The sequence below is a fragment of the Paraburkholderia sp. BL18I3N2 genome (genome assembly GCF_003001875.1).
Taxonomy (GTDB): Bacteria; Pseudomonadota; Gammaproteobacteria; order Burkholderiales; family Burkholderiaceae; genus Paraburkholderia; species Paraburkholderia phytofirmans.
In genome coordinates, this window is record NZ_PVNC01000011.1 from 1 (window position 1) to 230,686 (window position 230,686).

199 protein-coding genes, 1 tRNA gene, 1 pseudogene and 1 riboswitch (1 of these 202 cut by a window edge) are annotated in these 230,686 nt (G+C 63.1%); of the genes and pseudogenes, 136 read left to right on the plus strand and 65 right to left on the minus strand.

Annotated features, from left to right (window positions below; translation table 11 throughout):
• Positions 1-834 precede the first annotated feature (834 nt).
• Positions 835-1,362, minus strand: a complete 528-nt coding sequence (locus B0G75_RS25210; protein WP_181309339.1) for a hypothetical protein — start codon at positions 1,360-1,362, stop codon at positions 835-837.
• 179 nt (positions 1,363-1,541) lie between these two features.
• Here B0G75_RS25210 and imuA point away from each other — a divergent pair, with 179 nt between their 5' ends.
• The 3 genes from imuA to B0G75_RS25225 are packed head-to-tail and all read left to right on the plus strand — an operon-like array spanning position 1,542 to position 7,724.
• Entirely contained in the window at positions 1,542-2,381 is an 840-nt protein-coding gene (imuA, locus tag B0G75_RS25215; RefSeq protein WP_106311963.1) for a translesion DNA synthesis-associated protein ImuA, read from the plus strand.
• Positions 2,281-4,062: a DNA polymerase Y family protein gene (locus B0G75_RS25220; RefSeq protein ID WP_106311966.1), complete on the plus strand. Its 1,782-nt coding sequence runs from the start codon at positions 2,281-2,283 to the stop codon at positions 4,060-4,062. Before imuA ends, B0G75_RS25220 begins: the two co-directional genes overlap by 101 nt.
• Positions 4,063-4,067: 5 nt before the next feature.
• Positions 4,068-7,724 carry an error-prone DNA polymerase gene (locus B0G75_RS25225; RefSeq protein WP_106311969.1) on the plus strand — a complete coding sequence of 1,219 codons (3,657 nt, stop codon included), beginning with the start codon at positions 4,068-4,070 and terminating at the stop codon, positions 7,722-7,724.
• 119 nt (positions 7,725-7,843) lie between these two features.
• Here B0G75_RS25225 and B0G75_RS25230 read toward each other — a convergent pair whose 3' ends face one another.
• Together B0G75_RS25230 and B0G75_RS25235 are read right to left on the minus strand one after the other, a co-directional pair.
• Entirely contained in the window at positions 7,844-8,764 is a 921-nt protein-coding gene (locus tag B0G75_RS25230) for an SDR family oxidoreductase (protein WP_106311972.1), read from the minus strand.
• 11 nt (positions 8,765-8,775) lie between these two features.
• Positions 8,776-9,015 carry a heavy-metal-associated domain-containing protein gene (locus B0G75_RS25235; RefSeq protein ID WP_106311974.1) on the minus strand — a complete coding sequence of 80 codons (240 nt, stop codon included), beginning with the start codon at positions 9,013-9,015 and terminating at the stop codon, positions 8,776-8,778.
• A gap of 123 nt (positions 9,016-9,138) precedes the next feature.
• On the opposite strand from B0G75_RS25235, the gene cueR reads away from it, so the two are divergent.
• From cueR to B0G75_RS25255, 4 genes are all read left to right on the plus strand, one after another.
• Positions 9,139-9,561 carry a Cu(I)-responsive transcriptional regulator gene (cueR, locus tag B0G75_RS25240; protein ID WP_106311977.1) on the plus strand — a complete coding sequence of 141 codons (423 nt, stop codon included), beginning with the start codon at positions 9,139-9,141 and terminating at the stop codon, positions 9,559-9,561.
• 304 nt (positions 9,562-9,865) lie between these two features.
• Positions 9,866-10,012: a DUF3563 family protein gene (locus B0G75_RS25245; RefSeq protein ID WP_012432419.1), complete on the plus strand. Its 147-nt coding sequence runs from the start codon at positions 9,866-9,868 to the stop codon at positions 10,010-10,012.
• 226 nt (positions 10,013-10,238) lie between these two features.
• On the plus strand, positions 10,239-10,583 hold the full coding sequence (locus B0G75_RS25250) for a hypothetical protein (protein ID WP_106311980.1): 345 nt from the start codon (positions 10,239-10,241) through the stop codon (positions 10,581-10,583).
• Positions 10,584-11,020: 437 nt separating this feature from the next.
• Positions 11,021-12,061 (plus strand): ABC transporter substrate-binding protein, encoded by a 1,041-nt coding sequence (locus tag B0G75_RS25255; protein WP_106311983.1) that lies wholly within the window; start codon positions 11,021-11,023, stop codon positions 12,059-12,061.
• 190 nt (positions 12,062-12,251) lie between these two features.
• Here the strand turns inward: B0G75_RS25255 and B0G75_RS25260 are convergent, their stop codons facing one another.
• Positions 12,252-13,097, minus strand: coding sequence for a 23S rRNA (adenine(2030)-N(6))-methyltransferase RlmJ (locus B0G75_RS25260; protein WP_106312447.1), 846 nt, complete (start codon positions 13,095-13,097; stop codon positions 12,252-12,254).
• A gap of 218 nt (positions 13,098-13,315) precedes the next feature.
• Positions 13,316-14,287: an aldo/keto reductase gene (locus B0G75_RS25265; RefSeq protein ID WP_106311986.1), complete on the minus strand. Its 972-nt coding sequence runs from the start codon at positions 14,285-14,287 to the stop codon at positions 13,316-13,318.
• Between the two features lie 222 nt (positions 14,288-14,509).
• Here B0G75_RS25265 and B0G75_RS25270 point away from each other — a divergent pair, with 222 nt between their 5' ends.
• From B0G75_RS25270 to B0G75_RS25280, 3 genes are read left to right on the plus strand one after another with little or no spacing between them, the layout of a single operon-like run.
• Positions 14,510-15,307, plus strand: coding sequence for a 3-hydroxybutyrate dehydrogenase (locus B0G75_RS25270; RefSeq protein ID WP_106311989.1), 798 nt, complete (start codon positions 14,510-14,512; stop codon positions 15,305-15,307).
• A 10-nt stretch (positions 15,308-15,317) separates the two neighbouring features.
• Entirely contained in the window at positions 15,318-16,556 is a 1,239-nt protein-coding gene (locus tag B0G75_RS25275; RefSeq protein ID WP_106311992.1) for a patatin-like phospholipase family protein, read from the plus strand.
• A 24-nt stretch (positions 16,557-16,580) separates the two neighbouring features.
• A complete protein-coding gene (locus B0G75_RS25280; protein ID WP_106311995.1) occupies positions 16,581-16,793 on the plus strand; it encodes a hypothetical protein in 213 nt (70 codons plus the stop codon).
• Here B0G75_RS25280 and B0G75_RS25285 read toward each other — a convergent pair.
• Entirely contained in the window at positions 16,778-17,977 is a 1,200-nt protein-coding gene (locus B0G75_RS25285; protein WP_106311998.1) for an amino acid aminotransferase, read from the minus strand. The genes B0G75_RS25280 and B0G75_RS25285 overlap by 16 nt on opposite strands.
• Positions 17,978-18,433: 456 nt before the next feature.
• Between B0G75_RS25285 and uvrB the strand changes: the two genes are divergently transcribed.
• The 5 genes from uvrB (at position 18,434) to B0G75_RS25310 (ending at position 24,201) form a co-directional block, all read left to right on the plus strand.
• Positions 18,434-20,527 (plus strand): excinuclease ABC subunit UvrB, encoded by a 2,094-nt coding sequence (uvrB, locus tag B0G75_RS25290; protein WP_106312001.1) that lies wholly within the window; start codon positions 18,434-18,436, stop codon positions 20,525-20,527.
• Positions 20,528-20,860: 333 nt separating this feature from the next.
• Entirely contained in the window at positions 20,861-21,409 is a 549-nt protein-coding gene (locus tag B0G75_RS25295; protein WP_106312004.1) for an iron transporter, read from the plus strand.
• Positions 21,410-21,550: 141 nt separating this feature from the next.
• Positions 21,551-21,883 (plus strand): cupredoxin domain-containing protein, encoded by a 333-nt coding sequence (locus B0G75_RS25300; RefSeq protein WP_012432429.1) that lies wholly within the window; start codon positions 21,551-21,553, stop codon positions 21,881-21,883.
• A 69-nt stretch (positions 21,884-21,952) separates the two neighbouring features.
• Positions 21,953-22,798, plus strand: a complete 846-nt coding sequence (locus tag B0G75_RS25305; RefSeq protein ID WP_106312007.1) for an FTR1 family protein — start codon at positions 21,953-21,955, stop codon at positions 22,796-22,798.
• Positions 22,795-24,201, plus strand: a complete 1,407-nt coding sequence (locus B0G75_RS25310; protein ID WP_106312010.1) for a 4Fe-4S binding protein — start codon at positions 22,795-22,797, stop codon at positions 24,199-24,201. The genes B0G75_RS25305 and B0G75_RS25310 overlap by 4 nt, the downstream gene beginning before the upstream one ends.
• 291 nt (positions 24,202-24,492) lie before the next feature.
• Here the strand turns inward: B0G75_RS25310 and hemP are convergent, their stop codons facing one another.
• From hemP to B0G75_RS25330, 4 genes are all read right to left on the minus strand, one after another.
• Entirely contained in the window at positions 24,493-24,753 is a 261-nt protein-coding gene (hemP, locus tag B0G75_RS25315; RefSeq protein ID WP_106312013.1) for a hemin uptake protein HemP, read from the minus strand.
• Positions 24,754-24,945: 192 nt separating this feature from the next.
• Positions 24,946-25,428: an SRPBCC family protein gene (locus tag B0G75_RS25320; protein ID WP_012432433.1), complete on the minus strand. Its 483-nt coding sequence runs from the start codon at positions 25,426-25,428 to the stop codon at positions 24,946-24,948.
• A 24-nt stretch (positions 25,429-25,452) separates the two neighbouring features.
• Positions 25,453-25,851 (minus strand): OsmC family protein, encoded by a 399-nt coding sequence (locus B0G75_RS25325; RefSeq protein ID WP_106312016.1) that lies wholly within the window; start codon positions 25,849-25,851, stop codon positions 25,453-25,455.
• Between the two features lie 139 nt (positions 25,852-25,990).
• Positions 25,991-26,869, minus strand: a complete 879-nt coding sequence (locus tag B0G75_RS25330; RefSeq protein ID WP_106312019.1) for a pirin family protein — start codon at positions 26,867-26,869, stop codon at positions 25,991-25,993.
• A gap of 122 nt (positions 26,870-26,991) precedes the next feature.
• Here B0G75_RS25330 and B0G75_RS25335 point away from each other — a divergent pair, with 122 nt between their 5' ends.
• Positions 26,992-27,981, plus strand: coding sequence for a LysR family transcriptional regulator (locus tag B0G75_RS25335; protein ID WP_106312022.1), 990 nt, complete (start codon positions 26,992-26,994; stop codon positions 27,979-27,981).
• A 353-nt stretch (positions 27,982-28,334) separates the two neighbouring features.
• On the opposite strand, the gene B0G75_RS25340 is transcribed toward B0G75_RS25335, so the two are convergent.
• From B0G75_RS25340 to B0G75_RS25380, 9 genes are all read right to left on the minus strand, one after another.
• A complete protein-coding gene (locus tag B0G75_RS25340; RefSeq protein ID WP_106312025.1) occupies positions 28,335-28,754 on the minus strand; it encodes a biopolymer transporter ExbD in 420 nt (139 codons plus the stop codon).
• A gap of 16 nt (positions 28,755-28,770) precedes the next feature.
• Positions 28,771-29,502 carry a MotA/TolQ/ExbB proton channel family protein gene (locus B0G75_RS25345; RefSeq protein WP_106312028.1) on the minus strand — a complete coding sequence of 244 codons (732 nt, stop codon included), beginning with the start codon at positions 29,500-29,502 and terminating at the stop codon, positions 28,771-28,773.
• A 26-nt stretch (positions 29,503-29,528) separates the two neighbouring features.
• Positions 29,529-30,266 carry an energy transducer TonB gene (locus tag B0G75_RS25350; protein ID WP_106312031.1) on the minus strand — a complete coding sequence of 246 codons (738 nt, stop codon included), beginning with the start codon at positions 30,264-30,266 and terminating at the stop codon, positions 29,529-29,531.
• A gap of 257 nt (positions 30,267-30,523) precedes the next feature.
• Positions 30,524-30,760: a bacterioferritin-associated ferredoxin gene (locus B0G75_RS25355; protein ID WP_012432441.1), complete on the minus strand. Its 237-nt coding sequence runs from the start codon at positions 30,758-30,760 to the stop codon at positions 30,524-30,526.
• Positions 30,761-30,976: 216 nt separating this feature from the next.
• Complete coding sequence (gene murI, locus B0G75_RS25360; protein ID WP_106312034.1) at positions 30,977-31,864, minus strand: glutamate racemase; 888 nt, start codon at positions 31,862-31,864, stop codon at positions 30,977-30,979.
• A 143-nt stretch (positions 31,865-32,007) separates the two neighbouring features.
• A complete protein-coding gene (gene bfr, locus B0G75_RS25365) occupies positions 32,008-32,487 on the minus strand; it encodes a bacterioferritin (RefSeq protein WP_106312037.1) in 480 nt (159 codons plus the stop codon).
• A 189-nt stretch (positions 32,488-32,676) separates the two neighbouring features.
• The gene (locus tag B0G75_RS25370; RefSeq protein WP_106312040.1) at positions 32,677-34,200 is read right to left on the minus strand and encodes a fumarate hydratase; all 1,524 of its coding nucleotides are present in this window, start codon (positions 34,198-34,200) and stop codon (positions 32,677-32,679) included.
• A gap of 55 nt (positions 34,201-34,255) precedes the next feature.
• Positions 34,256-34,867, minus strand: coding sequence for a TIGR00645 family protein (locus B0G75_RS25375; protein WP_106312043.1), 612 nt, complete (start codon positions 34,865-34,867; stop codon positions 34,256-34,258).
• Between the two features lie 327 nt (positions 34,868-35,194).
• On the minus strand, positions 35,195-36,106 hold the full coding sequence (locus B0G75_RS25380; RefSeq protein WP_258194673.1) for a DMT family transporter: 912 nt from the start codon (positions 36,104-36,106) through the stop codon (positions 35,195-35,197).
• Between the two features lie 507 nt (positions 36,107-36,613).
• Here B0G75_RS25380 and acs point away from each other — a divergent pair.
• The 6 genes from acs (at position 36,614) to B0G75_RS25410 (ending at position 43,921) form a co-directional block, all read left to right on the plus strand.
• Positions 36,614-38,596: an acetate--CoA ligase gene (acs, locus tag B0G75_RS25385; RefSeq protein ID WP_106312453.1), complete on the plus strand. Its 1,983-nt coding sequence runs from the start codon at positions 36,614-36,616 to the stop codon at positions 38,594-38,596.
• Between the two features lie 147 nt (positions 38,597-38,743).
• Positions 38,744-39,118, plus strand: a complete 375-nt coding sequence (locus B0G75_RS25390; protein WP_181309340.1) for a DUF4212 domain-containing protein — start codon at positions 38,744-38,746, stop codon at positions 39,116-39,118.
• A 4-nt stretch (positions 39,119-39,122) separates the two neighbouring features.
• Positions 39,123-41,141 carry a sodium:solute symporter family protein gene (locus B0G75_RS25395; protein ID WP_106312049.1) on the plus strand — a complete coding sequence of 673 codons (2,019 nt, stop codon included), beginning with the start codon at positions 39,123-39,125 and terminating at the stop codon, positions 41,139-41,141.
• A gap of 60 nt (positions 41,142-41,201) precedes the next feature.
• Positions 41,202-41,292 (plus strand) — tRNA-Ser (locus B0G75_RS25400).
• A 111-nt stretch (positions 41,293-41,403) separates the two neighbouring features.
• Complete coding sequence (locus B0G75_RS25405) at positions 41,404-42,537, plus strand: acyltransferase (protein WP_106312052.1); 1,134 nt, start codon at positions 41,404-41,406, stop codon at positions 42,535-42,537.
• Positions 42,538-42,658: 121 nt separating this feature from the next.
• Positions 42,659-43,921 carry an MFS transporter gene (locus B0G75_RS25410; RefSeq protein WP_106312055.1) on the plus strand — a complete coding sequence of 421 codons (1,263 nt, stop codon included), beginning with the start codon at positions 42,659-42,661 and terminating at the stop codon, positions 43,919-43,921.
• A gap of 18 nt (positions 43,922-43,939) precedes the next feature.
• Here B0G75_RS25410 and B0G75_RS25415 read toward each other — a convergent pair whose 3' ends face one another.
• A complete protein-coding gene (locus tag B0G75_RS25415; RefSeq protein ID WP_106312058.1) occupies positions 43,940-44,851 on the minus strand; it encodes a DMT family transporter in 912 nt (303 codons plus the stop codon).
• A gap of 126 nt (positions 44,852-44,977) precedes the next feature.
• Here B0G75_RS25415 and B0G75_RS25420 point away from each other — a divergent pair, with 126 nt between their 5' ends.
• Positions 44,978-45,907 carry a LysR family transcriptional regulator gene (locus B0G75_RS25420; RefSeq protein ID WP_106312061.1) on the plus strand — a complete coding sequence of 310 codons (930 nt, stop codon included), beginning with the start codon at positions 44,978-44,980 and terminating at the stop codon, positions 45,905-45,907.
• Between the two features lie 93 nt (positions 45,908-46,000).
• Entirely contained in the window at positions 46,001-47,092 is a 1,092-nt protein-coding gene (locus B0G75_RS25425; RefSeq protein ID WP_106312064.1) for an asparaginase, read from the plus strand.
• Between the two features lie 265 nt (positions 47,093-47,357).
• Here B0G75_RS25425 and B0G75_RS25435 read toward each other — a convergent pair whose 3' ends face one another.
• A complete protein-coding gene (locus B0G75_RS25435) occupies positions 47,358-48,335 on the minus strand; it encodes a chemotaxis protein (protein WP_106312067.1) in 978 nt (325 codons plus the stop codon).
• Positions 48,336-48,747: 412 nt separating this feature from the next.
• On the opposite strand from B0G75_RS25435, the gene B0G75_RS25440 reads away from it, so the two are divergent.
• The 3 genes from B0G75_RS25440 to B0G75_RS25450 all read left to right on the plus strand — a co-directional run bounded on the left by B0G75_RS25440 (position 48,748) and on the right by B0G75_RS25450 (position 52,338).
• Positions 48,748-49,308, plus strand: coding sequence for a DUF4142 domain-containing protein (locus B0G75_RS25440; RefSeq protein WP_106312070.1), 561 nt, complete (start codon positions 48,748-48,750; stop codon positions 49,306-49,308).
• Positions 49,309-49,478: 170 nt separating this feature from the next.
• The gene (locus B0G75_RS25445; RefSeq protein WP_106312456.1) at positions 49,479-51,203 is read left to right on the plus strand and encodes a tetratricopeptide repeat protein; all 1,725 of its coding nucleotides are present in this window, start codon (positions 49,479-49,481) and stop codon (positions 51,201-51,203) included.
• A gap of 109 nt (positions 51,204-51,312) precedes the next feature.
• Positions 51,313-52,338: an aldo/keto reductase gene (locus B0G75_RS25450; protein WP_106312074.1), complete on the plus strand. Its 1,026-nt coding sequence runs from the start codon at positions 51,313-51,315 to the stop codon at positions 52,336-52,338.
• Between the two features lie 50 nt (positions 52,339-52,388).
• Here the strand turns inward: B0G75_RS25450 and B0G75_RS25455 are convergent, their stop codons facing one another.
• From B0G75_RS25455 to B0G75_RS25465, 3 genes are all read right to left on the minus strand, one after another.
• Positions 52,389-52,838, minus strand: coding sequence for a hypothetical protein (locus B0G75_RS25455; protein WP_258194676.1), 450 nt, complete (start codon positions 52,836-52,838; stop codon positions 52,389-52,391).
• A 146-nt stretch (positions 52,839-52,984) separates the two neighbouring features.
• On the minus strand, positions 52,985-53,881 hold the full coding sequence (locus B0G75_RS25460) for an SDR family oxidoreductase (protein ID WP_106312077.1): 897 nt from the start codon (positions 53,879-53,881) through the stop codon (positions 52,985-52,987).
• 61 nt (positions 53,882-53,942) lie between these two features.
• Complete coding sequence (locus B0G75_RS25465) at positions 53,943-54,686, minus strand: SDR family oxidoreductase (protein ID WP_106312080.1); 744 nt, start codon at positions 54,684-54,686, stop codon at positions 53,943-53,945.
• 162 nt (positions 54,687-54,848) lie between these two features.
• On the opposite strand from B0G75_RS25465, the gene B0G75_RS25470 reads away from it, so the two are divergent.
• Positions 54,849-55,760 carry a LysR family transcriptional regulator gene (locus tag B0G75_RS25470; protein ID WP_106312083.1) on the plus strand — a complete coding sequence of 304 codons (912 nt, stop codon included), beginning with the start codon at positions 54,849-54,851 and terminating at the stop codon, positions 55,758-55,760.
• Positions 55,761-55,770: 10 nt separating this feature from the next.
• Here B0G75_RS25470 and B0G75_RS25475 read toward each other — a convergent pair whose 3' ends face one another.
• Positions 55,771-56,220, minus strand: a complete 450-nt coding sequence (locus B0G75_RS25475) for a VOC family protein (RefSeq protein ID WP_106312086.1) — start codon at positions 56,218-56,220, stop codon at positions 55,771-55,773.
• A 28-nt stretch (positions 56,221-56,248) separates the two neighbouring features.
• Complete coding sequence (locus B0G75_RS25480) at positions 56,249-57,262, minus strand: glutathione S-transferase family protein (RefSeq protein ID WP_106312089.1); 1,014 nt, start codon at positions 57,260-57,262, stop codon at positions 56,249-56,251.
• A gap of 224 nt (positions 57,263-57,486) precedes the next feature.
• Here B0G75_RS25480 and B0G75_RS25485 point away from each other — a divergent pair, with 224 nt between their 5' ends.
• On the plus strand, positions 57,487-58,410 hold the full coding sequence (locus B0G75_RS25485; RefSeq protein ID WP_106312092.1) for a LysR family transcriptional regulator: 924 nt from the start codon (positions 57,487-57,489) through the stop codon (positions 58,408-58,410).
• A 127-nt stretch (positions 58,411-58,537) separates the two neighbouring features.
• A complete protein-coding gene (locus B0G75_RS25490; RefSeq protein ID WP_106285001.1) occupies positions 58,538-58,855 on the plus strand; it encodes a single-stranded DNA-binding protein in 318 nt (105 codons plus the stop codon).
• Here B0G75_RS25490 and B0G75_RS25495 read toward each other — a convergent pair.
• Complete coding sequence (locus B0G75_RS25495; protein ID WP_106312096.1) at positions 58,825-59,751, minus strand: LysR family transcriptional regulator; 927 nt, start codon at positions 59,749-59,751, stop codon at positions 58,825-58,827. The two genes, B0G75_RS25490 and B0G75_RS25495, sit on opposite strands and share 31 nt — an antisense overlap.
• A gap of 132 nt (positions 59,752-59,883) precedes the next feature.
• Here B0G75_RS25495 and B0G75_RS25500 point away from each other — a divergent pair, with 132 nt between their 5' ends.
• The 23 genes from B0G75_RS25500 (at position 59,884) to rfbC (ending at position 96,579) form a co-directional block, all read left to right on the plus strand.
• Entirely contained in the window at positions 59,884-61,650 is a 1,767-nt protein-coding gene (locus B0G75_RS25500) for an acyl-CoA dehydrogenase family protein (RefSeq protein ID WP_106312099.1), read from the plus strand.
• Positions 61,647-62,852: a CaiB/BaiF CoA-transferase family protein gene (locus B0G75_RS25505; RefSeq protein ID WP_106312102.1), complete on the plus strand. Its 1,206-nt coding sequence runs from the start codon at positions 61,647-61,649 to the stop codon at positions 62,850-62,852. The genes B0G75_RS25500 and B0G75_RS25505 overlap by 4 nt, the downstream gene beginning before the upstream one ends.
• Positions 62,853-62,923: 71 nt before the next feature.
• Entirely contained in the window at positions 62,924-64,237 is a 1,314-nt protein-coding gene (locus B0G75_RS25510) for an MFS transporter (RefSeq protein WP_106312105.1), read from the plus strand.
• 156 nt (positions 64,238-64,393) lie between these two features.
• Positions 64,394-65,983: an amino acid racemase gene (locus B0G75_RS25515; protein ID WP_106312108.1), complete on the plus strand. Its 1,590-nt coding sequence runs from the start codon at positions 64,394-64,396 to the stop codon at positions 65,981-65,983.
• A gap of 261 nt (positions 65,984-66,244) precedes the next feature.
• Complete coding sequence (uvrA, locus tag B0G75_RS25520) at positions 66,245-72,175, plus strand: excinuclease ABC subunit UvrA (RefSeq protein ID WP_106312111.1); 5,931 nt, start codon at positions 66,245-66,247, stop codon at positions 72,173-72,175.
• A 1,032-nt stretch (positions 72,176-73,207) separates the two neighbouring features.
• The gene (locus B0G75_RS25525) at positions 73,208-73,873 is read left to right on the plus strand and encodes an energy transducer TonB (RefSeq protein ID WP_181309345.1); all 666 of its coding nucleotides are present in this window, start codon (positions 73,208-73,210) and stop codon (positions 73,871-73,873) included.
• Positions 73,874-73,949: 76 nt separating this feature from the next.
• Positions 73,950-74,855 carry a MotA/TolQ/ExbB proton channel family protein gene (locus B0G75_RS25530; RefSeq protein WP_106312116.1) on the plus strand — a complete coding sequence of 302 codons (906 nt, stop codon included), beginning with the start codon at positions 73,950-73,952 and terminating at the stop codon, positions 74,853-74,855.
• Between the two features lie 12 nt (positions 74,856-74,867).
• On the plus strand, positions 74,868-75,290 hold the full coding sequence (locus B0G75_RS25535) for a biopolymer transporter ExbD (protein ID WP_106312119.1): 423 nt from the start codon (positions 74,868-74,870) through the stop codon (positions 75,288-75,290).
• A gap of 156 nt (positions 75,291-75,446) precedes the next feature.
• Positions 75,447-75,875 (plus strand): biopolymer transporter ExbD, encoded by a 429-nt coding sequence (locus tag B0G75_RS25540; protein WP_011487696.1) that lies wholly within the window; start codon positions 75,447-75,449, stop codon positions 75,873-75,875.
• Between the two features lie 9 nt (positions 75,876-75,884).
• A complete protein-coding gene (locus tag B0G75_RS25545; RefSeq protein WP_106312122.1) occupies positions 75,885-77,069 on the plus strand; it encodes a lipopolysaccharide assembly protein LapB in 1,185 nt (394 codons plus the stop codon).
• 298 nt (positions 77,070-77,367) lie between these two features.
• On the plus strand, positions 77,368-77,943 hold the full coding sequence (locus B0G75_RS25550; protein ID WP_012432476.1) for a helix-turn-helix domain-containing protein: 576 nt from the start codon (positions 77,368-77,370) through the stop codon (positions 77,941-77,943).
• A 304-nt stretch (positions 77,944-78,247) separates the two neighbouring features.
• Positions 78,248-80,992 carry a TonB-dependent siderophore receptor gene (locus B0G75_RS25555; RefSeq protein WP_106312125.1) on the plus strand — a complete coding sequence of 915 codons (2,745 nt, stop codon included), beginning with the start codon at positions 78,248-78,250 and terminating at the stop codon, positions 80,990-80,992.
• Between the two features lie 282 nt (positions 80,993-81,274).
• Positions 81,275-83,230: an extracellular solute-binding protein gene (locus B0G75_RS25560; protein WP_258194677.1), complete on the plus strand. Its 1,956-nt coding sequence runs from the start codon at positions 81,275-81,277 to the stop codon at positions 83,228-83,230.
• Positions 83,231-83,238: 8 nt separating this feature from the next.
• Positions 83,239-84,291, plus strand: a complete 1,053-nt coding sequence (locus B0G75_RS25565; RefSeq protein ID WP_106312128.1) for a microcin C ABC transporter permease YejB — start codon at positions 83,239-83,241, stop codon at positions 84,289-84,291.
• Positions 84,245-85,360, plus strand: coding sequence for an ABC transporter permease (locus B0G75_RS25570; protein WP_106312131.1), 1,116 nt, complete (start codon positions 84,245-84,247; stop codon positions 85,358-85,360). Before B0G75_RS25565 ends, B0G75_RS25570 begins: the two co-directional genes overlap by 47 nt.
• Entirely contained in the window at positions 85,357-87,024 is a 1,668-nt protein-coding gene (locus B0G75_RS25575; RefSeq protein WP_106312134.1) for an ABC transporter ATP-binding protein, read from the plus strand. Before B0G75_RS25570 ends, B0G75_RS25575 begins: the two co-directional genes overlap by 4 nt.
• Positions 87,017-88,453, plus strand: a complete 1,437-nt coding sequence (locus B0G75_RS25580) for a TldD/PmbA family protein (RefSeq protein WP_106312137.1) — start codon at positions 87,017-87,019, stop codon at positions 88,451-88,453. The genes B0G75_RS25575 and B0G75_RS25580 overlap by 8 nt, the downstream gene beginning before the upstream one ends.
• Positions 88,453-89,814, plus strand: coding sequence for a TldD/PmbA family protein (locus tag B0G75_RS25585; protein ID WP_106312140.1), 1,362 nt, complete (start codon positions 88,453-88,455; stop codon positions 89,812-89,814). The genes B0G75_RS25580 and B0G75_RS25585 overlap by 1 nt, the downstream gene beginning before the upstream one ends.
• A gap of 4 nt (positions 89,815-89,818) precedes the next feature.
• Positions 89,819-90,400: a GNAT family N-acetyltransferase gene (locus B0G75_RS25590; protein ID WP_106312143.1), complete on the plus strand. Its 582-nt coding sequence runs from the start codon at positions 89,819-89,821 to the stop codon at positions 90,398-90,400.
• 4 nt (positions 90,401-90,404) lie between these two features.
• A complete protein-coding gene (locus tag B0G75_RS25595; protein ID WP_106312146.1) occupies positions 90,405-90,953 on the plus strand; it encodes a GNAT family N-acetyltransferase in 549 nt (182 codons plus the stop codon).
• Between the two features lie 13 nt (positions 90,954-90,966).
• A complete protein-coding gene (locus tag B0G75_RS25600) occupies positions 90,967-94,179 on the plus strand; it encodes a multidrug efflux RND transporter permease subunit (protein ID WP_106312149.1) in 3,213 nt (1,070 codons plus the stop codon).
• Between the two features lie 741 nt (positions 94,180-94,920).
• The gene (locus B0G75_RS25605; protein WP_106312152.1) at positions 94,921-95,916 is read left to right on the plus strand and encodes a GlxA family transcriptional regulator; all 996 of its coding nucleotides are present in this window, start codon (positions 94,921-94,923) and stop codon (positions 95,914-95,916) included.
• 111 nt (positions 95,917-96,027) lie between these two features.
• The gene (gene rfbC / locus B0G75_RS25610) at positions 96,028-96,579 is read left to right on the plus strand and encodes a dTDP-4-dehydrorhamnose 3,5-epimerase (protein WP_106312155.1); all 552 of its coding nucleotides are present in this window, start codon (positions 96,028-96,030) and stop codon (positions 96,577-96,579) included.
• 54 nt (positions 96,580-96,633) lie between these two features.
• Here rfbC and B0G75_RS25615 read toward each other — a convergent pair whose 3' ends face one another.
• Positions 96,634-97,524 (minus strand): DMT family transporter, encoded by an 891-nt coding sequence (locus B0G75_RS25615; protein ID WP_106312158.1) that lies wholly within the window; start codon positions 97,522-97,524, stop codon positions 96,634-96,636.
• Positions 97,525-97,631: 107 nt separating this feature from the next.
• Between B0G75_RS25615 and B0G75_RS25620 the strand changes: the two genes are divergently transcribed.
• Positions 97,632-98,537: a LysR substrate-binding domain-containing protein gene (locus tag B0G75_RS25620; protein WP_106312161.1), complete on the plus strand. Its 906-nt coding sequence runs from the start codon at positions 97,632-97,634 to the stop codon at positions 98,535-98,537.
• 104 nt (positions 98,538-98,641) lie between these two features.
• A complete protein-coding gene (locus B0G75_RS25625; protein WP_106312465.1) occupies positions 98,642-99,271 on the plus strand; it encodes a GNAT family N-acetyltransferase in 630 nt (209 codons plus the stop codon).
• 209 nt (positions 99,272-99,480) lie between these two features.
• On the opposite strand, the gene B0G75_RS25630 is transcribed toward B0G75_RS25625, so the two are convergent.
• Positions 99,481-99,642: a DUF1328 domain-containing protein gene (locus B0G75_RS25630; RefSeq protein ID WP_006051149.1), complete on the minus strand. Its 162-nt coding sequence runs from the start codon at positions 99,640-99,642 to the stop codon at positions 99,481-99,483.
• Positions 99,643-99,846: 204 nt separating this feature from the next.
• Between B0G75_RS25630 and B0G75_RS25635 the strand changes: the two genes are divergently transcribed.
• The 11 genes from B0G75_RS25635 (at position 99,847) to B0G75_RS25685 (ending at position 110,859) form a co-directional block, all read left to right on the plus strand.
• The gene (locus B0G75_RS25635) at positions 99,847-100,824 is read left to right on the plus strand and encodes a LysR substrate-binding domain-containing protein (RefSeq protein ID WP_106312165.1); all 978 of its coding nucleotides are present in this window, start codon (positions 99,847-99,849) and stop codon (positions 100,822-100,824) included.
• 109 nt (positions 100,825-100,933) lie between these two features.
• Positions 100,934-102,424 carry a 2-hydroxymuconic semialdehyde dehydrogenase gene (locus B0G75_RS25640; RefSeq protein WP_106312168.1) on the plus strand — a complete coding sequence of 497 codons (1,491 nt, stop codon included), beginning with the start codon at positions 100,934-100,936 and terminating at the stop codon, positions 102,422-102,424.
• Positions 102,421-103,242 (plus strand): 2-keto-4-pentenoate hydratase, encoded by an 822-nt coding sequence (gene mhpD / locus B0G75_RS25645; protein ID WP_106312171.1) that lies wholly within the window; start codon positions 102,421-102,423, stop codon positions 103,240-103,242. The genes B0G75_RS25640 and mhpD overlap by 4 nt, the downstream gene beginning before the upstream one ends.
• A gap of 11 nt (positions 103,243-103,253) precedes the next feature.
• Entirely contained in the window at positions 103,254-104,198 is a 945-nt protein-coding gene (locus B0G75_RS25650; protein WP_106312174.1) for an acetaldehyde dehydrogenase (acetylating), read from the plus strand.
• A gap of 13 nt (positions 104,199-104,211) precedes the next feature.
• Positions 104,212-105,255, plus strand: a complete 1,044-nt coding sequence (gene dmpG, locus B0G75_RS25655; protein ID WP_106312177.1) for a 4-hydroxy-2-oxovalerate aldolase — start codon at positions 104,212-104,214, stop codon at positions 105,253-105,255.
• On the plus strand, positions 105,252-106,025 hold the full coding sequence (locus B0G75_RS25660; RefSeq protein ID WP_106312180.1) for a 2-keto-4-pentenoate hydratase: 774 nt from the start codon (positions 105,252-105,254) through the stop codon (positions 106,023-106,025). Before dmpG ends, B0G75_RS25660 begins: the two co-directional genes overlap by 4 nt.
• Positions 106,022-106,453, plus strand: a complete 432-nt coding sequence (locus tag B0G75_RS25665; protein ID WP_012432499.1) for a RidA family protein — start codon at positions 106,022-106,024, stop codon at positions 106,451-106,453. The genes B0G75_RS25660 and B0G75_RS25665 overlap by 4 nt, the downstream gene beginning before the upstream one ends.
• A 29-nt stretch (positions 106,454-106,482) precedes the next feature.
• Positions 106,483-107,007, plus strand: coding sequence for a 3-hydroxyanthranilate 3,4-dioxygenase (locus tag B0G75_RS25670; RefSeq protein WP_106312183.1), 525 nt, complete (start codon positions 106,483-106,485; stop codon positions 107,005-107,007).
• Positions 107,008-107,022: 15 nt separating this feature from the next.
• Complete coding sequence (locus B0G75_RS25675) at positions 107,023-108,045, plus strand: amidohydrolase family protein (protein WP_106312186.1); 1,023 nt, start codon at positions 107,023-107,025, stop codon at positions 108,043-108,045.
• 67 nt (positions 108,046-108,112) lie between these two features.
• Positions 108,113-109,342, plus strand: a complete 1,230-nt coding sequence (kynU, locus tag B0G75_RS25680; RefSeq protein ID WP_106312189.1) for a kynureninase — start codon at positions 108,113-108,115, stop codon at positions 109,340-109,342.
• A 116-nt stretch (positions 109,343-109,458) separates the two neighbouring features.
• Positions 109,459-110,859 carry an amino acid permease gene (locus B0G75_RS25685; protein WP_106312192.1) on the plus strand — a complete coding sequence of 467 codons (1,401 nt, stop codon included), beginning with the start codon at positions 109,459-109,461 and terminating at the stop codon, positions 110,857-110,859.
• 297 nt (positions 110,860-111,156) lie between these two features.
• On the opposite strand, the gene B0G75_RS25690 is transcribed toward B0G75_RS25685, so the two are convergent.
• The 6 genes from B0G75_RS25690 to B0G75_RS25715 form a co-directional block, all read right to left on the minus strand.
• Positions 111,157-111,492 carry a c-type cytochrome gene (locus B0G75_RS25690; protein ID WP_258194680.1) on the minus strand — a complete coding sequence of 112 codons (336 nt, stop codon included), beginning with the start codon at positions 111,490-111,492 and terminating at the stop codon, positions 111,157-111,159.
• Positions 111,493-111,612: 120 nt separating this feature from the next.
• Positions 111,613-113,088: a hypothetical protein gene (locus B0G75_RS25695; protein ID WP_258194681.1), complete on the minus strand. Its 1,476-nt coding sequence runs from the start codon at positions 113,086-113,088 to the stop codon at positions 111,613-111,615.
• A gap of 362 nt (positions 113,089-113,450) precedes the next feature.
• Complete coding sequence (locus B0G75_RS25700; protein ID WP_106312199.1) at positions 113,451-114,491, minus strand: porin; 1,041 nt, start codon at positions 114,489-114,491, stop codon at positions 113,451-113,453.
• Between the two features lie 203 nt (positions 114,492-114,694).
• Complete coding sequence (locus B0G75_RS25705; RefSeq protein ID WP_106312202.1) at positions 114,695-115,720, minus strand: porin; 1,026 nt, start codon at positions 115,718-115,720, stop codon at positions 114,695-114,697.
• 85 nt (positions 115,721-115,805) lie between these two features.
• Positions 115,806-116,750 (minus strand): 2-hydroxyacid dehydrogenase, encoded by a 945-nt coding sequence (locus B0G75_RS25710; protein ID WP_106312205.1) that lies wholly within the window; start codon positions 116,748-116,750, stop codon positions 115,806-115,808.
• A gap of 8 nt (positions 116,751-116,758) precedes the next feature.
• A complete protein-coding gene (locus B0G75_RS25715; RefSeq protein ID WP_106312208.1) occupies positions 116,759-117,187 on the minus strand; it encodes a VOC family protein in 429 nt (142 codons plus the stop codon).
• A gap of 205 nt (positions 117,188-117,392) precedes the next feature.
• Between B0G75_RS25715 and B0G75_RS25720 the strand changes: the two genes are divergently transcribed.
• Positions 117,393-118,349: an alpha/beta hydrolase gene (locus B0G75_RS25720; protein ID WP_106312210.1), complete on the plus strand. Its 957-nt coding sequence runs from the start codon at positions 117,393-117,395 to the stop codon at positions 118,347-118,349.
• Positions 118,350-118,399: 50 nt separating this feature from the next.
• Positions 118,400-119,344: a dihydrodipicolinate synthase family protein gene (locus B0G75_RS25725; RefSeq protein WP_106312213.1), complete on the plus strand. Its 945-nt coding sequence runs from the start codon at positions 118,400-118,402 to the stop codon at positions 119,342-119,344.
• A gap of 50 nt (positions 119,345-119,394) precedes the next feature.
• Here the strand turns inward: B0G75_RS25725 and B0G75_RS25730 are convergent, their stop codons facing one another.
• Entirely contained in the window at positions 119,395-120,054 is a 660-nt protein-coding gene (locus tag B0G75_RS25730) for a GntR family transcriptional regulator (protein WP_106312468.1), read from the minus strand.
• 260 nt (positions 120,055-120,314) lie between these two features.
• Here B0G75_RS25730 and B0G75_RS25735 point away from each other — a divergent pair, with 260 nt between their 5' ends.
• Genes B0G75_RS25735 through B0G75_RS25755 form a run of 5 tightly spaced genes read left to right on the plus strand, consistent with a single transcriptional unit; the run spans position 120,315 to position 124,611 of the window.
• Entirely contained in the window at positions 120,315-121,235 is a 921-nt protein-coding gene (locus B0G75_RS25735) for a fumarylacetoacetate hydrolase family protein (protein WP_106312216.1), read from the plus strand.
• 39 nt (positions 121,236-121,274) lie between these two features.
• Positions 121,275-122,342 carry an ABC transporter substrate-binding protein gene (locus B0G75_RS25740; RefSeq protein WP_106312219.1) on the plus strand — a complete coding sequence of 356 codons (1,068 nt, stop codon included), beginning with the start codon at positions 121,275-121,277 and terminating at the stop codon, positions 122,340-122,342.
• A gap of 56 nt (positions 122,343-122,398) precedes the next feature.
• A complete protein-coding gene (locus B0G75_RS25745) occupies positions 122,399-123,004 on the plus strand; it encodes a VOC family protein (RefSeq protein ID WP_106312222.1) in 606 nt (201 codons plus the stop codon).
• A gap of 12 nt (positions 123,005-123,016) precedes the next feature.
• A complete protein-coding gene (locus B0G75_RS25750; RefSeq protein WP_106312225.1) occupies positions 123,017-123,760 on the plus strand; it encodes an ABC transporter permease in 744 nt (247 codons plus the stop codon).
• Positions 123,760-124,611, plus strand: a complete 852-nt coding sequence (locus B0G75_RS25755; protein ID WP_106312228.1) for an ABC transporter ATP-binding protein — start codon at positions 123,760-123,762, stop codon at positions 124,609-124,611. The genes B0G75_RS25750 and B0G75_RS25755 overlap by 1 nt, the downstream gene beginning before the upstream one ends.
• Before the next feature lie 99 nt (positions 124,612-124,710).
• Here B0G75_RS25755 and B0G75_RS25760 read toward each other — a convergent pair whose 3' ends face one another.
• The gene (locus tag B0G75_RS25760; protein ID WP_106312231.1) at positions 124,711-125,583 is read right to left on the minus strand and encodes a spherulation-specific family 4 protein; all 873 of its coding nucleotides are present in this window, start codon (positions 125,581-125,583) and stop codon (positions 124,711-124,713) included.
• 54 nt (positions 125,584-125,637) lie between these two features.
• A riboswitch (cyclic di-GMP riboswitch) is annotated at positions 125,638-125,717 on the minus strand.
• Between the two features lie 640 nt (positions 125,718-126,357).
• On the opposite strand from B0G75_RS25760, the gene B0G75_RS25765 reads away from it, so the two are divergent.
• From B0G75_RS25765 to pelG, 7 genes are all read left to right on the plus strand, one after another.
• A complete protein-coding gene (locus tag B0G75_RS25765; RefSeq protein ID WP_258194682.1) occupies positions 126,358-129,180 on the plus strand; it encodes a sugar ABC transporter in 2,823 nt (940 codons plus the stop codon).
• A complete protein-coding gene (locus tag B0G75_RS25770) occupies positions 129,170-133,165 on the plus strand; it encodes a tetratricopeptide repeat protein (protein WP_106312237.1) in 3,996 nt (1,331 codons plus the stop codon). The genes B0G75_RS25765 and B0G75_RS25770 overlap by 11 nt, the downstream gene beginning before the upstream one ends.
• 37 nt (positions 133,166-133,202) lie before the next feature.
• Positions 133,203-133,754 carry a hypothetical protein gene (locus B0G75_RS25775; protein WP_012432521.1) on the plus strand — a complete coding sequence of 184 codons (552 nt, stop codon included), beginning with the start codon at positions 133,203-133,205 and terminating at the stop codon, positions 133,752-133,754.
• Between the two features lie 90 nt (positions 133,755-133,844).
• Positions 133,845-135,272: a PelD GGDEF domain-containing protein gene (locus B0G75_RS25780; RefSeq protein ID WP_106312471.1), complete on the plus strand. Its 1,428-nt coding sequence runs from the start codon at positions 133,845-133,847 to the stop codon at positions 135,270-135,272.
• Positions 135,265-136,275: a hypothetical protein gene (locus B0G75_RS25785; RefSeq protein ID WP_106312240.1), complete on the plus strand. Its 1,011-nt coding sequence runs from the start codon at positions 135,265-135,267 to the stop codon at positions 136,273-136,275. Before B0G75_RS25780 ends, B0G75_RS25785 begins: the two co-directional genes overlap by 8 nt.
• Positions 136,272-137,924 carry a GT4 family glycosyltransferase PelF gene (pelF, locus tag B0G75_RS25790; RefSeq protein ID WP_106312243.1) on the plus strand — a complete coding sequence of 551 codons (1,653 nt, stop codon included), beginning with the start codon at positions 136,272-136,274 and terminating at the stop codon, positions 137,922-137,924. Before B0G75_RS25785 ends, pelF begins: the two co-directional genes overlap by 4 nt.
• Positions 137,924-139,297 (plus strand): exopolysaccharide Pel transporter PelG, encoded by a 1,374-nt coding sequence (gene pelG / locus B0G75_RS25795; protein ID WP_106312246.1) that lies wholly within the window; start codon positions 137,924-137,926, stop codon positions 139,295-139,297. The genes pelF and pelG overlap by 1 nt, the downstream gene beginning before the upstream one ends.
• Before the next feature lie 198 nt (positions 139,298-139,495).
• Here the strand turns inward: pelG and B0G75_RS41460 are convergent, their stop codons facing one another.
• A complete protein-coding gene (locus B0G75_RS41460; RefSeq protein ID WP_258194684.1) occupies positions 139,496-139,744 on the minus strand; it encodes a hypothetical protein in 249 nt (82 codons plus the stop codon).
• Between B0G75_RS41460 and B0G75_RS25800 the strand changes: the two genes are divergently transcribed.
• From B0G75_RS25800 to B0G75_RS40260, 7 genes are all read left to right on the plus strand, one after another.
• Positions 139,743-140,618 (plus strand): endo alpha-1,4 polygalactosaminidase, encoded by an 876-nt coding sequence (locus B0G75_RS25800; RefSeq protein WP_258194685.1) that lies wholly within the window; start codon positions 139,743-139,745, stop codon positions 140,616-140,618. The genes B0G75_RS41460 and B0G75_RS25800 overlap by 2 nt on opposite strands.
• Before the next feature lie 56 nt (positions 140,619-140,674).
• Entirely contained in the window at positions 140,675-141,592 is a 918-nt protein-coding gene (locus tag B0G75_RS25805) for an endo alpha-1,4 polygalactosaminidase (RefSeq protein ID WP_308705930.1), read from the plus strand.
• A 114-nt stretch (positions 141,593-141,706) separates the two neighbouring features.
• Positions 141,707-142,168 carry a GDP-mannose 4,6-dehydratase gene (locus B0G75_RS25810; RefSeq protein WP_219908291.1) on the plus strand — a complete coding sequence of 154 codons (462 nt, stop codon included), beginning with the start codon at positions 141,707-141,709 and terminating at the stop codon, positions 142,166-142,168.
• Positions 142,144-143,961 (plus strand): glutamine--fructose-6-phosphate transaminase (isomerizing), encoded by a 1,818-nt coding sequence (glmS, locus tag B0G75_RS25815; RefSeq protein WP_106312255.1) that lies wholly within the window; start codon positions 142,144-142,146, stop codon positions 143,959-143,961. The genes B0G75_RS25810 and glmS overlap by 25 nt, the downstream gene beginning before the upstream one ends.
• 409 nt (positions 143,962-144,370) lie before the next feature.
• Entirely contained in the window at positions 144,371-144,694 is a 324-nt protein-coding gene (locus tag B0G75_RS25820; RefSeq protein WP_106312473.1) for a hypothetical protein, read from the plus strand.
• The gene (locus B0G75_RS25825; protein WP_012432531.1) at positions 144,694-144,912 is read left to right on the plus strand and encodes a hypothetical protein; all 219 of its coding nucleotides are present in this window, start codon (positions 144,694-144,696) and stop codon (positions 144,910-144,912) included. The genes B0G75_RS25820 and B0G75_RS25825 overlap by 1 nt, the downstream gene beginning before the upstream one ends.
• A gap of 22 nt (positions 144,913-144,934) precedes the next feature.
• Entirely contained in the window at positions 144,935-145,117 is a 183-nt protein-coding gene (locus tag B0G75_RS40260; protein WP_146142537.1) for a hypothetical protein, read from the plus strand.
• Positions 145,118-145,283: 166 nt separating this feature from the next.
• On the opposite strand, the gene B0G75_RS25830 is transcribed toward B0G75_RS40260, so the two are convergent.
• Positions 145,284-146,075, minus strand: a complete 792-nt coding sequence (locus tag B0G75_RS25830; RefSeq protein ID WP_106312476.1) for an alpha/beta fold hydrolase — start codon at positions 146,073-146,075, stop codon at positions 145,284-145,286.
• Between the two features lie 149 nt (positions 146,076-146,224).
• On the opposite strand from B0G75_RS25830, the gene B0G75_RS25835 reads away from it, so the two are divergent.
• The gene (locus tag B0G75_RS25835) at positions 146,225-147,700 is read left to right on the plus strand and encodes an HD domain-containing phosphohydrolase (protein WP_181309341.1); all 1,476 of its coding nucleotides are present in this window, start codon (positions 146,225-146,227) and stop codon (positions 147,698-147,700) included.
• A 101-nt stretch (positions 147,701-147,801) separates the two neighbouring features.
• Here B0G75_RS25835 and B0G75_RS25840 read toward each other — a convergent pair whose 3' ends face one another.
• Positions 147,802-148,419, minus strand: a complete 618-nt coding sequence (locus B0G75_RS25840) for a LysE/ArgO family amino acid transporter (RefSeq protein ID WP_106312261.1) — start codon at positions 148,417-148,419, stop codon at positions 147,802-147,804.
• Between the two features lie 97 nt (positions 148,420-148,516).
• Between B0G75_RS25840 and B0G75_RS25845 the strand changes: the two genes are divergently transcribed.
• Positions 148,517-149,410, plus strand: coding sequence for a LysR family transcriptional regulator ArgP (locus B0G75_RS25845; RefSeq protein ID WP_106312264.1), 894 nt, complete (start codon positions 148,517-148,519; stop codon positions 149,408-149,410).
• A 134-nt stretch (positions 149,411-149,544) separates the two neighbouring features.
• Here B0G75_RS25845 and B0G75_RS25850 read toward each other — a convergent pair whose 3' ends face one another.
• The 5 genes from B0G75_RS25850 to B0G75_RS25870 form a co-directional block, all read right to left on the minus strand.
• Entirely contained in the window at positions 149,545-150,171 is a 627-nt protein-coding gene (locus B0G75_RS25850; protein WP_106312267.1) for a carbonic anhydrase, read from the minus strand.
• Positions 150,172-150,345: 174 nt separating this feature from the next.
• Positions 150,346-151,761, minus strand: coding sequence for a heavy metal sensor histidine kinase (locus B0G75_RS25855; protein ID WP_106312270.1), 1,416 nt, complete (start codon positions 151,759-151,761; stop codon positions 150,346-150,348).
• Positions 151,758-152,441 carry a heavy metal response regulator transcription factor IrlR gene (gene irlR, locus B0G75_RS25860; RefSeq protein ID WP_106312273.1) on the minus strand — a complete coding sequence of 228 codons (684 nt, stop codon included), beginning with the start codon at positions 152,439-152,441 and terminating at the stop codon, positions 151,758-151,760. The genes B0G75_RS25855 and irlR overlap by 4 nt, the downstream gene beginning before the upstream one ends.
• Positions 152,442-152,464: 23 nt before the next feature.
• Positions 152,465-152,818 carry a hypothetical protein gene (locus B0G75_RS25865; protein ID WP_258194688.1) on the minus strand — a complete coding sequence of 118 codons (354 nt, stop codon included), beginning with the start codon at positions 152,816-152,818 and terminating at the stop codon, positions 152,465-152,467.
• Positions 152,819-153,268: 450 nt separating this feature from the next.
• A complete protein-coding gene (locus B0G75_RS25870; protein WP_106312279.1) occupies positions 153,269-154,666 on the minus strand; it encodes an NAD(P)/FAD-dependent oxidoreductase in 1,398 nt (465 codons plus the stop codon).
• Between the two features lie 157 nt (positions 154,667-154,823).
• Here B0G75_RS25870 and B0G75_RS25875 point away from each other — a divergent pair, with 157 nt between their 5' ends.
• The 3 genes from B0G75_RS25875 (at position 154,824) to B0G75_RS25885 (ending at position 159,131) form a co-directional block, all read left to right on the plus strand.
• Positions 154,824-155,804, plus strand: coding sequence for a LysR family transcriptional regulator (locus B0G75_RS25875; RefSeq protein ID WP_106312282.1), 981 nt, complete (start codon positions 154,824-154,826; stop codon positions 155,802-155,804).
• 281 nt (positions 155,805-156,085) lie between these two features.
• Positions 156,086-157,672, plus strand: a complete 1,587-nt coding sequence (locus B0G75_RS25880) for a cytosine permease (RefSeq protein WP_106312285.1) — start codon at positions 156,086-156,088, stop codon at positions 157,670-157,672.
• A 67-nt stretch (positions 157,673-157,739) separates the two neighbouring features.
• On the plus strand, positions 157,740-159,131 hold the full coding sequence (locus B0G75_RS25885; RefSeq protein ID WP_106312288.1) for an FAD-binding oxidoreductase: 1,392 nt from the start codon (positions 157,740-157,742) through the stop codon (positions 159,129-159,131).
• Between the two features lie 113 nt (positions 159,132-159,244).
• Here B0G75_RS25885 and B0G75_RS25890 read toward each other — a convergent pair whose 3' ends face one another.
• On the minus strand, positions 159,245-159,616 hold the full coding sequence (locus B0G75_RS25890; RefSeq protein WP_012432544.1) for a cupin domain-containing protein: 372 nt from the start codon (positions 159,614-159,616) through the stop codon (positions 159,245-159,247).
• Positions 159,617-159,828: 212 nt separating this feature from the next.
• On the opposite strand from B0G75_RS25890, the gene B0G75_RS25895 reads away from it, so the two are divergent.
• Positions 159,829-161,265, plus strand: coding sequence for an aldehyde dehydrogenase family protein (locus B0G75_RS25895; protein ID WP_106312290.1), 1,437 nt, complete (start codon positions 159,829-159,831; stop codon positions 161,263-161,265).
• Between the two features lie 23 nt (positions 161,266-161,288).
• Here B0G75_RS25895 and B0G75_RS25900 read toward each other — a convergent pair whose 3' ends face one another.
• On the minus strand, positions 161,289-162,239 hold the full coding sequence (locus B0G75_RS25900) for a LysR substrate-binding domain-containing protein (RefSeq protein WP_106312293.1): 951 nt from the start codon (positions 162,237-162,239) through the stop codon (positions 161,289-161,291).
• Between the two features lie 117 nt (positions 162,240-162,356).
• Between B0G75_RS25900 and B0G75_RS25905 the strand changes: the two genes are divergently transcribed.
• On the plus strand, positions 162,357-163,529 hold the full coding sequence (locus B0G75_RS25905; protein ID WP_106312296.1) for a M20 aminoacylase family protein: 1,173 nt from the start codon (positions 162,357-162,359) through the stop codon (positions 163,527-163,529).
• 67 nt (positions 163,530-163,596) lie between these two features.
• Complete coding sequence (locus B0G75_RS25910; RefSeq protein WP_181309342.1) at positions 163,597-164,958, plus strand: MFS transporter; 1,362 nt, start codon at positions 163,597-163,599, stop codon at positions 164,956-164,958.
• A 682-nt stretch (positions 164,959-165,640) separates the two neighbouring features.
• On the opposite strand, the gene B0G75_RS25915 is transcribed toward B0G75_RS25910, so the two are convergent.
• Both B0G75_RS25915 and B0G75_RS25920 read right to left on the minus strand, forming a co-directional pair.
• The gene (locus tag B0G75_RS25915) at positions 165,641-166,894 is read right to left on the minus strand and encodes an MFS transporter (RefSeq protein WP_106312299.1); all 1,254 of its coding nucleotides are present in this window, start codon (positions 166,892-166,894) and stop codon (positions 165,641-165,643) included.
• Positions 166,891-167,871 carry a PRC-barrel domain-containing protein gene (locus tag B0G75_RS25920; RefSeq protein WP_106312302.1) on the minus strand — a complete coding sequence of 327 codons (981 nt, stop codon included), beginning with the start codon at positions 167,869-167,871 and terminating at the stop codon, positions 166,891-166,893. Before B0G75_RS25920 ends, B0G75_RS25915 begins: the two co-directional genes overlap by 4 nt.
• A gap of 454 nt (positions 167,872-168,325) precedes the next feature.
• Between B0G75_RS25920 and B0G75_RS25925 the strand changes: the two genes are divergently transcribed.
• From B0G75_RS25925 to B0G75_RS25940, 4 genes are all read left to right on the plus strand, one after another.
• Positions 168,326-169,708 carry an NCS2 family permease gene (locus B0G75_RS25925; RefSeq protein ID WP_106312305.1) on the plus strand — a complete coding sequence of 461 codons (1,383 nt, stop codon included), beginning with the start codon at positions 168,326-168,328 and terminating at the stop codon, positions 169,706-169,708.
• A gap of 279 nt (positions 169,709-169,987) precedes the next feature.
• Positions 169,988-170,413 carry a helix-turn-helix transcriptional regulator gene (locus B0G75_RS25930; protein ID WP_106312307.1) on the plus strand — a complete coding sequence of 142 codons (426 nt, stop codon included), beginning with the start codon at positions 169,988-169,990 and terminating at the stop codon, positions 170,411-170,413.
• Positions 170,410-170,748 (plus strand): SRPBCC domain-containing protein, encoded by a 339-nt coding sequence (locus tag B0G75_RS25935; RefSeq protein ID WP_258194690.1) that lies wholly within the window; start codon positions 170,410-170,412, stop codon positions 170,746-170,748. The genes B0G75_RS25930 and B0G75_RS25935 overlap by 4 nt, the downstream gene beginning before the upstream one ends.
• A 47-nt stretch (positions 170,749-170,795) precedes the next feature.
• Positions 170,796-171,533 carry a thioredoxin family protein gene (locus tag B0G75_RS25940; protein ID WP_106312313.1) on the plus strand — a complete coding sequence of 246 codons (738 nt, stop codon included), beginning with the start codon at positions 170,796-170,798 and terminating at the stop codon, positions 171,531-171,533.
• A gap of 45 nt (positions 171,534-171,578) precedes the next feature.
• Here B0G75_RS25940 and B0G75_RS25945 read toward each other — a convergent pair whose 3' ends face one another.
• On the minus strand, positions 171,579-172,424 hold the full coding sequence (locus B0G75_RS25945; RefSeq protein WP_106312316.1) for a helix-turn-helix transcriptional regulator: 846 nt from the start codon (positions 172,422-172,424) through the stop codon (positions 171,579-171,581).
• A 143-nt stretch (positions 172,425-172,567) separates the two neighbouring features.
• Between B0G75_RS25945 and B0G75_RS25950 the strand changes: the two genes are divergently transcribed.
• Positions 172,568-173,404, plus strand: a complete 837-nt coding sequence (locus B0G75_RS25950) for a carbon-nitrogen hydrolase family protein (protein ID WP_106312319.1) — start codon at positions 172,568-172,570, stop codon at positions 173,402-173,404.
• Between the two features lie 205 nt (positions 173,405-173,609).
• Positions 173,610-174,968, plus strand: a complete 1,359-nt coding sequence (locus tag B0G75_RS25955) for an APC family permease (RefSeq protein WP_106312322.1) — start codon at positions 173,610-173,612, stop codon at positions 174,966-174,968.
• 84 nt (positions 174,969-175,052) lie between these two features.
• On the opposite strand, the gene B0G75_RS25960 is transcribed toward B0G75_RS25955, so the two are convergent.
• Together B0G75_RS25960 and B0G75_RS25965 are read right to left on the minus strand one after the other, a co-directional pair.
• The gene (locus B0G75_RS25960; RefSeq protein WP_106312326.1) at positions 175,053-175,235 is read right to left on the minus strand and encodes a hypothetical protein; all 183 of its coding nucleotides are present in this window, start codon (positions 175,233-175,235) and stop codon (positions 175,053-175,055) included.
• Positions 175,236-175,426: 191 nt separating this feature from the next.
• Positions 175,427-176,350, minus strand: a complete 924-nt coding sequence (locus tag B0G75_RS25965) for an NAD-dependent epimerase/dehydratase family protein (RefSeq protein ID WP_106312481.1) — start codon at positions 176,348-176,350, stop codon at positions 175,427-175,429.
• A gap of 106 nt (positions 176,351-176,456) precedes the next feature.
• Here B0G75_RS25965 and B0G75_RS25970 point away from each other — a divergent pair, with 106 nt between their 5' ends.
• From B0G75_RS25970 to hutG, 8 genes are all read left to right on the plus strand, one after another.
• Positions 176,457-177,353, plus strand: coding sequence for a LysR family transcriptional regulator (locus B0G75_RS25970; protein WP_106312329.1), 897 nt, complete (start codon positions 176,457-176,459; stop codon positions 177,351-177,353).
• Positions 177,354-177,747: 394 nt separating this feature from the next.
• Complete coding sequence (gene hutH, locus B0G75_RS25975) at positions 177,748-179,271, plus strand: histidine ammonia-lyase (RefSeq protein WP_106312332.1); 1,524 nt, start codon at positions 177,748-177,750, stop codon at positions 179,269-179,271.
• 25 nt (positions 179,272-179,296) lie between these two features.
• Positions 179,297-179,992, plus strand: coding sequence for a histidine utilization repressor (gene hutC / locus B0G75_RS25980; protein WP_012432558.1), 696 nt, complete (start codon positions 179,297-179,299; stop codon positions 179,990-179,992).
• Between the two features lie 62 nt (positions 179,993-180,054).
• Positions 180,055-181,743, plus strand: a complete 1,689-nt coding sequence (gene hutU / locus B0G75_RS25985) for a urocanate hydratase (RefSeq protein ID WP_012432559.1) — start codon at positions 180,055-180,057, stop codon at positions 181,741-181,743.
• Positions 181,744-181,760: 17 nt separating this feature from the next.
• The gene (locus B0G75_RS25990) at positions 181,761-182,387 is read left to right on the plus strand and encodes a HutD family protein (protein WP_106312484.1); all 627 of its coding nucleotides are present in this window, start codon (positions 181,761-181,763) and stop codon (positions 182,385-182,387) included.
• 85 nt (positions 182,388-182,472) lie between these two features.
• The gene (gene hutI / locus B0G75_RS25995; protein WP_106312335.1) at positions 182,473-183,696 is read left to right on the plus strand and encodes an imidazolonepropionase; all 1,224 of its coding nucleotides are present in this window, start codon (positions 182,473-182,475) and stop codon (positions 183,694-183,696) included.
• 8 nt (positions 183,697-183,704) lie between these two features.
• The gene (locus B0G75_RS26000) at positions 183,705-185,111 is read left to right on the plus strand and encodes a formimidoylglutamate deiminase (protein ID WP_106312338.1); all 1,407 of its coding nucleotides are present in this window, start codon (positions 183,705-183,707) and stop codon (positions 185,109-185,111) included.
• A 76-nt stretch (positions 185,112-185,187) separates the two neighbouring features.
• Positions 185,188-186,003: an N-formylglutamate deformylase gene (gene hutG, locus B0G75_RS26005; RefSeq protein ID WP_106312341.1), complete on the plus strand. Its 816-nt coding sequence runs from the start codon at positions 185,188-185,190 to the stop codon at positions 186,001-186,003.
• A 255-nt stretch (positions 186,004-186,258) separates the two neighbouring features.
• On the opposite strand, the gene B0G75_RS40790 is transcribed toward hutG, so the two are convergent.
• Entirely contained in the window at positions 186,259-186,396 is a 138-nt protein-coding gene (locus B0G75_RS40790; RefSeq protein ID WP_181309343.1) for a hypothetical protein, read from the minus strand.
• A gap of 333 nt (positions 186,397-186,729) precedes the next feature.
• On the opposite strand from B0G75_RS40790, the gene B0G75_RS26010 reads away from it, so the two are divergent.
• Positions 186,730-187,395 carry a hypothetical protein gene (locus B0G75_RS26010; RefSeq protein WP_106312344.1) on the plus strand — a complete coding sequence of 222 codons (666 nt, stop codon included), beginning with the start codon at positions 186,730-186,732 and terminating at the stop codon, positions 187,393-187,395.
• A 344-nt stretch (positions 187,396-187,739) separates the two neighbouring features.
• Entirely contained in the window at positions 187,740-189,653 is a 1,914-nt protein-coding gene (locus tag B0G75_RS26015; protein WP_106312347.1) for a DUF3857 domain-containing transglutaminase family protein, read from the plus strand.
• A 56-nt stretch (positions 189,654-189,709) separates the two neighbouring features.
• Here the strand turns inward: B0G75_RS26015 and B0G75_RS26020 are convergent, their stop codons facing one another.
• The 5 genes from B0G75_RS26020 to glgC form a co-directional block, all read right to left on the minus strand.
• Complete coding sequence (locus B0G75_RS26020) at positions 189,710-190,861, minus strand: branched-chain amino acid ABC transporter substrate-binding protein (RefSeq protein ID WP_106312350.1); 1,152 nt, start codon at positions 190,859-190,861, stop codon at positions 189,710-189,712.
• Positions 190,862-191,527: 666 nt separating this feature from the next.
• Positions 191,528-191,989, minus strand: a complete 462-nt coding sequence (locus tag B0G75_RS26025) for a hypothetical protein (protein ID WP_106312353.1) — start codon at positions 191,987-191,989, stop codon at positions 191,528-191,530.
• Positions 191,990-192,207: 218 nt separating this feature from the next.
• Positions 192,208-193,074, minus strand: a complete 867-nt coding sequence (pdxY, locus tag B0G75_RS26030; RefSeq protein WP_106312356.1) for a pyridoxal kinase PdxY — start codon at positions 193,072-193,074, stop codon at positions 192,208-192,210.
• 283 nt (positions 193,075-193,357) lie between these two features.
• The gene (gene glgA / locus B0G75_RS26035; RefSeq protein WP_106312359.1) at positions 193,358-194,818 is read right to left on the minus strand and encodes a glycogen synthase GlgA; all 1,461 of its coding nucleotides are present in this window, start codon (positions 194,816-194,818) and stop codon (positions 193,358-193,360) included.
• 63 nt (positions 194,819-194,881) lie between these two features.
• The gene (gene glgC, locus B0G75_RS26040; RefSeq protein WP_106312362.1) at positions 194,882-196,144 is read right to left on the minus strand and encodes a glucose-1-phosphate adenylyltransferase; all 1,263 of its coding nucleotides are present in this window, start codon (positions 196,142-196,144) and stop codon (positions 194,882-194,884) included.
• 403 nt (positions 196,145-196,547) lie between these two features.
• On the opposite strand from glgC, the gene B0G75_RS26045 reads away from it, so the two are divergent.
• On the plus strand, positions 196,548-197,681 hold the full coding sequence (locus B0G75_RS26045; protein WP_106312365.1) for an alpha/beta fold hydrolase: 1,134 nt from the start codon (positions 196,548-196,550) through the stop codon (positions 197,679-197,681).
• Positions 197,682-197,768: 87 nt separating this feature from the next.
• On the opposite strand, the gene B0G75_RS26050 is transcribed toward B0G75_RS26045, so the two are convergent.
• Positions 197,769-198,764: an LLM class flavin-dependent oxidoreductase gene (locus tag B0G75_RS26050; protein WP_106312368.1), complete on the minus strand. Its 996-nt coding sequence runs from the start codon at positions 198,762-198,764 to the stop codon at positions 197,769-197,771.
• A 316-nt stretch (positions 198,765-199,080) separates the two neighbouring features.
• Here B0G75_RS26050 and B0G75_RS26055 point away from each other — a divergent pair, with 316 nt between their 5' ends.
• The 4 genes and pseudogenes from B0G75_RS26055 (at position 199,081) to B0G75_RS26070 (ending at position 203,379) form a co-directional block, all read left to right on the plus strand.
• On the plus strand, positions 199,081-200,160 hold the full coding sequence (locus B0G75_RS26055) for an LLM class flavin-dependent oxidoreductase (protein WP_106312371.1): 1,080 nt from the start codon (positions 199,081-199,083) through the stop codon (positions 200,158-200,160).
• 11 nt (positions 200,161-200,171) lie between these two features.
• Positions 200,172-201,042: pseudogene (locus B0G75_RS26060) on the plus strand (class II aldolase/adducin family protein).
• Positions 201,043-201,172: 130 nt separating this feature from the next.
• Complete coding sequence (locus B0G75_RS26065; protein WP_106312374.1) at positions 201,173-201,781, plus strand: cysteine dioxygenase; 609 nt, start codon at positions 201,173-201,175, stop codon at positions 201,779-201,781.
• A complete protein-coding gene (locus B0G75_RS26070; RefSeq protein WP_106312377.1) occupies positions 201,778-203,379 on the plus strand; it encodes a rhodanese-related sulfurtransferase in 1,602 nt (533 codons plus the stop codon). Before B0G75_RS26065 ends, B0G75_RS26070 begins: the two co-directional genes overlap by 4 nt.
• Positions 203,380-203,384: 5 nt before the next feature.
• On the opposite strand, the gene B0G75_RS26075 is transcribed toward B0G75_RS26070, so the two are convergent.
• Complete coding sequence (locus B0G75_RS26075; protein ID WP_106312380.1) at positions 203,385-204,296, minus strand: LysR family transcriptional regulator; 912 nt, start codon at positions 204,294-204,296, stop codon at positions 203,385-203,387.
• Between the two features lie 185 nt (positions 204,297-204,481).
• On the opposite strand from B0G75_RS26075, the gene B0G75_RS26080 reads away from it, so the two are divergent.
• From B0G75_RS26080 to astE, 13 genes are all read left to right on the plus strand, one after another.
• Positions 204,482-205,468, plus strand: coding sequence for an ABC transporter substrate-binding protein (locus B0G75_RS26080; protein ID WP_374956919.1), 987 nt, complete (start codon positions 204,482-204,484; stop codon positions 205,466-205,468).
• A 558-nt stretch (positions 205,469-206,026) separates the two neighbouring features.
• Positions 206,027-206,578, plus strand: coding sequence for a hypothetical protein (locus B0G75_RS26085; RefSeq protein ID WP_106312383.1), 552 nt, complete (start codon positions 206,027-206,029; stop codon positions 206,576-206,578).
• A 28-nt stretch (positions 206,579-206,606) separates the two neighbouring features.
• The gene (locus tag B0G75_RS26090) at positions 206,607-207,560 is read left to right on the plus strand and encodes a patatin-like phospholipase family protein (RefSeq protein WP_012432580.1); all 954 of its coding nucleotides are present in this window, start codon (positions 206,607-206,609) and stop codon (positions 207,558-207,560) included.
• Between the two features lie 280 nt (positions 207,561-207,840).
• Positions 207,841-208,530, plus strand: a complete 690-nt coding sequence (locus B0G75_RS26095; protein ID WP_012432581.1) for an ABC transporter permease — start codon at positions 207,841-207,843, stop codon at positions 208,528-208,530.
• A gap of 4 nt (positions 208,531-208,534) precedes the next feature.
• Positions 208,535-209,248 carry an ABC transporter permease gene (locus B0G75_RS26100; protein WP_106312386.1) on the plus strand — a complete coding sequence of 238 codons (714 nt, stop codon included), beginning with the start codon at positions 208,535-208,537 and terminating at the stop codon, positions 209,246-209,248.
• Between the two features lie 81 nt (positions 209,249-209,329).
• Positions 209,330-210,121 (plus strand): ABC transporter ATP-binding protein, encoded by a 792-nt coding sequence (locus tag B0G75_RS26105; protein WP_012432583.1) that lies wholly within the window; start codon positions 209,330-209,332, stop codon positions 210,119-210,121.
• 25 nt (positions 210,122-210,146) lie between these two features.
• Positions 210,147-211,196, plus strand: a complete 1,050-nt coding sequence (locus B0G75_RS26110; protein WP_106312389.1) for a GlxA family transcriptional regulator — start codon at positions 210,147-210,149, stop codon at positions 211,194-211,196.
• 141 nt (positions 211,197-211,337) lie between these two features.
• Positions 211,338-212,573: an aspartate aminotransferase family protein gene (locus B0G75_RS26115; RefSeq protein WP_106312392.1), complete on the plus strand. Its 1,236-nt coding sequence runs from the start codon at positions 211,338-211,340 to the stop codon at positions 212,571-212,573.
• A gap of 41 nt (positions 212,574-212,614) precedes the next feature.
• Positions 212,615-213,673: an arginine/ornithine succinyltransferase subunit alpha gene (gene aruF / locus B0G75_RS26120; protein ID WP_106312395.1), complete on the plus strand. Its 1,059-nt coding sequence runs from the start codon at positions 212,615-212,617 to the stop codon at positions 213,671-213,673.
• Positions 213,670-214,710, plus strand: a complete 1,041-nt coding sequence (gene astA / locus B0G75_RS26125; protein ID WP_106312398.1) for an arginine N-succinyltransferase — start codon at positions 213,670-213,672, stop codon at positions 214,708-214,710. Before aruF ends, astA begins: the two co-directional genes overlap by 4 nt.
• Before the next feature lie 2 nt (positions 214,711-214,712).
• Entirely contained in the window at positions 214,713-216,176 is a 1,464-nt protein-coding gene (gene astD, locus B0G75_RS26130) for a succinylglutamate-semialdehyde dehydrogenase (protein WP_106312401.1), read from the plus strand.
• A 9-nt stretch (positions 216,177-216,185) separates the two neighbouring features.
• Positions 216,186-217,526, plus strand: a complete 1,341-nt coding sequence (gene astB, locus B0G75_RS26135; protein ID WP_106312404.1) for an N-succinylarginine dihydrolase — start codon at positions 216,186-216,188, stop codon at positions 217,524-217,526.
• A complete protein-coding gene (astE, locus tag B0G75_RS26140) occupies positions 217,510-218,562 on the plus strand; it encodes a succinylglutamate desuccinylase (protein WP_258194692.1) in 1,053 nt (350 codons plus the stop codon). Before astB ends, astE begins: the two co-directional genes overlap by 17 nt.
• A gap of 67 nt (positions 218,563-218,629) precedes the next feature.
• Here astE and gstA read toward each other — a convergent pair whose 3' ends face one another.
• Positions 218,630-219,250, minus strand: coding sequence for a glutathione transferase GstA (gene gstA, locus B0G75_RS26145; RefSeq protein ID WP_106312410.1), 621 nt, complete (start codon positions 219,248-219,250; stop codon positions 218,630-218,632).
• 126 nt (positions 219,251-219,376) lie between these two features.
• Here gstA and B0G75_RS26150 point away from each other — a divergent pair, with 126 nt between their 5' ends.
• Positions 219,377-220,285 (plus strand): LysR family transcriptional regulator, encoded by a 909-nt coding sequence (locus tag B0G75_RS26150; RefSeq protein ID WP_106312412.1) that lies wholly within the window; start codon positions 219,377-219,379, stop codon positions 220,283-220,285.
• Between the two features lie 246 nt (positions 220,286-220,531).
• Complete coding sequence (locus tag B0G75_RS26155; RefSeq protein WP_106312415.1) at positions 220,532-221,326, plus strand: ABC transporter substrate-binding protein; 795 nt, start codon at positions 220,532-220,534, stop codon at positions 221,324-221,326.
• Between the two features lie 94 nt (positions 221,327-221,420).
• Here the strand turns inward: B0G75_RS26155 and B0G75_RS26160 are convergent, their stop codons facing one another.
• Positions 221,421-222,179: an acetoacetate decarboxylase gene (locus B0G75_RS26160; protein WP_106312418.1), complete on the minus strand. Its 759-nt coding sequence runs from the start codon at positions 222,177-222,179 to the stop codon at positions 221,421-221,423.
• 263 nt (positions 222,180-222,442) lie between these two features.
• On the opposite strand from B0G75_RS26160, the gene B0G75_RS26165 reads away from it, so the two are divergent.
• Entirely contained in the window at positions 222,443-223,813 is a 1,371-nt protein-coding gene (locus tag B0G75_RS26165; protein ID WP_106312421.1) for an EAL and HDOD domain-containing protein, read from the plus strand.
• A gap of 136 nt (positions 223,814-223,949) precedes the next feature.
• Here the strand turns inward: B0G75_RS26165 and B0G75_RS26170 are convergent, their stop codons facing one another.
• Together B0G75_RS26170 and B0G75_RS26175 are read right to left on the minus strand one after the other, a co-directional pair.
• Positions 223,950-225,407: an HDOD domain-containing protein gene (locus tag B0G75_RS26170; RefSeq protein WP_106312424.1), complete on the minus strand. Its 1,458-nt coding sequence runs from the start codon at positions 225,405-225,407 to the stop codon at positions 223,950-223,952.
• A gap of 103 nt (positions 225,408-225,510) precedes the next feature.
• Positions 225,511-227,325: a bifunctional diguanylate cyclase/phosphodiesterase gene (locus tag B0G75_RS26175; RefSeq protein ID WP_106312427.1), complete on the minus strand. Its 1,815-nt coding sequence runs from the start codon at positions 227,323-227,325 to the stop codon at positions 225,511-225,513.
• Here B0G75_RS26175 and B0G75_RS40795 point away from each other — a divergent pair.
• The 4 genes from B0G75_RS40795 to B0G75_RS26195 all read left to right on the plus strand — a co-directional run bounded on the left by B0G75_RS40795 (position 227,273) and on the right by B0G75_RS26195 (position 230,327).
• Complete coding sequence (locus tag B0G75_RS40795) at positions 227,273-227,524, plus strand: hypothetical protein (protein ID WP_181309347.1); 252 nt, start codon at positions 227,273-227,275, stop codon at positions 227,522-227,524. The genes B0G75_RS26175 and B0G75_RS40795 overlap by 53 nt on opposite strands.
• Positions 227,525-227,625: 101 nt before the next feature.
• Positions 227,626-228,963 (plus strand): EAL and HDOD domain-containing protein, encoded by a 1,338-nt coding sequence (locus B0G75_RS26185; protein WP_106312433.1) that lies wholly within the window; start codon positions 227,626-227,628, stop codon positions 228,961-228,963.
• 201 nt (positions 228,964-229,164) lie between these two features.
• Positions 229,165-229,728 carry a peroxiredoxin gene (locus B0G75_RS26190; RefSeq protein ID WP_106312436.1) on the plus strand — a complete coding sequence of 188 codons (564 nt, stop codon included), beginning with the start codon at positions 229,165-229,167 and terminating at the stop codon, positions 229,726-229,728.
• Positions 229,729-229,862: 134 nt separating this feature from the next.
• Positions 229,863-230,327, plus strand: a complete 465-nt coding sequence (locus B0G75_RS26195; protein ID WP_106312439.1) for a hypothetical protein — start codon at positions 229,863-229,865, stop codon at positions 230,325-230,327.
• Between the two features lie 202 nt (positions 230,328-230,529).
• Here the strand turns inward: B0G75_RS26195 and B0G75_RS26200 are convergent, their stop codons facing one another.
• Positions 230,530-230,686, minus strand: partial view of a DUF2182 domain-containing protein gene (locus B0G75_RS26200; protein WP_106312442.1) — the 3' end only. 635 nt of this gene lie beyond the right edge of the window; 157 of the gene's 792 nt are visible here — the last part of the coding sequence; its start codon lies off the right edge, out of view — the gene reads right to left on this strand; its stop codon occupies positions 230,530-230,532.

Here is a 230,686-nt window from a genome sequence, read left to right on the forward strand (position 1 = left end):
GTAATCGTCAGGCTCCCCAGCAGCATCAGAAACCCCACCCCAAAAAGGTGGGGTTTCTGCGTTTACCCCGCCGCCATACACGCAACAATCCCGCGTGATCAGCCGCCTTCACTCCCTGCCCAGCCGCAACGCGTTCGCGTAGCCCGTCAGCCTTTAGTCCTTGACATCTTTTCTGCATCCATACTCGACCCCTCAATCCATCCCTTCACAACCGTCCAAGCCGAAGCTAAATAGCCGTTTTTCAACAGCCACAAAGGCTTTTATAAAGTAAGCGTCATGGCAGTACCGTCTTCACGGGGGCTGCAACGCTGCCAATCTGGTTTCCATTAGAATTTGATGGGGACCAGATTGATGGAAGCGAAGGCAAGAGGTCGCAGGCCGGATCGAAGAACTACTCGCATGAGTTCCGGGAAGCGGTCGTGGCAAAAGACGACGATCCAGCGCGTATGGTCTGAACGCCAACCTGATTTCGCGCTGGCGCCGCATCCATCAACAACCGGAACTGGTCGGGTCCGCGTCAGTTGCTTGCAGAAACGTTTCTTCCGGTACAGCTTCCAGCCGAACCGAAGACGCCCTGGTCATTGTCATTGAGCTTGGCACTTTGCGTGTTCGCGTCGAGGGTCCGCTGGAACTCGGGGTACTGCAAACAGTGTACGGACCTCGGCGTGATTGACCTGCCAGCAGGCACACGTATATGGCTAGCAGCAGGCGTGACGGATTCAACGGTCTCGCGGCGAAGGTGCAAACGGCGGTCGAACGTGATCCGTTCTGCGGTGCTGCGCGTTTGTGTTTCGCGACAAGCGCAGGAGTCTCGTGAAATAGTGCATCCTTAAGTCAGAAGCCGGGCAGTTTGAGTGACTTATCTGCCTCCTGCCGGGCCTTGAAGTGAGGTGGGCGCCGTCCCTTGATAGCCCGTACACCTTCCCTGACGGCTTCGGAATCGATTGCAGCAACAGGGACCTGCCAGGGCGCCGAAGGCATGAGCTGGGTCACAGGCAGTACTCCCTCACGTATCAGTCGGTGAATCGAGCTCCCATAGATTCCCTGTCGTCGTGATGCCTCTTCCACGCTGATCGTCTCCGCATGTGATGCCATCGGATCGAATGGCGCAATTCCTAGCCGTTCGCGCAGTTCGGTAACACCGACCGTGGCCCAGGTCTTGCCGTCTGGCGATTTGCCTCGCATGCGGTTCATGGTCACCGCAAGCGCCCTGTCCGGCCACTGCCCGCCGGGCTTGCGCATGACCTCAACAGCACTGAAGTGTTGGCTGGATGGATATCGACCAACATTTACCCGTGCGACGCCACCCATCCAATGAATCGTGGCGACCCCTTCATTCGTGATGTCGTCCAGATCAATCACGACTTACGTCCTAAAAAGCATTCATCACTTCCTCAAACCCTTCCTGCGATATTCAGGCAGCATCCCTCCGTCTTAACATTCACTCCAAAATACTGTATAAATATACAGTGAAAACTCGTCACCCCACGCTTGCTCGATGCCGGGCAGGGCGGAGCATTCCCTAATTCAAGAGCGTGTCTATGGCAGCAGCGATTCAGCTTGCGACGTCCGCCCTGTCGTCCCAATTACGGCGTCAGGTGTGGCAGGGCAATGAGCTTGCCGAGGCAGACTCGCGTGTGATTTCCAGCGGCTTTGCCGCGCTGGATTGTTTGTTGCCGGGGCAAGGCTGGTCAGCCGGCGGTCTGACGGAATTGTTGATCGAGCATGGTGGAGTGGGTGAAGTACGTCTGCTAGCCCATGCGCTGTGTCATCTGACGAAGCACGCCAAGCGGCATGTCATGCTCGTGGCGCCTCCGTATCAGCCATGCGCTGCCGCATTGAGAGCCTGGGGTGTCGATGTCGAGCGAGTCTTATGGGTGCGCTCGAGTGAAGATCAGGCCTTGTGGGCCGCCACTCAGGCCTTGAAGCAGGATGGCATCGGCGCGGTCCTGGTTTGGCTGCCGAATGCGCGCGCCGACAAGGTCAGGCGTCTGCAAGTGGCGGCTCAGGAGTCGGCATCGCTGGCATTTTTGATCCGGCCTGTCGAAGCCGCGGCGCAATCTTCCCCGGCGCCATTGCGAATGATTTGCGAGCCGCTCTTGCCGGCCAATGCGCAGACGATCAACCGTCGTCAATGGCTACAGGAGATTGGCTTGTCGATCGACATCTTCAAGCGTCGCGGGCCGCCGCTAGCCGAGCCTCTTCGTCTCGTTTTGCCTTTACAAAGTGTCTTGTTGCCGGAAAACGGAGTCGGTGGCCATCAAGGGCCAGAGATTAAACATGCTGTGGATCGCAGTCACATTGCCACTCTTGTCGCTGGAAGCGGTGAAGCCTCTCGCGCCGCTCCCGGATGGTTCGCTCGCGAAGCCGAATCGGCGTGAATCGCGCGACGAGACAAGCCAACTTCACGATGCCGACAACATCGTCGTAGGGCGTTGTTACGCGCTAGCCGACCACGCGCACATTCTGATGCCGGATTTCGACGCACTGCGCGCCGGCGTGCACGCGGGTCATTCGCGTTCGTACGCCTTGGCGTTGGCGCCGGGGCTCGAACTGCTTGCCGCCGACGCCGCCCGCGAAACTCAGGCATTCGAAGCCATAGCGCTTGCCTTGCTGACGTACACGCCGAAAGTGTCGCTTGCCGAAGCGCATACCCTGTTGCTGGAAGTCGGCTCCGGGTTGAGGTTGTTCGGCGGCTTGCGCGCGTTGTTGTCGCGGGTGTCGGCCACGGTGGCGGAATTCGGCTACACGGCGCGCATCGCCTGTGCGCCGACTGCCTGGGGAGCGTGGCTATTGGCGCAGGCCCGTGCCGTTCGGCAGAAGAATCGCTGGCACGTGATCAAGGAGACGTCGCTTGCGCGTGTCCTCGATGGTTTATCGGTATCGCTGCTGCCGGTCACGCCAGCGCATCGCGATGCGCTGGCGCACGTCGGCTGCACGACGCTGGCCGATTTGCGTCAATTGCCGCGCTCCGGTGTCGTGCGACGTTTCGGCAGCGGCATTCTGGATTTGCTGGCACAGGCGTATGGCACGCGCCCGGATCCACGCGAATCGTTTCGTGCGCCGGCGTCGTTTCATGCGCAACTGGAATTGCCCTCGCGGGTCGACAACGCGGATGCCTTGCTGTTCGCCGCGCGTCGGCTGATCGTGCAACTGGCCGGCTGGCTGAGCGCGCATCACGCGGCGCTCAGCGGCTATACGTTGCTGCTCGAGCATGAGTTGGCGTCCCGTCATGCGCCGACGACATCGAGCCTGAAGGTCGCGTGGGCCATACCGTCGCGCGATGCCGATCATCTGATCTGGTTGCTGCGGGAAAAATTGAATCAGACCGTGCTGGCGGCACCGGTCATCGAGTTGAAGCTGGTTGCGGATCAAATCGGCGAATATGCCGGGCAGTCGGACACCTTGTTTCCCATGCCCGAATCCGATGGCGATTCGATTGCGCGTCTGCTCGAACGCCTGAGCGCGCGATTGGGGCCGGAGAATGTGCTGCAGATGTCGGTGCAGGACGATCATCGTCCCGAGCGGGCAATGCGCGTCGAAGCCTACGAGGCGCAAGCGTTTTCGCGCAAGAAGCGTTCGCCGGCGAAAGCCCGGACAAAAATTAAAGCAGACAACGCCTGGCTGACCGACGCATTGCAGCACGCCGCATCGGCTGAAGAGGGGCGCACAGACAACGATGCGCTTGCGCGAGTGGCACTAGCGACACAAGCAGCCCAACAGCTAAACGAAACAGCCAACGCGAAAAACAATCGCCTATCCGACTCCCAACCGGCCGATACCCAAACCTCGCTCGATCTACCCGACAGTGCGTTGCCGTCGCAGCCTCGCCCGGTCTGGATGCTCGATAAACCGCTGCGCCTGATGATGCGCGACCAGCGGCCCATCTATCGTCGGCCACTGAAAATGCTCACGCGCACCGAGCGGATCGAAGCAGGGTGGTGGGACGGCAACCGGGTAGAGCGCGATTACTATGTCGCGGCCGACGACCGGGGCCATATGTTCTGGGTATACCGCGAACGCCTTAACGGCGAGTGGTATTTGCAGGGTTTGTTCGGCTGACCATCATGCCACTAACCCAGCCGTCATTCCTCGCGCAGCAGCCACTCGCCACTCAGTTGCCGGCGTATGCGGAATTGCATTGCCTGACTAATTTCTCGTTTCTGCGGGGCGCGTCGCATCCCCATGAACTCGTCGAGCAAGCGATGTCGCGCGGCTACAGCGCGCTCGCCATCACCGACGAATGCTCGTTGGCCGGGGTCGTGCGCGCTCACACGGCGTTGAAGGAAATCAAAACGGAGCGGGAGCGTCAGCAGAAAGAGCGCGAGGACAAGGCAAACACTGCGCAATCGGAAGCGCCTTCGGAAGACGCGACAAAAATCGAAGCGTCGCAACAGGAAACCGCGCAACAGGAAACCGCGCAACAGGAAACCGCGCCACAGGAAACCGCGCCACAGGAAACCGCGCCACAGGAAACCGCGCCACAGGAAACCGCGGAAGCCGAGGCACTAAAACCCCTCCCTCACCTGATCATCGGCAGCGAACTCAATCTGACCGACGAAACCGGCGCTCCCTTCTGCACCCTCGTTGCGCTAGCAACCAACCGCAACGGCTACGGCAACCTTTCCGAACTGATTACGCTAGCCCGCTCGCGCGCGGACAAAGGCAGCTATCGCCTCGGTCCGTCCGACTTCACCGACTCCTTACCCCATCTGGCGCATCTAAAAACCTTACCCGATTGCGTCCTGATGCTTGTGCCGCAGCGCGCGGCGACGCTCTCGCATACGCTGCGTTGCGCGCATTGGCTCGCCTCGTTCGCTGCACAAAGGGCGTGGATCGCGCTCGAACTTTGGCAAACGGGCAGCGACGATCTTCAGATCGACGCCTTGCGCATGATTTCAAAAACGAGCGGTTTGCCGCTGGTCGCGGCAGGCGGCGTTCTCATGCATGCCCGATCGCGCAAGCCGTTGCAGGACACGATGACCGCCATCGGCCTCGTCACGCCGCTATCGCAATGCGGCCATGCGCTCGAGGCGAACGCGGAGCGGCACATGCGTACGCGTGTGCGGCTTGGCAAACTATATCCGCGCGATACGCTGGAAGAAACGCTGCGTATCGCCGCGCTATGCCGTTTTTCGCTCGACGAACTCAAGTACGAGTATCCCGAGGAACTCGTGCCTGCCGGCGAGTCGCCGTCGAGTTATCTGCGCAAACTGGTTATGGCCGGCGCGATGGAGCGCTGGCCCAAGGGCATCGACCTGAAGCGAATCGGTCAGATCGAAAAGGAGTTGGGGCTGATTGCCGATCTGAAATACGAAAAGTATTTTCTGACGGTGCACGATATCGTGAGTTTCGCGCGCTCCAGAAACATTCTGTGTCAGGGGCGAGGGTCAGCGGCGAATTCGATCGTTTGTTATTGCCTTCACGTGACGGAAATCGATCCGGTGCACATGAACATGCTGATCGAACGCTTCATCTCGCGCGCGCGCAACGAGCCGCCTGATATCGACGTCGACTTCGAGCATCAGCGGCGCGAAGAGGTCATTCAATATATCTATACGAAGTACGGCCGTCATCGGGCGGCGCTGACTGCGTCGCTGATTACATATCACGCGCGTAGTGCACTGAAGGACGTCGGCAAGGCGCTGGGTCTCGAGGTGTCGTTGATCGAGCGGATCAGCAAGTCACAACAATGGTGGGACGGCACGGATGCGGTCGCCAAATATCTGGCCGAAGCGGGCTTCGACGCCAATTCGCACATCACGCGGAATCTGATTCGTCTCACGAAGGAGTTGCGCGCTTTCCCGCGTCATCTGTCGCAACACGTCGGTGGCTTTGTGATCGCGAAAGACAAACTGTCGCGACTCGTGCCGATCGAGAACGCGACGATGAAAGACCGCAGTGTGATCGAGTGGGACAAGGACGATATCGACGCGCTCAAGTTGCTGAAAGTCGACGTGCTGGCGCTCGGCATGTTGTCGGCGATCCGGCGCGCGCTGGAATTCGTCGCGTTGAGGCGCGGCTTTCCGAAGTTCAGGGTGCAGGATATTCCGCGCGAGGATCGCGCCGTCTACGAAATGTGCGGCCATGCCGATACGATCGGCGTATTCCAGATCGAATCGCGTGCGCAGCAAAGCATGTTGCCGCGCCTGAAGCCCAACAAGTACTACGATCTCGTGATCGAAGTGGCGATCGTGCGGCCCGGGCCGATTCAGGGCGGTATGGTGCATCCCTATCTGCGCCGCAAGCAGGGGCTCGAGGCTGTCGACTACGCGAAGGATGAATTGCGTCCCGTGCTCGAACGTACGCTCGGCGTGCCGATTTTCCAGGAACAGGTCATGCATCTGGCGATGGTTGCGGCGAAATATACCGGTGAGCAGGCCGATCAGTTGCGGCGCGCGATGGCCGCATGGCGGCGCAGCGGCAACCTCGCGAAGTATCAGAAGGATTTGAACGAGCGGATGCTCAAGCGTGGCTATGAACAGGAGTTCATCGACCGCATCTGCAAACAGATCGAAGGCTTCGGCGAATATGGTTTTCCGGAGAGCCATGCGGCGAGCTTCGCGCTGCTCGTCTATCTCAGCGCATGGTTGAAGCGCTATGAACCGGCTGCTTTTCTGGCGGGTTTGCTGAACAGTCAGCCGTTGGGGTTTTATTCGCCGTCGCAACTCGTTCAGGATGCAAAGCGTCACGGCGTCGAGGTGTTGCCGCCCGACGTGACCTTGAGCGATTGGGAGTCGACATTCGAGAGGCGTGGTCATGAAGGACAGCGGATCTCAGCGGACGAAACCTGTTTGCATCGTCAGCAAGCCGTACTATCCGCGCAGCAATTGCGCGATCTTTCGCTGCGGCGTCTGACGGTGAGCAGGACGGTCCGGCGCGCGGCGCAGCGATTGACTGCCCGCGTGTTTCAATCGTCGAACACTTATGGCGCGCGCGGCCCCGCTGTGCGCATCGGCATGCATCTGATCAAGGGCTTCTCGCAAGCGGCGGCCGAACGCATCATGACCGCCCGGAACGAGGCGCCGTTTACCGATGTCGACGATCTGGCGCGCCGCGCGGCCCTGACGCGGCGCGATCTCGAAGCGCTTGCCGCGGCGAACGCGCTGGTCAGTATCGCGGGACATCGACGCGAAGCGTGGTGGGCCGTGACGGCGCAGCACTCGGTGCCCAAACTGCTGCGCGATGCGCCGATCGCCGAAGCGCCGCTAATGTTGCCGCAGGCAGCTGAAAGCCGCGAAATCGTCGACGACTACGCGAGCCTTGGCCTCACGCTCAATCGTCATCCGCTCGCGCTATTGCGTGCACGCCTTGCCCAGCATCGTTTTCGCACGGCCGCCGAACTCGCCGCGTGTCAGCATGGCACGCTGGCGCGAGCGTGCGGCATCGTCACTGTGAGGCAGCGGCCGGGCACGGCAAACGGCACGGTGTTCGTTTCCATCGAAGACGAGACCGGTTCGATCAATGTGATCGTCTGGCCGTCACTGGTGGAAAAGCAGCGCAAGGTTTTGCTGGGCGCATCGTTGCTGGCGGTCTACGGCGTTTTGCAGCGCGACGACGGCGTGGCGACCGGCGGCGACAATGCCGGCGACGGAATGAGCGCGAATCAGGCTAAGGCGAAACGGAAAAACAAGGGCGAGGTGATCCATCTCGTCGCTCATCGCCTCGAAGACCACAGCGAATGGCTGGGTGAACTGGCCACGGCGAGCCGCGATTTTCATTGAGGGCGGTTCGCGGTGGCAAGCGCACCGGCTCGACGTAAGGCCGTCGCGCCGGCGCGCATCGATCGAATAACAACGCGGGCGGCTCGCTGCGCTCAACCCTACCTGCCAGACAAAACGTTTTATGCGTGTGCGGCGCCGCGCCACGGAAACGCCGCTAACACTTGCCGAATCGCCGTATCGAACGGCGTGCGCCGGCCTATGCCGAGCGCCTCGAGGCGGCTCGAAGCCAGGTGGCAGTTATGTGGCCGAGGCGTCGAATCGGCCGGCGTAGCTTGCGGCGTCAGATGCGCGTCGAGTTGCAGCGCTTCGGCAAGGCGCACGGCGATCTCGTACTTGTTCATCGGTTCGTCGCTGGACCATTGCACGATGCCGCGAATCGCGTCGCCCTGCGCATGCCGTTCAAGCATCTGCCGGATCACGAACGCGACGTCCGGCGTGAAGGTGGGGTAACGGATCGCCCATGCATCCATGACGGCGGGTTTGCTCCCCGGCGCCGCCGACCCGGCGATCGCAGGCACGAGACTCGTCACGGCCGACTCCGCCCAACTGACGATCGGCCCGTACAGCAGCGGCAGACGCAACACGCAACCGAGGTCAGTCGATTCAGTCAGCGCGTGCTCGCCTTCAAGCTTGCTATGCCCATAGGCGTTGAGCGGCGCGGGCACGGAATCGTGCTGGTAGGGCGGGTGCGTGCCGTCGAACACATAGTCGGTAGAGATCGACAGCGTCCATGCGCCGCGCCGGTTTGCCGCCGAGGCAAGGGTGCGCACCGCATCGACATTCAGCGCGCGCGCCAGCGCGGGATCATGCTCGCACACGTCCGGCCGACGCTCCGCCGCGGCAATCACGAGTGCGTCCGGCGCTTCGCGTTCGACGAACTGCTCCACCGCCCGCACGTCGCGGATATCCAGCGCGACCTTGCCCGGCGCCGGCCGGCTGAATGCTGTGGCGACGACTTGCCAGTCGCTCTGCTGCGCCAGTTCGTCGACGAGCGCGCGGCCAAGCAGCCCGGAGGCACCAATGACGGCAACTTTGAACATGATGAACTCGCTTAACGGGCCGCGCCGGGTGAACCGCTGGCCGTGCCGCTTGTGATGCCCGTCACGGTGTAGCCGGCTTCGTCGATGGCAGCCTTCAGCGTCTCGGCCGGTTGCGCCGATTCCACCGCGACGCGCCCGGACGCCAGATCCACGCGGACTTGCGCGCCGTTATCGTGTTCGCGGATGGCGTTCGTGACCGCCGTCACACAATGCTGACAGCTCATGCCTTCTACCTGGAATTCGATCGTCATCGGGATTGCCTCGGGAAAATGGATAGTGCGACGGTTGAATTATGCCTGCCGATCCGCAATTCAGTGGGTGACCTTCCCACCATGGGAAGGTGTACGATCGACGCACACACTGGAGAAACGGTCATGAATATCGGTGAAGCGGCCCGCGCGTCGGGCCTCACGGCGAAAATGATCCGCTACTACGAGAGTGTCGGCTTGCTGGCGGCGAAATCGCGTACCAGCGCCAACTATCGCGTATACGGTCCGCAAGAGGTTCACTCGCTGCGCTTCATCCGCCAGGCGCGCCGGCTTGGTTTTCTGATCGAGGATATCCGACGGCTGCTTGCGCTGTGGCACGATCGCTCGCGTGCTAGCGCGGAGGTGAAGACCATTGCGCTGGAGCACGTCGCGGAACTTGACCGCCGCATCGCCGAACTGACCGACATGCGCGACACGCTGGCGCATCTCGCCGACCACTGTCACGGCGACGACCGTCCCGATTGTCCGATTATCGAGCGCCTCGCCGACACTGATCTGGTTTCGGGGCAAGGTTGTCATCGGATTTGAGATTGTGTTTTGCCAAAGGTGCAACCTTATGCTTCGATTTGTCGCAACCACAGGGGTGTTTGCACCAATATTGGGCTAAACAATATAGGGCGACATCGATTGAAGCGAAAAACGACTCTCAAATTGAGTTAAATCAGTCACTTGCGCGCACCAAGCGCGTGCACCATTCCAAATCGGAATGCACGTCATGCGGGCATTTCACTAGCCAAGTTGCACCGTAGGACTATAATCAGGGTTAACCCTTTTACGGGAAATCCCTGATGCCCAATCCACCGGGGATTCAATCTGATCCTTGGAGAACATCATGTTTGCATACGTACTTGAAAAGCTGAGCACCTGGTTTGAAACCGCTGAACGCACCCGTCGCGAAGCCTATTTGGCATCGTCGTCGGACATCGTCCAGCTCGAACAGCGTATCCGCTCGCTCGAAACCAACGGCTACTCGCTGTAAGTTTCATCGGCATCGCGTTTGACCCGGCGGCGTTCATCGCGGCCACGGCAGTAAAAGCGTCAAGCCCCGTCTATGCGGGGCTTTGTCACATCTGGACTGCGAGTATTCAGTCGGACGGCGCTTGAACGCTACGCGTGGCGAATATCGACTAGCCTCGCGGCGACCGTCGCGGTAAGGTAAAGCGTTTTCGCGAAATCCGGCTTTCCCACACTCAACCGGTCCGCCCATGCCACCTGTCCGCCCGCTCATATCCATTCTGGCCGTGACCATTGCAGCCTCGCTGAGCACGGCCTTCGCCGTGTCGACCGCTTATGCGGCGTCGGCCAGCGCGCGTAAGCCGGTGATTCTCGACTCGCAGAATGGCATCAATGACGGCCAGAGCGGAACCGTGCTGCAGACCGCGCCGCTTTCGCATCAGCCGATCGTCGAAGCGCAGCCCATCGCGACGCCGGCCGAGCTGGCGCCGAATTCGTCGATTCCGATCGTCGTGGCGCCTTATATACAGTTGCCCACAGGAGGAGGTACGTTGCCGCCGCAACCGCAGCCTCGTCCAGCGCCTCGGCCGAAATAGGCGCTCTCAGTCTCCGGCTCAGATCCCGTCACCGCTGGCGACGGTCCGCGCCAGCGCAACCGCAGCGTGGTCTAGCGCCTCGGCTTGGCAATGCTGGAGACGCGACTTCTCACGGCAGTGCTTCCCATCTTAGTCAATGCCTGTGCGTGCATGGCCAACCCGCCGACGTACGGGTGCCCGCCTGAGCGTCACTTGGTTGACCCAATTTCTCCTCCTCTTCGACCAACGATAACAGCGTGGCCTTGAGCGCGAGCGCACACAACGAATCTACAACTCATGCGCCGACGCGTCGCGTGCGCCATTGGGGTTTGGGCGCATGGCGCGGGCGCAACCGTCCGACGACAATCATCGCGCGCGGTCTCTCGCCAGCGATTCCGGACTACACATCAAGCCCGGCACGACCGCATCGAACGAAAAACAGAACAAGGAGACATCGAATGCCGACTCACTGGATGCGACAGGCCGCCGGCGCCTGCGTTACGCTGCTTGCGCTGGCCGCGCTGCCTGGCGCCGCGCTTGCCAAAGACACACCGGAAAAACCTGCGCTGACCATGGCCGTTGGAGGTCTGCCGGGCCTTTACTATCTGCCGGTGCTCGCCGCGCAACAGTTGGGCTACTTCAAGGACGAAGGACTTGACGTCACGCTCGAGGATTTCGCGGGCGGATCGAAAGCATTGGAAGCGGTCGTGGGTGGTAGCGCCGACGTGGGCGCCGGCGCGTTCGAGCACACGCTGTTCATGCAGGAGAAAGGGCAGCACTACCGGGCGTTCGCGCTGATGGGGCGCGCGCCGCAAATCGTCGTCGCGGTGCTGAAATCGAAGGCCGATCAGTTCAAGACTCTGGCGGACTTCAAAGGCGCCAAAGTCGGCGTGAGCGCGCCGGGTTCGTCGACGGATCTCGTGCTCACCGTGGCTTTGCGCAAAGCCGGCGTGCAGCGCAACGAGATTTCGGCGATCGGCGTGGGCAGCGGCGCCTCCGTGCTGGCCGCGGTAAGCGGCGGCCAGATCGACGCGCTTTCCAACGTGGATCCGATGATAACCAAGCTGGCGCGCAGCGGCGCGATCAAGGTGCTGGTCGATACGCGTACGGTGAAGGGCACGCAGGAGGTATTCGGCGGTACGATGCCGGCGGCGACGCTTTATGCCTCGGACAATTTCATCCAGAAGTATCCGAAGACGACGCAGGCGCTCGCCAATGCCATCGTGCGCGCGGATCACTGGCTGCAGAGCGCGAGCGACGCCGATCTGCTGAAGATGGTGCCGCCGGCCTATTTGCTCAACGATTCGGCGCTCTATGTGGAGGCCTTTCACAACGTGCGCGACGCTTATTCGCCCGACGGCTTGATGCCTGCGGACGGCCCGGCGACATCGTTGCGCGCATTGTCCTCGTTCGATAACCGGCTCGATCCGAAAAAGATTGACCTGAACGCGACGTATACCAACGACTTCGCCCGAAAGGCCGCCGCGCAGCTCAAATAGTCGGTGGCTTGGGCTGACTGAGCAACTCGACGGGCCGCGCGCGTGGTGCGCGCGTGGCCGGCGAAAACAACGCTAGCCCAGCTCGGCGAACTGTGTACGCTCGGAGGCCGCAAAGGGTCGGAGGCCGCAAAAGCGTGAAGGCTGCAAAAAGCTCGCGGCCAACAAAAGCTCGCAGCCCACAACAAGAAACTCAGTCGCCGCGATACTCCACCTTAAACTGCGCGGCCTTGTCTTCACCGAGTGCCTTGACGAGCCAGGGCATCTGGTCCTTCAGCGTTTTTGCCAGCGTATACGGCGGGTTCAGAATGAACATGCCGCTGCCGAAGAGCCCAAAACCATCCTCCGGCGGATTGCTGACAGTCAGGCTCACGTGCAGCCAGTTCTTGTCCTGCAACTTCTTCAGCTGGTCGGGGAAGCGCTGCGATTCAGGGCGCCTCACCTGCGGATACCAGACGGCATAAGTGCCGGTCGGAAAACGCTTCAGGCTTTCTTCGACGCAGCGCAGCGTGCGGATGTAGTCACGCTTGTCCTCATACGATGGATCGAGCAGCACCAACGCCCGGCGCGGGGCCGGCGGCAACAAGGCAAGAATGCCGTCGAAGCCGTCGCCCGCATACAGCATCGCGCGACGGCCCGCGTCGCGGAAATTGTGGCGCAGCACGTCGATTTCGGTGGTGTGCAGTTCGAACAGGCGCATGCGGTCCTGTTCGCGCATCTGCCGCCACGCGATATACGGCGAACCGGGATAGAAACGCAACTGGCCGTCCGGATTGAGCGCGCTCACTTCGTCGACGTAGTCGGCGAACATCGGCGGCAGGTCGTTGCGCCCCCACAGTTTGCCGATGCCGGTCTGGAACTCGCCGGTTTTGGTCGCGTAACCTTCCTTCAGCGAGTAGACACCGGCGCCCGCATGCGTGTCGATATACCAGTAGGACTTGTCCTTCTGGCCAAGGTAGCGCAGAAGCTGCAACACGACGGCGTGTTTCAGAACGTCGGCGTGATTGCCTGCATGAAAGGCGTGGCGGTAGCTGAGCATGATGAGGAGACGCTGAAAGAGGGCATGCCGCTCCAGGGCGGATTCGGCGATGCGGATGCAATGCGGCTGCACAATGGGCATACGGCGCCGGTGTGCAGCGCGGTCGCGTATTGTACGCGACGCCGCGTTGCACACCGCGCATTGCAGCGGGCTGCACGCGTAACGCGGCCATGGCCGCAGTGCCGCCACGGCCATGTTACGCGCTCACCCGAGTCCGCTCAGTCGTGCGCGTCGCCGATGATTTCCTCGATTCGCGTTTTGATTTCCGGAGTGATCCGCTCGGCCACGTCGGCGGACTTCATGTTCTCGCCGATCTGTTCGACCCGCGACGCACCCGTTATCACGGTACTGACATTCGGATTCTTCAGAATCCAGCCAATGGCGAGTTGACCGATCGTACAGCCTAACTCGTCCGCCACTTCGCCGAGCTTGCCGACCACGTCGTTCTTGCCCGCGTCGGTGACCTGCTTGCGTAGCCAGTCGTAACCCTGCAATTGCGCGCGGCTGTCGGCCGGCACGCCGTCACGGTATTTGCCGGTCAGCAAGCCGGATGCGAGCGGGCTCCAGGTAGTCAGCCCGAGGCCGATATCCTCGTAAAGCCGCTTGTATTCCTCCTCGACGCGCTTGCGATGGAACAGGTTGTACTGCGGCTGTTCCATGACCGGCTTGTGCAGATGATGCCGCTCCGCGATGTCGTAAGCGGCGCGGATTTCATCGGCGCTCCATTCGGACGTGCCCCAGTACAGCGCCTTGCCGCGAGTGATCATGTCGCTCATGGCCCAGACGGTTTCCTCCACCGGCGTGTTCGGGTCCGGACGATGACAGAACACCAGATCGACATAATCGAGTTGCAGCCGTTTGAGCGACGCGTCGATCGCGTTCAGCAGATATTTGCGGTTCAGCGTGTGGCACTGGTTTGGTGCTTCCGCGAGTCCCCAGAAGAATTTCGTCGACACCACGTAGCTCACGCGTGGCCACGCCAGTTCCTTGAGCGCCTGGCCCATGATTTCTTCGGATTTGCCGCCGGCGTACACCTCGGCGTTGTCGAAGAAGTTGACTCCCGCGTCACGCGCTGCCGCGAGCGATTCGCGCGCCGCGTGAGTGTCCACCTGATTGCCGTAGGTGACCCACGAGCCGATGGACAGTTCGCTGACTTGCAGGCCGGACCGGCCCAGACGTCGATAATTCATGCATTCCTCCTTGTTGGTGATGCCACCGGAATTCTGCCGAAACGTCCAGTTTAAAGAGATACGCTTCGACGCGCAGTTTACCGATGCAGTTCACGCGGTTCATGCACAATAGCAGCGTTGGCCGCAGTGCAGCATTCGGCCAGACGGCCTATGTCGTCTGGCTGACTTCCCGCCGCCCGCGGCCCGTGGTCTCATTGCTCACCAACTGCATGGAGGTTATGGATGTCGTCAACGAACACGAATCTGAATGGCAAGGTTGCGGTTGTTACGGGCGCCGCAAGCGGCATCGGCAAGCAGATTGCGCTGACTCTTTCCGCAGCAGGCGCGGCTGTCGCGATCGCCGACCTGAATCAGGACGGCGCGAACGCCGTCGCTGAAGAAATCAAAAAGGCCGGCGGCAAGGCAATCGGCGTGGCGATGGACGTCACGAACGAAGACGCCGTTAATCAGGGCATCGACAAGGTGGCGGCGGAACTCGGCTCGGTCGATATCCTCATTTCGAACGCCGGCATCCAGATCGTCAATCCGATCGAAAACTATTCGTTTTCGGATTGGAAGAAGATGCAGGCGATCCACGTGGACGGCGCCTTCCTGACCACCAAGGCCGCGCTCAAGCACATGTACAAGGACGATCGCGGCGGCATCGTGATCTACATGGGCTCGGTCCATTCGCACGAAGCGTCGCCGCTCAAATCGGCCTATGTGACGGCCAAGCACGCGCTGCTGGGTCTCGCGCGTGTGCTGGCTAAAGAAGGCGCGAAGCACAACGTGCGCTCGCATGTGGTGTGTCCAGGTTTCGTGCGCACGCCGCTCGTCGACAAGCAGATTCCCGAGCAGGCCAAGGAGCTGGGCATCAGCGAGGAAGACGTGGTCAAGCGCGTCATGCTGGGCGGCACGGTCGACGGTGTCTTCACCACGGTGGAAGACGTCGCGCAAACGGTGCTGTTCCTGTCCACGTTCCCGACGGCGGCGCTGACCGGCCAGTCCTTTATTGTGAGCCACGGCTGGTACATGCAATAAGGAGGTGCCTATGGCGCAACGCAATCTCAAGCGGGCGCGCGTCGGCGCGCCCGGCGACGGGGAAGGCGAGGGCGCCGGTCCGGCGCCCTCCGCGCATCCCGGCCGGCACCTCCAGTTGCCCAAGTACGAAACCATCGCCTTGATGCTGCAAGGCGGGGGCGCCTTGGGCGCCTATCAGGCCGGTGTCTTTCAGGGACTTTACGAGGCCGGCATCGAGCCGAACTGGCTGGCCGGCATTTCGATCGGCGCGTTGAATACGGCAATCATCGCCGGCAATCCGCCTGAAAAGCGCGTTGAACGGCTGTTGCAATTCTGGGAGACGATCTGCCAGCCGGCCTTCGGGCCGCCGCTGCCTGCGTTTATCGAGCACGCTCTCTTCAATTCCAGCGACGCCGTACGCAAGGCCTTTACGGCAACGCAGGCCGTGGGCGCCATCGTCGAGGGGCAGAAGGGCTTTTTTGTGCCGCGCTTCCCACCGCCGTTGCCCACGGTATCCGGGCCGCCGCAATTGGCCAGCTATTACGACACCACGCCGTTGAAGGCCACGCTCGAAGCGTTCTGCGATTTCGACCGGATCAATTCGAAGGAAATGCGCGTCTCGGTGGGGGCGGTCAATTGCGGCACGGGAAATTTCGCGTACTTCGATAACACGCATACAACGCTCAGGCCCGAGCATTTCATGGCGTCAGGCGCGTTGCCGCCCGGTTTCGCTGCGGTCGAGATCGACGGTCAGTACTACTGGGACGGTGGCTTGATGTCGAACACGCCGCTCTATGAGGTGATCCAGTCCACGCCGCGTCGCGACACGCTCGCCTTTCAGGTCGATCTCTGGAGCGCGATCGGACCAGTGCCGGACAACATCACCGATGTGCAAGGGCGCATGAAAGACATTCAGTATTCGAGCCGCACGCGTCTCGTGACCGATATGCTGCAGCGGTCGCAGCGTTTCCGGCATGTGTTGCGCGAGGTCCTGGATCGCGTGCCGTCCGATCAGCGTGACGACCCGTGGTGCAAGTTGGCCGAGGATCTGTCGTGTTCGAAGCGCTACAACGTGGTCCATCTGATCTACCGGCACAAGGAATACGAAGGTCACTACAAGGACTTTCAGTTCGGCCTGTCGACGATGCGTGAACATTGGCAAAGCGGTTTGGAGGACATCCGCCATTCGCTCGCGCAACCCGATTGGCTTGACATGCCGGATAACGACGCGGGCTTTGTCACGCACGATATCCATCGGGATGCACGCTGAAGGAGTCACGAGTCTGAGTAGCGCGTGACCGAAGTGGGTCGCGGCAATTGTGGCAATCCTTGCGGTATCGAAGCGGCTTTGTTCGAGCAACAAGCAACCAGCAACAAGCGCGTTGCAAACCGCCATCGGGCCACAAACAAAAACGGCGCCCTGAAAGGGCGCCGTTTCCACAACCAGTTCCAGCAGAGCGCGTGCAATGAATGCCCGCGCCCGCCAATGCCTTACTTCAGCACGTGAGCGACCGCGTTGGCCACCACGTCGAGGTTGCGCGTATTCAGCGCAGCTACGCAGATGCGACCGGTGCTCACCGCGTAGATGCCGAACTCTTCACGCAGACGGTCCACTTGCGGCGCCGTCAAACCCGAGTACGAGAACATGCCGCGTTGCGCGTTCACGAAGCTGAAATCGCGATCCACGCCGCTCGCCTTCAGGCGTTCGACCAGACCGTTGCGCATGGCGCGAATACGGTCACGCATTTCAGCCAGTTCGGTTTCCCACGTGGCGCGCAGTTCCGGCGACGCGAGCACGGCCGCGACCACCGAGCCGCCGTGCGTCGGCGGGTTCGAGTAGTTCGTGCGGATCACGCGCTTGAGTTGCGACAGCACGCGAGCGGCTTCTTCCTTGCTCGCCGTGATCACCGACAGCGCGCCGACGCGCTCGCCGTACAGCGAGAACGACTTCGAGAACGACGACGACACGAACACGTTCAATTCCGACGCTGCGAAGAGACGCACGGCTGCAGCGTCCGCTTCGATGTTGTCGCCGAAACCTTGATAAGCGATATCGAGGAACGGCACCAGGTTGCGCGCCTTCACCACTTCGACGATCTGCTTCCATTGCTCGACGCTCAGGTCCACGCCGGTCGGGTTATGGCAGCACGCGTGCAGCACGACGACGGTGCCTGCTGCGTAGCTGTTCAGCGCGCTCAGCATGGCGTCGAAATTCACGCCGTGGGTGTGCGCGTCGTAGTACGGATACGACACGACTTCGAAGCCTGCGCTTTCGAACAGCGCACGGTGGTTTTCCCAGCTCGGATCGCTGATCGCCACCTTCGCGTTCGGGTTCAGGCGCTTCAGGAAGTCCGCGCCGATCTTCAACGCGCCCGTGCCGCCCAATGCCTGCGCCGTCACGACGCGGCCCGCTGCGATCAGCGGCGAGTCATTGCCGAGCAGCAGTTTCTGCACGGCGGCATCGTAAGCGGCAATGCCTTCGATCGGCAGATACCCGCGCGGCAGCGCAGCTTCGACGCGCGCCTTTTCGGCGTCGCGCACGGCGCGCAGCAGCGGAATCTTGCCTTCTTCGTTGAAATACACGCCGACGCCAAGGTTGACCTTGGTGGTGCGCGCATCGGCGTTGAAGGCTTCGTTCAGGCCCAGAATCGGGTCGCGGGGAGCAAGTTCGACGGCGGAGAACAGAGACATGATGGGTGGGCAGCAGTAGTGAGAAGAGGGCGGCTTCGATCGCGGACGGCCGGGCCAGCGGCGTCCGACGCAAAACGTGGACGCGCTGCGGGCGACGGCGACCGAGCGCAGCTTCGCATTGTAACGAATTCGCGCCCGTTTTTCGGACGCCAACGCCGCCCGTAGGGAATTTTTTGCTTGAAAAACAGGCACTCCGGCGCCACTTGGCAACAGCGGCACTATCCGCCATGCCGCAGGGAGATAGCCGGAAAGCGGCCCGCAGCCGGCCGAATCAGGGCTCGTTGCCGCAGTTCGGTCGTCGTGAGCGAATGCCACGCGACTGCGCCCAAAGGGCCACAGCATTGCGCCTGAACCTGCCCACGCGACTCCCCAAAACCCTACGCAGAGCCGCTCGATCTTCGATTCCCGCAACCCGTTAGAATAGTTCTTTGCCCCCAAGGCCCGGTACCGCCCCCCATGTCCGAACAACATCTGACTGAAGCCGACGAAACGCTGGACGAATCCAAATTTGTCCGGTTCGAAGGCTCGCCGTTCCAGCTCTACCAGCCGTATCCGCCCGCCGGCGACCAGCCCACGGCGATCGACACGCTCGTCGAAGGCGTGGAAGATGGCCTCTCGTTCCAGACGCTGCTCGGTGTGACCGGTTCCGGCAAGACCTTCACGATGGCCAATACGATCGCGCGGCTCGGACGCCCGGCGATCGTGTTCGCGCCGAACAAGACGCTCGCCGCGCAGCTCTACTCCGAGTTCCGCGAGTTCTTCCCGCGCAACGCGGTCGAGTACTTCGTCTCGTACTACGACTACTACCAGCCGGAAGCGTACGTGCCGCAGCGCGATCTGTTCATCGAGAAGGACTCGTCGATCAACGAGCACATCGAGCAGATGCGGCTGTCGGCCACGAAGAGTCTGATGGAGCGGCGCGACGTGGTGATCGTCGCCACCGTGTCGGCGATTTACGGTATCGGCAACCCGTCTGAATATCACAAGATGATTCTGACGCTGCGCACCGGCGACAAGCTCGGCCAGCGCGACATCATCGCGCGGCTGATCGCCATGCAGTACAACCGCAACGAGGCCGACTTCCAGCGCGGCTCGTTCCGCGTGCGCGGCGACACGATCGATATCTTCCCGGCCGAGCATGCCGAGATGGCGGTGCGCATCGAGTTGTTCGACGACGAAATCGAAACGCTGCAACTATTCGATCCGCTCACGGGCCGCGTGCGCCAGAAGATTCCGCGCTTCACGGTGTATCCGTCGTCGCACTATGTGACGCCGCGCGATACCGTGGTGCGCGCGGTCGAAACGATCAAGGCCGAACTGCGCGAGCGGCTCGAATTCTTCTATAGCGGCGGAAAGCTCGTTGAAGCGCAGCGGCTCGAACAGCGCACGCGCTTCGACCTGGAAATGCTGCAGGAACTGGGCTTCTGCAAGGGCATCGAGAACTACTCGCGGCACTTCTCGGGCGCGGCGCCCGGTGAGCCGCCGCCTACGCTGGTCGACTATCTGCCGTCGGACGCGCTCATGCTGCTCGACGAATCGCACGTGCTCATCGGCCAACTGAACGGCATGTACAACGGCGACCGCGCGCGTAAGGAAAATCTGGTCGACTACGGTTTCCGCCTGCCGTCGGCGCTCGACAACCGGCCGCTCAAGTTCAACGAGTTCGAGCGCAAGATGCGTCAGGTCGTGTTCGTGTCGGCCACGCCGGCGGACTACGAGCAGAAGACGGCAGGGCAGGTGGCCGAGCAACTGGTGCGTCCGACCGGCCTCGTCGATCCGGAAATCGAGGTGCGCCCGGCGCGCAGCCAGGTCGACGACGTGCTCGGCGAGATCAACGAGCGCGTCAAGGCGGGTGACCGCGTGCTGGTCACGGTGCTGACCAAGCGCATGGCCGAACAGTTGACCGAGTTTCTGGCCGACCACGGCGTCAAGGTGCGTTATCTGCACAGCGACATCGACACCGTGGAGCGGGTGGAAATCATCCGCGATCTGCGTCTGGGCACCTTCGACGTGCTGGTCGGGATCAACCTGTTGCGCGAAGGGCTGGATATTCCTGAAGTGTCGCTGGTCGCGATTCTCGATGCGGACAAGGAAGGCTTTCTGCGCGCCGAGCGCTCGCTGATCCAGACCATCGGCCGGGCGGCGCGGAACGTGAACGGCAAGGCGATTCTCTACGGCGACAAGATTACGGACTCGATGCGCCGCGCCATCGACGAAACCGAGCGGCGGCGCAACAAGCAGATCGCCTTCAACCTCGAGAACGGCATTACGCCGCGCGGGGTGGTCAAGCGCATTCGCGACATTATCGACGGCGTGTACAACGTCGACGACGCCCGCGCCGAACTGAAGGAACAGCAGGCGCGCGCGAAATTCGAGGACATGTCCGAGAAGCAGCTTGCCAAGGAACTCAAGCGCCTCGAAAAGCAGATGATAGAGCACGCCAAAAACCTCGAGTTCGAGAAGGCTGCGCACACCCGCGACCAGCTCGCGCTGCTGCGCCAGCGCGTGTTCGGCGCGAACGTCGGCGATCACGTGTCGGGCGTCGACTAAGTCGTCCGCGCGCCTTGGGGCGCGGCAATGCGTCGCGCCCGGTCGATCCATGCCGGCCACTCGCCGGGCATCGCATCACTTCCTCACCAGCGCTTCCTTAAGTCCGCCTTAAGACCCTGCTGCCACAAGGCTTGCCGCGCGTTCTCATTTGTTCTCCCATGCGATCGATGATAAACTCGACCAATATTGAGAATGGTTCGCATTAACGTTCGTAATGCCGCCCGCCGGCGACCAGTCGCGGTGTTCAAGCGCCGCGGCCGTTGCATCGCAAGGCATGCGCGACGCACTGTTCCAATGGGTTCGATTCCAGTCTGATAAAAATAAGGAGTTTCAATGCGGATTTCTTCATTTGTGCGTGGTGGCGCAGCAGCGGTGGCCGCAGTCGCGGCTTTCTCGGCAGCGGCGGCGGAATATCCGATCGGCAAGCAGCAGATTCATGGCGGCATGGAACTCAATGCGGTCTATCTGCAGCCGATCACGATGGAACCCGAAGGCATGATGCGCAAAGCCTCTGATTCGGACATCCACCTTGAAGCCGACATTCACGCGGTCAAGAACAATCCGACCGGTTTCGCCGAAGGCGACTGGATGCCGTATCTGCAAGTGCACTACGAACTGACGAAAGCCGGTTCGACTCAGACGCAAAAGGGCGACCTGATGCCGATGGTCGCCAACGACGGCCCGCACTACGGCGACAACGTCAAGCTGCAAGGCCCGGGCAAGTATCACCTGAAGATGATCGTCGAGGCGCCGATGCAATCGGGCCACATGGCGTTCGGCCGGCACGTCGACAAGGAAACCGGCGTGGGTCCGTGGTTCAAGCCGATTACCCTCGAATACGACTTCGCGTACGCCGGCATCGGCAAGAAGGGCGGCTACTGATCTCCGCGCGTCATCACGCGTGAGCAGGCTTTGCCGCGTGGCCGCGCGTGACTGGATGGCCAAATGAGGCCGAACGAGCCAGTGCAGCAGACGGCGCGTTGGCGATTGACCGCCAACGCGCCGCGTTTTCCGGAAGGGCTAATGAGAATCAACCGAAAGATCGCGATCTTCGCCGCCACAGTTTTGCTGGCAAGCGCGGCGCAGGCCGCCGACCTGCCGACCTTCAAGCTGGAAATGAACGACGGCAAGCTGAATCCGGCCCGCATCGAAGTGCCGGCGGGGCAGCGTATCAAGATCGAAGTGCGCAACACGGGCAAAGGTGCGGCCGAATTCGAAAGCGTGCAGTTGCGTAAAGAAAAAGTGTTGGCGCCGGGCGCGGATTCGTTCGTCGTGATCGCGCCGCTCGAGCCGGGCGAGTACAAGTTTTTCGACGATTTTCACCAGCAGGCGCAGGGCGTCATCGTCGCGAAGTAGTGACTTGGGACGCGAGCGCAGCGCCTCGACGGGTCGCGCGCTCGCCAGACCAGAAGAAGGGAGAGCTTGATGGGTCAGATTCTATTCATCGTGTGGCGGGAAAGTGTCGAGGCGTTGCTGGTCGTCGGCATCCTGTACGCGTGGCTGAAAAATGGCGACGACGATGCGCGCCGCGGTTTGCCGTACCTGTGGGGCGGCGTGGCAGCCGGTTTGATTGCGGCGGTGGCGCTCGGCGCCGCGCTCGTGGGTTTCACCGAAGTGCTCTCCGGCGACGCGCAGGATTATTTCCAGACCGCGATGGTGCTGGTCGCCTGCGTGCTGATCGTGCAGATGGTGCTGTGGATGAAGCAGCATGGCCGCACGCTCAAGCGCGACATGGAACAGTCGCTGCAAAAGAGCCAGCGCGATTCGAACTGGTGGGGCGTCGCGTTGCTGGTGGCGTTGGCGATCGCGCGTGAAGGCAGCGAGACGGTGATCTTTCTGTACGGCCTCGGCTTCGGCCAGTCGGGTCACGTGGACGCCAGCCAGATGCTCGCGGTCGTGATCGGTTTGGCGCTTGCGTTCCTGACCTTCTATATGCTGCAGCTGGGCGGCAAGATCTTTTCGTGGCGGCTCTTTTTCCGCATCACGGAAATCATGCTGCTGTTCCTCGGCGCGGGTCTGTTCCAGACCGGTGTGGACAAGCTGATCGACAAGGAAATCCTGCCGACCATCGTCGACCAGATGTGGAATTCGTCGGCAATCCTCGACGATTCGAGCACTTTCGGTTCGCTGGTCGCCACGCTCACCGGCTATCGCGCTCACCCGGCGTTGATGAATCTGATCGCGTATGCGGCGTACTGGGGCGTGGTCTACCTGCTGCTGCGCCGCGCGAATCGCAAGCCGGCGCGGCAAGCCGCTGGGCGCACGGCATGAGTACGGTAATGACCCGCCCGGGCCGCCTCGCGGCGGCCGGGCAGTGGATGCAGCGTCACGGTGCCGCGATTCGCGGTATTCAGTGGGTCGTGGTGGCGGTGTACGCGTTTCTGATTCTGGTGCCGGCGGTGATGCCGCTGCCGGACGACACGGCGCACTTGTGGAACAACCTGACGCTCGCCGCGCAGTTCGTGTTCTGGGGTATCTGGTGGCCATTCGTGTTGCTCTCGATGGTCATGCTCGGCCGCGTCTGGTGCGGCGTGCTGTGTCCCGAAGGCGCGCTCGCCGAATTCGCCAGCAAATACGGCCGAGGCTGGGCGATTCCGCACTGGATGCGCTGGGGCGGCTGGCCGTTCGTCGCGTTCGGCATCACTACCATCTACGGTCAGATGGTGAGCGTCTACCAGTATCCGAAAGCCGTGCTGCTGGTGTTAGGCGGCTCGACCTTCGCGGCGATGATCATCGGCTTGTTATACGGACGCGAGAAGCGCGTCTGGTGCAAATACCTCTGCCCCGTCAACGGGGTTTTTTCGCTTCTGGCGCGGCTCGCGCCGTTCCACTACAAAGTCGATGAAGAGGCATGGCGCCGTTCGTACAAGAACGGCGAGCATGGGCATCGCGTGATTCCAATCAATTGCGCGCCGCTCGTGCCGCTGCGCAATATGAAGGGCGCATCGGACTGCCATATGTGCGGCCGTTGCAGCGGCCACCGCGACGCGATTGCATTGACGTGGCGCGCGCCGTCATCGGAAGTGGTGCAGTTGGGCGACAAGCAGGCCAACCCGTGGGATACCGCGTTGATCCTGTACGGCCTGCTCGGCATCGCGATCGGCGCGTTCCACTGGACCGCATCGCGCTGGTTCGTCGATCTGAAGATTTTCCTCGCGAACTGGCTGGTCGATCACGACATCACGTGGCCGCTCGACACTAACGCGCCGTGGTTCCTGTTCACGCATTACCCCGAACAGAACGACGTGTTTTCGTGGCTCGACGGCACGATGGTGATCGGCTACATCCTCGCCACGGCGCTGGTGTACGGCACCGTGCTGCTGGTGCTGCTGATGGGCGCGACGCGCATGCTGGGGCGCTTCAATGGCGTGCGTCTGCATCATTTGACGCAAGGGCTGATTCCGATCGCCGGCGCGGGTGTGTTTCTCGGCCTGTCCGCGACCACGCTGTCGCTGCTGCGCGCGGAGCATGTGTCGTTGTGGTGGGCGTCGGATATGCGCATCGCGATTCTGGCGATCGCCAACCTGTGGAGCGCATGGCTCGCCTGGCTCGTGACGCGTCGCTATAGCGAGCGTTTCGTTCAACGCGGCCTCGCGATGGTGTGGTTCGCCGCGGCACTGGCCGTCGTCGATAGCGCGTGGTGGCTGATGTTCTGGGGCTGGGCTTCGAAGTAACGTACTCGACGCTTTTAACGCGGTTGCACTAGTCCGCGCCTGGCCAAACAAAAAAGCCGTGGAGATGAAATCATCCCACGGCTTTTTCATTTTCCGCATGATCGACGCACGTCGAGCGTGTCGCCGTATCGAGTGAGAACCAAAAAAAGCGGCCTGGCTTGCTGCGACGGCTGGCTTGGTGTCTGCACGAAGGGGTCTAGTTCTCGCGTGCAAGCCGTCGTGGCTGGCTACTGCCCAACACCTCTCTGGGAGGTGGTCCCCACAATACCCGGTACTAACTGCTATTCGTCTCTACTTCGTCAGGATCAGCTTGCCTAAGCGCGTGGCCCGCAACTGGTAGGTTTCGCCGTTATGCACGATGCTGACGTGGCTATGTCCCTGCAGCAAGGCGTCGCTGTGAACGACCCGCTCCGACGTCTCGCCCGAACCGTTGGTGCGGTCCGCGCCAGGCTTCTGGCCGGTTACCGTCGCCGTCGACGTTTTCGGACGGCCGGTCAGCGCGGCCGCCGGACGGCGCAGGCTGAGTGTGGAAGGGCGCGTGAGATCGGTCATTCGTTTTTGCTGTTGGTCGATTCGATGGATTAATTCTAAATGATAACTATTCCCATTTACAAGGAAGAGAAATTGATCGGATTTGAATTTTGATAGTCAGGGGAGCTTGAAGGCGGAGAGGAGTCTGCAGAACGACCGCCTGATCGTTCGGCGGTCTTGCGTTCTGTGGCGGGCAGGGCGCCCGCGCAATGTTCAATGCAACGAGCCGGGTTCCTGCTTCGCCTGCACAAACTGACGAATGAGCCGAACGGTATCGATGTCGTTCTCCCGATACGCCGACTTGACGATCTCCTGCGTCTGATGGGCATCAGGGTCGGTCGACTCGGGCAGCGTGGTCGCGTATTCGAAGCGCAGGAACAACTGCAGTTCGTCCGGTTGCTCGATGGTCATCGTGAGCGAGCCGCCGACGTAGTCGGCCGTCGGCAGAATGTCGTAGCGCACGCTCTGGCTTTCCGCGAGCGTGACGCGGTCGCGCACCGTGGCCTGGCCGTAGTGCAATTCCCGTTCGAGTACGTTGCCTTCGCGCGAAAGGATCGTGCAACTGTCGAGCCCCATCACGAACAGCTGCGGCTGTTCGGCGCGCAGCACGAGACCTTCCCACAATTGCTCGCGGGTCATCGATTCGACAAACGGATTCAACGGGTCGTTGATCTGGATAAGGTGTTCGAAATTCAAAACGACGGCTTCCTATGAAAGCGTTTAAGCGACGGCGAGCCCCGAACGGATCGTGATCGAATGCGTGAGGATCTTGTGAACCGGGCACTGATTGGCTATTTGCAAAAGCCGTTCCCGCTGCTCGTCGGACAGGTCGCCTTCGAGCACGATCTTGCGGTCGATGGCCGTACCGGCGTCGCCGGTTTCGAGCGAGAGCGTCACGCGCACGTCGGCGAGCGGCCAATCCTTGCGCTGAGCGTACATCTTCAGCGTAATCGACGTGCACGCGCCGAGGCTCGACAGCAGCAGCGAGACGGGCGTCGGTCCGCGATCACCGCCGCCGAGCGACTCGGGTTCGTCGGCGAGCCATGTGTGCTTGCCGTCGTCGAAAAGAACCTGGAAATTCGTCGAGCCGATGTGGGCGGTGACGGTGGACTCTGCCATGCGCGCTCCTGAACAGGGACGGAAATTGCCGCGCGCCACGGCCTGTTATAAGTGAACGGCGTGGCGCGCGGCCTGAATTGCTATTGTGAACGAATTTAACGGCCTTCGCGCCCCGGGTTGCGACGCGCCCGCTGGCGATTCAATGCGTGATCGCACCCATGCGCCCGGCCTGGTAATCCACGACGGCCTGGCGAATCTCGTCTTCCGTATTCATCACGAACGGGCCGTAGCGCACCACGGGCTCCTTCAGCGGCACGCCGCCCAGCAGCAGCACCTCGAGTGGCTCCGCGCCGGCTGCAAGCGTCACGGCGTCGCCATCGTTCTGAAACACGACCATTTTCCGCGCGTCGATTTCCTGACGCGCTTCGCCTTCGCCATAGAAGCCCTTGCCGGACAAGCTGTACGCAAAAACGCGATAGTCCGCCGGCACCGGTTGCCGGATTGTGGCCCCCGGTTGCAGCGAGAAATGCTGATACAGGATCGGCGTGCGCGTTTCGATCGCCGCTTTGACGCCGAGCGCTTCGCCGGCGATCACCTTGACGCGCACCTTGCCGTCCGCGGACGTCGCCACGGGAATGCTCGCCGACGGGATTTCCTGGTAGCGCGGCGCGATCATCTTGTCGCGGCGCGGCAGATTCACCCACAGCTGTATTCCGTGCACGCGTCCGCCGGTGCGGACGAACGACGGGTCCGGCATCTCACTGTGCACGACGCCCGCGCCAGCGGTCATCCACTGCACGTCGCCGGCGCGCAGGGTGCCCGAGTGGCCGGCCGAATCCTTGTGGCCGAACTCGCCCTCGAGCGCGTACGTGACTGTTTCGAAGCCGCGATGCGGATGATCGGGCGCGCCTTTCGCCTCGCCCGGCGCGTAGTCGATCGGGCCCATTTCGTCGAGCAGCAGGAACGGATCGAAGTCCATCAGCAGGCGGGTCGGAAACGGGCGGTGGACGATAAAGCCGCCGCCCTCGGTGGTGCGAACGGCGGGAAAGGTGCGTTCGATCGTGCGGGTCGTGCTCATCAAAGTCACCTCAAAAAATCGGGAATAGCGTTATTTTTGAAACATGGAGCTATTATAGGGACCGTTTTTGGGGGTGCCAGCCGTCCTCACGCAATGGATTGTTCTATTACTGGAACGATGAGATGAAGATCGATTCACACAATCTGAATGACCTGATGTATTTTTCGCAGGTCGTCGAACATGGCGGCTTTTCCGCCGCCGAACGCGTGCTGGGGATTTCCAAGTCGCGCCTGTCGCGCCGGCTGACCGAGCTTGAGGCGTCGCTCGGCGTGCGCCTGCTGCAGCGCTCCACCCGCAAGCTGGCGCTGACCGAAGCCGGTCAACTGTTCTATCAGCATTGTCAGGCGATGCTGAGCGAGGCGCAGGCGGCCGTCAATGTCGTCCAGCAACTGCGCTCGTCGCCGCGCGGCACGGTGCGCGTCAGCGTGCCGGTCACGGTCTCGCAGACCATCCTGTCGCAGATCCTGCCCGAATTCATGCATCGCTTTCCGGAAGTGCGCGTGGTGATGCGCGTGACGAACCGCGTGGTCGATCTGTTCGAGGATTCGATCGACGTCGCGCTGCGCGTGCGTTCCGATCCGCCCGAAAACGCCAACATCGTCGTGCGGCCGCTGTGGCGCACGGAGCAGATGCTGGTCGGCGCGCCGAGCCTGTTGCAGCAGAACGCGCCGCCGTTGCTGCCGGCCGACCTCAACGGTTTCGAAACGCTCGACGTGCCGACCGGCGACGGACGCCACGTCTACAACCTGATCGCGCCCGACGGCACGCGTCATGTGCACGAACACGAGCCGCGCCTCGTGACCGCCGATCTGATGACGATCCGTGAAGCGGTGCTCGCCGGCGTCGGTATCGCGGCGCTGCCGGAGATGATGTATGGCGCCGCGCTACGAGCCGGGCAATTGTCGCCGGTGATGCCGGGCTGGACCTTTCCGACGCCGCAGTTGTACGCAGTATTCTTGTCCCGGCAGGGAATGGTGCCGGCCGTGCGCGCCTTTGTCGATTATCTGGTCGAGATGCTCGATCCCGACGACGGCAAATACATCATGGGCGAGTGTCCTGCGCAAGAGGAGAAGGTCGCTGTCGCGCAGCCGATGTTCGCGCTCGCCTCATAGCACTTCTAACGGGTCGTGGCATCGCTTTTAGCATTTAAGCGTGGCCTGTCATGAGTACTTTCAATGGCCGTTTGCTTGATTGCGCGGGCTCGCGGGCCTATAGTGAAATCCCTTCGCTAAGGAGTCTCTTATGCGGAAACTCATGGCCGCTATCATAGCCGGCCTGATAGGGCTGACCGCGCTGTCCGTGTCGATCACGGCTGTCGCATGCGGTGATTCGAGTAGCTATCAATCTTCGACCGATGGCAAATGATCCCGCCGCCCGAAGGCGCCGAGTGCGCACAAAAAAGGCCTTCATCCGACGATGAAGGCCTTTTACTTTTTAGCCCCTGTTTCAAGGGCTATAAACCACACTACTTGCTTTTCGGTTGAGTCACGAAGCCGATCTTCGTGAGGCCGCCGGCTTGTGCGGCCGCCATCACCTGCGCCACTTTCTCGTACGGAACCTTGCGGTCCGCGTCCAGATGCAGTTCGGGTTGCGGGTTCGCTTGCGCGGCTTGCGCGATCTTCGCGCTCAGCGCGGCTTCGTCGACCTTCTTGTCGTCCCACGTGACGTTGCCGTCCGCGTCGACCGCGACCGTAACTTGCGTCGGCTTGGTGTCTTCTTTCTGACTGCTTGCGTGCGGCAGATCGATCTTGACAGCGTGTCGAATCACTGGAATCGTCACCATGAAGACGATCAGGAGAACCAACATCACGTCGACGAGCGGCGTCATGTTGATTTCGTTCATCAGGCCGTCGTCATCGTCGCCGGCGAAGGGGCTCATTGCCATCGGAGTGCCTCGTCGATCAGTTCGCGCGCGCGGCGAGACGCAGGCCGTCGCCGCGCTTGGACGACGACAGGCGCGCGCCCGTCACGAAGAACGCATGCAGGCCATGCGCAAAGCGGCTCAGTTTGGCGACCACGGCCTTGTTGGCGCGCGTCAGTGCGTTGTAGCCAAGCACCGCCGGAATCGCGACGAACAGGCCGAACGCGGTCATGATCAACGCTTCGCCGACCGGACCGGCGACCTGATCGATGGATGACTGGCCGCTCGCGCCGATGGCCAGCAGCGCGTGATAGATGCCCCACACCGTGCCGAACAGGCCGACGAACGGCGCCGTGCTGCCGATCGACGCGAGAATCGCGAGACCGCTCTGCATGCGCGCGACGCTTTCGTCCATCGTGTCCTTCAGGCAGCGCGTGACCCAGTCCGACACATCCATGCGGTCATGCAGATGCGGCTGCGTTTGATGATGGTGATCGGCCGCTTCCTGGCCCGACAGCGCCAGCGCGAGGAACGGATTGTCATGCGGCGTCGATGAGCCGGCGCCGAGCTTCTTCACGCCGTCGGCGAGATCGTCCGAATGCCAGAACGCCTGTTCGGCATTCTTCGTGAGGCGGTTCAGGCGCATCACATTCCAGCCTTTGATGACAATCACGCTCCACGACATCACCGACATGATCAACAGCGCGAGCGCGATGCCGCGCGTCACGAAATCCCCTTGCGCCCACACGTGCGCCAGTCCGTAGTTTTGCATTGCAATTCCTTTTTTTAAAAGCTGCCTCAATCGTTCAGACTGAAGTTGAAACGCTGGCTGGTCGGGACCCGTACCGGCTGCCCGTTCTCAAGATAAGGTTGGCAGGCGCTCGAGCGCACTGCGTCAAGCGCGGCGTCGTCGAGGCGGCTGAAGCCGCTGCTCTTTTTCAGCGCGACGTTTTCGATCTTGCCGGTCACGCCGACCACGAGACTCACGATCACCGTGCCAGTCTCGCCGCGGCGCCTGGAGAGAGGCGGATAGTCAGGTTGGCCCACATTGCACGAGAGGTGCGACATGTCTTTGGGCGCGCTGATCTCCATCGTCTGACGGCCGACGGCCGGTGCAGCAGGCGCGGGTGGCGCAACGGGTGCGGCAGGCGCGGGCGGCGTCGGATCGGGTGCGGCGACGGGCGTCGGCGACGGCGCGGCGGCCACCGGTAGAGGTGTAGTCGTCGGCTTGGGCGTTGGAGTCGGCTTCGGCTGGACCTTCGGTTTGGTACGAACCGGCGGCGCCGGCGTGGGTGGCGGCGGCGCGATCGATTGAATCGCGACCGGCGCGGCAACCGGTGCCGGCGGCAGCAACTGCGCGGTCATGACGCGCGATTCGAGGACGGGCTGCACGGGGTCGTGACGCAAGGTCATCACCACGGCAAGCAGCGCGACGTGAATCGCTGCAACCACGGCGGTCGCGGTCAGGACGCGGGAGTTCAGTCGGGTAGACGAAGCCGGCATGGCGCCGGCTGAAACGGTAGGCGAGGCCGGCATGTTAGCGTGGCGGCGCGCTGTCGATGCAGCGCGTCAGACAGGACATCGTCATGTTCGAAAAATCAGCAGCGAAATGAACAAAGTAGTCACGAAACCAATCAGCAATTCCATCTCGAACTCCTGTGACGGGTGAGCGGGTAGCTGGCTGGTACGAATACTGGCTTGCTGACGGCAGTGGGATAACGCTTGAACAGCGAGAACGGCATTGGACGCGAAACGCCCGAAGCGCGGAATGAGCCGCGCCTTGGAAAGCGGGCTTAGGCCGCTTTGCGTTCGTAAAACGTCAGCGGTACAGCTTGCGGGTGATGTTCAAAACCACAGCGGCTCGCGCAGACGCCGCTTTTCATCATGACGTCGCGCACGGAATCGGCGCACTTGCCACAGCAGGATGCGACGCCGAGCTCGAACTGGAGTTCGTCGAACGAATCCATGCCTTCCTCGATCGAAGCACGGATCTTTCGGTCAGAAACAGACTTGCAGACACAGACAATCATGGCGGGCGTCATAGCTAACGTTAATGCGAATTATTATCATTTTGTTTGGGTCGTTTGGCAAGCGTCCTGCGTGATTTTTTGTAACAAAACCAGACTCTTAGAAGGGTTTCGTCTATGAGGCGCTAACGAGTGGAGTCGGCGGGCGGCACGGGGAAATGGCCTAAAAAGCTCGCCAAAGTCCGCGTGGTGGGCCAAAAACGGCGCTTGGGCAGCCGTTTATGCAGCCTGGGAGTCCGGCGCTGCCGTGCGGCGCGAGGGGATCGACACCGTTTCGACCGTCGCGTCGATATGCAGCAGGGTAGCGGCCAATTGCTGCTGATGGGTGCCGTCGCCAGTGGAAAAAAAGCGGGGCGGAACGGTGGCCGCACTTTGCGGCACCGCGCGCAATCCATGTTGGTCGAGCACGCGTTCCAGTTGCCGCGCAATGGCGACGCTCGTGTCGATCAGCATCAGCCGGTCGCCGACGATATCGCGAATTGCCGCATCGAGAAACGGATAGTGCGTGCAGCCGAGCACCAGCGTGTCCGCGCCCGCGTCGAGCATGGGCTGCAGGTAGCCGCGCAGCAGCGCGCGTAACTCGGCGGAGTCGACGTCGCAGCGTTCCACCGCTTGCACGAGCCCGTGGCCCGGCTGGCAAAGAAAGCGGCAATCCGCGGCGTAGCGTTCGAGCAGCGCCTGAAAGCGGGCGCTGCGCAGCGTCACTTGCGTGGCGAGCACGCCGGCGACACGGGTTTTCGATTGCAGCGCGGCGGGTTTGACGCCGGGTTCGACGCCGACCAAAGGAATAGGCAGCTTTTCGCGAACCAGCGCGATCGACTGCGCGGTGGCCGTATTGCAGGCGACTACCAGCGCCTTCGCGCCTTGCTTGACGAGCCATTCGCCGATCGCAAGCGTGCGGTCGGCGATGAAGTCGTCGTCGCGCTCGCCGTAGGGAGCGTAGAGCGAGTCGGCTACATACAGGATCGCCTCGTCAGGCAGTTGTGCCCGGACCGCCCGCAACACCGACAGACCGCCCAGCCCCGAATCGAAAATGCCGACCGGTGCGCGCGCTGCGGCGCCAGACGTGAACATTCCTGTATTCGCGGACGAGGATTCTGCGGGCATAGACGGCGAGGACGCGTGCGGCACGGCGCTCAAGGGACACTCGGAAAAACGGGAAGGTGCGCAAGTATATCGCCCGCGCGGCGTGGATCATCGCAAATAAGCTGAGCCATGAACGGCGCGCGGGTGGTTGCAGCGTGGCTCGATCAGGACTCGATCGAGCCCATTGCCGTTTGCTGGTAGTTCTGGATGCCAACCTTGTCGATCAGATCGATTTGCGTTTCGAGCCAGTCGATATGTTCTTCGGTGTCGTCGAGAATCTTCGTGAAGATTTCACGGGAGATGAAATCGCGCACCGATTCGCAATACGCGATAGCTTCTTTGCAGGTGCTCTGAGAAATCTGTTCGAGCTTCAAATCGCATTCGAGGATTTCTTTCGTTTCCTCACCGATCAGCAACTTGTGCAGGTCTTGCAGATTAGGCAGACCGTCGAGCATGAAAATGCGTTCGATGAGCCAGTCGGCGTGCTTCATCTCGCCGATCGATTCGTCGTATTCGTGCTTGCCGAGTTTCTCGAGACCCCAATGCTTATACATCCGCGCATGCAGGAAGTACTGATTGATGGCGGTCAGTTCGTTCTTCAACTGCGAGTTGAGATATTCGATGACCTTCTTGTCGCCTTGCATGGTGTGTCCTTATAGGGGCTTTGAATTTCCCAGAACAATAAACGGCGAAACGCAAAAAGCCAAGCCAAAAAGTCAGATTTTCGCTTGATTTCAGAGGGTTTTTCGCGTGATGCGTACCGTTCTCATTTCATCATAAAAAAGCCGGGGTTTAAGGCCCCGGCTTTGAATTATTCAGCGGATGTCAATACTTCAAACTGTCGCGACCGGAATCTTGCCGATCTTTGCCTGCCATTCCTTCGGCCCGGTTTGATGAACGGAAGTGCCGTTCGAATCGACGGCCACCGTCACCGGCATGTCCTGCACGTCGAACTCGTAGATCGCTTCCATGCCGAGGTCTTCGAACGCGAGAACCTTCGCGCTGCGAATCGCCTTCGACACGAGGTACGCCGCGCCACCCACGGCCATCAGATATGCGGCCTTGTGCTTCTTGATCGCCTCGATGGCGACCGGGCCCCGTTCCGCCTTGCCGATCATCGAGATCAGGCCGGTTTGCGACAGCATCGTCTCGGTGAACTTGTCCATGCGCGTTGCCGTAGTCGGGCCAGCAGGACCGACGGCTTCATCGCGCACCGGATCCACCGGGCCGACGTAGTAAATCACGCGATTCGTAAAATCGACCGGCAGCTTTTCGCCCTTGGCCAGCATATCGGCGATGCGCTTGTGAGCCGCGTCGCGGCCCGTCAGCATCTTGCCCGACAACAGCAGCGTCTGGCCCGGCGTCCACGCGGCGACTTCTTCCGGCGTGAGCGTGTTCAGATCGACGCGCTTGCTCTTCTCGGTGTCCGGCTCCCACTGTACCTTCGGCCATGCGTCGAGCGACGGCGCTTCGAGCTTGGCAACGCCGGAGCCGTCCAGCGTGAAGTGCGCGTGACGCGTAGCCGCGCAGTTCGGGATGATTGCGACCGGCTTGGATGCGGCGTGCGTCGGCGCGGCCATGATCTTCACGTCGAGCACGGTGGCGAGACCGCCCAGACCTTGCGCGCCGATGCCGAGTGCGTTGACCTTCTCGTGCAGTTCCACGCGCAGTTCTTCGATCCAGTCCTTCGGTCCGCGTGCGATCACGTCCTGAATGTCGATCGGATCCATCAGCGATTCTTTCGCCATCACCATCGCTTTCTCAGCGGTGCCGCCGATGCCGATGCCGAGCATGCCCGGCGGGCACCAGCCCGCGCCCATGGTCGGCACGGTCTTGAGAATCCAGTCGACGATCGAATCCGACGGATTCAGCATCGCGAACTTCGACTTGTTTTCCGAGCCGCCGCCCTTGGCCGCGACCTGCACGTCGACGGTATTGCCCGGCACGATCTCGTAGTGGATGACGGCCGGCGTGTTGTCCTTCGTGTTCTTGCGGCCACCTTCCGGCGGGCTCACGATCGACGCGCGCAGCACGTTGTCCGGGTTCAGGTAACCGCGGCGCACGCCGTCGTTGATCATGTCGGTGACGCCCATCGTCGCGCCGTCCCAACGCACGTCCATGCCGACCTTCACGAACACCGTGACGATGCCGGTGTCCTGGCAGATCGGTCGCTTGCCTTCGGCGCACATGCGGCTGTTGGTGAGAATCTGCGCGATGGCATCTTTCGCGGCGGGGCTCTGTTCGAGCTCGTAGGCGCGGCCGAGTGCCTGGATGTAGTCGAGCGGATGGTAGTAGCTGATGTACTGAAGCGAATCCGCAATGCTCTGAATCAGATCTTCCTGTTTGATGACGGTCATGGCTAGCTCAGTGGGGACGGTGGCGCTTGTTGTCGGACTCGCCGGGCAGGGCAGGTCAGTCGCGCGCCTTCAGGGGAGTGGAACCTTTAGCGGAGCCCACGGCGTGCAAGACGGCGGGCTCTTCGAAATGTTTTGGATGCGTGTGCGTGGTGAGGCGGTCGACCAGCGCCATCACGAGCGCCGAGACGAGGAACGCGACGTGGATGATCACCTGCCACATGATCGTATGCGTCGAATTCTGGTCGGGGCTGATGAAGGTCTTCAGCAGATGGATCGACGAGATGCTGATCAGCGCCATCGACAGTTTGACTTTGAGCACGCCGGCGTTCACGTGGTCGAGCCATTCCGGTTCGTCCGGATGACCCTCGACGCCCAGGCGCGACACGAATGTTTCATACCCGCCGATGATCACCATGATCAGCAGGTTCGAGATCATGACCACGTCGATCAGACCGAGCACGACCAGCATGATGTTGGTTTCGTCGAGCGTCATGGATGCCGTGACGAGATGCCAGACTTCCTTGAGGAACAGCACGACGTAGACGGCCTGGGCCACGATCAGACCCAGATAGAGCGGCAACTGCAGCCAGCGGCTCATGAAGATGATCGAAGGGATCGGGCGCATCGGGCGGCGCTGATGGGCGGAGTCGGATCGCGGAGCGGACATGGGCAAGAGTCAGACGAAACGCAGGTGACGGAATATGGACTAAATGCGCGGACTAAATGTACCGGCCCGGCATGCACGGTACGCGGCACATACATGGCAAATACATGGCAAACACGCGACACATACGCAGCGGATCAGGCACGCAAACCCGGCGCAGACAGCGCGGTGCACGGCTAGGGACGACCGGAAAAGCTCGCATCAGGCGCGCCATTGTACAGCGTCGGGTGAATTTGCTGCGGTGCGGCGGGCAGGGTGGCGCCGCTTCGACAGGCGGCGCGCTCGACCACGCACCTTGCGGACGGCGGCTGGCGGCCGGGACCTAAACACTCACGACGCCACTGGCGGCAGTCTGACCTTCAGGCTCGCCAGCCCGATCCCCGTGACCACGCAGGCTAGCGCGATGCCATGCGCGAAGGTGGGCCGCTCGCCGAGAAACGCGATGCCGTAGATCGCGGCCGCCACGGGCAGCACGGCGCTGAACACGCCCGCGAGACTGCCCGGCACATGACGGATGCCCTTCATCCACAACCAGAACGAAAAGATGCTGGCCGACAATCCGTACCACAGCACCAGCGTCCAGACGCTGAGCGGCACAGCGCGATAGTCGAAGTCGAGCAGCGCGCTCGCGCCGAGCGGCAGCATCAGCAGAAGGCCAAAGAGATGCGTGTACGCGCAGATGTCGATCGGTGCGAGCGTTTGCGTGAGACGCCGTGACAGGATGATGTAAAGCGATTCGCAGCACACCGCGCCGAGCACCATCAGGTTGCCCGCGAACGAGGTCTCGCCGCCCGAGCTCCGATCCACGTGCGCGAGATTGATGAAGACCACGCCGACGATCGCCAGTGCGATCGACGCGAGCGCCCGACCGTTCGGACGCTCTTTGAGGATGAGCCACGAGAGCAGCGCGACGACCGCGGGAATCGTGCTCGTGATGACGCCGGCCGCGACCGCGCTCGTGCGCTGCACGCCGCCGAGCATCAGCAGCGTAAACCCGAACGTGCCGAACAGGGCTTGCAAGAACAGGTTGAACCATTCGCCGCGCTTCACGCGGCGCAGTCTGGACGCGCGCAGAAGCGGCCACAGCACTGCCATCGCGATCACGAAGCGCAGCAGCGCGAACAGAGGAACGGGGACGAACTCGACGATCGATTTACCGATTCCGACATTGCTGCCGACCAGCAGCATCGAGGTGATGAGAAGCAGAGAGTAACGATTAAGAAGCAGGGAGTAACGATTCAAGCTGGAATCCGGACGGCTAGTTCAGTTAGGATTGTACGAGGCCGTGCGAGCCAGCGTAAAGGCGCGCCACGCGGGTACGCAGGGTTCGCACGGCGTCGCGGTGTGCAGCGCGCTCGCTCAGCGCTCGATCCATGCGCCGTTTCAGACACATGATCGTCACGGCATCGCGTAGCATGCGTTGCTTCGCGCTGCATTCATCATTCGATGCTGGCGTCGCATGAGCCGCGTTAGGGTTTTCGCTGGCAGTCCGGTGCTTTGCGCGTAAGTGGCCGGTAAGTTGCACCGTTTATGTTTGAGCGTGAGAGCGGAACGTCGTTTGGCATGCGTTCATGTTGCGGTGCCGCATGAGTGATGCATGCAGCCGGATGGGTCGCTGCGCATCGGTCGGTGATCGAAGCGCGAGGCTTGGAGACAGCACGCCGCTCGTTGCGGCGTCATCAAGACAGAGGGCGCGCGACGGGCGCGCCGGCACAGGTTTTACGTTTCATCTTCACCAAGGGGTTGTCGATGTCTGCGATTGAATCGGTTCTTCACGAACGCCGTGTTTTCCCTCCCTCCGCTGAAGCAGCGGCGGGTGCCGCGATCTCCGGAATGGACGCGTACCGCGCGCTGGCTGCCGAGGCCGAACGCGATTACGAAGGTTTCTGGGGGCGCCTCGCTCGCGAGACGCTGAGCTGGAACACGCCCTTCACCAAAGTGCTCGACGAATCGAACGCGCCGTTCTACACGTGGTTCGAAGACGGCCAGATCAACGCGTCGTATAACAGCATCGACCGCCACGTCGAGGCCGGCAACGGCGAGCGCGTCGCGATCATTTTCGAAGCCGACGACGGCACCGTCACGAACGTCACGTATCAGGATCTGCTGCAACGTGTGTCGCGCTTCGCGAACGCGCTGAAGAAGCGCGGCGTGAAGAAGGGCGATCGCGTGGTGATCTATATGCCGATGTCGATCGAAGGCATCGTCGCGATGCAGGCATGCGCGCGGATCGGCGCGACACATTCGGTGGTGTTCGGCGGCTTCTCGTCGAAGTCGCTCAATGAGCGGCTGGTGGACGTGGGCGCCGTTGCGCTCGTCACTTCCGACGAACAGATGCGCGGCGGCAAAGCCTTGCCGTTGAAAAACATCGCCGACGAAGCGCTGGCAATGGGCGGTTGCGAAGCAGTCACGAGCGTGATCGTCTATCAGCGCACCGGCGGCAAGGTCGCATGGAACGAAGGCCGCGATCTGTGGATGCACGAACTCGCGCAGGCCGAATCGGATCAATGCGCGCCCGAGTGGGTCGGCGCCGAGCATCCGTTGTTCATCCTCTACACGTCCGGTTCGACCGGCAAGCCGAAGGGCGTGCAGCACAGCACCGGCGGTTATCTGCTGTGGGCCGCGCAAACGCTGAAGTGGACCTTCGACTGGAAGCCCGCGGATGTGTTCTGGTGTACCGCAGACATTGGCTGGATCACCGGCCATAGCTACATCACGTATGGTCCGTTGACGCTCGGCGGCACGCAGGTCGTGTTCGAAGGCGTGCCGACGTATCCGAACGCCGGCCGCTTCTGGGACATGATCGCCAGGCACAAGGTCTCGCTGTTCTATACGGCGCCGACCGCGATCCGCTCGCTAATCAAGGCCGCAGATGCCGACGAGAAAGTGCATCCGAAGAGCTACGACCTGTCCACATTGCGCATCATCGGCACGGTCGGCGAACCGATCAACCCGGAAGCGTGGATCTGGTATTACGAGAACGTCGGCGGCAGCCGTTGCCCGATCGTCGATACGTGGTGGCAAACCGAAACCGGCGGCCACATGATCACACCGCTGCCGGGCGCCACACCTCTGGTGCCGGGTTCATGCACGTTGCCCCTGCCGGGCATCATGGCCGCGGTCGTCGACGAAACTGGCCAGGACGTGCCGAACGGGCAGGGCGGCATTCTGGTGGTGAAGCGTCCGTGGCCGTCGATGTTGCGTAACGTGTGGGGCGATCCGGACCGCTACAAGAAAAGCTACTTCCCCGAGGAGCTCGGCGGCAAGCTGTACCTTGCGGGCGACGGCGCGGTGCGCGACAAGGACACTGGCTACTTTACGATCATGGGCCGCATCGACGACGTGCTCAATGTGTCCGGCCACCGGCTCGGCACAATGGAAATCGAGTCGGCGCTGGTGTCGAACCCGCTGGTCGCGGAAGCCGCTGTGGTGGGGCGCCCCGACGCGACGACCGGTGAAGCCGTGTGCGCGTTCGTCGTGCTGAAACGCGCGCGTCCGGAAGGCGAGGAAGCGGTGAAGCTCGCCAACGAACTGCGCAACTGGGTCGGCAAGGAGATCGGTCCGATCGCCAAGCCGAAGGACATCCGCTTCGGCGAAAACCTGCCGAAGACGCGTTCGGGCAAGATCATGCGCCGCCTGTTGCGCTCGCTCGCGAAGGGCGAGGAAATCACGCAAGACGTATCGACGCTGGAGAACCCGGCGATTCTCGATCAACTCGGCGAGTCGCTTTAAGCTTGCATGGGTCTGTGTGAAGGGCGAGGGCGTATCGAACCAAGATCCTTGGTCCCACGCAGATTGCTGGTCGTGAAGCCACGTTGTTGAAGCCACTGGGCGGACAATCCCGATTGCCTGCCCAGTGGCTTTTTGATACATAGGCGCATGGCCGCGCCGCTCCACTCCTCTCACGCTACGCTGAATCCCCTGCCCGAACCGCCCGCGGTCTCGGCAGCGATGGCGCGCGCGCATCAAAAGTACTGGCGCTTCAACCTCGCATTGATTGCGACGTTGATGACCTTGGGCTTCATCGTGTCGTTCGTGTTGCCGTTGATGGCGCCCGCCCTGGCACAGGTGCGGGTCGGCGGCTTCAGGTTGCCGTTCTACTTCGGCGCGCAGGGGGCGATCCTGATCTATCTGGCGCTCATCGTCGTGTATATCGTGCTGATGCAGCGCGCCGACCGCCAGCTCAAACGCGCCTTTGACGCGGATGCCAGCGCTAGCGTCGGCGCCGATGCGTCCATCGCGCGCGGAAACTGAGCCGATGAAGCTCACGAATCGGCTGATCCGCTCCTACGCTCTTTACACGCTCGGCTTCCTGCTTTTCATCTATGTGATGTGGCGCATCGAGCGCACCACCGGTCCCGGCGTGTGGATCGGTTATGTATTCCTGTTCGTGCCGATTGCGGTGTATGCGGTGATCGGCCTGTTGTCGCGCACTTCCGATCTGGTGGAATACTACGTGGCAGGGCGGCGCGTGCCGTCCGCTTTCAACGGCATGGCGACCGCGGCCGACTGGCTTTCGGCGGCCTCGTTCATCGGCCTCGCCGGGTCGATCTATGCGACCGGATATGACGGTCTCGCTTATCTGATGGGCTGGACCGGCGGCTATTGTCTCGTCGCGTTCCTGCTCGCGCCGTATGTGCGCAAGCTCGCGCGCTACACGATTCCCGATTTTCTCGGCACGCGTTTTTCGAGCAACGCCGTGCGCGGCCTTGCCGCGTTGGCGGCGATTCTGTGTTCGTTCGTTTATCTGGTCGCGCAGATCCAGGGCGTCGGCCTGATTGCGACGCGGTTTATCGGCGTGGATTTTGCCGTCGGCATCTTCTGCGGACTGGCGGGCATTCTGGTGTGTTCGTTTCTCGGCGGCATGCGTGCCGTGACGTGGACGCAGGTCGCGCAATACATCATCCTGATCGCGGCGATTCTGATCCCCGTGTCGATGATCGCGCACAAGGACGGCCTCGGCTGGGTGCCGCAATTCAACTACGGCCGCTTGATGGAGCGGGTCGAAGGCCTCGAGAAGCAGGTGCGCGACGCGCCGCTCGAACAGACCGTGCGCGACGATTATCGCCGCCGTGCCGCGTTGATGCAGATGCGGCTCGACACCTTGCCGCAATCGTTCGTCGACGAGAAGCTGCGTCTCACGCAGGAAGTCGCCGATCTACGCCGCCATAACGGCCCGCTGCGCGAGATCAAGGAGCGCGAGCGCTCACTCGAACAGTTTCCACGCGATGCCGCCGCCGCGCAGATCGTCTGGACTCAGCGACGCGATGAAATGCTGATGCGCGCAGCCGCACCGGTGGCGATGCATGAGCCGTTTCCCGCCGTGAGTGAGGAAGACCGGCGCATCCACGAACGCAATTTTCTTTCGCTGCTGCTGTGCCTGTCGCTCGGCACGGCTAGCCTGCCGCATATTCTGACGCGCTATAACACGACCACCTCGGTGGCTTCAGCGCGACGCTCCGTCGGATGGACGCTGTTCTTCGTCGCGCTGTTCTATCTGACGGTGCCGGTGTTGGCGGTTCTGATCAAGTACGAGATATTGACCAACCTGGTCGGCCATCACTTCTCAGACTTGCCGCAGTGGCTCATGCAGTGGCGCAAGGTCGAACCGAGCCTGATCAGTCTTGCCGATACGAACGGCGACGGCATTGTGCGTTGGAGCGAGATTCAAATGCAGCCCGATATGGTCGTGCTTGCCGCGCCGGAGATCGCGGGACTGCCGTATGTGATGTCAGGGCTGATCGCGGCGGGTGCGCTGGCCGCGGCGCTTTCCACCGCGGACGGTTTGCTGCTCACCATCGCCAATGCCTTGTCGCACGATGTGTACTACCACATGGTCGATCCGAACGCGTCGAGCCAGCGGCGCGTGACGATCTCGAAGATTCTGTTGCTGGGGGTGGCGCTGTTCGCGTCGTACGTGGCGTCGCTGAATACGGGGAACATTCTATTTCTGGTGGGCGCGGCGTTTTCGCTGGCGGCTTCGAGTCTGTTTCCGGTGCTGGTGCTGGGCGTGTTCTGGAAGCGCACCACACGCCTTGGCGCGGTGGCGGGCATGGTGGCGGGGCTGCTGGTGTGCATCTATTACATCGTCTCCACGTACCCGTTCTTCACGCAGATGACGGGTTTCGCCGGAGCCAGGTGGTTCGGGATCGAGCCGATCAGCTCCGGCGTATTCGGCGTGCCGGCGGGGTTTCTGGTGGCGATCGGCGTGAGCCTGATCGACCGGAAACCGGACGCTTATACGCGGGCGCTGGTGGACTATATCCGGCATCCTTAAGCCGGTTTGCGCATGGGTATGGCGCGGCGCGCGAAGTTTGCTATAATTCGACTCCCCGCCGGAGAGATGGATGAGCGGTTTAAGTCGCACGCCTGGAAAGCGTGTATAGGTTAATAACCTATCCGGGGTTCGAATCCCCGTCTCTCCGCCAGGAACGAATGATAAGCCGTTGAATCCCCAAGGATTCAACGGCTTTTTGTTTTCTTGCCAGAGCCGCCAAACCTTACCGCCGCAATCATTCCGTAATCTGTAGAATGCGCGGATGGAAACACATAGCATCCGAGACGCAAGCTCCTTGCGCTACGTGACCGGCCTCGATGGACTCCGAGCCATCTCGATGATGCTGGTCGTCCTGTTCCACTACACGAGCTATTTTTCCAGCGGCCTCTCAGAGTTGGGTGGCGCATGGTCCGGTATCGTGCGTATTGCGTCGACCGGCTGGATAGGCGTGGACGTGTTTTTCGTGATCTCGGGCTTTCTCATCACCACGACGCTATTAAAGCGGCCCGTCAATTCGGTCGAGTCCTATGCGAAATTCATCCAACGCCGGGCAATCCGGTTGCTGCCCGCCTATGTCGCGAGCCTGCTGATATTCACGCTTGTCGTGCTGCTGATCGACCCGCATAGCAAGGTCTTGAAAAACGAGTACCTGCTATGGACGTTCACGGCCAGTCTGCAGTCGCTGTTCGGCGATCGGGTTGCGCTGGCGGATCAACATTTCACCATGGCCCATTTCTGGACGCTGGCCGTGGAATGGCATTTCTATGTCGTGTTTCCGATTCTCGTCGCCCGTTTCCATTCGTACTTTCGCCCGGCCGTGGCGCTGCTGCTGGTGGCGATATCGTTCAGAGTGGCGTGCCATTTTGCTGGCATTTCCGACAACGGCATCTATACCTTCACGCTTTGCCGGATCGACTCGATTGCAGTAGGTTGCCTGCTGGCACTCGTGCCTTCCCATCTTCGTTCCAGACAGTCCGCAGCGGCAGGCGTACTCGGCGTGGCGATGTTCATGGCGATCTGGATAGCGTTGGCATGTTCAGATGTCCCATTCAAAACCTTGGCGTGGCTTCAGACGTTCGGATACACGCTGCTAGCCGTGTCAGTCGCGTTGATGATTTGCCGGGTCATCCATTCGTCTGCGCGCTCGCCGATCGTGCGTGCGCTGGAATCCAAGCCGCTTGCTGCAATAGGGCGCGCAAGCTATAGCCTGTACATCTGGCACGTGCCGTTCTATCCCGCCATCGCGCTGCTGGCGCAACGCAATTTCACGGACATCAGGCTTGCGTATCTGGTCGCGGTACTGGCCGGCGTCGTGATGACGGCGGCGCTCGGCAGCCTCTCGTATCTGCTCGTCGAATCCCGATTCACCCGGGCGCGTCCGGCGGTTCTCGCCTGAAGGCGGCGGGCCGTTTCGTCGCTGCCGGCGACGCGTGCCGCGCAAGGCCGTAACCCAAAACAAATCATCTTGCTCTAAACTAGCGGCCGCCCAAGTCCGCCCAGTCAAGAGCACGAACGCCATGCCTCCAGCGCCCGCCGAACTGCCCGGCTCCTCATCCGTTAGTTTGCCGAAACACCCCGCATTTCAGCGTTTCTGGTGCACCCGCATCCTCTCGTCGCTGTCGTTCCAGATGCTCGCCGTGGCAATGGGCTGGCACATATACGCGCTCACGCATAGCGCTTTCGCACTCGGCCTCGTCGGCCTCGCGCAATTTCTGCCGATGTTCGTGCTGACGCTGGTCGTGGGCCACGTCGCCGACCGTTACGACCGCCGCCGTATCGCGGCAATCTGTCAAAGCCTCGAAAGTCTCGCTGCATTGTTATTCGCTGTCGGCACCTTCAGCGGCTGGATCAGCGCACCCGTGATTTATGTGCTCGCCGCATGCGTCGGTGCGGCGCGCGCCTTCGAATCGCCCGCGGTGGCTTCGCTATTGCCGGGCGTCGTGCCGCGCGGTCAGTTGCCCAAAGCAACGGCATGGGCCACTTCGGCGAATCAGACCGCGCAGATCGCGGGCCCGGCGTTGGGCGGTCTGCTTTACGGCATCGGCCCGGGCGCTGCCTATCTCGCCTGCACGCTGTCGTTTGCGGCCGCGGCCGCAGCGGTGTCGGGCATCTCGCTACAGACAAAGCCGGCGAACCGCGCACCTGTCACGCTTGAATCGGTGTTCTCGGGCATTGCCTTCATTCGCCGCGAACCGGTGATTCTCGGCGCGTTGTCGCTCGATCTGTTCGCCGTGCTGTTCGGCGGCGCGACCGCACTGTTGCCGATCTTCGCGCGCGATATCCTGCACACGGGGCCGCTCGGTCTAGGGCTGTTGCGCTCGGGCACCGCCATTGGCGCACTCGCCGGCACCGTCTGGCTCGCGCATTTCCCGCTGCGCAACAGGCCGGGCGCGGCGATGTTCGGCGGCGTGATCGCGTTCGGCGCGGCCACGGTCGTGTTCGGCCTGTCGCATCAATTTCTCGTGTCGCTCATCGCGCTGATGGTGCTCGGCGCGTCGGACACCATCAGCGTGGTCGTGCGTCTGTCGCTCGTGCAACTGCGCACGCCGGAGGAAATGCTGGGACGCGTCAGCGCGGTCAACTCGCTTTTCATCGGGACGTCGAATCAATTGGGCGAATTCGAATCCGGCGTGACGGCGGGGTGGTGGGGCGCACAACCGGCCGTGCTGGTGGGCGGCGTCGCGACCATCGCGGTCGCCTTGCTCTGGATGCGCTTCTTTCCGGAGCTCAGACGCACGCGCTCGCTGGAGCGCGAAGAGGAGCTGGCGCCGAGCCCCTGATCGACGCAACACCTTGCTTCAGGCCTGCGCGGCGCTCACACGCAACGCGGTCCATCGCACGGTCGCCAGAATCGATGCCGCGACGATCAATGCACCGCCGACCCACGCGGTCACCGAAATTCGCTCGCCCAACCAGATGCAGGCAAACAATGCCCCGAACGCCGGTTCGCTGCCCATCAGCAGCGAGACGCGTGTCGGGCTGCTGCGCTTGATCGCGAAGTTCTGCGCGAAGAACGCGAACAGCGTGCACGCGATCACCAGATAGCCGACATAGCCCCAGAACGCCGCATGTCCCGCAATCGGGGGCACAGGCTGCCACTGCTGCGGCGCAAACAGCCAGGCGGCCGCGGCGCTGCCGAATGCCACCACGCCAGACTGAACCGCAGTCACCGATAGTGGCGGCAGCGCCGAATCGCGCATCACGCTTTTGGTCACACACACCGTCAGCGCGCGCAGCAGCGCGGCGAGCAAAATCAGCGCATCGCCGGGATTGAGGCTCAGTTCACCGTCGCCGGCGAGCAGCCATGCGCCCAGCAGCGAAAGCGCCACTGCCACCCATTCGATGCGGCTCGGTTTGCGCTTGAGCAGCAACCATTCGACGAGCGGCGTCAACACCACGCACAAGCTGATCAGAAACGCGGCGTTGGCCGCGCGTGTCATCAGGATGCCGAAGGTTTCACAGAGAAAGATACCGAGCAGCAGCACGCCGGAGAACAGCACGCCGCGCAGCGTGCGGGCGTCGGCGGTGCGCAGGTGGCGCAGGGCAGGCGACAGGATCACGAAAGTGATGCCGAAGCGCAGCGCGAGCAGACCCAGCACCGGATAAAACACCAGCGCGCTTTTCACCACGCCGTAACTGGTGCCCCACACGACGGCGACGGCGAGCAGCATCAGATCGGACAACATGAGCAGACGTTCTTGTTTCGACATGGACGGACCTCGAGCTAATAAGGCCGTATTGTCGAACTTTGCGTCACGCGTGATAATCGGGTCTCGGCGCAAAGCGTTTATGTCGCAAATGCATTAATACCTGGCCACACTCACGGACCCGGAACGATGACCCCAACCGAGCTTTTCGCCTTGCTGCCGGACATGGCGGTTTTTGCGCGCGTCGTCGACGCCGGCAATTTCTCGGTGGCGGCGCGGCAACTCGGCAGCACGCCGTCGACGGTCAGCCGTCAGATCAAGCGGCTCGAAGACGCGCTGGCGACACGTTTGCTCGAGCGTTCCACGCGCACGGTGCGGGTGACGGAATCGGGCGCTCAGGTGGTGCGATTCTGTCGCGACATGGTGAGCGCCGCGTCGGGCGCGGTCGACGCCGCCGGGCAACTGGCTGGCAGACCGCAAGGCAAGGTGAGCGTGAGCGCGCCGACCCAGTTCGCGAGGTCCGTGATCCACCCGCTGATCGCCGGCTTCCTGCGCGCTTACGACGAAGTGGACCTGCAACTCCTGTTCACCGATCACGACGTCGACCCGCTCGCCGACGATGTCGATCTGGTGATCCGCCTGACCGAGCATCCACCGCAGGGACTCGCGGGGCGCCGGTTGGGCGCGGTGCGCTGGCTGCTGGTTGCGTCGCCGGCGTATTTGCGTGAGCGCGGCACACCGGCGCAGCCACGCGATCTGCAGAAGCACGCCTGCATCTACCTGGGCGAGACTGCCGACGACAACCGCTGGCGCTTTCGCCGCGGCACGGAGACACAGAGCGTCGACGTGAAGGGTCGCTACATCGCCAATCATGCCGGCGCGCGACTCGAAGCCGCGCTACAGGACTTCGGCATTGCGTGCGTACCAGAATTCGCGGCCGCGGAATCACTGCGGAGCGGCGAACTCATGCAGGTTCTGCCCGACTGGAATCTCGAAGCGCGCGCTTACGTGGGCTCGGTGTGGCTGCTGTATCCACCAAATCGATTCTTACCGCCGAAGGTGAGGGCATTGATCGACTACCTCGTCGAGCATCTTCACGACACGCTCGATACTGCATGAGAACCGCCGCGCGCGAGACGAAAGTGGAATTGCCCGCGTCATTCATGATTCAATGCAGTCCCAGCGATTCGATCGATCACGAGGAGAACCAGCATGAGCACGCGCGAAACCGGGCCGATTGCGGCGACTGTCTATCGTGGCGCTTCGATTGAGAACACGCATGCGGCGCACGTCGCGGTGGTCGATGCGAGTGGTCGGCTGCTGGCCTCATTCGGCGATCCGTCGCGCATGACGCTGGCGCGTTCCGCGGCGAAGCCCGCGCAAGCGTTGGCGGTGTTGGAGACCGGCGCACTGGAGCGTTTCGATTTCGACGAAGCCGACCTTGCGCTGATGTGCGGCTCGCACAGCAGCGAGGCGCGCCATATCGAGCGCACGCGCCAGATGCTGGCCAAGGCGCAGGCGAGCGAAGCCGATTTGCGCTGCGGCGGCCATCCACCGTTATCCGACGCCGTCTATATCGACTGGCTCAAACGCGACTTCAAGCCGGGCGGCGTATGCAGCAACTGCTCTGGCAAACACGCGGGCATGCTGGCAGGCGCGCAATCGATCGGCGCATCGATGGAGGGTTATGAACGACCCGACCATCCATTGCAGGTGCGAGTAAAACACACGGTCGCGGACGTCTGCGACCTACCCCAAGAAGCAGTGCAATGGGCGACGGACGGCTGCAATCTACCGACACCGGCTTTTCCGCTCGATCGCCTCGCGCGCCTGTTCGCGAAGCTGGCCGCCGCGAAAGACGAGGTATCGTCGAACGCACAGTCAGTCACATCGCGCACTTCGGCGCTCGCCCGAATCTACCGCGCGATGACAACGTATCCCGAATGGGTAGCGGGCGAGGGCCGCTTCTGCACGCAGTTGATGCAGGCATTCGACGGCGCGCTGGTCGGCAAGGTCGGCGCGGACGGCAGCTACGCGATAGGCGTACGAGCATCGGAGCAGACGAAGAGGGCGGGCGCGCAAGGCGCGCTAGGCCTCGCGGTAAAAATCGACGATGGCAACGTCGGCGTCTTGTACGCGGTGGTAGCGGAACTGCTAGCGTTGCTAGAGATCGGGACACCGGAACAACGAGCGAAGCTCGCGGCGTTCCACGCACCAAAGATGTTGAACACAATGGGCATCCAAACGAGCCGACTAGCATTCTCGGTTGCACTCAACCGCGCACCGGAAGCCGCCCTCCGATGAACGACCGCAGCGGCGCGCGCAGCGCCGCCGGAAGAATGACTGCTGTGCCACGAGAGCGGAATGTGCGAGAACACAGATTCCAGATGCGCCACTACCGTGGCTGTGCGAGGGACCCGCTTATGAGTTGGCGGTGCAAAGCGGCTTTCTTTGCCTACTTTCTTTGCCGCGGCAAAGAAAGTAGGTGCCGCCCCGCACAGGGGCAACGCCAATAGACCACCGCGAATTCAAGGAAAGGCCAACAAACCAAGAAGCAAAGAAAAAAAACTCAAGCAGCAACCCGAGAAGGCAAAACCCCAATCGCATTCCGAATAGCATCCGCCAACTCCGAGGCAGCAAACTTCGCCACATACCCATTAGCCCCGGCATTCTTCACATGCGCCTCATTAGCCGCCCCGGTAAGAGAAGAATGAATAATGACCGGAATATCCCGAGTCCGCTCATCGGCCTTAATCTGCCGAGTGAGCATAAACCCATCCATCTCAGGCATCTCGAGATCCGTCAAAACAAGCGCAATCCTATCCTTAACACGGGTCCCATTAGCCTGCGCCTCACGCGCAACCTGCTGCAAGGTATTCCAGGCCTCTTCCCCTGTCTTGGTCATCACATAATCCGCCCCGATAGCACTCAAAGCCTGCTCAATAAGCTTCCGGGCAAACCCGGAATCATCGGCCGCAAGAATCTTCGCCCCAGGCGGAATCCCCAACGCATCTCCAACGGAAGTCGGATCCACACTAGGATGCTGTGACGGAAACACATCGCGCAACACCTGCTCCACATCGATCACTTGCGCCAACCGCGAATCCCCGGTATTCCCATCGATCCGTGCAATGCTGGTAACAAGATTGCCCCCAGCCGCGCCTTCAGCGGACAAAACCTGATTCCACTCCAGCCGCACGATATCGTCGACCTCCTCGACCGCGAACGCCTGAGTCGACCGCGCAAATTCCGTCACGAGCAAGATATTCAGCCCGCGCGTCGGCTCACATCCCATCAACCGCGGCAAGTCGATCACAGGAATGATCTGCCCGCGAATATCCACGGCGCCCATCACGAACGGCGACGAACCGGCAATCGGCGTCACCGCGGGCATCGTCGAAATTTCCCGCACCTTGAAGACGTTGATGCCATAAAGCTCGTGCGCATCGCTGCCGGGCACCGAACCCAAGCGGTACAGCAACAACTCGAACTTGTTGGAACTCGTCAGATTGCTGCGTTCATCGTTCGCGCGGTTATCTACTGCCATCGAATCTCTCCAGGATTACGGTGCGTGTGATGCGCCACCCAACCGTGTCGTTCGATCCTGGCGCGCGCCTTACCTTTCTGTTATCGGCGCGGCGGACGGAAAGTTCAGCGATTCCGCACGGTTTTCCTCGCATGCTCTGGTTAACACGCAAGCGATATCGAGGGTACCAGGCGGCACGAGCACTTTGGCCGCAATACAGGCCTGTCAAGGCATTCATATGAAGGTTACCTACCGTTACAGAAGCGACAGCGTCGTATCACATGCCGCAGGGCACGGCTCCTAGAATTCACAGCGACTAAAGCGTGGCGCCGTCAGCGGCCCGCAAGCTGACTGCAAGGAAAGCGCGCAGCCGGCCCGACGCCTGAGGCGCACACGCATCGCTGTCGTTTCGCTTCCACCTCAAGGAGAACGTATGATCCGCTTGCCTCTCGCCACTATCACCAGCGCCTGCATGGCTGGACTGCTCGTCGTCGCCGGCGCGGCCAACGCTCAAACAACGCCGGCAGCGGCCGCGGCAGACGCCGGCCGTCTGCATGCCGCCGACCAGATGTTCATCGCGGACGGCACCAAGGCCGTCGCGACGCAACGCGACGCCGCGCGCATCGCGACCTCGCGCTCGACCGACCGCGACGTCAAGGCGTTCGCCGAGCGCGTCTCGACCGACAACGCGAAAATCTCCGACGCACTGCGCGCGGCGAGCCCGCGCGGCGTCGATGTGCCGAAGAACGATCCCGACGCAGCGGTGCTCGCGAGCATCAACAACCTGCGTGGTGCCGAATTCGACAAGGCCTATATCGAACAGGTCGCGCTCGCTGGTGAGCAGAAAGCGCTCTCGGCATTCCAGGCGGAAATCGCGTCGGGCCGCGACGAGCAGTTGAAGGACGCGGCAAAGAAGGCATTGCCGACGATCCAGGAACACTACGCAATGGCGCAGGAGCTTGCCAAGCGTAAGCATCTGCCGACCGCGCAGTAAGCGGTTAAACGCGCGTCACGTTTCGGCGTGACGCGCGGGCGTCCGGATGCGTGGTTTTCGGCGATAATCGGCTTCGCTCTTTCGAGTCCGCTGCGCGCCCGGTCTTGCGCGACGCCCCGCAACTCGAAAGCTCCCACGGTTTTCACGCGCATTCGATCAAAGCTCTCCGCATGAGCAAGCCCGCCAATTTGCCGCAACAGTTGGACCACATGCTTCGGCAAGCCGTCGCGCTTCAGCAGAACGGCGCATTCGCCGAGGCTGAAGAGCTCTACCGCGAAATCCTCGAACTCAAGCCCCGTCATTTCGACGCGCTGCAATTGCTCGGCGCGTTGGCGCTGCAATCGGGCCGCCTGCAAGAGGGCGTCGAGTTACTCAGAAAAGCGCTTGCCATCAACGCGAAACAGGCACCGCTTCATTCCAATCTCGCGTATGCGTTGAACGTCCTGCAGCGTTTCGACGAAGCCCTCGCGAGCGCCGATCGGGCGCTCGCCTTGCAGCCCCAATTCCCCGACGCGCTGAACAACCGCGGCAACGCGCAAGCCGGCCTGAACCGGCCGCTCGATGCGCTCGGCAGCTTCGATCGGGCGATTGCGTTGAACCCGGATTTCGCGCAGGCCTGGAACAATCGCGCGTGCGTGCTGCGCGATCTGGGCCGTCCCGCCGATGCGCTCGCCAGTTGCGATCACGCGCTCGCGCTGCAACCGGGTTATCCCGACGCGTGGAGCAATCGCGGCAATGCCTTCAGCGACCTGAACCAGCCAGAAGAAGCGGAGCGCTGCTACCGTCGCGCGCTGGAATTGGCGCCGGCGTTCGCCGATGCCTGGAACAACCTCGGCCTCACGCAGATCGATCTCAACCAGCACGCGCAAGCGCTCGTGAGTTATGAACGCGCTCTGGCCGTGAATCCCGATGCCGCCGAAACACATTGGAATGAATCACTGTGCCTGCTGCAAATGGGACAGCTCGAAGCCGGCTGGCAAAAATATGAATGGCGCTGGGAGCGCAGCCGCATCAAGGCAAGCCGGCGCAGTTTTGCGCAACCGCTTTGGCTCGGCGATTTTTCGATCGACGGCAAGACGATTCTGTTGCACGCGGAGCAGGGTCTCGGCGACACGCTGCAGTTTTGCCGCTATGCCGCGCTGGTGTCGAAACTCGGCGCGAAGGTCGTGCTCGAAGTGCCGCGCGAACTGATGCGTCTCATGGCCACGCTCGACGGTGTGGACCAGTTGATCGAAGCCGGCCATACGCTGCCATCGTTCGATTGTCACTGTCCGCTGCTGAGTTTGCCGCTCGCATTCAAGACCGGTCTCGACAGCATTCCATCGACAACGCCTTATCTCTACGCGGACGCCGAAGCGGCTCGCCAATGGCGCGAGCGGCTTCACGCGCCAGCAGACGCGCGCCTCAAAGTCGGACTCGTATGGGCAGGCGGCAACCGTCCGCATGTCGCCGAACTTCGCAAGAACGATGCGCGCCGTTCGATCGCATTCGCACGACTCGCGCCGCTTCTCGACGTGCCGAACGTGCAGTTCTTCAGCCTGCAAAAAGGACCGGCCGCACAGCAACTCGAAAGCGCCGCGCGGAGCGAACATGTGATCGATTACACGGAAGAACTCGACGACTTCGCCGACACCGCGGCATTGGTGGCGAACCTCGATCTGGTGATTTCCGTGGACACGTCCACCGCGCATCTGGCTGGCGCACTCGACAAACCGGTCTGGATTCTGAACCGCCTCGACACCTGCTGGCGGTGGATGCTGGAACGCACGGATACGCCGTGGTATCCACGTGCCCGGTTGTTCCGGCAACCGGCGCTTGGCGATTGGGACAGTGTGATGCAGGCCGCGCGTGATGCGCTGAACGCAATGGCGGCGGGAGCGATGCATCCACGATAACGGTCCCGTTCGCACCCGCCACGTTCTCTGCGCGCTGGCCGACGGGATCGTTCGGGCGCGCGTAGACTGAACGTCCGTTTATCGACGGCTAAGTCATGGAGAGTCATCAATGGAATACAGACATCTGGGTGCATCCGGTTTCAAGGTGCCGGTGCTGAGTTTCGGCACGGGCACGTTCGGCGGCAAGGGCGAGTTCTTTCAGGCGTGGGGCGCGACCGACGTCGCCGAAGCGCGGCGTCTGCTCGACATCTGCTTCGATGCGGGCGTCACCATGTTCGACACTGCGGACATCTATTCGAGCGGCGCGTCCGAGTCGGTGCTCGGTGAAGCGCTCAAGGGCAAGCGCGACAAGGCGATCATTTCGACCAAGGCGACCTTCCGTTTCGCCGACGGCCCGAACAGCGTCGGCTCGTCGCGCTTCCATCTGATCCAGGCCGTGGACACAGCGCTCAAGCGCTTGCAAACCGACTACATCGACCTGTTTCAACTGCACGGTTTCGACGCCAGAACGCCGATCGTCGAAGTCATGTCCACGCTTGACGATCTGGTGCGCGCCGGCAAGATCCGTTACACGGGCGTGTCGAATTTCTCCGGCTGGCACCTGATGAAATCGCAGGACGTGGCGGATCGCTACGGCTATCCGCGCTACGTCGCGAATCAGACGTACTACTCGCTCGTGGGCCGCGACTACGAGTGGGAGCTGATGCCGCTCGGCGTCGATCAAGGCGTGGGCGCGGTGGTGTGGAGTCCGCTCGGCTGGGGGCGTCTCACCGGCAAGATCAAACGCGGCCAGCCGTTGCCCGATTCGAGCCGCCTGCATAAAACCGCCGACATGGGCCCACCGGTGCCGGACGAGTATCTGTTCCGCGTGCTCGATGCCATCGACGAGATCGCCGCCGAAACCGGCAAGACCGTGCCGCAGATCGCGCTGAACTGGCTGCTGCAGCGGCCGACGGTGTCGACAGTGCTGATCGGCGCGCGTAACGAGGAACAGTTGCGGCAGAACCTCGGCGCGGTGGGCTGGAATCTGACGCCCGAGCAGGTGGCCAAGCTCGACGCGGCGAGCGCCGTGCGTCCCGCTTATCCGTACTGGCATCAGGAAGGGTTCGTTGAGCGCAATCCGAAGGCGGTGTGAGCGCGCTTTCGTCTGAAAGCACGCCGCTCGACATGCGCTCCGGCTCGGACTCATTTCGCGAGTTCGGCCGGGGCGGCGAATAGTTCGTTGTAGTAGCGGCGGCCGGCATCGAGATGCGGGCCGAACGCGAAACCTTGCGCGAGCATGGCGTCGAAGTCGGCGCGTTCGATTTTCATCACGTAGCTATGCTCGGTGGTGACGAGGCGGCACGCGGCGCCTGTCGTCGTCGTCGTCGCGGCACTAAACCACTTGCCCGCGCTTGCGTGGTCCGCCGGATAAGCGCGCTGGCCCGCTTCCACTTGCCAGCCGCCGTCCAGCAGAATCCACATCGGTTGATCGCCGCCAGTTTTCTCTCTGTCGTTGCATTGCGCGACAACCGTGCCGGCCTGCGCTTCCCATTCATGCGAGTGGCCGATTACCCAGCGTAGTTGATCCGTCGTCAGGCTCGTGAAGAACGGTGTGTGCTTCAGCAAATGAAGGTACGTGACCGAAGGTTTCATGGTCGTGCTCCTCGTCGTAACGGATGCGCCGGACGCGTCGGAAGGTTGAGTTTGGGCATCGCATGCGCCGACGAGAACCGGCAGCAGAACGGCGCATGCGATCAGCGTGATGGCTCTCACTGCGTTGTGCCTCGCCGCCGTCACGTTCAACGTCGAACCCGCGCTTCAAGTAAATCGCCCATGCCGATTCGCCTGGCAAATTCGATCCGCACACGCTCCGATACTTCGAGCACCTCGCGCGCGCCATCGCCGACAAAGTCGATCACCGAACGCATCGGCCGCTCGCCCGAAGGCAGGCCGACGATCCGCACGATTTCATCGGCCACGGCTTGCGGATCGGCGTCGTCGGGCGTCAGTTCGGACAAGCGAGCGCCGATTTGATCCATCACACCGTCGTAGCGTGCGTAGGCCGCGGCCCGCCCGGTATCGGCCGGCTTGCCCGCGCTCGGAAAGTGAGCGGTGCCGCGGGTGAATGCGCCCGGCACCACGATCGAGGTTTCGATGCCGAAGCGCGCGATCTCGTACGCGAGCGAAACCGCCAGCGAATCCATCGCGGCTTTTGCGGCGCCATACGGACCGAGGAAGGGAGGAAAGCCTCCCTTGGTCGTCGAGCTGCTGACCCACAGCAACAAGCCCGCTTCCTGCTGGCGCAGATAAGGCAGCACGGCGCGGTTCACGCGCTGCGCGCCGAACAGGTTGGTATCGAACACCTTCACCATTTCTTCCGGCGTGAAGGCTTCGCTCGGCCCGACCACCAGATGCCCGGCGTTCTGCATCACCACGTCGAGCCGTCCCTGTTCGCCGACGATCGTCGCCGCCGCGGCATCGGCCGATGCTTGCGACAACACGTCGAGTTCGAGCGGATGCAACTGGATGCCTTTTGCTTTCGCGAGCTCGCGCAGTTCATCGGCGCGCGGCTTATTGCGTCCTTCGACATCGCGCATCGTCGCGTAGACAACGTGGCCCGCTTCGGCAAGAGACTGTGCGCTGAGTTTGCCGATACCCGTACCGGCGCCCGTTACGAGGATGATCTTCTTCTGCATTTTTCTTCTCCGATTCGATGAGAGTAGGGCGGCTGCCCAGAGAAAACGCGTATCGAACGCCTCAAGCAACACCGCCGTTGGCGCGCAGAATCTGGCCGTTGACCCAGCCCGCGTCAGGACCGGCGAGGAACGCCACCACCGACGCGATGTCGTCCGGCTGACCGAGGCGTTGCAGCGGCGGCATCTTCGCGAAGGTCTGGATCTGTTCTTCGGTCTTGCCGTCGAGGAACAGCGACGTCGCGATCGGACCCGGCGCCACGGCATTGACGGTGATGTTGCGGCCGCGCAGTTCCTTGGCGAACACATGGGTGAACGCTTCGACGGCTGCTTTCGTCGCGTTGTAGATCGCATAGCCCGGCATGTTCAGCGCCAGCGTGGTGCTCGAAAAGTTGACGACGCGGCCGCCGTCGTTCATGCGCACGGCAGCTTCGCGCAAGGTGTTGAAGGTGCCGCGCACGTTGATGTCGAAGGTCTGGTCGTAGAGCGCGTCGCTGGTGTCGGCGAGCGGCACAGGCTTGAGCACGCCCGCGTTGTTGACCAGCACATCCACCTTGCCGAGCTGCTGTTCGGTGATCTCGAACAGGCGGCGTACGTCGTCGGCGTTCGACACGTCGGCTTTCACCGCGATGGCTTCGGCGCCGGCTGCCGTGAGTTCGGCGACGAGCTGATCGGCTTCCGTCGAACTGGATGCGTAATTGACCGCGACGGCGAACCCGTCCTTGGCCAGACGTTGCGCAACCGCTGCGCCGATGCCGCGCGATGCGCCGGTGACCATTGCGACTTTGGCGTTGTTGAGCGTGTTCATGATTCGTTTCCTTGAGTCCGTTGAGTGGGTGAGGTGAATCATGGACGCTTTCCGCGCCTTGATAATCGGGTTAGAATGGGCATCATCATTCCATTTGCTTTAACAATCGACGCGTCGGCCGCCCAGCCCGGCGTCACAAACGGGCAACGACAGGCCTCAACCATGGATCGTTTCGAGGAAATGCGGGTTTTCATCCGGATCGCCGAGCGGCAAAGTTTCACGCGCGCCTCGGACGATTTGCAGATTCCGCGCGCGACCGTCACCAATCTGATGAAACGCATGGAGCAGCGGCTCGGCGCGCGGCTGCTCGAACGCACCACGCGCACGGTGCGTCTCACGCACGACGGCGAGGCGTACTACCGCCGCTGCGTGCGTCTGATTGCCGACATGGAAGAGGCCGAGGGCTCGTTTTCGAACCTCGCGCCGAAGGGTTTGTTGCGGGTGAATTTGCAGGGCACGCTGGCGCGGCACTTCGTGGTGCCTGCGTTGCCGGCGTTTCTCGCGCGCTTTCCGGGAATCGAGCTGACCATCGGTGAAGACGACCGGCTCGTCGATCTGGTGCGGGAGGGGGTCGACTGCGTGCTGCGCGCGGGCAATCTGCAGGATTCGTCGATGGTGGGGCGCCGCGTCGCGCAATTGCCGCAAGTGACCGTCGCGAGTCCGGCGTATCTCGCGGCATATGGCGAGCCGGCCGAGCCGTCGGCGCTGTCCACGCATCGGGCGGTCAATTACGTGTCGAGCGCGACAGGCAAGGCCGTGCCGCTCGAATTCAACGTGGCGGGCCGCGAGGTGGCAATGGTTCTGCCCTCGGCGGTGTCGGTGACCGGCACCGAGCTCTACACCGGCTCGGCGCTTGCCGGGCTCGGCATCGTGCAGGTGCCGCAATACCGGGTGGCGGCGGAACTGGCGACGGGGCGGCTGAAAATCATCCTCGCCGACTTTCCGCCGCCGCCCATGCCGGTGTCCGTGCTGTATCCGCAGAACCGTCAGTTGTCGTCGCGGGTGCGGGTGTTCGCGCAGTGGCTGCGCGATATTTTCGAGGCGGCTGCGGCCGCGACGGGCGGCGCGTCGTGAAAGCGCTCGCTCAGGTTGCCGCGCGGCGCGGGCCGAAGATGTTGATCAGATTGCCTTCGGGATCGCGCAACATGGTCGAACTGCGTTCGGCGTTGAGCGGCTGGTCGGCCCACAGAAATTCCACACCGTGTTGCCTGAGCGTGGCCGTCGCGGCGGCCAGGTCGTCGGTTTCGAACACGATGGCCTTATAGCCGAGCACGTCCAGATGATGGGGCGGCGCCATGCGATCCACCCTTTGATGCTCGGCGTAGGGACGTGACACCAGTTCGATGCGCACGCCCGCCGCTTCGATCATCGCGAAGTCCGCGCCGACCGCGTCGAAGCGGCCACGCTCGACTACCGTGAAGCCCAACACCGTTTCGTACCAGGCGATCGACGCATTGAGATCGCCGGTGGCAAGCGCCACGTTGTCGAGGCGCAGACCTTGCACGGGCGGCCGTGCGCCGGAATTGTTCTGCATGATGTCTTCTATCCTGAACAGAATGCGGCTACGAACCGACAGCGGCTTTTAATGAGCCGGATTCCCCGAAGCGCGCCCGATCGTGCGGCGCGGAGAAATCCTGAACGGGACCGAGCGGCACGATGCCGGTCGGATTGATACTGCGATGGCTCTCGTAGTAGTGCCGCTTGATGTGCGCGAAATCGACCGTCTGCGCAATGCCGGGCAACTGGTAAATGTCGCGCGTGTAGGCGGACAGATTCGGGTAATCGGCGATGCGGCACAGATTGCACTTGAAGTGGCCGACATACACGGCGTCGAAGCGGATCAGCGTCGTGAACAGACGGATATCGGCTTCGGTGAGCTGCGTGCCGGTCAGATAGCGCTGCGTCGCGAGTTGCGCGTCGAGCCAGTCGAGCGTTTCGAAGAGCGGCGTGACGGCTTCTTCGTAGGCTTGCTGCGTGGTGGAAAAGCCCGCCTTGTAGACGCCATTGTTCAGCGTGTCGTAGACGCGCGCGTTGATCGCATCGATTTGCGGACGCAACGGCGCCGGATAAAAATCGCCGGGCTTCGCACCGATGCCGTCGAACGCCGAGTTCAGCATGCGAATGATTTCCGACGATTCGTTGCTGACGATCGTGGCCCGTTGCTTGTCCCACAGGATCGGCACCGTGACGCGGCCGCTGTAGTGAGGATCGGCGGCGGTGTAGACCTGGTGGAGCAGCTTCGCGTGATTGACGCCGTCGGGCACGACGCCGGGGCCGTCCGCGAAGGTCCAGCCGTTTTCCAGCATCAGCCAGTGCACGACCGAGACGTCGATCATTGCTTCGAGACCTTTGAGCGCCCGCACGATCAAGGTGCGATGCGCCCACGGGCAGGCGAGGCTCACGTACAGATGGTAGCGTCCCGCTTGCGCTTCGAAGCCGCCGCTGCCGCTCGGACCCGGCGAGCCATCGGCGGTGACCCAGTTGCGGAACGCCGCGTCCTTGCGCACGAAACGGCCGCCGGTCGACTTGGTGTCGTACCAGCGGTCCTGCCATTTCCCGTCCACTAAAAGTCCCATGTCGCTGCTCCTTGTACGTGCGCGTTGCCGTGTCACGACCGCGCGCAATGAATGTTCCAGACGCGGCGCTGCTTTGGCAGTGATTCATCGGTGGCTCGTGCGGTTTTGGCGAAAGCCCGCCTCATACGCCCTTGCCGTCACTGTGCCGCCATATCGCTATAGTGGACTAACATTGTGGCCTTGCCGTACCATCGTTTCGTCGAACTCGTTCGAAGGAATGGAACATGTTGTCGGAAGACGAACTGGCTTTACTCGATGCGATTCGCGAGACCGGCAGCCTGTCGCGCGCGGCGGCGCGCCTCGGCAAGGCGCCGTCCACGGTCTCGCACGCCGCCCGCCAACTGGAGACGCGCTTCGACGCGCTGCTGTTCGACCGGCGCCGCTACCGCTTGCAACTCACCCCCGCCGGCCAACTGCTCGCCGATGAAGCCGCGCGTCTGATGCTCGACATGTCGCGCATGACGCAGCGCGTGAAGCAGATCGCGAGCGGCTGGGAAGACCGTCTTTGGATAGTCACGGACGAGATCATCGAATTCGAACTGCTGATGCCGGTGGTGCGCACATTCGATGCGCTCGACTCCGGCGTCAAACTGCGCTTCACGCACGAGGTCCTGAGCGGCACGTGGGAGGCGCTGCGCGACGGCCGCGCCGATCTGATCGTGGGCGCGACCAACGAGCCGCCGGCGATTCCCGGCCTGCGCTGGTTCGAACTCGGCGTGATGGAATGGGTGTTCGCGGTGTCGCCGCGCCATCCGCTCGCGGCCGTCGAAGGACCGCTCGGCCGCGAACGGATCCTCGAACATCGCGCGGTGGTGGTGGCGGATTCGTCGCGTACGACGGCGGGGCGTGCTTATGGTTTGATCGGCGGACAGGCGTCGCTGGCCGTGCCATCGATGCGCGCGAAAATCCTGGCGCAGCGCGACGGCCTGGGCGTGGGCTGGTTGCCGCGTCAGCGCGTCGCGTCGCTGTTGAAGCAGGGCGAGTTGATCGAGAAGGCGACGGCCGACCCGCGCGAACCGAACGTGCTGTACGTCGCGTGGCGCGGCGATCATGAAGGGCGCGCATTGCAGTGGTGGCTCGAACAGTTGCGGCAACCGCGGTTGGCGAAGCGCCTCGTGCGCGGTGTCGATATGACGATCGGCGCGTGATGCTCGCGCCGTTGGTTCGCGCCTGAGCGGCGTTTTTTATGCAGCCACAGCCGGTTCTCGTGGGATCATACGCGCCGTGCCGGGCGATTCTGCCTGGCGCACGGTACGAAACAAGAGGAGCAGGGCGATGATCGATGGACTGGTGGGCGGGCGGTTGTACGGCGAGGCGCAGATTCGCACGGGGCAGAATGGCAGGCGTTTCGTGACCTGCAAGGTGCGCGCGGCCACTAACGACGGCGACACGATTTTCGTCAACGTAATCGCCTTCGACGACGACGTGCAAACCGCATTGCTCGCATTGAGCGACGCGGACAGTGTCGCGCTGAGCGGCACCTTGACGCCGAAAGTCTGGACCGACAAGAACGGCCTCGTCAAACCGGCCGTGGACATGGTCGCTCACAAGCTATTGACGGCTTACGAAGGCCGCCGCGAAGCGGATGAATGAGCGGTGCCCGGCGGCTTGCCGCCGGCGTCCCTGAGATACTCGACGAAGCGGTCCGCCACAGGTTCCGCGTCGCCGCTCCGGCGCAACAACAGCACTTGCGACATCAGCGTCTCGCTCATTAGCGGCAAGAAAGAGACGCGCGAATCGTGCATCTGACGCAACGTGTACGGCACCAGCGCCACGCCCATGCCGAAGCCGACCATCGTCACGACGGTCTGCCACAAGCGCGCCTCGTGGCGAATCAACGGACTGAATCCCGCTCCCACGCACTGCGCGATGATCAGATCGTGATAATGCGGCGACACGGTGCGCGGAAACAGAATGAACGGCTCCTGCGCCAACGCGCGCAGATCGACCTTGCGTTTGCGCGCCAGCGGATGAGCGGCGGGCAGACAGCACAGGAACGGCTCGGAAAAGATCGGCGTGGAAATGACGTCGGCCGGAAAATTGCCCCAATGCGCGCAGCCCATGTCGACCTGCATGCGCTGGATCGCGTGCACCTGTTCGCTGGTGTTCATTTCCTTCAGAACGATTTCGACGCCTGGGTAATCGGCCTCGAAACGCTTCACCGCCTGCGGCATGCCGCGATACAGCATCGAATTCACGAAGCCGATCCGCAGGCGGCCGGCAAGGCCATGCGCCGAGCGAACCGTCATGCGTTCCGCCTCGTTCGCCTGCAATAACAGGCGGCGCGCTTCACCGAGCAGCACCTGGCCGGCGTTGGTCAGCGACACCGTTTTGTTGGTGCGCGTGAGCAACTGCACGCCGAGTTGTTCCTCGAACTTGCGGATGTCGAAACTGAGCGCCGGCTGCGAAATGAACAGCCGCTTGGCCGCGCGGCCGAAATGCAGCTCTTCGGCGACGGCCACGAAATAGCGCAATTGCTTCAGGTCCACGGCTGTCTCCTGATTCTTTATCGATAAGCTGCGTCTATCGTACCGGATATAAGTTGTATTAGACGATTATCGACGGCGCTCATATGCTCCTCTCACAAGCACTAACGTGCATAGCAGAGCAAGGAGACACGCATGAGCGAAATCACCGCGCAGCCGGCACACGGCTCGTCCAACATTCCCGACAGCCGGGGCATCAATTTCTTCACCAGCGATCCCGACTTCGCGCGCCTGCTGAAACTGCATCTCGGCGACACGCTGTTTGAGGAACTCAAAAGCCAGTTCGTCTCGCTGGGCCAGCGCGCTTCCGACGAACTCGACATGTGGGCGCTGTCCGCCGACAAGAATCCGCCGCAATTGCACCATCGCACGCGGCGCGGCGAAGCGCTGCAAAGCATCGACAAGCATCCGGATTACGTCGCGCTGGAACGGGTGGCTTACGCGGAGTTGGGACTCGCGGCGATGAGCCACGAGACTCGCGACGGCAAGAAATCGCCGCCGCCGCTCGTGAAATACGCGCTGACCTTCCTGTTCGTGCAGGCGGAATTCGGCCTGTGCTGTCCCGTGAGCATGACCGATTCGCTCACGCGTACGCTGCGCAAATTCGGCGCGCCGGAACTCGTCGCGCGTTTTTTGCCGATGCTCGCCTCGCGCGATTTCGACACGCTGTTTCAGGGCGCGATGTTCATGACGGAGCAGGCGGCGGGCTCGGACGTCGCGCGCATTGCCACGCGCGCGTCGCTCGAAACCGATGCGAACGGTGACGAAACGTGGCGTCTATACGGCGACAAATGGTTCTGCTCGAACGCCGACGCCGATCTTGCGATGGTGCTCGCGCGCCCCGACACGGCGCCCGCCGGCATCAACGGACTCGGACTGTTTCTGCTGCCGAAGACGCTGCCGGACGGCTCGCGCAACAGCTACCGGATCGTGCGGCTGAAGGACAAGCTCGGCAGCCGTTCCATGGCGAGCGGCGAGATCGTTCTGGAAGGCGCGGTCGCGTATCTGATCGGCGAAGTGGGGCGCGGGTTTCATCAGATGGCCGACATGATCAACATGTCGCGTCTGTCGAACGGCGTGCGCGCCGCGGGTTTGATGCGCCGCGCGCTGACCGAGGCGCTGCACATCGCGCGTAATCGCGAAGCGTTCGGCCGCAAGCTGATCGACATGCCGTTGATGCAGCGTCAGTTGCTCAAGATGATGCTGCCCGCCGAGCAGGCGCGCTCGATGTTCATGCGCATCGCGCTGTTGCTGGAGCAGGCCGACGCCGGCGACCGGCAAGCGGCGAAGTGCGTGCGCATCCTCACGCCGCTCATCAAGTTCCGCGCGTGCCGCGACGCGCGCCGCGTGACCGGCGACGCGATGGAAGTGCGTGGCGGCACCGGCTATATCGAAGAATGGAGCGACGCGCGGCTCGTGCGTGACGCGCATCTCGGCTCGATCTGGGAAGGCACCAGCAATATCGTCGCGCTCGACATCGCGCGAGCGGCAAAACGCGATGGCGCGCTGGAACCGTTGCGTACCTATCTGCAGGATCTGCTCGGCGCTGCGGGATTGCCGGCGGCCAGTCTCGCGCTGCTGCGCGCAACACTCGCGCGTGCGTGCGATGCGCTGGCGAGCGTCGCGGATTCGAGCCGCGACGAATGGGTTCGGCAAGCGGGCACCGCGTTGTATCACGCGAGCACCGCCGTGTTGATGGCGTGTGAGGGCGTACGTCTCGCACCGGATTACCGGCGTCTCGCGCTCGCTCATCTGGTCGTGCGGCACAAGCTGCTGCCAGTTGATCCGCTGGCATTGCATTCGGAGACGGATGAAAGCGAAGTGATCGACGCGTTGGTCAATGGCCGCGGCGTCACGCTCGACCAGGCGCTGCAACTGCTGCCGGCGGGGAGCACGCAATGACCGCACCGCTTCAAAATGATGGCGCGCAAGGCGCATTGCAGGGACTCAAGGTCATCGACCTGAGCCGCGTGCTCGGCGGCCCGTATTGCACACAGGCGCTCGCAGATCACGGCGCGCAGGTGATCAAGCTAGAACCGCCCAACGGCGACGAAACGCGCGGCTGGGGGCCGCCGTTCTACGGCGACACCGCGTGGTACTTCGCGGGCGTGAATCGCAACAAGCAGGGCATCGCCGTCGATCTCTCGCGTGAAGAAGGCCGCGCGATCCTGTGGAAGCTGCTGGAAGACGCCGACGTGCTGGTCGAAAACTTCAAACCCGGCACGCTCGCGCGCTGGGGCATGGACTACGAGCGCGATCTGCACGAACGTTTCCCGAAGCTGATTCATTGCGCCGTGTCGGGCTTCGGTCCCGACGGTCCGCTCGGCGGCTTGCCCGGCTACGATGCCGCGATTCAGGCGATGACCGGCCTGATGAGCGTGAACGGCGAGCGCGACGGTCCTGCCACGCGCGTCGGCTTGCCGGTTGTCGACATGGTCACCGGACTGAACGCGCTCGCCGGCATTCTGCTCGCGCTAGCCGAGCGCGCGAAGAGCGGCCGTGGCCAGTCGATCGATATCGCCTTGTACGACTGCGGCGTCTCGCTGCTGCACCCGCACCTGCCGAACTATTTCGGCTCGGGCCGCACGCCGCAGCGCAGCGGCAACGCGCATCCCAACATCACGCCGTACGACAGCTATCGCACCGCGACCGCGCCGATCTTTCTCGCGGTCGGCAACGACCGGCAGTTCGCGAAACTGTGCGCGCATCTCGGCGCGCCCGGACTCGCCGACGATCCGCGTTATGTCGACAACCGCAGCCGCTGCGCGCATCGCGAGCCGTTGAAGGCCGCGCTCGAAAGCCTGCTCGCAGCGCACGAGTGCGAGCCGCTCGCGCATGCGCTGATCAACGCGGGCGTGCCATGCGGACCGGTGCAAACGGTCGATGTCGTGGCGCGCCATCCGCATACCTTGCATCGCGGGCTGGTGGTCGAGATGGGCGAGTATCGCGGCACCGCGTCGCCGATCAAGTTGTCGCGCACGCCGGCCACCTATCGCAGCGCGCCGCCGTCGCTCGGCGCCGACACGCGCGACGTGCTCGACAAATTGGGCATCGACGCCGCGACCCAGCAGCGTTTGCTGGAAGCGGGCGTGCTCAAAGCTTAGACAGTGCAGTTCCCGGCGACGGCACGCAGAAGCCGCGCCACATCCAGAAGAAAGACCTTGGAGACAGAGACATGAATCGCGAGCAAGACGACCACGCCGCCAGCCGGCAACCGACACGCGCCGCGGCCGCGGCTTTTGTCGGCACCACGATCGAGTGGTACGACTTTTATATCTACGCCACGGCGTCCGCGCTGATATTCGGCAAGCTGTTCTTTCCCGGCAGCGATCCGTTTTTCGCCACGCTGGCTTCGTTCGGCACCTTCGCCGTCGGCTTCTTCGCGCGACCGTTCGGCGGGCTGGTGTTCGGCCACCTGGGCGACCGCATCGGCCGCAAGAAAGCGCTCGTGGCGACGCTGGCGATCATGGGCATCGGCACCGTCGGCATTGGCTTCCTGCCGACCTATGCGAGCGCCGGCGTGTGGGCGCCGGTGCTGCTCGTGTTGCTGCGGGTCGCGCAGGGCATTGCGATCGGCGGCGAGTGGGGCGGCGCGGTGCTGATGGCGAGCGAACATGCACCGCAAGGACGGCGCACGTTCTTCGCGTCGTTCGCGCAACTCGGCAGTCCGGCGGGCCTGATCCTGTCGCTGCTCGCGTTCCGCGCGGTGGCCTCGATGGACAAGGACGCGTTTCTCGGCTGGGGATGGCGCCTGCCGTTTCTCGCGAGCGCGGTACTGCTGGTGGTCGGCCTGCTGATCCGCGCGGGCGTCGACGAATCGCCGGAATTCAAGGCGCTCAAGGCGCAGCGGCGCGTGGCCGCGCTGCCGGTCGCCGAAGTCGTGCGCGACGCGTGGCGCACGCTGTTGCTGTGCCTTGGCGCGAACGTGATCGGCGTGGCCGGCGCGTGGTTCGTCAACACCTTCATGCTCAATTACACGACGCAAACGCTTGGCCTCGACCGTTCGTTGATTCTTGATTGCCTGTTCGTGGTGGCGTTCATCCAGTTGTTCACGCAACTGGGCTCGGGATGGTTCGCGCAACGCATCGGCACAGGGCGGTTTCTGAAGGGCGCGGCCGCGTTGGCGATGCTGTCGCCTTATCCGATGTTCGCGCTCGTTTCGACCGGGCGGCCGGTAGCGATCGTGATCGGCATTGCGCTGGCCGTGATGTGCATGTCGAGCTCCTACGCGGTAATGGCCGGCTTCATGTCGACCGCGTTCCCGGTGCGTGTCAGGTACTCGGCGATTTCGCTGTCGTATCAGGTGTGTGCCGCGCTGGCCGGCGGCCTGACGCCGCTGATCGGAACGTTGCTCGCACATCGTTATCCGGGTGCATGGTGGCCGCTGGCCGTGTTCTATAGTGTTCTGGCCGGAGTATCGCTCGCGTGTATCGGCACGCTGGAGCGTCGCAAGCGCGGCGCGGCGCATGGTGTCGTCGAAGCGGCGTGAGCGTCGGTCGATACGAGCGGCGCGGGGCAACACGTAGTAATTGGTGATTCGTGGTTAACCCCACGTCATAGTCGGCGCACATAATGTCATCCTCAACCGCGCAAAAGCCGCCTACCATCGAGGCTGGCGGCAAAAAAAACGACGGGGGAAGCCATCATGTATCGCTATCGTTCGCTAGGCGTCGTGACCGGCGCGGCGCAGTTCGCCAGCGCCGATGTTCTGTGCCGGTTGAGCGCCGCCTGGGACCGGCCGGGCGCGGCGCGCCCTTACGATCTGATTCTCGAGCAGCAGTCCTGGCAGGGGCCGGCCTCGCAAAGCGAGGCGAACGCCCAGTTCAAGATTCATGTGTTCGACACGATGCGCGCGTTCGAAAAGCGCGGCGTCGAGGCAATCGTGCTGCCGTGTTTTCTGAGCCATACCTTCATTGATGAACTCTCGGCGAACGTCGCCGTGCCGGTTGCCAACATCATGACGGCGCTATCGGCGCACGTGCGCCAGGCGTTTCCGTGGGTGCGGCGGGTCGGCGTGCTGACTTCGGACGCCATTCGCGGTAACGGTCTTTTCGAACGGTACTTCGACGCCGCGCGCTTCGACGTGCTGCATCCACGCAACGAAGCGGGCGTCGATTGCGTGACGAGCGCCGTCTACAGCGAGGAAGGCATCCGGAACGGCCGCCTCTGTGGACGCCCGGTCGAGTTGTTGCGCGCGGCGTGCGCGGACCTCATCGCACAGGGTGCGGAAATCATTTTGCCGGGGCTCGCCGAAATCGCGCTGGTCGCGCGCTCGCTGGGCCGGCTCGATGTGCCGCTCGTCGACGCCAATCTGGTCTACGCCCGCTACGTCGCGGCAGCGCAATTTTCGCAGCAGGAGCGGCGCTTCAAGGTGGGCGTGCTGGGCGGCGTCGGGCCGGCGGCGACGGTCGACTTCCTGGGCAAGCTGGTGCGCAATACGCCCGCAGCGTGCGATCAGGACCACATCAAGATCATGGTCGAGCAGAATCCGCAGATTCCCGATCGCACGGCCGCGCTGCTCGGCAACGGCGACGATCCGACGCTCGCGCTGTATGCCGCCTGCAAGACACTCGAGGACGGCGGCGCCGATCTCATCGCGATTCCATGCAATACGGCGCATGCGTTCGTCGAGCGCATCCAGCCGTCGCTCAGCATTCCGATTGTGAATATGCTGACCTGTGCCGCGGATTATCTGTCCGAGACCTTTCCGGGGTTGCGCGAAATCGGCGTGCTCGCCACCTCCGGGACGCTGGCGAGCCGCGTCTATGAACGGTCGCTTGAAGCGCGAGGGTTCGTGCAGATTGTGCCCGGCGAGGCGGCGCAGGCGCGGCTGATGAACGCCATCTATGGGCCGAAAGGCGCGAAGGCGGGCTTCACCTCGGGCGAGTGCTGCGACGATCTCGCCGCTGCCGTCGACGATGTGGTTGCGCAAGGCGTGCGGGTGATCATGCTGGGCTGTACGGAGTTGCCGCTGTTGCTGCGCGATGCGACGCTGGCGTGCGAGGGTGGATTGGTCGTCGGGCTGGTCGATCCAACCGAGGTGCTGGCCAGGCGGTGCGTGGCGTATGCCTTGGGGAAAACCGGTGAGCTCGATGCGACGCCAGCGGCTACGACGCCGTCAGTGGCCGATCAGCGCGGAGAGCGTCTGCCGACAACAGGCAAGCGCTCGTCCCGACCTCTCGCCGGCTTGCAAAAGCCTGGTGCGATAGCACCTCTTACTCCCACGCCGCTGTGAGCGGCGCTAAACCCTTTTCGTCACGATCGGCACATGGCTTGCTGCCGCGCTCAGCGGCGCGCGTTTTTCGCCGCCGGCCACCGCCTGATGCGCCTCCGAAGCACCGCCGTCCTGCGCCATGGAAAACTGTATAAATATACAGTATAGTATCCCGTTGCGAGCAGGGCTCCGGCGCGCGTCTCCGCCAGCCAGCCGCACCGAACTTGCGCGGTCGCGAGGCGTCCGTGAGAGGTGGCCCACTCATTCAGACGGTCGGAAAAATTGGCATCCAACGGCAAAAATGGCACAAGCGGTACCAACGGCACGAGCGGTACTAACGGCACAATCAGGATTCGCGGCGCACGCCAGCACAACCTCAAGAACGTCGATCTCGACGTACGAACCGGTGAAATGACGGTGGTCACCGGGCCGTCCGGTTCCGGCAAGTCGAGCCTCGTGTTCGACACGCTGTATGCGGAAGGGCAACGGCGCTACGTCGAAACATTCAGCGCTTACGCGCGGCAGTTTCTCGACCGCATGGACCGGCCGCAAGTCGACCGCGTCGACGGCGTGCCGCCGGCCATCGCGATCGACCAGACCAATCCGGTGCGCAGTTCGCGCTCCACCGTCGGCACCATGACGGAGCTCAACGATCACCTGAAGCTGCTCTACGCGCGTGCGGCCGAACTATTCGACCGCAAGACGGCTCATCAGGTGCGTCACGACACGCCGGAAACGATCTACGCCGAGTTGCTCGAACGCACGGCGCAGAACGAACCGCGGCTCGTCGTCACGTTCCCGGTCGAGTTGCCGGAATCCGCGTCGGAGCAGGAAGTGGAGCAATGGCTGTCGGCCAGCGGCTACACGCGCGTGCAGGCGCAGCGCGAAGTCGATTCACCTACCGGCAAGCGCAAGCTGCTCGACGTGGTGGCCGACCGCTTCCGGCTGCGCTCGGTGGACAAGCAGCGGGTGGTCGAGGCAATCGAGGCTTCGCTCAAGCGCGGCGGCGGGCGCGTCAATATTTATGTGCTGCCGGCGTCGCCGGAAGGGCCGGAAAGTCAGGAAGCCGAACCGCAAATCTGGCGTTTCTCCACCGGCTTGCACAGCCCGGAGAGCGACCTGCGCTACGCCGACCCGCAGCCCGCGCTGTTCTCGTTCAACTCGGCCTACGGCGCGTGCGAAGTTTGCCGCGGCTTCGGCCGCGTGATCGGCGTCGACCTCGGGCTGGTGATTCCGGACGCGCGCAAGACGCTGCGCGACGGCGCGATCAAGCCCATGCAAACGCCCGCATGGAAGGAGTGTCAGGACGATCTGATGCGCTATGCGGCGAAAGCCGATATCCGCCGTGGCACGCCGTGGGGCGAGTTGACGGACGCCGAGCGCGACTGGGTCATCAACGGCTCGCCGGACTGGAACGGCAAGTGGCAAAGCCACTGGTACGGCGTCAAACGCTTCTTCGAGTATCTCGAATCGAAAGCGTACAAGATGCACATTCGCGTGCTGCTGTCCAAGTACCGCAGCTATACGCCGTGCGAAACCTGCGGCGGCGCGCGCCTGAAAACGGAATCGCTGTTGTGGCGCCTCGGTAGCAAGGCGAATGCGGACAACGTGCTGCCGGCCGCAAAGCGCTTCCTGCCGCGCGGCGTCGACTGGACGCGCGGGCAGCTCGAAGCGTTGCCGGGTTTGACCGTACACGATTTGATGCTGATGCCGATCGAGCGCATCCGGCGCTTCTTCGACGAAATCAGCTTGCCGAGCGCCTTGCTCGACGACGCGCTCAAACTGCTGCTCGCCGAAGTGCGCACGCGCCTCAAGTATCTGTGCGACGTCGGGCTCGGCTATCTGACGCTGGACCGGCAAAGCCGCACCTTGTCGGGCGGTGAAGTACAACGGATCAACCTGACCACGGCGCTCGGCACCTCGCTCACCAAGACGCTGTTCGTGCTCGACGAACCGAGTATCGGCTTGCATCCGCGCGATCTGAACCGCATCGTCGAAGCCATGCACCGTTTGCGCGATGCGGGCAATACGCTGGTGGTGGTCGAACACGATCCCTCCGTGATGCTCGCGGCGGATCGTCTGATCGATATGGGCCCGGGGCCGGGCGAGCGCGGCGGCTCGATCATTTACGACGGCGCGCCCGAGGCGATCCGTTCGTCAGGCACGCTCACTGGCGAGTACCTCGGCGGCCGGCGGCATGTGGCCGACGCCGCGCATTGGTCGCAGCGTCCCGTGGATGCCACCACGCCGCGCATCGTGCTCGAAGGCGCGACGGAACACAATCTGCGCGATGTCACGGTGGAGATTCCGTTGGAGCGGCTCGTCTGCGTGACGGGCGTGTCGGGTTCCGGTAAGTCCACGCTCCTGCAAGACGTGCTGTATCCGGCTATGGCGCGGCACTTCGGACTCGCAACGGAATCGCCCGGCGCATTCAGAAGCCTGAGCGGCGCCGATCAGGTCACCGACGTCGTGTTCGTCGACCAGTCGCCGATCGGCAAGACGGCGCGCTCGAATCCGGCGAGTTACGTTGGTGCGTTCGACGAGATTCGCAAACTGTTCGCCAAGGCACCGCTCGCGCAGCAACGCGGTTACGGCCCCGGCATGTTCAGTTTCAATTCGGGCGAAGGTCGCTGCCCGACTTGTGGCGGCTCGGGTTTCGAACATATCGAAATGCAGTTTCTGAGCGATGTGTATCTGCGCTGCCCCGATTGCGACGGGCGCCGTTATCGCGCGGAACTGCTCGAGGTCAAGATCGAGCGCGGCGAACCGGCGCGCGCGCTGAGCATTGCCGACGTGCTGGAATTGACGGTGAGCGAAGCCACCACGTACTTCGCGAAAGATGCCGAAGTATTGCGCGTACTGCAGCCGATCGTCGACGTGGGCCTCGAATACGTGAAGCTGGGCCAACCGGTGCCTACGTTGTCGGGCGGCGAAGCGCAGCGGCTCAAGCTCGCCGGTTTCCTCGCGGAATCCGCGCAGGCGCGGACCGCGCGCAGTGCGAAGCAAGCGGTGGCGAAGCGTCTGTTCATGTTCGACGAGCCGACCACGGGCCTCCATTTCGACGACATCGCCAAGCTGATGCAGGCGTTCGGCAAGCTGCTCGCAAGCGGCCATTCGCTGATCGTGATCGAACACAATCTCGACGTGATCCGCGCGGCCGACTGGCTGATCGACCTCGGTCCCGAAGGCGGCGACGGCGGCGGCCGCGTGCTGTGCGCGGGCACGCCGGAAGACGTCAAAACGTGTCCGGAATCGCATACCGGCGAAGCGCTGCTGCAATACGACCGCGCCATGGGCGCGGCTGCCGAACCGGCGTCGCAAGGTATTCCGCTGCAAAAGGCGCTGAGCGCCGCGCGGGCGCGCCGGGCGATCGAAGGCGAGGACGTGGTGCGCATCGTCAATGCGCGCGAGCACAACCTGAAATCACTGGACGTGGACATTCCGCACGGCAAATTCAACGTGATTACCGGCGTGTCCGGTTCGGGCAAGTCCACGCTCGCTTTCGACATTCTCTTCCACGAAGGGCAGCGCCGTTACCTCGAATCGCTGAACGCCTACGCCCGTTCCATCGTGCAGCCTGCGGGGCGTCCCGAGGTCGACGCGGTGTACGGCATTCCGCCGACCGTCGCGATCGAACAGCGGCTCTCGCGCGGCGGCCGCAAGAGTACGGTCGCGACCACGTCCGAGGTGTGGCACTTCCTGCGTCTGCTGTATGTGAAGCTCGGTCTGCAGCATTGCATTCACGACGGCACGCCGGTCACGTCGCAGAGCGTCGAATCGATCGCGGCGCAGTTGCTGCGCGATCACAAAGGGGAACATGTCGGTTTTCTGGCGCCGCTGGTCGTGAACCGTAAAGGCGTCTACACGGATCTGGCGAAGTGGGCGAAGGCGCGCGGCAATACCCATCTGCGCGTGGATGGCGAATTCGTGCCGGTGGATCCGTGGCCCAAGCTCGACCGTTTCCGCGAACATACGATCGAATTGCCGGTGGCCGATCTCGTCGTGTCGCCGGACAATGAAACCGAACTGCGTCGGGCGCTCGACCAGACGTTGGAAGTCGGCAAGGGCGTGATGCATCTGCTGGCGCCTTTGGACGGTTTGCACGACGCGATCAGTGGTGGCCGCGCCACGGCGAAACTCGGCGCGGTGAAGGTGTTGTCCACCAAGCGCGCGTGTCCGATGTGCGGCACGAGTTATCCGGAACTCGATCCGCGCATGTTCTCGTACAACAGCAAGCATGGCTGGTGTACGACCTGCGTCGGCACGGGCCTCGCGCTCACGCGCGAACAACGCGCCGTGTACGACGATACGATTGTCGTCGACGACAATCGTGGCCGCGAGCAAAGCCTGCCGTCGGAAGAGCAGGAGCCCGAAGGTCTTGTGGACGAACCGTGCCCGGATTGCGCCGGTACGCGTCTGAATCCCACGGCACGCGCGGTCACGTTCGACGCGCAGGCGATTGTCGATGTCGCGCAGTGGACCGTGTCCGATACGCGCGCCTGGATCGACACGCTGGAGATGACCGGTCGCGACGCGGAAATCGCGCGTGACGTGGTGAGCGAAATTGGCAGCCGTCTGCAGTTTCTCGAAGAAGTGGGACTCGGCTATCTGAGTCTCGATCGCGCGGCGCCGAGTCTGTCGGGCGGCGAAGCGCAGCGCATCCGGCTTGCCGCGCAGCTCGGCAGCAACCTGCAAGGCGTCTGCTATGTGCTCGACGAACCGACCATCGGTCTGCATCCGCGCGACAATCAGATTCTGCTGAACGCTTTGCGCAAGCTCGGCGAAAAGGGCAATACGCTGGTGGTCGTCGAGCACGACGAGGACACGATCCGGCGTGCTGATCACATCATCGACATCGGGCCGGGCGCCGGCAAACGCGGCGGCACGCTGGTCGCGCAAGGCAGTGTGGCGGATCTGTCGGCGCAGCCCGATTCGCTGACCGGACAGTTTCTCGCGCAGCCCATCGTGCACCCGTTGCAGCCGCGTCGCGAAGTGGTCGCGCCGGGCAAGCGTAGTGCCGCGGTGCCGGAGAACTGGCTGACCGTGCATGGCGGCAAGCTGCATAACTTGCGCAACGTCACGGTCGGCATTCCTTTGTCGCGACTCGTCGCGGTCACCGGCGTCAGCGGTTCCGGCAAGTCGACGCTCGCACGCGACGTGCTGATGACCAACCTGCTGGATGCGGTCGGACGTTCGGTGTTGTCGTCGCCGGCCACGCGGCGCGCGCGCGCGGCGGCCGAAGAAAAACCGGCAGCGAACCGGCGTTCCAGCGTGCTGGCGCGTACGGCGCCGCGCGCGCCGCTAAACGTGACGCATGCATGGCAAGGCTGCGATTCGATCACCGGCTGGGAAACCATCGACCGTGTGCTCGAGGTCGATCAAACGCCGATCGGCAAGACTCCGCGTTCTTGTCCGGCCACTTACATCGGCGTGTGGGACGCAATCCGCAAGCTGTTCGCCGGCACGCTCGAAGCGCGCGCGCGTGGCTATACGGCCTCGCGTTTCTCGTTCAATACCGGCGAAGGCCGTTGCCCGGCTTGCGAGGGGCAGGGCGTGCGTACCATCGGCATGAGCTTCCTGCCCGACGTGAAGGTGCCTTGCGACGTGTGTCACGGGCAGCGCTTCAACCCGGAAACGCTCGCGGTCACGTGGCGCGGCAAGAATATCGGCGACGTACTGACCATGGAGATCGACGAAGCCGTCGAGTTCTTTGCGCCCATCACGAACATTGCTCATCCATTGCAGTTGATGAAAGACGTCGGGCTCGGCTATCTCACGCTGGGTCAACCGTCGCCCACGTTGTCCGGCGGCGAGGCGCAACGTATCAAGCTCGTCACCGAATTGAGCAAGGTGCGCGACGACATCACGCGGCGCGGGCAGAAGCCGCCGCATACGCTGTATGTGCTGGACGAGCCGACCGTGGGCCTGCATATGGCCGACGTCGCCAAGCTGATTCGCGTGCTGCATCGTCTCGCGGACGGCGGCCATAGCGTCGTCGTCATCGAGCATGATCTGGATGTGATCGCCGAGGCGGACTGGATCATCGACCTCGGTCCGGAAGGCGGCGTAGGTGGCGGGTCGATTGTCGCTGCTACGGATCCCGAAGGACTGTCGCGCGTTGCGGCAAGTCACACGGGAGCCGCGTTGCGGCCGGTCCTCGCGCGATCGCGTGACAACAGTGCTATCGTGGCGGGCGAGGGCACGAACGGTTAATGCAGCAGGAGCGGCGCGATCAACGTCGCGCCGCTCCTGCTTGCTCGAATGTTGAGCGCCCATGAGTTTGCCGGCGCACGATTCACGTCACTCTGGCCAAGCCATTCGGTCCGCGCGAAATTGCGCTGACAGTCCATCAACGCCGCGCCGACGTCACTCTACCGGCATCATTGACATTTGTTGGCTTAATGTAATTTATTGGAATTGTTTTGTAATTCAATTCAGCGCGTAATTGGGATACGTATATAGAGTGTCGTAAATACCGCTAAAAATATTTTTAAAGGCTTCTGGCCTTCTGCTATCGTCTCGCCATTGGCGGCGGTCACACCCCGGCGCCCACTCACCACGGCAAACGTCCTGCCCGCGATCCACGCAACTCACGCTGCGAGGGCGTCTAAACGCCTGCCCAGTGGAGCCCTCCGCGTTCCGGATCAGACATTCGGCCTGCAGTTTTTTGTGCATCCATGCACGCCGAATGTGCGGCGAATTCCCAATTGTCGGGCAGAAACATCCGAATGCTTATCTGCTCCACATACGCTTATTCTTTTAAAGCGGCGCGAATTCGGCATGAGTTAGAGTCACCTCTCTAAACTAAGTATGTTGTCATCAAAAAAAGTTTGACCGTACATTTTTTGTCCTGCTATTGTTGCCACCCATGAAACGCATGTGACGTACGCGCAAAAAGTTCCAGGCGCTACGAGTTATAGAGATCAGGTTGTCTCCGGCGTTCATGCAAGGCAGAAGCGAACGGCTCAAATTTATTCTATTAGTAGTTCTACTTAGATCGATTATTCGGCTCACATGACGCACGGCTGCCGTCTCCCGGAGACGCGTCCGTGCCGTCGGATTGGAGCCGGGTAGTGTCACGTCCGTTTTGGACTCCGAATCAAAGACCACTGGTCGCCAGATGGTTGATGTGAATGCTTTTTGCGGCAAGTAAGCGCACTGCAGTTACAGAAATGGACGGTTCACGCCGGAGGAGTAAAGGTGGGTACGAAAGTCGAAGGGCATTTTCCGGCAGCGGCGGCCCGTATGCAGAGGCCGGGGCGCCCGCGTGAGTTTGGGCGCAAGCAGCAAAACCCAGTACGCCGCTTTGGCGGCATCGCAGTTGTTCTGCTTTTGCACATCGTGCTGATTTATGCACTGATCAACGGCCTCGCCACCAAGGTCGTGCAGGTCATTCAGCATCCTATCGAAACGAAAATCATCGAGCCGGTGAAGCCGCCGCCTCCGCCGCCGTTGCCCACGGTGCAGTTGCCGCCGCCGAAATTCGCGCCGCCGCCGCCGCCGTTCGTGCCGCCGCCGGAAGTGCAGGTGCAAGCGCCTCCGCAGCCGACCATCACGCATCAGGCCGCGCCGGTCGTGTCGGCGCCTGCCGTAGCGCCGCCCGCACCGCCGGCGCCGCCCGCGCCGACGAAGCCTGTGAGTACCGAAGTCGGCGTGGTGTGTCCGAACTCGGATCAGATCCGTTCGTCGATCCGCTACCCGAAGGAAGCGCAGGAAAACAACGTGACGGGTGATGTTCTCATTGAATTCGTTGTCGACCCGCAGGGCCATATTACGAATGAACGCGTTGCCAAATCCTCGGACGACTCCTCACTGGATCGTGCGGCATTCAACGCAGTCAAGCAGTTCACGTGCGTTTCCCAAGGCCAACCTGTCCGTGTGCAAGTTCCGTTCTCCTTTAACTTGAACTGAATTCACAGGCTGTTCGGTACCGGTAGCGATTTATCAGTCTTAGTTTAGAAGTCGTACTAATGAACTTGGAGCAGGCATGAAGAAGCGTACTCTCGCCGCACTGGCGGCAAGCATGTTGATCGCCGTGACCACGGTGGATTTTGTAGCACCGCAAATGGCCCATGCGCAGGCCAGCGACGCCACGGCGTCGGCTGCCGCCGCGCCGGCCACCGCCGCGCCGCAAACCGCGAGCGCAGCCGCCGACGAAGCGGTGCCGCCGCCGGCACCGGCTACGTCCGAAACGGTCAGCAACCCCTACGGCCTTAGCGCCCTCTGGAATAACGGCGACTTCGTCGCCCGCTTCGTGCTGATTCTGCTGGTGCTCATGTCGATGGGCAGCTGGTACATCATGATCACCAAGTTCGTCGAACAGTTCCGCGCGAACCGCCGCGCGAAGAGCGCCGACGAGCAGTTGTGGACCGCGCCGTCACTGGTCGAAGGCGCGAAGCTGCTCGATGAAACGTCGCCGTTCCGCTTCATCGCCGAAACGGCTATCGAAGCGGGCGAGCATCACGACGAAGCGCTGCTCGAAGCCGTGGACCGCAACACGTGGATCGACACCTCGGTCGAGCGTGCGATCACCAACGTATCGAATCGTCTGCAAGACGGTTTGGCTTTCCTCGGTACGGTGGGCTCGACGGCGCCGTTCGTCGGCCTGTTCGGTACGGTGTGGGGGATTTATCACGCGCTGACGGCCATTGGCATTGCCGGCCAGGCGTCGATCGACAAGGTCGCGGGTCCGGTGGGCGAGGCGCTGATCATGACGGCGATCGGCCTCGCGGTAGCCGTGCCCGCGGTGCTCGGCTACAACTTCCTGGTTCGTCGCAACAAGTCGGTGATGGAGCGTGTTCGTGCATTCGGCGCGCAGCTCCATACCGTGTTGCTGGCCGGCAGCCGCCGCCCGGCGCGCGCCGTGGCTCGCGAAGCGTCGCTGGTTCAATAAGCGGAGTCCGTCATGGCAATGAGCGTTGGGCAGGACGACAACGACGAGGTCATCTCCAGTATCAACACCACGCCGCTCGTCGATGTGATGCTGGTTCTGCTGATCATCTTTCTGATCACGATTCCGGTCGTGACGCATACGGTGCCGGTGCAATTGCCGAAGGAGACGATCCAGCCGCTGCAGACCACGCCCAAAAGTATCGTCATCGCGGTGAACCGCGACGGCGACTTCTTCTGGAACGAGAAACAGGTCGATGCGCCGACGCTGCTGGCACGCCTGAAGACCGTGTCGGTCATGACGCCGCAACCGGAAGTGCATGTTCGCGGCGATCAGAGCGCGCGTTATGAGTTCATCGGCCGGGTTATTACCGCGTGCGAGCGCGCCGGTATCGCCAAGGTTTCGTTTATCACTGAGCCGCCCGCGCGCGGCGGCTGATTTTGCGTGGGATCGGACTGACTGCTGTGCATGGGGCCAGAGTAAGCGCTAAAGCGCCAACTCTGGCCGACAGCTAAAGCACCAAGTCCGATCGACCGCTGTGCATGGGATCGGACTAGGTGCTAAAGCACCAAGTCCGATCGACAGGAGCCGAAAATGGGAATGAACGTATCGTCGGGCGGCGGCAGCGAACCGGATGTGATGGTCGACATCAACACCACGCCGCTGATCGACGTGATGCTGGTGTTGCTGATCATGCTGATCATCACGATCCCGATTCAGACGCACGCCATCAAGATGAACCTGCCGGTCGGCAATCCGCCGCCGCCGATTACGCAGCCCGAAGTAGTGCAGATCGATATCGACTTCGACGGCACCACGACCTGGAACGGACAGCCGGTGCCGAACCGCGCGGCGCTCGAATCCAGGCTCGCGCAAGTGGCCGCCGAACCGGTTCAAGCCGAAATCCATCTGCGGCCGAACAAGCTGGTGCCGTACAAGGATGTCGCGGAAGTCATGGCGTCCGCGCAACGACTGGGCGCGACCAAGATCGGCCTGATCGGCAATGAGCAGTACATGCAATAGGGAAGGGCAATGCAAACGATTCATCACCGGTTCAAGCGCGCCGTCATCGCGGCCGCTCTCGTGCTGCCGCTCGCCGCTCATGCCACCGATACATTGCGGCCGGACGTGGCAAAGCCGCTGAACGCCGCACAGGATCTGTATCGTGCGCACAAGTACAAGGACGCCCTGACGAAGATCGATCAGGCGGCGGCTGTGCCCGGCAAGACGCCGTACGAGAGCACCATGATCGAGCAGATGCGTGGCGCGGCTGCTGCGGCGGCGGGTGAAACCGGCGTGGCTGCTCAGGCCTACGAAACGTTGCTGAGTTCCGGCAAGTTGAGCGGCGCTGACGAACAACGCACGTCGGCGGCATTGGCCGGCATCTACTTCCAGCAGAAGAACTATGCGCAGGCGGCGAAGGTTGCGCAGCGTTATCTGAAGTCGGGTGGCAGCGATCCGGACATGCGCACGCTGCTGGTTCAGTCTTACTACCTGTCGAACGATTGCGCGAGCGTGGTGAGCCTGCTCAAGCCCGGCATCGATGCGCAGGTGCGTGGCGGTCACGCGCCTGACGAATCGCAACTGCAATTGCTCGGCACGTGTGCGCAACGCGTGAAGGATGATGCCACGTACCGCAGCTCGCTCGAGAAGCTGGTTGCCTATCATCCGAAGCAGTCGTACTGGGACGATCTGTTCTCGGCGATTCGCAACAAGCCGGGCTATTCGTCGAAGCTCGATATCGACACGTATCGCTTGCGTCGCGCGACCGGCTCGCTGTCGACCGCCGACGACTACATGGAAATGACCCAGTTGGCGATCGTGGCGGGCACCACCGCGGAAGGCAAGCAGGTCATCGATCAGGGCTTTACGTCCGGCGTTCTGGGGCGCGACGCGCAGGCGGATCGCGAGAAACGCCTGCAGGCACTCGCGGCCAAACGCGCGCAAGCGCCCGCCGATCCGGCGAACCCCGTCGCCCCCGTCGATGTGGGTTTCAACCAGGTTTTCGCGGGGCAGGCGAAACAGGGTCTGGCGGCGATGGATGCCGCGATCGCCAAGGGCGGACTCGACCATCCGGACCAGGCGCAGCTGCATCTCGGCGAGGCGTACTACATCGCGGGCGACAAGGCTCGCGCGGTGCAAACCTTCCGCGCGGTGAAAGGCACTGATGGTTCAGCCGATCTCGCGCGTTTGTGGGTGCTGGTGGCGTCGAAATAAGAGCACTCCGCTTCCTTCAAGTTCTCTCAGATGAGGCGCGTCCCCTCGCGGCGGACGCGAGCGAGTGCGCTCGTCCCAATGAATACGGGCCCGTTTCCGATGTCGATGTGTGGACGCAGTGGCAGCTATCAAAAAGGTTGTTGGGAATCGGAAAAGTCTTCTGGACAACAAATTGATGCAGTTGTCCATGTCGGACTGTGGGCAGGGCTATCAGGGACGTTTTAGGGAGAACGTTACGCTCGACGAAACATAATTTGTATATATCAAACTATTTTTGACTACGGGATTCTGTCTTGCTATGGTCTTGCCACTTAATAACAAGGCACATGTTGCAATCTCTATAGGAAGCAAAATCCGCGCGCTGCGCCAACGGCTCAGTCGCACGCTGGATGAAGTGGCAACGACCGCAGGCATTTCCAAGCCGTTTTTGTCGCAGGTGGAACGGGGTCACGCAACACCTTCCATCACGTCGCTAGTCGGTATTGCGCGAGCTTTGGGTGTCACGGTGCAGTACTTCGTCGACACGCCGACCGAAGACAAGTCGGTGCGTAGAGGAAGTGAGTTGAAGTACTTCGGATTTGACGGAACCGCCAATCTGTTTGGAAGGCTGACGAACCTGTCGGTCGGCGGCAAGCTGGAAGTGATCCTCGTCAGGATGCCGGTGGGGCAGAACCCGTCGGAAGTCACAACGCATGCCGGTGAAGAATTCTTGTATGTGATGAGTGGCCAGATCTCGCTCACGCTGGAAGGCACGACGTTCGTATTGCAGGCAGGCGACACGGCGCATTACGAGTCTACCGTGCCGCACTCCTGGTCCAATACCGCGCGTGAAGAGGCGGTGGTCGTGTGGGTCGGGACGCCAAGACTGTTTTAGTGCCGCAGGCTGTGCTTTAGAAGAAGGCACTCGCTCGATATTTGTAAGCATTACTTAGGTGTATACCCGCGATTTGGAAAGCTGGGCCGGTAGATGGCGGAGTCCGCTCGCGTGGCAGCAGAAATGGCATCAATTGGAAAGCGCTGCGCATTCCGATTGCAATAAATTAGTAGTCCGACGCTGACTTATTTTGAAGTTGCTTTAACGGAACGCGGCGCAAGATCGCCGTATATCGAGTAGAGCGGTTCACGAGACCACTCTTCACATACTGCTGTGGCCTTACTGACGAGCGAGAAGGGGAAAAATGAAACAAAGGGCATTGGCGCTGGCCATTAGAAGAATAGTCTGGGCTGAACTGGCGTTGTCGGCCGTAATCGCCGTACCGGCGTTTGCGCAAAGCCAGCCGGCCGCCACCGGCACCGCGGCAGGCGCGACGACGACGGAAAGCACCCCGGCAACGGGCACGGCTGCCACACCGTCCGCGGATGGCAATACAGCGACGCCGGCGGGCAAAGGGGTCCAGCAACTCAAGAAATTCGAGGTGACCGGGTCGCTGATCCGCACGTCGGACAAGGTCGGCAACACGGAAGTTCAGACCATCACGACCAAGGAAATCCAGCAAAGCGGTTATACGACCGTGGCCGACTTCCTGCGCGGCACGTCCGCCAACTCGGGGAGCAGCTGGGGCCAAACGACAATGAATAGCTCCGCGCAAGGCGGCGGCGGTATTGCATTGCGCGGTCTGAGCGAGAAGTACACCCTGGTGCTGGTGGACGGGCAACGGGTGGCGAACTACGGCAAGGCGGTGAACTTCACCGACACGTTCTTCGACGTGAATTCGATCCCGCTCAACATGATCGACCACATCGACATCGTGAAGACCGGTGCGGTCTCGGTGTATGGTTCGGATGCAATCGCCGGTGTGGTCAACATCATCACCAAGAAAGACTTCCAGGGCTTGCAGATCGATGGCCAACTCGGCAAGGCGCAGCATCCGGGCGACGCGCAGGGCAATTTCAGCGTGCTCGGCGGTATCGGCGATCTGAATGGCGAACGCTTCAACGTGACGGCCGCCGCGAGCTACTACCGCGACACCGGCTCGTCGCTCGGCGATCGCGACATGACCGCGGGTCAGGACTTCAGCCAGTTCCCGGGTGGTCTCGCGGGCCCGCTCGGTCCGAACCAGCAATCGTACTGGACTACGGCCGACGGCACTAAAACGGCACTCAGCCCCTGTCCTCCGGGCAGCGTCTCCGCGGACGGTGCGTCCACGTGTAAATCGAATCCGGCCAGCACCACCTCGCTGGTGCCGGCAATCACGCGCCTGAACGCGAAAGTGCGCGGCACGTTCAAGATCAACGACGACGTGCAGGCATACGCCGACTTGTGGGTGAGCCGCAACGAGACCGTGCAGAACGAAGGTCCGGCGGTGCTGAGCAGCCAGACCAACGCGTTCAACCCGGCAACCGGCTCCGCGTTGCCGATCTCGCGCACGGTATCCGGTACCAACCCGTACAACCCGTTCGGCGTTCCGACGCTGATCAACTATACGTTCCCGAATACCGTCTCGGCGGATACGGTGTCGACCTTCTGGCGTGCCTCGACCGGTGTGAAGGGTTCGTTCACCACCGCCAAATTCGGCGATTGGGATTGGTCCGCGGATTACGGCCACTCGCAGAGCACGGTCGACACGACCTACGGCAACGCGCTGAATGTTGCGGGCCTCGAGAACATTCTGCAGAACGGCGTGTTCAACTTTTCGAATCCGTCGGCCACGCCGAACGGTTTGAACGGCGTCTTCCAGAACGACTACGAGCAGGCGATCTCGAAGCTCGACAGCGTCACGGCGAAGACCTCGACGACCAACCTGTTCACTCTGCCGGGCGGCCCGGTCGGTGTCGGTTTCGGTACGGAATTCCGTCACGAGAGCAACATCATCAACTCGCGTACGTATAGCGCGCTCGGCATTACGGCGCCGGCCAACGTGCAAACGGTCGACGGTGAGCGCAATGTGGCCGCCGTCTACTATCAGGTGGATATTCCGATCATCCACAACCTGACGTTCACGCAGGCGGGCCGTTACGACCACTACAGCGACTTCGGTGGTGCGTTCTCGCCGAGCTTCGCATTGCGCTTCCAGCCGGTGCAGGCTCTCACGGCTTTCGCATCGTACAGCCGCGGCTTCCGCGCGCCGACGCTGGTCGAAAACTCGCAGGCAACCTATCTGGCTCACCAGAACCTGGTTGACCCGAACGACCCGAGCGGTACGCCGACCAAGCACTTCACGACGGAACAGGTCAACGGCAATCCGGCGCTGCAGCCTGAGCGCACCAAGAACTACAACATCGGCTTCCAGCTTTCGCCGGACTCGTCGACGGATATCGGTGCGGCGTTCTACAAGATCCACATTGACGGCGTGATCGGCACGGACGATCCGAACGCGGTGATGGATGCCAACAACCCGTCGAACGTGATCCGCAATCCGGACGGCACGGTGGCCTACATCAAGGAACAGTTCGTCAACCTCGGCTCGCTCGACACCGACGGCTTCGACATGAACTTCCGCAAGTCGGTGGGCACGAAGTACGGCACGTTCACGCTGGCAGGCGACTGGGCCTACGTGTGGCACTTCAAGCTGAATAGCCCGGGTGCGCCGACGCAAGACTTCGCCGGCAACAACCTCGCGTTGTTGCAGCCGTTCGGTGCGTCCAATCCGCGCTGGAAGGGTAATACCAGCCTCTCCTGGGATTACCGCAAGCTGACCACCACGCTGACGTGGCAGTACACCGGCCCGTACACCAACGCGGTGGCGTCCGAGTTCGGCGACGGCGGTACGCTGTCGGTGGCGTCGTACAGCCAGTTCAACCTGATGGCCACGTATCGCGGCTTCAAGAACTGGACGATCTACGGCGGCATCAACAACATCTTCGATCGCAAGCCGCCGTTCGACGTGGAGTGGCAGGCCACCCCGGATATCACGGGCTACGACCAGTCGCTTTACACTAACATCGGCCGCTTCTTCCAGGTCGGCGCGTCGTACCGCTTCTGAAGTCCTCGATGTTTGTGATGCACCCGCAGTCTGTCTAGTCGGTCGGCCGCTCCGGCTTCCATCATTGGTACCGGAGCGGCGCAATTTTGTTAGCGATGTACTTTGGAGTGCCCGCGCGCGCAATGCTCGTTCAGGAGCACGGCGAGCGGAGGCGGCGAATCAGCCGCAGCGCGGCGCTAGCGGGGAAAGCTACGGGAGCGACGCCGTCAGGCCGTCACTCGTGCCGATTCGATTTACCGCGCGCCGGCCTGAAGCCGGCGCGCGTTCTTACGCATTCCGAAGATGAGACTTGTGAAGTTTCGCTGGCCGCGCCGCGTGCGGACTGCAGCGGCAACGCCCGCGGCTGCAGCAGAGCGCCGGCCTGGCACCGTCGCGCGAATCGCGCTGTGCGCAGGGGCGTGTCTCGCATTGAGCGCGGTCTGCGCGCAGGCGCGGCCCTCGATTGCGCAATACGACGAGCCGAAATATCCCGTCGGCTTCACGCACTTCGACTATGCGGATCCCGACGCGCCGAGCGACGGCAAGCTCAGCTTCCAGAACTTCGACGAGCTGCAGACTTACGATTCGCTGAACCCGTTTCTGGTACGCGGTGCGCCCGCGCCGGACATTCTGCATCTGATGTTCGATACGCTGATGCAGCGCAGCTGGGACGAGCTCGCCTCCGAGTATCCGCTGATCGCCGACGATGTCGAAGTCGCGCCGGACCTCGGTTCGGCCACCTTCCATATCAATCCTGCCGCGCGCTTTTCGAACGGCGATCCGATCACCGCGGCCGACGTCAAATACTCGTTCGACACCTTGACGAGCCCGAAGGCCTCGCCGCTTTTCAATGCGCAGTTCTCGGTCATCAAGAGCGCGACCGTGATCGACAAAAACACGATCCGCTTCGAATTCAAGCACGCCGAACGCGACGCACCGCTGATCGCCGGCGATTTGCCGATCTTCTCGCCGAAGTGGGGCATGCGCGCGGACGGCACACGTCCACCGTTCGACCAGATCGCGAACGAGCCGCCGGTTGCGAGCGGCCCGTATCTGATCGAATCGCGCAAGAACGACAAGCAGATCACCTATCGCCGCAACCCCGATTACTGGGCTGCGAATCTGCCGTCGCGGCGTGGCATGTTCCGTTTCGCGAGCATCACCTTCAAACTGTATCGCGACCATTACACGCAACTGGAAGCGTTCAAGGCCGGCGATGCCGACGCGCTTGTCGAATACAGCGCAACGCAATGGGCGCGCAAATACGTCGGCAAGAACTTCGACAACGGACTATTGAAGAAAGGCGAATTCGCCGACGGCCCCGCGCAGATGCAAGGCATGCTGATGAACCTGCGCAAGCCGATGTTTCAGGACCCGCGCGTGCGCCACGCGCTGACGATGGCCTTCGACTACGACTGGATGAACCGCATGATGTTCTACGGTCAATACCGGCGCACCAGCAGCTATTTCGCAGCGAGTCCGTTCGGCGCGACTGGCATGCCCGGCCCGAAAGAACTGGCCTTACTTGAACCGTTGAGAGCCAGCGTGCCGCCGGAAGTATTCGGCCCGATGCTCAAGCAACCCACGACGATCGCCCCGGATTCCTTGCGCGGCAACTTGCGCGTGGCGCGCGATCTGTTGGCGCAGGCCGGCTGGCACTATCGCGACGGCGCCTTGCGCGATGCCAACGGCACGCCGATGACCATCGAGATCATGGACGATCAGCCCGGCATGGACCGCCTTATCCTGCCGTATATGCAGGCGCTCGGCATGCTTGGCATCCAGGCGCATATGCGCGAGATCGACAGTGCGTTGTACCAGAAGCGGCTGGATAACTTCGAGTACGACATGACCACGTTCATCTATCCACCGGTGACGATTCCGGGCGCGGAATTGACGCGCCGTTTCGGCAGCGCGGCGGCCTCGGAAGTCGGTTCGGAGAACTATCCGGGCATCCGCTCCAAAGCGGTCGACTCGCTGATTCACTCGGCGCTCTCCGCCGACAATCTCGACGACCTGGAAGCGGCAACCCGCGCCCTGGATCGCGTGCTGATCTACTCGTTCTACCTCGTGCCTGAGTATTACGCACCGGGCGCGCGAATCGGCTACAAGTCGACGCTCGGCCATCCGGACAAAGTGCCGATGTCGTATCAATACGAAGAGTGGGTGATCGACTACTGGTACACGAAAGGGTACACGAAAGCGCCGGCCGCCCAGACCGCATCTTCCACCGCGGCTACGGCTGCTACGGCTCACTGAGGCACAGCATGCTTGCCTACATTCTCAGACGCTTGTTATTGATGGTGCCGACGCTGCTCGGCGTGGTCACGCTGACCTTTGTCGTCACGCAGTTCGTGCCGGGTGGGCCGGTCGAACAGGTGATGACGCAACTCCGCCACGGCGCTGGCCGTGGCGGAGAGGCGGGGGCGGGCGGCGGCGGTTATCACGGCAGCCAGGGCGTCGATCCGCAGCAGATCGAGCAGATCAAGAAACAGTTCGGCTTCGACAAGCCGCCGTTGGAGCGCTATCTGCTGATGCTCAAGCGCTACGCGATGTTCGATCTCGGCCAGTCCTACTATCAGCACGACAGCGTGTGGGACGTCATCAAATCGAAGCTGCCGGTGTCGATTACGCTTGGCATATGGACGGTGTTGCTCACCTATCTGATATCGGTGCCGTTGGGGATCGCGAAAGCGGTGCGCAACGGCTCACGCTTCGATACGGTCACGAGCGTGCTGGTGCTCGCCGGCTATGCAATTCCTGGTTTCGTGCTGGGCGTACTGCTGCTGATGTTGTTCGGCGGCGGCACATTCTGGCAGGTGTTTCCGATGCGCGGCCTCACGTCGGATAACTTCAACGATCTCAGTGCGTTCGGCAAAGTGCTCGACTATCTGTGGCACATCGTGCTGCCGGTCACGGCCTCGGTGGTGGGCAACTTCGCCATCGTCACCATTCTGACCAAGAACACGTTCCTCGAGGAAATCGGCCGGCAGTATGTGCTGACCGCGCGCGCGAAAGGTGCGCCAGAGCGTGACGTGCTGTGGAAACACGTGCTGCGCAATGCCGCGATTCCGCTGCTGACCGGTTTGCCGGCCGCCTTTGCCGGCGCGTTTCTGAACGGCAATCTGCTGATCGAAACGCTATTCTCGCTCGACGGCATGGGCCAACTGTCGTACGACTCCGTGATTCGCCGTGACTATCCGGTCGTACTCGGTTCGCTGTTTCTGTTCACGCTGATTGCCCTCGTAACCAAACTCATTGCTGACGTCTGCTATGTCCTCGTCGACCCCCGCATCCAATTCAACCGCCTGGACCGCTGACGCGGCGGGCGCGGCGCACGCGGCGTCGCCGTCTCCGTGGCGGCGTACGTGGCTGCGTTTCCGGCAGCAGCGTCTGGGCTACTGGAGCCTCGTGATCTTCGTGTCGCTGTTCGCCATCAGCCTACTGGGCGAGGTGTTGTCCAACGACCGTCCGCTACTCGTCCGTTACGACGGGCATTACTACTTCCCGATCGTGAAGGACTATCCGGAGACGCTATTCGGGGGCGATTTCCCGGCGCGTGCCAATTACCTCGATCCGTATATCCGCTCGCGGCTCGAATCGAACGGCAACTTCGCGATTTATCCGCCGAACCATTTTCACTACGACACGATCGACTATTTCGCCGCGCATCCGTATCCGGCACCGCCCACCGCGAGCAACTGGCTCGGCACGGATCAGTTCGGGCGCGACGTGCTGGCACGGCTGCTGTACGGCTTCCGCTTGTCGGTGCTGATGGCGCTGGCGCTCACGGTGTCCGGTGTGGTGGTCGGCGTGCTGACGGGCGCGGTGCAGGGATTTTACGGAGGACGAACCGATCTGATCGGCCAGCGCCTGATTGAAATCTGGAGTTCGATGCCCGACCTGTACCTGCTGATTATTTTCGCATCGATCTTCGAGCCCACGTTGTGGCTGCTCTTCATTCTGCTGTCGATGTTCGGCTGGCTCGTGCTGTCCGATTACGTGCGCGCCGAATTTCTGCGCAACCGTTCGCTCGATTACGTCAAGGCGGCCCGCACCATGGGCCTTACTAACTGGCAGATCATGTGGCGTCATGTTTTGCCGAATAGTTTGACGCCGGTGATTACCTTCCTGCCGTTCCGCATGAGCGCCGCGATTCTCTCACTGACCAGCCTCGACTTTCTCGGCCTTGGCGTGCCGCCGCCGACGCCGAGCCTCGGCGAACTGCTGCAGGAAGGCAAGAACAATCTCGACGCGTGGTGGATCTCGATGTCGGCGTTTGCCGCGCTGGTGATTACGCTACTGTTGCTGACATTCATGGGCGACGCTTTGCGCAACGCGCTGGATACGCGCTCACGTGGTTCCGCTTTCGGCGGAGGTCCGCGATGACCGCCACTCAGGCACCGATTGCTCGGCCGTTGCTGGAAATCGACCGTTTCTCCGTGCGTTTCGGCGACAAGGTCGCCGTGCACGAACTCAGCCTTTCCATCGAACGCGGCGAGCGCGTGGCTCTTGTCGGCGAATCGGGTTCGGGCAAGAGCGTCACCGCGCTGTCCATTCTGCGGCTTGTCGAGCATGCCGAATTGAGCGGCCGCATGTTGCTCGATGGTGAAGATCTGCTGCAGAAAACCGAGCAGCAGATGCGTGGCCTGCGCGGCGCCGACGTCGCGATGGTGTTTCAGGAACCGATGACGGCGCTCAATCCGCTCTTCACGATCGGCAAGCAGATCGCCGAGAGCCTGCGTCTGCACGAAGGTTTGCGGCCGAATGCGGCGCGCGAGCGCGGTATCGAGTTGCTCAGACGCACTGGCATTCCCGAGCCGGAGCGGCGCATCGACAGTTTTCCGCACCAATTATCCGGCGGCCAGCGGCAGCGCGCGATGATCGCCATGGCGCTCGCGTGTCGTCCGCGTTTGCTGCTCGCCGACGAACCGACCACGGCGCTCGACGTGACCGTGCGCCAGCAGATCGTCGACCTGTTGATTTCGTTGCAGGAACAGGAAGCGGCCGAACGCGGCATGGCTGTGCTGTTGATCACGCACGACCTGAATCTGGTGAAACGTTTTGCGCAGCGCGTCGCGGTGATGGAGAAGGGCGTGCTGGTCGAAACCAATACGACCGAGGCGTTATTCGCGAGTCCACAGCATCCGTACACGCGGCGGCTGCTCGACAGCGATCCGCAACGCGCGGTCGAGCCGGTCGAGGACGGCGCGCGCCGGCTGCTCGAAGTGCAAGGATTGGCCGTCGATTACCGCACGTCGGCGAAAGGCTGGCGGTCCATGTTTGGGCGCTCCACGTTTCGCGCGGTGCATGACGTCGACCTGAGCGTGCGGCGCGGCGAAACGCTCGGCATTGTCGGTGAATCGGGTTCGGGAAAATCGACCTTGGCGGCCACCGTGCTCGGCCTGCAACAACCGGCCGCAGGTCATATCCATATCGACGGCCTGCCGCTTTCCACGCTCAAGACGGCGACTTCACGCCGCGCGCTGTATTCGCGCATGCAAGTCGTGTTTCAGGACCCGTTCGGCTCGCTGTCGCCGCGCATGACGGTGGAGCAGATCATCGGCGAGGGTTTGGCCGTGCATCGGCCGGAAGTGGATGCGAAGGCACGGCGCGTGCGCGTCGGCAGCCTGCTCGAAGAAGTCGGCATGCCCGCCGACGCAATGCTGCGCTATCCGCATGAGTTCTCCGGCGGCCAGCGTCAACGTATTGCGATTGCGCGCGCACTGGCCGTCGAGCCGGAATTGATCGTGCTCGATGAGCCGACCAGCGCGCTCGACGTGTCGATCCAGAAACAGGTGCTGAATCTGCTGACAAATCTGCAGAAAAAGTACAAGCTAAGCTATTTGTTCATTACGCACGATCTGGCGGTGATGCGAGCCATGGCGCATCGCGTGATCGTGATGAAGTCGGGACGCATCGTCGAAGCCGGCAACACACTCGATGTGTTGCATGCGCCGACGCATCCTTATACCCAGTCGCTGCTGGCCTCGTCGCTCAACGTGCCGGAGCCGGGCGCCGGCACGACTCATACAGGGCACGCCAATGATTGACGAACGTTGGGCACAGGCTGCCCAAACGCTGAAGAGCCGCGCGGCGTTCTGGTCGCTGCGCATTGTCGACGAACAGATCGACGACCACGAGATCCGCAACGACATCGCACAACCGCTGCGTACGGTGCGCGATCGCGGCGCGATGTTGATCGCGTGGGTGGGCGCCGGCGCGGGTTATGCCGCGACCGCGAACCTCTCGGCGGCCGGTTTGCAGGCGGCGCTCGATATGGCAACCGCACGCGCTGAGGCGAGCGCGGCCTTGTCGCTGATCGACCATCGCGAAGTCGCCCGTCCGGTTGCGAGCGGCCGCTACGTGTCGCCGAATGCGCAACGCGCATTGCCGAGCCGCGCCGAATGGCTCGAGCTTCTCAGCGCGGAATGCGCGGGCGCGAACCTCGACGCAAAAATTGTCGAACGTGTCGCGGCGGTGCAGATCACGCACACCGATCAGCTTTACATCACCGGCGACGGTGTACGGATCGACCAGCAGTTCCGTTTCGTGATGCCGCAATTGAGCGTCGCGGCGCACGCGAACGGCGATACGCAAGTCCGCACGCTGGGCGGCAACTACGGCACGCTCGGCCAGGGCGGCGTGGAAGTGCTGGCGCGCTTCGGCTTCGAAGGCTCGGGCGCGCGCGTCGCTAACGAAGCGCTGCAATTGCTGGCCGCGCCGAATTGTCCATCCGGCAAGCGCGATCTGTTGCTGATGCCTGACCAGATGATGCTGCAGATTCACGAATCAATCGGTCATCCGCTCGAACTGGATCGCATTCTCGGCGATGAACGCAACTTCGCGGGCTGGAGCTTCGTCAAGCAGGATATGTTCGGTTCGTATCGCTACGGCTCGGAATTGCTGAACGTCACCTTCGATCCGTCGCTGCGCGAAGAAGCCGCGGCCTACGCGTTCGACGACGACGGCACCGAAGCGCACAAGCAGTATCTGATTCGCAACGGCGTGCTAGAACGTCCGCTCGGCGGCGCATTGTCACAGCAGCGTGCGCGCATGCCTGGCGTCGCGAATTCGCGTGCGTCGAACTGGAACCGGCCGCCGATCGACCGCATGGCGAATCTGAATATCGAACCCGGCGAGAGTTCGCTGGAGGAGATGATTGGCAATATCGACCACGGCATTCTGATGCGCACCAACACCTCCTGGTCGATCGACGACCATCGCAACAAATTCCAGTTCGGCTGCGAGTTCGGCCAGTTGATCGAAAACGGCAAGCTCACGCAAGTCGTCAAACAGCCGAACTACCGCGGTATTTCCGCGAATTTCTGGCGCAGCCTGAGTGCGGTGGGCAACGCGGCCACGCGCGAAGTATATGGCACGTCCATGTGCGGCAAGGGAGAACCGGCGCAGATCATTCGCGTCGGTCATGCGTCGCCGGCTTGCGTGTTCAGCAACATCGACGTGTTCGGAGGCGCATGATGAGCCAGTTCATCTCTTCGCGCGCGGCTACCTCGGTGGATTGGGAGCGGCATTTCACTTTGCTCGCCGATGCGATCGAGCGCTTGCAGCAAGGAAGCGAAACCACGCTCAGTTCATTTGCCGGCGAGCAGTCCGACTTCATTCGTTTCAATTCCGGCAAGGTGCGGCAGACGGGCTGCGTGTCGCAAGGCAAGCTGACCTTGCGTCTGATCGACGGCGCACGTCAGGCCTATTCCACGCTGACTGTATGCGGCGATCTGCAACAGGATCTCGATGAAGTGAGCGCCACGCTCGCCACCTTGCGCGAAGGTCTGCGCGATGCGGCGGACGATCCGCATCTACTGTTCGACACGTCGAAATGGCAGCGCACCACGCAGCGCTCCGGCAAGCTGCCGAACCCTGATGGGCTCGCGCACATCGTCGCGGAATGCGCGCAAGGGCTCGACTTCGTGGGCTTCTATGCGGGCGGCACCATCGTGCGCGGTTTCGCATCGACGAACGGCAGCCGCGGCTGGTATGAGGTGGACAACTTCAATTTCAGCTGGTCGTTGTACGACCCGAGCGGCCGCGCGATCAAAACCACCTACGCCGGCGACGACTGGAGTGATGCCGTGTTCGCGGGCAAAGTCGAGCAGGCCGCGACGCGTCTTGCGGTGCTCGCGCGCACGCCGCGCGCGTTGGCGCCGGGACGTTACCGTTCCTATCTCGCGCCCGCCGCGCTCGCGGAACTGCTCGGCGTCACCGCATGGAGCGGCTTTTCCGCTCGCGCTCAGGCGAGCTCGCGCAGCGAGCTGTACAAACTGCATGTGGGAGAAGTCGTAGTCGACCCGCGCGTGACGATCAGCGAAGATCTGGGTCTCGGCATCACGCCAGGCTTTAACGACGATGGCTATCTGCGTGACAGCGTCCCGTTGATCGAGGCCGGCCGCAGTGCCGAACGCCTGACCAATGCACGCAGCGCACGCGAATACGGTTTGACGCCGAACGGCGCGCTGGCCAGCGAGTCACCGGCGGCGCTCTCGATGCAAGCGGGCGACTTGCTGGAAGAGGAGGTGCTCGCCAAGATCGGCACCGGGCTCTACATCGGCAACCTCTGGTACGTGAACTTTTCGGACCGCATGAATTGCCGCCTCACCGGCATGACGCGCTTCGCGACGTTCTGGGTCGAAAACGGAGAAATCGTCGCGCCGCTCGAAGCCATGCGTTTCGACGACAGCCTGTACCGTTTGCTCGGCAGCGAACTCGAACAACTGGGCGCGCAAGCGGAACTGCTATTGAGCGATTCGACGTGGGGCGAGCGCGCCACGGGCGGCATGCAATTGCCGGGCATTCTGGTGAGGTCATTCGAATTGACGTTATGAGCCTATGGATCAACACGAAAAAACAAAATCAAAACCTGAGAGCTTGCCCGAGGGCCTGACGCTGCGCGCTTTGCGCGTGGCCGACGCGGAACAGTTTCACGCCATGCTGCAATTGCCCGTGGCGATGAACGGCAATCCGCAGATGCCGTTTCGGACCGTTGCCAGCACGCGCGAGCACCTGGAAAAATTCGAGGCCCCTGGCATCGCGATCGCGGCGACGGTCGGCGACACGCTGGTCGGTCAGGCCAGCCTCAGTCCTTTCAAGGGACGCCGCGGGCATGCCGCCTCGCTCGGCATTGGCGTGCACGACGCATGGCAGCGGCGCGGCATCGGTCGTGCCTTGATGGCCGAACTGCTCGATCTGGCGGACAACTGGCTCGGCCTGCGCCGCGTCGAGTTGCATGTCTACACCGATAACCACGCGGCACTCGCGCTCTACCGCAAGTTCGGCTTCGAGATCGAAGCGCATCAGCGCGGTGCCGTATTGCGTCGCGGCGTGCTGATCGACTGTTACTTCATGGCGCGGTTGCGCGAGCCGGCGCCGTGGATGTCGCCGCCTTCGGCCGCCCATCTCGCAGCGGAATAAGACCATGAAAGAAGCAAGGTTGCCGGACGACGCCGCACATTACAAATGTATTATGGTGCGCGCGCTCGAATCGTCGGACATGGATGCGTTCGCCGAGATCATGAGCTTGCCCGGTGTGCGGCGCGGCACGCTGTCGGTCGGCTATCGCAGTCCTGAGCAACTCGCGGCCTGGTACGAGCGGCGCCTCAAAGGCGGCGTGAACGTGTGCGCGATTATCGACGGACGCGTGGTAGGCCACGCCAGTCTCGAGGTGCACCGGTCGAGCCGCGCACACAGCGCCCACTTAGGCCTCGCCGTGCACGACGCGTATCATCGCCGCGGTGTCGGCGCCGCGCTTTTGCAAGGCTTGATCGATTGCGCGGACGCGTCGCTCGGTTTGCGCCGCATCGACCTCACGGTGTTTTCGGACAACGCGCCGGCCATCGCGCTGTATCGCAAGTTCGGCTTTGTCGAAGAAGGCCGTTCGCGCGGTTTTGCCGTGCGTGACGGTGTGCTGGCCGACGTGCTGCATATGGCGCGCCTCGTCGACGCACCGCGCCTCCAGACAATCTGAACGGATTCATTGAGTGCCATTTTTCTTCATCGACCGCCCGGTCTTCGCATGGATCGTCGCGCTCGCCATTGTCGTGGCGGGCGCGCTGGCTATTCCGCAACTGCCGGTGGCGCAGTATCCGCGCCTGGCGCCGCCGCGCATCGTGATATCCGCCATGTATCCGGGGGCGTCGACTGAAGTCGTGGACGAGAGCGTCGGCAGCATCATCGAGGAGAGTCTCGACGGCGCCGACAATATGCTGTACTACCAAACGACCAGCGACAACCTGGGCGAACTCGAAATCGACGCGACCTTCGCGCCCGGCACCAATCCGGATCTCGCTCTGGTCGACATCCAGAACCGGCTCAAGCAGGTCGAGCCGCGTTTGCCGCAGCAGGTCGTGCAGCAGGGCATCAGCGTGTTCAAGGCGGCCAACACGTTCCTGATGCTCGTCGCGCTCGCGTCCACCGACGGCACGCGCGACTCCGTGCAATTGAGCGACTATCTGAGCCGCTACGTACTGCGCGAATTGAAGCGCGCGCCTGGCGTCGGCTCGGCCCAACTCTGGGACGCCGACGAAGCGCTGCGCATCTGGCTCGATCCGATGAAGCTGCGCGAATACGGCCTCGGCGCCGCCGAGGTGAACGCCGCCATCGCCGCGCAGAACGCGACCGTGACGGCGGGCACGCTCGGCGACGCGCCGTTCGTGCCGGGCCAGCAATTGACAGCCTCGGTGAGCGTGAAAGGCCAGTTGATCTCGCCGGCCGAATTCGGCCAGATCGTGCTTAAGGCTCGGCCGGACGGCTCGGCTGTGCGCCTGCGCGACGTCGCGCGCGTCGAACTCGGGCGTGACAACTACTCGTACTATTCGCGCCTGAACGGCAAGGCTGCGGCAACGGTCGGGATTCAACTCGGGCCGCGCGGCAACGCGCTCGAAACGTCGAACGCGATTCGCGCGCGGCTTGCCGAGCTGGCGAAAGGTTTGCCCTCGGGCGTCGCCATCGAAATCCCGTTCGACAACGCGCACTTCGTGAAGATCGCCATTCACGAGGTGCTCGTCACGCTCGCGGAAGCGGTAGTGCTGGTGTTCTTCGTGATGTGGCTGTTCCTGCGCGATCTGCGCTATACGCTGGTGCCCACCGTAGTGATTCCGGTCACGCTGATGGGCGCGTTTCTCGCCATGTATGCGTGCGGTCTGTCGATCAACGTGTTCACGATGTTCGGCCTCGTGCTCGCCATCGGCATTCTCGTCGACGACGCGATCGTGGTGGTGGAGAGCGTGCATCGCGTCATGGAAGAAGAGGGCTTGCCGCCACGCGAGGCCACGTGCAAGGCGATGTCGCAGATCGGCGGCGCGATTGTCGGCGTGACGGCGGTGTTGACGGCAGTGTTCGTGCCGATGGCGTTCTTTCCCGGTGGCGTCGGCGGGATTTATCGGCAATTCGCGGTGGCGATGATCGCGTCGATGCTGGTGTCGTCGTTCATGGCCTTGTCGTTGACGCCCGCGTTGTGCGCGAATCTGCTGAAGGCGCACACGCAATCGGTGCGTCAACGCGATGCGCGCCGCGGCGTTCTGGGTTTCGCGGCGCGTGCGGCAAGCCGCTTCACGTCCGGCTTCGATCGCGCCGCGCGTGGTTATCGCGGCTTGACCGCTCGGACGTTGCGCCGCATCGGACCGATGCTCGCCGTGTACGCAGTGCTGGTCGGCGCGTGCGGCGTGCTCTACTGGCAGATGCCCGGCGGTTTCCTGCCAAGCGAGGACGAAGGCCAGTTGCAGGTCATGGTGCAATTGCCCGCGGGCGCCACCCAGGCCCGCACGCTGGCCGTGGTGCAACGCGCGGAAAAGATTCTCCATGCCGAGCCCGCTATCGCGAACGTCACGAGTGTGATCGGCTGGAGCTTTTCGGGCAGTGGTCAGAACGTCGCGATGGGATTCGTCGAACTCAAGGACTGGGGCAAGCGCGATATCGATGCACTGGCCCTGCGCGACCGGCTCAACGCAAAGTTCGACAAGATTCTGGACGGCAACGTCGAGGCGCAATTACCGCCTTCGGTGCCGGGACTCGGACATTCCGACGGTTTCGTGTTCCGCCTCGAAGATCGCGGCGGAGTGGGGCTCGACGCGCTGAAGGCCGCGCGCGAGCAACTGTTTGCGCAAGCCAAGGCGAGTCCGGTGCTGGCCTCGGTGCACTCGGAAGATCTGCCTGACGCGCCGCGCGTCGAGCTTATCGTCGATCGCGCGAAGGCTTACGCGCTCGGTGTGTCGTTCGATCGAATCGCGGACGTGCTGGGCAGTACCTTCGGCTCGACCTATATCGACGATTTCCCGGCCGGCGGCCGCATGCGCCGCGTGATGATCGCCGCCGACGCCGCCACGCGCATGACCGAAGACGATCTGCTCGCGCTCTCCGTGCCCAACTCGACGGGCGGCATGGTGCCGCTCTCGGCCATCGCAACGCGTCAATGGACGATCGGCCCGGTGATGCTGACGCGCTACAACGGCTATCCGTCGCTCGATGTGAGCGGCCACGCGGCGCCCGGCTACAGCTCCGGCGCGGCCATGGCGGAGCTTGAGCGGCTTGCGGCATCGTTGCCGGTCGGCGTGAGCTATGACTGGGTCGATGCGGCACGCGAGGAAACCGCGGCGGCGAAACTCACGCCGCTGTTAATCGGCCTCTCGTTGCTGGCGGTGTTCATGGCGCTGGCCGCGCTCTACGAAAGCTGGACGATTCCGCTTGCCGTGTTGATGGTCGTGCCGCTCGGCATGATCGGCGCGGTTGCGGCGGTGTTGTTGCGTGGCATGCCTAACGACGTGTACTTCAAGGTCGGCATGATCACGGTGATCGGCCTCGCGGCGAAGAACGCGATTCTGATCGTGCAGTTCGCCCGCGATCTATACCAGCGCGGCATGCCGTTGACGCGCGCGGTGACCGAAGCCGCGGGCGCGCGCTTCCGGCCGATCGTGATGACCTCGGCGGCGTTTCTGCTGGGCGTCGTGCCGCTCGTGGTATCGAGCGGCGCGGGTGCCGAAAGCCGCCGCTCGATCGGCACCGGCGTGTTCGGTGGGGTGCTGGCTGCCACGCTGTTTGGGCTGGTGTTCGCGCCGGTCGCGTTCCATGCGGTCGCATCGCTCACGCACGGACGGCGGCGTTTGGCGGAACTGCATCGCAAACGCGCGGAGCGGCGGACGCGCAGTACCGCGACCGCGATCGAACGCAAATCGTTCGACGAATCGCCGACAGTTTGAGCTTACTGATAGCTTCTCCGTGACCGGCGGCGCGCTGCGCTGCCCGGCACGGTTAGGCGCTGGCCGCGCAACTTGAAAGGCACCTGACTGTGCCGACGCAGCAAGGGCGTGGCAAACATTCAATCCTCCGACGTTAGAGTTATTGTGCACTGCGTGCACAGATTGTTCATACGTATAAAACCGCCAATGTTTCAATATAGAAACATTTTTAGATGTTCGAGAAATGCGTTTAGAAATGATTAATGGCGACCGATTCGTTAAATGCAGTCTGATTGCGCCGGGTACTCGATAAATTCCCGCTTTGCGAATAAAACGGCTATTGAATGGTCATTATCTGCGAGGTTTGTAGTTCAAGTTTGAAACACTTTTGGATGCCGCTTCGCCATACGCGGGTCATAAACTGGATGCTATCCGGCACGCCTGGACGCCGTCGTCTATGGCTGAAGAGCCGCTCTGGTAGCCGTTTAGCGGCAAGATGCCGAAATAGTCCCGGTACGCGTTACCGTGGCGCGCCGCTGTCCCGTTCTTCTCATATCAAACGCAGGATAACGGTTTTCTTCATACATTCTGTTTCTCGATAGTAATTTGTTTTTCAAATTTACTATAGCGAGCCATTCCGTTACCATCACGCTTAATCCGTTAAGTGGCTTGCCGCGATTTCTGCTGGCAATAATCATTCCGCCCATACTGGCTGCTAACGGCGATCGGGGTCCACAATGTACGACAGTTTGGGGAAATATAATGCCGCACATGCACCTTGATACTGCGAGGATCACCTGGTTACATACGCCCACGCTGAACGTGCGTAGTGCAACGCGGCGAATCGGCGTGTTGCTGTTCGACGGCTTCTGGCTGCTCGGCCCAGGCACGGTGGTGGAAATGTTCCAGACCGCGAACGAACTCTCGGGTTCGCGCGCCGGTGAAGAGCAGCCTTACGAAGTGCAATTCCTTTCCATGGACGGCGGCAGCGTCGCCAGTTCTTCTTCCGCGCGCATCTGGACTGACCGTATCGACGCGCGCTTTGCCAGCGGTTTCGACGTGCTGTTCATCGCGGGCGGGTACGGCGCGCATGTGGCCGCGCGCGACGAGCGGGTGCTTGGCTGGCTGCGCTCGGTGCAATCGCGCACACGTGCAATCGAAACGATCGGTGAAGGGCGGCTCGTGCTGGAAGCGGCCGGCCCGACGGATAGCGACGGACCACAGGTGAACCGCTATCTCAGCAGCGTTACGGGTGAGTCCGCGCTCAACGCGTCCAACGACCGTAACGACTGCGCTCGCAGCGCGCTCATGTTTATCAAACGCGACCTCGGTGCCGAGCTTGCCCGCAGTGTCGCCGACCGTGTGATGCCCGGCATGGCGGCCACCTGGGTGCCGTTGCCGGCAGAAGGCGGCACGCTCAGCGTGGCTGAGAAGATCCGCGCTGCGGCGCGCTGGATGGAGGCCAATTGCGACCGTCCGGTTTCGGTGGCGGACGCCGCGCAGGTCGCGGCGATGAGCGAGCGCAATTTTCTGCGGCGTTTCAAGCATGAAATGCAGGTCACGCCGTCGGACTATCTGTTGCAGGTTCGCCTGCGCATTGCCTGCAACTTCCTCACCGAGACCGAACTGCCGGTCGACAAGATCGCCCGGCGCAGCGGTACGGGCAACGGCGATCGTCTCGCGAAGATTTTCCGCAAGCGCATGGCGCTGTCTCCAACCGAATATCGCGCGCGCAGCCGCGTGGCGAGCGAGGCATAAGAATCATGCGGGCGCCCGAGCCGGCGGCGGGGCGTCTTACGAGACGTGGACGCGTCCTCCGTCGTGGCGGCCGCGCTTTCGCCGGTCAGGTTTCTTACGAGCACAGCAGCAATGGGCAACAAGGTGATCGCGACGGCATTGCCGGAGGTGAAACTCATCGAGCCCGAGGTGTTTTGCGACGAGTTCGGCTTCTGCTTCGAGAGCTTTAGCGCGGACGAGTTTATCGACGACGTCTCACAAGATTTCCAATTGGTGCAGGACCGGCATTCGCGCGCGGTGCATGGCGTGTTGCGCGGCTTGCACTATCAGGTGCAACGCCCTCAGGGCCGGCTTATGCGGGTCGTGGTGGGGGAAGTGTTCGCCGTCGCCGTCGACGTGCGGCTCAATTCGCCGCATTTCGGCAAGTGGTGCGGGGCGTATCTGAGCGCGGCCAACTACCGGCAGATCTGGGCGCCGCCGGGCTTCGCGCACGGTTTCGTGGTGCTGTCCAACTTCGCCGAGTGTTTATGGAAAACCACTGAATACTGGTTTCCCGAACTGGAGCGCTGCATTCTGTGGCGCGATCCCGACATCGGCATCGAGTGGCCGATCGATTTCGAGCCCACGCTTGGCGCGAAGGATGCCGCGGGCAGGCGTCTGTACGAAGCGGAAAACATCGCCTGAGCCAGGCGCGCGGTCTTGCGCGCGCCGAGGTGCGCAAGACCGTGCCGCGGATTTTCAGCGCGCCACCATCACGGCGCCGACGCTTGCGGTCACCACCAGCAGCGTGCCCATGATTTGCAGAATCCCCATCGGCTGATGCAGTACGACGAAGCCGGCCAACGCGCCGATCGCCGGTTCGACGCTCATCAGGATTCCGAATGAGGCGGCCGGCATGTGCCGCAACGCTACCATTTCCAGCGCGTACGGCAGCAGCGGGACCAGCAGCGCGAGGCCCGCCGTCGCCGCGACCTGGCCCGCCGCGACATGCAGACCGCTTTGCGCCAATCCGAATGGCGTGGCCACGAGCGCCGCCGCGATCAGCGACACCGACAGTCCCTCGAGTCCCACGAACAGGGTGCCGGTCTTCTTCATCAACACGATATAGCTGCCCCATCCGAGCGCCGCGCCGCAGGCGAGCAGCACGCCGAGCGGTTCACCGATCCAGCCGCCCCGATCGCGCGAGAGCAGGATCACGCCGGCGATCGCCAGCGCGGGCCAGAGCAATGCGCGGGCGCGACGCACCGCGAAGGTCGCCACGGCGAGCGGCCCGAGAAAGTCGATCGCGACGGCGAGTCCCAAAGGAATGCGCTGAAGCGCCGCGAAAAAGCACAGTGTCATGCCCGCCATCGCCGCGCCGAGCACACCCGCGGCAGTCCAATGCGCGCGTGAGTAACTCAGAAAGCGCGGACGCACCAGCAAGGCGAGCACCAATGCAGCCCAGCACAGGCGCAGCCAGGTGGTGCTAAGTGAACCGTACGTGGCCATCGTCGGCGCGGAAAGTGCGGCGCCGAACTGCACGCACGACATCGACAGAACGCACAGCAACGCTGCCCCGGCCGCGCTGCGGGTGGGTTTCGCGCTATTTTGCGAGGGATTCAACGCGGGTTGGAGTGTGGTGTCCTGCATGGTCGTGTCTAGTGAGGGCGTTCGATCGGAATTCGTCATCGCTATCTTATCGGTGCTGGCGGTATTAAGATAAGTTGATATTTCTTATGCCGACTTCAAGAACCTTTATGACCCGAGATCTCGACAGCAGCCTGCTGCGCGCCTTCGTCACCGTGGCGGAGACGGGCGCGGTCGGTGTGGCGGCGACGCGCCTCGCGCGCACCCAGGCGGCGGTGAGCATGCAATTGCGCCGGCTCGAAGACGAACTCGGGCAGCGTTTGCTCGACCGCTCGCCGCGCGGCGTCCAGCTCACCGAAGCGGGACATTTGCTGCTGCCCTATGCCCACACGATACTCGGCGCGGGCGCCGATGCGCGCCGCGCGTTGAGCGCGGGGCAGGTGTCCGGCACCGTGCGGCTCGGCATGCTGGAGGACATTGCAGTCGGCCGTTTGCCGCGGGCGTTGCGGCGCTTTTCGATCGCGTATCCGCAAGTGGCGTTGGAGATCGTCGTCGACAGCAGTGCGGCGTTATCGAACCGGCTCGCGGATGGCAGCCTCGACGTGGTGGTCGGCGATCCCGCGCTGGTCGGCGCAGCTCCGCATCTCACGTGGAAGCAGCCGCTCTTCTGGGTCGGCGCGCGCGGCTTCAGCCGCGACGCGCAGACCGCGTTACCGGTGGTTGCTTTCGGCGACGCGTGCCTGTGGCAGCAACAGGTGTTGACGGCGTTGCGCCGCGCGGGGATCGCGTGGCGCATCGTGTGCACCAGCACCAGTCTGCCGGCCGTGCAATCCGCGGTTGAAGCGGGGCTCGGCGTGTCCGTGCTGCTCGACGGCAACATCCGTTCGGAGTCGATGCGCGTGCTTGGCCAGGCCGATGGTTTGCCCGAAGCGCCCACCGCGGACTTCGGTCTCTTCATGCGCGAGGTTTCAGGCGCGCAGGCGGCCGCCGTGCAAACCTTGCAAACATTTCTCTGCGAGGAATTGCATCTCGGTCTACGCGAAGGCGAGCCGCAGCTTGCGCCGGCCTTGGGCTGATGTTCCGGCAGCGGCTCCCATGTGAGTTTTTACGACATTTTTTCTTGAGACGCGTCCACGCGAAATCTACACTCCGGTCATCTTGATACCGCGAGGTGCTCAACGTGAAGCGACGTGCAACGAAGCAACAATCCGTTCGTATCGACTACGTGTGTCACGGCGTGGGCCGTGTCGAATTGCGCCGCTTCGATCCGGCGCGCGATTCGTTCGTCGCACTAACGGCATTGCTGCATCGGGCCTTCACGCCGCTCGGCGCGATGGGCCTCAATTGCACGTGCGTGGATCAGACCGTCGAGACGACACGCCTGCGCGCAACGCGCGGCGATTGCTATGTCGCGGTGTGCGATGGGCGCACGGTCGGCACGATGACTCTTTACGCGACGGATCGTGAATCGGCGTGCGAGCTATACCGGCGCGACGATATCGCCAGCTTGCGCCAGTTCGCGGTCGAGCCGGTGTGGCAGGCGCGCGGTATCGGTACGTTGCTGATTGCGTTCGCCGACCATTGGGCCGCGACGCGCGGTTATGCGGAGCTTGCGCTCGATACGCCGCAACCGGCCGCGCATCTGATCGCGTTTTATCGTGGACAGGGTTTTCGTATCGTCGATTTCGTACGCTTCGACGGCAAGCGCTATGACAGCGCGATCTTGAGCAAGCCGCCGGTGGCAACGCGTACGCTTGCCAACTGGTCGCATCGATTGAGTGTGCGTGCGCCAATTGCGCGCGCGGCGTGAGGACAAAGAGCGGCAACGAAGCGATAACGAAGACGCAGAAGTGCTGCAGTGCAATGCGCGGTAGAAAACGTTTTGATGCAGGTCTAGCTTGAAGTGAAAGCCCCGGCGCGGTCAGCAACAATTGCAATACGGTACGGCAAGTATTGCAACGGAGTGCCGGTTTTCGCGCCGGGGCGGGTGTGATTCAACCTAAACAATCGACGCGTTCATCAGCGTCGCATCACGCCCATCAGCAATGTGACGAGGAAGATCACCACGAAGATGAAGAACAGGACCTTGGCGATTTCCGTCGCGCCTGCGGCAATGCCGCCAAAGCCGAATACCGCGGCGATGATCGCGATGACGAAGAAGATTGCAGCGTATCGAAGCATGGGGCCTCCCACCGATGGAATGCTGGATTAAATAGAAAACGGCGACTCGTTGTGGGCACTGCGTGCTTTGACGGGTTATTTGCCGGCGAGCGGAATAGAGCAATAGGTGTGCCCAGACCTTGGCGCACCAAGGGGAGCCCCTGATCGGCCCGCTGCTTTTCTGCTGTTACCATCGCGGATCGTCGATTTCCGCACACCGCCGCCATGCAAGCCAACCCGCTCAGCGAGATTTCCCTGATCCGCAAGCTGAAGCTCAATCAGCTCATGATCTTCGAACGCGTACTGGAAACGCGCTCCGTGGTGCGCGCAGCCAACGAAATGCGCCTCACGCAGCCGGCCGTCACCAAAGTTATCCACGAACTCGAATCCTGTTTCGACGGCGCATTGTTCGCGCGCTCGAATCGCGGCGTCGTGCCCACGGACCTTGGGCTGCTGCTCGGACGGCGCGTCAAATCGCTGATGGCGGAGTTGCGCTATATGACCGACGAACTCAACGATTTCAGGCTCGGCACCAGTGGACATGTGATCGTCGGCACGCTCATCTCGGCATCGGCGCGCCTATTGCCGGCGGCGATTGCCATGCTGAAGGCGCGCACACCGAATGTCCTCGTGACGGTTCGCGAAGGCACCACGGCACATCTGTTCCCGGCGCTCGCCACCGGCGACCTCGATATCGTCGTGGGACGGCTGCCTGAGCGCGAGTTGCCGATTGCCAGTGCTTTTCCGCTAACGCACGAGGCGCTCTTCGACGAATCGCTGTGCGTGGTGGTCGGCAAAGGCTATGGTCCCGCGCCGGCGGGCGTGACGCGTCTGGCGGAGCTGGTCGGCTCGCCGTGGATTCTGCCTACGCCTGACTCGCCCGCGCGGCTCTCGGCGGAACACCTGTTTCGCGCGGCGGGTTTGCCGCTGCCCACGGATATCGTGGAGTCGCTCTCGCTGCTGACGAACATCGGCTTACTGCTCGATACGCCGAGGATCGCGCTGATGCCGCGCGTCGCCGCGCAGCAGTTCGCCGAGGCGGGCTTGCTGCGTATTCTCGATTTGCCCGAGAGCGGCGCGTTTGGCACCGTCGGTTTCTCGGTGCGCTCGCACAAGGAGCAGAGCGCGGCGTGCCAGGCGTTTGTCGAATGTTTGCGTGTGGCGGTCAAGGTCGCCGCACCTCAACTCGATATGCCCGCATGAGGAACTCTGGTATTCCGCTTTAGCATATCCAGCGCTCAATCTTTGATTACCGCCGCGTGAGGCGCCAACCGTAGACTCCTGCCAATACTTCAGTCGAGCAGGAGACGTTGTGACTTTCACCCCGGCCGCCGTGCAGCGCGCTCAACCGTTACTTCGCCATTACGTCGACGGCGAATTCATTGCGACCGCGACCACGTTCCCCAATCTCAGCCCGGTCGACGGCAGCGTGCTTGCACAAGTTTGCGAGGCCGACGCCGCCACGGTCGACGCCGCCGTGCGCGCCGCGGCCGCCGCGCAGCGCGCCGGCTGGCGCGATACCACGCCGGCGCAACGCGCCGATTGGCTGCACAAGATCGCCGACGGTATTCAGGCGCGCTTCGAGGAGTTCGTCGCTGCCGAAGTCGCCGATACCGGCCGTCCCCTCGAGCAGGCCCGCAAACTCGATATCGCGCGCGGCGTTGCCAACTTCCGCACGTTTGGCGATCTGATCCGCACCGCGAATAGCGAGTTCTTCGAAACGCAGGCGGCCGACGGCAGCGCGCTGATCAACTACGTGACGCGCAAGCCGCTCGGCGTGATCGGCATCATCTCACCGTGGAATCTGCCGTTGCTGCTGTTCACGTGGAAGGTCGCGCCGGCACTCGCCATGGGCAATTGCGTCGTCGCCAAGCCTTCGGAAGAGACGCCTGGTTCGGCCACGCTGCTGGCCGAAGTCATGCACGACATCGGCTTGCCGCCCGGTGTGTTCAATCTTGTTCACGGTCACGGTCCGAATGCGGCCGGCGAGTTTCTCACGCGTCATCCGGACATCAGCGCGATTACGTTTACCGGCGAATCGCGCACCGGCAGCACGATCATGAAGACCGTCGCCGATGGCGTGAAGGAAATCTCATTCGAACTCGGCGGGAAGAATGCGGCGGTCGTATTCGCCGATGCGGACTTCGACGCGGCGGTGGCGGGCGTTCTGAAGTCTAGCTTCACGAATGCGGGGCAGGTGTGTCTGTGCAGTGAACGTGTTTACGTGGAGCGGCCGATCTTCGAGCGCTTCGTCGCCGCATTGAAAGAGAAGACCGAAGCATTGCGCGTGGGTGCGCCGCACGATCCCGAGACGACGATGGGGCCGCTCATTTCGCGCGGACATCGCGAGAAGGTGCTGTCGTATTTCCGTCTCGCGGTCGAAGAGGGCGCCACCGTCGTGACGGGCGGCCACGTTCCGCAATTCGGCGACGAGCGTGACCAGGGGGCATTCGTGCTGCCGACCATCTGGACCGGCCTCGCCGACGACGCCCGCTGCGTCAAGGAAGAAATCTTCGGACCTGTGTGCCACATTGCGCCGTTCGATACGGAGGACGAAGTGATTGGCCGCGTGAACGACAGCGCTTACGGTCTTGCCGCCAGCATCTGGACCACGCAGCTCGCGCGCGGGCACCGGGTGGCGCGGCAGATTGAAACCGGCATCGTGTGGGTCAATGCATGGTTCGTGCGCGATCTGCGTACGCCGTTCGGCGGCGCGAAGCTCTCGGGCATCGGCCGCGAAGGTGGACGTCACTCACTCGACTTCTATTCCGAATTGACCAACATTTGCGTGAGGATCGCATGAGCGGATTGGACCTGAATGCCGTGCGGCATATCGCCGACGCGCTGTGGCGGGCGCAGCAAACCGGCGTGCCCGTAGCACCTGTTCGCAACGCGATCGCGGAACTCGGCGGCGACGCGCTCGACGCGGCCTACGCGGTGCAGCGCGTGAATACCGACCGCCAGTTGGCCGCCGGCCGCCGCTTGGTGGGCCGCAAGATCGGCCTCACGTCGAAAGCCGTGCAGACGCAACTCGGCGTCGATCAACCGGACTTCGGCATGCTGTTCGACGACATGTCGATTGCCGACGGCGAGGAGATCGCGCTGTCTCGCACGCAACAGCCCAAAGTGGAGGCGGAGATCGCGCTGGTGCTCGCGCGCGATTTGCCGCACGAACGCCACACGATCGCCGATCTGATCGGCGCGACGGCTTACGCGTTGCCCGCCATCGAAATTGTCGGCAGCCGCATCGCCAACTGGGATATCCGCCTGACCGACACGGTGGCCGATAACGCATCCAGTGGCCTCTTCGTGCTCGGCAACCGGCCCGTCAAGCTCGACGCGTTCGACATGGTCCACTGCGGCATGGCGATGGAGCGTCGCGGCGATCAGGTGAGTGTGGGCGTGGGTGCGGCATGCCTGGGCAATCCGCTGTACGCGGCAGTGTGGCTTGCCAGCACGATGACGCGTGTCGGCGCGCCGCTCAAGGCGGGCGACATCGTGCTCACGGGCGCGCTCGGACCCATGGCGGCCGTGCAGGCCGGCGACGTCTTTACCGCCCATATCGAAGGACTCGGCTCCGTAAGCGCGAGCTTCGCTCATCACTCTGAATCCACGTCGTGAACGGGAGTGCCATGTACGACAAACAGGACAAGCAGGCCGTGGCCATCATCGGCTCCGGCAATATCGGCACCGATTTGATGATCAAGGTGTTGCGCGACGCAAAGCACCTCGAAATGGGCGCGATGGTCGGCATCGACCCGGCTTCGGACGGCCTCGCGCGCGCCGAACGGCTCGGTGTGGCGACGACCGCACACGGCATCGAAGGCCTCGTCGCCATGCCGAATTTCGGCGCGATCCGCATCGCGTTCGATGCAACCTCGGCGGGCGCGCATCATCGGCATGCCGCCGTGCTGCGCGAACACGGCGTGACCGTGATCGATCTGACGCCGGCCGCGATCGGGCCGTTCGTCGTGCCGGTCGTGAATCTGTTTGCGCATCTCGACGCGCCGAACCTGAACATGGTGACGTGCGGCGGCCAGGCGACGATCCCGATCGTGCACGCGGTCTCGCGCGTTGCGCCGGTGCGGTACGCGGAAATCGTCGCTTCGATTGCGAGCCGTTCGGCGGGGCCGGGCACGCGCGCCAATATCGACGAGTTCACCGAAACGACCTCGAAGGCGATCGAAACCGTAGGCGGCGCGGCACGAGGCAAGGCAATCATCGTGTTGAACCCGGCCAAGCCGCCGTTGATGATGCGCGACACCGTCTACTGTCTGACCGAAGAAGATGCGGATATCGACGAAATCGAAAGCTCCATTCACGCGATGGTCTCGGCGGTTGCCAGTTATGTGCCGGGCTACCGGTTGAAGCAAGCCGTGCAGTTCGACCGCTACACGGCCGCGAATCCGCTCGCATTGCATGCAAACGAGTGCCGCGCGGGTTTGAAAGTGAGCGTGTTTCTCGAAGTGGAGGGCGCCGCGCACTACCTGCCTTCGTATGCGGGAAATCTGGACATCATGACATCGGCCGCGCTGGCCGCCGCCGAGCAGATCGCGGCGAGCCGCGTGGCGGCATGAGAGGAACGACGAAATGACCGATAGCAACAAAAAAATCTACGTGTCCGACGTGACGCTGCGCGACGGCATGCATGCGATCCGCCATCAGTACTCTTTGCAAAGCGCGGTTGCGATAGCGCAGGCGCTGGATGAAGCGGGCGTCGACAGTATCGAAGTGGCGCATGGCGACGGCCTCGCGGGCTCCAGCTTCAATTACGGATTCGGCGCGCACACCGACCTCGAATGGATCGAAGCCGTTGCGGCGACGGTGAAGCGTGCGCAAGTGGCGACGCTGTTGCTGCCCGGCATCGGCACCGTCCACGATCTGCGCGCGGCCTACGACGCCGGCGCGCGCGTCGTGCGGATCGCCACGCACTGCACGGAAGCGGATATCTCGAAGCAGCACATCGAGTACGCGCGCGCGCTCGGCATGGACACGGTCGGCTTTCTGATGATGTCGCATATGACGTCACCCGACGCATTGGCGAAGCAGGCCAAGCTGATGGAAAGCTACGGCGCGCAATGCGTGTATGTGGTCGATTCGGGCGGCGCGCTGAGCATGCGCGACGTCGCCGAGCGGTTCGACGCGTTCAAAGCCGTGCTCGATCCGGCCACGCAAACCGGCATGCACGCGCATCACAATCTCTCGCTGGGCGTGGCAAATTCCATCGTCGCGCTCGAGCACGGCTGCGACCGTGTCGATGCGTCGCTCACCGGCATGGGCGCGGGCGCAGGCAACGCGCCGCTTGAAGTATTCATTGCCGCAGTGGATCGCATGAAATTGAAGCATGGTTGCGATGTGAAGCAACTGATCGACGCCGCGGAAGATATCGTGCGCCCGTTGCAGGAACGCCCGGTGCGCGTGGATCGCGAAACGCTCGCGCTCGGTTACGCCGGCGTGTATTCGAGCTTTTTGCGCCACACGGAAGCGGCCGCGGCGAAATATGGTCTGTCTGCGTTCGACATCATGGTCGAGTTGGGCGAGCGTCGCATGGTGGGCGGGCAGGAAGACATGATCGTCGACGTCGCGCTGGATATGCTCAAGGCACGCGAGCTGGCGAATCAGGAGGCCGCATGATCGACCTCGACGGCATCGCCGCACGTCTCGATGAGGCAGCCCGCCACGCCGAGCCGATTGCGCAGATCACCGCGGCCGCGCCGTTTTCACTCGACGACGCCTACGTGATCCAGCGCGCGTCGATCGAGCGGCGCATTCATCGCGGCGAGAGCATGGTCGGGGTGAAGCTCGGTTTTACGAGCCGCGCGAAGATGATACAGATGGGTGTCGATAGCCTGATCTGGGGCTGGCTGACCGATGCGATGCTCGACGAAGACGGCGGGCGCGTCGCGCTCGATCGCTTCATTCATCCGCGCGTGGAACCCGAAGTCTGCTTTCTGACGAGCCGCGAGATCGATCGTCCGTTGACGCTGCTCGAAGCCTCCCGTTATCTGGAAGCGGTGGCCCCGGCAATGGAGATTATCGATTCGCGCTATCGCGATTTCAGGTTCACGCTAGAGGACGTGGTTGCCGATAACTGTTCGTCGGCAGGGCTCGTCACCGGACCGTGGACGCGGAAGTTCGACGGCTTGCGCAACGCGGGCGTGACGATGTGCATCGACGGCCGGCTGGTTCAGGCCGGCTCGACCGCGGCGATTCTGGGCGACCCGTTGCGTTCGATCGTGCAGGCTTCGCGCCTGCTTACGCAAAGCGGGCTGGCGTTGCCGGCCGGTTCGCTGATCATGGCGGGCGCCGCGACCGCCGCTCATCCGTTACCCGAGAATGCGCACGTGCATTGCGCCGTCAACGGGCTCGGCAGCACTGAATTCACTACCTATCGACTCTCATGACCAACGACTCGACCATTCAAGGGCGCATCGTGCCCGGCAAAGCCAAACCGCGCGGCCGTTTTCCTCATGTGACGCGGGCGGGCGACTTCCTGTTCGTCTCCGGCACGAGCTCGCGCCGTCCCGACAATTCGATTGCGGGCGCGTCCGCCGACGAACTCGGCACCGTGCAACTCGACATCCGCGAGCAAACGCGCGTGGTGATCGAGAACATTCGCGATATTCTGCAGAGTGAAGGCGCGGACCTGTCCAACCTCGTCGAGATATCGTCGTTCCTCGTCAACATGAACGACTTCGGCGGCTACAACGCCGTGTACGGCGAGTACTTCGACGAAACGGGTCCGACGCGCACCACGGTCGCGGTGCATCAGCTGCCGCATCCGCATCTGTTGATCGAGATGAAGGCGATTGCGTACGCGCCGCAAAAATAGACACGCGCACAAACGACAATGAGGCAGCCATGCTCACATACGGCAAACCGTTCAATTTCCAGCGCTGGATCGACGATCACGCCCATCTGCTGAAGCCGCCGGTCGGCAATCAGCAGGTGTGGCAGGACAGCGATTTCATCGTCACGGTGGTGGGTGGCCCGAATCATCGCACCGATTATCACGACGACCCGCTCGAGGAATTCTTCTATCAGCTGCGCGGCAATGCGTATCTGCATCTGTGGATAGACGGCAAGCGTGAGCGCGTCGATCTGAAAGAAGGCGACGTGTTTCTGCTGCCGCCGCATGTGCGCCATTCGCCGCAACGGCCCGAGGCCGGCAGCGTGTGCCTCGTGATCGAACGGCAACGCCCGGCGGGCCTCGTGGATGGCTTCGAATGGTACTGCGACGCTTGCGGGCATCTCGTGTATCGGGTCGAAGTGCAATTGAAGAACATCGTCAGCGATCTGCCGCCGCTGTTCAACGCGTTTTACGCGTCGGAGGAAAAACGACGTTGCGGGCATTGCGGCCATGTGCACCCCGGCAAGGCCGTCTAAACCAACAGAATAACAATGACACTTCGAATCGACATGCATTCCCACTTCTTTCCGCCGATCGCGCGGGAAGAGGCCGCACGGCTCGACGCGCAACACGCGCCGTGGCTGCAGATCGACGCGGACGGTGAACGCGGCATGATCATGACCGGCGAGAAGCGCTTTCGCCCGGTGTATCGCGCGCTGTGGGATCCGGCGGCGCGGATTGCCGAAATGGACGCGCTCGGAATCGACATTCAATTGATGTGCGCGACACCCGTGATGTTCGGCTATGGCTATGAAGCGGTCGCCGCGCACGATTGGGCCGCGCGCATGAACGACCACGCGCTCGAACTCTGCGCGCACGCGCCGCAGCGCTTGATGGCGCTTGCTCAGGTGCCGCTGCAGGATGTCGAGCTGGCTTGCCGTGAAGCGACGCGCGCGCATCGCGCCGGCCATCGTGGCGTGCAGATCGGCAATCATCTCGGCCCGCGCGATCTCGACGACGAACATCTCGTGACCTTCCTCACGCACTGCGCGAACGAGGGCATTCCGGTGCTCGTGCATCCGTGGGACATGATGACCGACGGCCGCATGAAGAAATGGATGCTGCCGTGGCTCGTCGCGATGCCGGCGGAAACGCAACTGAGCATGGTGTCGCTGATTCTGTCGGGCGCGTTCGAGCGGATTCCGAAGTCGCTCAAGTTGTGCTTCGCGCATGGCGGCGGCAGCTTTGCGTTTCTGCTTGGCCGTGTGCAGAACGCGTGGGAGCAGCGCGACATCGTGCGTGAAGATTGCCCCAATCCACCGGTGTCGTACCTCGAACGCTTTCACGTGGACAGCGCCGTGTTCGACGAAGGCGCGTTGCGTTTGCTCGTCGAAACGATGGGCGAGGACCATGTTCTGCTCGGTTCCGACTATCCGTTCCCGCTCGGCGAACAGAAGATCGGTGACCTCGTCGCGCATCATCCGCAACTGAGTGAGACGGCCAAGGCCAAGATCCTCGGTACTAACGCACAGCGATTCTTCGATCTGCCGGTGAACATCGCGCACGCTTCTTAAAAGACGAACTCAGGCGGCGCTTCATAGCGTTTGTCATTGCAATGAGAAATAACAGGAAATTAGCCAGATGATTACCCGGGAACACTGCGCGGCGCTCGACGCTGCCGACACCTTGGCCCATTGCCGCGCGCGCTTCGATCTGCCCGCGGACACGATTTACCTCGACGGCAACTCGCTGGGCGCGATGCCCGCCAATGTGCCCGCGCGCATCGAACAGGCGTTGAAGGAGGAATGGGCGCACGGCCTGATCCGTTCATGGAACGACGCCGACTGGTATCCGGCGCCGCAGCGCACCGGCAACAAGATCGCCAGGCTGATCGGCGCGGGACAGGACGAAGTGATCGTCGCCGATTCGACCTCGGTGAACCTGTTCAAGGTGCTGGTCGCAGCCACGCGCATGCGCCCCGGCCGCAACGTGATTCTGGCCGAACGCACCAACTTTCCGACCGACGTGTATATCGCATCGAGCGTCGCGGAGATGACCGGCTGCGAACTGCGCTGCGTCGATCCCGATGAGGTCGTTGCGGCTATCGACGACAGTGTGGCAATCGTGTCGCTCACGCACGTCAATTACAAAACCGGCAAACGCTACGACATGGAAGCGGTTACGCGTCAGGCGCATGAAGCCGGCGCATTGATCGTTTGGGACCTGTGTCATTCGGCGGGCGCCATGCCCGTGAATCTGAATCGTTGCGAGGCCGACTTTGCGGTCGGATGCGGCTACAAGTATCTGAATGGCGGCCCTGGCGCGCCGGCTTTCGTGTTCGTCGCGTCGCGGCATATCGAGGCCGTGCGTCAACCGTTGACCGGCTGGCATGGGCATTCCAAACCGTTCGAATTCACGCATGACTATGCGCCGCATCCGGGCATCGACCGGATGTTGACGGGCACCGCGCCGCAACTCGGCGTGATCGCACTGGAGAGCGCGCTGGAGGCTTTTAACGGTGTCGATCTCGACGTGCTGCGCGACAAGAGCGTGGCGCTTGGCAATCTGTTTATCGAATTGACCGATCAGGAACTGACGGGCCTGGGTTGCACGCTGGCTTCGCCGCGCGACGCCGAAAAGCGGGGCAGCCAGGTCTCCCTCGCTCACGCGCAAGGCTACGCGATCATGCAGGCGCTGATCGCACGCAACGTGATCGGCGACTTCCGTGCTCCGGACATTTTGCGCTTCGGTTTCGCGCCGCTCTATGTGCGCTACGTGGATATCTGGGACACGATCGCGCAACTCAAGGACATCATCGCGACCAATGCATGGAATACCAACGAGTTCAAGGCGCGCAAGTCGGTCACGTGAAGCGTTTGCAGAGTCGATGGTGAAGCATACGCCGCGCTTCGAATAGCGTAGGTCGCACGACAGCGCGGCACCGGCGCTTGTGTCCACACGCAAGCGCATTCAGGAGGAGACAAAAGATGACGCAAGAGCAGCGAGGCTTCGACACGATTGTCGAACGTGAGAAGGGGTTGCAGCGCGGATTGTCGACCGGGCAGTTGTCGATGATCGCGATTGGCGGCGCGATCGGCACCGGGCTTTTTCTCGGCAGTGGTTTTGCGATCGGATTTGCCGGGCCGAGCGTGCTGGTCAGTTACGCGATCGGCGCGCTGATCGCATTGCTGTTGATGGGATGTCTCGCGGAGATGACCGTCGCGCATCCCACTTCGGGTTCGTTCGGCGCGTATGCCGAGCACTATATCGCGCCGTGGGCGGGCTTTCTGGTGCGCTACGCGTATTGGTCGTCGATCGTGTTCGCGGTCGGCACCGAGGTGACGGCAATTGCCGTTTATATGAAGTACTGGTTTCCCGCCGTGCCTGGCTGGTATTGGATCGTCGGATTTTCAGCGGCGCTGATCGGCATCAATTCGGTCAGCGTGAAAGTGTTCGGCGCGGTGGAGTATGTCTTTTCGATGCTGAAGATCGTCGCGATCGTCGGCTTCATTCTGCTCGGCGCTTATGTGGTGTTCGGCGCGCCGGCGGATTCGACGATCGGCTTTGCCAATTACACGTCTCACGGCGGCTTCTTTCCCAAGGGCGTGTGGGGCATGTGGGTGGCGGTGATCGTGTCGATTTTCAGTTATCTGAGCATCGAGATGATCGCGGTTGCGGCGGGCGAGGCGCGCGATCCACAGAAGGCGATCACGCGAGCTTTTCGCGCGACGATGTTCCGCCTGGTGTTCTTCTACCTGCTGACCTTGGCGCTCATGCTGGCGATCGTGCCGTGGAATGCGGCCGGAACGGACGAGAGTCCGTTCGTGCGGGTGATGGCCGCGACTCACGTGCCGGGTGCGGCTGGCGTCATCAACTTTGTGATTCTGGTGGCGGCGTTGTCGGCGATGAACAGCCAGCTCTATATCACGACGCGGATGATGTTCAGCTTGTCGCGGGCCGGCTATGCGCCGCGAAAGTTGGGTGCGTTGAACGGTAAAGGAGTGCCTGTGGCCGCGCTGTGGTTATCGACGATCGGGATCGCGCTGGCTACCGTGTTGAACGTGGTTTATCCGGACGCTTCGTTTGTGTTGATGATGTCGGTTTCCATGTTCGGGGCGATGTTTACCTGGCTGATGATCTTCGTGACGCATTTCTTCTTTCGTCATCGGCATCAGGGCACGCCGTTGGCGTTCAGGATGTGGGGTTATCCGGGGACGTCCGCGTTGGGAGCCGGGTTGATGGTGAGTGCACTGGTCACCACGTGGTTCACCAACGAGTTCCGAATGACGCTCGTGATTGGCGTGCCGTTTATTGTTTTCCTACTGGTCGTTTATTTCGTCTGGTATCGCAAGCGGGCGGTTGAGGGTGCGGCGGCCGAGCTTGTATGAACGTTTGAAAACTCCGGCGTGAGTCCGTCCGGGGGCTTGTCAGACAGATCGAAATATTCCCGCATTCAATGCAGATCGTGTGTCTTGTGCGCGCCCCCGGCGCGCTTTTTTTCGTTTGAGCATTGTTGGCGCGCAATCGGGCAAGACTGATTTGCTTATGGACGAGTATTCGGGCCGAATACGGCGTTTCTGGCGGGCACTCAACTGGCGGGTGCGGTCATCGGCATACGCGGTACTGTTCCGTCAGTCGCGTTTCAGATGACCGCACAAGTGCCAGGCGAAAGCACTGCACACGGTCTACCGAACCCCCAAGACCCACTTTGCAAACCGCTCAGCCTCCTCGGCAGAAATGGCATTAGGCGGCATCTGCGCCCCGGTATTCCACTTCCCCGAACTGCCTTCGAGCATGCTCTTCTTCAGTTTGGCAACAGCATCGGAGTCGCCGCGATACCGTTCGGAGATAGCCCGAAAAGACGGGCCGACCTTGGTCGTATCCATTGAATGACAAGCGCGGCAAGTCTGCTCGCTGGCGGAAATAGACCGACCTGTAGTAATACCACCGGCGGGTGCCGCCGCAAAAGTAGTCCCACAAATCAAATACAACCAGGTAGCACTCAGAATACGTAAATTCATACCCATACCCCATAACAACTACAAAAACCAGAAACGCAAAAAACCCCACCGACGAAAACCGCCGGCAGGGCAAAGCGCTCACCGAAGAAACGCATCAAGAGAGAAACATGAAGAATTAACTCACCGAGCTGGCCAGGGCTTGGCCGGCGCACCGATCACAGGCTTGCCGAGCAACGGCGTCGACAACGCATAGGCCCCGTTCTCCGTGAAAGCCCAGATGATATTCCGGTCGTACTCCGTGTAAATCGCCAGCACACCCTTGCCCAGGGTATAACTCGGCAACTCGCTCTCATCAGCCAGCGCCGGCACGAAATACCCGGCAATAGTCGGCTTGGCCGGGTCGCGTACGTCGAAAATCTGCACACCGGCGTTATAGAACGAATACGGAATCACACCTTGCCGCCAGCCCCCCGGCTGCCCCGTCGCGTTCGACCGTTTCGGACCGAAGTTGCCGCCGCGCTGGCAGAAACTCGTGAACGGCGCGCCTTCGGGTGGCGTCGGCTGCGGCAGCTTCGCCGCGACCTTCAGATGCGAAGGATCGCGTGCGTCCACTACAAAGATGTCTTTGTACGGCTCGTAGCAGTCACGGTTCATCGGATAGCCGCTCGTCAGCACATAACCGGTGCGGTCGTATTGGCTGACATCGGCGTTGTCGTATTCGGTGCCCGCGAAACTCGGCGCCGTGTTCACGTTGCCGAGCACCTTCGGCCTGGCAGGATTCGACAGATCGAAGGAATAGAGCCCGAGTCCGCCCATCGCGCCGAAACCGATCTTGCCACCTTGTTCCAGCGGCTTCGGCAGGAAGATAGGAATACGCGCACCCATCCACGAAGTACGATTGCCCGCGCGCGGATTCGTCATATACGCGTGTTCGTGCGCCTCATTGCCGAGAATCTGTCCCGGCACCGAGATCTGCGAGACGAACTTCGGATCGGCCGGATCGGACATATCCCACACCTGGTAGCCCGGCGAATACAGATAGTTCGGGTACTCGGTCAAACCATAGCTGTCGTCCGGCGCGGCGGACAGGATCATGTACTTGCCACCGTAGTATTCCGGCGCATCGAGCGAACCCGAACCCTGTTGCTGACCGATCGGCGCATCGGGATGCTTGTAGTCGGTCGTGCGCGTCGCGATCAACTTCCATTGGCTCGGCAGCGGGCCGTTCATTTCGAAGACCTTGAAACCCTTGAGCGAGTTGTAGTGACGCTGCGCCTCGACCTTGTCCGGTTGCTCACTCTTGTCGCTCAGCAGACCGTAGCGGCCAATTTCGAACGACGCGACCAGCACCGGCTTGCCGAGCTTCTTGCTCCACACGATGGTGGCGCCGCCCAGGTAGTCATGCACATTGTTCGGATCGAAGCGTTCGGTCGGTCCTTTGGGCCCCCACGTGGCGCCCTGCGAAAACACCACTTTGCCATTGGCCGGATCGGTGACGTCCATGATGCGCAGATAGTCGCGGTCATGAATGTAGAGGTAACGGTGTCCATCGAAGTCGGCGACATTGTTCCAGGCGTGGAAGGGCGAACCGACTTGTGGATAGAAGGCCAGCACCTTCACGTCCTTGGCGTAGCTCTTTTTGTCCCATGTGGTCATCTCGCCGGGGAAGTGCTGGGCCTTGATGCACCTCGGGCGTCGCCTTCGGCCACACGAACTGCCCGGTTGCCGGATCCATGCCGTAATCGACGCCGGGCTTGAGCGGAACGGGGCGGCGATCGGGCGTCAGACGTAGCCACGCGGCCAGATAGGGATCCTTGACATTCGGCGTGCCGGGCGTCGCCTGTGTGCCCGACGCCGGCGTCACCGCGGTCGCCGGCGCGCCAGAAGCCGCAGCCGCAGCCGGTTGAGCAGCTTCGCCGCTTGCGCACGCCGCGGCCGAGATGAACGCCAGCATTGCGCCTGTTGCGAGAGATGATTTCAAATTGCTTGTGCGAAGCATGAGCTTCCTCCTTTTTATATTAGAACGCGTGGCGAATACCGAACTGGAAGCCGCTCGGATTCTGTCCACCGTTCGGATAAACCTGGAACGTCACCGGATAAGGCACGGGCACGTCGTGTTGATGTTTGACATGCGCGAAAGTGGCATACAGGTCGGTCCGTTTCGACAAACCGTAGATGTAGCCGATCACGCCGCCGGTGGCGCTGGAAATGCTGGTGTTGTTGTCGTCGTGGCGATGCACCACGCTCAGGTACACACGGTTGCGTCCGTCGATGTTCCAGCGCGCGCCGATCTGCGCATCCCAGCCCTGCGAATTGAACGCGACGTAGGGCGGAAACGCGTAATAGCCGTTGTATGTGTGATAAATCAGCGTCGGCTCGAAGCCGCCGAACTTGTAGACGGCGGAGAAATAGTTGTCGCGCGACGAGTGGATCCGCGAGGACCTGAAGATATCCCGCGTGTACTGCAACTCGCTGACGGCGCCGATGAAGATCGGCCCATGCCGGTAGTCGATGCTGGTGCTGAGGAAGCGTCCCGCGCGCGTGCTGTCGCCCACACCGGTGGTCGCCATGATCCGGCCGGTGAAGCCGTAGAAGGTCGGCGTCTTGTACTGGATCGCGTTGTCCACGCGGTACGACGCGTAAAAGAACTCCATGTTGTTGACCATACTGAAGTCCGCTGCCCAGCTCGGATCGGCGTAACCCGCGATCCAGTACGAGGGCGTGAACTGGCGGCCCATCGTGATTTCACCCCAGTTGCCTTTCAGGCCGACGAACGACTGGCGAAATTGCGCGGACTGCACGCCGGTGTTCGCGGAGAACATCGGCTCGATGGTGAACACGGCCTTGTTGCCGCCGCCCAGGTCTTCGACACCGCTCAGGTTGAAGCGCGAGTTGTTCAGGCCGCCGCTCGACATGCGCGTCACGTTGCCGCCAGAACCGGAAGAGATTAGATGTTCGATGTTCAGGTCGACATAGCCGGACAGCCAGATCTTCGACTGGGCATGTGCCCCGGCGCATGCGAGCATCAAGGCGCCTGACACGAGAGTCTTCGTTTTCATTCCATCTCCAAACTAATTGTCGTTCTTTTCGTGTTGTGAAGACGGCTGTCGGCGCGCTCGACAGCCGCGGTTACGGCTTCTCTGTTCGTGTATACACAAACTCGTAAAAATTATACCCACGGCAAAATTTGGATTCCGAGCTTTATTTTTTTATACAAAACAACGTTTTAGTTATAGCGGGTTGACCCGAATGGCATCGCGCGTCAAAAACGATGCCGGATTCCTGCTGCATAAGTCATCGCGGTGCCATAGCCGGAAAGCCGGTCGTAGACGGTGAGCAGGTAGAGGTCGGTGCGTTTGGACAAGAAATAGTCGAGACCCGCGGAGCCCGTATTGCGGCCTGTGACGATGTTTTTCGGCGCGCTGCGTCGCGTATACGCCCATTCGGCGAGGGCGGTGAGCTGCGAGGTCAGCGGTACGGACAGGCCGGTTTCGAAGGTGTGCGCCCCGACGTCGGTCGAGTCGGTGCGCAGTCCTTGCAATGCGCCATACAGCTTGAAAAGCGAAAAGTCGTACGCGGCGCCGACGATGTACGCGTTCTGTGTCGGCGCCGCGACACCCGCAACCACGCGCGTGCGTTGTACCGTCGCGACAGCGGTGAGGGAACCGAGGGCATAGAGCGCGGAGAACGCGGCGTTGTAGATTCCGTTCGCGCCCGCGACGCCGCCGGGCGCATACACGGCCGTGGCGGTCAGGCCGTTCAGATTCGGGCTGGTGTACTGAATGCCGTTATTCCAGACGGTGTCGCCCGCAATCGCGCCGCCGTAGGGCGCGGTGAACGTCTGCATGACGAGCGGCGAAAACAGGATCGACGCCTGAAACGGATTGGCGACCTGCTCGGCAAGGTAGAGCAGATTGGTGTGTCGGCCGAACGTCACGCGTCCAAAGGGCCCGGCGATGCCGACATACGAGTTGCGTCCCCAGAAGGGATCGGCGGCAGTGCGGCCGAGGCCGCCATTGGTCGGTTGAAAAAAGCTCTCGAGCACGGCGATCGCGTGATAACCGGCACCCAGTTCTTCGTTGATGCGGATGCCCCAGTACGGCGCCGTGAGCCCGGGGCTCTGTTCGGCGAGTGCGGCGGGTGGTCCGTTGCTGCGTTTGCTGCTGGCGATATCCAGCCCGACGAGCCCATACAGCGTGACGGACGTCTGTGCCTGCACGGCGCGCGAAGCGATGCACCATGCGGCGGCGCAAACGAGCGCGAGCGCGCTTAACGATCGAACGTTCATAGCGAGTCCTTGTGAGCGGTTGGGAACAACGAAAACAGCAAAGACAGCGGATCGGCGGCGCGGCGGACCGCCGCGCCGCCACGTGTCAAACAGTGCGCACTGCGAATTCGACGGGTGTGTGCGTGAAGTGCTGGGCCAGGCTGGCGATCAAAGCGTCGCGTTGTGCTATCAGCGAGGCGGGCGAGCGTCCCGCGATGTGCGGTGTGACGAGCACATCGGGATGATCGAGCAACTCGAGCGGCACCTCCGGTTCGTGCTCGATCACGTCGAGCCCCGCGCCGGCAATCGCGCGCTCCGCCAGCGCGTCGAGCAAGGCCCGCGTGTCGAGCACCGAACCGCGCGAGACGTTCACTACGTAGCCGTGCGGCCCGAGCGCGTACAAGACCTCTCGATCGACCAGATGCTTCGTCGCCGGACCGCCGTTGCAGGCGATCACGAGAAAGTCGCTGGCGGCGGCGAGTTCCGCGAGCCGGCCGTAGTAGCGGCCGGGCGCGTCGGCATGCGGCCCGCGCGTGTGATAACCGAGCGTCATGTCGAAACCTCGCGCGCGCGCCGCGATCAATCTGCCGATGCGGCCCATGCCGACTATCCCCAGCCGCGCGCCCGTCAGCGTGGCACGCTCGCCGCGCGAGGTGCGCCAGTTGCCGCCGCGCACCGCCTCGGTGAGCGGCGCATAGCCGCGCGCGAGTGCGAGCAGCAGACCGATGGCGTGATCGGCGACGGTCGCCGCATTCGCGCCGGGTGCATGCGTGACCACGATGCCGCGTCGCGCGGCCGCGGCGACATCGACGTTTTCGTAGCCCGCGCCGAACGCGCTGACGATCTCGAGCGCCGGCAGCGCAGCCACCCGCGCTTCGGACAAACCGGTCGAGCCGTTGGTCACGACCGCGCGCACCGTCGTCAGGTCGACGCCGGCAGGCCACGTTTCAGGCCAGCCATCCGGCAGGTAATGCAGCGTGTAGGCGCGCCGCAGCGCATCGAGCGTCGTGTCGGGCAGCGGGATCAGCGCGAGCACGTGGGTGGCGCTCATACGGCAGCTCACGGTTGCGGATCGGCCGCTTGCGCGGCCGATGCCACTTCCTTCACTGCGCCTTTCCAGCCGTTTTCGGTGATGTCGAACACGGTGCCGTCGGGCATGCGGTACTTCACTTCGTAGAACACGTTCGGGTCTTTCTCGTGGCGTCCCGTCAGATAGGTGCCGCCCGCCGCGACCACGCGCGCCGCGGTGGCTTCCACGTTATCCACCCACATGCCGAAGTGGATCACGCCGCGCACATCCTTCAGGCCGCCGTAGCCGGGCACGGTCTCGTCCTTGAAGTTGAGCAGCGCCACGTTCATCGTGCCGTCTGTCATGTAGATGCCGCGCATCGCGTTGCCCGCGCGGCGCATGCCAAATGCCTGCTCGAAGAATTGCGCGGCCGCTTCCGGATCTTCGACCGAAAGCGCGATATGACGGAGCTTGTCCATGTGATGTCCTTGCATTGTCCTGAAGGTGATTCGCCCGCGGGCGAGAAGAGGGTTGTCGTGACTGTGAATCAAGAATGTCCGCAACTTCACCAGGTATACTACGTACAAGAAATGTATACACAAAATTGATTGGATATACCAGAATGCTCTTCATGCGCTGGCCGAGGCGGCCGGGCTGAATCGCTGCAATGCAAGAGGACCACCGATGCGCACCTTGCAGGAACCGTTGGGCAGTCTCTCCGCCGCGCTCAGGCAACGTTTTGCGCAGATCGGGCCGGTGTGGGGACGCGACATCAACCACCATCGCGATCTGGTGGTCGACGCGTATTCGCCGTTGGTGGCGCAGGCGCGCGATGCCGGCGAATCGTTCGAGGCCGCGCGCGAACTGGCTTACGGAAGCCACGAGCGGCAGCGTCTCGACGTGTTCGCGTCTGAAGAAACGCGGCGCAAGGGCAATGCCGACGTGGTGCTGTTCGTCCACGGCGGTGCGTTTCTGCGCGGCAGCAAGAGCTTCAACGGACTCATCTACGACAACGTGTCGCGCTGGTTCGCCCGGCAGGGCTGCGTCGCGCTGAATGTGGAGTACCGGCTTGCGCCCGATGCGCCGTATCCCGCGGGCGCCGATGATGTGGCCGCCGCGTTGGCCTGGGCGCTGAGACACGTTGGCGAATTCGGCGGCAATCCGCAAAGAATCTTTCTGGTCGGCCACTCGGCCGGTGGCGCGCATGTCGCCACGTATCTGTGCGACCCGCTCTTCGACAAATTGCGCGGCAGCATGCCGCGCGTCGCGGGCGCCGTGCTGATTAGCGCGCGGCTCGTCGCGGACGTGCACGCTGACAATCCCAACGCCGATGGCGTGCGGGCCTATTTCGGCGCCGACCAAACACGCTACGCCGCACGTTCGCCGCTGACTCACGCGGCGCATTTCGACACGCCACTAATGGTGGTCGTCGCCGAATACGAAAACCCTTATCTGGATGCCTACGGCGCGGCGTTCTTCGAGCGTGTGCTCACGGCGCGCCGCAGTGCCGGCGAAGCGGCCGCCCAACGCGCACCCCGTTTCGTGCAGATGCTGCGGCACAACCATACCTCGGTGGTCGCGCATTTCGATTCGGGCGAGACGCTGTTAGGCGACGTCATGCTCGATTTTTTCGGCGCGTGAGCGCGCAGGTTTAGGCGCTTTCATTCGTATTCCACATCAAGGAGTCTCGCATGGCCGTCCACAGGCCCCCCGCTTTTGCGACACCGCGCGTGTTCGCGCCAGTTATCACGCCGTTCACCAAAGACTTGCGCATCGACGCGCCGCGTTTCGTCGCGTTCTGCCGCTGGCTGGTCGGGCAGGGCGCGGGCCTCGCGCTATTCGGCACCAACAGCGAGGCGAACTCGCTGGCTCTGACCGAGCGTCACGCATTGCTGGATGACGTGATCGAGGCCGGTCTCGATCCTGCGCAGATGTTGCCGGGCACCGGCTCGTGCGCACTGCCCGACGCGATCGCGTTGACGCGTCATGCGTGCGAGGCGGGTTGCGCGGGCGCGCTGATGTTGCCGCCGTTCTTCTACAAGGGCGTCAGCGACGACGGTCTGTTCGCGTACTACTCCGACGTGATCCAGGCAATCGGTTCGGATCAGTTGCGGGTGCTGCTGTATCACATCCCGCAGTTCACCGGCGTGCCGATTACGCCCACGCTGATCGAGCGGCTGATCACGGCGTATCCGCGGACGGTAGTGGGCATCAAGGACAGTTCGGGCGACTGGGCCAACACCGAGGCGATGCTGCGCAAATTTCCCGGCTTCGCGGTGTTTCCCGCGTCAGAGGCGTTGCTCGGCAAGGCGCTGCCGCTCGGCGCAGCCGGCTGCATTTCAGCGACCGCGAATATTCAGCCGCAGGCGATCGCGAGTCTGCTTAACGCGACTACATTGGAAGAACGGGCAGTGTGGGAAGGCAAGGTGGCGACGGTGCGGCTAGCCGTCCAGGCGCAACCGATGATCCCGGCGCTGAAGCATATCGTCGCGCACTTCGCGAACGACGAGTCGTGGACCCGCGTGCGTCCTCCGCTGAGCCCGATGAACCCCGCGCAATCAGGCGCGCTCATGCAGCAGCTTAAGGCGCTGGATTTTTCGCTGCCCGCCATAACCCTTGCGACGGCGGCTGCATGAACACGCAGCGCGTACCGGCGCATGTCGCGACGCCGGCAAACGCCGCAACCTCAGGCGTTCTCGCGCTCCGTGCGCTGGCGCTTGAGCCGGCCGAGCACGACGATCGACAGCCGTGCGGTGTGATCGCGCATGGCGTTGTACGCGCGCTCCGGCTCGGAGTTGAGGATGGCGGACACGATCTCGCGATGCTCGTCGGTCGCCGCTTCGAAGCGCGACGGCGAAGCCGGCTGCGCGGCGCGAAAGCCCGCCAGACGCTGACGCTGCACCGCCATGATCTGCGCCAGCGACTTGCTTTGCGCACCCTTGCAGATCAGTTCGTGGAATTCGCGATTGAGTGCGAAGTACTCCGTCTCGTCGCCGCGCGCGATCGCGGCGTTCATTTCGGTCTGCAGCTCTTCGAGCTGCTTCTTCTCGACGAGGCTCATGCGCTGCGCGCTCAAACGGCAGCACAGCGCTTCGAGTTCGCACATGGCCTCGAGCATGTCGGCGAGTTCGTCGATGCTGAACTGCGCGACTACCACGCCTTTGCGCGGTGTCAGCTCGACCAGGCCGCGCGCGGCCAGCTCGCGCAGCGCTTCGCGGATCGGCGTGCGCGACGCGTTGAAGCGTTCGGCGAGCGCCGCTTCTTCGAGCTTCTGGCCCGGTTCGAGCGCGCCGTCGATGATCTCGTCGCACAGCAGGCGGTAAATCTTGGAGGAGAGCGTGGTCATCGTGATGGTCATGGGTTGAGCGAAACCGTGGGCAAGCGGCCCTCATTATGCGCCAGCGACCCAACCGCCTCAATCGCCACCGCGCATATCCGGCCTTTGCAAGTTCATGCAGTGTACGCGCGAGCGTGTTCACGCCCCGATAAGTGTATACGAGGATTTTAATAAAAATACACCGGTGACTGAATGTATACGAACATTTCAGTCCGGTTATTGCGTCCTCGAGAGTCGAAAATTCATCCCTACAGAAAGCGAGGCAAGACGTGACCTGGTTTGGTATCGCAACCTACGAATTGAATGGCTGCAGCGGCACTGGCCTGGCTGTCGGCGGCAAGCTGTACGACGCGCACGCCGCGTTGAACCAGATCGCCCCAGAGGCGCCACTCGCGGATGTCGGCACGTTGATCGCCCGCTGGGAGACGGACGGCGCCGCTGTTGTCGAACGGCTCGAACGGGCGGCGCGCGCGATCGAAGCGGGTACGTTGGAGATCGCCGCGCTGCAAGGGCATACGCTATGCGTGCCGTTCCGCCCGCGGCGTATTTTCGCGGCCGCTTCGAACTATTACGAGCACGCTCGGGAGATGGGCACCGAACTCGCGCCGCGCGAGGAAAGCACGCCGTACATGTTCATGAAAGCCGAGACGAGCGTCGTGCCTACGCTTGCCGAGGTCGTGATTCCGCCGCACGCCGAGCGGGTCGACTGGGAGGTGGAACTGGCCGTGGTGATCGGCAAAACCGGCCGTCACGTCGACCAGCGGGACGCTTACGACTACATTGCCGGGTACACGATTCTGAACGACGTCAGCGCGCGCGACCTGAATCGCCGCACCGACTATCCGTTCAAACACGACTGGTTTCGCGGCAAGAGTTTCGATACCTTTGGTCCGCTCGGGCCGTGGTTCGTGCCGCGTGCGTGCATCGCCGAGCCGCAGAATCTGCGCATGCGTCTTTCGGTGAACGGCGAAATGATGCAGGACGGCAGCACGTCCGGGATGATCTTCAACATCGCCGAGCAGATCGAATATTTATCGACGATCCTCACGCTGCAGCCCGGCGATCTGATCGCCACGGGCACGCCGACCGGCGTCGGCATGGGGCGCGGCGTCTATCTGAAGGCGGGCGACGTGATGGTCGCTTCCATCGACGGCATCGGTTCGATCGAGAATCCATTGGTGGCGGGCTGAGCGCCATCCATTGACTCTACTCATTGACGGGGACACGACATGTTCCAGCGGATACGACGCGCGGTGGCGCGGAGAGTGCCGGGACTCACACGGCGCACGGCATTGAGCGCTGCCGCGCTGGTCGCCGCGACGCTCTTCACCAGCGTCCACGCGGCCGCTCAAACAACGGATAAGCGCGCCGCGCAGGTTGCCGACAAGGTGCGCGTGAATCTGGCGTGGCTGCCGCAGGGCAGCACAGGCGGCATTCTGCTCGCTCAGGCTAAGGGCTACTACCGCGAGGCAGGGCTCGATGTCAGCGTGATGCGCGGCTACGGCGGCCAACGCACCGTCAATGAAGTGGACGGCGGTCTGTTCGAGTTCGGCTACGGCGACCCCGTGAGCGTGATGCTGAATCGCGCGAACGGCGGCCATGCCGTGATGGTCGGCGCGATTAACACGCGCTGGCCCGGTGCGATGTGTTATCTGGAACGGCCCGGTTTCAAGGTCAGGTCGCTGAAGGATCTCACCGGCATGACGCTGGGCGGCGGCGGCGCGTCGCCCGTGCAGAACATCATGCCGGCCTGGTTGAAGCAGAACGGCATGGCGCCCGATGCGATCAAGACGGTGCGCCTCGATCCGGCGGTGATCAACACCGCGTTATTGCAGAAGCGCATCGACCTGTCCGAGTGCTGGGAAGGCGCGAGCCTGCCGGTGCAGGCCGCGCTGGTGAAGCGGGCAGGGCGGCAACTCGGCAAGGTGTATTACCGCGATTTCGGTCTGGACATGATGGGCAACGGTATCGTCACCACGGACAGTTTCGTGGCCCAGCATCCGGACGTGGTCAAGCGCTTCGTGGCCGCCACCTATCGCGGCTATGCGCTGATGCGCGAGCATCCGCAGGAGGCCGCCGATGCGATTGCGGCGCAATATCCCGTGCTCGACAAGACGATCCTGTTGCAGCAGATCGTCGAGACCAACGGCCTCATCGCCGACGACCCCGCGCAGCACAAGACCGGCTGGCTGCGGCCGGCACGCATGGACGCCACCGCGGCATTCGTGTCGCACGCGTTCGGCACCGGCGCGAAGGTGAAGGCGGCCGACCTTTATACGAACCGGTTTGTGGAATAGAGCGCGATTTAAACAGCATTTAGACCGCAGCCAGTGCATGACACAGGAGACAGGTAATGAACAGTTTGCGTCCTAAGCGGCTTGGACACATGGTGCTGATGGTGCGCGACATTCAGAAGTCCGCGCGCTTTTACACGGAAGTGCTAGGCCTCAAAGTATCCGACTGGATCGGCGATCAGATGGTGTTTCTGCGCGCCGGCAGCGATCACCACGATCTCGCGCTCGCGCAATTGCCGAAAGATTCCGCCGATTTCAACGACTTGCCGCGCTATTCGCGACCGGGACTCGAACACTTCTCGTATCTGATCGACAGCTATGAGGAAATGGAGCGCTCGGTCAAGGTGTTGCAGGAGCATGGCGTGGAGATCGTGCGCGGCATCGGCCGCCATGGTCCGGGTAATAACCTGTTCCTCGTGTTCAAGGATCCGGACGGCAACAACGTCGAGGTGTACTGCGAGATGACGCAGATCGGCGAGCGCGACGAACATGAGCCGCAGGTGTGGGAGCGCACCATCGAATCGTTCGATCAATATCGCTTCCAGCGCTTCGTGGTTCCGCCGCCACCGCATCTGGCGGCTCAGAAGTCGGCGCAAACGGCGCAAGGCGACACGCAAACCAGCGCTGACGAAGCGAAGAAATCCGATCCTTCCGCTCAGACATAATTTGGAACCCTTATGAAGCGATTCATCGAAACCGTCTCGTTCTGGGTCGTGATCGGCCTGGTCTGGGAGTTCGGCGTGCGCTGGACGGGCACGCGTGACTACGTGCTGCCGGCGCTCTCGCAGGTGTTCGCCGCCGGTTGGGAGATGCGCGGCCAGTTGCTCGCGGATACGCTCGCAACCGCCTGGGAAGTGTTCGCCGGTTTCGCGCTGGCGCTAGTCGGTGGCCTCGCGATCGGCCTGCTCGCGAGTATGTCGAGCATCGCGCGACGCACCTTGTTGCCGCTCGTCACCGCATTGCAGAGCATGCCGAAGATCGCGCTCGCGCCCTTGCTGATCGTCTGGTTCGGCTATGGATTCGCCTCGAAGCTGGCCGCGGCCGTGCTGTTCGCGTTCTTCCCGATCGTGATCGCGACGATGGGTGGTCTGGCCGGCGTGCCGCGCAATCTGGACGAGCATTTCCGCGCGCTTGGCGCGTCGCCGGCCAGGACCTTCTGGCATTTGCGCTTGCCGGCTGCGTTGCCCGCGTTGATCGACGGCTTGAAGATCGCCATGCCGCTCGCGGTGATCGGCGCGATTGTCGGCGAGTTCATCGGTTCGGAGTCCGGGCTCGGGCATCTGATCGTGTTCGCGACCTCGAACGCGCAGACAGCGCTTTCGTTCGCGGCGATCCTGATGGTGACCGCGCTGGCCATGCTGTTTTACTGGGCCGTCGAACTGGTTTCGCGCGGCGTATGGTGGAGAGGAGTGACGGTCTGATGGCACTGGTCGACAAGTTGCGTATCGTGCAGCGCGCCGCGGCAAACGGCGCGGCGATTCATCCGCTGCACAAGGACGAGACGGCGCCCGCGCTGATCTCGGTCGAGCAGGTGGGCAAGCGTTTCGCCGCGCGCGGCGGCGCGCAAGCGTTCAGCGCGCTCGACGGCGTCTCGATGCAGATTCGCGAGAGGGAATTCGTTTCGATCCTGGGGCCGAGCGGCTGCGGCAAGAGCACCTTGCTGCGCATGGTCGCGGGCCTCGTACCCAGCGACGAGGGCCGTATTCTCCTCGGCGCCGAACCGATCGGCGCGCCGGTGCCGGACATCGGTGTGGTGTTTCAGACCAGCAACCTGCTTCCGTGGCTGAGCGTCGGCGCCAATATCCGGCTCGGCGCCAAATTGCGGAATCTGCCGCGCGCGCAAGTGGATCAGCGCCTTCCCGCCTTGCTCGAAACGTTGGGTCTGACGGCGTTCGCCGATCGCTATCCGCATGAGTTGTCGGGTGGCATGCGGCAGCGCGCCGCGATCGGGCAGATTCTGCTGCTCGAGCCACGCGTGATGCTGATGGACGAGCCATTCGGCGCGTTGGACGCGCTCACGCGCGACCGCCTGAATGTCGAGTTACTGAGAATCTGGCAGCAGAGCACGCTCACCGTGTTGCTGGTCACGCATAGCATCCACGAGGCCGTATTTCTGTCGGACCGGGTGCTGGTGATGTCCGAACGCCCCGGCCGCGTGATTCACGACGTCAAGATCGATCTCCCGAGGCCGAGACAGCCCGATCAGGTGAAAAGCGATCCGCTATACGGCGAGTACGTTTCGCAGTTGTCCAAACTGATGGGTGTGTTCTAGTCACGCTCACGACGCGGCGGCTGCGTCGTTCACGAGATGCAGCGGCCGGCGTCGCCCGCCGCTGCAAGGATCACGTCGATGTCAATATGAGTCGGCTCGTCAACGCGCGGCGGCGTCCGTGACTTCATCGTTCCAGTAGGGCGGTAGTGCCTTATACGGATTGCCGCCGGAGAGCGACGTGACATACACGCCGCCCGCGCCATGTGTCTTCGCGTATTGCACGACACCCGGCAACTGCGCGGCGGTCGCGCCGTACACCATGTGCACGAAGCGGCTCTTCGGATAGGCGGCCTGCCAGCTCATCGGCTGGTATTTCGCGTAGCTCTTCGCGGTACTTTCGAACACGACGAACTGGTCGGCCGTCGGCAAGCTCGCGTAAAGCTCGGGAATGTTGGTGCCCGGATTGGCCGTCACCGAGTAGGTGGCGTTCAATCCTTTGATGTAGTTGTAGATCGACTGATAGAACTGGATGTGCGACATCTGGCTGTCGGACGTCATCTCGTCGATGAAGAAGCCGTCCACCTTATACATCGCCACGTAGGCGTTGATGTCGGTCACGACCGCGGAAAGCGAGCGCTTGCCGTACGAGGTGGAGACATAGCCCAGCACCTTGCCGCCGGCGGCGCGAAGCCTGGCGGCGGCTGCCGCGTAGTTGGGATCTTCCTTGGCGCCAGGGCCGCTGTTGGGATTCAGGATGGCCGTGGTCGGCACCTTGCGCGCCGAGGTCACGAGACTGTTCCAGTTCGCGACGCTGCTGGTGGCATTGAAGTAGGAAGGTACGACGAGACTAGTGGTTGTCGTGGTCGCCGCGCTCGCCGCGAAGACTGTGCCGTTCAGACATCCCACAACTAGCAGGCCCGCGATCAGTCCGGCCCGTTTCAGACTTCTACCTGTGCGGCCCAAAAGACGGATTGCTTCCGCCGATTCCGAAGCCACAAACGCAACTGCACCCATTCCCCGATTTTCTTGCATGTAGCCTCCTGACGCGGTGTGGTCACCGCTGTCGATTGGCCCGCCGTGGATACGGCGGGCAACTGGCAAACTCCCGCGAGGGAGTCCCTGTAGCTTTGCGTCGCCGGATCGCTCCGGGTTTGCCCAAACTGCGCTTACGGCATCTCCTGAATTTTCTTTAGGGTGCCGATTTATTTATTCGCAGCGCTTGAATCGAATGCCCGTGAAGGATATCGGAAAATTAATTTCTGTCTATGCGTTTCGGTACTTATTGCCTGGTGCGGTGCCGATCCGAGGCGCCGAGCAGTCAAATGCGAGTGTTAGACACGCCTTAAAAAGATTTGGGCGATTTTGACAAAGTACCGCAGGGCATGTGTGATTTAATGATCAGAAGAATTAAGCGCGGCCAGCATGATCGGAAACGCTCTGAGGCGATTTTCCAACACACTGTCGATTCGCTTGACGAATTAATTTCAGGTAGTGCCGTCATTACTGTCCGGCTTTCGGAGGCGCGCAATCGTTTGCCTTTGAATTCAAGCGGATGCATTTGCCGTTCTTTAACTATTGGGATTGACGCAACGGCATAAGCGAACTTGAGACACCCCATGTCATGTGATATCTTCCACCGCCTTACCAGTAAACAAACAAAAAGTCGGTATCGCATCCGCCGCGACGTTACTTTTGCGCGATGTAAATAATGCCGACGGGCCGGCTCGAAAATCCGCAAGCGGAAACTTTCTTCCCATAGGGAGAACGCCGCTCGCGTTCAGACTGAACGGGGAAAAGATTTTGGCGATGAAGAAGCGGACCCGGGCATGCGCCGGCGGGGACTCTTGCGGGGTTGTCGAACGTGCGGGCGAAAGATTTCTTACGCGAACCTTGATTGCGGCAGTGCTTGGCGCGACCGGTATTGCACCGCTTGCGACATACGCAGTGACTCAGGCAGCGACTCAGGCAGTGACTCAGGCATCGACGCAGGCTGAAGCCACACCGTTGCAGTCCGCTGCGGCGGCTCACTCCGCCGCGTCTCAACCCAACCTCGCTTTCTTCTATGCAGCCAATCCGCCTGTCGGCGAATTGCAAGCATTCGACGCCGTCGTGGTCGACCCCGCCACGGGTTTCGGACCGGCGGCTCATCCGCTGGCGCATACCACGTGGATCGCGCGCACTAACGGCGCCGAGACCGCCGGTTCGGCCGAGGCGTTCCTCTCCAGCCAGATCGAGCCGTTGTGGCAGCGCGGCTATCGTGGCTTCCTGCTCGACACGCCCGTGGCGGTGGCCGCAGCCGGCCGCATTCATCAAGTTCATCCGGACGCGCGTCTCGTAGCGGGCGGCGCCGACGTCATGCGCAACGCGCTGCCAGTGGCGAAGTCGCTCTACGCCGTAGTCGGCGATTCGCTGGTGCGCGGTATCGACGACAGCGGCCAGCTTCTGGAAATCCCCGAAGCATTGCGCGCGCAACGCATTGCGGATGCACGCGCGTTCACGCAGCAAAGCGGCGTGCCGGTGGTGTCCGTGGAATATTGCGCGCGCAACGACCGGCAATGCGCCCGCGACACGGCCGCGCGCGTCGTGTCGGCCGGCATGCTGCCATATGTGACGAGCAAGGCACGCGACGTGGTCGGCATCGGCAAGATCGAGGTTCTGCCGCGCAAGATTCTCGTCGTGCAGGACCGCGATACCAAAGACCCGCTCGACCTGAGCGCCGGCGTGCGCGATCTGGCCATGCCGCTCAACTATATGGGCTACGACGTCGAGTACGCCGACTTCTCGTCGCGTCTGCCCGACGCCATTACGCCGGACCGTTACGCGGGCGTCGTCGCATGGATCCAGCGCGGCGCGGTGCCGGATCCCGAGGCGTGGCAACGCTGGGTCGCGGCTCGCATGGCGGATCACGTGCCTGTCGCTTTCCTCGGCGCGTTCGGCTTCGACGCGGCCGGTTCGGCGGGCGCGGCGCTCGATCTGCAAGCCGTGGGCGGCACGCTGGCCGCGCCGGTCACGGTGGTCAAGAGCGACCCGATGGTCGGCTTCGAAATTAGCCCGAAGCCCGAACCGCGCGATCTGCAAGGCGTGCGCGTGGGCTCGGGCAGCCAGTCGTTGCTGCGTGTTTCGGCCAACGGCGTGCTCGTCGATCAGGTTGCGCTCACGCCATGGGGCGGCTACGCGCTCAGCCCGTACACCGTGGCGTCGCTCGACAGCATCGAGCAGGAACGCTGGGCGATCCAGCCCTTGGCGTTCATGAAAGCCGCACTGCATTTGCAGGACATGCCGTCGCCGAGCGTCACGACTGAAAACGGCCGGCGTCTGCTCATGTCCCACGTGGACGGCGACGGTTTCGCCTCGCGCGCCGAATTCCCCGGTCCCGACTATTCCGGCGAAGCGCTGTACCAGCAGATATTCACCCGCTATCAGGTGCCGATGACGCTCTCGGTGATCGAAGGTGAAGTAGGTCCCAAGGGTCTGCATCCGGATATCTCGCCGCGTCTCGAAGAGATCGCGCGCAAGATGTTCGCGCTGCCGCACGTCGAGATCGGCACGCACACGTACTCGCATCCGTTCCAGTGGGAGCAGGTGGACAGCAAGACCGGCGCGCAGGTGGATCGCGGAGGCGGCGACGCGGCGTTCTCGCTGAACATTCCGGGGTATCACTTCAATATCGACCGCGAGATCACCGGTTCGATCGACTACATCAACACCCGCCTTGCGCCGCCCGGAAAGAAGACCGTGCTGCTGCAATGGTCGGGCGACTGCCGTCCGCCGGGTTTCGTCGTGCGCAAGGTGTACGAAGCCGGGGTCTACAACTTCAACGGCGGCGACACGGTCATCACCCGTTCGGCCAATAGCTGGACCAATATCGCGCCGATCGGCGTGGACAAGGGGCCGGGCGCTTATCAGGTGTATGCGCCGAATCAGGACGAGAACGTCTACACGAACGACTGGCAAGGCCCGTTCTACGGTTTCCAGCGCGTACTCGAAACTTTTTCGATGACCGACAAGCCGCTGCGCTTCAAGCCGATCGACATCTACTACCACATGTATAGCGGCACCAAGGTGGCCTCGCTGCGCGCGCTCGACCAGGTCTTCTCGACGGTGCTCAAGCAGCCGGTCATGCCGGTCTACGTGAGCGAGTACATCCGCAAGGTGCTCGACTGGCACACGTTCGCGGTGGCGAAAGAGGTGGGCCCGCAGGCGAACGACTGGATCGTGCGCGGCAACGGCGAGGTGCGCGAATTGCACTGGCCGCAGGCGGCCAGACCGTCGCTGGCCGATGCTTCCGGCGTGACGGGTTTCGCGAACGGTCCGGACGGCACGTATATCCATATCGACGGCGGCAGCGCGCGCTTTGCGATCGGCAACGCCACGGACGCGGCGCCGTATATCGGCGAAGCCAACGGTTTCGTGCGCAATTTCCAGCGCACGGCGCAGGGCGTGCGTTTCGAGTTCGCCGGTCACTACCAGCCGTTCGTCAAGCTGGCCAACGCGCAGCAGTGCAAGGTCAGCGTCAATAGACACCCTGTCGCCACGCGCCGCGACGGCGAATTCCTGCGTTTCGATACGCCGGCCGACGTCGGACAGAAATTGAACTATCAGTCAATCGAGGTCGCTTGTGGTCGATAATCGCCCTCGCATCGCGCCCACGTGGCTCGTCCTGCTGCTCGCGGGCGTCGTGTTGATCACGCTCTATCTCGTGCATCCGCGCGGCGGTTTGCGCAGCCGGATGACGTCGACCGACGCGCCGAGCGATCTCAGCATCGCGTATCTGGAAGCGTGGCTGCGCGTGCAGCCCGACAACTCGGAAATCCTCTCGGTGCTCGGCACGCAGTACGTGCGTCTGGGCCGCAACGAGGACGCGCGCCGTATCGCTGCCCGCATGGAGGCAATACCGGACGAGCACCTGCGCCGCGCGGCGCAGTTGCTGCGTCTGACCGTCGACACGCGCGAGACGTTCGCACTGCCCGCCAACGATCCGGGCCGCGAGGCCGCGCTTGACCGTTTGCGCACGCAGCTCACGAATGCGGCTGCGCTGACGTGGTCGAATGCCGATCTGCAGATGCTGGCCGAGGCGGCGGCGTCGGTGAATGCGCAGCAACTCGCCGGGCAACTCTATGCGCGCCTCGCTGCACAGGACCCCGCGCAGCAAACGCGCTGGAACCGCGAAGTAGTGCGCTTCGCCATGTATGGCGGCGACTATCGCGGCGCGGCGAACGGCTGGTTCCGTTTGCAAGCCAGCGCGGCGACGTTCGATGCGAGACGTCAGTGCTTTATCGAAGGCATCAAGGCCTTGCAGTCGGGCAACCTGCTCGACGAAGCGCTCGCTGCCGCCGATCAACACGGCGCCGAATTCAGACACGATCGCGAAACGCTCGTGGTGCTGCTGAATCTGGCGCGCGCGGCGCATCGTCCGGATCTCGTGGACCGTTACGCGAAGGCGCTGGCCGGTTACGCGCAGGCTCAGCCGGAAGAGGACGGCGCGCTGCGGCTCGTCGACTTTATCCGCAAGCGTGCAAGTGAAGAAGGCACACAGGGGCAGTACGCCTATATGGATGGTCCGCAAGTGCGGGCTGGTTTTGCCATGCGCGCGAGTACCCATGGTTCGCGCGATGTGCATGTCGTGCGCGTCGCGGCTTCCAGCGCTGTGCCGGCGTCCGTGAAACCCGCTGCTGCTGCGCCCGCCGCAACGGCATCAGCCGCCGCGGCTGCGCCGGCCGCTGCGTCGAACGCTGCCGCTGCCAACGACGTGCCAAGCCTTCTCTATCAGTCGTTCCTCGAATCGAGCGATCTGCCCAACGCTCAGCGCGTGGCGGCGGAGCAGGTCAGCAAAAACCCAGGTTCGCCGGTCTGGACCAAGCGCCTCGCTCAGGTCGCCGAATGGAATCACGCGTCGCCGCTCGCCTTGCAGATGTGGCTCGCCTACGCGCAAGCCACGCACGACCCCGAAGGCTGGAAGAACGTGATGCGCCTCGCGCCGATGCTCAACGACGACAACGCCTATCTGGCCGCGTTGATCCAGGCATCGAATGCTTCGCCCGGCGACCTGAAGCTGGTCGACTCCGTAGTCGCAGCTTATGAACGTCTCGGCCGTCCTGACGACGCGCTGGCATTCCTGCGCGGCCGCCAGCGCAATTCACCGGCGGAAGCGATCGACGTGCGTGTGGGTCAGCTCGCCGAGCGCTCGGGTCACGACGACGAAGCGTTGACTTATTACCGCAAGCTGAACCAGCTTTATCCGTCGAACACGCAATACGCGCTGCGCACGGCGAGCCTTCTGTATCGTCACGGCGACTACAAGGGCGCGCTCGACACGCTGCTCGCCGCGCGCCGCGGCGCCAGGGACGACGACGTGCTGTTCTGGCGCAACGCCGCGCAGCTCGCGCGCCTGCTGCAGCGTGACGACGTCGCGAACGACGCCTACAAGCATCTGCTGGCAAGCGGCCAGGCGGCGCCTGAGGACCTGAGCGCGATGACGTACTTCTACGACGCGTATCCTGTCGACGCGGCCCGTACGTCCGAGCTGCAGTTCCGCCGCGATCATTCGCAGCGCGCGCTGCAGAGCGCGATTCACTATTACACCGATGCCGAGCAATACGATCGCGTCGATGCGCTGCTAAAGGGCCTGACACCCGAACAACTGACGGCCGCCGAAGCCGACCCGGCGTTCCTGCGCGTGCGGGCCGAATACTATCGACAGATCGATCGTCCGCTCGACGCGTTGCACGATTTGCAGCACGCGGTGTCGCTGCCCGGCGCGACACTCGACTTGCGCGCCGCGCTGCTCTGGACGCTGGTGGACTACGGCAGCGAAGCGCAATTGCGCGAGGCAGTCTCCGAATGGCGCGATGCGCCCGCTCAGGCACCGGCTTTATGGGGGCCGCTGGCCGCCGCGCAGATGCGTTTGAACCGGCCGGAAGCGGCGCTCAAGTATCTGCGCCTGCAGTCGGCGTCGATGTCGCGCGATCCGTTGTGGCAACTCGCCTACGCCGAAGCGCAGGAAATGGCGGGGCGCAGCGATCTCGCCTGGTCGATCCGCCGCAACGTCTGGCGTCAGATGCAGCAGGAAGAGGCCGAGGTTCGCGCCAACAGTGCGCAAGGCCAGATCGTGCTGCGTACGCGCGCCTCGCAGGGCGGCGAAGTGCGTGAGCAGATGCTCGGCCGCCGCGTCACGCTCGCGTCGATCTTCGAAAACGCGGACGTGTCGAAGGCTTTCCTGATCGATCTGCTCGCGAGCGACGCGGGCCGCAACGACAACGCCGAAGCCCGCCGCACGCTGCTCGGCGACGCGGCCGGCCTGCCGCCCGCGCAACCGGTGAAGGCGCCCGCCGCGGCGAAGTCGCCGGATCAGGCGCTATTGACTTCGTCGGTGGCGCGCGATGTGGCGCTCGCCTGGGCGATGTCGCATGAAGCGAATCCGCTGGCGAAGCGCTGGCTGGCCCGCCAGTACGCCGACGTGCTGGTGCAGCCGTCGGAGCAGCTGATCGCGCTCGCACTCGCCGAAAACGACAAGCCCGCGATGGAGCGTCTGCTCGACCAGCAAGGCGCACGCTTGCCGCTCTACAACCGCATCGATGCTTCGATCGCGGTGGATCGTCCGGGCGCGGCGGAAAACCTCGCGTTTCAGGGCCTGGAAGGCGCGCCCTACGATTCCGAGCTGCATAGCCGGCTGGAGCAAACCGCGCTGACGTGGCCGCAATCGCTCGACGCGACCGTGACCAGCTTCGTCGAACATCCGCTCGACTATATCGAGCAGACGCTGGCGGGCAGCATCAAGGTCGCCGATCACTACATGGTCGGCGTGAACGGTGTCCAACGCTTTCAGCACTCGACGGATGAGTCGCAACTGACCAACGTGCCTTCGGTGGATCGTTCGGTGGAGTTTTACGCGCGCCGTCAAACGTACGACACCGCCTTCATGGTGACCGCCGGCCGCCGCGAAGCACTCGACAGTTTCTATAGCGTGTCGGTGGGCGCGGAGTGGGGCAGGAACTCGCCGCTGTCGATCGCGCTGAAAGCGGGCCGCAATCAGACAGCGCGGGAATCGCAGGCATTGCAGGTCGGCGGCATGAAGGACAACGTGGCCGGCACGATCACGTACCGCGCGACGCAGCATCTGTATGCGACGGGCACCGTCGAAGCCGATCGTTTCTACAGCCAGGCGCGCAATTACCTCGGCAGCGGCGTGCTCTCGACGGGTGAGATCGGCTATCGGATCCGCACGAACTATCCGGACTACACGGTGCGCCTGATCGGCGCGCATGGCGACTACGGCGCGAGCGGCTCCGCGGACGGCCTGATTTCGCGGCTGATTCCGGCGAGCGCCGGGCCGGTCGACGCATCCACCTTCATCCCGCAGACCTACTCGCAATACGGGCTGTTCTTCGGTTTCGGCAACGATCTGATCGACCAGTACACGCGCGCCTGGCGCCCGTTCCTCGACGTGGGCGTGCTGCACGACTCGTTCCAGGGCTGGGGGCCGTCGATCAGTCTGGGCCTCGCGGGCACGGTGTTCGGCGGCGATCACGCGGCACTCTTTTTCTCGCATCAGCGCGTCTCGCGTCTCGGCACGCCGGTGACCCAGATCGGCGCGCGCTATAGCTGGTTTTATTGAACCGGATTTCGCATAGTTATCCCAAGGAGAATTCTTCATGTACGGCATTAAACGATTGGCTCGTACGAGCGCCTGGTGTGTCGCGGCAGCCGCGCTGGCCCTGATGGTGAGCGCCTGCGGCACGGTGCGCCAGACCTCGGGCCCCGCGCTCGCGCGCGGTGACAAGGTGGCGGTGGTGTCGATCGCCAACTACACTGAAACGCCGGATGCCGGTCACAGCGCGGAGTCGATCGCGGCCAACACGCTGCGCGCGGGCGGGATCGCCGATGTGCGCATCGCGCCGGCCGATTCGAACCGCAACTCGCTGTTCGACACGACGCAGCGCGCCGACAGCGACAAAGCGCTGGAATGGGCGCGTTCGCAGAACGCCCGCTACGTGCTGTCCGGCGCGGTTGAAGAATGGCGCTACAAAACGGGCGTGGACGGCGAGCCGGTGGTCGGCGTGACGTTCGAACTGATCGACGTGTCGAACGGCGCCGTGGTGTGGAGCGCGACGGGCACGCGTACGGGCTGGAGCCGTTCGGGTCTGTCGAGCGTGGCGACCTCGTTGATCGCCAAGGTTCTGTCGCCGTTGCAAGCGCGTCAGTAAAAGCATCGATAAGCATATCCCCAAGGTTGCCTGTTTGCGCCCGAAGTGCGGGCCGCCAACCGCAACCCGACATGTGAAAAGGAAATGGCCGTGAATACCGCAGCCGTGGAAAACAACCCGGGCGCCTCGAAGCCGCGCCATGCGCATCCGTTCGGCAATCTCGGACGCGTGCGCCGCTTGCTGGCGCCCGCGGTGGCGCGGCCGTTCGCGATCGTGGAGACCGTCGTGCTCGTGCTGGTCGTACTGGCCGTGGCCCGCTGGCTTCATCCCGAAGACCCGTTGCTGCTGCACAATGGTTTTCCGTGGCTGTGGCTGGCGTCGCTGCTGGTGGCCTTGCGCTACGGCAGCCTGCTCGGCCTGCTGAGCGGAGCGTTGATGCTCGGCGCATGGGCGCTCTTTTATCCGCACGGCGGCCCGTTCCCCACGCTGTACTTCGCGGGCGGTTTGATCCAGACGATCCTCGCCGGGCACTTCGGCGATACGTGGGGCAGCCGCGCCGAGCGCGCGTCCTCGCTGAACGATTACCTGAACGACCGTCTCGTCGCGTTGACCAACAGTCACTATCTGATGCGGCTCTCGCACGAGCGGCTCGAAAAGGATTTGTTGTCGCGTCCGACCACGTTGCGCGATTCGATTACCGAGCTGCGCCGTCTGTCGGTCGCTACCGATACTGCGCTCGCGGTGCCGGCAGCGGGCAAGGAAAACGATCCGCCGGGCGGCGATCCTCTTGGCGGCGCGAGCGGTCTGCTCGAATTTGTCGCGCAAGCCTGCCAGATCGAAGTCGCGGCGTTGTATCCGGTGCATCACGGCAAGCTCGGCACGCAGGCCATCGCGCAGATCGGCGACCCGTTCGAACTCGCCGCGCATGACGAACTCGTCACGCATGCGTTGAACACGCTGAGCGTCGCGCATCTGAAGAACGAAGACACCGTCGTGCCGGTCAGTCAGTACCTGGTGTGCGCGCCGCTCGTATCGGCGGACGGCGAACTGCGCGCACTGCTCGTCGTCAAGCGCATGCCGTTCCTGTCGCTCAACTTCGACAACCTGCAATTGCTGCTGGTGTTGCTCGGCTATTACGCGGACGGCGTCGAGCATTCCGCATTCGTGCAGCGCATTCTCGACCGTGTGCCGAACTGCCCGTATGAATTCGCACTCGACCTGAGCCGTCTCACGCGTCTTCAGCAGAAGGCGGGCGTGGCGTCGTCACTCGTCGCGCTGGCGTTTCCGCGCGATGAAGAGGGCGACTCGCTGTTCGAGCACGTCATGCGCCGCCGCCGTTCACTCGACGTGATGTGGCCGGTGCAGACCGCGAAGCAGTCGGTGCTGGTGAATCTGATGCCGGCCACCGACACGACCGGCATCGACGGTTATCTGGCGCGGATCGAAGCCAGCCTGACTGCCCAGTTCAACACCGACCTGGAACGTGCGCGCGTCGGCGTTCATACGCTCCACCTCGAGGGCGACGAACCGGGCGCGGCGCTGATGCGTCTTCTCAAGCGAAGCGGCCTCGATGTCTAAGCCCCTTTCTCTCATCGTCGGCGTGCTCGCGGCCGTGGTGGCCGTGATCGTGCAATATCTGGCGGTCGCGAGCCTGCTGCAACCGGCCGGCGCGATCGATCCGCTGCTGCGCTTTTTCGCATTGCAGGCGTTGGCGGGGCTCGCCGAGGCGGTCGCGTTCCGCTCATGGCTGCCGCTGAATTACCGCGAGCCGCGCGCGGTTTCGTTGCTGTTTCTGTGGCTCGCCTGTACCTTCGTGCCGCTGTTCGGCGGGCTCGTGGTGCTGATCAGCTGCATCTGGGCGGCGCTCTTTCCGGGCAGCAAGGAAAGCGATCAACTCGCCGATGTGCCGCGCCCGGAATTCGTCACCTACCTGGTGTCGCGCGTGTCGCACGGCGGCGGCGCGCGTTTGCAGGCGCGCCTCGCCAACACTCAGGTGTCGCCCACTGACCGGCTGTCCGCGCTGGTGGCGATCCAGAGCATGCCTACCCGCACCACGGGCACGTTGCTGCGCGAGTTGCTTGCCGATCCGCTCGAAGACATTCGCCTGATCGCTTACGGCACGCTGGATCACGCCGAAAACGAGATCATGCAGAAGATCTTCCGCACCAGCAAAGCGCTGGAAGCGACGGACAACGACGTTGAGCGCCACGCGCTGAACCGCCTGCTCGCCGAGTTGTACTTCGAACTCGTGTACCAGAACCTGGTGCAGGGCGCGGTTTACCGCCATACGCTGCAACAGGCCGATCGCTACGCCCAGGCGGCGCTCGAAACCGATCCGGGCGACGCCGCGCTGTGGCTGATTCGCGGCCGTCTCGCGCTGGCGAACGGCTTGCCTAATGCCGCGCATGAATACATCGGCCAGGCGCTCGCACTCGGCTTCCCGCGCGAACGGCTGGTGCCGTGGCTGGCGGAAGCCGACTTTCTGCGCGGCGACTACGCTCGCGTCAAGCAGCTTCTCGCATCGCTGGGCAATGCCGCCGCGTTGCCCACACTCAAACCGGTTGTGAAGTACTGGTCATGATGAAAGAACTCCCGATCCGCCGTGCCGCCGATGCCGATGTCTGCCTATTGCTCGAAGGCACGTTCCCGTTCGTGCGTGGCGGCGTGTCGAGCTGGGTCAATGAAATGATCCGCTCCTACCCGGAGACCCGCTTCGCGATTGTGTTCATCGGCAGCCGGCAGCAGGACTACAACGGCGCCGCGTACGCGCTGCCGGACAACGTGGTGCATATCGAAACGCACTTCCTGTACGAACAGGTCGTGGCGGATTTTCAGCCGCGTGCCGTCGCCGGCGACGCCGCGGCGTTCGCGCGCTCGCAGAGATTGCACGACGCCTTGCGCGATCCGCGCAGCGAGTTGGACGTCGGCGGTCTGATGGCGAGCATGATTCCGATGCTCGGGGCGAATGGCGCGCTGAACGAGGAACAGTTCCTGTCGAGCCGCGCGGCGTGGGACACGATCGTCGATCAGTATCAGAAGTACTGTACCGATCCGTCGTTCACCGATTATTTCTGGACCGTGCGCATCATGCACAAGCCGCTGTGGCAACTCGCGCGTGTCGCGGAGAAGCTGTTGCCGGCGAAGGTCTATCACACGGTATCGACGGGTTACGGCGGCTTTCTCGGCGCGCTGATGCATTACCGCACCGGCCGCCCGCTGCTGATCTCCGAGCACGGCATCTACACGAAAGAGCGCAAGATCGACCTGCTGCAAAGCCAGTGGATTCGCGACAACCGCGGCGTGTTCGAGCGCGATATCTCGCGCGTCAGCTATTTCCGCGAACTGTGGGTGCGTTTCTTCGAAGCGATCGGCAAGCTCGCATACGATGCCGCTGACGATATCGTCGCGTTGTACGAGGCGAACCGCCAGCGCCAGATCACGGACGGCGCACGCGCCGAGCGTACGCAATGCATTCCGAACGGCATCGACGTCGACGCGCTCGGGCCGCTGGTGGCGCAACGCAAACCGCGTTCGCACCGCGTGGTCGCGCTGATCGGCCGCGTGGTGCCGATCAAGGACATCAAGACCTTCATTCGCGCGATCTTCATTGCGTCGCGCACCATGCCGGACCTCGAAGGCTGGATCATCGGACCGGAAGAGGAAGATCCCGCTTACGCGCTCGAATGCCGCGCGCTCGTGGAGAGTCTCGGCCTGAGCCGCAATGTGAAGTTCCTCGGCTTCCAGCGCATCGACGACATGATGCCGCAGATCGACGTGATCGCGCTGACCTCGATCAGCGAGGCGCTGCCGCTGGTGGTGCTGGAAGGTTTCGCGGCCGGTGTGCCGGCCATCACGACCGACGTGGGCTCGTGCCGTCAACTGATCGAAGGCGTGGATGCGGAAGATCGCGCGCTCGGCTCCGCGGGCGCGGTGGTCCAGCTCGCGGACCCGGCGGCCTTCGCCCAGGCGGTTTTGGCGCTGCTCGCCGACGAAACCCGCTGGCAGGCCGCGCAGCAAGCCGGACTCGCGCGCGTGCGCCGCTATTACACCAAGAAGCAGATGATCGACCGCTATCGGGCGCTGTACGAGCGTCTCGCCGCCATGCCGGATCGCGAGCGCAACTATACGGCCGCCGATGCGGCGCGCTGCCCGATGCATCACGGCACTCAATCAAAGGCGGAGCCGCACGCGAGTTCGGCGCAGCCCGTTCAACCGCAGGAGACACGCTGATGGCGGGTATCGGCTTCGAATTACGCAAGATCATGCGCCGCGACACGCTGACCGGCGTGGCGCGCGCCTATGCCTACGCGGGCCTGATCAGTTCCGGTCCGCTGATCCTGTCGATCTTCGGCATCCTGATCATCGGCTTGATCAGTCTCACTTCGGTGATTCCGACTTTCGCGATCGTGCAGTTCCAGGTGTCGGTCACCTATCTGATCGCGCTCAGTCTGATTCTGACCGGGCCGCTACAACTGTCGTTCACGCGTTTCATCTCCGACCGGCTATTCGAAAAGCGCGACGACCTCGTGCTGTCGAACTACAACGGCGTGGTGCTGGTGTCGTCGGTGATGGCCAGCGTAGTCGCGGTGGTCGCGATGCTGGTGGGCTTTCGCGAGGAGCCGCTGATCTACCGCTTGCTGATGATTACGGGCTTCGTGGTGGTCAGCAACATCTGGATCGCCGTGATCTTCCTGTCGAGCGTCAAGCAGTACCGGCAGATCCTGATGGTGTTCGCCGTCGGCTATGCGTGCGTGGTGTGTCTCGCGCTCGCGTTGAACGGCTATGGACTGGTCGGTCTGCTCTGCGGCTTCGTGGCGGGGCACGTCGTGCTGCTCGCCGGTCTGTCGGGTCTGATTTACCGTAACTACCGCAGCGAGCGTTTCGTTTCGTTCGAAGTGTTCGAGCGGCGTTTCGCCTATCCGAGCCTCGCGCTGGTCGGCCTGCTGTTCAATATCGGCGTGTGGCTCGACAAGTTCATGTTCTGGTATGCGCCGGGCACGGGCACGCGCGTGATCGGGCCGCTGCATGCATCGGTGATTTACGACATTCCGATTTTTATCGCCTATGTGTGCGTGATGCCCGGCATGGCGACGTTCCTCGTGCGCATCGAGGCGGATTTCGTCGAGTACTACGACGCCTTTTACAACGCCGTGCGCAGCGGCGCGACGCTGCGCCATATCAACGAAATGCGCGACATGATGGTGGGCAGCGTGCGTGCCGGCCTGTATGAAATCATCAAGGTGCAGACGGTCGTGCTGCTGCTGATCGTCGCCTTCGGCGAGCGTGTGCTGGGCTCGCTCGGCATTTCTCCGCTGTATATGCCGCTGCTTGTGGTCGACGTGGTGTCGGCGAGTCTGCAGGTGTTGCTGCTCGGTCTGCTCAACGTGTTCTTCTATCTCGACGGGCGGCGTATGGTGCTGCGGCTCACCGGCGCCTTCGTCGTCCTGAATGGACTCTTCACCGGCATCACGCTCAGGCTCGGGCCGGATTTCTACGGCTATGGATTCGCGCTGGCGTTGCTGGTCGTGGTGGTGGCAGCCGTGAAGGTGCTCGACCGCAAATTCATGTCTTTGGAATACGAAACGTATATGTTGCGGGGTTGATCCAGGGCGTGCCCGGTTCGGCTCGAAATCGTGTTCATGCTGCCGTGCTAAAAGCGGCGACGGCAGGGCGCGCTCGACGAGACGACCCGGCGCGCCGGCACCTTTGACCTCACACCGTTCGACTTCAGATTCCACCATGTATCAAGCTGAATTTGGCCCGCTTCGGCGGGCCGCTCGCGCGCGCCTTGCCGCCGATGTTCATGACGGCCGCCGAGCCGTCCAATGCTGGCTCAGTGCAGCCGTGATCGTCGCGGCGTGCAGTCTGCTGGCCGGCTGCGGAGGTGGCGGCAGCGGCACGGGCAGTTCCAATGGATCGAATGGATCGACGGCGGCTACGGCGACTGCGGCGAGCGCAAGCGTGGGTACCTCTGGTAACTCGACTGGTTCGACAAGCTCAACCGGTTCCAGCAATTCGTCGAACAAGACGAATTCCGGCTCGACTACCATGCCCGCGATCTCGACGGCCCGCGCCTTGCCGGCATCGCCGGTGTGGACGGCCTATTACGGCCGGGGCAGCGCGCTCGACATTGCCAAGGCGGCGGCTACGTTCAATGTGATCGTGATCGACGCGGATCCGGGCAACGGCACGCCTGCCTTCTCAGCCGCGCAGATCGCCGCGTTGAAGGCGAACGGCGCGAAAGTGCTCAGCTACCTGAATTTCGGCGCCTGCGAAAAATGGCGGACTTACTGGAACACGGTGCCGTCCGGCTTCGTGTCGTGCGGCGCGAATACTGCGGCGCAAATCAGCGGATATTCGGGCTTCCAGGAATACTGGATGAATCCCGCCAACGCCGACTATCAGAACCTGATTGTCAACTACATCGCGCCGCGTCTCGCGGCAACCGGTGTCGACGGCTTCATGCTGGATAACTTCGAAATCGTCGGACACGGCGCCAATGCGTCGAGTGCCCCGTGCAATGCAACCTGCGCCCAGGGCGGTCTCGATCTCGTCAAGCAACTGCGCGACCGCTTTCCTGATCTGGCGATGGTGCCGAATGCGGCGCCGGTATCGGCCATGGGCGCAACGACGGGCGGTGTATCGTTTCCGTGGCTAATCGACGGCGTGATCGCGGAACAGGTCTTCTTGCCGTCGACGAGCACGTCGATCGTGCAGCAGTTGAAGTCGTGGCAAAGCACGGAGCAGAATCTCGGCCGCAGCGCTTTCCTCGTCGGGTCGCTCGACTACACGTCGTCATGCACGGCGAGTTCGGCCGCGCAAACCGCATGGACGGCTGCGCAACAGGCGGGCTTCAGTCCGTCGATCTCGACTGTATCGCTCGACAGTATTTGCTGGTGGCCGTTCCTGCCCGTGCGTAGCTAGAAACGACGGCGTCAAGCGGGCGGCGTTGCCCGAACAACATGAAAGAGGAGCCGGATTTGTCCGAGCACGATCACGATCAAGACCGAGGCTTCAGCTTACGCGCGCTGCTGCATCGTGTCAGCCGGTTCGCGCGTATGGCCGCGCTCGGCGCGCTGGCTTCGGTCGCGCACGCGCAGGGCGCGGCGAACGCGCCGGCGGGACCATCGGTGGCGTTGTACTACGGCATGAATCCGCCTGTCGAAGATTTGGCCGGGTTCGATGTCGTGGTGGTCGATCCCGACGCGCACTTCGATCCGCGCGCTCACCGGCAGGGCCATCCGGCGTGGTTCGCGTATGTGAGCGTGGGCGAGGTGAACCCGCATCGAGCGTATTACAGCGCGATGCCGCGCCAGTGGCTGCCGGGCGTCAACGAGGCGTGGGCCTCGCACGTGATCGATCAGACGGCCGCTGAATGGCCGGCGTTTTTCGTCGACAAGGTGATCGCGCCGTTATGGAAAAAAGGCTATCGCGGCTTCTTTCTCGACACGCTCGATTCCTACCACCTGATCGCCAAAACCGACGCCACGCGCGCCGCGCAGGAAGCGGGGCTGGTGCGGGTCATCCGCGCGATCAAGAGGCGTTATCCCGGCGCGAAGCTGATCTTCAATCGCGGTTTCGAGGTCTTGCCGCAGGTCCATGATCTCGCCTACATGGTGGCGTTCGAATCGCTGTACCGCGGTTGGGATGCCGGCAAGCAGCGTTACACGGAAGTGCCGCAGGCCGATCGCGACTGGCTGCTGATGCAGGCGGCAATGATCCGCGATCAATACAGGTTGCCGGTGCTGTCCATCGACTATTGCCCACCCGCCGACGACACATGCGCGGCCGCCACCGCGGCGCGGATTACGGAAGCCGGCTTCGTGCCGTACGTCACCGATGGCGGACTCGCGACCGTCGGCGTGGGCGCGGCCGGAACCGGCAATGCACGGCAGTAACAAGCGGATTGAATCAATACCAAAAGGAATTTCGCATGGACTTGAAAGGCACGATTCTGGTCGCCGGCGGCGCGGGCCTTATCGGCTCGCATACCTGTGCGGAATTGCTGAACGGTGGCTAAGACGTGGTCGTGGTCGATAACCTCGTCAACAAGCAACCGCGAGTCGCTCAAACGAGTCGAGCAGATCACGGTCAAGCGTGTCACGTTCTATGAAACGGATTCGCGCGATAGAGCCGCGCTGCAGCGCATTTTCGACGCGCATCCGGTGAGCGGCGCGATTCACTTCGCGGCGCTCAAGGCGGTGGGCGAATCGTCTCGAAGCCGATCGAGTATTACGACGACAACCGTCCTGACGACGTTGCGTCGTGTTTCGCCAATCCGGCCGCTCCGGAAAAGCTGCCTGGCTGGTGCGCGCAGTACGGCATCGAGCGCATGTGCGTCGACCATTGGCGCTGGCAATCGACCAACCCGGCCGGCTACGCATAAGGCTCGATCCGATTCGGGGCGGCTCGCTCCATCCGATACAACATCACGTGGGAAAACAAATTTATGTGTGGCATTGTCGGCGCGGTAGCGCAACGTAACATCGTCCCGGTTCTGATCGAAGGACTGCGGCGTCTCGAGTATCGCGGCTACGACTCGTGCGGTGTCGCCGTCCTGGCCGGCGTCGGTCCGCGCCGCGCGCGCAGCACGGCGCGCGTCGCCGATCTCGACGCCCAGGCGCGCGAGACGCATCTCGAAGGCGGCACGGGCGTCGCGCACACGCGTTGGGCGACGCATGGCGCGCCGGTCACGGACAACGCGCATCCGATTTTTTCGAAGGACGAGTTGGCGCTGGTGCATAACGGCATCATCGAAAACTACGAGCCGTTGCGCGAGATGCTGCGCGCGAAGGGCTATGTGTTCGTTTCGCAAACCGACACGGAAGTGGTCGCGCACCTCGTGCACAGCCTGTATCGCGGCAATCTGTTCGAGGCGGTTCGCGAAGCTGTGAAGCAACTGGACGGCGCATACGCGATCGCGGTCGAGCATAAGGCTCATCCGCATATCGTGGTGGGTGCGCGGCAGGGTTCGCCGCTCGTCGTCGGTATCGGCGAAGGCGAGAATTTCCTCGCGTCCGACGCGCTCGCTTTGGCCGGCGAGACCGAACGCTTCATCTTCCTGGAAGAGGGCGACGTGTGCGAGTTGACGCTCGAGCGCGTGCGCGTGGTGAGCCGCGATGGCATCGACGTAGAGCGCGAAGTGCGCACGGTGGCCGCGTATGGCGGCGGCGTGGAACTCGGCCCGTACCGGCATTTCATGCAGAAGGAAATCTTCGAGCAACCGCGCGCGACCGCCGATACGGTGCCGCAAGGCGAATCGCTCGATGCGTCGCTGTTCGGCGAAGAGGCTGCGGCCGTGTTCGCGGATATCGACAGTTTGTTGATTCTCGCGTGCGGCACCAGCTATTACTCGGGACTGACGGCCAGGTACTGGCTCGAATCGATCGCGAAGATTCCCACTCAGGTCGAAATCGCCAGCGAGTACCGCTACCGCGATTCGGTGCCGAATCCGAAAGCGCTGGTGGTCGTGATCTCCCAGTCCGGCGAAACCGCCGACACGCTCGCTGCGTTGAAGCATGCGCAGTCGGTCGGACACAAGCACACGCTGTCCGTCTGCAACGTGGCGACGAGCGCGATGGTGCGCTTGACGTCACTGTCGTTCCACACGCACGCGGGCCGCGAGATTGGCGTGGCGTCGACCAAGGCGTTCACTACGCAGCTGGTCGGACTGTTCGTGCTTGCCGCGACGCTCGGCAAAATCCGCGGCACGGTGAGCCCGGAACAGGAAACCGACTATGTGCGCCAGTTGCGCCATCTGCCGGCCGCGTTGAACGCGGTGTTGGCGCTGGAGCCGCAGATCATCGCGTGGTCGGAGAAGTTTTCGGGCAAGGAAAGCGCGCTGTTTCTCGGACGCGGCTCGCACTATCCGATCGCGCTCGAAGGTGCGCTCAAGCTCAAGGAGATTTCCTATATTCACGCGGAGGCGTATCCCGCCGGTGAATTGAAGCATGGCCCGCTGGCGCTCGTCACCGATGCGATGCCGGTCGTGACGATCGCGCCGAACGACGCGCTGCTCGAGAAGCTGAAGTCGAATCTTCAGGAAGTGAAGGCGCGTGGCGGCGAGCTTTATGTGTTTGCGGATACGGATACGCGGATTGGGAGTGAGCCGGGGATTCATGTGATCAGAATGCCGGAGCACTATGGGCCGTTGTCGCCGATTCTGCATGTGGTGCCGTTGCAGTTGCTGGCTTATCACACGGCGTGCGCGCGCGGGACTGATGTGGACAAGCCGAGGAATCTGGCGAAGTCCGTGACGGTGGAGTAAAGGGGGAGCGGCGGTTTCGCCGCACTTGATATTGATGGGTTGCGGATTCAGGTTCTCGACCGTGCAGCGAACATCCGCAACCAATCCGAAAACGCTTTCAAACCACCATGTGGTAGTTTTGCAGTTCGACTGCTGCTCCCGACAATCCGCGTCGGGCTTCCTGCCTGCCAAAGCTCATTCAGAGTTTTGGTCGTCGCTCGCAAACCGCGCGGCGGCTATGTTCTCGTCCCCGTTACGCATTGGCGTCATGTCCGCAGCGCAAGCTGCTCCGCGACGATCATTGGATTGCGCAAAGACCTGTATGGATGTACAGTATCCTGCATGGAATCTCACGGCGCTGCTGTAGTTGCGGCGGCGCGAGCGGCGGAGCATAGGAGAGAACATGTTTCGATTGTTGGGCTTGGGCATCATGCTGTTCGCGGCGGCTTCGACGGCAATGGCCGGCGGGCACTATGTCGAGGTCTGGAACCCGCCGGAAGCGCGAATTGGCAAGCCGCATTGCGCGGTCGTTGCCCGCCGGCCTGCCGGGAGTCGGCACATCGTTCCCCATGCAGTGAAAGCTCGCGCGCGGCCTGCACCGGCGCCGGTTGCAAGGCTCGTCGCGAAATCGGATCGGCGGGAAAGCATGCCTGCACACGCACCGGACATGTCCGAAATTCCGCGGCAGATCACGCCTGAGGGCAATGTGTTGCGGGTGGATTTTCGCGGCGTCACGCCCGAGGTGACACGCTGATGGAGTCCCAGACTTATCACGGCTACACGGTCTGGGGTCACGCCATCTTGCAGCAGGAGGACATCTTGCAGCCCGAGCGGTACGGCGCTAGCGGGACCATCACGCTTGCCGGCAAGCTGGTCGAAGCGTCGGGCATTCTCGCCTGCTTCGATACTGAGGACGAAGCGCAACGCGCGGGTCTCGAGTGGGCGCGTGCCTGGATCGACAGTCACGGGTGAGCGGCGCGAAACCGGTGCGTAGATGTCTGACTCATTGCGCGCGATCACTGACCGCGGCGAAGAGTTCGCGTATAGCCTGACAGCACATCCGGCCGTCGCCGTCAGTGCCGGTGCGCGTGGTTCGCGATGTCAGGTTAACGGGCAAAAAAAAGCCGGCGATAACCGGCTTGAACGTTTCTGGTTTTCCGAGGCTTCCAGAACCTGAGAGAAGGTGAGCGCTGCGTCTAACGTTCACGGAGAACACCCCCCCGGCTGGACGACGCACGCTCAGGCCAGCATCCTACGGCTGCCGGCTTTACAGATCCTTAAGCATGCGTGCAGCGGCTGCCTGCACGTTGATTTCCCCAGAACAGTCCGGCAGCCTCCCACCCTTACTTCGCCGCGCGAGCCGCCGTGATAATTGCTGCGGCGACTTCAGTCGGCTGCGACAGCATCGCAACGTGGCTCGTATTGACCTTGACCACCGTCGCGCCGATCTGTTGCGCCATCGCGGCCTGCAAGGGCGGGGGGATCATGCGGTCCTTCTGCGCCAGCACGTACCACGACGGCTTGCCATGCCACGCGGCGGTGGCGACCTTGTCATCCGCGCAGCCGGCAAACCACGGGCCTTGCGTCGCGGCTACGACACGGGCTTCGACCGGCGGCAGGTCTTGCGCGAAGTCCTTCATGATCGCATCGGTCGAGAGTGTCAGATAGCCGGCGGAGTCCTTCTGCAATGCCGTCATCCAGGAAGGCGCGGGCTTGCCTTTGAGGAGGTCGTTGATCGATTGACCGTTATCCGGTGCAAACGCCGCGACGTAGACGAGGGCCTTGACCTTGTCGTCGTTGCCTGCCTGCGAGATCACCGCGCCGCCCCACGAGTGGCCGACCAGAATGACGGGCCCGTTCTGTTGTTCAATGACGCGTTGCGTTGCCGCGGCATCGTCGTCGAGCGACTTGAGGGAGTTCTGCACTGCGACCACGTGCAGGCCTTTTGCTTCCAGCAGCGGAATCACCTTGTTCCAGCCCGAGCCGTCGGCGAATGCGCCGTGCACCAGCACGACGTTCTTTCCCTTGAGACCGTCGTTCGGCGCGGCGGCGCTTGCCGGGGTGACGGCGGCCTGCGACACCAGGCCTCCCAGCATCAACGTCGCAGCCAGACACTTTTTCAACAAGGTATTCATAATGTTCATCCTCTTCGTCAACTTGGTTGGATAAGAAACAGTTTGCGGATTGGAGAATGCGCTGTTTGGCCGGTTTGCTGTATCGGTCGAATGTCCGAGCCGATCCGGTTTCACTGGATGAGCGGGTACTGACAACAAGGTCGAAAGCTATGCATGACGTTTCTGCAATCCGGGTACTGGACGCCGTCAAGGCTCTGGCGTTCATTGGCGACCTCAGCATGGGGCAGCCCACCGATCATTCGCCCCGCACAGGCTGGCTGGCGGCGCGGCTCGCGGCAGAGGCCGGTCTGGACGACGCGCAGTGCGACGTCGTCAAGGAGGTGTCCCTTCTGAGGTGGTCGGGCTGCACGGCCAACGCAACCGGTTTTTCCGACTGGTTCGGCGACGACGTCGGCGGCCGCGCGGCCATGCTCGCCATGCGGCCGGACTGGACCGGGACCGGCAATTCGCCGGCGCAAGTGGGCGCCGCGATCACCTCGCTGGCCCAGATACACTGCGAGGTCTCGGGCGAGGTGGCGCATATGCTCGGCCTCACACAGGCGACGCAGGAAGCGCTTCGACGCATTTTCGAAAGTTGGGACGGCGCTGGTTTGCCGAACCACCGGCCGGGCCGCGATGTGCCCGCTGCGGTGTTCATCGTCGGCGTGGCCGGGGATCTCGAGATTCTGAGCCGGGTCTACGGTCTCGAGCGCGCGCAGATGCTGATCGCGCAAAAGGCCGGCCGGCAATATCCGCTGGAACTCGCGCAACTCGCCTCAGCGCGTGCCGCCGCGTGGCTCGAGGAACTCGCCGATCCGGCTGCGCAGCGCCATGCCGAGTCCGCCTGCACGGCTGCGATGCAGCTTGTCAGCGCGCCGGAGATCGTCGCGGACGTGATCGATCTGAAGCTGCCGTGGATGACCGGCTATTCGCGCCAGGTAGCCGAGACGGCCGGCACCTGCTGCGCCAGTTTAGGCATGAACGACGAGGCGCGGCGGCGCACCTACACGGCGGGACTGCTCCACGGCATGGGACGCATGGCGGTCCCGAATGCCATCTGGAACACACCCGGCGAGCTTTCTCCGGCCGCATGGGAAAAGGTGCGCCTCGTGCCTTACTGGACCGCGCGTGCAGGCAAGCAGATCGAGGGCCTCGCTCGCGAGTCGGAGATCGCTTCGTTCGCGTACGAACGTCTCGACGGTTCAGGCTATTTCCGCGGCAGCGGCGGCGATGCAATGGGACGTGAAGCGCGTGTACTCCAGGTTGCCGCCGCGTGGGTGGCGTTCTGCTCGGCGCGTCCCTGGCGACCGGCATTTTCACCGGAACAGGCCGCGGCTCTGCTCGACGAGCAGGCGCAGGCGGGGCGTTTAGATACAGAAGCGGTCGAAGCAATCGTTTCTTCCGAGCTCGGCGACTCGCCGGCGTCAGGCCAGCGTGGGCAGACGCCGAAAGCAGGCTTGCTGTCGCCGCGAGAAGCGGAAGTGCTAAAACACATCAGCCTGGGCGCGAGCAACAAGGAGGTCGCCCGCATTCTCGAACTGAGCCCGAGTACCGTGCGCACGCATGTGGAAAGTGTTTTTCGCAAGCTCGAATGTTCTACCCGCGCCGCGGCCACGTTGAAGGCGTCTGCGCTCGGATGCATCTAGTGGGGCGCTGCGTACGGGTTTGCCATGGCGCGGGCACCCGTGCTTTCTGAGAGTCGCGGCTTGCTGCCCACATCGTCCAATTACAACCGCGCTGGCGGCGCTCACCGCAACTGCGTGACTGCGAGCAGCAGCACCATGCTGCCGATCGCGCCATCCAGCACGCGCCATGCCGTCGCCCGCTTGAAGAGCGGCGCGAGGGCGCGCGCACCGTAACCCAGACCGATAAACCAGATCCCGCTGATGGCCATCGCGCCCAGCGCGAAGGCGACCCGCGCGCCTTCGGGTTCGCGCGCACCGGCCGTGCCGATCAGCAGGAATGTGTCGAGGTACACGTGCGGATTGAGCCACGTGAAGGCGAGCGTCATCAGAATGATCGGCACGGCGCGCTGCACGGGCGCCGCGCCGACGTTCTCGCCGTCCATCACCGCGTGCTCCGGCCGCACCGCGCGGCGCAACGCGTTGATCCCGAACCACGCCAGATAGGCGAGTCCGACGTACAGCATCGCGTGGACGAACACGGGATAGCGCTCGACCAGCACCGATGCGCCGCCGACGCCCGCACCGATCAGAATGAAGTCCGACAACGCGCACAGCGCAACGATCTTGCCGACATGCGAGCGCATGATGCCCTGACGCAGCACGAAGGCGTTTTGCGCGCCGATCGTCACGATCAGGGATGCACACAGGGCGGCGCCGTGGGAAAAAGAAAGCCAATTCATAATCGATCCAGTAGACGGGAGCAGCGAACGAGGCTAGTCTGCGGGTTTGCTGCTCATAAGAGAAGCTAATTCACTTAACGCCGATTAAGGAACACTAATGCTCGACTACGCGTTGCTCGATGCGCTCGCCGCCGTGGTGCGCCACGGCTCGTTCGACCGTGCCGCCGGCGAACTGAATGTGACGCCGTCCGCAGTGTCGCAACGGGTCAAACTGCTGGAAGAGCGCGTGGGCAGCGTGCTGGTGAAGCGCGGCCAGCCTTGCGTCGCGACCACCTCGGGCGCGCTGCTGTGCCGCCACACCGAACGCGTGCAATTGCTCGAAGCGGAGCTGACCGGCCGCCTGCCGGCGCTGCCCGGCACGCTGGTCGAACCGTGGCCGGCGCTGCGCGTCGCGGTCAACGACGACAGCGTGGGCACCTGGTTCATCGACGCGGTCGCGCAATTCTGCGTTGAACGGGAGATGCTGCTCGATCTGGTGATCGACGATCAGGACCACACCGCGCAGCGAATTCGCGACGGCAGCGTGCAAGGCGCGGTCACCACGCAGGCCGAGCCGGTTCAGGGTTGCCGCTCCACGCGTCTCGGGCGGATGCGTTATCTGGCGGTCTGTTCACCGGAGTTTCTCGCGCGTCACTTTGCCGACGGTGTGACGCGCGAGAGCTTGCGGCGCACGCCGTGCGTCGACTTCAATCCCAAGGACCAGTTGCAAAAGCGCTTCATGCGCCGCATCACGCGCGCGGACCTCGATCCGCCGTTGCACTGGATTCCGCACGTCGCCGGGTTTTTGCGTGCCTGCGTCACGGGGCTCGGCTGGGGCATGTGCCCGGAGCGCATGATCGCGTCGCATCTGGCCAGCGGCGAACTGGTGGAGATCGCGCCCGGCAAGCATATCGATGTCGATCTCTACTGGCAGAGCTGGCGTTTGTCGATCGGCTGGCTCGACGACTTCGGCGCGGTGCTGCGCAAGCGGGCGACGGAGTTTCTGGACTGACTGACGGTCCGCGATGCCGTCAGCTTGCCAGCCAGCGTGGGTATGCGATTCGCACCACACCACGACGAGCGGCACGGTCGACCGGGGCGTGTCGGTCTCCTTGCAGCGATGCCGGCAGGTTGGCGCAGAGGCAATCAGCCCGCTGCGGCCTCGGCGATCGCGTTGTAGTCCGCGGTCCAGGGCGCGCCGGTCAATGTCTTCAAACGCCCTTCGTGCATGGAGAAAATCCAGCCGTGAATCTGCACCGGGCGCTGTGCGCGCTGAATCAACGGCATGGCTTGCAGCGCCTGCACCTGGGCCAGCACATTGAGCTCGGCGAGTCGATCCGCGCGCGCCTCGAAGCTCGGCAGCTCGCGCAATTCGGCGCTGTGCAGCGCACTCAGCCGGCGAATTCCTCCAATGCGGCGATTGACGTTCGGCAACTCGGGCGCGGGCGGCCGCAACGCCGCCTGCACGCCGCCACAGCAGTGATGCCCACAGACGATCACATGTTCCACCTGCAGTACCGTGACCGCGTATTCGAGCACGCTCGACAGGCTCTCGTCGTTGTCGGCGACGAGATTCGCGATATTGCGATGTACGAAGACCTCGCCGGGCATTGCCCGCGTAATGGCTTCCGGCACGCGGCTGTCGGAGCAGCCGATCCACAGCACGTTCGGTTGCTGATTGCTGGCGAGGCGCCGGAAATAGGCAGGATCGCGGGTGTTGATTTCGTCGGACCATGCGAGGTTTTCGACGAGCATGCGTTTCGGGTATGTCATGAACGGGCTTCCGTTGATGCGATGATCGCGTGGGTAAGTGCAGCGGTGTCCCTCTGCAGGTTGATCTGGATGACTGAGCAATATCGATCAGGCAGGGACATTGTGCGGGGCAGGGGATGAGGCCGTGGTGATCACCGCATGATAGTTTTGTCATCGTGCGGGCGCGTGCTTCGCCTAGCTGACTGGCGGATGCTTCGGAAAGCGCAGGCTGAAGGTGGTGCGCACGTGCGGCACGCTTTCCACGCTGCACTCGCCGTGATGTTCGTCCATGATCGACTTGACGATGGCAAGTCCGAGGCCCGTGCCGCTCGCCGAGTTATGCCGCGATGGATCGACCCGGTAGAAACGGTCGAAGATGCGCTCCAGATGCGGTCTCGCAATGCCGGCGCCAGTATCCGACACCGACACGTGCGCATGGCGCCGGTGTTCCGCGCACCGCACGTCGACGACGCTGCCGCGCGGCGCGTGGGTCAATGCGTTCGAAATCAGGTTGCTGAGTGCCCGCTGAACCATCAGCACATCGCCTTCGAAGCGCGCGTTGCCCGAGACGACGATCTCCACGCCGGCATCGGCGGCCATGATTTCGTAATAGCCTGCAATGCGCAGCGCCTCACTGCGCGCATCGACAGACTGCAGCGTCAGCCGGTGGCGAATGCTGTCCGCGCGCGCGAGAAACAGCATGCTGTCGATCAGACGCGCGAGGCGCTGGCATTCATCCACGCTCGATTCGATCACGCTGCGATATTCATCGGCGGAACGTGGTTGCGAGAGCGCCACTTGCGCTTCCGCCAGCAGATTGGTGAGCGGGGTGCGCATGTCGTGCGCGAGGTCGGACGAAAATTGCGTGAGACGCGTGAACGAGTCGTGCAGGCGCGCGAGCATCCGGTTGAAGGCCCGGCTCAGTTCCTTCAGTTCGCCGGGCATGTCGTGCTCGGGCAACGGTTCCGCAAGATGGCGGCTGGAGATCTGCTCGGCGCGCGCCGTCAAACGGGCCAGCGGCCGCAATCCGAAACGGCCGATCGACCATGCGAGCAGCGCATTCACCAGCGTCCCCGTTACGATGACGACCAGAACATTGAGCGCATAAGCGCGCAGCAGCGCGCGTTCGCCGCTCGCGTCGTATTGGACGACCACGCGCACCTGACTGCCGGCGGGGTCGCCGAGCGGCGCCATCGCCACCAGAAATCGCAACGGCAGTTTTTCGAGCGACACGCGCACCGGCGCGAGGGCAGTGCGAACGGTCATCGCCTCCGCATTCGGCCAGTAGCCGTTGGTGCGAACGAGCGGTGCGCCGTGCGCGTCGAACAGTGCGATATCGAGGTTCTGATGACCATATAGCTGGTTGTACCACGTCTCACGATCCGCGCTGATCGCCTGAATGCTGGGCATGGTGTGCAGGCGCAGTTGCAGCGCGGCGAGGGTCGTGGTCATCTCGCGGGCCGACGCCGCTTCGATACGCGTTTTCAGGCCGTGATACAGCAATACGCCGTTGAATATGAGTAGCAGTGAGGTCGAAAGCGCGAAGAGGATGGACAGCCTCGCACGCAAAGTGCGCGGCACGAGCAGCGCCGCGAGCAGACGTCGAATCATGACTGCGATGAGCCGCGCTCTTCCAATACGTAGCCCATGCCGCGCACGGTGTGGATCAGCTTGGGTTCGTAGTTGTCGTCGACCTTCGCGCGCAGGCGGCGGATCGCGGCGTCGACGACATTCGTGTCGCTGTCGAAGTTCATGTCCCACACCTGGGAAGCAATCGTCGAACGCGGCAGGATTTCGCCCTGACGGCGCATCAGCAGCCATAGCAACGCGAATTCCTTGGCCGTGAGCAGGATCATGTCGCCGTGCCGCGTGGCCTTGCGGCGCGTCAGGTCGAGCACCAGATTCGCTACTTGCAGCGAGGCGGCGTCGCGGGTTTGGCCACGTCGCAGAATCGAGCGCACACGGGCCAGCAGTTCGGCGAAGTCGAACGGCTTGACGAGATAGTCGTCGCCGCCCATGTTGAGGCCGCGAACCTTGTCGTCCACTTCGTCGCGCGCGGTGAGCAGCAGGACCGACGTCGAATGGGTGCGGCGCAGGTTTTTCAGCACCGTCCAGCCATCCTGGCCGGGCAGCATGACGTCGAGCACGATCAGATCGTAATCCTCCGTCAAGGCGCGATGCTGGCCGGTCACGCCGTCTTCCACCCAGTCGACGATAAAGCCCGCTTCGGTCAGGCCTTTGCGAAGATACGTGCCGGTTTTGATCTCGTCCTCGACGATCAGGATGCGCATGATTTTTCTCTCACTGCTGTGGGTCAGCGGCCGATGCGTGTGGGCGCGCATGACGCCGACGCATTGGATGCATCGAGGTCGTGATGGGCTGCAGACGGCGAACCGGAGGGCTGCGACATGGTGCGGGTCATCGCGGAAAACACTTCGAGCGAGAGCAGGCCTCGCTCGAAGAACGGCTCGTGCCGGACGCGCGGCTTCCCATATGCGGAGGAACAGGATGGGTCGCCGCCGTTGAACAGCCCGTCAGGTTGATTCCACCAGAATGCCAGCGAACTGAGTGCGATGACGAGCAGCGCGGCCCCGAGTGAAACGGGATGATGAATGCGGAGCCGCGCCCAACGCACTGGGACGTTTGCGCCGAAATGCGTGATGCGCATCGTCAGGCTTCGCATTCGTTGAAAGTGAAGCATACGGTTCAATGTGAGGATGGGACGCGACCATCGTACAGATACCATAGTTGATCGATGCGGACATGAGAGCAGCATGACAATTCCGTCATAAATCTCGTGTGCATCTTTTGTTGCGGCGCATCGTCCCGATGACGGGACCCGTCATGTCGCGCTCACGTTCAGGGAGTCTCTCCGGGCTGGCATGAGGACCCGATCAAACGGAAACGGAGAATAGATCGTGCGGAATGCGAGGTGGCGTGCGGGAGTCGTCGCAAGGAAAAACCAGCGAGGACGTGAAGCGGGAGTTGGCCGTCGCGAGCGAGCCGGGCTGCATGCGCGTGACGGACGCGTTTCAGATGCGGCAGATTGAAGCAGCCAACAGGCTGCTCACTTGCAGAACCGTTCGCGTGGGGCGGCGCGTGAGCAGCAAGGTTTTGTCTAGTGCAGACGGATCACCGGATGCACGCGTCTGCGTAACCAGTGGCTCGCCGAATCGAGCGCCATGCGCGCGAAGCCGGTCAGCGTCATCACGTGCCGCCGATAGATCAGCTTGTAGACTGCGGTGGCCAGCCATCCGTCGACGAACACGGGCTGCGTCAGCAAGCTACTGCTGAGGCTGCCAATGGTGCCTTCGCGCCCGAAGCCGACCAGCGTGCCCGCGTCGCGATACACGAACTCGGGCAGCGCTTCGCCCGCTATGCGGCACTTCAGCGTGCGCGCAAGAAACAGCGCCTGCTGATGCGCGACCTGCGCACGCGGCGCGAGGAACGCGCCTGCTTCGTCGGCGGGACAGGCCGCGCAATCGCCGAGGCCGAATACGTTCGCGTCGTTCGTGCACTGCAAGGTGCGATTCACCTGAATCTGCGCGTTGCGATTCACCGCGATGCCGTCCAGCGTGCGCAAGACAGGCGGTCCCGAGATGCCCGCCGTCCAGATTGCGATGTCGCTCGCGAGCGGAGCGCCGCCGTCGGTCAACACGGCGTCGGCGCGCACTTCGGTGACGCGTGTCGAGCTCAATACGTCCACGCCGAGACTGGCGAGCATCCGCTGCGCGCGCGCTGAAATCGTTTCGGACAAAGCGGGCAGCACGCGCCCGCTGCTTTCGATCAAACGAATGCGAAAGTCACGTACCGGATCGAGCGAGAACGGCGTGTAGCGATTCAGCAAACGTACTGTGTCGCGCACCGCGGCGGCGAGTTCGACACCCGTCGCGCCCGCACCGATGATGTTGATCGACACCGGCGTGTCCGCCTGCGCGGTCCGCGCCCGGCGTGCGTGATTCGCACGCAGACAGGCATCGAGCAGCTTGCGGCGGAATGCTTCCGCATGCGCGACCGATTCGAGCGGCAACGCATGTTCGGCGGCACCTGGCACGCCGAAATATTGCGTCACGCTGCCCATGGCCAGCACCAGCGTATCGAAAGCGATCTGCCGGGACGGCAGAATTTCGCGGCCGTCGGCGTCATGCAATGCGCTCAAGGTGATATGCCGCTCTGCGCGATCGAGCGCGGTGAGTTCGCCCTGTTCGAATTCGAAGCCATGGCGTTGGGCCTGCACCGCATATTGCAGTTGATGGGTCGCGGGATCGAGTTGGCCCGAAGCGGCTTCGTGCAGCAGCGGCTTCCAGAAGTGCGTGGGCCAGCGGTCGACTAGCACGATCTGCGCGAGGCCTGCACGTCCGAGCGATTCGGACAGACGCGTGGCCAACCCGAGTCCACCCACGCCACCACCGACGATCACGACCCGATGCGCCGCCGTATTGTCCGTGTGTTGCATGGATTGCGCGTGGTGCGCCCGTTGCGTTGTCGTGCCTGTCTGCTGATCGATTGCGGCCATGATCGCTATCCTCCTGAGGTTGTTCGTGCCGGGCCGGTGCTGGCGCCGCGCGAAGCGCGGTTCCAGGCATTCGCCGGCCCATCTGTCAGGCCAGTATAGAATCGGCGAAAACCGCAGCACAATTTAATGTTTATACGGGACATATAGGTTTTCACTTATGTTAAAAGCCGCGACGTTTCGTCAGTTGAAGACCCTGCATACGATTGCGAAGCTCGGCAGCGTGTCACGCGCGGCCGAGGAATTGCGGCTTACGCAACCGGCTGTGTCGCTACAGGTGCGTCTGCTGGAAGAGGCTGCGGGCGCGCCGCTCCTGCAGCGCGTGGGCCGTGGCGTGCAGTTGACCGCGGCCGGTGAGATTCTCGCCCGCTATGCGCTGGAGATCCTCGACCTGTGGAACGGCGCGGCCGACGATCTGGCCGCGTTGCATGGCGAGCAGGGCGGCACGCTGCGGATCGGCGCGATCACCACGGCCGAGTATCTGATCCCGCCGTTTCTGGTGCGCTTCACAGAATCGCGTCCGCAAGTGAAGGTGCAATTCAAGGTCGGCAATCGCGCCGACATCATCCGTATGCTGGCAACGCATGAAATCGATCTCGCGGTGATGGGCAGCGCGCCGCGCGAATTGCGCACGGCGGCAACCGCATTCGCCAAACATCCGATGGCGTTCGTCGCCTCGCCCGCGCATGCGCTGATGAAGAAAAAGCGTTTGTCGCTCGACGATCTGCAAAGCGCGAATCTGTTCGTGCGGGAACGCGGTTCGGGCACGCGTTCTACCGTCGAGAATCTGTTTCGCCTTGCGGGCCTTAAGCTTCACATCGGCTCTGAGCTATCGAGCAATGAGGCGATCAAGCAGCTGGTGGAAGCGGGGTTGGGTATCGCGTTCCTGTCGCTGCACGCCTGTTCGCTCGAGTTTCAGGCGGGCCTGCTCGCGCTGTTGCCCATGCCCGCCAACCCGATCGAGCGCGACTGGTATGTGATGCATGTGTCGGATAAACGCCTGCCGCATGTGGCCGGGTTGTTCCGCGATTTTCTGATCGAGCACGGCATGTCGGGCGCGGTGCCGGTGCCGCTGCCTGCCGTCGCTGCCGCCAAAAAACGCCGCCGGACGCGCCAGGCGGGCGGCGGGGACGCGGCGTAGGTTCTGCAAAAAAGGCGAGGGGATTCTCGCGATTCGCTTCGACGTTTGCGCTTCGCGAGCGCTGCGGGGAGTCCCTATACGGCCTTTCACTTGCCCACAGAGCCTTGCCGGACGGGACTTGTGGGTTACATCGCGGGAGATCGAAGTAAAGGTTGGGCAGACGATATTTTTGCCCGCGCCGATTGTCTTTACAGTGGCGTCCAGACATCTGAGAAAAGTGGACGCCGCATCCCCGTGGCGAGCCATTGTGATTGACCTGGCCGTTACAGGAGTCGGAGACAATGAGCAGTAACAGCATCACTCAAGTCGAAACATTCAGTTTCGAACGCATTCCGGATCGCTCGCGCTATGCACGGCCGATCGATCTGTTCCGCTTGCTGTTCGGCGGGTGCAATACCTTTTCCACGTCCGTGCTCGGCAGTTTTCCGGTGCTGCTCGGTTTGTCGTTCAAGGCGGGCGTCTGGTCGATTGTGCTCGGCGTGCTGATCGGCTCGTGCATTCTCGCGCCGATGAGCCTGTTCGGTCCGCGTAACGGCACCAGCGACCCGGTCTCGTCGGGCGCGCATTTCGGCATTCACGGGCGGATCGTCGGCTCGTTTCTGGCGGTGCTGACCGCAGTCGCGTTTTTCTCGCTGGCGGTGTGGAGTTCGGGCGACGCGCTCGTGGGCGGCGCGAACCATCTGCTCGGTTTGCCGGTCAACTGGATGACGCTGAGCTTCGCCTACGGTCTGTTCGCCGTGCTGGTGTTGACCGTGTGCGTGTACGGTTTCCGCTTCATGCTGTGGGTCAACAAGATCGCGGTGTGGGCGGCGAGCATTCTGTTCGTGGTGGGTCTGTTCGCGTTCACCAAGTCATTCGATGGCGCTTACGCCGGCAAGGTCGCACTCGGCTCGGTGGGTTTCTGGCCCGCGTTCGTGAGCGCCGTGCTGGTCGCGATGAGCAATCCCGTCTCGTTCGCCTGCACGCTCGGCGACTGGGCCCGCTATATTCCGGAGAACACGCCGAGAAAGCGCACGATCCTCGCGGTGATGCTCGCGCAACTGGCCACGTTCGTGCCGTTCTTCTTCGGCCTCGCCACGGCGACGATCATCGCCAGCAAGGCGCCCGATTTCATCGCGTCGAATAACTACGTGGGCGGTTTGCTGGCCATCTCGCCTAACTGGTTCTTCCTGCCGGTGTGCCTGATCGCGATCATCGGCGGCATGTCGACGGGCACGACCGCGCTGTACGGCACCGGCCTCGACATGTCGAGCATGTTTCCGAAGTTCCTGAACCGCGTGCGCGCCACGTTGCTGATCGGCAGCCTCGCCATCGGCTTCATTTTCCTCGGCCGCTTCGCGTTCAACCTGGTCGAAAGCGTGTCGACGTTCTCGGTGCTGATCAACGTCTGCAGCTGTCCGTGGATGGTGATCATGATCATCGGCTTCGTCACGCGGCGCGGTTTCTATCTGTCCGACGACTTGCAGGTGTTCAATCGCGGCGGCCGCGGCGGTCACTACTGGTTCACGCACGGCTGGAACTGGCGCGCGATGGGCGCATGGATTCCGAGCGCGGCGATCAGCCTGTGCTTCGTCAATCTGCCGGATCAGTTCGTCGGCCCGCTCGGCCAGCTCGCCGGTGGTCTCGACATCAGCATGCCGGTTTCGCTGACGCTGGCGGCCGCATTGTATATCGCTTTGTTGCAGTGCTTTCCGGAACCGGACGGCGTGTATGGACCGCAAGGCCGACGTTGGCTGCGTGGCGGTTCGCAACACAATGTGACCGTGCATCCCGTGGTGCCGGCGACTAAGCTTAAGGTAGCCGTGCAGTCGCGGGTGCGTGCGGAACGCGAGCGCGAGGCAGAGTTGGATACGCAGGACGCGGGTTGAAGCGCAGCCCAATGTGCGCGGCTTCGTGCAGTACAAGCAATGCATTTAAATTGAGTAGGCAAACAGGATGAGCGAGTCAGTAAAGCGCGCGTTTGAAGGGGTAAAACTGTTTCCGTTCTGGCTGGACAATCCGCGCGCGCCGGTTGTCGAACGGGAATTGATCGGTCCGACCACCGCCGACCTGGTCGTGGTGGGCGGCGGCTTTACCGGTCTGTGGGCCGCGATCCAGGCGAAAGAAGCCGATCCGTCACTCGACGTCGTGCTGGTCGAGGCGGGCAAGGTGGCGTACGGCGCCTCGGGCCGTCCGGGCGGCATCATCTCGACTTCGGTGATGCACGGTCTGCCGAATGCGACGCGCGTTTTTCCGCAAGACCTCGACGTGCTCGAGAAGCTGGGGCAGGAGAATCTCGACGGCTTCAAGGAATCGTTGACGCGCTACGGCATCGAGGCGGACGTCGAATGGAACGGCGAAATGACGGTCGCGGTCGATCCGGGTCATCTCGGTCATCTGAAGGGCGATTACGAGTTGCATGTTGCACATGGACACGACGTGGTCTTGCTCGACAGCAAAGGCGCGCGCGAGCAACTCGATTCGCCGCTTTTCGCCGGGGCAATGTGGTCGCGTAATCGCAGCGGCACGATTCATCCGGCGAAACTCGCGTGGGGTTTGAAGGCCGCCGCGCTGAAACTCGGCGTGCGTTTGCATGAACATTCACCGATCACGCGTCTCGAAGATTGCGGTGCGAAGATGATCGTGCACACGCAGGCGGGCCGCATCGAAACGCCGCGCGTGCTGCTCGGCACGGGCACCGCGGACGTCGGCGTGACTGACATCAAACGCCGCGTGATGCAGGTGCGCGATCACATCATCGCGACGGCGCCGTTGAGCGACGAGCAGATGGCGCGTATCGGCTGGAAGAATCGCCAGGGCATTTACGACACACGTACGCAGCTCAATTATTTCCGGCTGACCAGGGAGAACCGCATCATCTTCGGCGGACGGGTCAGCTATCACTTCGGCGGCAATCCGAATCCCGCGGAAGATCGCGACGAGAGTACCTATTACAAGCTTGCCGAAGCGTTCTATCGCACCTTCCCGCAACTCGACGACGTGCGTTTCACGCATGCATGGGGCGGCCCGATCGATTACTGCTCACGCGGCGCGGTGTTCGCGCGCCGCTATCACGGTGGCAAGAGCGTCTTCGTCGCCGGCTATACGGGCTTCGGCGTGGCGGGCAGCCGCTTCGGCGCGAAGATGGGCCTCGACATGCTGTGGCATCGCGATACGGTGATCACGTCGCTCGATATTTCGCGCAAGGGGCCGTCGTATATCCCGCCGGAACCGGTGCGCTGGATCGCCGCGAAGATCACTTTCAACGCGTTCGACGGCGCGGATGATCGCGGCGGCTGGCGTCGTCTGTGGATCAATTCGATCAAGGCGCTGGGTTTTCCGATGTAACGAAAAGGCGTCCGCTCAATGTGCGCGGACGCGGCTTTTTTCACCAGCATAAAAAAACCGCACCCTGAAAGATGCGGTTTCCAGTGAAGCAGCAGCGCAATGCAGTACTTGAATCAACCGCAGTACACGATGCTGTACTTCTTGGTCGCTACCGGCATATGCCACGTGCCCGAGAAGCCTTTGTGCAGGATGAAGGCGTCGCCGGCGGCATAGCGTTCGCTGCGGCCGTCGTCGCTGGTGATCACGACTTCGCCTTCGATCAGCACGCACACTTCGTGAATCGGCAGGTCGGCCAGCTTCAGTGTGCCCGCATCGCATTGCCATACGCCGGCGGACAACATGTTGGTGGCGTCGGAGTAAGCGTTGAGGGCGTGCGGTGCCTTGGCGCCGTCGAGAATGACGTCGGCCGGATCGTGCAGGGCCGGGTTCAGACCGGAAGCGCCAGGGCCTTTAGCGTCGATACGGGTGAAAGTGATGTTGCTCATGTGTCTCTCCTGGTTGATTGGATCGAAGTCGCACTCGTTGAGTCGATGCGAAAAATGGATTCGAAGCCGGAGTCTGAGCCAAAGCTGCGTAGCGATGAATTTCGATTTGAAGACATTCAGATTGAGCGGCGTCGATGTGAAGCAGGCGACGCCGCTGCGGGTGCGATTTGCTCCGCGTCTGACCTGAAACTTTCATGTAGAGGACAAGCCCCATGCAACACGCCAAACAGTTTTATATCGACGGTCAGTGGGTCGACCCGGTCGACCAGACCAACGCGGCCACGCTCGATGTAATCGATCCGTCCACCGCTGCCGCGTTCGCGCAGATTTCGCTCGGCAGCGCGGCGGATGTCGATCGCGCCGTCGCCGCCGCGAAGCGCGCGTTTCCCACCTACAGCGAGACGACGATCGCGCAACGCATCGACTTGCTGCAAGCGATCCTCGACGTCTATCGCAAGCGCTATGACGACATGGTGCATGCAATCAGCCGCGAGATGGGCGCGCCGCTGCAGTACGCGAACGATGCGCAGGCATGGACCGGCGTCGCGCATCTGGAGACCATGATCCGCACGCTCGATACCTTCGAGTTCGAGTACGTGAAGAGCGGCATTCTGATCCGCAAGGAAGCGGTCGGCGTGTGCGGGCTGATTACGCCGTGGAACTGGCCGGCCTTGCAGATCACCACCAAAGTCGCGCCCGCGCTCGCGGCCGGCTGCACGATGGTGCTCAAGCCTTCGGAGCTGGCGCCGTTGTCCGCCATCGTCTTTGCCGAGATTCTCGACGAAGCAGGCGTGCCGGCCGGCGTATTCAACCTCGTGAACGGCGAAGGCCGCACCGTGGGCGAAGCGATGTCGTCGCATCCTGACATCGACATGATGTCGTTCACCGGCTCGACGCGCGCGGGCGTGCAGGTCGCGAAGGCCGCGGCGGATACCGTCAAGCGCGTGCATCAGGAACTGGGCGGCAAGTCGGCCAATCTGATTCTCGAAGACGCGGATCTGAAAGAAGCCGTGATGCGCGGCGCGCGCGCCTGTTTCGACAACAGCGGCCAGTCGTGCGATGCGCCCACGCGCATGTTCGTGCCGCGTGCGCGCGAAGCCGAAGCACTGGCGTATGCGAAAGAAGCCGCGCAAGCATTGAACGTCGGTCCCGCGGACGCGAAGGGCACGGACCTCGGCCCCGTGATCAGCGAACAGCAGTTCGACAAGATCCAGCGGCTGATCGGCATGGGCATCGAAGAGGGCGCGACGCTGGTGGCCGGCGGCGCGGGCCGCCCCGAAGGTTTGAAGGACGGCTACTTCGTGCGGCCGACTGTATTCGGCAAGGTCATGCCGGACATGACGATCGCGCGCGAGGAAATCTTCGGGCCGGTCCTGTCGATCCTCGCCTACGACTCCGAAGAGGAAGCGATCGCGATGGCCAACGACAGCCTCTACGGTCTCGCGGGCTACATCCAGTCCGGCTCGATCGAGCACGCGCGTGCGGTGGCGAAGCGCCTGCGCACCGGCACGATCTATCTGAACTACGCGGACTACAACCCCGAGGCGCCGTTCGGCGGCTTCAAGCAATCGGGCAATGGACGCGAGTACGGTGAGTTCGGTCTGGAGGACTTTCTGGAGATCAAGGGCGTGGTCGGTTACGAGGGTTGAATCTCTACCGCGCGGCGAAATAACTAAAGCAGCAACTCGATCGAATGAAACAGCCGGCGCTGCTCGGGATCGTGCGAGCGCGCCCCTTCGTCGATCACTTCACGCAGACAGTCGAGAAAGCACGCGGCCGCCGGACTCGTCGGCGCGCCGCGGCGTGAGGTGATGCTGACGATGGTTTCATCGACTGTCTCGCGCAGCGGCAGCGCCCACAACTGCTCCTTCGCGAGCGTCACTTCCACGAGCGGCCATGGAAAAATGCTGAGCATGTCCGTGTGTGCGAGCAAGCCCAGCACAACCGCCAGCGAATGCGCGAGAAGGATGGTGTGCGGCACCTGCATGCCACGCTTGCGGAACACATTGTCCGAGATCGACTCCCGGCTCGCCGGGTCCCAGTTCAAGATCCACTCCGCGTCTTCCAGTTCGAGCAGCGTGCGGCAGCCGGCCTTAGGATGATCGCGCCGCGCGACCACGGCCGAATGCGTGGAAAACAGCGGTACGTTGTGAAACTCCGATTGCGGCGAAGCGGGCGGCGGGCGGCCGATCGAAAAATCGAGGCTGCCGTCGCGCAAACGCGGCTGCACGACCGCGAGCAAGCCTTCGAAGAACTCCAGTTGCACTTCCGGCATGCGCTGCCGGAAGCGCTGCACGGTGGGCGGCAGAAACGTCAACGCGACCCACGGCGTGACGCCGATCGACAGCTTGCCGGCCGCCGCGCCGCGGAGCGCTTCGATCTCGGCTTGGGCTCGCTGCAGTTGCCCCAACACCAGGCGCGCATGCACGACCAGCGCGCGGCCGAACTCCGTAAACGCGACGCCGCTCGCGCTGCGCACCACCAGTGGCGCTTGCAGATCGGCTTCCAGTTCGCGCATCGCCTTGGTCACGGCGGCCGGCGACAGGTCCAGCGAACGGGCCGCAGCCCGGATACTTCCAGTATCGGCGATGGCCGCTAAGGTGCTGAGCTGATGCAGTTTCATCTGACTGGATGGGAAGAGGGTGGCAACCACGGGTTGCTGCCGCAACGATTTTACGCCTGCCGCTGGAAAATCGGCGTCGTTATGCTGGGTTCACGCTTTCAATGACGGAGACACGACGTGAACACCATGGCCATTCCGGCGGGCATCGCCGAACTCGAAGATGAAATGATCGCGCTGCGCCGCCAGATCCACGCGCATCCCGAACTGGCTTACGAAGAGTTCGCCACCGGCGACCTGGTCGCCGAACGCCTGCGGGAATGGGGCTACACCGTGCATCGCGGGCTGGGTCAGACGGGCGTTGTCGGTCAATTGAAAGTCGGCAATGGCACGCGCAAGCTCGGGCTGCGCGCCGACATGGACGCGCTGCCAATTCATGAAACCACCGGCCTGCCGTATGCGAGCAAGCTGCCCGGCAAGATGCACGCATGCGGTCACGACGGCCACACGGCCATGTTGCTCGCCGCCGCCAAACATCTGGCCCAGGAAAAATGCTTCGACGGCACGTTGAATCTGATTTTCCAGCCTGCCGAAGAGGGCCTGGCCGGCGCGAAAAAAATGCTCGAAGACGGCCTGTTCGACAAGTTTCCGTGCGATGCGGTGTTCGCGATGCATAACATGCCGGGCTATCCGGCCGGCAAGTTCGGCTTCCTGCCGGGCTCGTTCATGGCTTCGTCGGATACGGTGATCATCAAGGTGACAGGGCGCGGCGGTCATGGCGCGGTGCCGCATAAGGCCGTCGATCCGGTGGTGGTGTGCGCGCAGATCGTGCTGGCGTTGCAGTCCATCGTGTCGCGCAATATCGCGCCGCTCGACATGGCGATCATCACCGTCGGCGCCATTCACGCGGGCGAAGCGCCGAACGTGATTCCCGAGACCGCCGAGATGCGCCTCTCGGTGCGTGCATTGAAACCCGAGGTTCGGGATTATCTGCAGGAACGCATCACGGCGGTGGCGTGCGGCCAGGCGGCCGTGTTCGGCGCGCGTGCGGAGGTGGACTATCAGCGTCGCTATCCGGTGCTCGTCAACGATGCGGCCATGACCGGACTCGCGCGGCAAGTCGCGCTCGACTGGCTCGGCGACGATGGCCTGATTGCCGATATGCAACCGCTCACCGGCAGCGAAGACTTCGCGTTCCTGCTCGAGCGTTGCGCCGGCAGCTACCTGATCATCGGCAATGGCGACGGCGAGGGCGGCTGCATGGTCCACAACCCGGGCTACGATTTCAACGACGATTGCCTCGCCACCGGCGCCGCCTACTGGGTGAGACTCGCGCAGACGTTTCTGGCCTGACGCCACAGCGTTTGCATAAGCGGGCAAAACCGCCGCGCATTAGCAGGAAGACATCACGGAGACACAGATGGACTATTCCGCCACACCGCAACCCGCAGTCACCGACGCGTTGAGCATGCAGAGCACGCCGGCCGCGCAGCCAGTCGAGCGCACGAGCCACGCCAAGGCGATTGCCGCGATCACGCTGGGCAACGGCCTCGAGTTTTTCGACTTCACGATCTACAGCTTCTTTGCGACGATCATCGGCAAGCTGTATTTCCCGGTGGAGGGGCAACTTGCGCAACTGATGCTGGCGGTCGGCACGTTCGGCGTCGGTTTCATCATGCGGCCGGTGGGCGGCATCGTGCTTGGCGCGTATGCGGACCGCGCGGGTCGCAAGGCCGCGATGAGCCTCACGCTGTGGCTGATGACGCTGGGCTCCGCGATCATCGCGTTTGCGCCGACGTATGCGGCGATTGGGGTTGCCGCGCCGTTGCTCGTGATTCTCGCGCGCCTGATTCAGGGTTTTGCTTTGGGTGGTGAGGTCGGTGCGTCGACGTCGTTGTTGCTGGAGTATGGGAGCAATAAGACGCGTGGGTTCTACGGCAGTTGGCAGTTCGTGAGCCAAGGGTTGAATACGGTGTGCGGGTCGTTGCTGGGTGTCGCGTTGGCGGCGGCGCTCTCGACCGCGGCGCTGGAGAGTTGGGGGTGGCGCGTGCCGTTTGTGATCGGCATGGCGATGGGGCCGATTGGGATTTATATCCGGCGGCATCTGAGTGAGACGCTGCCAGGTGTGGAAGATGGCGCGGCGGGTTCGCAGCCGGGTTTGCAGCCTGCTTCGCAGCCGGTGCGCAAGTTGTTTCGCGAGCATTCGCGCGTGATCACGACGGGTGTGTTGACGACGATCGGTGGGACTGCGGCTAACTACATCGTGCTGTTTTATCTGTCGACTTATGCGATCAGGATTTTGCATTTGCCGATGTCGTCGGCGCTCTGGGCTGCGTGGACTGCTGCCGTAGTGACGGTGATCTGTTCGCCGTTTGCTGGCGCGTTGTCCGATCGCGTTGGACGTAAGCGTGTGTTGTGGGTTTCGCGCGTGTTGCTGATTGTGGCGGTGTATCCGGCGTTCATGATGATCAATGCTTCGCCTACGGTGCCGGTTTTGTTGGCGGTGGTCGCTGGTTTGGCGGTGCTTGTTGCGTTTACCGCTGTGCCTAATATCGTTATGTTGCCGGAGATGTTTCCTCGCGAGATTCGTGCTACTGGGATGTCGATTGTTTATTGTCTCGGGGTTTCTATCTTTGGTGGGTTTGCGCAGTTTTTTGCTACTTGGTTGATTCAGGTTTCTGGTAGCAACCTCGCGCCGGCGTGGTATCTGATTGGGTGTGGGGTCGTTTCTTTGTTGCCGTTGCCGTTTATGCGGGAGACTGCTGGGCGGGATATAGGGTAGGGTTTTTTGCCGGCGTGGCGGGTTGGGGTGTGTTTTCGCGGGTGTTGGCCTTTCCTTGATTTGTTGGTGGTCTATTAGCGTTGCCCCTGTGCGGGGCGGCACTTACTTCTCTTTGCCGGCCGCAAAGAGAAGTAAGCAAGAGAAAGCGGCTCACACCGCTAATTCTTAAGCGGGTCCCCCGCGCAGCCGCGGTAGTGGCACATCTGGAATCTGTGCTCTCGCACACTCCGCGTGAGTGACAAAGCAGTCATTCTTCCGGCGGCGCTACGCGCGCCGAAGCGGATTTCATAACACCGCCCGATACGTCCGAATCGTCAGTACCTCATACTTTTGCTGTCGCTCTTGATTCGCTGCGCTCATCGAAACCTTTGGTTTCCCAAGCAGACCCATCCGCGACGCACGCAGTGCGGAGTGGGAGCTGATGAGCCCTTGGTCACCGGCGCTAGCTGTGCGAAAACACGGATTCCAGATGCACCACTACGGCGACTGCGCGGGGGACCCGCTTAAGAATTAGCGGTGTGAGCCGCTTTCTCTTGCTTACTTCTCTTTGCGGCCGGCAAAGAGAAGTAAGTGCCGCCCCGCACAGGGGCAACGCCAATAGACCGCTAACAAAGCAAGGAAAGGCCAACACCCGCGAGAAGACCCCCACCCCGCCACGCCGGCAAAAAACCCCACTCCAAAATCACCGCACCGCGGACTCCCCCCCATCCGCCACCGGCGCCTCATCCTCAGCCGCCGCATCGCGCGTTTCCGGCATCGCCGCCCACACCAGCAAAACAGCCAACGCCCCAGCCGCAGCCAACCCAAAAAAGCTAACCGCATTACCAAACCGATCGGCGACAAACCCAGCAGCGGTAGTACTCAACGTAGCCCCAATCCCAGCCGCCAACCCAAACAACCCAATACAGAGGTTATAACGTCCCTTACCGCCGGCCACGTCGGCGGCAATCAACGGCAGCATCACCCCGAACACCGCGGCACTCAACCCGTCGAGCATCTGCACCGGCACCAGCAAATAAGGGCTGCTGATTCCAGCAAACAACAACGCCCGTATCGGCAACGCCGAAAACCCAAGCAGCAGAATCGGCCGACGCCCCCATCGCTCGGCCGAGCGCCCGACCCACGGCGACATCATCGCCACGATCGCCTGCGGCACGATGATGCACGCCGCGATCACGAGCTGCACGTTGTCGCCCATGCCAGCCGTCACTTCGCCGGCGGCGAGATTCAGCATCGCCGCATTCGACAAATGGAACAGCACGATGCACGCCGCGAACAACAGCATCCGCTTGTCGCGCAGCAACTCGCGCAGACTCTCGCGCCGCTCGATCTGCTGCGGCGTTGGCCCGGCCTTGGGTAGTTCTACGGTGTCGGTGCGCTGGATCATCGTCAGCGCGAACAGCGCGGGCACGGCGAGCGCGGCGGTCAGCCAGAACACCGCGCGCGGCGAATAGTACTCGCCGAACACCCCCATCAGCCCGGCCGCGACCGCGCTGCCGATCGACGCCCAGCGCGCGTTGCGCCCCAGCCGGTCACCGAGATTCGCGCGTCCCACCAGCGCGAACGAGATCGCGGCGAGCGCCGGCGTCAGCATGCAGCTCGCGAAGCCGTGAAAGACTTCGGCGGCGATCACCGGCAGCACCGTCGGACTGACGGCCAGCAGCACCGCGCTGAAGATAATCGCGAAGATCGCCCAGGCCGCGGCGCCTTTCTTGTTGCGCAAAGCATCGACGGCGGCGCCGCCCGGCACCTGGCTCACCATCGCGCTGATGGTGCCCACGGAGAGCGCCATGCCGATCTCGCCCTGCGTCCATTTATGCGAGGCCAGATAGGACGCGATGAACGGTCCGAAACCCGTTTGCACGTTGGCGACGAAAAAATTCAGCCAATCGAGCGCGCGCAAGCTGCGCGCCGTTACCAGAGTGCGGCCTGTCATCGGGCCGCCCGTGCGTTGGACACCGCCGTGGACGTGGCCGCGGCGGCCGGCGCCGCAACAGCGGCGGGCGCGGAAGCAGGGGCGGGCGCCGGTGGTGGCGCGGGCGACACCGCGCGTATCGGTTTGTCGCTTGCGTAAGGAGGCGTCGCGTTGATCTGCGCATCGCTCAGATCAATGAGCGGATGCAACTCCTTGTCCTTCGTGACGAAGCGCAGCGCCGACCAGTTGGCGGCAATCGTGCGCCGTTCGGTGCTGACCATGCCGTTGACGTCGAGTACGACCGCCTGCGGTTGCGCATTGGCATCGATCAGCACGTCGATCACGCGGCCGACCTTGGCGCCGTTCGAGCGCTCGACAGTGGCGTCGATCAGCGGCAATTGCACGGCAGCCGCGGCGGCCTTGGCCGCGCTAGCCGGAATCGCGGCGGCGTTGAGCGTGATAGGCGCGGCTTTCGCCGTCGGCGTGAAGCGGAACGCGCTCCACGGGAAGTTCACCTTGCGGTCGCCCACGCCAAGGAAACCTTGCAGGTTCACGACCATCTCACGCGGCTTGCCGCCGGCGTCGGCGATCAGATCGATCGCGCGCCCGACCACTTTGCCGTCGGGCTTCTGAACTTCGCTATCGAGCAGCGCGTGCGCCTCATTGCGCTCGATGGTGCGCAGCACGATCAGCGGCGGGGGCGGCGGCGGAGGCGGCGGAGGCGCCGTGACAACTGGCGGCGGAGGCTCGACCTTGTGCGGCTTGACGACCGGCTTCTTCGGCTTTTTCGATTGCTCGGGTTCGGCCGCTTCGGTCTCGACCGGTTCGGGAGCGGAGGCGGCCACGGGCGCGCTGGCGGGCTCGACGGGCATCACCGTGGCTTCGACGATCGGCGCCTGCTGCGGGCCCCACAGCAGGCTGCAACCGGACAGCGCGAACAGCGCGAACACAGCAAGAATCAAGAGACGCCAGGCAGGACGCGAAAAACCGCCGCTCATCAAGAAGGACTCCATGGGCCGGTGCGGACGGGCGCAGTCGGCCGCCGCAGTTGAGACAGGTACGGGCCAGAGTGTAACCCGCGACGTCGGGCGGCCCCGGTTTTGCAGGCGATCTGACAGGCTGGCCGAAGCACGGTTCATGCCGCGCCCGGCCGATTCACTAGCTCGTCGAACTCCGTTTTCAGCCGTGAAAGCCCTCAAAACCCTTTCATATCTATGTGACAAACCGTAGGTGTAAACGCGCGGGCGGCGAAGCTACTTTGGCGTCCCCTAAAGGATATAAGCATCGCGACATGGCAGGCATGCCATCCATGCGATGGGAGATATATTTGTGTTGCCCTACATTTCGAGACAGCAAAAAGACCCCACCCACATTAAACCAACGCAACGAGACGACCCTGATGGCGACCGCACCGGCGGCCGCTTCAGCACGCTGATAAAGGAGGCACTCATCATGATGGAACCCCACGCCCAACCGATTTCTGAAGTCGGCGCCGAATCATTCGACGGAAAGGGCTTTCTCGACCGCTACTTTGAAATCTCCTCGCGCGGCAGCTCGCAGCGGCAGGAAATCGTCGCGGGTATCACAACCTTTCTCGCGATGGTCTATTCCGTGTTCGTCGTGCCGGGCATGTTCGGCAAAGCGGGCTTCGACACCAGCGCGGTGTTCGTCGCCGTCTGTCTGACCACGGCTTTCGGCTCGCTGCTGATGGGCGTGTGGGCGCGCCTGCCGATCGCGATCGGCTGCGCGATTTCGCTGACGGCGTTTACCGCGTTCGGCCTCGTGCTCGGCAAGGGTCTGCATCCGAACGTCGCGCTCGGCGCGGTGTTTTTGATGGGCGTGGTGTTCACCGCGATCTCGGTGACGGGCGTGCGTTCATGGATTCTGCGCAATCTGCCGACGGGCATCGCGCACGGTACGGGCATCGGCATCGGCCTGTTCCTGCTGCTGATCGCGGCCAACGACGTGGGCCTCGTCGTGAAGAATCCGGGCGCGGGTCTGCCGGTGGCGCTGGGCAATATCACGGCGTTGCCGGCCATCATGTCGGTGGCGGGTCTCGCGGCCATCTTCGGTCTGGTGCGCCGCCGCGTGCCGGGCTCGATCCTGCTCGTGATCGTGGCGATTTCGGCGATTGCGTTCGTGATCGATCCGGCCATGTCGTTCCACGGCGTGTTCGCGGTGCCGTCGCTCAGCGCGCCGGGTCACGCTTCGCTGATCGGTGCGATGGACATCAAGGGCGCGTTGTCGATGGCGGTGCTGCCTAGCGTGCTGGCTCTCGTGATGACGGCGGTGTTCGACGCTACCGGTACGATCCGCGCCGTCGCGGGACAAGCGGGGCAACTCGATGAAAACGGCCGCATCATCAACGGTGGCCGCGCCTTGACGGCCGACTCGCTGAGCTCGATTTTCTCGGGCCTGCTCGGCGGTGCGCCGGCAGCGGCGTATATCGAATCGACAGTTGGCGTGGCGGCAGGCGCGAAGACCGGCATGGCCGCAGCGGTGGTCGGTCTGCTGTTCCTCGTGGTGATGTTCTTCTCGCCGCTCGCGGCCCTCGTGCCTTCATATGCAACGGCGCCCGCGCTGATGTACGTGGGTCTGCTGATGCTCTCGAACGTCAGCAAGCTGCATATGGACGACATGGTCGACTCGATGTCGGGCCTGATGTGCGCGGTGTTCATCGTGCTGACCGCCAACATCGTGACGGGCATCATGCTCGGCTTCGCGACGCTGGTGATCGGCCGCGTGGTCAGCGGCGAATATCGCAAGCTGAACGTGGGCACGGTTGTCATCGCGATCGTGCTGGTCGGTTTCTATCTCGGCGGCTGGGCGATCTGATCGTTATGTCATGAACTCGGGCGCTGCCTGGGTTTCGCCGGGTTGCAGTATCGGACTGTTGGATCTGTGCTGGAAAGCGAGAGCAGGGCGGTGCGTTTCTGGCTGCTTTGCTCGAGCCTGTAGTCGTTTGTTCTCCACCTTTGACGCGACGCGTTGCAGGCTTGATCTGCGGCACGCCGCGTATCTTTTTTGCCGTGCTCCCCACATTACATTTCGCGCGCTTGACGAAAACGCGTACCTGTCCTTGACTTTAGCTGCTTCATTTCTATACTTAACCTCATGGTTAAGTTTAACGAAGCGCTACTCGATCGCACTTTTGCTGCGCTCTCCGACCCGACACGGCGTGCGTTGCTCGCGCGTCTGTCGTCGAAAGATCTGTCGGTCAGCGAACTCGCCGAGCCGTTTGCGATGTCCTTGCCCGCTGTGATGAAACACCTCGACGTGTTGAGCGAGGCGGGTCTCATCACGCGCAGCAAAACCGGCCGCACGGTGGCGTGCCGCCTGTCCGCCGGGCCGATGGAAGAAGCCATGGAATGGCTTGGCCGCTATCGGTGCTTCTGGTCCGAATCACTCGATCGTCTTGCCGCTTTCGTCGAAGAGGAACAAGCTCCATGTCCACCCGGCCCAGCCTCACCCTCCAGCGGCGTCTCAACGCCGCGCCCGCCAAAGTCTTCCGCGCCTGGACGGAACCGGCGCAATTCATGACGTGGATGCATCCGGGCGGCGCGGACGTGGTGCGCGTGGAAATGGATGTGCGCGTCGACGGACGTTACGTGATCGTCTATCGCAAGCCGGACGGCAATGAGGTCGAGGTCGGCGGTCAGTATCTGGAGGTGGTGCCCGACCGTAAGCTCGTCTTCACATGGGTGTGGCGCTACAGCCCCGAACATGAATCGCCGGTCACGCTGCTGCTGGAACCGGACGGCGACGCCACATGGCTCACGCTCACGCACGAACGTCTCGCCGACGACGCGCAGTGCGAGGATCATCGCCGCGGCTGGACCGACGGGATCGATTCGCTGGAACGCTACGTGGAGTGAGTTCGTTTGTTTTCGTTAGTCTGCTCGATGCAGGGAAGGAGACGCATATGGAACCGCAACACCGTACGGGATCGAAAGAGGAGTGGCTGGCCGCCAGCGCGGCATTGTTAGCCGAAGAGAAAGCGCACATGCGCGCCGGCGACGAACTTGCGCGCAAACGTCGCGAGCTGCCCTGGGTCAAGGTGGACAAGACTTATACCTTCGATACACCGCAGGGCCGCAAGACGCTGGCCGATCTGTTCGACGGACGCAGCCAGTTGATCGTCTATCACTTCATGTTTGGCGCGGATTGGGAAGAAGGCTGCGTCGGCTGCTCGTTCCTGTCGGATCATATGACGGGGATCGTCACGCATCTCGAGCATCACGATGTATCGTACGTGACGGTGTCGCACGCGCCGCTCGCGAAGATCGAGGGTTTCAAGAAACGCATGGGCTGGACCTTCCCGTGGGTGTCATCAGCCGGCAGCGATTTCAATTTCGACTATCACGTGTCGTTCACGCCCGAACAGTTGGAGAGCAAGAAGGCGTTCTACAACTTCACCGAGCAGGACGTCGGCATCGACGAGCAACACGGCCATAGCGTGTTCTACAAGGACGAGAAGGGCGACGTGTATCACACGTACTCCGTCTATGGACGCGGCGACGAACGCTTCATCAACACCTACGCGCATCTGGACGTCACGCCGAAGGGCCGCAATGAAGACCACAATCTCACCGATTGGGTCAGGCATCACGACCGCTATGAAGAGAAGCCGCAAGGCGGATGCGCCGCATGTAGTTCTTGATGGTGTGCAACGCTAGCCTGGATCCGCGCGGTTAGAGGGGGGACGTCATGCACTCTGGCGTCCCGCTTCGTAAAACAGCGCGAAAAGTTCCGACTGTGAATTGACGTTCAGCTTCGTATAGATGTGCTTCTTGTGCGCGCGCACGGTCTCGAACGAGATCGCCAGTTTCTCCGCGATGGCGCGGGTCGAAAATCCACTCAAGGTCAGCATCGCCACTTCCACTTCGCGTGCCGTGAGCGATGCTCGGCCGCCCGAAGATGCGACCTGTTCGAAGCGCGCGGCGTAGGCGGGGGTGTCCGTGGGCGCTTCCATTTCCGTTGCGGCTTCGGCAGTGGCATCGGCCGAGGCCGGTTGCGGCGCGCCGAACGCCTCGTACGGCAAACGCTGGCGCAACAACGCGATCACCCACGGCGCGCACAGCGCGAGCACCGCCAGATCGCGCTCGCCGTAGCGTTGCGTTGCGCCGATCGAAAAGGCGAGCGTATGCCGTGCGTCGATCATGTAATTGAAATGCACTTCGTCGCCGACGATATTCTTCCTGAAGTACCGCTGGTAGTAATCGGTCATCGAGAAGTTGTCGGGCGCGACATCGGCTAACGTGACGAAGCCCGATGCGGGCTTCTCGGTGGCGGCGATATAGAACGGATCGAGTTGATAGAGCGCGGCCAGGTAGTCCTGGAACATCGCGTCCACGGTGCCGTCGGGCATGGGCGATTCGGCGCAGACGAGCGGCGCTTCGCCCGGTGTGAAACGCAACGCGACCCAACTGTCGAAGGCCACATAGCGTTCGAGCGCGCGCGTAAGGCGAGTCCAGAAGTGCGCGCTATCGAGGGCTTCGATAACCGCGCCGATCTCGCGATGAAAGGCCAGATCGCGCCATTCGAGTTCCATGCGTGCTCCGATGAGGGTAACCCAGCAGGGTAATTACGAACAAAAATATGTCTGGTAATAATAGGCCCAACCTGATCGCGAGGCGGAGTAAAACAGCCGCTGATCAACGCGAAGCGAATCAGCATGGACCGACAGGAGACACAATGCTTCAACTCGAACTCGCACAGATCCCCGTCGTGGATGGCGCCGTGGGCGTCGGCGGCGCGAACGTGCAACGCGTGCTGCAAATCATCGGTCAGCGTTCGGCCGAAACCGATCTGATCGTGTTTCCCGAAACCACGCTGTCGGGCTTCCCTACGCGCGACAACGTCCGCGAAGTGGCGGAAACCATCGACGGCCCGTCGCTCGCCGCGGTGCGCCATGCGGCGCGCGAAGCACGCGTGGCGGTGGCGGTGGGCCTCGCCGAGCGCGACGGCAGCCGCTTTTTCAACACCACGGTGCTGGTCGACGAACGCGGCGAGATCGCGCTGCGCTATCGCAAGACGCACCTGTGGGCCTCGGACGTCGGCGTGTTCGAACCGGGCGACCGCTACGAAGTATGCAGCTTCAAAGGCATGACCGTCGGTCTGCTGATCTGCTATGACATCGAATTTCCCGAAACGGCGCGCGCGGTCGCCTCGCTCGGCGCCGACCTGCTGATCGTGACCAACGGCAACATGGATCCATTCGGGCCGGTGCATCGCCGCGCCATCGTGGCACGCGCCATGGAAAACCAGATGTTCGCGGCGCTCGTCAATCGTATCGGCCGGGGAGACGATAACCTCACGTTTCCCGGCGAATCGGCGCTGATCGATCCGTTCGGCGAGGTGGTGAGCGACGCGGGCCAGCAGGAAACCGTGCTGCGCGCAACGCTCGACCGCGCGCGTCTGGAAGGCGCGCGTGAGCACTACCGTTACCTGCACGACGCGCGCATCGCACTCGACCTCGGCACCGAAGAAGGCGCACAGGGTCAGCGTGCACGCGTGATTCGCGCCCGCTGAAGCGAACACCCAGACAGATACACGAAGACACACGACCGGGCGCGCGCGTCGCTTCAGCGATGCAAAGCAGAAGCCCGGCACATCAGGCAAAGACCATCGGCGCGATTCCCGCGCTGCCAGCAAGTCCGATCGATCCGGCTCGACCGGGGCGCGTGCCATAGCGTGCCCGGGGCGACGCTTGTCCATTCGCAAGAGGAGACACTGTATGACTTCATCATCACCCGCCGCCGATCCCGCGGCCCCGCGCAGCGCACATCTGAAGCGCACACTCGGCCTGCCTTCGGTCCTGCTGTTCGGCCTCGCCTACATGGCGCCGCTGATCGTCTACGGCACATACGGCGTGCTGGCGGGCGCCAGCCAGGACACCGCGGCGCTCGCGTATCTGATCGCACTGATTGCGATCGTGTTTACCGCGCTCAGTTACGGCAAGCTCGCGCGGCTCTTCCCGGTGGCCGGTTCGGCCTATACGTACACGCGCAGAACCTTCAACCCGCATCTCGGCTTCATGATCGGCTGGGCCACCTTGCTCGATTATTTTTTCCTGCCGATGGTGATCTGGCTGATCGGCGCCGCTTATCTAAGCGCCGCGTTTCCGCACGTGCCGAGCTGGATCTGGATCGTCGCTTTCATTGTGCTGACGAGTGTGCTGAACATACTCGGCATTGAACTGGCGAACCGTTTCAACATCGTGCTGATGGTGGTGCAACTGGCGATCGTCGCGTTGTTCGTCGTGCTGTGCTGTCACTACGTGACGGCGGCCGCTGGACCCGGCGGTCTGATTTCGGCCGAGCCGTTCTTCAAGCCGCACGTGCCGTTCTCGGCGACGATGGCCGGCGCCGCGATCGCCGCGTATTCGTATCTCGGCTTCGACGCGGTCTCGACGTTGACGGAAGAAACCATCGCCCCTGAAAAGACCATGCCGCGCGCCATCGTGCTGATCGCGCTGATCGGCGGCGCGATCTTCGTGATCGCGGCGTACACGGTGCAGCTCGCGCATCCGGGCGCGGTGTTCAAGGACCCGGATTCGGCGGCCTTCGAAGTCGCGCGCAAAGTCGGCGGCGATATTTTCGTCACGGTGTTTCTGGCGGGCCTGATTCTCGCGCAGTTCGCCTCGGGCATCTCGGCGCAGGCGAGCGTGGGACGTCTGTTGTATGCGATGGGCCGTGATGAAGTGCTGCCCAAACGCATCTTCGGTTTCGTGCATCCGAAGTTCAAGACGCCGGCGCTGAACATCGCGATCGCGGGCGCCATCGGTCTCGTCGCCTTGAAGCTCGATGTGGCGACGTCGACGTCGTTCATCAACTTCGGTGCGTTCCTCGCGTTCACGGCGGTCAATCTCTGCGTGATTCGCCAGTTCTTCAACGCGAAGGGCGGTGCGAATGCAATGGGCGTGCTCGGCGGCCTGCTGTTTCCGCTGGCTGGCGCACTCGCTGACGTGTGGCTGCTGGTGAGCCTCGAGAAGACAGCGCTGGTGCTCGGCGCGGCGTGGTTCGTGTTGGGCTTGTGTTATCTCGGCTGGATCACGCGCTGTTTTCGTCGGGCGCCGCCGGAAGTGGCGGTTTGATGAAGCGGCTGGCGCTCGTGGATGAGCGGGGCCGTAGTGGTAGCGACGTCACCGCGTGTGGCGTCACGCTCGACGCGCTAGCATCTAAAGCGACATGTCGAAGGCGGGCCTGAGGAACAGTTCGATCGCCATCACGACGAGTCCCATCGCGGCCGCTGACAACGTCAGCGTGCCGTATTCGTCGTAGCATGTATCGTAAAGACACGCCACGACGAAGAGAATCGCCAGCAGATTAGTCAGCCAATCGAAATTCAGCGCCAAAGTCATCGATAAATCCGGGCTCATGTGCGGCTCGGATTGTCGAATCGCACGATCAGGTGAGCGCGATTCTATCGAGTCGAGCTTACGGATTCGCAACGACAACGCTTACACTAATTACGCTTTGGCATGCGCCATCGGCGCCCGGAAGAAGCCTCTTGCGGGGCACCTCCGGACGCCTGAATGGAAATCCCCTTGGCTTACGCCGCGGACGACATATGCTCCGGAGACATCATGTCGTGCTCGATCCAGTCGATCACCGACGTGCGCTTCGGTTGCCATCCAAGCAGCTTGCGGGCGCGTTCACCGCGCACGCGGCTATTCGAGCCGAGGCCGTACGAGGCCATTTCGTAGCCCCATTCCTTTTGCGCGTCTTCGAGCGGCCAGTCTTGCGGCTCGCCGAGCTTCATCGCGCGCGCAATCGCGGCGCTCATGTCGCGGAACGACGCCTCGCCGCTTTCGACGAAGTAGAAGGTGCCAGCCGGCGTCTTCTCCAACGCGAGGCGATACAGTTCGGCGACATCGTCGATAAACACGTTCGACCAGATGTTGCCGCCGCTGCCCACATGACGCACCACGCCGCTCTTCTGCGCCTGACGCACGAGGCGCGGCAGTTGCACGCTCGCGCTGCCCGGCACCGCGCCGTGGCCGTAGATCAGTGTGTTGCACAACACGGCCGAGCGGATATTCAGCTTGGCCGAATTGAGCACCAGCAGGTCGATCGCGACGCGCGCCACTTTGTCGGGAGTCGGCTCGGGCAGCGCGTCCTCGTGATAGATGCGCGCCTGACCCGCTTCGCCGCCCGACGCATCGCCGACGATGCTCGAACCGCTCGTATGCAGAAACGTTTTGCCGGAGCCGGCGAGTCCGTCGATCAGCGCCTTAACCGCGCCTTCATGATCGCTGCTCGCGGCGTTGATGACGGCGTCGGCGGCTCGCGCTTCGGCGATCAGCAACGCGCGGTCGTCGAGCGTGCCGATCACCGGTTCGATACCGAGGCGTTGCAGTTCGGCGCTATGTTCGGGGTTGCGGATCAAACCGCGTACGGTGTGGCCGGCGCGCGCCAGATGTGCTGCGATCGAGCCGCCGATAAAACCGCTTGCACCTGTGATGAAAATCTTCAAGACGTTCTCCTTGATGAGAAACACGATGACATGCACGCAGTATCCACCGACTTGATTCTCGCAAAAACCGTGTTAGTCTCAAATCAATCTTGATTTCAAATCAACAATGAAAACTTCCACGGACGAGTTGCTGGTGTTCGTCACGGTGATCGACAGCGGTTCGATCACGGCGGCTGCGGAGAAACTGAATCAGACCGTCTCCGGCGTGAGCCGCGCGCTCACGCGCCTCGAAAAGAAACTCGACACCGCGTTGGTAAGGCGCACGACGCGCCGTCTGCAACTCACCGAAGAGGGCGAAACCTTCCTGCAGCGCGCGCGAGCGATTCTGGACGCGATGGAAGAGGCCGAGGAATCCGTCACGCGCGGACGCGAGCGGCCCTCGGGGCGTCTGCGGGTCGATGCCGCGTCGCCCTTCATGCTGCATTGCGTGGCGCCGCATATGACGGCGTTTTCGGCGCTGTATCCGGAGATCAGGCTGGAGCTGACCAGCAATGAACGGATCGTTGATCTGCTGGAGCAGAAGGTGGACATCGCGATCCGCATTGGCGAATTGCAGGATTCGACTTTGCATGCGCGCGCCCTCGGCACCAGCAAGCTGCGGGTGCTCGCGAGCCCGGCGTATCTGGCCGAATACGGCGAGCCGAAATCGGTGGAAGCGTTGCGCGAGCATCGGCTGATCGGCTTTACCGCGCCGGAGCATCTGAACCGCTGGCCGTTGCGGGAAGGGCGCAAGGGCGGCGCGGAAACCCTGAAGATCGAACCGGCGATCACCGCATCGAGCGGCGAGACGTTGCGGCAACTGGTGCTGTCGGGATGGGGCATCGCCTGTCTCGCCGATTTTATGAGCGCGGCCGACGTGCGCGAAAAGCGTCTCGTGCCGATTCTCGGCAACGTGCTGGCGGACGAGCGGCAGCGGGTGAGCGCGGTGTATTACCAGAGCGCGTCGCTGGCGGGGCGCGTGCAGTGCTTTCTGGATTTCATCGCGGCGCGCGTGAAGCTTTAGCGGCGCTGTTCCATCACTAGTCGAACCAGCTGAAGCCCGCGGCTCGCCTGAGCGCGCGGGCTTTTTTGCGTCGTCTCGAGTCGTCTCTTCTATAACGCTCTTGTAGGCCGCGAAGCAGGCCGCAAAGCAGGCCGCAAAGCGCGCCGGTTCACGTGCCGAATATTTTTTACGCCTCGCGCTTGCGATTTTGAACGTGTATATACAAGTTGAGATCCGGGCGCTCAGAAGGCAACCCACGACGCGGAGCAGCAGGAAATCCCGCAGAGGCAAGATCCAAGCCAAGCTTACGTTTTGCCCTAATGGAAACCCCTAGGCCAAAACCGCAAAAAACAAGTTGTATATACAAGCCGACGCCGCTAGACTTCTCTCAAATTGTATAGACAGGACGACAACCATGATGACTCTGAAGCCCGGCTACCTGACCCTCCCGCAACTGCGCCAGATCGCACGCGAACACGTCGCGTTGCAACTCGATCCCGCCAGCCACGCCGCGATCGACGCCTGCGCGCAAGCCGTGGCGGATATCGCCGCGAAGGGGGAGCCGGCCTACGGCATCAACACGGGCTTCGGGCGCCTCGCCAGCACGCATATCCCGCACGACCAGCTCGAACTGCTGCAACGCAATCTGGTGCTCTCGCATGCAGTCGGCGTGGGTGAGCCGATGTCGCGTCCGGTCGTGCGTCTGTTGATCGCGCTGAAGCTCTCGAGCCTCGGCCGTGGTCACTCGGGCATCCGCCGCGAAGTGATGGAAGCGCTGATCACGCTGTACAACGCCGACGTGCTGCCGGTCATTCCGGTGAAGGGTTCGGTCGGCGCATCCGGCGACCTCGCGCCGCTCGCGCATATGTCGGCAACGCTGCTCGGCGTCGGCGAAGTGTTCGCCAAGGGCGAGCGCATGCCGGCCACCGAAGGGCTCGCGCTCGTCGGCCTCAAGCCGCTCACGCTGCAAGCCAAGGAAGGTCTGGCGCTGCTGAACGGCACGCAGGCTTCGACCGCGCTCGCGCTCTACAACATGTTCGCCATCGAAGACCTGTACCGCACCGCGCTGGTGTCGGGCGCGTTGTCGGTGGACGCGGCCATGGGTTCGGTCAAGCCGTTCGACGCGCGCATTCACGAACTGCGCGGTCATCAAGGCCAGATCGACGCGGCCGGGGCATACCGCTCACTGCTGCAAGGCTCGGGCATCAACGTTTCGCACGCCGATTGCGACAAGGTGCAGGATCCGTACAGCCTGCGCTGCCAGCCGCAAGTGATGGGCGCGTGTCTGGATCAGATGCGCCACGCCGCCAACGTGCTGCTGCTCGAAGCGAACGCGGTCTCCGACAATCCGCTGATTTTCCCGGACACCGGTGAAGTGCTGTCGGGCGGTAACTTCCACGCGGAGCCGGTGGCCTTCGCCGCCGACAACCTCGCGCTCGCCGCCGCCGAAATCGGCGCACTGGCCGAACGGCGCATCGCGCTGCTGATCGACGCGACGCTGTCGGGCCTGCCGCCGTTCCTCGTGCGCGATGGTGGCGTGAATTCGGGCTTCATGATCGCTCACGTCACGGCCGCCGCGCTCGCTTCTGAAAACAAGACGCTCGCGCATCCGGCATCGGTCGATTCGCTGCCCACGTCGGCCAACCAGGAAGACCACGTGTCGATGGCTACTTTCGCCGCGCGCAAGCTCGGCGACATTGCGGAAAACACCGCGAACATCCTGTCGATCGAACTGCTCGCTGCCGCGCAAGGCGTCGATCTGCGCGCGCCGCACAAGACCAGTCCGAGCCTGCAGAAAGTGATGGACGTGGTGCGCAAGGACGTCGCGCACTACGAACTCGATCATTACTTCGCACCGGATATCGCGGCGGTCACGCGTCTCGTGCAGGACGGCACGATCGCGAAGCTGAGCCCGCTCGCCTTCGCGTCCGAACAGTAAGCAGTCAGCGAGGCACAGCAAGCCAATGAACGCACCGGCCTATCAGGGCATCAAGGACTTCATCCTTGCGCGCATTCATGCGGGCGAATGGGGCGAAGGCGACCAGGTGCCCTCCGAAAACGAGCTGGCGCGCGAATTCAACGTGGCGCGCATGACGGTCAACCGCGCGTTGCGCGAGCTGACTTCGGAGCAGGTGCTCACGCGTGTGCAAGGGTCGGGCACCTTCGTGGCCCGCCCCAAGTACGAATCCACGCTGGTGGCGATCCGCAGCATCTCCGACGAAATCGTCGCGCGCGGTCATCGCTATCAGGCGAACGTGCTGCACATCGGCGCGAGCATTGCCGACGAAGCGCTCGCCGAGGAAATGCAGGTGAGCGCGGGCAGTCCGGTGTTTCATTCGCGTGTGCTGCACTTCGAAAACGACGAGCCGGTGCAACTCGAAGAGCGCTGGGTCAATCCCGCGGTCGCGCCCGAGTACGCGCTGCAGGACTTCACGAATACCACGCCGAATCAGTACCTCGTACGGGTCGCGCCGTTGCAGCGGGTCGAGTACCGCATCGAGGCATTAGCTGCCGACGGCGATACACGCGAGTTGCTGACCATGGACGAACTCGAACCATGCCTCGTGCTCCATCGGCGCACGTGGTCGCAAAGCCAGGTGGCATCGATCGCCAATCTCTGGCACCCCGGCAGCCGTTATCGCTTCACCGGACATTTCTGACATCGCCGTTTTTGCCGTACCCGAATCTTTTTCGACCATCTTCAAGCATTCCGAGGGCCACCATGAACAACCCGAAACACATCGACCCGCGTCTCGATCCTACCCGCACGATCCGCGCACCGCGCGGCGCGGAAAAGACCTGCAAGACCTGGATTGCGGAAGCCGCGTACCGGATGATCCAGAACAATCTGGATCCGGAAGTCGCCGAGCATCCGCATGCGCTGGTCGTGTACGGCGGCATTGGCCGTGCCGCGCGTAACTGGGATTGCTTCGATCAGATTCTCAAGTCGCTGAAAGATCTCGAAGAAAACGAAACGCTGCTGATCCAATCGGGCAAGCCGGTCGGCGTGTTCCGCACGCATGCCGACGCGCCGCGCGTGCTGCTGGCGAATTCGAATCTCGTGCCGCATTGGGCGACGTGGGAACACTTCCACGAACTCGATCGCAAGGGCTTGATGATGTACGGCCAGATGACGGCGGGCAGCTGGATCTACATCGGCAGCCAAGGGATCGTGCAGGGCACCTACGAGACGTTCTTCTCGGTGGCGAACCAGCATTTCAACGGCGATCCGTCGGGCCGCTGGATTCTGACGGGCGGCCTGGGCGGCATGGGCGGCGCGCAACCGTTGGCGGCAACCATGGCCGGTTTCTCGATGATCGCGGTGGAATGCGACGAGACGCGTATCGACTTCCGTCTGAAGACGCGTTACGTCGACAAGAAAGCAGCGACCCTCGACGAGGCGCTCGCCATGCTCGAGGAAGCGAAGAAAGCCGGCAAGCCGGTGTCGATCGGCCTGCTCGGCAACGCGGCGGATGTGTTCGCTGAATGCGTGACGCGCGGTATCACGCCGGATTGCGTGACCGATCAGACCAGCGCGCACGACCCGATTCACGGCTACCTGCCGCAAGGCTGGAATGTCGAAGACTGGCGCGAGCGTCAGAAGACCGTGCCGGACAGCATCGTGCTGCCGGCCAAGCAATCGATGGCCAAGCAGGTCCAGGCCATGCTGACGCTGCAGGAGCGCGGCGCGGCCACGCTCGACTACGGCAACAACATCCGCCAGATGGCGCTGGAAATGGGCGTGGAAAACGCGTTCGATTTCCCGGGTTTCGTGCCGGCGTATATCCGTCCGCTGTTCTGCGAAGGCAAGGGGCCGTTCCGCTGGGTCGCGCTGTCGGGCGATCCTGAGGATATCTACAAGACCGATGCCAAGGTCAAGGAACTGATCCCTGACGATCCGCATCTGCACAACTGGCTCGATATGGCGCGCGAACGTATCGCGTTCCAGGGCTTGCCGGCGCGCATCTGCTGGGTCGGCGTGAAGGATCGCTATCGTCTGGGCCAGGCGTTCAACGAGATGGTGAAGAACGGTGAGTTGAAGGCGCCGATCGTGATCGGCCGCGATCACCTCGACACCGGTTCGGTGGCGAGCCCGAATCGCGAAACCGAATCGATGAAGGACGGCTCGGACGCGGTCAGCGACTGGCCGCTGCTCAACGCACTGCTGAACACGGCGGGCGGCGCTTCGTGGGTTTCGTTGCATCATGGCGGCGGTGTCGGCATGGGCTTCAGCCAGCACTCGGGTGTCGTGATCGTCGCGGACGGCACGGATGCGGCGAAAGAGCGCCTCGGCCGCGTGCTGTTCAACGACCCGGCTACCGGCGTGATGCGTCATGCGGATGCGGGCTATGAACTCGCGCAGGAAACGGCGCGCGAGGCGGGTCTCAATCTGCCGATGCTGGGCCGTTGAGCGTGGCGTTTCAAGGCATGCCTCACAGCGCGCCTGTGGGCAACGGCGCAAGCCTCACGCTGATTCGCGGCGCCGACCTCGTGGCGGCGCCGTGGAAGAACGGCGGCGGCGTCACGCGTGAAGTGGCGGCGTTTCCCGAAGGCGCGGGGCTCGATGCCTTCGTGTGGCGGGTGAGCGTGGCCGATGTCGCGCAGGCCGGGCCGTTCTCGCGCTTTGCCGGCATCGATCGTACGCTTGTGCTGCTGTCCGGCGCGGGCATGTTGCTCGACGAAGCGGATAGCGCGCACGGTGTGAAGACGCATGCATTGACGCAAGCGCTCGACATGGCTCGCTTCGCCGGCGAGGCGCAAATCGACGCGCGTCTGGTCGACGGCGCGACTCGCGACTTCAACCTGATGGTGCGGCGTGAGGCGGCGCAGGGCGACGTGGAAGTCTGGCGCGGCGCAACGCAACGCACGCTTTCCGCCGACGCGGTCCTGCTGTATTGCGCGGAGGGTTCGGTGTCGGTTACGCCGGGCGACGCGCAAGCACTGTCGCTTGCCACCGGCGACACGCTGCGCATCGACACGCCCAGCGCGCTGTCATGCACGGTCGAAGGCGCGGGTGCCTTGCTCGCAATCAGCATCCGTTACAAGCAACGATGACGACGATTCGCGTGCACGTCTGCGTCCTTTACGGCGTTTGTACGCGAACTACCACAGACACGCAACAAGCTGCAAAGAGCACGCGATGAAGCAAACCGTCTGGCATCACCTTAAACTTTGCCCGCAGGGCGATCCCCAACACACGCTGCCCGATGCTGCGATCGCCGTTGAAAACGGCACGATCGTATGGCTCGGTGCGGCTTCGTCATTACCCGCAGAATACGCCGCATGGCCGCGCGAAGATCTGCTCGGCGCGTGGGTGACGCCGGGTCTCGTCGATTGCCACACACATCTCGTGTACGGCGGACAGCGCGCGGACGAATTCGCGCAGCGCCTCGCGGGCGTCAGCTACGAAGAGATCGCGCGGCAGGGCGGCGGCATCGTCTCCACGGTGCGCGCCACGCGTGCCGCAGACGAGGCGTCGCTGTTCCGCCAATCGGCCGCGCGTCTCGAACCCTTGCTCGCCGAAGGCGTGACCACGGTCGAGATCAAATCCGGCTACGGCCTCGACCTCGCGAGCGAACGCAAGATGCTGCGCGTCGCGCGTCAATTGGGCGAGCGCTATCCCGTGACCGTCTATACGACGTTTCTCGGCGCGCACGCGCTGCCGCCCGAGTTCGCCGGCCGTGCCGACGCGTACATCGACGAAGTCTGCAACACCATGCTGCCCGCGCTCGCCGACGAAGGCCTCGTCGATGCGGTCGACGTGTTCTGCGAGCGCATCGGTTTTTCGCTGGAACAAAGCGAGCGCGTTTTCAAGGCGGCGGAACGTTACAAGCTGCCGGTGAAAATGCACGCCGAGCAATTGTCGAACGGCGGCGGCACGGCACTCGCCGCGCGTCATCACGCGCTGTCCGCCGACCACCTCGAATTTCTCGACGAAGCCGGCGTCGCCGCGATGAAGGAAGCGGGCACGGTGGCTGTGCTGCTGCCGGGCGCGTACTACTTCATCCGCGAGACGCAGTTGCCGCCTTTGGAATTGCTGCGGCGCTATCAGGTGCCGATCGCGATTTCGACCGACAGCAACCCCGGCACATCACCCGCCACGTCGCTGCTGCTGATGATGAACATCGCCACCACGCTGTTCCGCATGACCGTGCCCGAAGTGCTGCAAGGCGTGACGTCGCACGCGGCACGCGCACTCGGCAAGGCGGATCGCCACGGCTCGCTGGAAGCGGGACGCGCGGCGGATTTCGCGGTGTGGTCGGTCGATTCGCTGGCCGAGCTGGCTTACTGGATTGGACGTCCGCTGTGCGCGCGAGTCGTGCGTGCAGGCGAGACCGTCTATACGCGGCGTGAATTGAGCTAGGGCCTGAGATGACTGAACCGCACAAGCAATCGAATCAATCGCTATTCGCCGAGTACGCATACCTGCCGGATGGCTGGCGCCGCAACGTGCTGCTGGAGTGGGACACGAACGGCACGCTCACCGCCGTCACGCCCGATACGTCGACGCCGCCTATTGGCGTGCAGAAAGCTGCTGGTCCGGTACTGCCTGGCATGCCGAATCTTCATTCGCATGCATTTCAGCGCGCGATGGCCGGCCTCACCGAATATCGCGCATCCGGCGCGGGCGCCACGGATAACTTCTGGAGCTGGCGCGACCTGATGTATCGCTTCGCCGCGCGCATCACGCCGGAAGGCCTGGCGAGCGTCGCGCAATGGCTGTACATCGAAATGCTGAAAGCGGGCTATACATCGGTGTGCGAGTTCCATTACGTGCATCACACGCCGGACGGCATCCGCTATGCGAATCAGGCGGAACTCGCACAACGCGTGGTGGATGCGGCCTCGAAGAGCGGCATCGGCATGACGATGCTGCCGGTGCTCTATCAGTACAGCGGCTTTGGTTCGCGCGCGCCCCGTGAAGATCAGCAGCGTTTCATCAACACGCCAGAGAGTCTGCTCGATCTGCTTGGCACATTGCGCGCGGCGCGCCCTGAAACTGCCGCGTTGCGTTACGGTGTGGCGCCGCATTCGCTGCGCGCCGTCTCCGCGGAGTCGTTGCGTACGCTGCTCGGCGGCATCGATAACACGGCGCCCGTTCATATCCATATCGCCGAGCAGACCGCCGAAGTCGATGCGTGCGTCGAAACCGAAGGCGCGCGTCCAGTGCAATGGCTGCTCGATCGTTTCGATGTCGGCAGCCGCTGGTGCCTCGTGCACGCCACGCACGTCGATGCGAACGAAACACTGGCGCTCGCGAAAAGCGGCGCGGTCGCCGGCTTGTGTCTAACCACCGAAGCGAATCTCGGCGACGGCATTTTTCCGGCGCAGGAATATCTCGACGCGCAAGGGCGCATCGGCGTGGGCTCGGATAGCCATATCGGCATCGACTGGCGCGCGGAGTTGCGTTTGCTCGAATACGGCCAGCGTCTCACGCGCCGTCAGCGCAACGTGCTGGCGTCGGCGCAGGCCACGCATGTCGCAGATCGTCTGTTCGACGCCTCGCTCGAAGGCGGCGCGCACGCGACGGGCCGCGCGGTCGGCGCGCTGCAGGCGGGCCGCCGCGCCGATTGGCTCGTGCTCGACGCGGATCATTCGAGCATTGCCGAGCATGCACCGGACGCCTGGCTCTCGGGCGTTGTATTCTGCGAGCATGGCGAAACACCGATCCGCGACGTCTATGCGGGCGGCGACAAGGTCGTCGATAACCGCAGGCATCGCGATGAAGAGGGCGCATACGCGCGCTATCGCGTGGCGCTGGCGGACCTGCTCAAATGAACGACGCGCCAACTTGCCGGCGCATGTCGCATGAGTTGCTGAACTGATCCTTCGATCCTATCGATTCCGGACTGACATGACTGCTTCGAACACTCCGCCGGTTTTCTCGCTGCATCGCGGAAACCTGCCGCTGCTCATTTCGATTCCGCATCTGGGTACGCAAATCCCGGCCGACATCGCCACGACGATGACGCCCGCCGCGCAGCGCACCGACGATTGCGACTGGCATCTGGACCGTCTCTATGCGTTCGCAAAACGCATGGGCGCGTCGATTCTCGCGCCCACTTACGCGCGCTATGTGATCGACTTGAATCGTCCACCCGATGGCGCGAATCTGTATCCGGGCCAGGACACGACCGGTCTGCTGCCGGTCGATACGTTCGACAAGGAGCCGTTGTATCTGGACGGCCATCTGCCGGACGAGGCCGAAACCGCGCGCCGTCGCGACGCTTACTGGAAGCCTTACCATGAGGCGCTGCAAGGCGAACTCGCGGCGCTGAAAGCGAAACACGGCAAGGTGCTGCTGTGGGAAGCGCATTCGATCCGCTCGCACGTGCCGCGTTTTTTCGAGGGGCGTCTGCCCGATTTCAACTTCGGCACCTCGAACGGCGCGAGCGCGGTGGCGGGATTGGCGGAGGAGATGGCCGCTACGGTCGAGCGATACGACGGCGGCTATACGGCTGTCGCCAACGGCCGCTTCAAGGGCGGCTATATCACGCGTGAATATGGCCAGCCGTCGCAAGGCGTGCATGCGTTGCAACTCGAACTCTCGCAGATCACGTATATGGAAGAGCACATGCCGTATGCGTATGACGAAACGTTGGCCGCGAAAGTCGAGCCTCTGCTGCAAGCGCTCGTCGTGAAAGCATTGGAGCGCGTCACGACGGCGTGACATGCCGCTCGTCTTCTCTTCTTTTTCCACGCGCTTCATCGTGCCGCGCAAGCTGTGCGGCACGATGAAAGCGCGTCGGTTGACACCGCAAAGGTGTAACAGCATGTGTCCGTGATTGCATGCTGCCGTTTTCGCGCAGAACGTATAGAGCGTTGAAGACATCTGCTTGCTCTGCTTCGACCTGATGCCGAAAAAAAGCCTCGCGTTTAGCGAGGCTCTACGACGTGCCGTGCCGGTCAGGGCGTGGCACTGCCATTAGTGGCAGCGTTTTTCCCAGTGATGATGAACATGCACCTTGTGGCATACAGGGTGGTGATGTTCATAAGCTTGCGCGGGAGCGATGGCGCTCAGGGCTGCAGCGGCTGCGGCGATGGCGAGGACGATCTTCTTCATTACAAAATCCTTAAATCAGTGTTGGGGTACTAACGGAGCAGCACGGGGCGTGCCGCTACCGCTCGCAAGCATGCCACATCGCGCGCACGGAGCAGAGGAACGCTGAGCAAACGCAGGTGTCAATTCACAACGACGATCGTGGTGAGCCGCCACCGGCAATGGATAGCGGGCAATGGTGCGTAATTGCGCGGTGGCGTGTATTTACGACAGTTCGACGCTCACACAATGGCATTCCGGGATTGCGCGCCATGCGGTGAAGCGTCTACCCTTTCAAAACGATAACGCGCGACGCGCGTGATCACTACATCGGGCAAAAAGATGGAAGACCCAGCGATGGAAGATTCCGACGAATTGCTGCTCCCGGTCTGGCGAGCAAACCTGGTGCTGTTGACCCGCGAGGTCGGCGCGGCGACGCGACTCGCGCGCATGATGACCTTCTCCGCGAGCTATCTGAAACTGATGTTGTCCGGCCAGCGCGAATTCAGCGAGGAATTCGTGCGCGGCATCGAAGCGGTCACGGGATTGCCGGGCGGCTGGATGAACGCGCCGCACACCGAGCAGGACATCCCGCCCAACGCGCGTGAAGCGATCGACAACGAACAGCCGCTCGCGCGGTTTCGCGGCACGGCGCATCCGGTGCGAAAGAAGTCAGTGCTGCGGCCGCCCGAACCGATTTTCGGCCAGCCGGGGCCGGCCAAGCGCGTCGAGGAAGAAATCCTCGACGCGGAAGCGCATCGGCGTCAGGCGCACTTTCGCAAGGTTCGCGATGTGGCGATGCAGGACGTGCGGCGTTTCGAGCGGCATCTGACTCACGCGCCGGTCGAACTGGCGACGATGCGCGCGAAGGTGGAGGACGTGATCGCCGCCGCCGATCTCGACGACCCGATCCAGGCCGATCTCGCGGGACGGCTTGAGCAGATCGAAAAGCATCGGCATCTGCTGCTCAGGCACGTCGAGCGATTGCAGGCGTTGCTCGGGCAACTCGGCGAGACGGAATGAGGCAGCGAGCCGCCAGTTAGCGCTTGCTTACGCAGGCTGAGAGAAAGTCCTGCGGCGGGCCGTGAAAATTCGGCCTCGCGTATCCACGCCGGCCGCGTCGTGCGCCGGCGCCACGCTCGTCCAACGGAACGAACGCCGCGCGATGCCGGTAAAGTGCCATCGAATCGGCGTGCCATCGCATCGATCAGCATCGGCGGACCGAGGCCGGAGCGCGCAGGCCATCATTGTGCTAAAACCACGATACGGACTCAGCCGAGGTGCATCTTGGGGAAAATTGCCGTCACGCTGCAGCAGGCGCTTGCCCGTTGTCGACAGGATGGCGCGCGGGGCAGGGCGCGGCACACATGACGCGGGGCGCGGCGTTTTTTCTCAAGCTGGCCTGCGGGTCGGCGCTGGGCGCATGCGTCGCGCTCAGCGCGTTGGCCGACGACAGCGCGTCCACCGCATCCAGCGACGATCGCGCGCCTTCCACGATCGAGCGCGACGTTCATCTCTTCACGATCCAGAAAGACGGCTCCGTCGAGGAACACGACGACACCGTCTTGCGCGCCAACACGACGAGCGGCGTCGACGATATCGCGCAACGCTACGTGTGGTTCAACAAGGGCATCGAGCAGGTGCAGTTGCTGGCCGCTGAAACGATCGACGCGGACGGCGTTGCGCATCCGGTCGGTCCCGAGGCGATCCGCGACGTGCAGGAGCCGCGCTCGGCAGGCGCGCCGAGTTTCGAGGACGGCGTGTTGCGCACGGTGATCTTTCCGGGCGTGGAGCCGGGCTCGCGCGTGCATCTGGCGTTTCGCAAGACGCGCACGAAGCCCTTGCAGGCGGGCACCTTCGCGTACCTTGTCGAGCCGACGCGCGACCCGGTCGAACTGCAGCGCCTGATTTTCGATCTGCCCGCCGACGTGCCGCTCTACGCTGACGCGCGCGGCTACGTCGCCGTGCCGCCGGTCACGGCAAACGGCCGTACCCGCTACGAGTTCGACTACCGGCACGGGCCGTATGCGCCGCTCGAAGCCGGCTCGGTCGGCTACGCGAACTGGGGCGATCGCCTGATGGTATCGACGGTGCCGGACTTCGCGAATTTTGCCGCTCGCTATCGTGGCCCCGCAACCGACGCGACGACTGGCGATCCGGCGATCGTCCGGCTCGCGCAAGCGCTGAGCGCCGGCACCGACGATCCGCGCGTGAAGGCGCAACGGCTCTACGACTGGATGCGTCTGAATATCCGCTACGTCGCCTTGTTTCTCGGCGAAACGGCGGCAATTCCACACAGGGCGACCGACATCCTGCGCAACCGTTACGGCGACTGCAAGGACCACGTCGCGCTCTACGGCGCGTTGCTGGCCGCGGTCGGCATCCGTAGCGAGGCGGTGCTGCTCAATCTCGGGCCGTACTACAGTTTGCCGGACGTGCCCGGCTACGGATCAAGCGCGATCAATCACGCGATTATCTGGATTCCTGAGTTGTCGTTGTATGCGGACACGACGGCGGGCGGCACGGCGTTCGGTTATCTGCCGCCGAACGTGATGGACCGGCCGGTCTTGCTGGTCGGCGAGGGCGTGTTGTCGCGCACGCCGGCCACGCAGTTGCGCGAGCGCAGCGCGCGCGTGCAGATCGACATCGATGAAAGCGGGGCGGCGAATTACGCTTATCGCGCGGAGGACGCGGGTTTTACCGCCGAGATCGAGCGCAATACCTTTCGGCGCTCGACGCGGCAACGCACGAAGCAGATCGCCGCGAACCGTTTGTTGCAGACGGGTTTGCACGGCACGACACAATTGCGCACGGCTGATCTCAACGCGACGAGCGGACCGTTTGCCACGTCGATGCAAGGGAAGGTGGAGCACTTCGTTTGGACCGACGGCACCACGGCGGTACCGGCCTTGACGAGTTTCTCCGGCGGCATGGGCTCCCAGGTGCAGGCGTGGCTCGCGGAGCCATCGAGGACTCAGCCCTGGACGTGCATCGGCGGAGAGTTTGACGAGACCCTGGAAATGACGCTGCCGCGCTTCGTACGAGTGACGGATTTGCCTTCCGACACGGCGGCGCAAAACCGCTTTCTGACCTTTTCTTCCCGCTACGTCTACGATCCTGCCGCGCGAGTCTTGCAGGTCAGGCGGCACTTGCGTGCCGCCTTTGGTCATCAGATGTGCTCCGCGAGTGAGTTCGCCGAGATGCACGATGATCTCGTTCGAATCGAACGGGATCTCGATGCCGAACTGGTGGTCAAGGCCGCCAAGTCGAAGAACCCATAGCGATGGCGCCGGCACGGGCGCCACGCATTGAAACCCGTGCCGCGGCCACACGCGCCTTAACTCCCGCTCTTGGTCACGATGGGCACCCACGCGCCATTCTTGACCTGATAAAGCGTCGATGCGCCGCTCTTCAACGCGCCAGTGTTGTCGAAGGAAATCTTGCCGGTCACGCCTTCGAAATCGATGGCCTTGAGCGTGGACCGGTAGTCGTTCGGCGAAGTGGACTTGGCCTTCTGCATGGCCTTGATCGCGGCCCATGCGCCGTCGTAGCCGAACGGCGCATACGACAGGATATCCACCCCAAAGCGCTTCTTGAACTTCGCGGAGAAATCCTTGCCGCCCGGCAACTGCGCGAGTGGCCGTCCATATTCCCAAGCCATCACGCCTTCGGCTGAATCGCCCGCGAGCTTGATGAAGTCCTGATCCATCACGCCGCCGCCGCCCACCAGTTGCGCGTTCATGCCCAGTTGCTTCATGCGTTTGGCGAAGCCGGCAGCCTGCGTGTCCAGACCGCCGAAGAAGATCAGATCGGCATTGGTCGATTTGATCTTGGTGATCTGCGTGCTGAAGTCGACCGCTTTGTTGTCGGTGTACTCACGCGCCACGAGGTTGCCGCCGTGCGCTTTCACCGCTTTCTCGAACTCGTCCGCTTCGCCCTGGCCGAAGGCGGTGCGGTCGTCGATGATCGCGATGCGCTTGGCCTTGGTCACTTCCACGGCATAGACGCCTGCGTTGCCGGCGTTCTGCGCGTCCGTGGAAATCACCATGAAGGTGTTCGCGAAGCCCCGTCCGGTGATGATCGGGTTGGTGGCGGCCGGGTCGATCACCGGAATGCCGGATTGCTCGTAGACCTGCGAGGCGGGGATCGTCGTGCCCGAGTTGAAGTGGCCCACCACGGCCGACACGCCGGCGTCGACCAGCTTCTGCGCGGCTTGCACGCCGATGCGCGGGTCGGCCTGGTCGTCTTCGGAGACGATCTGGAATTGGGCCACCTTGTCACCGATCTTGATCTTTTGCGCGTTGGCTTCCTCGAGCGCGAGCCGGACACCGTTCTCCAGATCCTTGCCGTAGCCGGCGTTGGCGCCGGTCAGCGGCGCGGCAAAGCCGACCTTCACCGGCAGGTCGTCGGCGAAGCTGGCCGGCGGCGCGATGGCGAAGATAGCGCCAACGAACAGGGCAAGCGGTTTCAGCGTGTAGCGAAGACTCATGGTCTCTCCTTCCATCGACAGTTTCAGGTTGTGAAAGCGGCAAGGCAGTAACGCTGGTTCGACGCGCGCACATGGACTTCGGATGGCGCGCATCGAGAGACTACGAATGATCGGTCGCTTTGAACAATGCGGGAATGCGCGCACTTGCGCGCATCGGCGTTCAAGCGGTGATCAATCTGGCGCGAATATAGAAAGCCAAATTAGCACCGTCTTGGCAGTTCGAGGCGCTTTGAATGAGCATTTCGGCATAGCCCGCGCAGCGCGTTCGCTGGCGGCGTCCCAATGCGGGCGCGAGGGTGCCGATTGCGGCATATGCTTAAGAGGCGGCCGGGAGCGCGACGGCTGTGTGGTGGTGGCTGTAGCAGGTTTGGACCGACGAGCCGTGTGGGTCAGCCGCTGTAGCGGGAATAAACCCGCCGGCCGTTTGGCCCATGCGCTAAAGCGGGAATAAACCCGCCGGCCGTGTGGCTCATGCGCTAGTGGGACTAAAGCTACGGCCCGTGCGACCCTGGCACTGAAGCGGCACTCGACCTGCGAGCCGTGTGACCCCACGCGCCGAGACGTGAGCGAATGCGCAGGCAACACGACCGTCGCGCTGTAGCGGGGCGATTTTGCGCCAACGGCGCGTCAAGATAGAAGCTCGTTACGGCCTGCAAACCCAACCGCTTAATGCTCGCCTTGCTGCCGCAACAACTCTTCACGCAGACGCAGAAGCGGCGCCTTGGTGTCCTCGTCGGCCCAGGTGTCGAGATCGTCGAGGGCACGCTGGCAGCCGTCGAGCACGAGGTCGAGGTCCACCGGCACGCCGTTGTTCAGCGCGAACTCGATGGTCTCGGCGAACTGCTGGCACTCGTCCTCGCCGTACGAGATGTCGAGGTTATCGGCGATCACTTCGGAGATATTGCTGCGCGCCTTGTCGTCCGGCGTCACCATGTCGACGATGCCGCGCGCTACCGCCGGCGAATAGTACAAAGCGATGTCGAGCCACTGCGCCGGATCGAAGTCGGCCTGGTCGAACTGGCTCTCGAAGAACTCGATCGCTTCCTGTTCGTGCGCCTCGTCAGCGTCGACGCTGATGCACAACTGCTCAAAAAATTCTTCCCGCTCGCTGCGGATATAACCGTCCATCGATGCCTCGTTTGCTGAATGCCGGATGCCTGAAAAAGGCGGTGTGGGCGGGCAGGTGCCTTGTCCACGCGGCACGCATTATAGGACGGCCGGCTGACAGTCGAGAGACGCCGCGCGGATCGGCGGCCGCACGGCGCACATTACGAGTTGCTTGCGTTGCTCGGATCAGCGCCTGGCTAGCGCTGAGGATTGCCTGAAGCGCCGTGCGCGCCCGCCACTCACGCCGTATCCGCCACCCACGCATCGAACCACTCGCGCGGCTGCGCGATTTCATTCTGCGCGGCCACCAGTTCGAGCTCATAGCGCCCAGCCTGCCAGGTCGTCTTGACCACCGCATTCACGGCGGCCAGCGTGTGCTCGAAGGCCGCGCGAATCGAATCGCCGAGCAGCGTACGCGCGACGAACACCGCGCTCGTCAGATCGCCCACGCCCACCGGTTGCCGCGCGAACGGATAGAGCGGACGTTGCCCCATCCACGATTCGCGTTCGGTGACGACCAGCATGTTGAAGCGGTCGGCGGGACTGTTGCGATCGAGCAGATGCTTGACCAGCACCAGCTTCGGCCCACGCGCGATGAGTTCGCGGCATGCGGTCACGGCTTCTTCCAGCGTTTCGATCTCGCGGCCCACCAGACGCTGCAATTCGGTGTGGTTCGGCGCCATGGCGTCGGCCATCTCGGGCATGGTGCGCACGAGAAACTCCTGGATGCCCGGCTCGACTCTGCAGCCGCTCGCCGCGCCCATCACCGGATCGCAGAAGTACCAGGCGCGCGGATTGGCGGCCTTCACGGCCTTGACGATCTCCAGCACCGACTGCGCCTGTTCGGGCGTGCCCAGATAGCCGGACAGCACCGCATCGCAGCGCGGCAGCATGCCGATCGCGCCGATGCCGTCGACCAGATCTTCCATTTGCGAGCCGTCGATCGCGCTGCCGGTCCAATGGCCGTATTGCGTGTGGTTCGAGAACTGCACGGTATTGAGCGGCCAGACATTGACGCCGAGCCGACGCATCGGAAACACCGCCGCGCTGTTGCCGGCGTGACCGAAGACGACATGTGACTGGATGCTCAGAACGCTTTTCGTCATGGTGTGGCCCGCGCAACGGGTCTGCGCGATCAATGAAAACGGGAAGGGTGCACCGCGGCGGCGATCCGGCAAGCACCGGACGCCTCATGCGGCAGGATTGCTTCAGATGGTGCAGGAAATCGGCACGCGCTGCATCGTCAGGCAACAATACATGAGTTTGCCGCGCGCGAGTCGATCCGTCCCCGAGTTGTTGCGCCGAACCATCAGAGGCGCACGCGCTGGAGGACGGCTGCGGAGCCAGCCCCCGCTTGCAAAATGCTGCGCGGCCTACAGCCGTTCGAACTCAGGCGAGCTCGCGATACAACGCCATATAACGCTCCGCCGAGGCGCCCCAGCCGAAGTCCTGGCGCATCGCGCGCCGCTGGGCCGCCTTCCATTCGGTGCGGCGCCCATAGAGCGCGAAGGCGCGGCGGATGGCCGCGCCGATCCCCTTCGGGTCGAATCGTTCGAACACGAAGCCGGTGGCGAGGTCGTCGGCGAGATTTTCGAGCGACGCGTCCACTACCGTGTCCGCGAGGCCGCCCACGCAATGCACGAGCGGCAGCGATCCATAGGCCAGCGCATACAGTTGCGTGAGACCGCATGGCTCGAACCGCGAGGGCACCGCAATCACGTCGCTGCCCGCGACGATCGTATGCGCAAGCGTTTCATCAAATCCCAGTTCCACCGCTACGGACTCAGGATGCGTATGCGCGACGCGTTTCAAACCGTTCTCCAGCGCCGGGTCGCCGGTGCCGAACACGACCAGCTGCCCGCCGTGTTTGATGATTTCCGGCACGGCTTCGAGCAGCAGATCGAGGCCCTTCTGCTCGGTCAGCCGGCTCACCACGCCGAACAGCAGCGCGTCGCTTTGCTGCGCGAGGCCGAAGCGTTTTTGCAGCGCTTCCTTGCACGCAAGCTTGCCCGCGAGCCGCGTCGCGGTGTAGTGATTCTCGAGCAGCGCATCGGTACCGGGACACCAGACCGTGTAGTCGACACCGTTCAGAATGCCGCTCAGATCGTGCGCGCGATGGCGCAGCAGACCGTCGAGGCCGCCACCCTGGGCGAGCGTCTGGATTTCGCGTGCATAGGTCGGGCTGACGGTGGTGATCCGGTCGCTGTAGTAGAGCCCCGCTTTGAGAAACGACATCTGCCCATAGAACTCGACGCCGTGTACGCTGAAAAAATCGTCCGGCAGGCCGAGCTGACCGAACTGATGCGCGGGAAATACGCCTTGATACGCGAGGTTGTGCACCGTGAAGACGCTGCGCGCGAGGCTCTTGCCATGCTGGCGTTCGGCCGCCTTCAGATAGGCCGGCGCGAGCCCCGCGTGCCAGTCGTGCGCGTGAACGATCTGCGGCGACCAGGCGGGGTCCAGTTGCTGGGCGAGTTGCGCGGCAACCCAGCCGAGCAGCGCGAAGCGCTGCGCGTTGTCGCCGTAAGGCACATGCTCGTCGTTCAGATACGGATTGCCGGGCCGGTCATACAGCGTGGCCGCGCGGATCACATAGACGACGAGGCCGCTCGACGCCAGCGTGCCCCGTTCGAGCGTGACGCCCGGCGCGTCGAAGCGGCGGCCCAGTTGCGCGACCGGCGTCAAGTCGGTCAGGCCGGCGACCACCGCCGGAAAGCCGGGCAATAGCGCCCGCACATCGGCGCCGCGCTCGATCAGCGCGGGCGGCAACGCGCCCGCGACGTCGGCGAGACCGCCCGTTTTGAGGAGGGGATACAGCTCGCTTGCGACGTGCAGGGCGCGAATCGTCATAGGCTCCGTCTCTGTCCTGTTGGTTCGGGTTGGGCGCGGCTGAGCCGCCGGCAGCCGGCCTGACTAGATCTTCTGCCGCAGCGCCTCCGGCGTGACCAGCACGACGCCGTCGTCCGTACGGTAGAAGCGCTCGGCGTCGCTCACCGGATCTTCGCCGATCACCGTGCCCTCCGGTATCGCGCAGCCGCGGTCTATCACCACTTTCTGCAGCCGGCAGCTCGGGCCGACGGTGACCTGCGGCAACAAGACTGCCTCATTGATGTTACAGAATGAACTCACTTTGACATCCGACGAGAGCACCGAGCGCGAAATCTGCGAGCCCGAGATCACGCAGCCGCCGCACACGATCAGATTATTGCCCGAGCCTTGCAGCCCTTTCATGTCGCGCACGAACTTGGCGGGCGGCAACTGCTCCTGGTACGTCCAGATCGGCCAGTTGCGGTCGTAGAGATCGAGCGTCGGGATGGTGGAGGCGAGGTCGAGATTGGCGGCCCAGTAGGCGTCGATCGTGCCGACGTCGCGCCAGTACGGCTCAACGTTCGGATCCGATGACACGCACGACATGCTGAACGGATGCGCGATCGCCGTGCCTTGCGTGACCACACGCGGCAGGATGTCCTTGCCGAAGTCGTGATCGGTGTCGATGGTGGAGATGTTCTCTTCGAGCAGCGAATAGAGGTAATCCGCGCTGAACACGTAGATGCCCATGCTGGCCAGCGCCGTATCCGGGCGGCCCGGAATGCAGGGCGGATCGGCGGGCTTTTCCAGGAAGTCGGTCACGCGGCGGTTTGCGTCGACGTGCATCACGCCGAAGGCCACCGCCTCCATGCGCGGCACCTCGATACAGCCGACCGTGCAATCGGCGCCGCTCTCCGCGTGGTCGGCGATCATGCGCGTGTAGTCCATCTTGTAGATGTGGTCGCCCGCCAGCACCACCACGTATTTCGGCCGGATCGAACGGATGATGTCGAGGTTCTGAAATACGGCGTCCGCTGTGCCGCGATACCAGTGCGCGCCTTCCACGCGCTGCTGCGCGGGCCACAAGTCGATGAATTCGCCCATTTCGCCGCGCAGGAAACTCCAGCCGCGCTGCAAGTGGCGCAAGAGCGAGTGCGCCTTGTATTGCGTGACGACCGCGATGCGGCGGATGCCGGAGTTCAGACAGTTGGAGAGCGCGAAATCGATGATCCGGTATTTGCCGCCGAAGTGCACCGCCGGCTTGACGCGTTTGTTGGTAAGCGGCCCGAGCCGCGTGCCCCGTCCGCCCGCAAGGACGATGGCGAGGGTAGTGCGTTGCAGATCGTTCAGCCGTGCCGGAGTGTCCATGTCTGTCTCCTGATTAGTATGCCCCGGGTGGGTGGGTCGCTTGCTCTCCACTGATGAATCCTGCTGCGCGCCGGTTCCGTCTTCGCCGGCCCGTCTGCTAGTTCTAGCACTGATTTGCCGCGCGCGAGTAGTCAGAATTGTGCGGACGCCGCTCGTGCGCCCACCTTGCGCACGATCAACCCTTGCACCGAGGCGATCCGTGCGGCACGACACATAGAGCGTGAGGTGAGGCATCGCAATATGCGTGCCACACGCGCCGTGGCGCTGTCGGCTTGCGCCGGCGGGAGCATAGCCGGGCCGCGCGTCGTAGAATTGTGCGCTCCCGGCCGGAGGTTTGGGCGCTGGTCTCACCGTGCGTTTGCCGCGCATGCCTCGCCGTGTTTTCCTTTTTGAAAAAACCTCGATGAGTTTTCGCCGCCTGTTTTTGCTCGCCACGTTGAGCGTTTGCGCGCTAGCCGCGACCTCCACGCCCGCCGTTTTTGCGGCTTCCGCCGCCACGCCGGCGAGCGCCGCCGCGCCCGCGCGCGTCGAAGCACGGAGTCCGGCCAGCCAGGCCGCTTCCGCCACCTCGAGTGTCGCCGGCGATACCGGTCCGGCGTACGGCCCCGAGTTGGAGGGCTTCAACTACCCGGAGCCGGTCAGCCAGTACGACTTCACCTCGCAAGGGGTGGCGCTGCATATGGCGTACATCGATATCAAGCCGGCCAAGGCGAACGGCCGCACGGCGGTGCTGCTGCACGGCAAGAACTTCTGCGCGGCGACGTGGGACGCGACCATTCATCGGCTGAGCGATGCCGGTTATCGCGTGATCGCACCGGACCAGATCGGCTTTTGCAAGTCGAGCAAGCCCGAGCACTATCAGTACAGTTTTCAACAGCTCGCGCGCAATACGCATGCGTTGCTGGAATCGCTCGGCGTGACCGACGCGACGGTGATCGGGCATTCCACCGGCGGCATGCTGGCGATCCGCTACGCGCTGATGTATCCGCACGAGACGCAGCAACTAGTGCTGGTCAACCCGATCGGTCTGGAGGACTGGAAGGCCAAGGGCGTGCCCTCGCTGTCCGTGGACGAGTGGTACGAGCGCGAGTTGAAGACGACCGCCGAAAGCATTCGCCGCTACGAGCAGTCCAGCTACTACGCCGGACAATGGCGCGCGAGCTACGAACCGTGGGTGCAGATGCTGGCGGGCATGTATCGCGGTCCGGGCAAGCAGATCGTCGCGTGGAATTCCGCGCTGCTGTACGACATGATTTATACGCAGCCGGTGGTGTACGAACTGGGCCAGTTGAACATGCCGACGCTGCTGCTGATCGGCCAGAAGGACACCACGGCGATCGCCAAGGACGCTGCGCCCGCCGAAGTGCGCGCAAAACTCGGCCATTATCCGGAACTCGGCAAGGCCGCCGCAAAGGCGATCCCGCACGCCACGCTAGTCGAATTCGCCGAACTGGGGCATGCGCCGCAGATGCAGGATCCGCAGGCGTTTCATAAAGCGTTGCTGGATGGTCTCGCGGCGGTGCCGGCGAACCAATGAATCGGTGGCGCGGCCGAGTCGCGCCGATCGACAAAAAAGGGCAGCCACGGGCTGCCCTTTTCACATTCGCCGACGGAGTTACCTGTCTTATTTGCCGCCCGCCAATTCCTCACGCACTTGCGCGCCGATCTCGAATGAGCGCAGCCGCGCCTTGTGATCGTAAATCTGCGCGGTCAGCATCAATTCATCGGCACCGGTCTGCTCGATGACCGACTTCAAGCCTTCGCGCACCGTGTCGCGATCGCCCAGCACAGTGCACGCGAGCGAGTGCGCCACGCCATTCAATTCCATCTCCGAAGCCTCGAGCCGTTCGACCGGCGGTTGCAACTGACCCGGCGTGCCGCGTCGCAGATTGATGAACTGCTGCTGCAACGAGGTGAATAGGCGTTTTGCTTCTTCATTCGTATCCGCGGCGAACAGATTCACGCCGACCATCGCGTACGGTTTATCGAGCGCGGCCGACGGACGGAATTGCGAGCGATACACCTGCAACGCCGTGAGCATATAGTCCGGCGCGAAATGCGATGCGAAGGCGAACGGCAGGCCGAGCGCCGCCGCGAGTTGCGCGCTGAAGAGCGACGAGCCGAGCAGCCACAGCGGCACGTTCAGCCCCGCGCCCGGCACCGCGCGAATGCGCTGGCCCGGCACGGGGTCGGCGAAATAACGCTGCAATTCGACGACGTCGTCAGGGAACGAGTCCGCGCTATTTTGCAGATCGCGGCGCAACGCGCGCGCGGTGCTCTGATCGGTGCCGGGCGCGCGGCCCAGGCCCAGGTCGATACGGTCGGGATAAAGCGACGCGAGCGTGCCGAACTGTTCGGCGATGACGAGCGGCGCATGGTTCGGCAGCATGATGCCGCCCGAGCCGACGCGGATCGTTTTCGTGCCGCCCGCGACATAGCCGATCACCACCGAAGTCGCGGCGCTGGCAATGCCCGTCATGTTGTGATGCTCCGCGAGCCAGAAGCGGCGGTAGTTCCATTTTTCCGCGTGCTGCGCGAGGTCGAGCGTATTCCTGAACGCGTCGGCCGGCGTGGCACCCGCGGTGACCGGCGAGAGGTCGAGGACTGAGAAGGGGATCATTGTCTGTTCACTTGTTGTTTCCGGCGCTGTCGCGCGATGGGGCATTCTCGCAAAGGTTGTGCTTTTCTGCTGACGGTGCCGCGATGTCCACGTTCGCGAAAGGGGGTTTGCTCGCGCAGGGCGTGAAAGAGCCGAAACGGCAAAACGCCGAGCGGGAAACGCATAAGCGTTACATGCAAATCCGATATAGATATGGCCGATCAATATTTAACAAGCGCATGTCGCGCTGCTACCTTAACCCCTCGCAAGAAAGCCATGCATCCAGCCAGCCACGTCACCGCCCCGCCGGGCGCAAACCATTCAGGGAGACACGAACGTGTCCATCGAATTCATCGGCATGATCCAAACCCGCAAGGTGTCCGAGATCCACGCGGCGCACGGTCCCGTCATCGACGTCGATTACGTCGAGCAGTTTGCGCGCGCGCATGAAGAAGCGGGCTTCGACCGCATCCTCGTACCGCATCATGCCACCAGCCCCGATGCGCTGTTGACCGTCGCGCACGCGGCGAGTGTGACCAGCAAGGTGCACTTCATGCTCGCGCATCGACCGGGGTTTGTCGCGCCGACGCTTGCCGCCCGTCAATTGGCAACGCTCGATCATTATTCGGGCGGCCGCCTCGCGGTGCACATCATCTCCGGCGGCGACGACACCGATCAGCGCCGCGACGGCGACTTCCTTTCTCACGACGAACGCTACGCCCGCACCGACGAGTACCTGCATATTCTGCGGCGCATCTGGACCGAAACCAAACCGTTCGATCACAACGGCCAGTACTACCGCTTCGAACAGGGCTACTCGGAAGTGAAGCCTGTGCAGCAGCCGCATATTCCGGTGTATTTCGGTGGCGCGTCGGCGCCCGCGCTCGAAATCGCCGGCCGTCATGCGGACGTGTACGCGCTATGGGGCGAGTCGAAGGCGCAGGTGCGCGAGCAGGTCGCCCGCGTGCGCGCGGAAGCCGCGAAGCACGGCCGCAGCGTGCGCTTCTCGGTGTCGTTCCGGCCGATTCTCGCGGCCACGGAAGCGGCGGCGTGGGAGCGCGCGGAACATATTCTCGAAGAGACGAAGCGGCTGCGCGCGGCGCAAGGTATCGGCGTGGGCGGTCCGGCGCAGAGCGAAGGGGCGCGACGCTTGCTGGCGGCATCGGGCGAATCGGATCGCGCGGACGAGCGTTTGTGGACCGGCGTCGCGAAAGAAATCGGCGGACGCTCGAATTCGACCGCGCTGGTCGGCACGCCGGAACAGGTGGCCGACACGCTCGCCGAGTATTACGCGCTCGGCGTCTCGACGTTCCTCATCCGCGGCTTCGACCCGCTGGAAGACGCCGTCGACTACGGTCGCGAACTGATTCCCGCCACACGCGAACGCATCGCGCGCGTCGAGCGCGTGGCGGCGTGAACGGAGGCGCGATGACCGATCTCTCTCTCACTGCCTTCTCAAAGGAACCGCCGGCGATCCAGCGTCACGCGCCGCTGCGCAAATTCTGGTTCGACGACGTCCCGCCGCGCGAGAGCATCGCGGCGGAACGCCGTTACCGGCAGGAGCGGCTCGCGGTGGCGTTTCGTCTGTTCGCGCGCTACGGTTTCGATCAGGGGCTCGCCGGCCACATCACCGCGCGCGATCCGGAGTGGCCAGATCACTTCTGGGTGAATCCGTTCGGCAAGCATTTCAGCCGCATCCGCGTGTCAGATCTGTTACTGGTGAATGCCGAGGGCGAGATCGTGGTCGGCGAGGGGCCGGTGAATCAGGCGGCCTTCGCAATTCACGCGGCGATTCACGAAGCACGCCCCGATGTGATCGCGGCGGCGCACACGCATTCGCTGTATGGCAAGGCGTGGTCGACGCTGGGCCGCACGCTCGATCCGCTCACCCAGGACTCCTGCGCGTTCTACCAGGACCACGCGTTATTCGACGACTTTCGCGGCGTCGTGCTCGATACCGGAGAAGGCGCGCGCATCGCCGCGGCGCTCGGCGAGCGCCGCGCGGTGATCCTGAAGAACCACGGCATTCTCACGGCCGGCCCGAGCGTGGAAGCGGCGGCGTGGTGGTACATCGCGCTCGAGAACGCATGCCACGCGCAACTGCTCGCTGAAGCCACGCGCAACTGCTCGCTGAAGCCACGCACAACTGCTCGCTGAAGCCGCGGGCACGCCGCAAGCGATTCCGCACGACATGGCCGCGCTCACGCATGAGCAGGTCGGCCGCGCGAGCGGCGCGCTGTTCGCGTTCCAGAGCTTGCTGGAAGGGCTGGTCGAAGCCGAGCCCGACGTCCTCACCTGAACGCTTCCACACGACGACTCAAGGTTCGAATCCTTCGCGCGTGCCGCCAGTGGTCGAGCGGCGCGTCGGTGTCGCACCGTGCTTGAGCGCCGCCAATCAGCGCCATCCAAACCTATCTTTTGAACTATCGATGACCCAAGCCCTGAGGCCGGACCGCCTGCGCGCGTTCGCCGGCCGGATTGCGTCGCTCGTCGACGAAGCGGCGCCCGAAGCGCATCTGCTGGAACACGGCGGCGCCGCGCTGCGCGAACTGATCGCGCATGACGACTGGTTGCCCGACGCCTTCGCGCAACCCGGTCCCGCGCGGTATCAGCAGTACCTGCTGTACGCGGATGCGCGGCAGCGTTTCTCAATCGTCAGTTTTGTGTGGGGACCCGGGCAGGCGACGCCGGTGCACGATCACACCGTGTGGGGTTTGATCGGCGTGCTGCGTGGCGCGGAAATTGCGCAGGGCTACCGTATCGCCGAAGACGGCGCGCTGCAAAAAAACGGCGCGGCCGAGCGGCTCGACGCCGGCGCCGTGGATGCGGTGTCGCCGCGCATCGGCGATATTCATCGTGTGAGTAATGCTTTTGGTGACCGTACGTCGATCAGCATTCACGTGTACGGTGCAAATATCGGTGCGGTGAGGCGGTCCGTCTATCCGGGCGGCGCCGCCCGCAAGCCGTTTATCTCCGGCTACGCGAACGACGTGTTGCCGAATATCTGGAATGTTGCGAAGGAGTCCCCGATCTCATGAGTTTCGTTCAGGCATTTCGTACCCGATCATTCGAAGACGTGCGCCGCGCACTGCTCGAGCGCGAGGAAATCGCGCTCGTCGACGTGCGCGAGGAAGATCCGCACGCCCGCAGTCATCCGCTGTTCGCCGCCAATCTGCCGCTGTCGCGGCTCGAACTCGACGCGCCCGTGCGCTTGCCGCGCCAGGCGGTGCCGATCGTAGTGTTCGATTCCGGCGAAGGACTCGCCGAACGTGCCGCGCGCCGTCTGGGCGAGCTGGGCTATACCGACGTCGCCTTGCTCGAAGGCGGTTTGCAAGGTTGGCGCGAGGCCGGCGGCGAACTATTCCAGGACGTCAACGTGCCGAGCAAGGCGTTCGGCGAACTGGTGGAAAGCGTGCGTCATACGCCGTCGCTGGCCGCGCCGCAAGTGCAGGCGCTGCTCGATCATGAAGCCGACGCGGTGGTGCTCGACGCACGCCGCTTCGACGAATATCAAACCATGAACATTCCCGGCAGCATCAGCGTGCCGGGCGCGGAGCTGGTGCTGCGCGCGCGTCAGCTTGCGCCGAATCCGGCGACGCGGATCATCGTCAATTGCGCGGGGCGCACGCGCAGCATCATCGGCGCGCAGTCGCTGATCAATGCGGGCGTGCCGAATCCGGTCGTGGCGCTGCGCAATGGCACGATCGGCTGGACGCTGGCCGGTCAGGCGCTCGCGCACGGCAGTTCGCGCCGCTTCGAGCCGATCGTCGACGATCAGCTGCGCCTCGCCGCCGCCGACTCGGCGCGCGCCGTGGCGGATCGCGCGAGGGTGGGCCGCACGTCACGCGACGAAGCACGCCGCTGGGCCGGCGAAGCGGTACGCACGGTATATCGCTTCGACGTGCGCACGCCGGAAGAATACGAAGCGGGCCACGTGCCCGGGTTTCGCAGCGCGCCGGGCGGCCAGCTCGTGCAGGAAACCGACATGTTCGCGCCGGTGCGCGGCGCGCGCGTGATCCTCGCGGACAACGACGGCGTGCGCGCGAACATGACCGCGTCGTGGCTCGCGCAGATGAACGTCGAGGTGTATGTCGTCGATGGTTTGATGGCGGCGGACTTCGGCGAGAAGGGCGCGGCGCCTGCGGTCCGCCACGCGCCCACGCCGCCCGACGCCGATGAAATCACGCCGGCCGGACTGGTCACGCTGCTGCAATCGCGCGGCACCGCCGTGCTCGATTTCACCAGCAGCGCGAACTATGTGAAGCGCCATATTCCCGGCGCGTGGTTCGTGATTCGCGGCGAACTCGAAAAGGCGCTGCACAAGCTGCCGGACGCGCAGCGTTATGTGGTGACCTGCGGCAGCAGCCAGCTGGCGCGCTTCGCCGCGCCCGACGTTGCGGCGCTGACTGGCAAACCGGTGCAGGTGCTGAGCGGCGGTACGGCGGCGTGGATCGAAGCGGGCTTGCCGGTGGAGAGCGGCGAGACGCGCATGGCGTCGGCGCGCATCGATCGTTACCGCCGTCCTTATGAGGGCACCGACAACGCGCGCGAAGCGATGAACGCGTATCTGGAATGGGAGTATGGTCTCGTCGCGCAACTCGGGCGCGATGGCACGCATGGGTTTCGCGTAATCTGAGCGCCTCAGGCCGCGCGCTGCGCGCGTGCTTCCTTGAACTGCCGTTCGACAGCCGCGCCGAAGCGCTCGACCGGCTGTTGCAGTTTGCCGAGCACGCGCGGCTGTACGAGCCAGATATCGATGAGCGGCTTGAAGTCGCTGATCGGAATGATATCGAGCGTGTGCGCGTGAGCGCTCGCCTGGAGTAAAGGCAGCGGCACGAGGCCAAGACCGTTGCCGTGCGCGACGAGCTGCAATTGCAACTCGGTGCCGAGCGTTTCCAGGTTCAGCTTGAGGGCGAGCCCGAGTCCGGTGAGCGCGCGTTGCAAGCCGTCGCGGAAACCGCAGCCGTCCGGGTTCAACACCCAGCCGATCGACTGGCATTCCGCCAGCGTATGCGCGCGCTTTTTCAGCAGGCCTTTCTGCGCGACCACCGCCAGTTTGATGCGGCCGAGCGAGCGGGCCGATAGCGCGTCGTCGAAGGTCTTGTTGCTGGGCAGCAGGATCGCGGCGGCGTCGAGCTCGCCCTGTTCCACGCGTTGCAACAACTGGCTGCCCCAGCCGGTCGACGCGCGCGCCTGCAGATCCGGATAGTCCGTCTTCAGGCCGCGCATCGCCTCGCTCAGCGCGATATCCGCGATGGTCTGCGCGACGCCGAGACGCAGCGTGCCGACCGGCGGTGTATCCGTGGCGACGATTTCGCGCAGCACGTCGAGTTCGCGTTGGATCACGCGGCATTGTTCGTAGACGATGCGTCCCGTGGCTGTCGCCTTGAGCGGACGCGTATTGCGGTCGAGCAGTTCGACGCCGAGCGCCTCTTCGAAATTCTGCAGACGGCGGGTGATTGCTGGTTGCGTGAGGCCGAGCGCGAGCGCTGCCTGCTGCAGCGACTGACAGCGAATCACGCTGACGTAGGCGTCGATTTCGTCGATCTTCATGATGAGCGGTAACTGGTGGAAGCACGGGAATCCGCCCGATGATACCCCCGCCGGCGCGCGATCGCGTCGGGTCGCGCAAGAAAATTTCGCATATTTGCTTAGCAGAATAATGCGTTTGTCTTATACAAAGGCCTGCCTTATCGTCGATGGCAAATCCACTCGTTGCCACGACGTACGCGCTGCCCATGACGACCTCCCGTTTTTCTTTCGCAATCCGATCTTTTCTGAAACGCGCGTTGTCCACAGCGCCTGGCGTCGCCGCGCTCGCGGCGTCGGCCTTGCTGTGCGCCGCGCCTTCATATGGAGCCGATGTGCCGGTGCTCAAGGTCGGCGACCAATCCTTGCAAACGCGCGGCATTCTCGAAGCGTCCGGCCAGTTGAAAGACCTGCCGTACAAGATCGAATGGTTCAACTTCCCGGCGGCGCAACCGCTCGGTGAAGCATTGAATGCGGGCGCGGTCGACGTAGGCGGTCTCGGCGATGCGCCGCTCGTCTTCGCGCTGGCCGCCGGCGCGCGGGTGAGGGCGGTTGCGGCGACGCGCTCGAATCCGCTGGATCTGGCGATCGTCGTCGGCGCGCAGTCGCCGCTCAACGACGCGGCGAGTCTGAAGGGCAAACGCATTGCCACGACGCGCGGCTCGATCGGCCACTACCTCGCGCTTGCCGCATTGAAAAAGGCCAACGTGCCGCTCACCGACGTGACCTTCGTATTCCTCGCGCCCGCCGATGCAAAAGCCGCGCTCGCCTCGGGCAGCGTCGATGCATGGTCGGTCTGGGATCCGTACACCGCGCTTGGCGAAGCGCGCGATCACGACCGCATCATCGCTAACGGTGTCGGCCTCTCGGAAGGGCTCAGCTATCAGGTCGCGACTGAACGCGCGATCACCGAGAAGCGCGCGCAACTCGCCGACTTCCTGCGGCGCGTGGCAATCGGTCAGCGTTGGGCGCTCTCGCATCCCGACGAAGTCGCGACGATGCAGTCGCGCGTCACGGGCCTGCCGACCGATGTGCTGAAGACCGTCTATCAGCGCGGCCAGGTGCATCCGGTGGCGATCGACGACAGCGTCGTGGCCGCCCAGCAGCGCACGGCGGATACCTACGAAGCCGCCAACGTGATCCGCGCGCATCTGGACGTGCGTCCGAGCTTCGACCGCAGCTTCCCTTTGCCTTGACACGGCCGCGCCTCGACGCGCCTGAAGCGTCTCGTCGCAAGACGCTGACCACCTCGCTGCGCAACGCAAATCATCAGCCGATTCGGTGTAAACGCGCTCTCGTCTAAACCCGCCAATCCGTTTAGATTAACTGCACTTGGAAGGCTTATCGAGGGACCAGGGCGGCCAATCAAGCAGCGGTTTGCCATTCCGGCGATGGCGCAAGGTGAGCAGCCAAGGTTGCTCACCGCTTCGTCCGGAACCAGACCGCTGCGCGTCGTCCGCGGTGCTTCGTTTTCAGGTGGCCCAGACGGCCGCTTCCATTTCCGGTTGACCGTATCGACCGACCCGGCGACGCTTTGCACAGCGTCGCCTTTTTGCTTGTGGCGACGGTTTTCAACGTGCTCCGCCACGTGAGCTCCCGCCATCGCCGCCTCTTGCCTGCGCCATCGTGTATGACGGCGCACACCGCCTTGCCGCGCCCGCTCGCGGTTTTCCTCGTGCGCGGTTATCCTGTAGCAGACACTACACAACGGGATGCGGCCTTCGCGGCCTGCGTCCGTACAGGAAAAACTCGCTGTGAGCCTCAAACTGCTGACTGTCGCCATGCTGGCCGCGTGCGTCGCGCTGGCCGGTTGCGACGACCAATCGAGCGACCGCGCCGTGCAAAAACTCAAGGAATTCTTCAACGCCGTCAAACCGGATGCGTTGCTGCTCAAGGACATGACGCCGGGCGTCACGACCGAAGCGCAAATCCGCGACCAGTGGGGCAAGCCGGAAACCGAGCGCACCTTCACCGACGGTTCCAAACGCTTCGAATATCCGCGCGGCCCGCAAGGCCTGAATACGTACATGGTCGACATCGATCGTGACGGCAAATTGCAGGCAATCACCCAGGTGCTCACGGCGGCCAACTTCGCGAAGATCCGCATCGGCATGAGCGAGGACGAAGTGCGCCGCCTGCTCGGCAAGCCCGGTCAGGTCGCGGTGTTTCCGCTCAAACCGGAAACCGTGTGGAGCTGGAAGTGGCGCGAAGGCGGCGTGACCGAGGAGGGTATCTTCAACGTGCATTTCGACCAGTTTCAGAAGGTGTACACGACATCGCGCTCGGACGTGATCCGTGGGCGATAGAAGGTAGAAGACAGAAGCGGGGAAGAAGATGATTCGTCGACGTCGATACAGCCGGATCGGGCTGGTGTTAGGGGGCGGTGCCGCGCGCGGCTGGGCGCACATCGGTGCGATTCGCGCGCTGCACGATGCGGGCATCAAGCCCGATGTGATCTGCGGCACGTCGATCGGCGCGCTGGTGGGCGCGGTGTACGCGAACGGCGATCTCGACTGGCTCGAGGAGTGGGTCTCGCGGCTCACGTGGCAGACGGTGGTGCGCCTGCTCGATCTGCGGCTCTCGGGCGGCCTGCTCGGCGGGCGCAAAGTGATCCAGCTCTTCGCCGACAAATTCAACGGCCGCTCGATCGCGCAGTTGAACATGCCGTTCGCGGCTGTCGCCACCGAACTCGATTCGGGCCGCGAGAGCTGGTTGCAGGACGGCAGCGTGGTCGACGCGGTGCGCGCCTCGATTGCGATCCCCGGGATTTTCACGCCGGTGTGGCACAACGGTGTCTGGCTGGTGGACGGCGGCTTGAGCAACCCGGTGCCGGTTTCGGTGGCGCGCGGCATGCGCGCGGACTGCGTGATCGCCGTCGATCTGAACAACGACATTCTGAATGGCCGCGATTTCGGCGGCGCGGTGGTCGATACGCCCGCCATCGATCCGACGGCGCCGCCGCCGCTCGCGCTGCGCCGCAACGGCAAGCCCTGGCCGAAGTGGCTCGCGCCCGCCGACGCACGCGTCACCGACGACGTGCGCGTGCCGCCCGCACCGAGCGCACGCGTGCCGTCCATGCTGAGTTCGATTGCGCAGAGCATCGACATCATGCAGGTGCGGATTACGCGCAGCCGCCTCGCGGGCGAGCCGGCGGATATCCTGATTCAGCCGCGCCTGGGCGGCATGGGGATTTTTGACTTTCATCGCGCGGCGCCGGCCATCGAGGAAGGGCGCGCGGCGGTGGAATATATGCTGCCGGCGATCCGCGCAAGGCTGGGGATCGATTAGCGTCTATCGAAAAAGCGACCCGAAACTTGCTAAATCGCGGCGGCGCTCGCCGCGCGCTTCCCTCCCGCTTCCCGCCCGACAAACGCCAATTCCCCGCAAAACCAAGCGCTGCAAGCCGCGCGGCGCCGCAAGGCACGTCTTGTTGCATTGCAACAAAGCCTGCACGCGCCTTTGAGAAATTAATTTTCGCTTGCGAGACTGCGCGCCATGCTGGACGAGTGGGGCAGACACAAGCCGACACCGTCCGGTACATCCTCAAACAACCTGGATGGAGACACGCGTGTTCCTATACGGCTTTGGTCCGGTGCTGCTGGCCGGCACGATCCAGACGATCGAGCTGTCCGTCCTGTCGCTGGCGGCCGCCGTGCTGCTCGGTCTCGCGGGCGCGGCGGCGAAACTCTCGTTCAACCGCCCGCTGCGGGCAATCGCGACCGGTTATACGACGCTGATCCGCTCGGTGCCCGACCTCGTGCTGATGCTGCTGCTGTTCTACAGCATCCAGATCGCGGTCAACAATCTCACCGACGCGCTGAACCTCCCGCAGTTCGATATCGATCCGTTCGTGGCCGGCGTCCTGACGCTCGGCTTCATCTACGGCGCGTACTTCACCGAGACCTTTCGCGGCGCGTTTCTGGCGGTGCCGCGCGGCCAGCTCGAAGCGGGCAGCGCGTACGGCATGAGCGGCGCGCGCGTGTTCACGCGCATCCTGTTCCCGCAGATGATGCGTTTCGCGCTGCCGGGCATCGGCAACAACTGGCAGGTGCTGGTGAAGGCGACGGCGCTGGTGTCGATCATCGGTCTCGCCGACGTGGTCAAAGCCGCGCAGGACGCCGGCAAAAGCACCTTCAACATGTTCTTCTTCATCCTGGTCGCCGCGCTGATCTATCTGGCGATCACCACCGCGTCGAATCTCGTGCTGATCTGGCTGGAAAAGCGCTATTCGATCGGCGTGCGGCACGCGGAGCTCTGAGACCATGATCGACATCCTCAATCAATTCTGGCGCGCGTTCCTGTACTGGGACGGCCAGCGCATGTCCGGCCTCGCGGTCACGCTGTGGCTGCTGGTGGCATCGGTCGGGATGGGCTTCTGTGCGGCGATTCCGCTGGCGGTGGCGCGCGTGTCGAAGAAGCGCTGGGTCTCCACGCCGGTGCGTCTTTACACTTACGTGTTTCGCGGCACGCCGCTGTACGTGCAGCTGTTGCTGATCTATACCGGCATGTACAGCCTCGAATTCGTGCGCTCGCATCAAGTGCTAGACGCTTTTTTTCGCAGCGGTTTTCACTGTGCGATTCTCGCCTTCGCACTGAATACCTGCGCGTACACCACGGAGATTTTCGCCGGCGCGATCCGCTCGACCTCGCACGGTGAAGTGGAAGCGGCGCGCGCCTACGGCATGAGCTGGTTCACGATGTACCGGCGCATTGTGATACCGTCCGCGCTGCGCCGGGCCTTGCCGTTGTACAGTAACGAAGTGATCCTGATGCTGCACGCCACCACGGTCGCCTTCACGGCCACGGTGCCGGACATCCTGAAGGTGGCGCGCGACGCGAACTCGGCCACCTACCAGTCGTTCGATGCGTTCGGCCTCGCGGCGCTGATTTACCTCGTGGTGTCGTTCGCGCTGGTGGCTTTGTTCCGGCGCGCCGAGCGTCATTGGCTGGGTTACCTGGCGGTGCGCACGCATTGAATCGCGCCGTGTTTGCAGTGGGCGGCGCGTTATTCTCGCGCCGTCACGTAGATTGATCCGTATCTTCAAAGGGAGAGCATCTTGCTCCACACGACTCAAACCGAAGCTTGCAAGCTCGCCGTACAGGACATCCACAAGCGCTACGGCGACAACGAAGTGCTCAAGGGCGTGTCGCTCAACGCGAACAAGGGCGACGTGATCAGCATTATCGGCGCGAGCGGGTCGGGCAAGAGCACCTTCTTGCGCTGCATCAATTTCCTCGAACGGCCGAACGCCGGGCAGATCGTCGTCGACGGCGAGATGGTGAAGACGAAAACCGATCGCGCCGGCAATCTAGAAGTCGCCGATCACAAGCAGTTGCAGCGCATCCGCACCAAGCTCGCCATGGTGTTCCAGCACTTCAACTTGTGGGCGCACATGAATGTGCTCGAGAACATCGTCGAAGCGCCGATTCACGTGCTGGGTCTGAAGCGCAAGGAAGCCGAAGACCGCGCGCGCGAATATCTCGAGAAGGTCGGTCTCGCGCCGCGCCTCGAAAAACAGTATCCGTCGCATCTGTCGGGCGGGCAGCAACAGCGTGTGGCGATTGCCCGCGCGCTGGCCATGAACCCCGACGTGATGCTGTTCGACGAACCGACTTCCGCGCTCGATCCCGAACTGGTCGGTGAAGTACTCAAGGTCATGCAGAAGCTCGCCGAAGAAGGCCGCACGATGATCGTCGTCACGCACGAAATGGGTTTCGCGCGCAACGTGTCGAATCATGTGATGTTCCTGCATCAAGGCCGCACCGAAGAAGAAGGCCTGCCCGCTGAAGTGCTCAGTGCGCCGCGCAGCGAACGGCTCAAGCAGTTCCTGTCCGGCAGCCTGAAGTAACGCGCGGTTCGCGCGGATTCACTCGATGGCTCGCACGTCCAGCCCGGCTCGCACCACGCAGGTCGCCATCGTCGCCTTGCCGCCCGTGTCGATGTCGGGCGTCGGGCCGATTGTCGACGCGCTCAATCTCGCCAATGAAATCGACGGCCGCGCGCTGTACCGCGTGCAGGTGTGCTCGTGGGACGGCCGCGCGGTGCCGCTCGCGGGCGGCGCGCACTGGCCCGCGGACGCCGCGTTCGGCGATGCGATCTCGTGCGACTGGCTGATCATCGTCAGCGAGCGCTTTCAGCAATTCGCCGACTATCGTCTCTTTCTCGCCAGCCTCTCACGCGTCGGGCAGCGCACGCCGCTCGTTACCGGCATTCATCACGGCGTCTGGTGGCTCGCCATGGCAGGGCAGTTGTCCGGCTATCGCGTGAGCGTGAACTGGGAAACCTATCAGCAGTTCTCCGAGCAGTTCGAACGCTCCATCGTCACGCAACAGATCTTCGAAATCGACCGCGATCGCGCAACCTGCGCGGGCGGCCAGGCGACCGTCGACTTCATGCTGGCGATGATCGGCCGCGAGCACGGCCCCGAACTCGCGGATCGGATTGCGGACACGCTCGGCGTGGGCGTGTTGCGCGCGGGCGAGGAACGTCAGCGCATTCCGTTCGTGACCGCGCCGGGCGAGCGTCATCCGCGCCTGAACGACGCGTTGCTGCTGATGGAAGCGAATATCGAAGACCCGCTCACCACCGACGAGATCGCCGGTCTGGTCGGCGTGTCGCGGCGGCAGTTGGAGCGCCTGTTTCGCCAGTATCTCGGCTCGATGCCGTCCAAATACTATCTGGGGCTGCGGCTTTCGAAAGCGCGCACGCAATTGCAGCGCACCAGCAAGTCGGTGGTGCAGATCAGCCTGGCTTGCGGGTTTTCGTCGGCGGCGCACTTTTCGAATGCGTACCGCGAACGCTTTGGTGTCACACCGCGCGAGGATCGTCGTAACTGGATCGACAAGCAGACCGGCGCAAGCGGCGCCGCGGCCAGCGAGCCGCGGCCGGCTGCGTTGATCGAGCGGCCGGATCAGGCGGATTGACGCGAACGAGCGCGCGGCCCGGGCCAAACTCCGGCGCGATTCGCGTGGAACCTCATAGAAAGCGTCGCGTATGCGCAAGACGTATCGCGTGCGGTTTCCTACACTACCTGTATTACCTCTCACCTGTAACGAGGATTTGCCATGAACGACCTGACAGTGACGCGCCAGACCTTCGACGAAGTCATGGTGCCGGTGTTTTCGCCCGCCGCCTTCGTACCGGATCGCGGTCTCGGCTCACGCGTCTGGGATACGCAAGGCCGTGACTATATCGACTTCGCCGGCGGCATCGCCGTCACCGCTCTGGGCCATGCCCATCCTGAGTTGCTGAGCGTGCTGCACGAACAGGGCGGCAAGCTGTGGCATATCGGCAATGGTTACACCAACGAGCCGGTGCTGCGCCTCGCCAAACGCCTCGAAGACCTGACGTTCGCCGACCGCGCGTTCTTCGCCAACTCGGGCGCGGAAGCGAACGAGGCCGCGTTGAAGCTGGCGCGCCGCGTCGCGTTCGACCGCCACGGCGCGGATAAATACGAAATCATCTCGTTCACGCAGTCGTTCCATGGCCGCACGTTCTTCACGGTCAGCGTAGGCGGCCAGCCGAAGTATTCGGAAGGCTTCGGCCCGGTGCCTGCTGGCATCACTCACTTGCCGTACAACGACATCGAAGCCGCGAAGAAAGCCATCGGCGCGCAAACCTGCGCGGTGATCGTCGAGCCGATTCAGGGCGAAGGCGGCGTGATCCCGGCGGATCCGGCGTTCCTGAAGGCGTTGCGCGAAGCCTGCGATCAGCATGGCGCACTGCTGATTTTTGACGAGGTACAAACAGGTGTGGGCCGCAGCGGCTATTTCTACGCGTACCAGGAAACCGGCGTGACGCCGGACATCCTCACCACGGCGAAAGCGCTCGGCAACGGTTTCCCGATCGGCGCGATGTTGACCACCAACGAGCTGGCCGCGTATTTCAAAGTCGGCGTGCATGGCACGACATACGGCGGCAATCCGTTGGGCGCGGCGATCGCAGAGAAGGTGGTCGAGTTGGTCAGCGACCCGAAGCTGCTCGAAGGCGTGCGCTCGCGCAGTGAAGCGCTGAAAGGCCACCTCGCGAAGCTCAACGAACGCTTCGGTCTGTTCACGGAAGTGCGCGGCCGAGGTCTTCTGATCGGCGCCGAATTGACCGACGCGTTCAAGGGCCGCGCGAAAGATTTCGTCACGGCAGCAGGCCAGCAGGGCGTGATCATGCTGATGGCCGGTCCCGACGTGCTGCGTTTCGTGCCGTCGCTGATCATGCCGCTCGACGACATGAACGAAGGCTTCGAGCGACTCGCGAAGGCCATCGACAGCATTGTCGGCGCGAAGGCCGAAGCCGCGTCGAACTGATCCACGGCATTGATCATGCGTCACATTCAACAGGAACGATGATGCTCTTCGTACGCCCAGGCCGCCTCGCCGATCTCGACGCGCTCGAACATATGGCGCGCACCGCGCAACCGGTGCTGCATTCCCTGCCGCACGACCGGCGTGCGCTCGAAGCGCGCGTCGCGTTATCGGAAGACTCGTTTCGCGCGGAAGTCGATTTTCCGGGCGAGGAGTTCTATCTGTTCGTGCTCGAAGATTCGGAGAGCGGCAAGCTGATGGGCACGGCGAGTATTGTCGCCGCGGCCGGTTATTCGGACCCGTTCTACGCGTTTCGCAACGACGCGCTGATTCATGCATCGCGAGAACTGCATGTGAACCGCAAGATTCACGCGCTGACCATGTCGCATGAGTTGACCGGCAAGAGCCGCCTCGCGGGCTACTACATCGATCCGTCGCTGCGTGGCGACGCCGCCGCGCATCTGATGTCGCGCGCGCGGATGATGTACATCGCCGCCAATCGCAAACGCTTCACACCCGAGGTGTTTTCGCTGCTGCTCGGCGTCACTGACGAGAACGGCGTGTCGCCGTTCTGGGAAGCGGTGGGGCGCAAGTTCTTCGGCCGCAACTTCGCCGACATCGAGATCGAATCGGGTGGCCGCAGCCGCACGTTCATCGCCGAAGTGATGCCCACGTATCCGATCTATGTGCCGCTGCTGCCCGAGGCGGCGCAGCGCGTGCTCGGCGAGCCGGATTCGAAGGCTTTGCTTGCGTATGACATCCACCTTGAAGAAGGCTTCGAGACGGATCGCTATATCGACATTTTCGACGCGGGCCCGGTGTTGACCGCCCAGGTGGATCGCAGCGCTTGCGTGACGCGCAACGAAACGCGTGTGGTGCACGAGAACAATGCGTCTGCCGACGGTTCGACGTATCTGATCGCACATAACGGCGCCGATGGCGAGTTCCGCTGCGTGCTCGGCGAATTGGCAGCGGGTAAAGAAGCCGGCGCGTCGTTGCCGCACGCTGCGCGCGCGGCGCTCGGCGTCGAAGAAGGCGATACGGTGCGCTGCGTGCGGTTGCACCAGCCGCATCAGGATGAACAATCGGGAGAGGCACAATGATCGTCGTTCGCGTTGTGCAACGAGGCGATGTGGACGCGCTCATGCGGCTCGCGCAGGAAACCGGCCCGGGTCTGACCACCTTCAAGCCGGATCGCGACGCACTCGCGGCACGCGTGGAACGCGCGCGCCGCACGATGGAAGACAAAGCCGAGCCGCATGAAGCCGGCTACTTCTTCGTGATGGAAGACACCGACACGGGCGACGTCGCCGGTGTGTGCGGCATCGAAACCGCGGTGGGGCTGCAGCAGCCGTTTTACAACTATCGCGTGAGCACGGTGGTGCATGCGAGCCAGGACCTCGGCATCTGGACGCGCATGCGCGCGCTGAACATCTCGCACGACCTGACGGGTTATGCCGAAGTGTGCTCGCTGTTCCTCAGCCCGCGTTATCGCACGAGCGGCGTGGGCGGCTTGCTGTCGCGCTCGCGCTTCATGTTTCTCGCGCAGTTTCGCGAGCGTTTTCCGCAGCGTCTGTGCGCGGAATTGCGCGGCCATTTCGACGCCGAAGGCACCTCGCCGTTCTGGCGCGCGGTCGGCTCGCATTTCTACCAGATCGATTTCAACGCGGCGGACTATCTGAGTTCGCATGGCCGAAAGGCATTTCTCGCCGAGCTGATGCCGCGCTATCCGGTGTATGTCGAGTTGTTGCCGGAAGAGGCGCAGCAATGCGTCGGCCTCACGCATAACGACACGATTCCGGCGCGCCGCATGCTCGAATCGGAAGGGCTGCGTTACGAGAATCACGTCGATATCTTCGACGCGGGTCCGGTGCTCGAATGCCATATCGCCGACTTGCGCACGGTGCGCGAGAGCGTGGTGGTGCCGGTTGAAATCGGCACGGCAAGCGCCTCGGGCGCGCCGCAGGATGGACCGAAATCGATGGTGTCGAACACCTCGCTGGGCGATTTTCGGGTCGGCGTGGTGGCGGGCGTGCCGCAGAACGGCGTGTTCCGCCTGAGCGCGACTGAAGCCGCGGCACTCGACGTCAAGGCAGGCGACCTCGTGCGCGTGCTGCCGCAGAAACACAAACAGGGATGATCATGAGCGAGCTTTTCATCGACGGCGAATGGGCCGCCGGCACAGGACCCGCATTCGCGTCGCACAACCCGGGCACGGGCGCGGCGGTATGGGAAGGCAACAGCGCCTCGGCGGACGACGTCGACCGTGCGGTGCGCAGCGCGCGCCGCGCCTTCGCCGCGTGGTCCGCGTTGAGCCTCGACGAGCGTTGCGGCGTGGTGCGCCGCTTCGCCGCGCTCGTGACGGAGCGCAAGGAGGCGCTGGCTGAAGCGATCGGCCGCGAAACCGGCAAGCCGTTGTGGGAAGCGCGCACCGAAGCGGCTTCGATGGCGGCCAAGGTCGAGATTTCGATTCAGGCCTATAACGAACGCACCGGTGAAAAGCGTTCGGCGATGGCGGACGGCACAGCCGTGCTTCGGCACCGTCCGCATGGCGTCGTGGCCGTATTCGGGCCGTACAACTTTCCGGGTCATTTGCCGAATGGGCATATCGTGCCGGCACTGATCGCGGGCAATGCGGTCGTCTTCAAGCCGTCGGAACTCGCGCCCGGCGTGGCCGCGCTCACCGTGCAGATCTGGCGCGATGCAGGTTTGCCTTCGGGTGTGCTGAACCTCGTGCAAGGCGAGAAGGACACCGGCATTGCGCTGGCGAATCACCGGCAGATCGATGGGCTGTTCTTCACGGGTAGTTCGGATACCGGAACATTGCTGCACAAGCAATTCGGCGGCCGCCCGGAAATCGTGCTGGCGCTGGAAATGGGCGGCAACAATCCGCTCGTGATCGGACCGGTGGCCGATGTCGATGCCGCCGTGCATCACGCGATTCAATCGGCGTTTCTCTCGGCGGGGCAGCGCTGCACGTGCGCGCGCCGTATTTTCGTGCCGAACGACGCGGGCGGCGATCGCTTCATTGAACGCTTCACCGAAGTCACGTCGCGCATCACAGTCGGTGAATATAACGCGGATCCGCAGCCGTTCATGGGCGCGGTGATTTCGGCGCGCGCCGCCTCGCGACTTGTCGCCGCGCAGGAACGCCTGCTGGCCGACGGCGCCAAGGCGTTGCTCAAGATGGAGCAGCGCGATCCGAAACTAGGCTTCGTCACACCCGCAATTCTCGACGTCACGAACGTGAAGAACCTGCCGGACGAAGAACACTTCGGTCCTTTGGCGCAAATCATTCGCTACGGCAGCTTCAACGAAGCGCTGGAGCAAGCCAACGACACCGAATTCGGCCTCTCCGCCGGCCTGCTTGCCGACGACGAAGCGCTCTGGGCGCACTTCCAGCGCACCATCCGCGCCGGCATCGTCAACTGGAACCGGCCGACCAACGGCGCATCGTCGGGTGCGCCGTTCGGTGGGCCGGGCCGCTCAGGCAATCACCGGCCGAGCGCGTATTACGCTGCCGACTACTGCGCGTTCCCGATGGCGTCAGTCGAAAGCGCGCAACTGCAAATGCCCGCGAGCGTCTCGCCGGGCCTTCAATTCTAAGGATCGACGATGCAAGCCACTGAAGCCAATTTCGACGGCCTGGTCGGCCCGACCCACAACTACGCGGGGCTCTCGTTCGGCAACGTCGCGTCGCAGAACAACGATAAGTCGATTGCGAATCCGAAGGCGGCGGCGCGTCAGGGCCTGCGCAAGATGAAGCAATTGGCCGATCTCGGCTTTCATCAGGGCGTATTGCCGCCGCAGGAGCGTCCGTCGATGCGTCTCCTGCGCGAGCTGGGTTTCTCCGGCGACGACGCCACCGTAATCGCGCGTGTGGCGAGAGACGCGCCTGAGTTGCTGGCCGCCGCGAGCTCGGCGTCGGCGATGTGGACCGCGAATGCGGCGACCGTGAGCCCATCCGCGGATACGCACGACGGCCGCGTGCATTTCACGCCGGCCAATCTGTGCAGCAAGCTGCATCGCGCGATCGAACACGAGTCGACGCGGCGCACGTTGCGCGCGATCTTCAACGACGCCGACCGTTTCGTGGTGCACGAGGCGCTGCCCGGCACGCCCGCGCTCGGCGACGAAGGCGCGGCGAATCACACGCGCTTTTGCGCGGAATATGCGGCACGTGGCGTCGAATTCTTCGTGTATGGCCGCAGCGAGTATCGTCGCGGACCGGAGCCGAAGCGCTTCCCGGCGCGTCAAACCTTCGAGGCGAGCCGCGCGGTCGCGCATCGTCATGGCCTTGCCGAAGCGGCCACGGTGTACGCGCAGCAGAACCCCGACGTGATCGACGCGGGCGTGTTCCATAACGACGTGATCGCGGTCGGCAATCGCAATACGCTGTTCTGTCATCAGTTGGCGTTCGTCGAACAGAACGCGGTGTACGACGAATTGCGCTCGAAGCTCACCGGCCTGAAATCGGACTTCAACGTAATCGAAGTGCCGGACGCGAAGGTGAGCGTGGCCGACGCCGTCACCTCGTATCTGTTCAACAGCCAACTGCTGACGCGCCCGGACGGCAAGCAGGTGCTGGTCGTGCCGCAGGAATGCCGCGAGAATCCGCGCGTGGCCGCGTATCTCGACGATCTGACGTCGCATGCGGGCCCGATTGACGACGTGCTGGTGTTCGATCTGCGTGAAAGCATGAAGAACGGCGGCGGCCCGGCGTGTCTGCGTCTGCGTGTCGTCCTCGACGACGCGGAGCGCGCGGCAGTGACGCAAGGCGTGTGGATCAACGACACCCTGTTCGGCCGCCTGGATGCATGGATCGAAAAACATTATCGTGACCGCCTCGCGCCGGCCGATCTGACCGACCCGCAATTGCTCGCCGAATCGCGCACCGCGCTCGACGAACTGACGCAGATTCTCGGTTTGGGTTCGCTGTATGACTTCCAGCGCTGAGCGCGATATGCCGGTTCCGATGCTCGACGATTTTCTGGCTTATACGCTGGCGGGCACGCGACCGGCTGCGAATGAAACTCAAGGCACGTGCGCCGGCGGCGTGCGCTGGTCGTGGCTGGACGACGGCGTGCTGTTGATGGAGCCCGCAGCGCAGGACGAGAGCGTGCGCAGCGTGCTCGTCTCCGCCGGCGTGCACGGCGACGAGACCGCGCCGATCGAACTGCTGGGTTTTCTGGTGCGTGACATCGCGCAAGGCACGGCCGCGCTGACCTGCCGCCTGCTGGTGATTCTCGGCAACGTCGACGCCATGCGCGACGCGTGCCGTTATCGCGACGACGATTTGAATCGCCTCTTCAGCGGCCGTCATCTGCAAGTGCCGCAGAGTTACGAAGCACCGCGTGCCGCCGCGCTCGAACAGGCGGCGACGCAATTCTTCGCGGCAGCGTCGAACGAGTCCGGCGCGCGCTGGCATATCGACATGCACACGGCGATCCGCGCATCCGCCTTCGAGCAGTTCGCGTTGCTGCCGCATAGCGGCAAGCCGTTTTCGCGCGCGATGTTCGAATGGCTCGGCGAGGCGCGTATCAGCGCGGTGCTGTTGCACACCACCAAGGGCAATACGTATTCGCATTTCACCGCGCAGGCGTGCGGCGCCGAAGCGTGCACGCTGGAGCTCGGCAAGGTGCGTCCGTTCGGTCAGAACGATCTGACGCGTTTCGCCGGCGCCGATCACGCGGTGCGTCACCTGCTGGCCGGCATGCGCGGCGAGGTTCGTGCGGACCTGCCGCGCGCTTTCACGGTGATCGATCAGATCACCAAGCAAAGCGACGCGTTCGAATTGCTGGTCGCCGCCGATGTCGCGAACTTCACGCCATTCGCGAAAGGCACCGTGCTCGCGCGCGACGGCGAGTACCGCTATGTCGTGCAGCACGACGAGGAACGGCTCGTGTTTCCGAACGCGACCGTCAAGCCCGGTTTGCGCGCCGGCTTGATGGTCGTCGAGACGACGCAGGACACGCTCTCGAAGCTCGTGTAGTTCACTACTATGCAAGACCCGAACGTTGCGCGCCAGGGCGCGCAACGTTTCTCACTCGCGGTGCCGTTTAAGCCGCGTTCGCGCGGATCAAATCTTCCGCCATCATCGCTTGCCGCACCTTCGGCCGTGCCGCAACGCGCTCCAGATATGCCTCCAGCTTCGGATAAGCGCCGAGATCGAGCGACAGCATGCGCGCCCAGCTCAGCACGGTGAACGCATACGCATCGGCGACGGAGAACCGTCCCGTCAGATAGTCGCGTGCCGCGAGCACCTTTTCGAGTTCGCTAAAACGTGTGGCGAGTTTGGCGCGGCATTCGGCCTTCGTCGATTCGGCGGTTTCCTGATGCCAGAGCCACGGGCTGAACGTCTTGTGCAATTCCGTGCTGATATACGTGAGCCAGCCGAGCGCTTCGAGCCGTTGTGGCGAACCCGCACGCGGCAGCAAATCCGACTCGGGCGCAAGATCGGCGACGTATTGCAATAAGGCAGCGCCTTCGGTGTGGCGCGAGCCGTCGGCGAATTCGAGCAACGGCACATAGCCGCGCGGCGAGATCGCGTAATAGTCGTCGCCGTTGGCGAGCTTGTGCGTTTGCAGATTGACCTTGATGCCTTCGAAGTCGAGATCCGCTTCGCGCAGTGCAATGTGAACCGCTAACGAACAGGCGCCCGGCGAGTAATAGAGTTTCATGTTTTCACCGCCATAGATGAGGTTGAAGTCCCGGCAGGTGCCGGTGGCAAAGCTCGTCGGCCGACAAGTCCATGTGGTAAAAGTAGCCCGGATCGCATTTCGAATAAACAGGCGGCTTGCCAAACCATGCGTGCAAAAACGCAATACGAACTGACTTCGGCGGATACGCAGACCATTCTCGCGCTGGTGCGCGCCGGCACGCTGGCGGAAGCCGCGCAGCGTCTGGGTATCGACGCCTCGACCATCTTTCGCTCGGTGCAACGGATCGAACGCGGGTTGGGGCAGCGTTTGTTCGAGCGCTCGCGCAGCGGTTATCGCGCCACGCCGCTCGGCGCGCAACTGGCGCGTCACGCCGAGCGCATCGAAAGCGAACTCGCGGCGGCACGCTCCACGGTGCAGGCGAGCAGCGACCGCGTGTCCGGCAGCGTCCACGTGACGACCACCGATACCGTGCTCTACGGTCTGCTATTGCCCGCACTGCATGATTTCGCGGCGCTGCATCCGGCGTTGTCCTTCGAGCTGACGGCGACCAACAGTCTCGCGAGTCTCACCAAACGCGACGCCGATATCGCCGTGCGCGCCACGCGCCGCGCGCCGGATCATCTGGTCGGCAAGCACGTGGGTCCGCTGCGTATCGCCGTGTTCGCCGCCAGGCGCAGCGGCATCCAAGCGAGCGATGTCGATGCGCTGGCGCGTTGCGACTGGGCGGCCCCGGACGCCTCGCTCGGCGATCACCCTTCGGTGCTGTGGCGCAAGCGTCATTGCCCGACAGTCGAGCCGCGCTACAAGACCAACAGCGTGATGGCGGTGTTCGAACTCGTGGTGCGCGGTTTTGGCGTCGGCATTTTCCCGACCTTTCTCGCGCGGGGCCGCGACGATCTCGTGCAATTGACGCCGCCGCTCGACGAAGCCGAGTCGCAGGTGTGGGTGCTCGCGCATCCGGAGTCGCGTCATTTGCCGCATGTGGCTGCCGTCTATACGCATCTGTCGCAGCAGCTCAGCGGCGATTTTGCAGCGGGCGACGGCGCACGCTAACGCGTTCCGCTTTGCCTGAGCGCGACAGCTATTTACACCTTTACGCGTGCGCCCAAAGCGCTTGCGCACCGACGAGCCACGCGGCGCGCCCACAGGCACGGCAAACGAAGCCTGTACAATCGCGGCCTCGCGGCTGTTGCGCTGCACCACACCGGCCGCACGAGTTTGAATCGCAATTTTGGCGCGGCAATCATGCTTGCCCGGATTCGGCTCCGTCTTATTCAATACCGTAGAGGAACACCCGCAATGAAGATGAATTGGCGAAACATGGCTGCGCTCGCGCTGTTCGCAGCGGCTTCGGTCACGGCCGGCACCGCAGCGGCTGCCGATATCAAGGAAGTGCATTTCGGCGTCGAGGCGTCGTATGCGCCGTTCGAATCGAAGTCGCCGTCGGGCGAGCTGCAAGGTTTCGACATCGACGTCGGCAATGCCGTGTGCGCGAAGCTGAAGGCCAAATGCGTGTGGGTCGAGAATTCGTTCGACGGCCTGATCCCGGCCTTGCAGGCGCGCAAGTTCAACGCCATCAACTCGGACATGACGATCACGGATCAGCGCCGTCAGGCGGTCGACTTCACGGATCCGATCTACACCATCCCGAATCAGATGATCGCGAAGAAGGGCAGCGGTCTGCTGCCGACGCCGGCGTCGCTCAAGGGTAAGCATGTCGGCGTGCTGCAAGGCACGATTCAGGAAACCTACGCGAAAGCGCGTTGGGCGCCGGCCGGCGTCGACGTCGTGCCGTATCAGACGCAGGATCAGATTTACGCCGACCTCGCTTCGGGGCGTCTCGACGCCGCGTTCCAGGACGCGGAAGCCGCGTCGAAGGGCTTCCTGAAGAAGCCGCAAGGCGCGGGCTTCGAGTTCGCCGGTCCGGCCGTCACCGATGAGAAACTGCTCGGCGCGGGCGTCGGCTTCGGCATCCGCAAGGGCGACAAGGCCTTGAAGGACGCGCTGAACCAGGCGCTCAAGGAACTGAAGGCGGACGGCACGATCGACCGTTTCGCAGCGAAGTACTTCGACGTGAAGGTAGTGTTGAAGTAACGCGCGTCTTACGCGAATCGTTGTAGTTGATGCAAACGGCCGCTGAGAGCGGCCGTTTGCATTCGAGGCGGCGCGAGAGGCGAGCGCTATCCGGTCAACGCACGTTCGCTTCCGGCTGATCGAGATAATCGAATACCACTTCGCCGAGACCGAGCGTCAGATCGGCAAGCAGATGGCGCGCCTCGACGATCTCCAGCACCGGTAATTCCGCGACCGGCGCGAGCGCGTGATGCGCCAGTTCGAGCGCGGCCGGGCCGGTCCATGCGCCTTTCAGATCGATGTCCTGCAGGTAGTAGCGCACCAGTTCGCAGATACGCGGCGTGCCGTCCACATGCGGAATCACCTTGAGCAAAAAGTTCGGCGTTTCGAGGCGCTTTTTCTGCTGCGCCACATCGAGCTGCCGATGCTTGTAGCCCATGGTGCCGGTCGCGATGCGCACCGGACCGTAGTCGAGCGTGCCGACGAGCGTGTCGGTATGAACGGCGAGCACCGGGTTCGCGAGCTTCTTCGGAAAGCCCCACAGTTCGCGGCCGCCGGCGATGGGCGGATGGTCGTCCAGATACATGGCCAGCGTGTAGCCGCCCGCCACGCCCTTGTACGACACCGGGATCACCTGGCCGCTTTCCGTGTAGTCGCCGAAACCCGTCGAGTCCGGCATGCGGATGAACTCGTAGTGCACCAGCGGCTCGCCGATCTCGAGCGGCTCGGGCACCACGGCGCGCAGCTTGTCCGGATCGGTGCGGTAGGTGATGATCAGAAATTCGCGGTCGATGAACCGGTACGGGCCCATGGGGAATGCCGGGCTCGTGATCGGCATGGCGAAGGCATTTGACAGCACGCTTTTGACGTCCATGTTTTTCCTTGGTGGTTAAACGCGATTGGAACGCTTTTGCACTGCACAAGAGTATCGTTGATTCCGCGTTGCCTTGCTCTCAAACTGGTCTCCAATTATTTCCAGATATTGCTTCACGGACGTGTCCGCGCATGGCGGCCTGCGCTAAAATCGGCGAGCGCACCGCAGGCGTCACGGCTTCACGCGAGGGCCGGGCGCTGACGGTGCAGCGAAAACCAAAATACAGCAGTAGGCGCCGGGGCGGCGCTTAGCGGGGGAGTGCAATGACCACCATCGCAATCGAGAATCCGGGCCACACGGGTGCAGCGGACGATGCGCAATTGAATGCCAGCTTCGCGCGGCAGCCTATTCTGAACCGCGACGGCATGCTGTGCGGCTACGAGATCAAGGTGCGCGCACCGGAATGGCGCGCGGAGACGGCGGACGCCGCGCATGCCGCCGGGCATGAGAACAGCGACGCCGACGCGTCATCGCCCCGCGCGCCCGATCCGGCGCAACGCGTGGCGCGAGGCATCCTTCACGGCCTGCTTCAGGGCAATGTGCGCGGCGCGCTGACCGGGCATCCGGCCTATGTCGACGTCAGCCGCGAGATGCTCTTCGACGATGCGATCCTGCGGCTGCCCGCCGAGCGCTTCATGCTCGAATTGGCGCCCACCATCGAGATCGACGAGGCGCTGGTGGCGCGCATCGTCCAGTTGCATGGGCGGCGCTATCGCTTCGTGCTCGACGAGGTGGCCCAGCCCAACGAAGCCTTCGCCAAACTGTTGCCCTACGCCGAAGTCGTCAAGATCGATTTCATGCACGCGCCGCGCGCGCTGCTGCCGAAACTGGCGAGCGTGCTCAAGTCGGCGGGGAAGCTGCTGGTCGCCTCGGGCATCGACGCCCAGGCCGATTTCGAAACGGCGCATGGACTCGGCTTCGATCGCTTTCAGGGTTACTTCTTCGCGCGCGCGCAGACCTCGGCGACGCGCCGTGTCAGCGCGCCGCGCCATGCCTTGCTGAACCTGCTGCAACTTCTCTCGGGCGATCCAACCGTCGCGCAGCTCGAAGCCGAACTCAAGCTGAACCCGGTGCTGGTGATGCACCTGATGAAGCTTGCCAATTCGAGCGGCCTTGCCGTCGGCCACAAGGTCACGACGTTGCGCGAAGCGATCAACGCGACAGGCACCAACCGTATCGCGCGCTGGACGCAGCTGCTGCTCTACGCCGACGGCCGCAAGGTCGCCCTCGAGGACGATCCCTTGCTGCAACTTGCCGCGACGCGCGCGCGCTTCATGGAACTGGCGATCGAGCGCCTGCCCGAAGCCGGCCGCGACGAAGCCGATGCGGCGTTCCTGACCGGCGTCTTTTCATTCGTCGACGCGGTGTTCGGCGGCTCACTCGAAAGCACCTTGAACCTCCTCACGTTGTCGCGTCCGATCCAGGCGGGCATCCTGCATCGGCAAGGCGTGCTGGGGTTGCTGCTGAGCGCGGTGGAAGCGCTCGAACGCGGCGCGTGGGATGAGATCGGCACGTTGTGCGAACGCTTGCAGCCGTTGACGGTGGAGGAGGTCGCGGAACTGGGTCTGGCGGCCGGCGCGTGGGCCGGTGTCGCCGACCGCAGCGCGGAAGGGCTGGAAAGAATCGAGGATTGAAATCAGCGCTTCAGCTGGAGACCGCGGCATGCGAGGCATGGCGGTCCCGGCGGAACTGACTCAAGTGCAACCTGGCGTCGGGCAAACACAGAACAGGTGAGAGTGAAGCGGTGTGATCAACGATCACGCCAGGTCTTCACGTCGTCTCCATTTCCCGCATCTGCCCCAGGCCGAAAAAACGGCCTAACTCCTTGGCCAGTTCATTCAACACGCTCATCTCTTTCTGTGAGATGCGCCGTGGCTCCTGACTATGCGACCAGTCGCCGTAGAGGAGCGCCACGGTCGTGTCGCTTTCATCGACGACTGGCAGCAGCACGAAGGCGCGGGCGTCGTCGAAGGAGCGGCGGAACCATTCGGGCAGCCGCGCGACCATCTTCGGATCGCGCGCGTTCTCGATGAAGATGCCCACCGAGTTCGCGATCGCCAGATGAAACACGTCGGGCTCGAAAGCCGTGTTGAACGTGAGCTTGGGCAACGCCGCGTCGATCTTCGGTCCGAGACCGAGGCGCGCCTTGAAGGTGCCGTTGCTGTGCTTGACGAACACCACCGTGCGCGCAAAGCCCAGGCCGGCGAGCAGTGTTTCCGCGGCCAGCGCCAGTGCCGGCGCTAACGGGCTGCCTTCGGGCAGACCGCGCAGATCCTGCACGCCCACCGCGATGCGCGCCTCGGGGCTGAGCGCCTCGCGCGCGATCGCGTCCGCGTTGGCGCGCAGCTCGACGATTTCGCGCATCACGCCGTCGCCGCCTTCTTCGCGGGCGAGCGCCACGCTCATCTGGAGCAACACTTCGGGATCGGTGTTCAGCGCACCGCTATATTCCTGCGCCAGTTCGGCGATGCGTTCCTCGCGCTCCCAGTCCGGCATGTTCTGCTGAGTGAGCACGTCGGCGACTGCCGTCGAGTAATTGGTGATGGCGCGCAGCCATTGCACCTGGCGCGGCTGCGTGACGTCTTGCGGATCGAACTCGCCCATGCCGGAGCGGATCATGTCGGGCAGGCGCCAGCGCACGGCGGCTTCGGCGCCGATTTCGTCGAACGTGACGCCGAGCACCAGCACGCAGGCATCGGCTTCGAGCGCGCCGTCGTCGATATGGCGGCGAATCTGATCCCATTCGGCGTCGAGATAGAACACCACCAGCAGCTTGCCGATCTGCCGCATCAGCGTGCAGACCACGGCTTCCTCGCCGGCGCGCAGATCGCCGCGCTCGGTCAGCTTGCGCGCGACGCAGCCCGACAGCAGCGTGCGGTTCAGTTCGAGTTTCGCGTCGATGCGGCGCGGTGCGCTGTGATGGAAGTGATCGACTATTTTCAGACCGACCACCAGATGGCCGACCGCGTCCATGCCGAGCACCATCAGCGCGCGCGACACGGTGGTGATGTTGCCGCCGAACGCCATGTACATGGCCGAGTTGGCAAGCCGCAACACTTTTTGCGTGAGCGCGAAGTCGGACAGCACCACCTGCACGAGGCCGGTGAAGTCGAGGTCGTCATTGTTCATCGCCGCCATGGTGGAGCGCAGCGACTGCGACAGCATGGGGAAATCGCCGCGCTCGCTCATTCGCGTCCAGAGCCGGTCGAGCACCGCCGCCTTTACCATGTGAGTCCCGCCAAAGCCATACATGTTCCAATGAGTGCCACGCCGGCCAGAGGCCGGCTTGTTCCGCTGCATGATTCACGACATGAGCGCTTTGCCTGCATGGCTAGGCGCTGTGCAAATGAAGCGTGCGCGCTTCGAAACGCTGCGCGAGTTCGTCGGAGGGCAGCGCCTTGCAGACGAGCCACCCCTGGATATGGTCGCATCCCATCTCGGTGAGCAGGGCGCGCTGCGCTTCCGTTTCGACGCCCTCGGCCACCAGCTCGAGATCCAGTGTCTGAGCGAGGCCCACGACGGCGCTGACGATTGCCTGATCGTTCCGGGAGGTTAGCAGATTCTCGACAAAACTCCTGTCGATCTTAAGCTTGGCCAGCGGGAAGCGTTGCAGGTAAGCCAGGCTCGAATAACCGGTGCCGAAGTCGTCGACCGCGAAGCGGATGCCCATGGCGGTCAGGTCTTCGAGCAGACCCTTGGCATGCGCCGGGTCGTGCATCAGCAGGCTTTCCGTGATCTCGAACACGAGCCGGCGCGGATCGATGCCGGTCAACTCGATCGCCTCGCGCACGGAGTCCTTGAAGCGCGGATCGCGGAACTGCTGCGGCGACACGTTCACGGCCACGTATTGCAGGGAGATGCCTTTCGCGTCCCACTGGATCAACTGCATGCAGGCCACCTTCAACACCCAGTTGCCGAGGAAGTTGATCAGGCCGATCGACTCGGCAAGTGGGATGAACATGGACGGCGGCACCAGTCCATGCACCGGATGCAACCAGCGGATCAGCGCTTCCACGCCGACCACGCCATGCGTGCGGCTGCTCGTGATCGGCTGGAAGTGTAGCGAGAACTCGCCGTTGCGCACACCGTCGTAGAGGTCGGCCTCCAGCTTCAGGCGCTCGGCGTCGGCGGGGTTGTCGTCGGGAACGTAGAAGGCGAGTGTGTTGCCGCCGGCCGCCTTGGCCTGCAGGAGGGCGTGGTCGGCCCAGCGCAGCAGATGGGTGTCGTGGCCGGCGGTGTCGTTGGCGTGGCGCACGTCCGGATAGAGCGCGATGCCGATGCTCGCCGACAGATGTACCTGCTGGCCGTTGAACACATACGGTTGCTGGATCGCGGTCAAGAGGCGCCGCGCCAGCGTTTCGGCGGCGGCCGCCGCGTCGGTGCGGCTGGCGGCGGGCTTCACGAGAATCGCGAACTCGTCGCTGGCCACGCGCGCCACGGTCTCGCTCGGGCTCGTCATGTTCAGGATGCGGCGCGAGGTGTCGCGCAGCATGTCGTCGCCGGCATCGTAGCCGAGCGCGCGGTTCACGCGCTGATAGTCGTCGAGGTCGAGCAGCAGCAGCGCGGCCGGTGTGCCGTGCGCGTCGGCTTGCTGCTGGGCGTCGAGGAGCGCGGGAATCAGCGCCGACTGGTTGGCCAGATTGGTCAGGCGGTCCAGATGCAGCGCCTGGGTCAAACGCTCCTCGGTGGCGCGCCACGCCGATACGTCGAAGCCGGCGATCGCATAGCCCGCGGTGCCGTCGTGGCTGCTGCGCACCACGCGCAGCTCGACCGTGATCGGATAAGTGAGTGACTTGATAAGGTTCAGCGTGGCCTTCTCGACGTTGCCCGAGACGGCGGCGCGCGTCAGCAGGGTGTCGAGGCGCGGCACGTCGGCCGGCGCCACGAGGTCGTGCAGCGTGATGGTCTCGAGATACTCTCGGTGATAGCCGATGAAGCGCAGGCTGGCTTCGGACACATAGATAAAGCGCAGCTCGTCGTCGACGTGCGCCAGCAGGTCGACCGCGCCGACCACCTGTTCCAGTTGCGCAGCGCGGCTTGCGGCCGTCTGCGGTTTGGCGTCCACGCGCCGGCCGAACGCACGAAGCCGGTCCATGACCGTGCGCAAGGAGCCCCGGCGGGGCGCGGTGATCCTGTTCGCTTCCATGTTTATCGCTGGCAACCTGTATTCGTCTGCAGGCGGGGCGGCTTGCTTGCCCGCCAATCAGGGCGGCAAGAGGTATCAGGCCGCCCCATCAGAACGAGATAACGACCCTTGCGGCGAAATCTTTAGCGCCCGCGGCAAAAAACATCCGGTAAGGGAGCGCTTGCACGGCTTCGCCGCGACCGGGGAACGATTCGGTTAAAGTGCGGCTGTGCGACGTCCGTTAATAGGACAAACGTGTTGTGCAGTACCGGCTGAGACGTCGCTGCTGCGTAGCTTACCGAATACTTCCCCCGATGCTCCATGTCTGAACGCCATCAAGCCAAGGCCACTGCCCGGCATAGCGAGGTGCTCGACGCAGCTGCCGACGACGCCGAATCGTGGCGCGCCACGCAGTTCGTGTATCTGGGCCGTCAACCGATCCTCGATCGCGACGGCGCGCTCAACGCTTACGAATTGTTGTTTCGAGCCGGCGCGCATAACTACGCCGAAGTCACCGACGACGCCCAGGCGACCGCGCAGGTGGTGGCGCGCGCGATCGGCGGGATCGGCGTGCCGACGGTGCTGGGCCAGCATCGCGGTTTCGTCAATATCGACCGCGCGCTGCTCTTTAACGACATCGTCCATCTGATGCCGCCCGAGCGCTTCGTGCTCGAAATCCTCGAGACCGTGAAATTCGACGTGCAACTGGTCCGCCGTCTCGGCGAGTTGCGCCGCGCCGGCTTTCAGGTGGCGCTCGACGACGTAAGTGAACTGTCCGACGAGCTGATCGGCGCGCTGCCGCATGCCGACATCGTCAAGATCGACTTTCTGCAGACCGACCGTGCCGTGCTGCCGAAGCTGGCGTCGCTGGTGCGCGGGCAGGGCAAGACGCTGATCGCCGAGAAGGTCGAGACGCGCGAGGATTTCGCGCTCGCGCGCGACCTGGGCTTCGATCTGTTCCAAGGCTACTTTTTCGCGCGGCCGCAGGTGTTGGCCGCGCCGCGCAACCGCTCGCCGCGGCCGGGGCTGCTGCGCCTCCTGGCGCTGCTGTCGCGCGATGCCGGCATCGTCGAACTCGAAGCGGAGCTCAAGCTGAACCCGAGCGTGGTGGTGCAGCTGCTGCGCCTCGTCAATTCAAGCGCGTTCGGGCTGGGGCGCAATATTGCGTCGTTGCGCGAGGCGATCATTGCCACCGGCACACGGCAGATCGCGCGCTGGGCGCAACTGCTGCTGTATGCCGACAGCGGCGACCTGCCGTGGCGCGCCGATCCGCTGGTGCAACTGGCGGGCACGCGTTCGCGTTTCATGGAGTTGGCGGCCGCCTGGCTGCGTCCCGCCGACGACGAGTTCGCCGATGCGGCCTTCATGACCGGAATTTTTTCGCTGATCCACGTGGTGCTCGGCAGCTCGCCGGGCGCGGCGCTGGAGAAACTGGGCCTCGCGCCGCAGATTCGCGAAGCGATCGTGTCGCGGCGCGGCGAGCTCGGCACCTTGCTGCGCCTCGCCGAGGCGGCGGGCGAGGGCCTCGACGCAGCATCGATCGCCCTGGGCACCGATGCGCCGGTCGGCTTCGTGACTTTTACGCCCGAGGTGCTGGCCGAGCTGAACCTGTCGGCCGCGGCCTGGTTCGGCGCGCATATCGAGGAAGCGATCGCCTGACGGGCGTGTTGGCGCCGTCGCGCGCTTTCGGTGTGCCTGCCGTGGCGGCGTTCACGGCAACGACTTCTGCGTCCTTCAGGCTGGTTCTCACATACCTTGTGAGTACGTGGTCCAATAGCGACGTTGGCCGGCGTTCTCCTGAGCGTGGCGGCCTTGGCTTCACGGGACGAACCGCGTGCATCCACGCCTGGAGAAAAGCAGATGAAGAAGAAATTCATATCGGCCGCACTGGCCGCCGCTGTGTCGCTGGGATTCGCCATGCACTCGCTGACGGCCTCGGCGACCCTCAAGCCGGGCGACACGGCGCCGGCGTTCACCGCGCAGGCTTCGTTGGGCGGCAAGACTTATACGTATTCGCTGACAGACGAGTTGAAGAAAGGTCCGGTGGTGGTGTATTTCTATCCGGCGGCTTTCACCAAGGGTTGCACGATCGAAGCTCACGAGTTCGCTGAAGCTGTCGACGAATACAAGAAGTATGGCGCGACGGTGATCGGCGTGTCGCACGACAACATCGACACACTGACGAAGTTTTCTGTCAGCGAGTGCCGCAGCAAATTCCCGGTTGCGGCCGATGCCGATTCGAAGGTGATCGGCGAGTACGACGCGGGCTTGCCGATGCATGCGTCGATGGCCAATCGCGTGTCGTACGTGATCGCGCCGGATGGCAAGATCATTTACGAGTACACGAGCCTCTCGCCGGAGAAGCATGTCGAGAATACGCTGAAGGCGGTGAAGGATTGGGCGGCGGCGCATAAGCAGCCGTAACGGCCGGGCTGGATGCCTGTGCATTTATTGCAATGGTTTTCTGGCGGTGCCTTGCGGTGCTCTTGCGGTGCTCTTGCGGTGAGACGGGGACATCGCACGTGCCAGGCTGACATTTTTTCCCTCGTGAGCTCGCGATGCCGATTCTCGTTGCGTTGATTGCGCTGATCGCGCTGGGGTATGGCGCCGTGCAGGCGTTTCATGCTTTGCAAGCGGCCTGGGGTTTGGCCGCGGCGGTGGGCGTTGCCGCGGTTGCCGGTTTGCTGGTGATCGGCGCACTGGTTTATTGGCGGCGGCGCCGTAAGGAAGTCGCTGCCAATGTTCGTGATGGCGACTGGACTCACGAAGTCAAAGGGAGTTGGGGCGCGGTGCGACTGGCCGCCGACAAGCGGCTTTGTGAGATTCGGTTGGGGCAGCAGGAGGGAGCGTATATTTTCGCCGACCTGCTCGGGGCAGAGGTGCAGCGGCCCGGCGCGCAGTGGCAGGTGGTTTTGAAGGTCAAGGATCCTAGGCATAAGGTTTGGGTTTTGCCTATGCGGGATGAGCGGCAGGCTCGGCAGTGGGGGAGGGTTTTGGTGCTTGCTGTGGAGCAGAGGCTTTAGGGGTTTTGGGGGTTTTGGGGTTTTTGCGTACCCGCGCTCGTGTCGAATGTCCGCTGGCAGAGCACCGATTTACATACCGCGCCAAAGCCGCGCCAGCACGTATGGGTATTCACAATGAGGTTTCTTTGCTAAGGGACGCTGATCTACTAACGGATGCAGTTGTTCGGTCATTCAAACGACCGGGTGTAAAGAGAAAAGCCAATCACACCAGCAGGGTGACGCCTGCCCAGGCGATCAGCACGACGCCCAGCACGCGGCTGACCCGCTCACCGCCAGGCAGGATTTTCTCCACGAAAACGATTAGCGCCAGCGCAGCGATCCAGATGAGATTCATGATGCCGCCGACGAACAACAATGCC

Coding starts and splice junctions, on each gene's coding strand:
- B0G75_RS25940 (WP_106312313.1), top strand. CDS start 170,796: ATGGAACCGCAACACCGTACGGGATCGAAAGAGGAGTGGCTGGCCGCC.
- glmS (WP_106312255.1), top strand. CDS start 142,144: ATGTGTGGCATTGTCGGCGCGGTAGCGCAACGTAACATCGTCCCGGTT.
- B0G75_RS25800 (WP_258194685.1), top strand. CDS start 139,743: ATGCCCGCGATCTCGACGGCCCGCGCCTTGCCGGCATCGCCGGTGTGG.
- B0G75_RS25460 (WP_106312077.1), bottom strand. CDS start 53,881: ATGCAGAAGAAGATCATCCTCGTAACGGGCGCCGGTACGGGTATCGGC.
- kynU (WP_106312189.1), top strand. CDS start 108,113: ATGATTACCCGGGAACACTGCGCGGCGCTCGACGCTGCCGACACCTTG.
- B0G75_RS25515 (WP_106312108.1), top strand. CDS start 64,394: ATGTATCGCTATCGTTCGCTAGGCGTCGTGACCGGCGCGGCGCAGTTC.
- B0G75_RS41460 (WP_258194684.1), bottom strand. CDS start 139,744: ATGGTAGTCGAGCCGGAATTCGTCTTGTTCGACGAATTGCTGGAACCG.
- mhpD (WP_106312171.1), top strand. CDS start 102,421: ATGAGCGGATTGGACCTGAATGCCGTGCGGCATATCGCCGACGCGCTG.
- B0G75_RS25990 (WP_106312484.1), top strand. CDS start 181,761: ATGCCTCACAGCGCGCCTGTGGGCAACGGCGCAAGCCTCACGCTGATT.
- B0G75_RS25915 (WP_106312299.1), bottom strand. CDS start 166,894: ATGACAGGCCGCACTCTGGTAACGGCGCGCAGCTTGCGCGCGCTCGAT.
- B0G75_RS25325 (WP_106312016.1), bottom strand. CDS start 25,851: ATGGCAGAGTCCACCGTCACCGCCCACATCGGCTCGACGAATTTCCAG.
- B0G75_RS25260 (WP_106312447.1), bottom strand. CDS start 13,097: ATGCTCAGCTACCGCCACGCCTTTCATGCAGGCAATCACGCCGACGTT.
- B0G75_RS25340 (WP_106312025.1), bottom strand. CDS start 28,754: ATGGCAATGAGCCCCTTCGCCGGCGACGATGACGACGGCCTGATGAAC.
- B0G75_RS25825 (WP_012432531.1), top strand. CDS start 144,694: ATGGAGTCCCAGACTTATCACGGCTACACGGTCTGGGGTCACGCCATC.
- B0G75_RS26170 (WP_106312424.1), bottom strand. CDS start 225,407: ATGGTAAAGGCGGCGGTGCTCGACCGGCTCTGGACGCGAATGAGCGAG.
- rfbC (WP_106312155.1), top strand. CDS start 96,028: ATGGGCAACAAGGTGATCGCGACGGCATTGCCGGAGGTGAAACTCATC.
- B0G75_RS25785 (WP_106312240.1), top strand. CDS start 135,265: ATGTCTAAGCCCCTTTCTCTCATCGTCGGCGTGCTCGCGGCCGTGGTG.
- B0G75_RS25945 (WP_106312316.1), bottom strand. CDS start 172,424: ATGGAACTCGAATGGCGCGATCTGGCCTTTCATCGCGAGATCGGCGCG.
- B0G75_RS25450 (WP_106312074.1), top strand. CDS start 51,313: ATGGAATACAGACATCTGGGTGCATCCGGTTTCAAGGTGCCGGTGCTG.
- B0G75_RS25900 (WP_106312293.1), bottom strand. CDS start 162,239: ATGAAACTGCATCAGCTCAGCACCTTAGCGGCCATCGCCGATACTGGA.
- B0G75_RS25220 (WP_106311966.1), top strand. CDS start 2,281: ATGCTGTGGATCGCAGTCACATTGCCACTCTTGTCGCTGGAAGCGGTG.
- B0G75_RS25370 (WP_106312040.1), bottom strand. CDS start 34,200: ATGACCGTCATCAAACAGGAAGATCTGATTCAGAGCATTGCGGATTCG.
- B0G75_RS25375 (WP_106312043.1), bottom strand. CDS start 34,867: ATGTCCGCTCCGCGATCCGACTCCGCCCATCAGCGCCGCCCGATGCGC.
- B0G75_RS25830 (WP_106312476.1), bottom strand. CDS start 146,075: ATGAATACCTTGTTGAAAAAGTGTCTGGCTGCGACGTTGATGCTGGGA.
- B0G75_RS25555 (WP_106312125.1), top strand. CDS start 78,248: ATGAAACAAAGGGCATTGGCGCTGGCCATTAGAAGAATAGTCTGGGCT.
- murI (WP_106312034.1), bottom strand. CDS start 31,864: ATGCCCGCAGAATCCTCGTCCGCGAATACAGGAATGTTCACGTCTGGC.
- B0G75_RS25580 (WP_106312137.1), top strand. CDS start 87,017: ATGATTGACGAACGTTGGGCACAGGCTGCCCAAACGCTGAAGAGCCGC.
- B0G75_RS25930 (WP_106312307.1), top strand. CDS start 169,988: ATGGTTAAGTTTAACGAAGCGCTACTCGATCGCACTTTTGCTGCGCTC.
- B0G75_RS25545 (WP_106312122.1), top strand. CDS start 75,885: ATGCAAACGATTCATCACCGGTTCAAGCGCGCCGTCATCGCGGCCGCT.
- B0G75_RS25850 (WP_106312267.1), bottom strand. CDS start 150,171: ATGACATACCCGAAACGCATGCTCGTCGAAAACCTCGCATGGTCCGAC.
- B0G75_RS25910 (WP_181309342.1), top strand. CDS start 163,597: ATGGACTATTCCGCCACACCGCAACCCGCAGTCACCGACGCGTTGAGC.
- B0G75_RS25225 (WP_106311969.1), top strand. CDS start 4,068: ATGCCACTAACCCAGCCGTCATTCCTCGCGCAGCAGCCACTCGCCACT.
- pelF (WP_106312243.1), top strand. CDS start 136,272: ATGATGAAAGAACTCCCGATCCGCCGTGCCGCCGATGCCGATGTCTGC.
- B0G75_RS25755 (WP_106312228.1), top strand. CDS start 123,760: ATGGCACTGGTCGACAAGTTGCGTATCGTGCAGCGCGCCGCGGCAAAC.
- B0G75_RS25425 (WP_106312064.1), top strand. CDS start 46,001: ATGAGCACGCGCGAAACCGGGCCGATTGCGGCGACTGTCTATCGTGGC.
- B0G75_RS25660 (WP_106312180.1), top strand. CDS start 105,252: ATGATCGACCTCGACGGCATCGCCGCACGTCTCGATGAGGCAGCCCGC.
- irlR (WP_106312273.1), bottom strand. CDS start 152,441: ATGCGCATCCTGATCGTCGAGGACGAGATCAAAACCGGCACGTATCTT.
- B0G75_RS25950 (WP_106312319.1), top strand. CDS start 172,568: ATGCTTCAACTCGAACTCGCACAGATCCCCGTCGTGGATGGCGCCGTG.
- B0G75_RS26160 (WP_106312418.1), bottom strand. CDS start 222,179: ATGGACGTCAAAAGCGTGCTGTCAAATGCCTTCGCCATGCCGATCACG.
- B0G75_RS25840 (WP_106312261.1), bottom strand. CDS start 148,419: ATGAATTGGCTTTCTTTTTCCCACGGCGCCGCCCTGTGTGCATCCCTG.
- B0G75_RS25635 (WP_106312165.1), top strand. CDS start 99,847: ATGCAAGCCAACCCGCTCAGCGAGATTTCCCTGATCCGCAAGCTGAAG.
- B0G75_RS25575 (WP_106312134.1), top strand. CDS start 85,357: ATGACCGCCACTCAGGCACCGATTGCTCGGCCGTTGCTGGAAATCGAC.
- B0G75_RS26110 (WP_106312389.1), top strand. CDS start 210,147: ATGGCTCGCACGTCCAGCCCGGCTCGCACCACGCAGGTCGCCATCGTC.
- B0G75_RS25270 (WP_106311989.1), top strand. CDS start 14,510: ATGTCGTCAACGAACACGAATCTGAATGGCAAGGTTGCGGTTGTTACG.
- B0G75_RS25745 (WP_106312222.1), top strand. CDS start 122,399: ATGAACAGTTTGCGTCCTAAGCGGCTTGGACACATGGTGCTGATGGTG.
- B0G75_RS25445 (WP_106312456.1), top strand. CDS start 49,479: ATGAGCAAGCCCGCCAATTTGCCGCAACAGTTGGACCACATGCTTCGG.
- B0G75_RS26045 (WP_106312365.1), top strand. CDS start 196,548: ATGAGTTTTCGCCGCCTGTTTTTGCTCGCCACGTTGAGCGTTTGCGCG.
- B0G75_RS26100 (WP_106312386.1), top strand. CDS start 208,535: ATGATCGACATCCTCAATCAATTCTGGCGCGCGTTCCTGTACTGGGAC.
- B0G75_RS25630 (WP_006051149.1), bottom strand. CDS start 99,642: ATGCTTCGATACGCTGCAATCTTCTTCGTCATCGCGATCATCGCCGCG.
- B0G75_RS25510 (WP_106312105.1), top strand. CDS start 62,924: ATGAATCGCGAGCAAGACGACCACGCCGCCAGCCGGCAACCGACACGC.
- B0G75_RS25440 (WP_106312070.1), top strand. CDS start 48,748: ATGATCCGCTTGCCTCTCGCCACTATCACCAGCGCCTGCATGGCTGGA.
- B0G75_RS25765 (WP_258194682.1), top strand. CDS start 126,358: ATGAAGAAGCGGACCCGGGCATGCGCCGGCGGGGACTCTTGCGGGGTT.
- B0G75_RS25250 (WP_106311980.1), top strand. CDS start 10,239: ATGCCACCTGTCCGCCCGCTCATATCCATTCTGGCCGTGACCATTGCA.
- B0G75_RS25480 (WP_106312089.1), bottom strand. CDS start 57,262: ATGGGACTTTTAGTGGACGGGAAATGGCAGGACCGCTGGTACGACACC.
- B0G75_RS25970 (WP_106312329.1), top strand. CDS start 176,457: ATGAAAACTTCCACGGACGAGTTGCTGGTGTTCGTCACGGTGATCGAC.
- B0G75_RS25710 (WP_106312205.1), bottom strand. CDS start 116,750: ATGAGCGCCACCCACGTGCTCGCGCTGATCCCGCTGCCCGACACGACG.
- B0G75_RS26175 (WP_106312427.1), bottom strand. CDS start 227,325: ATGGAAGCGAACAGGATCACCGCGCCCCGCCGGGGCTCCTTGCGCACG.
- hutG (WP_106312341.1), top strand. CDS start 185,188: ATGACTGCTTCGAACACTCCGCCGGTTTTCTCGCTGCATCGCGGAAAC.
- B0G75_RS25665 (WP_012432499.1), top strand. CDS start 106,022: ATGACCAACGACTCGACCATTCAAGGGCGCATCGTGCCCGGCAAAGCC.
- B0G75_RS26190 (WP_106312436.1), top strand. CDS start 229,165: ATGAAGAAGAAATTCATATCGGCCGCACTGGCCGCCGCTGTGTCGCTG.
- B0G75_RS25285 (WP_106311998.1), bottom strand. CDS start 17,977: ATGTCTCTGTTCTCCGCCGTCGAACTTGCTCCCCGCGACCCGATTCTG.
- B0G75_RS25685 (WP_106312192.1), top strand. CDS start 109,459: ATGACGCAAGAGCAGCGAGGCTTCGACACGATTGTCGAACGTGAGAAG.
- B0G75_RS25420 (WP_106312061.1), top strand. CDS start 44,978: ATGACCCCAACCGAGCTTTTCGCCTTGCTGCCGGACATGGCGGTTTTT.
- B0G75_RS25560 (WP_258194677.1), top strand. CDS start 81,275: ATGAGACTTGTGAAGTTTCGCTGGCCGCGCCGCGTGCGGACTGCAGCG.
- B0G75_RS26075 (WP_106312380.1), bottom strand. CDS start 204,296: ATGAAGATCGACGAAATCGACGCCTACGTCAGCGTGATTCGCTGTCAG.
- B0G75_RS25355 (WP_012432441.1), bottom strand. CDS start 30,760: ATGATTGTCTGTGTCTGCAAGTCTGTTTCTGACCGAAAGATCCGTGCT.
- B0G75_RS25920 (WP_106312302.1), bottom strand. CDS start 167,871: ATGAGCGGCGGTTTTTCGCGTCCTGCCTGGCGTCTCTTGATTCTTGCT.
- B0G75_RS25895 (WP_106312290.1), top strand. CDS start 159,829: ATGCAACACGCCAAACAGTTTTATATCGACGGTCAGTGGGTCGACCCG.
- hemP (WP_106312013.1), bottom strand. CDS start 24,753: ATGACCGATCTCACGCGCCCTTCCACACTCAGCCTGCGCCGTCCGGCG.
- B0G75_RS26165 (WP_106312421.1), top strand. CDS start 222,443: ATGACCACCATCGCAATCGAGAATCCGGGCCACACGGGTGCAGCGGAC.
- B0G75_RS25565 (WP_106312128.1), top strand. CDS start 83,239: ATGCTTGCCTACATTCTCAGACGCTTGTTATTGATGGTGCCGACGCTG.
- B0G75_RS25960 (WP_106312326.1), bottom strand. CDS start 175,235: ATGACTTTGGCGCTGAATTTCGATTGGCTGACTAATCTGCTGGCGATT.
- B0G75_RS25880 (WP_106312285.1), top strand. CDS start 156,086: ATGAGCAGTAACAGCATCACTCAAGTCGAAACATTCAGTTTCGAACGC.
- astD (WP_106312401.1), top strand. CDS start 214,713: ATGAGCGAGCTTTTCATCGACGGCGAATGGGCCGCCGGCACAGGACCC.
- hutI (WP_106312335.1), top strand. CDS start 182,473: ATGAAGCAAACCGTCTGGCATCACCTTAAACTTTGCCCGCAGGGCGAT.
- B0G75_RS25335 (WP_106312022.1), top strand. CDS start 26,992: ATGAAGATCGATTCACACAATCTGAATGACCTGATGTATTTTTCGCAG.
- B0G75_RS25740 (WP_106312219.1), top strand. CDS start 121,275: ATGTTCCAGCGGATACGACGCGCGGTGGCGCGGAGAGTGCCGGGACTC.
- B0G75_RS25255 (WP_106311983.1), top strand. CDS start 11,021: ATGCCGACTCACTGGATGCGACAGGCCGCCGGCGCCTGCGTTACGCTG.
- B0G75_RS25230 (WP_106311972.1), bottom strand. CDS start 8,764: ATGTTCAAAGTTGCCGTCATTGGTGCCTCCGGGCTGCTTGGCCGCGCG.
- B0G75_RS25505 (WP_106312102.1), top strand. CDS start 61,647: ATGACCGCACCGCTTCAAAATGATGGCGCGCAAGGCGCATTGCAGGGA.
- B0G75_RS25585 (WP_106312140.1), top strand. CDS start 88,453: ATGAGCCAGTTCATCTCTTCGCGCGCGGCTACCTCGGTGGATTGGGAG.
- B0G75_RS25775 (WP_012432521.1), top strand. CDS start 133,203: ATGTACGGCATTAAACGATTGGCTCGTACGAGCGCCTGGTGTGTCGCG.
- imuA (WP_106311963.1), top strand. CDS start 1,542: ATGGCAGCAGCGATTCAGCTTGCGACGTCCGCCCTGTCGTCCCAATTA.
- hutH (WP_106312332.1), top strand. CDS start 177,748: ATGATGACTCTGAAGCCCGGCTACCTGACCCTCCCGCAACTGCGCCAG.
- B0G75_RS25845 (WP_106312264.1), top strand. CDS start 148,517: ATGCTCGACTACGCGTTGCTCGATGCGCTCGCCGCCGTGGTGCGCCAC.
- B0G75_RS26080 (WP_374956919.1), top strand. CDS start 204,482: ATGACGACCTCCCGTTTTTCTTTCGCAATCCGATCTTTTCTGAAACGC.
- B0G75_RS25300 (WP_012432429.1), top strand. CDS start 21,551: ATGAGAATCAACCGAAAGATCGCGATCTTCGCCGCCACAGTTTTGCTG.
- B0G75_RS25490 (WP_106285001.1), top strand. CDS start 58,538: ATGATCGATGGACTGGTGGGCGGGCGGTTGTACGGCGAGGCGCAGATT.
- B0G75_RS25715 (WP_106312208.1), bottom strand. CDS start 117,187: ATGGACAAGCTCCGTCATATCGCGCTTTCGGTCGAAGATCCGGAAGCG.
- B0G75_RS25525 (WP_181309345.1), top strand. CDS start 73,208: ATGCAGAGGCCGGGGCGCCCGCGTGAGTTTGGGCGCAAGCAGCAAAAC.
- aruF (WP_106312395.1), top strand. CDS start 212,615: ATGCTCTTCGTACGCCCAGGCCGCCTCGCCGATCTCGACGCGCTCGAA.
- B0G75_RS26155 (WP_106312415.1), top strand. CDS start 220,532: ATGAAGATGAATTGGCGAAACATGGCTGCGCTCGCGCTGTTCGCAGCG.
- B0G75_RS25875 (WP_106312282.1), top strand. CDS start 154,824: ATGTTAAAAGCCGCGACGTTTCGTCAGTTGAAGACCCTGCATACGATT.
- B0G75_RS25410 (WP_106312055.1), top strand. CDS start 42,659: ATGCCTCCAGCGCCCGCCGAACTGCCCGGCTCCTCATCCGTTAGTTTG.
- B0G75_RS40795 (WP_181309347.1), top strand. CDS start 227,273: ATGACCGTGCGCAAGGAGCCCCGGCGGGGCGCGGTGATCCTGTTCGCT.
- acs (WP_106312453.1), top strand. CDS start 36,614: ATGTCTGCGATTGAATCGGTTCTTCACGAACGCCGTGTTTTCCCTCCC.
- B0G75_RS25405 (WP_106312052.1), top strand. CDS start 41,404: ATGGAAACACATAGCATCCGAGACGCAAGCTCCTTGCGCTACGTGACC.
- B0G75_RS25925 (WP_106312305.1), top strand. CDS start 168,326: ATGATGGAACCCCACGCCCAACCGATTTCTGAAGTCGGCGCCGAATCA.
- B0G75_RS25500 (WP_106312099.1), top strand. CDS start 59,884: ATGAGCGAAATCACCGCGCAGCCGGCACACGGCTCGTCCAACATTCCC.
- B0G75_RS25730 (WP_106312468.1), bottom strand. CDS start 120,054: ATGACCACGCTCTCCTCCAAGATTTACCGCCTGCTGTGCGACGAGATC.
- B0G75_RS25535 (WP_106312119.1), top strand. CDS start 74,868: ATGGCAATGAGCGTTGGGCAGGACGACAACGACGAGGTCATCTCCAGT.
- B0G75_RS25885 (WP_106312288.1), top strand. CDS start 157,740: ATGAGCGAGTCAGTAAAGCGCGCGTTTGAAGGGGTAAAACTGTTTCCG.
- B0G75_RS26115 (WP_106312392.1), top strand. CDS start 211,338: ATGAACGACCTGACAGTGACGCGCCAGACCTTCGACGAAGTCATGGTG.
- B0G75_RS26070 (WP_106312377.1), top strand. CDS start 201,778: ATGAGTTTCGTTCAGGCATTTCGTACCCGATCATTCGAAGACGTGCGC.
- glgC (WP_106312362.1), bottom strand. CDS start 196,144: ATGGACACTCCGGCACGGCTGAACGATCTGCAACGCACTACCCTCGCC.
- B0G75_RS25695 (WP_258194681.1), bottom strand. CDS start 113,088: ATGACCACATGGGACAAAAAGAGCTACGCCAAGGACGTGAAGGTGCTG.
- B0G75_RS25835 (WP_181309341.1), top strand. CDS start 146,225: ATGCATGACGTTTCTGCAATCCGGGTACTGGACGCCGTCAAGGCTCTG.
- B0G75_RS26010 (WP_106312344.1), top strand. CDS start 186,730: ATGGAAGATTCCGACGAATTGCTGCTCCCGGTCTGGCGAGCAAACCTG.
- B0G75_RS25540 (WP_011487696.1), top strand. CDS start 75,447: ATGGGAATGAACGTATCGTCGGGCGGCGGCAGCGAACCGGATGTGATG.
- B0G75_RS25955 (WP_106312322.1), top strand. CDS start 173,610: ATGACTTCATCATCACCCGCCGCCGATCCCGCGGCCCCGCGCAGCGCA.
- B0G75_RS25855 (WP_106312270.1), bottom strand. CDS start 151,761: ATGATTCGACGTCTGCTCGCGGCGCTGCTCGTGCCGCGCACTTTGCGT.
- B0G75_RS26185 (WP_106312433.1), top strand. CDS start 227,626: ATGTCTGAACGCCATCAAGCCAAGGCCACTGCCCGGCATAGCGAGGTG.
- astE (WP_258194692.1), top strand. CDS start 217,510: ATGACTTCCAGCGCTGAGCGCGATATGCCGGTTCCGATGCTCGACGAT.
- B0G75_RS25485 (WP_106312092.1), top strand. CDS start 57,487: ATGTTGTCGGAAGACGAACTGGCTTTACTCGATGCGATTCGCGAGACC.
- B0G75_RS26195 (WP_106312439.1), top strand. CDS start 229,863: ATGCCGATTCTCGTTGCGTTGATTGCGCTGATCGCGCTGGGGTATGGC.
- gstA (WP_106312410.1), bottom strand. CDS start 219,250: ATGAAACTCTATTACTCGCCGGGCGCCTGTTCGTTAGCGGTTCACATT.
- B0G75_RS25475 (WP_106312086.1), bottom strand. CDS start 56,220: ATGCAGAACAATTCCGGCGCACGGCCGCCCGTGCAAGGTCTGCGCCTC.
- B0G75_RS25395 (WP_106312049.1), top strand. CDS start 39,123: ATGAAGCTCACGAATCGGCTGATCCGCTCCTACGCTCTTTACACGCTC.
- B0G75_RS25570 (WP_106312131.1), top strand. CDS start 84,245: ATGTCCTCGTCGACCCCCGCATCCAATTCAACCGCCTGGACCGCTGAC.
- B0G75_RS25415 (WP_106312058.1), bottom strand. CDS start 44,851: ATGTCGAAACAAGAACGTCTGCTCATGTTGTCCGATCTGATGCTGCTC.
- B0G75_RS25305 (WP_106312007.1), top strand. CDS start 21,953: ATGGGTCAGATTCTATTCATCGTGTGGCGGGAAAGTGTCGAGGCGTTG.
- B0G75_RS25245 (WP_012432419.1), top strand. CDS start 9,866: ATGTTTGCATACGTACTTGAAAAGCTGAGCACCTGGTTTGAAACCGCT.
- astA (WP_106312398.1), top strand. CDS start 213,670: ATGATCGTCGTTCGCGTTGTGCAACGAGGCGATGTGGACGCGCTCATG.
- B0G75_RS25455 (WP_258194676.1), bottom strand. CDS start 52,838: ATGAAACCTTCGGTCACGTACCTTCATTTGCTGAAGCACACACCGTTC.
- B0G75_RS26015 (WP_106312347.1), top strand. CDS start 187,740: ATGACGCGGGGCGCGGCGTTTTTTCTCAAGCTGGCCTGCGGGTCGGCG.
- B0G75_RS25605 (WP_106312152.1), top strand. CDS start 94,921: ATGCCGCACATGCACCTTGATACTGCGAGGATCACCTGGTTACATACG.
- B0G75_RS26065 (WP_106312374.1), top strand. CDS start 201,173: ATGACCCAAGCCCTGAGGCCGGACCGCCTGCGCGCGTTCGCCGGCCGG.
- B0G75_RS25470 (WP_106312083.1), top strand. CDS start 54,849: ATGGATCGTTTCGAGGAAATGCGGGTTTTCATCCGGATCGCCGAGCGG.
- uvrB (WP_106312001.1), top strand. CDS start 18,434: ATGTCCGAACAACATCTGACTGAAGCCGACGAAACGCTGGACGAATCC.
- B0G75_RS25550 (WP_012432476.1), top strand. CDS start 77,368: ATGGTCTTGCCACTTAATAACAAGGCACATGTTGCAATCTCTATAGGA.
- B0G75_RS25700 (WP_106312199.1), bottom strand. CDS start 114,491: ATGAAAACGAAGACTCTCGTGTCAGGCGCCTTGATGCTCGCATGCGCC.
- pdxY (WP_106312356.1), bottom strand. CDS start 193,074: ATGACGAAAAGCGTTCTGAGCATCCAGTCACATGTCGTCTTCGGTCAC.
- B0G75_RS25820 (WP_106312473.1), top strand. CDS start 144,371: ATGCTGTTCGCGGCGGCTTCGACGGCAATGGCCGGCGGGCACTATGTC.
- B0G75_RS25870 (WP_106312279.1), bottom strand. CDS start 154,666: ATGGCCGCAATCGATCAGCAGACAGGCACGACAACGCAACGGGCGCAC.
- B0G75_RS25465 (WP_106312080.1), bottom strand. CDS start 54,686: ATGAACACGCTCAACAACGCCAAAGTCGCAATGGTCACCGGCGCATCG.
- B0G75_RS25650 (WP_106312174.1), top strand. CDS start 103,254: ATGTACGACAAACAGGACAAGCAGGCCGTGGCCATCATCGGCTCCGGC.
- B0G75_RS25235 (WP_106311974.1), bottom strand. CDS start 9,015: ATGACGATCGAATTCCAGGTAGAAGGCATGAGCTGTCAGCATTGTGTG.
- astB (WP_106312404.1), top strand. CDS start 216,186: ATGCAAGCCACTGAAGCCAATTTCGACGGCCTGGTCGGCCCGACCCAC.
- glgA (WP_106312359.1), bottom strand. CDS start 194,818: ATGACGATTCGCGCCCTGCACGTCGCAAGCGAGCTGTATCCCCTCCTC.
- B0G75_RS25435 (WP_106312067.1), bottom strand. CDS start 48,335: ATGGCAGTAGATAACCGCGCGAACGATGAACGCAGCAATCTGACGAGT.
- B0G75_RS25590 (WP_106312143.1), top strand. CDS start 89,819: ATGGATCAACACGAAAAAACAAAATCAAAACCTGAGAGCTTGCCCGAG.
- B0G75_RS25345 (WP_106312028.1), bottom strand. CDS start 29,502: ATGCAAAACTACGGACTGGCGCACGTGTGGGCGCAAGGGGATTTCGTG.
- B0G75_RS25265 (WP_106311986.1), bottom strand. CDS start 14,287: ATGAATTATCGACGTCTGGGCCGGTCCGGCCTGCAAGTCAGCGAACTG.
- B0G75_RS26020 (WP_106312350.1), bottom strand. CDS start 190,861: ATGAGTCTTCGCTACACGCTGAAACCGCTTGCCCTGTTCGTTGGCGCT.
- pelG (WP_106312246.1), top strand. CDS start 137,924: ATGGCGGGTATCGGCTTCGAATTACGCAAGATCATGCGCCGCGACACG.
- B0G75_RS25760 (WP_106312231.1), bottom strand. CDS start 125,583: ATGCAAGAAAATCGGGGAATGGGTGCAGTTGCGTTTGTGGCTTCGGAA.
- B0G75_RS40260 (WP_146142537.1), top strand. CDS start 144,935: ATGTCTGACTCATTGCGCGCGATCACTGACCGCGGCGAAGAGTTCGCG.
- B0G75_RS25330 (WP_106312019.1), bottom strand. CDS start 26,869: ATGAGCACGACCCGCACGATCGAACGCACCTTTCCCGCCGTTCGCACC.
- bfr (WP_106312037.1), bottom strand. CDS start 32,487: ATGCAAGGCGACAAGAAGGTCATCGAATATCTCAACTCGCAGTTGAAG.
- B0G75_RS26000 (WP_106312338.1), top strand. CDS start 183,705: ATGACTGAACCGCACAAGCAATCGAATCAATCGCTATTCGCCGAGTAC.
- B0G75_RS25935 (WP_258194690.1), top strand. CDS start 170,410: ATGACGTGGATGCATCCGGGCGGCGCGGACGTGGTGCGCGTGGAAATG.
- B0G75_RS25615 (WP_106312158.1), bottom strand. CDS start 97,524: ATGCAGGACACCACACTCCAACCCGCGTTGAATCCCTCGCAAAATAGC.
- B0G75_RS25350 (WP_106312031.1), bottom strand. CDS start 30,266: ATGCCGGCCTCGCCTACCGTTTCAGCCGGCGCCATGCCGGCTTCGTCT.
- B0G75_RS26150 (WP_106312412.1), top strand. CDS start 219,377: ATGCGTGCAAAAACGCAATACGAACTGACTTCGGCGGATACGCAGACC.
- B0G75_RS25725 (WP_106312213.1), top strand. CDS start 118,400: ATGGCCGTCCACAGGCCCCCCGCTTTTGCGACACCGCGCGTGTTCGCG.
- B0G75_RS25865 (WP_258194688.1), bottom strand. CDS start 152,818: ATGCGCATCACGCATTTCGGCGCAAACGTCCCAGTGCGTTGGGCGCGG.
- B0G75_RS25530 (WP_106312116.1), top strand. CDS start 73,950: ATGAAGAAGCGTACTCTCGCCGCACTGGCGGCAAGCATGTTGATCGCC.
- B0G75_RS26025 (WP_106312353.1), bottom strand. CDS start 191,989: ATGGACGGTTATATCCGCAGCGAGCGGGAAGAATTTTTTGAGCAGTTG.
- B0G75_RS25705 (WP_106312202.1), bottom strand. CDS start 115,720: ATGAACGTTCGATCGTTAAGCGCGCTCGCGCTCGTTTGCGCCGCCGCA.
- B0G75_RS25690 (WP_258194680.1), bottom strand. CDS start 111,492: ATGAATTTACGTATTCTGAGTGCTACCTGGTTGTATTTGATTTGTGGG.
- hutU (WP_012432559.1), top strand. CDS start 180,055: ATGAACAACCCGAAACACATCGACCCGCGTCTCGATCCTACCCGCACG.
- B0G75_RS26050 (WP_106312368.1), bottom strand. CDS start 198,764: ATGATCCCCTTCTCAGTCCTCGACCTCTCGCCGGTCACCGCGGGTGCC.
- B0G75_RS25670 (WP_106312183.1), top strand. CDS start 106,483: ATGCTCACATACGGCAAACCGTTCAATTTCCAGCGCTGGATCGACGAT.
- cueR (WP_106311977.1), top strand. CDS start 9,139: ATGAATATCGGTGAAGCGGCCCGCGCGTCGGGCCTCACGGCGAAAATG.
- B0G75_RS25675 (WP_106312186.1), top strand. CDS start 107,023: ATGACACTTCGAATCGACATGCATTCCCACTTCTTTCCGCCGATCGCG.
- B0G75_RS25595 (WP_106312146.1), top strand. CDS start 90,405: ATGAAAGAAGCAAGGTTGCCGGACGACGCCGCACATTACAAATGTATT.
- hutC (WP_012432558.1), top strand. CDS start 179,297: ATGAACGCACCGGCCTATCAGGGCATCAAGGACTTCATCCTTGCGCGC.
- B0G75_RS25750 (WP_106312225.1), top strand. CDS start 123,017: ATGAAGCGATTCATCGAAACCGTCTCGTTCTGGGTCGTGATCGGCCTG.
- B0G75_RS25310 (WP_106312010.1), top strand. CDS start 22,795: ATGAGTACGGTAATGACCCGCCCGGGCCGCCTCGCGGCGGCCGGGCAG.
- B0G75_RS25275 (WP_106311992.1), top strand. CDS start 15,318: ATGGCGCAACGCAATCTCAAGCGGGCGCGCGTCGGCGCGCCCGGCGAC.
- B0G75_RS25620 (WP_106312161.1), top strand. CDS start 97,632: ATGACCCGAGATCTCGACAGCAGCCTGCTGCGCGCCTTCGTCACCGTG.
- B0G75_RS26090 (WP_012432580.1), top strand. CDS start 206,607: ATGATTCGTCGACGTCGATACAGCCGGATCGGGCTGGTGTTAGGGGGC.
- B0G75_RS25295 (WP_106312004.1), top strand. CDS start 20,861: ATGCGGATTTCTTCATTTGTGCGTGGTGGCGCAGCAGCGGTGGCCGCA.
- B0G75_RS25890 (WP_012432544.1), bottom strand. CDS start 159,616: ATGAGCAACATCACTTTCACCCGTATCGACGCTAAAGGCCCTGGCGCT.
- B0G75_RS25390 (WP_181309340.1), top strand. CDS start 38,744: ATGGCCGCGCCGCTCCACTCCTCTCACGCTACGCTGAATCCCCTGCCC.
- dmpG (WP_106312177.1), top strand. CDS start 104,212: ATGACCGATAGCAACAAAAAAATCTACGTGTCCGACGTGACGCTGCGC.
- B0G75_RS40790 (WP_181309343.1), bottom strand. CDS start 186,396: ATGAAGAAGATCGTCCTCGCCATCGCCGCAGCCGCTGCAGCCCTGAGC.
- B0G75_RS25720 (WP_106312210.1), top strand. CDS start 117,393: ATGCGCACCTTGCAGGAACCGTTGGGCAGTCTCTCCGCCGCGCTCAGG.